Below are 227,875 nucleotides of genomic sequence, written 5' to 3'. Positions count from 1 at the left end.
ATGCTCCTGGTCGCCTGGCTGATCGGCTCCGCCCTCGCGGGGACGACGCTGCCGACGCTCGGCAAGGAGGTGCGCGGCTCCAAGGTGCTGCTCGGCGTGTCCCGCGCGCTGCCGGACCAGGCGGACATCTGGTTCGCCGACTTCTCGTCCGTCCTCGCGCAGAACGGCTTCCCGCAGGTCTTCAGCCCGTTCGCCAACGAGCCCATCACGGACGTCCGTCCGCCGGACCCGGCGCTCGCGGGCAGCCCCGTCGCCGACCGCGCGCAGCGCTCCATCGTCAAGGTGACGGGCACGGCGACGAGCTGCGGCAAGGTCCTCGAGGGCACCGGCTTCGTCTTCGACGACCGGCGCGTGATGACCAACGCCCATGTGGTGGGCGGCGTCGACGAACCGGTCGTGCAGATAGGCGGCGAGGGCCGTACGTACGACGCCACGGTCGTCCTGTACGACTGGAAGCGCGACATCGCCGTGCTCGATGTGCCCGACCTGGACGCGCCCGCGCTGCGGTTCGCGACGGAGGACGCGAGCAGCGGGGACAGCGCGATCGTCGCCGGCTTCCCGGAGAACGGCGCGTACGACGTCCGCGCGGCGCGGCTGCGGGGGCGCATCACGGCCAACGGCCCCGACATCTACCACCGCGGCACGGTGCGCCGCGACGTGTACTCGCTGTACGCGACGGTCCGTCAGGGCAACTCCGGGGGCCCGCTCCTCACCCCCCAGGGCGAGGTCTACGGCGTCATCTTCGCGAAGTCGCTGGACGACGCCCAGACGGGATACGCGCTGACCGTCGACGAGATCCGTGAGGACATCGCCAGGGGCCGCAGCGCCGCCCAGGAGGTGGACAGCGACAAGTGCGCGCTCTGAGCGGGAATCGAACCCGGGGCTGCCCGGACGTCAGGACCGGACGGACGGTCCGTCAGCCCCGCGGGTGACGGAGCCGGACCGACACCCAGCGCGCGCGGCGGCGGAGAATGCGCGGGATGCCGACCCTGAGATCCGTAGCTGCCATCTGTGGTGCACCGCCTCGCTGGTGGGAGCCCACACCGCTCGCCGAGCGGCGATTGCGGCTTGCGTCACTGTAGTCGTGCGTCCAGCCCATACCCCGACGTTTGCCCCTGCCCCAAGGTCCATAACCGCCTGAGGGGCCGCCAATTGGCCTATGCGCCAGGCAATTGGCGTTCGTAGGACAAGCGTTCAGCCGGAGGGGGGTGAACGGCACGGAACAGGGGCGCGAGCGGTACGGAACGCATCCGTCCGGTCACCGTCGGCTCCTCACGAGCACCGCCGTCACCGGTCCGGCTCGGGGTCCTTCAGCCAGTTGATCAGCTCGGTGGAGAAGGCCACCGGGTCCTCCTCGTGCGGGAAGTGCCCCAGCCCGTCGAACAGCCGCCAGCGGTACGGCGCTTCGACGTACTGCCCCGAGCCCGCCGCGCTGCGCGTGCGCACCACCGGGTCCAGGGAGCCGTGCAGATGCAGCGTCGGCACCCGCACCGGGCGCTTCATCCTGCGGTTGAACTGAATGCCGTCCGGGCGGGCCAGCGACCGCACCATCCACCGGTACGGCTCGATCGAGCAGTGCGCCGTGGACGGGATGCACATGGCCCGCCGGTAGTTCTCCAGGGCCTTCTCGTCGGGCGGCTGCGGCCCGGACCACTCCTGGATGAGCCGCGCCACCATGGCCCCGTCGTCCGCCGTGAGCCGGCGCTCCGGGATCCAGGGCCGCTGGAAGCCCCAGATGTGCGACTGGGCGGCCGTCTGCCGGGCGTCGGCGAGCATCGAGGAGCGCCAGCGCCGCGGGTGCGGCATCGAGGACACCGCGAGCCGCCGTACGAGCTTGGGGCGCATCGCGGCGGCCGTCCAGGCGAGGTAGCCGCCCAGGTCGTGGCCGACCAGTGCCGCGTCCGGCTCGCCCAGGGAGCGGATCACGCCGGTGATGTCCAGCGCGAGGTTGGCCGGGTCGTAGCCGCGCGGAGTGCGGTCGCTGCCGCCGACGCCCCGCAGGTCCATGGCGACGGCCCGGAACCCGGCGTCGGCGAGCGCCGTGAGCTGGTGCCGCCAGGTCCACCAGAACTGCGGGAAGCCGTGCAGCAGCAGCACCAGCGGGCCGTCGCCCAGCTCCGCGATGTGGAAGCGGGCGCCGTTGGCGGCGACGTCGCGGTGGACGAGGCCCGGGGCGTCCGGGAGGTCCAGGCGTACGACCGAGGCCGGCTGCGCCGAAGGAGTGGCGGGGTCCGTCATGAGGACGAGCGTGCCACAGCCTCGACGGCCTTGGGGCCACGGTGCTCGGGGAGGGCCGGACGCGGGTGCGGCTTGGCCTTCTGCAGCACGCCCGCCGTCTCCTTCATCGAGGCGGCGACCTTCTGCGGGCCGCGGCCCTTCTTGGCCTTCTTGGCGAAGACGACGCCGATGAGGGCGAGGAGGCCGGCGACGAGGCAGTTCGCCGCGAAGGACAGCAGGAAGCACACCGCCAGGTTCCAGCCGCTCCAGGTGCGGATGCCGTAGGCGAGCGCGAAGTTCAGCATGGGCAGGGAGAACAGCAGGAGCACGCCCGCCGCCATGAACGCGCCGCCGCTGGTCGCCCCCCGCTTCACGTCCTGCCTGAGCTGCGCCTTCGCCAGCGCGATCTCGTCGTGCACCAGCGCGGACATCTCCGCCGTCGCCGTGGCGAACAGCTGGCCGATGCTGCGTTCGGCGCCGACCGGGCTGCCGTCGGGTGCGCTCATCGCGGTCTCCCTCTTCTCCGTACGCCTCGCGTACGTCCGTCGTGCCTGCGCGGGACGGTCCTGTTCTTTTGTACCGTCTCGTCAGATCATGCCGGACCGTCGTCCCGATCGCCTGCCCCGCCCGGCACTTGTGCAAGCGCGTCTCGCGCGGCGGCCTTCTCCCGGGCGAGCCGGCGGTGCTCGGCGGCCTTCCTCTCCAGGATCTCGGCCATGCGGAGGTGGTACTCCGGGTCGTCCTGTTCGTAGACGTCCGGGACGCCGTCGAGGTCCTCGTCCCGCTCCTCCTCCTCGGCCAGCTTGCGGTACTTGGCGTTGCGGATCTTCAGCAGCACGGTCGCCAGCAAGGTGGCGATCAGCGAACCGGTGAGGACGGCGGCCTTCACACTGCCGGCCATCGTCGCGTCCTCCTCGAAGGCCAGTTCGCCGATCAGGAGCGACACGGTGAAACCGATGCCGGCGAGCGTGGCCACCGCGAACACGTCGGCCCAGGCGAGGTCGTCACTGAGCGAGGCGCGGGTGAACCGGGCGGTCAGCCAGGTGCCGCCGAAGATGCCGAGCGTCTTGCCGACGACCAGGCCGAGGACGACGCCGAGCGTCTCGGGCTGCGTGAACACCTTGCCGAGCGCGTCCCCGGAGACCGCGACACCGGCGCTGAACAGGGCGAACAGCGGGACCGCGAGACCCGCCGACAGGGGACGGACACGGTGCTCGATCTGCTCGCCGGGGGAGTGCTCCTCTCCCTCCTCGCGGTGGCAGCGCAGCATCAGGCCCATGGCGACACCGGCGATGGTGGCGTGGATGCCGCTGTTGTACATCAGCCCCCAGATCACCAGGGCCAGCGGCACGTACACGTACCAGCCGCGCACCCGCCTGCGCAGCAGCAGCCAGAAGACGGCCAGACCGGCGACGGCGCCGCCGAGCGCCGCGAAGTTCAGCTGCTCGGTGAAGAAGACCGCGATGATCAGGATCGCGAACAGGTCGTCGACGACCGCGAGGGTGAGCAGGAAGGCGCGCAGGGCGCTGGGCAGCGAGGTGCCGATGACGGCGAGGACGGCCAGCGCGAACGCGATGTCGGTGGCGGTGGGCACCGCCCAGCCGGCGAGGGAGCCGCCGCCCGCTCCGCTGGTGAGCGTGTAGACCAGCGCGGGCGCGATCATCCCGCACAGGGCGGCGACGACGGGCAGGGCCGCGGCCTTGGGGTCGCGCAGGTCGCCGGCGACCAGTTCCCGCTTGAGCTCGACGCCGGCGACGAAGAAGAAGATCGCGAGGAGGCCGTCGGCCGCCCAGTGCGCGACGGAGAGGTTCAGTCCGAGCGACTCGGGGCCGAAGTGCCAGTGGCTGACGGTCTCGTAGCTGTCGCCCAGCGCGGGTATGTTCGCCCAGACCAGCGCGGCGACGGCGGCGAGCAGCAGCAGGACGCCCCCGACGGTCTCGGTGCGCAGGGCCTCCGCGACGAAGTTCCGCTCGGGCAGCGACAGAAGGCCGAGGGCCTTGCGGGGAGTGGGGGTGCGGGGGGCACTCACGGGCGTTTCCTCCGGTCGTAGGGCAGCACGAATCGTGTGCCGACCAGACTTCCCGGCGCTCCATGGGACAGCGTGTTTCCGCCCTCGAGCCTAACCAACGGCCCTGCGGCCCGCACCAGCGGCTTCGACGTGGCCCGCCTCACAGGACGCCCGGGCCCAGGGACGAGAAACCGCCCGTGCCCCCACGAGCGGGGGCACGGGCGGTCGAGGCACCCGGCCGGGCGGGCGGAAGGCGGACCGGGGCCCGTCCGCTCCCGCCCGCGCGCGGCCGGGACGCCGGGGTCAGTCCTCGCTGGGCGCGGCCGGAAGCTTCGCCTGGATGAGGTCCATGACCGTGGAGTCGGTCAGCGTGGTGACGTCCCCGAGCTGGCGGTTCTCGGCGACGTCCCGCAGCAGACGCCGCATGATCTTGCCGGAGCGGGTCTTCGGCAGCTCGGCCACCGGCAGGATCCGCTGCGGCTTGGCGATCGGGCCGAGCGTGGCGCCCACGTGGTTGCGCAGCTCGCCGACGAGGTCCTCGGTCTCCGCGGCCGTGCCGCGCAGGATGACGAAGGCGACGATGGCCTGGCCGGTCGTCTCGTCCGTGGCGCCCACCACGGCCGCCTCGGCGACCGACGGGTGGGAGACCAGCGCGGACTCGACCTCCGTGGTGGAGATGTTGTGGCCGGACACCAGCATCACGTCGTCGACCCGGCCGAGCAGCCAGATGTCGCCGTCGTCGTCCTTCTTCGCGCCGTCACCGGCGAAGTACTTGCCCTCGAAGCGCGACCAGTAGGTGTCGATGAACCGCTGGTCGTCGCCCCAGATGGTCCGCAGCATCGACGGCCACGGCTCGGTCAGCACCAGGTAGCCGCCACCGCCGTCGGGCACCTCGTTCGCCTCGTCGTCCACGACCGTGGCGGAGATGCCGGGCAGCGGGGTCTGGGCGGAGCCCGGCTTGGCGGAGGTCACGCCCGGCAGCGGGGAGATCATGATGCCGCCGGTCTCGGTCTGCCACCAGGTGTCGACGACCGGGGTGCGGTCCGCGCCGATGTTCTTGCGGTACCAGATCCATGCCTCGGGGTTGATCGGCTCGCCGACGGAGCCGAGCACCCGCAGCGACGACAGGTCGAACTTGGCGGGGATGTCGTCGCCCCACTTCATGAACGTCCGGATCGCGGTGGGCGCCGTGTAGAGGATCGTCACGCCGTACTTCTGGACGATCTCCCAGAAGCGGCCCTGGTGGGGCGTGTCCGGCGTGCCCTCGTACATGACCTGCGTGGCGCCGTTGGCGAGCGGCCCGTAGACGATGTACGAGTGCCCGGTGACCCAGCCGACGTCGGCCGTGCACCAGTACACGTCGGTCTCCGGCTTGAGGTCGAACACCGCCCAGTGGGTGTACGACGTCTGGGTCAGGTAGCCGCCGGAGGTGTGCAGGATGCCCTTCGGCTTACCGGTGGTGCCCGAGGTGTAGAGGATGAACAGCGGGTGCTCGGCGCCGAACGCCTCCGGGGTGTGCTCGCTGCTCTGGCGGTCCACCGCGTCGTGCCACCACACGTCGCGGCCCTCGGTCCAGGCGACGTCCTGGCCGGTGCGGCGGACGACGAGGACGTGCTCCACGTTCTCCACGCGGCTGACGGCCTCGTCCACGGCCGGCTTCAGGGCGGAGGGCTTGCCGCGCCGGTAGCCGCCGTCGGCGGTGATGACGACCCGCGCGTCGGCGTCCTGGATGCGGGTGGCGAGCGCGTCCGCCGAGAAGCCGCCGAAGACGACCGAGTGCGCGGCGCCGATGCGGGCGCAGGCCAGCATCGCGACGGCGGTCTCCGGGATCATCGGCATGTAGACGGCGACCCGGTCGCCCTTGCGGACACCCAGCTCCAGCAGGGCGTTGGCGGCCTTGGAGACCTCGTCCTTGAGCTGGGCGTAGGTGATGGCGCGGCTGTCGCCCGGCTCGCCCTCGAAGTGGATCGCGACCCGGTCGCCGTGCCCGGCCTCGACGTGCCGGTCGACGCAGTTGTAGGCGACGTTGAGCTCGCCGTCCTGGAACCACTTGGCGAACGGCGGGTTCGACCAGTCGAGGGTCTCGGTGGGCTCCTTGGCCCAGGTCAGCCGGCGGGCCTGCTCGGCCCAGAAGCCGAGCCTGTCAGCCTTGGCCTGTTCATACGCCTCCGCGGTGACGTTGGCGTTCGCGGCCAGGTCGGCGGGGGGTGCGAAGCGTCGCTCCTCCTTCAGGAGGTTGGCCAGGCTTTCATTGCTCACGGCATCTGCCTTTCCCAGGGTGTCCGTTGTGTCCCAGGCCACAGCTCATCAGACCTGGGGGTACGCTGACAAGGGGCGACGGGAAATTGGTTTAGACCTGTCGGGGCTCCTGTCGTGCGGCCGCCGACACCCCTTCCCACGGCGCGGGGGGCAACCCGGTTCAAGTGGTGTAACGCCTCTCACATCCGGGCGTGCGTCACACCGCCAGGTCCACGTCACGTACCCGGTCGAACACCCTTGTCTCCTCCTGCTCTGCGAGGAGATACGCCTGGGCCTCGCCCACGTGGAAGTACACCCCGTGCAGTTCGAGACTGCCGTCCTTCAGGGCGCGGGCGACCGACTCGTGGGCGCGCAGATGCTCCAGCTGCTGGACCACGTTGGTCAGGCTGAGCCGCTCGGCGTCGTCGGCGGGGGCGCGTCCGGCCAGCCGGGGTGCGGGCGCGCCGGGGTCGCGCAGCCGCTCCAGGCTCGGCCCGCCGTGCCGCAGCCAGCGCCCGAGCGGTGTGACCGCGGGGGAGCCGGGGCGGGAGTCGAGCAGGGCCTGCATGGCGCCGCATCCCGAGTGGCCGCACACCGTGATCGACCGCACCGCGAGCACGTCGACGGCGTACTCGATGGCGGCGGCCACCGAGTCGTCGCCGCTCTCCGCTCCCGGCGGCGGCACCAGATTGCCGACGTTGCGCACCACGAACAGGTCGCCGGGGCCGCTGGAGGTGATCATCGAGGTGACCACGCGGGAGTCGGCGCAGGTCAGGAACAGTTGCGACGGCCGCTGCCCCTCCCGCGCCAGCCGGGCCAGCTCGCCCCGCACCAGGGGGGCCGTGCGGCGCTGGAACGTGCTGAGCCCGCGGACGAGTTGACGGCTGCTCGGAGTGCGGCTGCGGGCGGGGGCGCTCGACGCCCGGTCGGTTCCTGGGGCCGCCTGGCCGTTCTCGGGCGTCTCGTCCGGCCGGGCCCCGGTGTCCGGGGCGGGGGAGGGGCGGTCGCACTGATGGTTGCGCCAGGCCGTCCAGGGGCGGCAGCGGCAGTCGCCGGTAGAGGGGACCCCGCTGGGCGTGGGCCCGGAGAGGGCGCCGGGTTCCGCGATCCGTACTCCGGTACGCCGGCCGGTGATCTTCACGGTGCCGCCGTGCGCGGTGTGCGTGGTCTGCCAGTCCTGCAGCGTCTCGTACGCCGCGTGGTCCATGAAGGACCCGTCCAGCGCCACCACCGCGTCGGCCCCCTGGGGCACGAGATGCAGCGCCCTGCTGAGCCGCGGCACCGCGAGGAACGTCAACTGCCCGCGTACGTGCACATGGTGGACGCCGTTCTCCTCCGCGTGGATGATCCGGGTCCGCGTGAGCCGGTGCAGGGCCACGCCCACGGCCACGGCGATGCCCAGCCCCACGCCCTCCAGCACCCCGAGGGAGATCACCCCGAGGGCGGTGACGGCGTAGACGAGGACCTCGCGATGTCGGGTCACCGTGCGGATGTGGTGCAGGGACACCATCCGGACGCCGACCGCCATGACCAGGGCGGCGAGGGAGGCGAGCGGGATCAGCTCCAGCAGCGGGACGAGCAGCAGCGCGGCCGCCAGGATCAGGGCGCCGTGCAGCATCGTGGCGTTCCGGCTGACGGCTCCCGCCTGGACGTTCGCCGTGCTGCGGACGGCGACACCGGCCACCGGCAGACCGCCGAGCGTGCCGGAGACGACGTTCGCCGCGCCCTGGCCGAGCATCTCGCGGTCCAGGTCGGAGCGGACGGCATGACCGGCGCCGGGGCGGGCGGCGGCCAGCTTGTCCACGGCCGTCGCGCCGAGCAGCGACTGCGCGCTGCACACCAACGCCGTGGTCAGCACGGCCGCGACGAGACCGAGCACCGGTCCTTCGGGCAGCCCGGCCAGCGCGTGGCTGCGCCACGACGGCAGGTCGACCACGGGCAGCACCAGTCCGGCCGCCGCGGCGACCGCGGTGGCCCCGGCCACGGCGACGAGGGCGGCCGGGGCCTTCCGCGCCAGGTGTCCGGCGCGGCCGGGCAGCCGGGGCCAGAGCAACAGGACGGCCAGGGTCAGCACGCTCACCGCGAGGGTGGCGGGGTCCAGGCGAGCCAACTGCCCGGGCAGGGCGCGGAGGTTGTCGGGCACGGAGCTCTGCGGCTCGCCCCCGAGGACGATGTGGACCTGGGCGACGGCGATGGTGACGCCGATGCCGGCGAGCATGCCGTGCACGATCGCGGGGGTCACGGCGAGGGCGGCGCGCGCCACGCGCAGACAGCCGAGCGCGAGCTGGGCGAGACCGGCGAGGACGGTGACGGCGCAGGTGGTGCGCCAGCCGTACTGGTGGATGAGGTCGGCCGTGACGACCGTGAGCCCCGCCGCCGGGCCGCTCACCTGGAGCGCGGAGCCGCCGAGCCGTCCGGCGACGATCCCGCCCACGGCCGCCGCGACCAGTCCGGCCTGGAGGGGCGCGCCGGAGGCGAGCGCGATGCCGAGGGACAGGGGGAGGGCGATGAGGAACACCGCGACGGCGGCCGGGAGATCGGCGCCCTCGACGCGGAAGCGCCGGGGTCGGCCGGGCGGCGGGCTGTGCGGGGGATGGGCTCGCTCGGTGTGCGCCGGCTCGGCGGCGTCGGCGGGGACGCAGGCTGACATGGACTCCTGTCTCCTTCGGGTGTGCGCGGTCGCGAGGGTGTGCGCGGTCGCGTGACGGTCGGGCCCGCTCGGTCCCAGCGGTCGGTCGCTGCCGTAGGGCACGGCCCGGACGGCGGGGGGACGGACGGCGGGACGAACAACGGGGCCAACAAGGGGGCGAACGAGGGGTCGCGGCGACGCTCAGTAAACAGATCGTAATTGCGAGTAAAGGACCGGCATAGACTTTCCGGGCAAATGGCGGCAGTCATCACTCTGAAGGGTGAAGTGGCCATTTCATCGGCTTGTCGTATTAATTCACTTCTTTCTTCCGTGCGACGTTGACGGCGCGGTCGGCATGGACCGGCCCAGACCGCACAACGCCTCATCGAGCTCGGCCCGAGAGAAGGAAGAAGGTGGGCGAATGGCCGCCACCCACAGGATCGCCACGGGCACCGTGATCTCCGCGGTCTGCCTCTCCGCGCTCGCCGGCTGCGGAACCGGCGGGGACGGGCCTGAAAAGGAGAAGGCACAGCCTGCCCCCGCGCCCAAGAACGTCGTCAGGCTGATCGGCGACGGCTCCACCGCCTACACCGGGGCCCAGCCGCACCTGCCGAAGCCGAAGCGGCTGAAGCCCGGCGAGAAGCCTCCGCAGTTCGTGGTGTTCTCCTGGGACGGCGCGGGCGAGGACAGCCAGAAGCTTTTCTCCCACTTCCGCAAGGTCGCCAAGGAGAACGACGCGACCATGACGTACTTCCTCAGCGGCGTGTATCTCCTGCCGGAGGAGAAGCGCGACCTGTACCACCCGCCGCAGCACTCGCCGGGCCGCTCCGACATCGGCTTCAACGACCGGCAGGGCATCGCCGACACCGTGGAGCAGCTGCGGCTGGCCTGGCTGGAGGGCAACGAGATCGGGACCCACTTCAACGGCCACTTCTGCGGCGGCGACGGCGGGGTCGGCGAGTGGTCGGTGGAGGAGTGGAAGGAGGAGATCGCCCAGGCCAAGCAGTTCGTGAAGACCTGGAAGACCAACGCCGGGATGAAGAACGAGGCCCCGCTGCCCTTCGACTACGACAAGGAGCTCGTCGGGGCCCGCACACCCTGCCTGGAAGGGCAGAAGAACTTCATGAAGGCCGCCCGGGACCTGGGCTTCCGCTACGACACCAGCGGCGTCAACAACCAGGTGTGGCCCGAGAAGAAGTCCGGGCTGTGGGACCTGTCGCTGCAGCTCGTGCCCTTCCCCGGGCACTCCTTCGAGCAGCTCACCATGGATTACAACTTCATGGTCAACCAGTCCGGCACCACCACCCAGGGCGACCCCGGCAAGCACGAGATGTGGGGCGACCAGATGCGGGACGGTCTGCTCCAGGGCTTCCAACGCGCCTACAACGGCAACAGGGCGCCCCTGATCATCGGCAACCACTTCGAGTCCTGGAACGGCGGCACCTACATGCGCGCCGTCGAGGAGGTCGTCGAGGAGGTGTGCACCAAGTCCGACGTGCGGTGCGTCTCCTTCCGCCAGCTGGTGGACTGGCTGGACGCACAGGACCCGGCGACCCTGGAGAAGCTGCGCTCGCTGGACGTCGGCGAGGCCCCGGAGAAGGGCTGGAAGGCCTTCCTGGCCTCCGGCCCCGCCCCGGCCCCCAAGGGCGCGCCGGGTTCCCCCGCGCCGAAGGGGTGAGGTTCAGGCCGAGGCGGTGACGCTCTCGCCGAGCACGAAACCGGGGTCGACCTGCGCCGCCAGGTCCGCCCCGGTGCGCTCGTTGCCCCACGACTGGGCGTTCTTGAGGTGGAAGTGCACCATCTGGCGCGTGTACCGCTCCCAGTCGCGCCGCTCGTACGTGGCGTCGGCGGCCTCGCGCAGCGTGCGCAGGGCGAGCCGGTTGGACTCCTCCAGCGCGGCGAAGCGGGGCGGGCGGCCCTTCTCCATGGCGCGCACCCAGTCCGAGTGGCCCACCGTCACCAGCAGGTCCTCCCCCACCTCCGCGCGGAGGAAGTCCAGGTCGTCCGGTCCCTGCACCTTGTTGCCGACGACCCTCAGCGCCACGCCGAAGTCGCGGGCGTACTCCTTGTACTGGCGGTAGACGGAGACGCCCTTCCTGGTCGGCTCGGCGACCAGGAACGTCATGTCGAAGCGGGTGAACATACCGGACGCGAAGGAGTCCGAGCCGGCCGTCATGTCCACCACGACGTACTCGCCGGGCCCGTCCACCAGGTGGTTCAGGCAGAGCTCCACGGCCCCCGTCTTGGAGTGGTAGCAGGCCACCCCCAGGTCGGCGTCGGTGAAGGGGCCGGTGACCATCAGGCGGACCGCGCCGCCGTCCAGCTCCACCGGGCGCGCGCAGGCGTCGTAGACCGGGTTGTCCTCCTGGACCCGCAGCAGCCGGGAGCCCTCGCCGGGCGGGGTCGTCTTGATCATCGTGTCGGCGGACGCGATCCGCGGGTTGCTGCCGCGCAGGTGGTCCTTGATGAGCCGGAGGTGCTCGCCCATCGCGGGCAGGGCGGCGGCCTCGGACTCGTCCAGGCCCAGCGCGGCCCCGAGGTGCTGGTTGATGTCGGCGTCCACGGCGACGACCGGGGCGCCCTCGGCCGCGAGATGACGGATGAACAGGGAGGACAGGGTCGTCTTTCCGCTCCCGCCCTTCCCAACGAAAGCAATTTTCATGTTCACGAAGCGTAGTGGGTAAGTAGCTGTAGGTCACAGCGGGGCGTGAAGAAGACCACTCCATCGTGGGGCGGGCGTCCGGGGTGCGTAGGGTCGTACTCATGAGTACGACGGGCGCGACCGCCGATCCCCTCGCGGCCCTGGGCAACCTGCCCGGTGTGGCCGACTCCGTGGAGTCCGTACGCAAGGCCGTGGACCGGGTCTACGGGCACCGGGTCATGCGGCGGCGCAGCAACGAGATCACCTCCGAGGCGGCCCTGCGCGGCGCCCGCGGTTCGGCGGCGCTGTCCGGCGCGGACTGGGCTCTTGAGGAGGTGCGGCGGCGCAGCGACTTCAGCGGTGACGACGAGGCGCGCACCATGGGTGCGGCGCTGCGGCTGACGGCCGAGGCGGGTCAGCTGCTGTCGATCTGGCGGCAGTCGCCGCTGCGGGTGCTGGCGCGCCTGCACCTGGTCGCCGCGGCCGACAAGGCCGAGCACGTGGGCCGGCCCCGCCAGGCGGGCGAGCCGGTCGACGAGCCCCTGGTCGACCTGCCCCTGCCGGGCGCCGACGAGATGCACGGCCGCCTGGAGGGCCTGGCCGAGATCGTCATCGCGGGCGGTTCCGCGCCGGCGCTGGTGACGGCCGCCGTGGTGCACGGCGAGCTCCTCGCGCTGCGTCCCTTCACGTCCCACAACGGCCTGGTCGCGCGCACGGCCGAGCGGATCGTCCTGGTCGGCAGCGGCCTCGACCCCAAGTCGGTGTGCCCCGCCGAGGTCGGCCACGCCGAGCTGGGTCAGGACGCCTACCGGGAGGCGCTGCGGGGCTATGTGTCCGGCACGCCGGAGGGCATGGCCGCCTGGATCGCCCACTGCGGGAAGGCCGTGGCGCTGGGCGCGCGCGAGTCCACGGCGGTGTGCGAGGCGCTGCAGCGCGGAGCCGCCTGACCGGCCGGGAGGTCACGCGGACCGGGGCGGAGGGGCCCCGCGCGAGAATGCGGCGGTACGAATGCTCGTACCGCCGCTGGCATGTCCACCGCGTTACCAAGCGTCCTCGATATGTGCCCATCAGGCCGGGGACTTTGCCCGGCCTGGTGCGGCTGGCCCGTAATCGACGGGTCGACGTCGCGTGGGTGCGCGGTCACCATGCGCGGTCCGTGGGGCCTAAAGCGTTCTGAAGGTCGTCCTCTCGGACGTCCTTGGTCTCGCGGGCCGTCACCTCCTTTGTACTCCGGCATCACGGAGGAGGGAAGTCCTGCCCGCGTTCCTTTACTTTTTGGTTCAAACAAGCAGTAAACGGACTCCGAAATGGCGAACGCGTCCCGGACGGGGACGCGCGGCGAAGGAAAAGTACGTTCAGGCAACCGTTGAGCGGCGCCGGCTGGCGTACCAGACAAGGCCCGCGGTGGCCGCCGCCGCGCCTATCGCGGCCGCCGCGACAAGGGCGGGACGCGGCGGAACGGAGAACGCCGGGAAACGCTGCTTCAGCCGCACCGGACGGTGGAAATCGAGGATCGGCCACTCGCGCGCCAGCGCTTCCCGGCGCAGCGCGCGGTCCGGGTTCACGGCGTGCGGATGCCCGACGGACTCCAGCATCGGGATGTCGGTCACCGAGTCGCTGTACGCGTAGCAGCGGGCCAGGTCGTAGCCCTCGGACTCGGCCAGCTCCCGGACCGCCTCCGCCTTGGTCGGGCCGTACGCGTAGTACTCGACCTCGCCGGTGAAACAGCCGTCGTCGCCCACCACCATGCGGGTGGCCACGACCCGGTCCGCGCCCAGCAGCTCGCCGATCGGCTCGACCACCTCGGCGCCCGAGGTGGACACGATGACCACGTCACGGCCGGCGGTGTGGTGCTCCTCGATGAGGGTGGCGGCCTCGTCGTAGATGATCGGGTCGATCAGGTCGTGCAGGGTCTCGGCGACGATCTCCTTGACCTGCTGGACGTTCCACCCGCGGCACAGCGCGGACAGGTACTTCCGCATCCGTTCCATCTGGTCGTGGTCCGCGCCGCCGGCGAGGAACACGAACTGGGAGTACGCGGTCCGCAGGACGGCCCTGCGGTTGATCAGACCGCCTTGGTAGAAGGACTTGCTGAAGGTGAGTGTGCTCGACTTCGCAATGACCGTCTTGTCCAGGTCGAAGAAGGCGGCTGTGCGGGGCGACAAGTGGTTTTCCACGTCCTTGAGCATAGGCGCAGCCCATTCGGCGTAGCGTGTGGCGCGTGGGTTTGCCTGAGAGGGCCCTCGGGTACACCATGGAAGTCACGGATCGTTCGCGACCGTGTCTAACCCGGTCCGACTCCTCCCCCCCCCGAGTCGGCCGTGGGGACGACCCCCGCTCTCCCCCCCGGCGGGGGTCGTCGCACGTCCGGACGCATTTTCCGCCGCTTTCTCCCCTTCTTCCTCTTGTGCGGGTTCCCCTGAGGAATTGATGGTCATGTGCGTGACCGGTGACCGTGGGTAGCGGCCGGACTGCTCTGCGGTTGTCGCGCAGAAGCGGTCGGACTGCTCTGCTGTTGTCGCACAGAAGCTGTGGACGGGCTCCCGGTATGCAGGCCCGCCTCACCGGTACGGGTGACCGCGATATTCACAGGCATCGCCCCGTCCACAGTTTTCCCCCAAGATCCACACGATTTCCGGGACCGCTGCACTGTCATTCCCACGCGTCCCGCTCGCCGCGGTTTCACACCCGCTTCCGTCGTGCCGGGATGCCGCCCGGCCGGTTCTCTCCGGCCGGTCCGCGGGAGGCCGCAGCGCGGTCCTCCCTCACCTGGAATCGGCGTGGCCCGACGGCCGCGCGAGATAGGGAGCACTGGGGACGACATGACCGGAACCGTCACGCACGACCCGCCGCCCGGAGGGAACCGCCCGGGCGCACCGCTGATCGTCACCGAGGACACGGCACTCCTCGACGACCTGCTGCGCCTGTGCGCGGCCGCCGGCGCCACACCCGAGGTCCACCACGGACTGCCCGGACCGCGCGGCAGCTGGGAGGCGGCGCCCCTGGTCCTGGTCGGTGACGACGCCGCCCGGCGGGCCCGCGGCGCGCCCCGCAGACAGGGGGTGGTGCTGGTCGGCCGCGACCAGGACGACCCCGGCGTCTGGCGGCGGGCCGTCGAGATCGGCGCCGACCACGTGCTGATGCTGCCCGACGGCGAGCAGTGGCTCGTCGACCGCATCGCCGACGTCGCCGAAGGCGTCGGACGGCCCGCGCTGACCGTCGGCGTCATCGGCGGCCGTGGCGGGGCGGGCGCCTCCACCCTGGCGTGCGCGCTCGCCGTCACCTCAGCCCGCGAGGGACTGCGCACACTCCTCGTGGATGCCGACCCGCTGGGCGGCGGACTGGACGTGGCGCTCGGCGGCGAGACGGCCAAGGGGCTGCGCTGGCCCGCCTTCGCCTCGTCGCACGGCCGGGTCGGCGGCGGGGCCCTGGAGGAGTCGCTGCCCGAGCTGCACTCCCTGCGGGTGCTCAGCTGGGACCGCGGCGACTGCCTCTCGGTGCCGCCCCGGGCCGTGCGCGCGGTCCTCGCCGCCGCCCGGCGCGGCGGCGGAGCGGTCGTGGTCGACCTGCCACGACGCGTGGACGAGGGCGTCGCGGAGGTCCTCGCCCAGCTCGACCTGGCGCTCCTCGTGGTCCCCGCCGAGCTGCGCGCCGTCGCGGCGGCCGGCCGCGTCGCCTCCGCCGTGGGCATGGTCCTGCGCGACCTGCGCGTCGCCGTCCGCGGGCCGTACGCACCCGGCCTGGACGACCACGAGGTGGCCCGGCTCCTCGGCCTGCCCCTCGTCGGGGACGTGCCCGTCGAGCCCGCCCTCCAGCGCCCGTACGGCACGGGCCGGCCGCCCGGAGTGACCGGACGGGGCCCGCTGGCCCGCTTCTGCCGGGAGTTCTGGGAGCGCGCGCTGGTGGAGGCGAGGGCGGCATGAGCGGCACGGAGACGACCGGGGCGGGGATGCCGCCCGGGCTGCTGGACGGGGTGCGGCGGTGGCTGGCCGACAGCGGCGCCGAGCCGACGCCCGCACGGGTGGCGCAGGCCCTGCGCGAACAGGGCCGGGTGCTCGGCGACGCGGAAGTGCTCGGCGCGGCCGAGCAGTTGCGGTCCGAACTGGTCGGCAGCGGACCGCTGGAGCGGCTGCTCTCCGACCCGACCGTGACCGACGTGCTGGTGTCGGCGCCGGACCGGGTCTGGGTGGACCGCGGCGGCGGCCTGACGCTCACCTCGGTCTCCTTCCCCGACGAGCCGTCCGTACGGCGCCTGGCGCAGCGGCTCGCCGCGGTGGCCGGACGGCGCCTGGACGACGCGCGTCCCTGGGTGGACGCACGCCTCCCCGACGGCACCCGGCTGCACGCGGTGCTGCCGCCCGTCGCGGTGGGCGGCACCTGCCTGTCCCTGCGGGTCGTACGGCCGCGGGCCTTCACCCTCGACGAACTCGTGGCGGCCGGGACGGTGCCGCCGGGCGGTGACCGGGTGCTGCGGGCGCTGATGGACGCGCGGCTGTCGTTCCTGGTCAGCGGCGGCACGGGCACCGGCAAGACGACCCTGCTCAGCGCCCTGCTGGGGCTGGTCGGGCCGGACGAGCGGATCGTGCTGGCGGAGGACTCGGCCGAGCTGCGTCCCGACCACCCCCACGTCGTACGGCTGGAGACCCGGCCCGCCAACCAGGAGGGCGCGGGACTGGTGACCCTGGAGGACCTGGTGCGCCAGGCCCTGCGGATGAGGCCGGACCGGCTCGTCGTGGGCGAGGTGCGCGGGCCCGAGGTGGTGCATCTGCTCGCCGCCCTCAACACGGGACATGAGGGCGGCTCCGGCACCGTCCACGCCAACGCGGCGAGCGACGTCCCCGCCCGGCTGGAGGCGCTGGGCACGGCGGCGGGCCTCGACCGGTTCGCCCTCCACAGCCAGCTCGCGGCCGCCCTGTCGGTGGTGCTGCACCTGGTGCGGGACCGCAGCGGCAGACGGCGGATCGCCGAGGTGCACGTCCTGGAGCGGGACCCCTCGGGGCTGGTGCGGACGGCGCCGGCGCTGCGATGGGGACCGGAGACCTTCGTCGCCGAGCCCGCCTGGCCGCGCCTGCGGCACCTGCTGCGCGCCGCGCGGGACGAGGAGACCCGAACCGTGCGAGAGGCGGTCCGGGCATGAGCGGGGCGACCGGGACGACGGTGGGCGCGGCGGTGGCGTGCCTGGGGACGGCGGCGTGGGTGCTGGGCGGCGCCGGACACGGGGAGGTGAGGCGGGCGCGGGCGCTCGCAGGGGACGAGCGGGAGTCGGTGGGACGGCCGCATCTCGTCCTGCGGGCGGCGGACCGGCTTCGGGGGCGACTTCGCGTCGAGTGGGCGTCGTTGGCCGTCGGGTTGGTGCTGGCGGTGCTCGGGGCGTCGGTGCTGCCGGTCGTCGCGGGGGCGGCCGGGGTGCCAGTGCTGCGGAAGGTGCGGCGGGCGGCCGCGGCACGGAAGGAGCGGGACGGTCGTGCGGACGCGGTGGTCGCGCTGTGCGGGGCGCTCGCCGGGGAGTTGCGGGCGGGACGGCAGCCGGGCGAGGCGCTGTTGCCGGCCGCCCGGGACTCCGGAGGGTTCGGTGACATGCAGGCGGCCGTGCTGGCGGCGGCGCGGTTCGGCGGTGACGTGCCGGACGCGCTCGCGGTGGCGGCCCGGCAGCCCGGCGCCGAGGGACTGCGCGGACTCGCCGCGTGCTGGCGGGTGGCGGTGGACCAGGGCGCGGGACTCGCGGACGGCCTCGACCGGCTGGAGGCGGCCCTGCGCGCCGAGCGGGACCAGCGGGCCGACCTGCGCGCCCAGTTGTCCGGAGCCCGCACCACGGCGGTGATGCTCGCGGGGCTCCCGGTGGTGGGGCTGGCGCTGGGCGCGGCCCTGGGCGCCGATCCGCTGCACGTCCTGCTGCACACGCCGTCGGGGTCGGTCTGTCTGGCGGCCGGCGGGGTGCTGGAGGGGCTGGGCCTGTGGTGGGCGCTGCGGATCATGCGGGGTGCCGAGGAGGCGGCGGCATGAGCGGCGACGTCGTCCACAGGCTGGGGACGGTCGCGGGGATCGCCGCCGTGCTCGTCGGGGCGTGGGCCTGGTGGCTCCGGCTCCGGGGCGAGCGGCGGACCCGGCGGAGACTCGACGCGCTCGCGGGCCGGGAACGGCGAAGAACGGGTGCGCGCCTTCCGCTGCTCAGGGCCGCGCGCGGGCGGCTGCCGTACGTGGCGGTCGTGGGCGCCGGGTGGGTGACGGTCGGCGGACTCGGCGGTGTGGGGCTGGGACTGGTCCTGGCGGCGGGTCTGTGGCAGTGGCACCGGCGGCAGACGCGGGCAGCCAGTGAGGCGATCGCCCCCGACACGGCTCATGACACGGCTCTGGCGACACGCCAACTCCCGCTCGCCGCCGACTTGCTGTCCGCCTGCATCACGGCGGGTGCCGGACCGGTACCGGCGGCGCAGGCCGTCGGGGAGACCCTCGGCGGACCGGTCGGGGACGCCCTGGCGCGGGGCGCCGCGGAGGTGCGGCTCGGCGGGGAGCCGGGGGAGGCGTGGCGCCGGCTGGCCGCCGCGCCCGGTGCGGTTCCGCTGGCCCGGTTGCTGGAGCGGGCCGATGTGTCAGGCCTCCCGCTTGCCGCACCGGTGGGGCGGCTTGCCGCCGAGGCGCGGGCGGAGTGGTCGCGCTCGGCGACCGCGCGGGCCCGGCGGGCGGCGGTCCTGATCAGCGCGCCGGTGGGGCTGTGCTTCCTGCCCGCCTTCATCGCCGTCGGCGTCCTGCCCGTGGTGATCGGGCTCGCGGGCGGGGTGCTGGGAGGGGGTGGGTGAGAGGGAGCGGCGGACGACGGCAGCGGACGACGAACAACTGACGCGAAACGTATGGAGGCTGGGATGTATCAGGTGGTGCGGGCGCGGCTGCGTGCCCTGACGGCGAGGGTGCGCGGGGCGCGGAGGGACGCCGGGATGGTGACCTCGGAGTACGCCATGGGGATCGTGGCGGCGGTGGCGTTCGCCGTGGTGCTCTACCGGGTGGTCAACAGCGGTCCGGTCAGCACGGCCCTGCGGAACATCGTGCAGCAGGCCCTCGATGGCCGGATGTGACGGGGGGCGCGGCAGATGGCGCGGCAGACGATGCGAGAGGTGGTGCGACCGAGGGTTCGTGACGGCGGAGGCGGCGTTGGTGCTGCCCGTGCTGGTGCTGTTCGTGACGGCGCTGGTGTGGGGGCTGATGGTGGTGGCCGCGCAGATCCTGTGCGTGGACGCGGCACGAGCAGGGGCCCGGGCGGCGGCTCGGCAGGATTCGCCGGACGCGGTGGTCGAGGTGACCCGGGAGGCCGCGCCGGCCGGTGCGCGGGTCACCGTCAGCCGGGACGCCGAGCAGGTCCGGGTGACCGTCGTGGCCCGGGCGCCGATGCTGCGGGCGCTGCCCTTCGAGCTGAGGGAGGAAGCCGTGGCGGCGGTCGAGGAGACGGTGGTGGCCGTGGACGCGGGGAGGTGAAGGAGGCCTCGCGGAGTCCGGCCGACCGGGGCTCCGCCTCCGTCTGGTGCGTCGGCGCGGTCGCCGTGCTGTGCGTGGTGTTCGGGGTGGTGCTGGCCCTGGGGCATGCCGTGGTGGTCCGGCACCGGGCGGCGGGAGGCGCGGACCTCGCGGCGCTCGCCGCCGCCGACCACTGGGCGGGGGTGCGGCGGAGGCGTGTGCGCGGGCGGACCGGGTGGCCCGGGCCCAGGACGCGCGGCTGGTGCGGTGCGTGATGACCGGCGAGGTGTCGGACGTGTCGGTGGCGTCCGGCGGGGGGCCGTTCGCCGCGGAGGTCAGGGCCCGGGCGGGACCTGCGGGTCGGGTGCGGGTGCCGCCGGCCCCTCGGGCGACGGGCTGAGCCGGTCGCCGGCCCTCTCGGAAGCCCCCGCTTCCGAGGCCTTCTCCGCCGTCTCCTCGACCGCCTTCTCCTCACCCGCCCCCTCCAGCAGCACGTCCAGCAGCCGCACGGCCCCCCGCTTGTGCAAGGGGTCGTTGCCGTTGCCGCACTTGGGGGACTGGATGCAGGAGGGGCAGCCGGCCTCGCACTCGCAGGAGGCGATGGCCTGGCGGGTGGCGGTGAGCCAGGAGCGGGCGGTGTGGAAGGCGCGTTCGGCGAAGCCCGCGCCGCCCGGGTGGCCGTCGTAGACGAAGACCGTGGGCAGCAGGGTGTCGGGGTGCAGCGGGATCGAGACGCCGCCGATGTCCCAGCGGTCGCAGGTGGCGAACAGCGGCAGCATGCCGATCGACGCGTGCTCGGCCGCGTGGAGGGCGCCGCCGAGGATCTCCGGGTTGATGCGGGCCCGGTCCAGCTGGTCCTCGGTGACCGTCCACCACACGGCGCGGGTGCGCAGCGTACGAGGAGGGAGGTCGAGTTTGGTCTCGCCGAGCACTTCGCCGGTGATGACCCGCCGCCGGAGGTAGGAGACGACCTGGTTGGTGACCTCGACGGAGCCGAAGCAGAGGCGTCCGTCGCCCCAGGGGATCTCGGTGTCCGTCTCCAGGACGGAGACGGACGTCGTGTCCCGGGCCACCGTCGTGTAGGACGGGCTGGCCTGCTCGACCAGGGCGACGGAGTCCTCCAGGTCGAGGGAGCGGACGACGTAGGTGCGGCCCTGGTGCAGATGGACCGCGCCCTCGTGGACGCTGGTGTGCGCGGCGCCCGCGTCGACCGTGCCCAGCAGCCGGCCCGTCCCTGCCTCGACGACCTGGACGGGGCGTCCGCCCTCCCCGCGGATGTCGGTGAGGTCGGCGGCCCGCTCGCGGCGCGTCCAGTGCCAGGCCCGCGTCCGGCGGCGCAGCAGCTTCGCGGCCTCCAGTTGCGGCAGCAGCTCCTCGGTGGTGGGGCCGAAGAGGGCGAGGTCGTCCTCGGTGAGGGGCAGTTCCTCGGCGGCCGCGCACAGGTGCGGGGCGAGGACGTACGGGTTGTCGGGGTCGAGGACGGTCGACTCGACGGGGCGGTCGAAGAGCGCCTCCGGGTGGTGGACGAGGAAGGTGTCCAGCGGGTCGTCGCGGGCCACGAGCACCGCGAGCGCGCCCTGCCCGGAGCGTCCCGCGCGGCCGGCCTGCTGCCACAGGGAGGCGCGGGTGCCCGGGTAGCCGGCGATGACCACGGCGTCCAGGCCGGAGACGTCCATGCCGAGTTCGAGGGCGTTGGTGGCGGCGAGGCCGAGGAGTTCGCCGGAGTGCAGGGCGCGTTCCAGGGCGCGGCGCTCCTCGGGGAGGTAGCCGCCCCGGTAGGCGGCGACCCGCGGGGGCAGGGCGCGGTCGACCTCGGCGAGGCGCTCCTTGGCGATCACGGAGATCAGCTCGGCGCCGCGCCGGGAGCGGACGAAGGCGACCGAGCGGACGCCCTGCACGGTGAGGTCGGTGAGGAGGTCGGCGGCCTCGGCGGTGGCGGTGCGGCGGACCGGGGCGCCCTTCTCGCCGTGCAGCTCGGTCAGCGGCGGCTCCCAGAGGGCGAACACCAGTTCACCGCGGGGTGAGGCGTCGTCCGCGACCTCGACCACGGGCAGGCCGGTGAGGCGGCGGGCGGCGACGGCCGGCTCGGCGGCGGTCGCCGAGGCCAGCAGGAACACCGGCGACGCGCCGTAGCGGGCGCACAGCCGCCGCAGCCGGCGCAGCACCTGGGCGACGTGCGAGCCGAACACGCCCCGGTAGGTGTGGCACTCGTCGATCACGACGTACTTGAGCGCCTTGAGGAAGGAGGACCAGCGGGGGTGGGACGGCAGGATGCCCCGGTGCAGCATGTCGGGGTTGGTCAGGACGTAGTTGGCGTACTGGCGGATCCATTCGCGTTCTTCGAACGGAGTGTCGCCGTCGTGGACCGCCGCGCGCACCGAATGGCCCAGTGGCTGTGAAAGTTCCTTCACGGATCGGCACTGGTCCGCGGCGAGGGCCTTGGTGGGGGCGAGGTAGAGGGCGGTGGCGCCCCTGCCGTTCGGCGCCTCGGCCCCGTCCAGCAGCGTGGACAGCACGGGCACGAGGTACGACAGGGACTTGCCGGATGCCGTGCCGGTGGCGACCACCACCGAGTCGCCGTCCAGGGCGTGCTCGGCGGCCCGCGCCTGGTGGGCCCAGGGGTGTTCGATTCCTGCGGCCTGGACGGCGGCGATCACTTCCGCGCGGATCCGGTCCGGCCAGACGGCATGCCGACCCGCACGCGGGGGCAAGTGCTCCGTATGAGTAATGCGCGAAGCCCGGCTCGGTCCGGACGCGAGCCGGTCCAGGACGTCGCCCGGCGCGGCGGTCCCGGATCGCGTGTCCGTCGGGGGTCGATCGGATCGGTGATTCTTGGCCATCGGCACCGAGTGTGTCACCGGCGTGACGGACAATGGGGCCAAGGCGTCGTGCACGCCTGCCGGTAAGTGATTGAATGCCATGGCGGCTGGCGAACCGTCCCGGGGGCTGAGCCGAGATGTCCCAAGGGCGACCGCTCGATAGCTAGGTGCTGGAGGATCCGTGGACCTGTCCCTGTCGACCGAGACCGTGGGCGATCGCACGATCGTCAGGGTCGGTGGCGAAATCGACGTATATACCGCGCCCAAGCTGCGCGAGCAGCTGGTCGAGCTGGTGAACGACGGCAATTTCCACCTTGTCGTCGACATGGAAGGTGTGGACTTCCTCGACTCCACCGGTCTCGGCGTGCTGGTCGGCGGCCTGAAGCGGGTGCGAGCCCACGAGGGCTCGCTGCGCCTGGTCTGCAACCAGGAGCGCATTCTGAAGATCTTCCGCATCACCGGCCTCACCAAGGTGTTCCCGATCCACACCTCGGTCGAGGAAGCGGTGGCGGCGACCGACTGACCACCCGCTCCCGGGCCGCCGTGCCCGGGCAGCACGAGAGACACCTAAGGGGGGCCAGGCGTTCGGCGGCCCGGCCCCTTCAGCGCACGCCCGTAGTCGCGAGGGGGATGCATGGCCACCGTCGAACTCCGCTTCAGCGCGCTGCCCGAGCACGTCCGGACCGCCCGGCTCGTGGCGGCGGCGGTGGCGCGCAGGGCCGGGGTGGACGAGGCCGTCCTCGACGAGGTGCGGCTCGCCGTCGGCGAGGCCTGCTCCCGCGCCGTCGGGCTGCACCAGCACGGCGGTATCTCGGCGCCCGTGCGGGTGCTGCTGACCGAGGAGGAGAAGCAGTTCTCCATCGAGGTCGGCGACGAGGCCCCGCACGCTCCCGTCCGTGCCCGCTCGGCGGACGAGGTGCTCGGTGACCCCGACGCGGAGTCCGAGGAGGACGAGATGGGCCTCGCGGTCATCAGCGGCCTCGTCGACGACGTCGAGGTCAGTGCCGGGGAGAACGGCGGATCGATCCGCATGAGGTGGCCGACCACGCCGCCGGCCGCGCAGTTCACCTGACCGGTTCACCCGTACGCCGACCGTTTTCCGAAGGGCCCCCTGCGTGGGGGCCCTTCGGCATGTGCGGGGTCCGGGGACCGCGCTTACAGTGGTTCCCAGCGGAAGATCGCGTGAATTCGTTCACGATCCTCCGCGCCCGGGAAAATGCGATCACGAGAATGCCCCGAAGGCATTACTGATTTTCGGCCGACCGGTCGCCGGAGATCAATGGTGAAGAGCGACTGCACGCCATTTACATTTCTCGCGGTCTGTTTAGATCAGGTTCCGGTACCTACAATCCCGTCCACATCTTGAGCTCAGCCCAAGCGTCAAGGAGGACGAATGGCGGGGCTTTCCATCTCATACGAGTCGGGCCAACCCACATCCCTCGCAGCCGCCGTGCTGACCGACGAGAACCGCGTGCTCGTGGTGACCATCGGCATCGTGGCCCTGGCGGCGCTGGCCGTCGCGGCAATCCTGGTACGCCAGGTGCTCGCGGCCGGCGAGGGCACCGACAGCATGAAGGAGATCGCGGCCGCGGTCCAGGAGGGCGCCAACGCCTATCTGGCCCGCCAGCTGCGCACGCTCGGCGTATTCGCCGTGATCGTTTTCTTCCTGCTCATGCTGCTGCCCGCGGACGACTGGAATCAGCGTGCCGGGCGATCGGTGTTCTTCTTGATCGGAGCGGCGTTCTCGGCGGCCACCGGCTATATCGGCATGTGGCTCGCGGTACGCAGCAATGTCCGGGTCGCAGCCGCGGCCCGGGAAGCCACTCCCGCCGAGGGTGAGCCGGAAAAGGATCTCACCACCGTTTCGCACAAGGCGATGAAGATCGCTTTCCGTACGGGCGGTGTGGTCGGCATGTTCACGGTGGGGCTGGGTCTGCTCGGCGCCGCCTGTGTCGTGCTGGTGTACGCGGCCGACGCGCCGAAGGTGCTCGAGGGCTTCGGCCTCGGGGCCGCGCTGATCGCGATGTTCATGCGCGTCGGCGGCGGCATCTTCACCAAGGCCGCCGACGTCGGCGCCGACCTGGTCGGCAAGGTCGAGCAGGGCATTCCGGAGGACGATCCGCGCAATGCCGCGACCATCGCCGACAACGTGGGCGACAACGTCGGCGACTGCGCGGGCATGGCGGCCGACCTCTTCGAGTCGTACGCCGTGACGCTGGTGGCCGCGCTGATCCTCGGGTCGGCGGCCTTCGGCAACGCGGGACTGGCGTTCCCGCTGCTGGTCCCCGCGATCGGTGTGATCACCGCGATGATCGGCATCTTCGCGGTGGCGCCCCGGCGCGCCGACCGCAGCGGCATGAGCGCGATCAACCGAGGGTTCTTCATCTCCGCGGTGATCTCGCTCGTCCTGGTCGCGATCGCCACGTTCGTCTACCTGCCGTCGTCGTACGCCGACCTCGACGGAGTGACCGACACGGCGGTGCTGGCCAAGAGCGGCGACCCGCGGGTCCTCGCGCTGGTCGCGGTGGCCATCGGCATCGTGCTCGCCGCGCTCATCCAGCAGCTCACCGGCTACTTCACCGAGACCACCCGGCGCCCCGTGCGAGACATCGGGAAGACCTCGCTGACCGGACCGGCCACCGTGGTCCTCGCCGGCATCTCCGTGGGGCTGGAATCGGCCGTTTACACCGCCCTGTTGATCGGCCTCGGCGTGTACGGGGCGTTCCTGCTGGGCGGCACGTCGATCATGCTGGCGCTGTTCGCGGTGGCGCTGGCCGGCACCGGTCTGCTCACCACGGTCGGCGTGATCGTCGCGATGGACACCTTCGGCCCGGTCTCCGACAACGCGCAGGGCATCGCCGAGATGTCCGGCGACGTCGAGGGCGCGGGCGCGCAGGTGCTCACCAACCTGGACGCGGTCGGCAACACCACCAAGGCCATCACCAAGGGCATCGCCATCGCCACGGCCGTGCTCGCGGCGTCGGCGCTGTTCGGCTCGTACCGGGACGCCATCACCACCGGCGCGCGGGAGGTGGGCGAACGGCTCAGCGGCGAGGGCGCGCCGCTGACCCTGATGATGGACATCTCGCAGCCCAACAACCTCGTCGGCCTGATCGCGGGCGCGGCGGTCGTCTTCCTCTTCTCGGGGCTGGCGATCAACGCGGTGTCGCGGTCGGCGGGTTCGGTGGTCTACGAGGTGCGGCGGCAGTTCCGCGAGAAGCCCGGGATCATGGACTACAGCGAGAAGCCGGAGTACGGCAAGGTCGTCGACATCTGCACCAAGGACGCCCTGCGGGAGCTCGCCACGCCCGGTCTGCTCGCGGTGACGGCGCCCATCTTCATCGGGTTCACGCTCGGTGTGGGCGCGCTCGGCGCGTTCCTCGCGGGCGCGATCGGCGCGGGCACGCTGATGGCGGTGTTCCTCGCCAACTCCGGCGGCGCGTGGGACAACGCCAAGAAGCTCGTCGAGGACGGCCACCACGGCGGCAAGGGCAGCGAGGCCCACGCGGCCACCGTCATCGGCGACACGGTCGGCGACCCGTTCAAGGACACCGCCGGTCCCGCGATCAACCCCCTGCTGAAGGTGATGAACCTGGTGGCGCTGCTCATCGCGCCCGCGGTCATCAAGTTCTCCTACGGCGCCGACAAGAGCGTCGGGATGCGGGTGCTGATCGCAGTCCTCTCGGCGCTGGTCATCATCGTCGCGGTGTACGTGTCCAAGCGGCGCGGGATCGCCGTGGACGACGACGAGGGAGGCGCGGAACCGGAGTCCAACTCGCCCGATCCGGCGGTGGTTTCCCGGTAGGGCACGCCGGACACCGGATCAAGGTGGGGGCGGGCGGCGCGGATTGACGCGCCGCCCGCCCGCACCGTTTCGCGCCCGTGACCCTTGTCTCGTCTGGTGCAAATGGCTGCAAAAGGTGTCATGCCGGATGTCCGACAAGTGGGTGTAGGCCATCCGGCGTGTATGTTCCGGGGCCGAAGGCCATGGAAGGGACCAATCCGGTGAACAAGAAGCTCGCGGCCGCGCTGTCCGGCGGTGCGGTACTGGTACTGGCGCTGACGGGATGCGGCGGCGACGACAGCGACGAGAAGCTGAACGCCTGGGCGAAGGAGGTCTGCGACGCCGTCCAGCCGCAGGCCGCCAAGATCAAGGCGGCCAACACCGCCATCCAGAAGGAGACCTCGGACAACAGCACGCCGCAGGCGGTCCAGGCGGCCGACTCGAAGGCCTTCCAGGACATGTCCGACGCCTACAAGGCCATCGGCGCCGCCGTGAACAAGGCCGGCGCGCCCGACGTCGAGAACGGCGAGCAGAAGCAGCAGGACGCCGTGAAGGAGCTCAACAGCATCTCCGCGTCCTACGCCACCCTGAAGAAGCAGGTCGACGGCCTCAACACCAAGGACCAGGCGGACTTCGCCGACGGTCTGAAGGACATCGCGGCCGAGCTGGACAAGCTGAGCAAGAGCGGCAGCGACGCCCTCAGCGCGCTGGAGGAGGGCGAGGTCGGCGAGGCCATGTCCCGTCAGGCCAGCTGCCGGACGGCCACGGCGTCGGCGGGCGCGACCAAGAGCTGATCCGCTCGCGCGGCGCGGGTGCGAGCACGAGCTGACACGGGCTCCCACCGGGCGCGACCAAGAGCTGACCGTGCTCCCGCCCGCCCCGGCGCGACACCGGGAGCTGACGGCGGCTCAACGCACGCGGGTGCGCGCCGGGTGGGGGCGGCGGCCACAATGGGGGGCGTGAGTGACGCCAGCCTGCCGCCCCTGCCCTCGTCCGACCGCACCGACGCCGCCGCCCGGCTGCGGGAGACGCTGCTCGGCGCCTCCTTCACCGCCGACGGACTGCTCGACCTGCTCGGCGCCCCCGCCTACGCGGCGCTGGCCCGCAGCGAGACCGTGCCCGCGCTCCGCGCCACCCGCGGGGACACCCCGCTGGAGCTGCTGGTCCGGCTGTTCCTGCTCCAGCAACCGGTGGCGCGCGCGGGCCTGGAGGGTGTCCTGCCCGTCGACGTGTGCCTGGAGAGCGGCTGGCTCCGCCCGGCCGGCGGGGACACGCTCGCGGCGACCGTGGACGTCCGGCCGTACGGCGGGTCCGACGGCGAGGACTGGTTCGTGGTGTCGGACCTCGGGTGCGCGGTCGGCGGCGCCGGGGGCATCGGCAGCCGGGAGCCGGGCGTGGTCCTCGGCGTCGGCGGCGCGTCCACGACGCTGGCCGGCATCACCGTCCGTACGCCCGTGAGGTCGGCGCTCGACGTCGGCACCGGGTCCGGCATCCAGGCCCTGCACGCGGCCCGGCACGCCACGCGCGTGACCGCCACCGACGTCAACCCGCGCGCCCTGCACATCACGGCGCTCACCCTGGCGCTGTCCGGGGTCCCGGCCGCCGATCTGCGTGAGGGGTCGCTGTTCGCCCCGCTGCGGGACGACGAGACGTACGACCTGATCGTGTCCAACCCGCCGTTCGTGATCTCGCCCGGGGCGCGCCTGACCTACCGCGACGGCGGGATGGGCGGGGACGACCTGTGCCGCACGCTCGTCCAGCAGTCGGGGGAGCGGCTCACCGAGGGCGGGTACGCGCAGTTCCTCGCCAACTGGCAGCACGTGGAGGGGGAGGACTGGCAGGACAGGCTCCGCTCCTGGGTGCCGCGCGGCTGCGACGCGTGGATCGTGCAGCGCGAGGTGCAGGACGTGACGCAGTACGCCGAGCTGTGGCTGCGGGACGCGGGCGACCACCGCGGGGACGAGGCGGAGTACCGGGCGCGCTACGACGCGTGGCTGGACGAGTTCGAGGCGCGCAAGGTCAAGGCGGTCGGCTTCGGCTGGATCACCCTGCGCCGGTCGGACGCGGCCGTGCCGTCGGTCACGGTGGAGGAGTGGCCGCACCCGGTGGAGCAGCCGCTCGGCGACACGGTCCGGGCGCACTTCGAGCGGCTGGACTACCTGCGGTCGCACGACGACGCGGCGCTGCTCGAGGCGCGCTTCGAGCTGGCGCCCGAGGTGGTGCAGGAACAGGTCGGGCTGCCCGGCGCCGAGGACCCGGAGCACGTCGTGCTGCGGTCGAACCGCGGGATGCGCCGGGCGACCAAGGTCGACACCATCGGCGCGGGGTTCGCCGGCGTCTGCGACGGCACGATGACCGCCGGGCGGATCCTGGACGCCATCGCCCAGCTGCTCGGTGAGGACCCCGTGCTGCTGCGCGACCGCACCCCGGCGCAGATTCGGCTGCTGGTGGAGCAGGGGTTTTTGAACCCGGTGGACTGAGGCTCCGAGTTCGGGTGCGGGTGGTCGTGGGTTGCTCGCGCAGTTCCCCGCGCCCCTACAGGGCGCCGCGCCTCAAGGGGCGCGGGGAACTGCGCGACCAGCCCCCACCGCCCCGCGGACGACAACGAACCGCGCCACGGCACGTCACACACGCCCCTCCGGTCACACACGCCACGCTGCCCGGCTCCCGTACGCCCTGTGTCGTGCGCCGCATCTTTCACGCCCATGCCGGCCCCGGCGCCCGGCTGTCCGGAACTCGCGGAAATTTCCGGAAGCGGACCGCGCCTGCCTGCTTCCGGTCTTCCCGCCGCCCTCCCGAGCCGCTCCGTTCACCTCCGGTTCGTCCTCCCGCCGCCCGGGCCTGGCAGCGTCCCCGGCAGTCGGCGCGGGAACGGGCGAGAGGGGGCGCGGGCGACGATGGAGAGCGGGCCTGCGATCTTCACGGGGACGGTGTTCTGCCTGTTCGGTGCCGGTTTGCTGGCCTGGACGGTGTCCCGCGCGCGGCACCGTCGCCCGGTCGCCCTCGGTGTGAACCGCGTCGCATCGGCCACGGTCGCCGGGACCGTCGCGACCGCCTGCCTGGCCCTCGGCGCCTGGTGCCTCACCCGCCTCTGAGGCACGTCGAAACCCGGACGCCCCCGGTAACCGGGGGATTGCGCTCCGCATAAGAGCGGGCGGAGTCTGGACACTCCGGGCGGCAGGAACGGTGGTAGTCGGGTTACCGTTCGAGTGGCCGTTGCGGGCTTTTCCCGTTTGACACGGGGGCGGGATGTACCGTCACACTCCGCAGCGTCACCATGACCCGACCCCGGGGAGAAGCGCCTGGGGAGGCCCGAGCGTCGACGGAGAGAAGAGCGAAGTTGTCCCCGACCAGCGAGACCGCGAACGGCGGCCGCCGACTCGTCATCGTCGAGTCGCCTGCCAAGGCGAAGACGATCAAGGGCTATCTCGGCCCTGGCTACATCGTCGAGGCGAGCGTCGGGCACATTCGCGACCTTCCCAACGGCGCCGCGGAGGTTCCGGAGAAGTACACCGGCGAGGTGCGCCGCCTCGGTGTGGACGTCGAACACGACTTCCAGCCGATCTATGTGGTCAACGCGGACAAGAAGGCGCAGGTCAAGAAGCTCAAGGACCTGCTGAAGGAGTCCGACGAGCTCTTCCTCGCCACCGATGAGGACCGCGAGGGCGAGGCCATCGCGTGGCACCTCCAGGAAGTGCTGAAGCCGAAGATCCCGGTCAAGCGCATGGTGTTCCACGAGATCACCAAGGACGCGATCCGGGAGGCCGTGGCCAACCCGCGCGAGCTCAACCAGAAGCTGGTCGACGCCCAGGAGACCCGCCGCATCCTCGACCGTCTCTACGGCTACGAGGTCTCGCCGGTCCTGTGGAAGAAGGTCATGCCGCGGCTGTCCGCCGGCCGCGTGCAGTCCGTCGCCACCCGGCTCGTCGTCGAGCGGGAGCGCGAGCGCATGGCGTTCCGCTCCGCCGAGTACTGGGACCTGACCGGCACGTTCTCCACCGGCCGCGCCGGTGACCCGAGCGACCCGTCGACGCTGGTCGCGCGGCTGCAGACGGTCGACGGACGCCGGGTCGCGCAGGGCCGCGACTTCGACTCGCTGGGCCGGCTGAAGAGCGCGAACATCCTCCACCTCGACGAGGCGAACGCCCGCGCGCTCGCCGCCGCCCTGGAGGACACGCGGTTCGCGGTCCGCTCGGTCGAGTCCAAGCCGTACCGCCGCTCGCCGTACGCGCCGTTCCGTACGACGACGCTGCAGCAGGAGGCGAGCCGCAAGCTCGGCTTCGGCGCGAAGGCCACGATGCAGATCGCGCAGAAGCTGTACGAGAACGGCTACATCACTTACATGCGTACGGACTCGACGACCCTGAGCGAGACGGCGGTCGCCGCCGCCCGCGCCCAGGTCACGCAGCTGTACGGAGCCGACTACCTGCCGCCGCAGCCCCGCACCTACGCGGGCAAGGTGAAGAACGCGCAGGAGGCGCACGAGGCGATCCGTCCCTCGGGGGACCGTTTCCGCACGCCCGCCGAGACCGGTCTGACCGGCGACCAGTTCAAGCTCTACGAGCTGATCTGGAAGCGGACCGTCGCCTCGCAGATGAAGGACGCGACCGGCAACAGCGTGACGGTGAAGATCGGCGGCGCCGCCGCCGACGGCCGGGACGTCGAGTTCAGCGCGTCCGGCAAGACCATCACCTTCCACGGCTTCCTCAAGGCCTACGTCGAGGGCGCCGACGATCCGAACGCCGAGCTGGACGACCGCGAGCGCCGGCTGCCGCAGGTCGCCGAGGGCGACGCGCTGAGCGCCGAGGAGATCTCGGTCGACGGCCATGCCACCAAGCCCCCGGCCCGCTACACCGAGGCGTCGCTGGTCAAGGAGCTGGAGGAGCGGGAGATCGGCCGCCCGTCGACGTACGCGTCGATCATCGGCACGATCCTCGACCGCGGCTACGTGTTCAAGAAGGGCACGGCCCTGGTGCCGTCGTTCCTCTCCTTCGCCGTGGTCAACCTGCTGGAGAAGCACTTCGGCCGGCTCGTCGACTACGACTTCACCGCGAAGATGGAGGACGACCTCGACCGCATCGCGCGCGGCGAGGCCCGCGCCGTGCCGTGGCTGAAGCGCTTCTACTTCGGCGAGGGCACCGGCAACGGCGGCGCGGCCGAGGCGGGCAACGGCGACGGGGACCACCTCGGCGGTCTGAAGGAGCTGGTGACCGACCTGGGCGCGATCGACGCGCGCGAGGTGTCGTCGTTCCCGGTGGGCAACGGCATCGTGCTGCGGGTCGGGCGCTACGGCCCGTACATCGAGCGCGGCGAGAAGGACACCGAGGAGCACCAGCGCGCCGACATCCCGGAGGACCTGGCGCCCGACGAGCTGACCGTCGAGCTGGCCGAGGAACTGCTCGCCAAGCCGAGCGGCGACTTCGAGCTGGGCACCGACCCGGCGACCGGGCACACGATCGTCGCCAAGGACGGCCGTTACGGCCCGTACGTCACGGAGATCCTGCCCGAGGGCACCCCGAAGACCGGCAAGAACGCGGTCAAGCCGCGCACCGCCTCGCTCTTCAAGTCGATGTCCCTGGACACGGTGACGCTCGACGACGCGCTGAAGCTGATGTCGCTGCCGCGCGTGGTCGGCGTGGACACCGACGGCCAGGAGATCACCGCGCAGAACGGCCGCTACGGCCCGTACCTGAAGAAGGGCACGGACTCGCGGTCGCTGCAGTCGGAGGACCAGATCTTCACCATCACGCTGGAGGAGGCGCAGGCGATCTACGCCCAGCCCAAGCAGCGTGGCCGGGCCGCGGCCAAGCCGCCGCTGAAGGAGCTGGGCACCGACCCGGTCAGCGAGAAGCCGGTCGTGGTGAAGGACGGCCGCTTCGGCCCGTACGTCACCGACGGCGAGACCAACGCGACGCTGCGCTCGGGCGACAGCGTGGAGACGATCACGCCCGAGCGCGGGTTCGAGCTGCTGGCCGAGAAGCGCGCCAAGGGTCCCGCCAAGAAGACGGCGAAGAAGACCGCCAAGAGGACGACGGCCAAGAAGACGACGGCCAAGAAGGCGCCGGCGAAGAAGACGGCGGCCGCCAAGACGACCGCCGCGAAGAAGACCACGGCCGCCAAGAAGACGACGGCGAAGAAGACCGCCGCCAAGAAGACGGCCGCGGCGAACGGCGCGGAGGACTGATCACCGTCCCGCCGGGCACCGGAATCCCCGTCCGCTGACGCGGGTTCCACCGCCCGGCGTTCGGAATGCGAACGTCCCGGTACGGTTCCGTATCGGGGCGTGTGCATGTCAGGCGCGTCGGCCCCGGGGTGTCCCTCCGGGCCGATAGGCTGAACGCATGACGCGAGCCGAGCAGCCCACGGCCTCCCCACCGGCCCCCGACGACGCCCTTGTCGCGGACTCCCGCGAGCGTGCCGTCCGCGCCCTGCTGCGCCGACCGCAGGTGAAACGGCTGTGGAGCGCACAGCTCGTGGGCGGCGTCGGCGACGTCCTCGCCCTCCTCGTGCTGGTGCTCCTCGCCCTCCAGGCGTCGGTCGCCGAGCAGGCGTTCGGCGGCGGGTACCGGGGGGCGGCGTTCGCAGTGGCGACCGTTCTCGGCGTGCGGATCCTCGCGACGCTGCTGTTCGGCGCCGTGCTCCTCGGCCCGCTCACGTCGCTCACCTCGCAGGACGGACCGCTCGACCGCCGCTGGACCATGGTCGGCGCGGACGGGCTGCGCGCCGCCCTGCTGATCGTCGCGCCGCTGTGGATCGACTGGACGCCCGACAACGCCCTGGCGATCCTGCTCGTCACCGCGTTCGTGGCCGGCGTCGCCGAGCGTTTCTGGACGGTGTCCCGCGAGGGCGCCGCGCCCGCGCTGCTGCCCGGGCCTCCGCCCGAGGGCGCCAGCATCCGGCCGCTGCCCGACCACCTGGACGCCCTGCGCCGCCTGTCGCTGCGCACCGGCTTCGTGGCGATACCGCTCGCCGCCCTGACCCTGGTCGCCGCGGCCCTGGCCAACAACCTGCTGGGCACGGGCATCGAGTGGTTCGGCCGGCACCAGGCGGCCCTCGCCTCGTACGTCGCGGCCGGACTGTTCGCCGCGTCGCTGTCCGTCGTCACCTTCCTCGAACTGCCCGGCACCCGCACGCCCCGCCCGCGCTCGCCGCTGGAGGGCCTGCGCCGCCCGCGGCACGCCGCCGGACCCGACAAGGGCCGCACCGGCGTGCTGCCGCTGCTTGTGGTCGCGGGCGCGTCCGTGGCCGGCGCGGTCGCCGCCGCCGTCGCCGTGGCCGTGCTGCACGCCAAGGACCTGGGTGGCGGGCCCGTCCTGTTCGGCCTGATGGTGGGCGCGCTCACCGGTGGCGTGGTCGTCGGCATCCGCACGGCGCCCGCCCTGCTGCCGTCGCTGTCCCGGCGGCGCATGCTCGCCCTCACCCTCGCCTTCACCGGCCTCGCGCTGCTCGCCGCCGGGCTCGTCCCGGACGTCACCAGTGTGCTGCTGATCCTGGCGCTGGCAGGCGCCGGCGCGGGTATGGCCGCCAACATCGCGCACACCCTGCTCGACCAGGAGACCGAGGAGCAGCGCCGCTCCCGGGTCACCGAGCATCTGCACGCGGTGGTCCGCGTGTACGTGGGGCTCGGCGCGGTCGTCGCCCCCGTGATCGCGGCGGCGATCGGCCCGCACCGCCTGGAGAACGGCAAGTTCATCTTCGCCCACGGCGGCGCCGCCTTCACGCTGATGCTCGTCGGCGCGCTGCTGCTGCCGGTCGCCGCGCTGGTGCTGGCCAAGGTCGACGACCGCTCCGGCGTTCCGCTGCGGCAGGACCTGCGGGACGCGCTGCTCGGCGGCGACGACCCAGCCCTCGCGCCCGCGGGCACCGGCTTCTTCATCGCTCTGGAGGGCGGCGACGGCGCCGGCAAGTCCACGCAGGCCGAGGCCCTCGCCGACTGGATCCGCTCCAAGGGCCACGAGGTCGTCCTCACCCGCGAACCCGGGGCGACCCCCGTCGGCAAGCGGCTGCGCTCGATCCTGCTGGACGTCTCCAGCGCCGGCCTCTCGCACCGGGCCGAGGCCCTGCTCTACGCGGCGGACCGCGCGGAGCACGTGGACACCGTCGTACGCCCGGCGCTGGAGCGCGGCGCGGTCGTCATCAGCGACCGCTACATCGACTCCTCCGTCGCCTACCAGGGCGCCGGACGTGACCTGTCGCCGACCGAGATCGCCCGCATCAACCGCTGGGCCACCGCCGGACTCGTACCGAACCTGACGGTGCTGCTCGACGTGTCGCCGGAGACCGCCCGGGAGCGGTTCACCGAGGCGCCGGACCGGCTGGAGTCGGAGCCCGCCGAGTTCCACGCGCGCGTGCGTTCCGGCTTCCTCACCCTCGCCGCCGCCGACCCCGGCCGCTACCTGGTCGTCGACGCGGGCCAGGAGCCGGAGGCCGTCACCACGGTGATCCGGCACCGGCTCGACCGCGTCCTGCCGCTGTCCGAGGCCGAGATCGCCGCCCGCGAGGAGGCGCGCCGCAAGGCCGAGGAGGAGGCGCGCCGCAAGGCGGAGGAGGAGGCGGCCCGCAAGGCCGAGGAGGAGCGCCTGGAGCGCGAGCGCCAGGAGCAGCTCGCCAAGCTGCGCGCCGAGGAGGAGGAGCGCAAGCGGCGCGAGCTGGAGGAGGCGCAGCGGCGCGAGGCCGAGCGTCAGGCAGAGGAGGCCCGGCAGCGTGCCGAGGAGGCCCGCCGCCGCGCCGAGGAGGAGCGTCAGCGGCTGCTCGCCGAGGAGAAGGCGCGCGCCGAGGAGGAGGCGCGCCGCAAGGCCGAGGAGGAGCGCCGCCGCAAGCAGGCGGAGGAAGAGGCGCGGCTGCGTGCCGAGGCCGAGGCGCAGCGTCTGGAGAAGCAGCGCAAGGCCGAGGAGGCCCTGCTGCGCGCCGAGCAGGCCCGGCAGCTCGCCGAGCGCGCGGCGGCCGCGGCGGAGGCGGGGCCGCGGGCGACGGGGACGCCGTCCGCGCCTGCCGCGGGCCCGAAGGCCGCGGGCCGGGACGCCACGCGTCAGGACGCCGACGAGGCGATCACCGTGCCGACGCCGGTGGTCACGCCGACCAACGCGACCGGCGGCCCGGTGGACGAGACGGCCGTCCTGCCGCGCGTACGGGACGAGGACGCCGCGCGCGACGCGGACCGCCCCGCTCCGGCCGACGCCGAGGTGACGACCGAGCTGCCCCGCCCGCAGGTGTCGGGCGAGGCCGACGAGACGGCGGTCCTGCCTTCCGTCCCGCCGGGCGCGGCGGACGAGACGGCGGTCCTGCCTCCCGTCCCGCCGGGCGCGGCCGACGAGACGGCGGTCCTGCCGCCGGTGCGGGAGGGCGAGCCCGGTCCCGAGGGCCAGGACGACCGTACGCGTGAGCTGCCGCAGGTCGACGCCGAGAGCGCCCCGCGCCGCCGGGAGCGTCCCGACTGGGCGGAGGAGACCCCGCTGGACGACCTGCCGTCGCTGGCCGACGAACTGCTCGGCCCGCACGAGGACGACCACGGCGACGACGAGGGCCGCGGCGGCGGACGGTGGCGGCGCTGAGGCGTGGCTCTGTGGTGCCGGGCGTGCCTTCGGGCGCGCCCGGCACCGCTGTGTCCGGGACCGACGGGTCAGGGGTGTCGGTGCGGACCCGCACAATGGATCCGGCACAGCACGACGCGACGGAAGGGCGGGCTGACCCATGACCGTGTGGGACGACCTGGTCGGGCAGGAGCGGGTGAGCGAGCAGCTCGCCGCCGCCGCCCGGGACGCCGACGCGTTCGTCACCGCCGCGGCGAGCGACGAACCCCCGCCCGAGGCGTCGCGCATGACGCACGCGTGGCTGTTCACGGGCCCGCCCGGCGCCGGCCGCAACCAGGCGGCGCGCGCCTTCGCCGCCGCCCTGCAGTGCGTCAGCCCCGACCGTGCCCTCGGCGGCGCCCCCGGCTGCGGCTTCTGCGACGGCTGCCACACCGCGCTCGTCGGCACCCACGCCGACGTCTCCACGGTGGCCGCCGTCGGCGCGGAGATCCTGGTCAAGGACATGCGCGACACGGTCCGCAAGTCGTTCACGGCACCGGCGAACGGCCGCTGGCAGGTGATCCTCGTCGAGGACGCCGAGCGGCTCAACGAGAAGTCCGCCAACGCCGTCCTCAAGGCCGTCGAGGAGCCCGCCCCGCGCACGGTGTGGCTGCTGTGCGCCCCGTCCGTCGAGGACGTCCTGCCGACGATCCGCTCCCGCTGCCGCCACCTCGTCCTGAGCACGCCGTCGGTGGACGCCGTCGCCGACATGCTCGTCCGCCGCGAGGGCATCGAGCCGGACGTCGCCGCCTCGGTCGCCCGCGCCACCCAGGGCCACGTCGACCGGGCGCGCCGCCTGGCCACCGACCCGGACGCGCGCGCCCGCCGCGCCGCCGTGCTGAAGCTGCCGCTGCGCGTCGAGGACGTCGGCGGCGCGCTGAGGGCCGCCCAGGAGCTGGTCGACGCGGCCGCCGAGGACGCCAAGCAGCTCGCCGAGGAGGTGGACGGCAAGGAGACCGAGGACCTGAAGGCGGCGCTGGGCGCGGCCCAGGGCGGCCGGCTCCCGCGCGGCACGGCGGGCGTGGTCAAGGACCTGGAGGACATGCAGAAGCGGCGCAGGACGCGCACCCAGCGCGACAGCCTCAACGTCGCCCTCGCCGACCTCACCAGCTTCTACCGCGACGTCCTCGCCCTGCAGCTCGGCTCCCGTATCGCGCTCGCCAACACGGACGCCGAGGACGCGCTGGAGCGGCTGGCCCGCGGCAGTACGCCCGAGTCGACGCTGCGCCGCATCGAGGCGATCGCGGCGTGCGGGGAGGCGCTGGACCGGAACGTGGCGCCGCTGCTGGCGGTGGAGGCGATGACGATGGCGCTGAGGGCTGGCTGAGCGAAGCGGTCTCCAGGTTCTTGCCGGCCGTAACTCGTCCGGGGCACGGCGAGCACGGAGCGCGTCCGTGTGCTCGCTCACCGTTACGCTCCCGGTATGCACACACGGCGCACCCCACGCAGGACCCGTACCGCAGCAGCCCTGTTCACAGCGGCCGCGTTGTTGCTGGCGGGCTGTTCCTCCGGGACCTCGACGAGCACGGCCAGTTCGCCGGTGGCGGGAGCGGCCGCCGCCCTCGCCCCGCTGCCAGGCTCGACGCCCGCGGCCCTCGCCGAGTACTACGAACAGAAACCGGCGTGGCGCGACTGCGGGGTCCCCGGCTTCCAGTGCGCCACGGTCAAGGCCCCGCTCGACTACGCCGCACCGTCCGCCGGGGACGTCCGCCTCGCCGTCGCCCGCAAGAAGGCCACCGGACCCGGCAAGCGGCTGGGCTCCCTGCTGGTCAACCCGGGCGGCCCCGGCGGCTCGGCGGTCGACTACCTCCAGATGTACGCGGGCATCGGCTACCCCGAAGAGGTGCGCGCCCGCTACGACATGGTGGCCGTCGACCCGCGCGGCGTCGCCCGCAGCGAGCCCGTCGAGTGCCTGAACGGGCGCGCGATGGACGCGTACACGCGCACGGACACCACGCCGGACGACGAGAAGGAGACCGAGGCGCTCGTCTCGGCGTACCGGACGTTCGCCGAGGGGTGCGGCGCGAAGGCGCCGAAGCTGCTGCGCCATGTGTCGACCGTCGAGACGGCCCGGGACATGGACGTCGTGCGGGCGGCGCTCGGCGACGAGAAGCTGACGTACGTCGGGGCGTCGTACGGCACGCTGCTGGGCGCGACGTACGCGGGGCTGTTCCCGGAGCGGACGGGGCGGCTGGTGCTGGACGGGGCGATGGACCCGTCGCTGAGCGCGCGCCGACTCAATCTGGAGCAGACGGAGGGCTTCGCCACGGCGTTCACGGCGTTCGCGAAGGACTGCGCGCGGCGGAGCGACTGCCCGCTGGGCGGCAAGGGCACGTCGCCGGAGAAGGCCGGCGGGAACCTGAAGAAGTTCTTCGAGAAGCTCGACGCCCGCCCGCTGCCCGCCGGCGACGCCGACGGCCGCGAACTGACCGAGTCGCTGGCGACGATGGGCGTGATCGCGGCGATGTACGACGAGGCGTCCTGGCAGCGGCTGCGCGAGGCGCTGACGAGCGCGATGAAGGAGAACGACGGCGCGGGCCTGCTCGTCCTCTCCGACAGCTACTACGAGCGGGACGCGGGCGGCGCGTACAGCAACCTGATGTCCGCCAACGCGGCCGTGAACTGCCTCGACCTGCCGCCCGCCTTCGAGACGCCGGAGCAGGTACGGGAGGCGCTGCCCGACTTCGAGAAGGCGTCCCCGGTGTTCGGCGAGGGCCTCGCCTGGGCGTCGCTGAACTGCGCGTACTGGCCGGTGCGGGCCACGGGCGAGGCGCAGCGGATCGAGGCGAAGGGCGCGGCGCCGATCGTGGTAGTGGGCACCACCCGCGACCCGGCGACGCCGTACGGCTGGGCGAAGGCCCTGGCCGGTCAGCTCTCCTCGGCCCGCCTCCTCACCTACGACGGCGACGGCCACACGGCGTACGGCCGCGGCAGCGCCTGCGTCGACGCGGCGATCAACACGTACCTGCTGAAGGGCACCCCTCCGGCGGACGGAAAGCGCTGCTCGTAGCGGGTCCGGCCACCCCCGGAGGCGACGGCCCCGCCCCGCCTCCGGGGGCGGTACGAAGCACCCCCGGAAACTGTGTAGACTTACCGACGTCGCTGATCGCACCATGGTGCGCAGGACACGCCGCCTTAGCTCAGATGGCCAGAGCAACGCACTCGTAATGCGTAGGTCTCGGGTTCGAATCCCGAAGGCGGCTCTCTCTGAAAGGTCCAGCTCATTCCTCATGAGCTGGACCTTTTTCGTTCAGTACGCGTCCGCTGCCGGTCCGGCCGGGAGGCGTTCCGCGCGGAGGAGTGCCCGGGCCGTCCTCAGGATCTCGGCGTCCTCGCCCGCACCGCACGCGTCCAGCACGCGCAGCAGTCGCGTCCCCCATACGTCCGGGTCCGACGCATGCGCGTCGAGGACGCGGACGCCGTAGGGGCCGGCCGTGGTGTCGGGGGACGCCAGGCGGCGGCGGACCGCCTGCCTCAGCGCGTCGTGGAGGTCGTGGACGGTACCGCGGGCCGGGCCCGTCAGGGCGGCCGCCGCCCCGGTCGTCAGCGCGGTGGCCACCAGTTCCGCTCCGGTCAACGTGGGTCCCCCTCGGATGTGCGGGTTGTGCGCCTTCGCACGGCCACTGTGTCCGCGAGTGCTGCAATGCTGATGAACTGGCGATGAAGTGCGGGAGCGGAGGCTCGGGTTGGGCGGGAATTCTCAGCGGCTGCGCATCGAGGTGCTCGGCCCGCTGCGGGCCTGGCGGGACGGGGAGCCTCTGGCCCTGGGGCCCGTCAGACGGCAGACCGTGCTGGCCGCCCTGCTGCTCCGCGAGGGCGCCGTGGTCAGCCACGAGCACCTGCTCGACGGCGTCTGGGGAGCCGACCCGCCCGCGTCCGGCACCAAGGTGCTGGCCAGCCACGTCAATCCGCTGCGCAGGACGCTCGACCGGGCCGGGACCCGCCACACGGAGTCGGTGATCCGCAGCGGGAAGGGCTGGTACCGCTTCGTCCTCGACGACGTCCGCCTTGATCTGACCGACCTCGCCGAGGTGGGGGACCGGGCGCTGCGAACCAAGGCGAGCGGTGATCTGGCTGGAGGAGCCGGGCAGTTGACCGACGCCCTTGCGCTGTTCCAGGGCGAGCCGCTCGCCCACCTCTCCGGGCCGTTCGCCGCGGCCGAGCGGGAACGGCTCCTCGAGCGGCGGCGCACCCTGCGGCTCGCCCGGCTCTCCTGCCTGGTCGATCTCGGACGGTACGGCGACGCCCTGGACGACCTGGCCCGCCTGCCCGGGTCCGACCGGTACGACGAGTCGATGCTGGCCCTGCGCATGCGCGCCCTCTACGGCTGCGAACGCCAGGCGGAGGCCCTCCACGCCTACGAGGACATGCGCCGGCGTCTCGCCGACGAGCTGGGCGTCGACCCCGGGGAGGAACTGCGGCGTGTGTACGAGGCCGTGCTGCGTCAGGACGACGGCACGCTTCTCGGCTCCACAGCCGACCGTCAGGTCGTCGTCCCGCAACCGCTCGCACCTCGGCGCCCCGTCCATCAGCTGCCGGGCGACACCGGGCAACTGGTGGGGCGAGAGGAGGAGTTGGCCGTCCTGACCGGCCCGGCCCCCGACGACGCCGTCTCCGTCGTCGCCGTCGACGGTCCCGCCGGGGTCGGCAAGACCGCCCTCGTCGTGCGGGCGGCCCACCGCATCCGCGACCGCTACCCCGACGGGTGCCTCTTCGTGGACCTGCACGCTCACAGCCGCGAACGCGGCCGGCCCGCTCCGGAACGCGTGCTGCGGCGGCTGCTGCGCTCCCTCGGCGCGGACGGCAGCGAGGTGCCGGACGACCTCGACGACCTCATCACCGCCTGGCGGGCCGTCACCAGCTCGCTGCGTCTGCTGCTCGTCCTCGACGACGCCGCCGACACCCGGCAGATCCGGCCGCTGCTGCCCGCAGGACCCGGCAGCAGGGTGATCGTCACCGGCCGGCGGCGGCTCGCGGGCCTGGACGCCGACCGCCGGGTCACCCTGGAGACCCTCGGTCCCGGCGAGGCGGCCTCCCTGCTGCGGCACATCGTCGGCCGGGAGCGCACGGACCAGGAACCGGAGGCGACCCGGGAACTGGTCCGGCTGTGCGCCGGGCTGCCGCTGGCGCTGCGCATCGCGGGTACGCGCCTGCAGACCCGGCCCGCCTGGACGCTGGCCTACCTGGTGGAGCGGATGGCGGACGACGAGGGGCGCCTTGGCGAACTCAGCGCGGGCGACCGCAGCGTGGAGGCGGCGTTCCGGCTGTCGTACGACCAGCTGCCGCCGGAGCAGCGGCGGGGGTTCCGGACGCTGGGGCTGGCGCCGACCGTGGAGTTCGACGTGCGCACCCCCGCGGCGATGCTCGGCCGGTCCGCCCGGGACGCCGAGCGGATCCTGGAGAGCCTGGTCGACACGAGCCTGTTGCAGCAGCCGCGGCCGGGGCGTTACCGGCTGCACGACCTGGTGCGGGTCCACGCGCGCCGACTGGCCGAGGCCGCGCCCGGCGAGGCGGGACCGGCACGTGAGGCGGCGCTGCGTCTCTACCTGGACGCGGCCCGCGTGGCCAGCGACTGGGGCGCCGGCGGCTATCCCACCGGGCCCGGGCCGTCCGGGACGTCGTTCACCGGCTGGCGGGAGGCCGCGGTGTGGCTGGACGAGGCCGGCGGGGAGTTGGTCGACGTCATCGCGCACGCTGTGGCGTCCGGCGAGACCGACCACGCCTGCTGGATCGCGGAGGCCCTGACGGACCACTTCGTCGGCCGCGCCCGCCTCCACGAGTGCCAGGCGGCCCTCGAGACCGCGCTGCCGTACGCCGACACGGCGTCGGACCGGCGGATGGCGCCCGCGCTGCACAACTGCCTCGGCTACACGCTCACCCACCGGGCGCGCTTCCCCGAGGCCTGCCGTCATCTGCGGACCGCGCTCGTCCTCGGCCGTGAGCGCGGGGAGCCGCACGAGGAGGGGCGGGCCCTCGTCGGACTCGGGGCGATGACCGGGCTCGGGGCGATGACCGGGCTCGGGGCGACGGTCGGGCTCGGGGCGACGGTCGGGCCCGGGGCGACCGCCGGGCCGGGAGCCTTGGGGCCGGACGCCGGCCAGGTCGAGGGAGGGGTGTCCGTGCTCGTCGCGGGGCGGGAGCTCGCCGAGCGGTACGAGGACCACTGGCTCGTCGCCATGGCCTCCTTCGCCCTCGGGTTCGTCCGCCACCGCCAGGGCCGGGACGAGGAGGCGCTGGCCTGCTTCCGGGACGCCCACACCCGCGGCCGGGCCATCGGCCGGCCGCGGGCCCTGAGCAGGGCGCTGACCTCGAACCTCGATCTGCACCTCTACCTCGACCCGTCGGCGGCCAGGGTCCTGTTCCGCCGGGTGGCCGACCTGATCCAGCGGACCGGTGACGTCCTCCTCCACACCCTCACGCTGGCGCGGCTCGGCACGGCGGAGCACAACGCGGGGAACCTGGACGCGGCGGCCGAGGTGTTCCGGCGCGCCCTCGCGCAGCACGGGACACCGGGTCCGCTCGACGACCCCGACCACGACCGGCGCGAGATGGACCTGCGGTGCCGGCTGGGCCGTGCCTACCGGGCGGCGGGGCGTACCGCGGAGGCCCGGGAGCAGTTCCGCGTCGCGCTGTCCGTGCCGGGCGCCGACCGGTACCCGAAGGAGCACAAGCAGGCGGTCCAGGGGCTCGCCGCCACGGAGGAGCCGGTGCGGACCGGCTGACCGGTGCGGAAGAAGGGGCCGAAAAGAACGAGGCCCCGGTCGTTCACCTCTGGCGACCGGGTCCTCGTGAAGCGGATCGGCCGGCGGCGACACTCCCCCGAGTTGCGCGTTCTACGCGCGCACCCCCGAGCCGGATCCGATGTAGTGATCACATCAAACCTTGCCAACGGGCGGCTAACATAAGGCCAATGGATTCCCCCTCGGTCACCCGGAAGGCAGTGGTGCGGCGTGACACGGCGCGGCCTCCGCTTCGGACTGCTGGGGACGCCCGTTCTCTACGGCGGTGAGCCGATCGCCGGCGAGCCCCCTGGTCACACCCCCTGCACCCGCAACGGCGCCCCCGTCCTCCCCGTCACCAGCCCCAAACTCCGCACCCTCCTCGCCGTCCTCCTCCTCGACGCCGGCCGGGTCGTCTCCGTCGACGCCCTGAAGGACGCCCTGTGGGGCGGGGCGCCGCCCGTCTCCGCGCTGCCCTCCCTGCACAACCACGTCGCCCGCCTGCGCCGCCTCCTCGGCGAGCCCGGCCGGCTCGTCACCGCGCCCACCGGGTACGTCCTCCGCGTCGACGACGGCGAACTCGACGTCCAGGTCTTCGACGCCCACGTCTCCGCCGCCCGTGCCGCCCGCGCCGAGGGCGACTGGGAGCGCGTGCGCCGCGAGTGCCGGGCCGCCCTCGGACTGTGGCGGGGGAGTCCGCTCGGCGGGCTCGCCCCCGAGGTGGGCGGGTACGCCCTCGTGCGCCGCCTGGAGGAGGCGCGGCTGCTGCTCCACGAGTGGCGCTACGACGCCGAACTCGCCCTCGGCGACGACGGACTGGCCGACCTCGTGCCCGAGCTGTCCGCCCTCGCCGCCGAGCATCCGCTGCGGGAGGCCTATCACCGTCAGCTCATGCTGGCCCTGCACCGCACCGGCCGCCAGGCCGAGGCACTCGTCGTCCACCGTGATCTGCGCGCCCGCCTCGCCGACGAACTCGGCGTGGAGCCGGGGCAGCCCGTGCGCGAGGCCCATGTGGAGGTGCTGCGGGGGAGCGGGACGCGGGACGGCGCCTCCCGGTGGGTGCGGCCCGCTCAACTTCCGCCCGCCCCCGCGCACTTCGTCGGGCGTGCCGACGTACGGGAGGCCGTCGCCCGGGCGCTCTCCGGGACGGACGCGGCCGGGGCCGTCGTCGTCAGCGGGACGGCCGGCGTCGGCAAGAGCGCCCTCGCGCTGCAGGTCGCGCACGGCCTGGAGGAACGTTTCAGCGGAGGCCAGCTCTACCTCGACCTGCGTGCCACGGAGCCGGGTGCACAGCCTCTGACCAGTGAAGAGGCCCTGGCCTCACTCCTCCGCGACCTCGGCGTCTGCTCCGGCGACGTCCCCGAACACCCCGACGCCGCCGCCGCGTTGCTGCGGTCCCTGCTCGCCCCCACCCGCACCCTGCTCGTGCTGGACGACGCCGCGAGCGCCGCCCAGGTACGTCCGCTGCTGCCCGCCGGGCCCGGGTGCGGCGTCCTCGTCACCAGCCGGTCGGCCCTCACCGCCCTCGACGGCGCCGCCCGCTTCCCCCTCCGGCCGCTCAGCGACGAGGAGAGCGCCGCCCTGCTGCGTACCGCGTCCGGGAGGGACGGGATCACCGCCCGGCACCCGCTGGTCGCCCTTTCCGGCCGGCTCCCCCTCGCGCTGCGCGTCGTCGCGGCCCGCCTGGCCGCCCGCCGGGCCCTCACCCCGGACGCGCTCGCCGCCCAGCTCGCCGGCGCCGACAGCCGGCTGGACCTCCTCGACTACGACGACCTCGGCGTACGCCGCTCCCTGGACGCCGCCTTCGACGCGCTCACCGTCTCCGAGCGCCGCACCGACCAGGACGCCGCCCTCGTCCTGCGCCTCATCGGCGCCCTCGACCAGCCCGCGTACGACGCCCCGTCGCTGGCCCGGCTCACCGGCGTCGACGAGGCGCGGGCCGAGGCGGCGCTGGAGCGGCTGGCCGACGTGGCCCTGCTGGAGGAGACCGCGTACGGGCGCTTCGAGCCGTACGACCTCGTGCGGGACTACGCCCGGGAACGGGCGGCGGAGCCCTGCGCGCACTCCGCGTCGGGGTGTCACTTCGCGTCGGCGTAGCACTCGACCACCGCCGTGGTGAACGGGAACCGCACCGGCGTCCGACCGAACGCGATCCGCCCCGCCTGCTCGGCGGCCTCGCGGATCGCCGCCGTCACCGCCTCCGTCTCCTCCTCGGGGCAGTGCACGATCACCTCGTCGTGCTGGAAGAAGACGAGCTCCGCCGCCATGTCCGTGAGCGCCTGACGGAGCCCGGCGAGCAGCAGCAGCGCCCAGTCGGCCGCGCTGCCCTGCACCACGAAGTTGCGGGCGAAGCGGCCCCGGGCGCGGGCGTCGGTCGAGGCGTAGCCGGGGGTCCACGCGCGGGCCGCCTCCGAGTCCGGCTCGTCCGCCGCCACCGGGATGCCCGCCTCCTCCGCCGCGTCGTCCGTCGTCCGCGCGGCCGGCGGGCAGGTGCGGCCCAGCCAGGTGCGGACCAGCCGGCCCTCCTCGCCCGCGCGCGCCGCCTCGTCCACGTACGCCACGGCCTTGGGGAAGCGGCGGCGCAGCGCGGCGAGGTTCTTCAGGCCGTCGCCGGAGGTCTGCCCGTACACCGCGCCGAGCACGGCGATCTTGGCGCGGTCGCGGTCGCCGGAGAAGGCGCGCTCGGACACCGCCTGGTAGAGGTCGCTCTCCCGGCCGGCCACCTCCATCAGCCCCGGGTCGCGGGAGATGGCGGCCAGCACGCGCGGCTCCATCTGGTCGGCGTCGGCGACGACGAGCCGCCAGCCCGGGTCGGCGACCGCCGCGCGGCGGATCACCTTGGGGATCTGCAGGGCGCCTCCGCCGTGGGTGACCCAGCGGCCGGTCACGGTGCCGCCCGCGAGGAACTCGGGGCGGAAGCGGCCGTCGCCCACCCAGTCCTGCAGCCAGGACCAGCCGTGCGCGACCCAGATCCGGTACAGCTTCTTGTACTCGAGCAGCGGCTTCACCGCCGGGTGGTCCACCGACCGCAGCTCCCAGCGGCGGGTCGAGGTCACCTTGATCCCGGCCTGCGCGAACGCCTTGATCACGTCGGCGGGCAGGTCGGGCCGGACCCGGCGGCCGAAGGCGGCCGACACCTCCTCCGCCAGCTCGGCCAGCCGGCGCGGCTCGCCGCCGCCCGCGTACCGCTCGCCCAGCAGGTCGTCCAGCAGCGCGCGGTGCACGTCCGCGCGCCAGGGCAGCCCCGCGCGGTTCATCTCGGCGGCGATCAGCATGCCCGCCGACTCGGCCGCGGTCAGCAGCCGCATCCGGTCGGGGTGCGCGGTGGCGTCGGTGCGCCGCTGCTGCTCGGCGTAGACCGCGAGCAGATCCTCCAGCGGCAGCGGGGCCGCCTGCGGGTCGAACAGCGACGACTGCGCGCCCGGCTCCGCCTGCCGCTGCGGCGGGTCGGGCGGCACGGGCCCGCCGCGCAGCCGGGCCAGCGCGGCCGCGGCCGACCGCGGCTCTCCGTACCGTCCCTCGTGGCCGAGGAGCAGGGTCTCGGCGGCCTCGACGTCGTACGCCCGCTCCACTCGCACCCCCGTGGCGAGCAGGCGCGGGTAGACCTCGGCCGTGGACCGCCACACCCACCGGGCGACGCCCGGACGGCTCCGTACGGCCTCGGCGAGGTCCGCCTCGCGCCGCACCGGGCCGGAGGGCAGCCCGTCCGCGCCGAGGGGGGCGACGTCCACGCCGCCGTCCTCGGCCGGAGCGAGCGCCCACCTGCCGGACATGTACGCGAGTGTCGCAGGGGGGTGTGACAACGGCCTGGTGGGAGCGGGTCGGGCGGGGCCGGGATCAGCCCTCCTGCGCCGGCTCGTCCCCCGAGTTCGTCTCCACGTAGTGCGCGAGGATCTCGGTCACGTACCGCTCGGCGGCGTTCTTGGTGACGCCGAGGCCGCTGAGCACGCCGGTGCCGTTCTCGTGCTCCAGGAGGGCCAGCAGGATGTGCTCGGTGCCGATGTAGTTGTGGCCGAGGCGCAGCGCCTCGCGGAAGGTCAGCTCCAGCACCTTCTTCGCCGTCGGGTTGTACGGCACCAGCTCCGGGGCGTCCTCGGCGGCGGGCGGCAGCGCCGCGCGCGCGGCCTCGCGGACCGCGTCCACGGTGACGCCCTGCTCGGCGATCGCCTTGACGGCCAGGCCCTGCGGCTCGGCCAGCAGCCCGAGGACCAGGTGCTCGGGGCCCATCTCGGCGCTGCGGGCGGCCTGCGCCTCGTTGTGCCCGGCCATGAGCGTGTTGCGGGCGCGGGGCGTGTAGCGGTTGAAGCCCTGGCTGGGGTCGAGGTCGTTGCCGCCCTGGGGGACGAAGCGCTTCTGGGCCGCCTGCCGGGTGACGCCCATGCTCTTGCCGATGTCGGTCCAGGAGGCGCCGGAGCGTCGGGCCTGGTCGACGAAGTGGCCGATCAGATGGTCCGCGACGTCACCGAGGTGCTCGCCGGCGAGCACCGCGTCCTGGAGCTGTTCGAGCGGTTCGTCGTGGACCTTCTTGATGGCCGCGATGAGGTCGTCGAGACGGACGGTGGACTTGATGGCGGGATTCGTCGTCATGTGTCAACCGTAAGTTGACAGTGGCGGGGTGTCAACCCGCAGTTGACACCTTCGGGTGATGGGTCGCGGCGTGGCACGATCGGCCTTGTGAGTACGTCCGGCACCGTCGACCGCGCCTTCCGTTCCGCCCTCTACGACACGGGCGACGACACCCTCGACACGGGAGCGTCCCTGCTCGCCGCCGACCCCTCGGCGGACGCCGAACTCGCCCGGCGCGGCGAGGAATTCGTCGCGTCCGCGTGGAAGCGGGGGTGGCAGCCCGCCGATGTCGTGCGGGTGGTGCGACGGGAGTTGGACGAGACGCGTGTGCGGGTGGTCGGATCTCTGATTCGCGCTCAGGCGCGGAGGGAGGCGGGGGAGGGGCGGGTGCGGGGGGCTCGGTGGAAGGCGCAGGTCGGGCAGGTGCCTACGGTCGAGGCGGGTGCGCGCGGGGATCGGTTTTCGTATGCCACCGCCGTTCTGGAGTTGTATCGGCTGTTGTTGCGGTTGCCTGCGCTGGAGTCGCTCGACGAGGTGGCGGGGGAGGGGGTGGCTTCGTCTTCGCCCGGTGGGCGGGAGCGGGCGCGGACTGCTGAGTCGCGGATGCTCGGGCGGATCCGGGCGCTGCTGGCCAAGGCCGAGGCGACCGGGTTTCCGGAGGAGGCGGAGGCGCTGAGCGCCAAGGCGCAGGAGCTGATGGCTCGGCACAGCGTCGACGAGGCGTTGCTCGCAGCGAAGGCGGTTGCTGTCGAGGGGCCGGACGCCATTCGGATCGGCGTGGATGCGCCGTACGAGCAGGCCAAGGCGGTGTTGCTGGATGCGGTGGCCTCCGCGAACCACTGCCGGGCGGTGTGGAACGAGGCGTTCGGGTTTTCGACGGTGGTGGGGTTCGGCGGTGACCTTGAGGCTGTCGAGCTGCTTTACACCTCCTTGTTGGTGCAGGCGAGCGGTGCGATGAGTAAGGCGGAGGCTGCGCAGCAGGCGGGTGGGAGGAAGCGGACCAAGGCGTTTCGGCAGGCGTTCCTGGCGGCGTACGCCCATCGGGTGGGGGTGCGGTTGGGGGAGGTCGCCGCTGAGGCGGCTGTGGGGGAGGAGTTGTTGCCTGTGCTGGCGTCGCGGGAGGTTGCCGTGGGGGAGCGGGTGGAGCGGTTGTTTCCGGCGACGGCCACTACGCGGTTGCGTGGGGTGCGGGATGCGGCGGGGTGGGAAGAGGGGGTGCGGGCGGCGGAGCGGGCGCAGGTGCGGGGGCGGCGGCGGTTGACCTGACGCGGGGTCGCCGGGTGGGGTGCGGGTGCGGTGCCGCCTGCGCCCACCCTCTCCCGCTCTCGGCTTCGCTCGAGCGGGGGGTGCCCCCATCGCCCTGGGGGCACCCCCCAAGCCCTTGAGGCACTGGGGGAGGCACGACTGCCCGCAGACGGCGTGGGCGGTGCGGCGCGGCTGCCCGCAGGTGGCGGCGGGTCGCGTCCCTACGAGCCCAGCCCCTGCGTAGGCAGCCCCGGCGGCAGTGAGCCGCCCTCTGCCTTCGTGTACGTCTCCTCGCCCGCCGCGCCCTCCCAGGCCACCGTCAGGGACTTTCCGTCGACCGACGTCACCGTGCCCTTCGTGCGGTCGCCGTTGCCCGTCGGGCACTTCAAGGCGATCGTCGCTTCTGCGTCGCCCTTCGCCGTGCCGCTGCACACCGTGCCGCCCGTGGCGAAGAGGGCCGCCTCCTCGCCGTTGACCATCAGGACCACCGCCTTGCCGTCCGCGGTGGTGAGCCAGCTGCCCTGGAGGTCGCCGGCCGGGGCCTTGTCGGAGCCGCCCGTGCCGCCGCCGGTGTCCGCGGTCCGTGTGACCGACGGGGTGGGCGTGGCCGAGGCGCCGTCCGATCCGTCCCCGTCGCCGCCGCACGCCGTCAGGGTCAGCGCGCCGGCCAGACCCACCGCCGCGGCCGCCCACCGGGCCCGCCGGGAAGGCCCTCCGCGCGTGTGCGCCGGATCCGTGTGTGCCGGACCTATGTGTGCCACCGAAGCCTCCACAGTCACCGCTGGTCCCCTCCCTGGCGCCGGCCGGGCGGCCGGACCACCGGGTGTCAGCTAACAGGAACCGCCCCGCGCCCGGCCAGGGTTCCGTGACGGACCTCGCACCATCGCCGCCGGCCCGCCCGGAACAGATCACCGCCCACCCACCGGAAGGGCACACGAGGGAACACAGACGCCCTCGCACGCGTCTCTAAGGCAGCGAGGGCCCGGTAAAACGTCCGTCACAGCGGGCACCGTGCGGCCGGCGAGGCTGTAACCGCGCCGCCACCCCTCGTGCACGTGCATCCGCCCATGCATATGCACGTGAACGCAGCTATGATCCGGGTCAGTTGATCAGTGCATCAATGGTCACATCAGCCAGTGCACCAGCGGGGAGCGACCTGTGGACCACGACGTGTACGACGGTGACGGGCACGACGGTGCCGGCGCGTCCGGCGTGTACAACGGCATGGCGGCCACCCGGTTGGACGGTGTGGCGTGGCAGAAGAGCAGGCACAGCAACTCGCAGGGGTCCTGCGTGGAGTTCGCCCGCCTGCCGGGCGGGGAGGTCGCGGTGCGCAACTCCCGTTTCCCCGACGGTCCCGCGCTCGTCTACACCCGCGCGGAGATCGAGGCCATGCTGCTCGGGGTGAAGGACGGCGAGTTCGACCACCTCGTCGCCGGCTGAGGAGGCGGGTGCCCGCGGGCCGCGGCCCCTTCAGGCGTGACGCGCGTAGACACATCCCACGCGCGTGCGCCGCACGGAGATCAGGGCTGCGGGAGCCGGAACAGCGCCCATACGACCTTGCCGCCGAGCGCGCCGGCCAGCGGGTGCCAGCCCCAGCTGTCGCTGAAGGAGTCGACCAGGAAGAGTCCGCGGCCCGACTCGGCGGAGCAGTCGTCGGACAGATCCTCGGCGTCCCGGGCGACCGGGCCCTCGTCGCTGGGGTCGCGCACCGCGCACACCAGCCGCTCGGTCCACCGCATCAGGTGCAGCCGTACCGGGGGCTCCGGGGCGGCCAGGCGCGGGGTGTTCGCCGGCAGGGCGTGGCGCAGGGCGTTGGTGACGAGTTCGGAGACCACCAGACAGACGTCGTCGAAGCGTTCGCCGAGGTGCCACTGGTCGAGGGTGCTCCGGGTGAACTTCCGTGCCTCGCGCACCGCTTCGTAGCGGGCGTGCAGGGCGCAGGAGGCGGCGTCGGAGGCGGCCGCGAGGTTCAGCGGCGGAAGGCCCTGCCGTAACGGCTCGAGCATGGTCGATCCATTCGTCCCCATGCGAGGCACTCCCGGAATTCGCGGTCGTAGCGAGGCGGCGGTGGTGCGGGACCATGGTTTCGGATGCGCACACCAGATGCAAGGGCAGATGCACGTGCAGCTGACCGAAATCAGCCCCGCCGTTCTGGTTTGTTGGGCAATTTTTCCGTCATCCGGGCGTCTTCTCCTGGCTGTTCTCTTGTCCCCCTCCTTGCGGTGCGGTGCCCGTTCCGTGCCGCTTCCTGACCGGATCGAGCGGCCGAATTCCGTTTGTGTAATCGGGCGAGTACTGCTCGGAGTGTTTTAGTGGCAGACTGCGGGCCCTGAAGACGTCGGGGAGGCTGTCGAACGTGAGCGCGGGAGAGCCGGGATCGGTGGTGCGGCGCATGCTGCTCGGATCACAACTCAGGCGACTGCGTGAGGCGCGGGGGATCACGCGCGAGGCCGCGGGCTACTCGATCCGCGCCTCCGAGTCGAAGATCAGCCGGATGGAGCTGGGCCGGGTGAGCTTCAAGACCAGGGACGTGGAAGACCTGCTGACGCTGTACGGCATCACGGACGAGCAGGAGCGCGCCTCGCTGGTCTCCCTCGCCAAGGAGGCCAACGTGGCGGGCTGGTGGCACAGTTACTCGGACGTCCTGCCCAGCTGGTTCCCCACCTATGTCGGCCTGGAGGGCGCGGCCTCGCTGCTGCGTGCCTACGAGGTGCAGTTCGTGCACGGTCTGCTGCAGACCGAGGAGTACGCGCGCGCGGTGGTGCGGCGCGGCATGAAGAGCGCGAGCGACGCCGACGTGGAGCGCCGGGTGGCGCTGCGCCTGGAGCGGCAGAAGTACCTGCTCGCGGAGAACGCCCCCGAGTTCCACGTGGTGCTCGACGAGGCGGCGCTGCGCCGGCCGTACGGCGACCGCGCGGTGATGCGCGGGCAGCTCCGGCATCTGATCGACGTCTCCGAGCGGCCCAACGTCCGCCTCCAGGTGGTGCCGTTCAGCATGGGCGGCCATTCCGGGGAGTCCGGCGCCTTCACCATCCTCAGCTTCCCCGAGCCCGACCTCTCGGACGTGGTGTACCTGGAGCAGCTCACCAGCGCGCTGTACCTGGACAAACCCGAGGACGTGGCCCAGTACGAGAAGGCGCTCAAGGAGCTGCAGCACGACAGCCCGGGTCCCGCCGAGAGCCGCGACCTGCTCCGGGGACTGCTCCAGCTGTCCTGACGACGTCCCCGACTGTCTCAAGGTGCCCTTCAACTACCGTTGCGCACAAGTACGATGACGTGTGATCACACCCCGGTGTGCTGATCGTATTTCTGCTGACGCAGCAAGGGATCGAGGGATCACATGTCGTCGTACTTCACCGACCTGGCTCAGCAGTACATCGACGGACAGTGGCGCCCGGGATCCGGCTCCTGGGACATCATCGACTTCAACCCCTACGACGACGAGAAGCTCGCGTCGATCACCATCGCCACGGTCGACGAGGTCGACCAGGCGTACCGGGCGGCCGCCCGCGCGCAGAAGGAGTGGGCGGCCACCAACCCCTACGCCCGCCGCGCGGTGTTCGAGAGGGCGCTCCGGCTGGTCGAGGAGCGCGAGGAGGAGATCGCCGAGGCGATCGTCGCCGAACTGGGCGGCACCCGGCTGAAGGCGGCCTTCGAGCTGCACCTCGCCAAGGAGTTCCTGCGCGAGTCGGTGCACCTGGCGCTGGCCCCCGAGGGCCGGATCATCCCCTCGCCGGTGGACGGCAAGGAGAACCGCGTCTACCGGGAGCCGGTCGGTGTGGTCGGCGTGATCAGCCCGTTCAACTTCCCCTTCCTGCTGTCGCTGAAGTCCGTCGCTCCGGCGCTCGCGCTGGGCAACGGCGTGGTGCTCAAGCCGCACCAGAACACCCCGGTCGTCGGCGGCTCCCTGGTCGCGAGGATCTTCGAGGACGCGGGGCTGCCCGCCGGGCTGCTCAACGTCGTCATCACCGACATCGCGGAGATAGGCGACGCCTTCCTCGAGCACCCGGTGCCGAAGGTGATCTCCTTCACCGGCTCCGACGAGGTCGGCCGGCACGTCGCGACCGTCTGCGCCTCCCTCTTCAAGCGCGCGGTGCTGGAACTGGGCGGCAACAGCGCGCTGGTGGTGCTGGACGACGCCGACGTGGACTACGCCGTGGACGCGGCCGTGTTCAGCCGCTACGTCCACCAGGGCCAGGTCTGCATGGCCGCCAACCGCGTCCTGGTCGACCGGGCGGTGGCCGACGAGTTCACCGAGAAGTTCGTCGCCAAGGTGCGTTCGCTCAAGGCCGGCGACCCGCGCGACCCGGAGACCGTCATCGGCCCGGTGATCAACTCCCGGCAGGCGGACGCCCTCGCCGGCGTCGTCGAGCAGGCCCTCGCCGAGGGCGCCACCGCCCTGGTGCGCGGCGAGCGCCACGACAACCTGGTGGAGCCGTCCGTCCTCACCGGGCTGCCCGCCGACTCCGCCCTGCTGCGGCAGGAGGTCTTCGGCCCCGTCGTCTTCCTCGTCCCGTTCGACGGCGAGGAGGAGGCGGTGCGCATCGTGAACGACACCCCCTACGGACTCAGCGGCGCCGTGCACACCGCGGACGTCGAGCGGGGCGTGCGGTTCGCGCGGCGGATCGACACCGGGATGTTCCACGTCAACGACGGCACCGTGCACGACGAGCCGATCGTCCCGTTCGGCGGCGAGAAGCACTCGGGCGTGGGCCGGCTCAACGGCGACACCATGCTGGACGCCTTCACCACCACCAAGTGGATCTCCGTGCAGCACGGCCGCAGCGGCTTCCCGTTCTGAGCGGCCCCGCACGCACGCTTGGGCCGCTCCCGGCGCCGTCCGGGGGCGGCCTACGCTGGTCGGCATGTCAGTGATCCGTCTTCTCGTGCTCGGCGCGGTGCGCCAGCACGGGCGGGCCCACGGCTACCAGGTGCGCAACGACCTGGAGTACTGGGGCGCGCACGAGTGGTCCAACGCCAAGCCCGGCTCGATCTACCACGCGCTGAAGCAGATGGCCAAGCAGGGGCTGCTCGTCGCGCACGAGACCGCCCCCTCCACGGCCGGCGGCCCGCCGCGCACCGAGTACGAGGTCACCGAGCAGGGCACGGAGGAGTACTTCCGGCTGCTGCGCGAGGCGCTGACCTCCTACGACCAGAAGCCGGACGTGCTCTCGGCCGGGCTCGGCCTGATGGTCGACCTGGAGCGCGAGGAGGCGCTGGCCCTGCTGGAGCGGCGGCTGGCGTCGATCGAGGAGTGGCGCAAGGCGGTCACGGAGTACTACGTCCCGGAGGACGGGCCAGGGCAGCTGGGGCACATCGGCGAGATCATGGATTTCTGGATCCACTCGGCCGACACCGGGGCCTCCTGGACGCGTGGCCTCATCGCGCGCATCCGGGGCGGCGCCTACACCTTCGCCGGCGAGGGCGAGCCGTTCGTCGGCGTGCTCGCCGAGGGCGAGGAGAACCCGTTCGCGACAGGGCAGCCGCACGCGGGCGATTCCGAGTAATCAAGTTTGACGAGTGAGGGTCCCGGGTATTACGGTGCGCGGCGCTAGTCAAGTTTGACTAATGAAGGGGGCTTCAGTGTCCGACGCGGCGATCACCGTCGAGGAAGCACGCAAGACGTACCGGGGAGCCAGGGGGCCGGGCACGGCCGCACTGGACGGACTCGACCTCACGGTCGCCCGCGGTACGGTCCACGCGGTGCTCGGGCCGAACGGCGCGGGCAAGACCACCCTGGTCCGGGTCCTGTCCACCCTGCTCCGCCCCGACTCCGGCCGGGTCGTGGTCGCGGGGCACGACGTGGTGCGCGAGGCGTACCGGGTGCGTCTGCGGATCGGCCTGCTCGGCCAGCACGCGGCGCTCGACGAGGAACTCGGCGGCCGGCAGAACCTCGAACTGTTCGGCCGCCTCCACCACCTGGGCGCCCGCCGGGCCCGCGCCCGGGCGGACGAACTGCTGGAGCGCTTCGAGCTCTCCGGCACCGGCGCGAAGGCGGTGGGCACGTACAGCGGCGGCATGCGGCGCCGGCTCGACCTCGCCGCCTCCCTGATCACCGAACCGGAGGTGCTCTTCCTGGACGAGCCGACCACCGGACTCGACCCGCGCGGCCGCGCCGAGGTGTGGGACGCGGTGCGCTCCCTGGTCGGCGGCGGGACCACGGTCCTGCTCACCACGCAGTACCTGGAGGAGGCCGACCGGCTCGCCGACCGGGTGTCGGTGGTGGACTCCGGCAGGGTCGTCGCGGACGGCACGGTGGACGAGCTCAAGACGGCCACCGGCGGCGACCGCGTCGACGTGGTGCTGCGCGACGCCGGACAGCTGGAGACGGCGGCCGGCCTGCTGCCCGTACCGCGGGAGTCGGTCGTCGTGGACGCCGACCGGCGGCTGCTGAGCGCGCCGGTCACCGACCGCATGGCGGCCCTCACGGCCGTGGTGCGCGCCCTGGGCGAGGCCGGCGTCGAGGCCGAGGACGTCGCCCTGCGCAGGCCCACGCTCGACGAGGTGTTCCTGCACCTCACCGGGCACGACGAGCGAGTGAAGGAGACAGCGTGAGCAGCACGGCGTACGCACTGACCGACTCCTGGACCATGACCCGCAGGGAGCTGGCCCGCTGGGGACGGCGGCCGGCCGCGGTGGTGGTGAACCTGGTCTTCCCGGTGATGCTGCTGCTGATGTTCGGCTACCTGATCGGCGGCGGCCGGGGGGTGGACGGCGACTACCTCGACTACCTGCTGCCGGGGATGCTCGCGCTCAGCATGGCCTTCGGCCTGGAGGGCACGATGATCGCCGTCACCCAGGACATGAACAAGGGGGTCGTCGACCGCTTCCGGTCCATGCCGATGGCCGACGGCGCGGTACTGGTGGGCCGCGCCGCCGCCGACATGCTCCAGTCGGTCCTCGGCCTCACGGTGCTGCTCGCCGTGGCCGCCGCGCTCGGCTGGCGCACGCACGCGGGGCCGGCCGCGTTCCTGGGCGCGGTGGGGCTGCTCCTGCTGCTCCGGTTCGCGATGCTGTGGGCCGGCATCCAGCTGGCGCTGGTGGCGGGCAGGCCGGAGATGGTGCAGGCGGTGCAGATCCTGGTCTGGCCGTTCGGCTTCCTGTCCACCGTGTTCGCCGTCCCCGGCTCGATGCCCGGCTGGCTGGCGACGGTCGTGCGGTGGAACCCGATCTCCCACACGGCCGAGGCCGTACGGCACCTGTTCGGCGTGCCGGGCGCCGAGTCCGGGCACGCGGCGGCCGCGGTCCTGTGGCCCCTCGCGCTGCTCGCGGTGTTCTTCCCGCTGGCGGTACGGCGGTTCGCCCGGCTGAGCAGGTAGGGCGCGCGCGGTCCGGCTCCCGTACGGCGGAGGAGCCGGACCGCGCGGCTCAGTGGTGGAACCCGGTCGCCGCGTTCCGGTCCCGCGTGAGGGGGCGCGACTGGCTCCGCAGGTCCGGCAGCAGCCGGGTCAGGTCCTCGGCGAACAGGTCGGCGAGGTCCTCGGAGAAGCCGTTGCGGCACACCACCCGCAGTACGGCGAGGTCCTGACGGTTCGCCGGGAAGGTGTACGCGGGCACCAGCCAGCCGTTTTCCCGCAGCCGCCGCGACACGTCGAACACGTCGAACGACGTCACGTCCGGCGCGGTGGTGAACGCGAACACCGGCAGCTCGTCGCCCCGGGTGAGCAGCCGGAAGTCGCCCAGCGCCCCGATCCGTGCGGACAGTCCCGTGGCCACGTCCCGCGCGGCCTGCTGCACCGCGCGGTAGCCGTCCCGGCCCAGCCGCAGGAAGGAGTAGTACTGCGCCACCACCTGGGCGCCCGGCCGGGAGAAGTTCAGCGCGAAGGTGGGCATGTCGCCGCCCAGGTAGTTCACCCGGAACACCAGCTCCTCGGGCAGCGCCGCCGCGTCCCGCCACAGCACCCAGCCCACGCCCGGGTAGACCAGCCCGTACTTGTGCCCCGAGGTGTTGACGGACGCCACCCGCTCCAGGCGGAAGTCCCACACCAGGTCCTCGTCGAGGAACGGCGCGATCATCGCCCCGGACGCCCCGTCGACGTGCACGGGGACGTCCAGGCCCGTGCGTTCCTGGAGGCCGTCCAGGGCCGCGCACAGCTCGGCGACCGGCTCGTAGGACCCGTCGAAGGTGGAGCCCAGGATGCCGACGACCCCGATGGTGTTCTCGTCGCACAGCTCCGCCGCGGCCGCCGGGTCGATGTGGAACCGGTCGCCCTCCATGGGCACCTGACGGGGCTCCACCTCGAAGAACGTGCAGAACTTGTCCCAGCACACCTGGACGTTGACGCCCATCACCAGGTTGGGACGGGCCTCACGCGACGGGTACCGGTCCGCGTTGCGCAGGGCCCAGCGCCGCTTCAGGGCGAGGCCCGCCAGCATGCACGCCTCGCTGGACCCGGTGGTCGAACAGCCCACGGCGCTCGCCGGGTCGGGCGCGTTCCACAGGTCGGCGAGCATCGCCACGCAGCGCCGCTCCAGCTCGGCGGTGCGCGGGTACTCGTCCTTGTCGATCATGTTCTTGTCGCGGCACTCCATCATCAGCACCCCGGCCTCCGGCTCCATCCAGGTGGTGACGAAGGTGGCCAGGTTCAGCCGCGCGTTGCCGTCCAGCATCAGCTCGTCGTGCACCAGCTGGTACGCCGTCGACGGGGCCATCGGCCCGTCGGGGAGCCGGTGCTTGGGCGGCGCCTCGGTCATCCCCCGACCGGGTTCGCGGGCCCCAGGAAGGGGTTGACGGACAGCGGGCGTTCACCGGCCGGCCGGCCGGGGTGCAGCGGCATGGGTCCTCCGTAGGGGTCGGGCGGCCCGGGCGGGTCCGCCGGGGGAGCGGGGGTCACCTGACGGCCGTCCCGTCCGGCCGCAGCTGCATGTGCGGGCGGCCGGTGACGAGCAGCCAGGCGGGGAGGGAGGCGACACAGAGCAGGGCGAGCATGCCGGGGGAGGCGACCAGGACGGCCGCGACGAACAGGCTCACCCAGCCCTGCCGGGTGACGGCGAGCAGCAGACCCAGGACGCCCGCGGACACCCCGACGGCGGGATGCACCCCGGGCACCAGCGCGTGCGCGCACAGACCGAGCGCGGTCCCCACGAACACCGCCGGGAAGATCCGCCCGCCGCGGAAGCCGCAGGACGCGGCGACCAGCAGCGCGGCCAGCTTCACCACCGTCATCACGGCGAACTCACCCGCCGTCCAGCCGTCGGGGTCGGCGGCCAGCTCGGCGATCTCGTCGAGTCCCTTGAACAGGGTGAGGTGCCCGCCGAGAGCCGCGAGCGCGCCCAGCACCACCCCGCCGGCCGGGAGCATCAGCATCGGGTGCCGCAGCCGCCGGAACGCGCCGTGCACGTACGGGAAGGCGTACACGGCGCACATGCCGAGCAGCGCGCCCGCCGAGGCCACCACGAGCGACGCGAGGAGGTCGCCCCAGCCGGGCCGCCCGAACGGCGGCAGACGCAGGTCGAAGCTCGGCGCCGACACCAGCGTGGTGGTCAGCGCGCCCGCCCCCGCGGCGGCCAGCGGCGCGAACAGGCTGTCCCACAGCTGTCCCTTCACCCGCTGCCCGGCCAGCGCCTCGGAGATCACCAGCGCGGCGGCGACCGGCGTGCCGAACAGCGCGCCGATGGTCCCCGCCTCCGCCAGGGCCACCCAGCCCCTCTGCGCCGTCGCCGGGAAGACGCGGGCGCCGAACCACACCGCCAGCGAGACGTTGACGGCGATGATCGGGTTCTCCGGTCCCAGGCTGGGCCCGCCGGCCAGGACCAGCGCGGTCACCAGCAGCAGCCCGGGCAGCACCGAGAGCGGCAGCACCGGCGCCTCCAGACCGGTGGTCGCCGGGTCGGGGCCCGCGTGCCCGGGGACCTTCCACACCACGAGGCCGACCGCGACACCGGTGGCGGTCAGCATCGCGAACATCCACGCCACGGAGTACCGGCCGACGCCGAGCGCGTCCGGCAGGTCCTGCCAGAGCGCGTGCTGCAGCTCCTCGGCGGCCGCGCTCACCCCCAGCAGGACCAGGCTCGTCACCACGCCGACCAGCAGCGCGGGCACGATGGTCGGCAGGAGGGCGCGTGCCGAGGCCGCCGGGGCGGTGCCGGGCGCCGGCTGCGTGCTGTCCTGGGCCACGCGCACACGATAAAGGGGGCGAAAGGGATAAACCGGTAACCCGCTTGCACCTCACGTGGCGTGAGGACCCAGCCTGGAGCGCGCAAGGGAAAGGAGCGGACATGAGCTGGTCCGTAGGACAGGTGGCCGGTTTCGCCGGGGTCACGGTGCGCACACTGCACCACTACGACGCCATCGGCCTGCTCGTGCCGAGCGAGCGCAGCCACGCGGGGCACCGGCGGTACAGCGACGCCGACCTCGACCGGCTGCAGCAGATCCTGTTCTACCGCGAGCTCGGCTTCCCGCTCGACGAGGTCGCCGCCCTGCTCGACGACCCGGACGCGGACCCGCGCGCGCATCTGCGCCGCCAGCACGAACTGCTGACCGCCCGGATCGAGAGGCTGCAGAAGATGGCGGAGGCCGTGGAACAGGCCATGGAGGCGCGCACGATGGGAATCAACCTGACCCCCGAGGAGAAGTTCGAGGTCTTCGGCGACTTCGACCCCGACCAGTACCAGGAGGAGGTCCAGGAGCGCTGGGGCGACACCGACGCGTACCGCCAGTCGCGGGAGCGGACGGCTTCCTACACCAAGGAGGACTGGCAGCGGATCCAGAACGAGATCGACGACCTCACCCGGCGCTTCGTCGCCCTGATGGAGGCGGGCGAGCCGGCGGACTCCGAGGCGGCGATGGACGTCGCCGAGGACCACCGCCGGGGCATCTCCCGCAACCACTACGACTGCGGCTACGAGATGCACACCTGTCTGGGCGAGATGTACGTCAACGACGAGCGGTTCACGCGCACCATCGACCAGGCGAGGCCCGGTCTCGCCGCGTACATGCGGGACGCGATCCTCGCCAACGCCGTACGGCACACCGCCTGACCGGTCGTGGCCCGGCCGCACCGGGCCACGACCAGCGGCGATTGCCCCGCGGCGCCGGCTCGCGGCTTTCCCCGGGGCGGGGCACAGTGCATCCTGGGTACCCCCGCGGAACCTGGGCCTCGACGGCTGCGTTCATAATTTGGGCAGCCAGCCCCGCCCTTGACCCCCAGCTGCAGGAGCCACATCCCCGTGACCACGCTTGCGCTCGGCCCCGAGTGGCTGAGCCCGGACTACCTCATCGAGACCTTCAGCCTCCCCGGCATCCTGCTGATCGTCTTCGCGGAATCCGGACTCTTCGCGTTCCTGCCCGGCGACTCCCTGCTGTTCACGGCGGGTCTCTTCGTGGCCGAGGGCACCTACATCAGTCAGCCGCTGTGGCTGGTCTGCACGCTGATCGTGCTCGCCGCCGTCATCGGCGACCAGGTCGGCTACATGATCGGCAAGTTCTTCGGACCCCGGCTGTTCAGCCGTCCGAACTCCAAGCTCTTCAAGCAGGAGAACCTGGAGAAGGCCCACGAGTTCATGGAGAAGTACGGGCCCAAGGCGATCGTCCTGGCCCGCTTCGTGCCCATCGTGCGGACGTTCGCGCCCATCGTGGCCGGCGCCGGCCGGATGAAGTACCGCACGTTCCTCACGTACAACGTCATCGGCGGTGTCGCCTGGGGCACGGGCGTCACGCTCGCCGGTTACTGGCTGGGCCAGATCGGGTTCATCAAGAACAACGTCGAGGCGATCCTCGTCCTGATCGTCGTCGTCTCCGTGGTGCCGATCATCATCGAGTACCTGCGGGAGCGCGGGAAGAAGAAGCGCGCCGCCGCCGAGGCCCCGGCCGCCGCCCAGCACCCGCAGCCGCCGGTCATGGACGACGCCACCACCCAGCTGCGCCGCATCGCCCCGGCCGCCGCGCCCCAGCAGCCCGGACCGCGCCAGTACGGCGGCCAGGGCGGCTACCCGCAGCAGCAGCCCCAGCAGCCCTACGGCGGCCGGCCGAACGGCTACCCGCAGCAGCAGCCGCCTCAGCAGCCGTACGGCAACGACCAGCAGCAGTACAACCAGCAGTACGACCGACAGCAGCCCTACAACGGCGGCTACTGAGCACGGAGAACCCTGCCGGGCGGCGGGCGGAGCGCGGGTCAGAAACCTCGCGTCCGCTTCGCCGCCCGTCGCTTCTCCTCGGAGCCGATCCGCAGGAACAGCCGGGAGATCTCCGAACCGAGGTTCACCCCGATCGCGATGGCCATCGCCAGCGCCACCGCCTTGGTGAGCGACGTCAGACCCGAGTCGACCTCGTTCTGCGCGATGCCCAGCAGACCGAAGTACGTGGCCGAACCGGGCAGCAGCGGGCCGATCGCGGCCGTGGTGTACGGCAGCGCGGACGCGAACTGGTAGCGGGCCAGCAGCTGTCCGAACAGGCCGACCAGACCGGCCGCCACCGCCGTGGACGCCACCGGCGAGATGTCGCCCGTGTAGTGCATCGCCCCGTACACCACCCAGGCGACGCCGCCGTTCAGCGTCACCATCAGCACGGTGGACCGTTCCTGCTGGAGCAGCACGGCGAAGGCCAGCGACAGTCCGAGGGACGCGGCGATCTGGAGCACGGGCTGCGGGTCCGACCCGCCTAGCGCCGCGTCCGGCACCAGGTTGGCGCCCAGCTGCACGCCGAAGTACAGCACCGTCAGCACGCCGATCACGATGGCGACGAAGAAGTACAGCACCTCCAGCAGACGCGCCGACGCCGTGATGTAGAAGCCGGTCAGACCGTCCTGCACGCCTGCCACCAGCGCCCGTCCGGGCAGCAGCGCGAACAGCCCGCCGGTGATCACCGCGGACGCCCTCACGTCCGCGTGCGCCAGCGTCAGCGCCACCCCGATCGCGGCGGGCGGCGTCGCGGCCACCGTGAACTGGTAGAACTCCGGCAGCCCGCGCCCGGCGCACAGCCAGGCCAGCCGGTCGCCGAGCATGGCGCCGAGCGCCGCCGCGACGAACACCAGCAGACCACCGCCGACCAGCACCGAGGCGGAGCCCGCGAGCAGCCCGCTCGCGGCCGTCAGCGCCCAGCCCGGGTAGGGGTGCCGGTTACGGCGGATCTCCGCCAGCCGCCGGTACGCCTCCTCCAGCGTCACCTGGGTCTCGTCGTCGCTGAGGTCGTCCACCAGCTGGTAGACGGCCGCCAGCCGGGTGTAGTCGGGGCTGCGGCGGCGCACCGTGCGGGAGGCCGTCACCGGGTCGTCGACCAGGGACGGCTGGTAGGAGACCGAGAGCAGGGTGAAGGTGACGGTGGGCTCGCAGCGGTCCAGGCCGTAGGAGCGGCACACGGCGAACATCGCCGCCTCCACGTCCTCGGCGCCCTCGCCGCCGGCCAGCAGCAGCTCCCCGATACGCAGGCTCAGGTCGAGCACGCGCGGCACCGCAGGGCCGGACTCGTCGTGCCGCTGCACCGGCTCCGGGGCGGGCCGCTCGGTCACCGGCATGCGCAGCATCGTGCGCATCCGGTCCTGCCAGGGCACGTCCTTGGTCAGCCGGACCAGCGGGACACCGGTCGGCGGGGTGAACGCGGTCTGCCGGGCGCTGTAGGTCTTCGGTGTGCTGAACGCCGAGCCCTCCGGCTCGTGCTGCGGGGCCGGGGCGACGTCCAGACCGTCCGGAAGGGCGAATTCCGAGGTGGTCTCGGACTCCGGTACCGGCTTGGGCGCGGCCAGCCCGTCGGGCAGGGCGAACTCGGACGTGGTCGACGACTCGCTGTCGGCCGGCGCCGCGAGACCGGAAGGGGGTACGAAGGCGCTCCTCGCCTCGTCCGACTGCGGCTTGCGGTCCTCCGCGTCCGTCACGTGCCTTTCTCTCCCTGCTGACGACACCGTCCTTCAGTGTGCCCTCTGTCGCGTCGGTATGCGCACACAGCGCGACGACGGGCCGCACGCGCTGGCGTGCGGCCCGTCGTCACGACGCGTGGCGCGGGGGCTCAGTGGCCGCCCTGCTCCTTGAAGCGCTTGTAGGACTGCTCGATCTCGGCCTCGGCCTCGACCCGGCCCACCCAGTTGGCTCCCTCGACCGACTTGCCCGGCTCCAGGTCCTTGTAGACCTCGAAGAAGTGCTGGATCTCCAGACGGTCGAACTCCGACACGTGGTGGATGTCCCGCAGGTGCTCCACACGCGGGTCCGTCGACGGGACGCACAGCAGCTTGTCGTCGCCGCCGGCCTCGTCGGTCATGCGGAACATGCCGACGGCGCGGCAGCGGATGAGGCAGCCCGGGAACGTCGGCTCGTCCAGGATGACCAGCGCGTCCAGCGGGTCGCCGTCCTCGCCGAGGGTGTTCTCGACGAAGCCGTAGTCGGTCGGGTAGGCGGTCGAGGTGAAGAGCCGACGGTCCAGGCGGATCCGACCCGTCTCGTGGTCCACCTCGTACTTGTTCCGCGAACCCTTCGGGATCTCGATCGTGACGTCGAACTCCACCGGACGCTCCTCCATGATCAGCACATCGTTCTGGTGGTTAAGTGTCCCTCACGCAGGTGTGTGATCGCGAAAGGGGCTGGTGGTCGTGCCAGAGCTGAGGCCTTGGCGGGCCGCGGGACCGCACGTCGTGCGGATCGCGGACGCCGTACGACCGCGTCTGGCGAGGGTCGCCGCGGCCACCGGGCCGTGGTTCACCAGGGGGCGCCGGCCGGGATCGCCGCAGGCCCCACGGGTCGCGCGGCCCGGAACCGGGTGGTACACCGCGACCGCCGCCACCGCCGGTCTGGCGCTGGCCGCGGGAGTGGCGACCGCCGCCGGCCCCTGGGACTCCACGGGTCAGCGTACGGCCGAGCGGCACCGGGCCGTGGCCCTGGAAGCCTCGCGTGGCACAGATCACGACGGCTCCCGGGCACGCGCCGGCACCCCGCCGCGCGGACCGCGGGAGGCGCCGCCCGCCCCGTCCGTGCTCACCGGACTGGGCGGCACCGCCACCGCCGCGCGGTCCGCGCCCGCCGGGAAGGCGCTCGCCTCCGTCCTCGACCCGCTGCTGAAGGACCCGGCGCTCGGCCGCCGCTCGGCCGCCGTGGTCGACGCCGCGACCGGGCGGCGCCTGTACGGCGCGGACTCCTCGAACGCGCTCACCCCCGCCTCCACCACGAAGATCGCGACCGCGGTCGCCGCGCTGTCCGCGCTGGGGCCCGACCACCGGCTCACCACCCGTACGGTCTACGAGCCCGACACCAAGGAGGTCGTGCTGGTCGGCGGCGGCGACCCCACGCTCACCGCCCGCAAGAAGGCCAAGGGCTCCGCGAGCCTGCGCGACCTGGCCGCGCGCACCGCGGCCGCCCTCGCCAAGCGGGGCGTGCGGAAGGTGACGCTGTCGTACGACACGACCCTCTACAAGGGCGGTACGACCCACCCGATCGGGGTCAACGCGAACCTCGCCGCCGTCACGCCCCTCATGGCCGACGAGGGCCGCACCGACGACTCCTCCAGCGGACCCGTCACGCGCGTCCCCGACCCCGCGGCGGACGCCGCCCGGAAGTTCGGCGACCTGCTGAAGGAGCACGGGATCACGGCGACGCCGCCCGGCCCGTCGAAGTCGTCCACGCGCGCGAGCACGTTGGCGACGGTCTCCTCGCCGCCGCTCTCCTCGCTCGTCGAGCGCATGCTGACCAACAGCGACAACGACCTCGCCGAGGCGCTCGCCCGGCACACCGCGGTGGCCACCGGCAAGCCCGCGGACTTCGCGGGAGCGGGTGCGGCGGTCACGGCGCGCCTGAAGCAGCTGAAACTGCCCGTGAAGGGCGTCGTGATCAAGGACGGCAGCGGGCTGGACCGGGGCGGCCGGCTCACGGCCGACCTGCTGACCGCCCTGCTGGTCAAGGCGGGCGACCCCGCCCACCCGGAACTCCGCTCCGCCCTGACGGGCCTCCCCGTCGCCGGCTTCACCGGCACCCTGTCCAGCCGCTACGCGGACGGAGCGGCGGGCGTGGTCCGCGCCAAGACCGGCACCCTGACGGGCGTCAACACCCTCGCCGGCACGGTCGTCGACCGCGACGGCCGCCTGCTGGCCTTCGCGTTCCTCGCGAACGACACGGTGGGCACGGAGGCGGCCCAGAGGGCCCTGGACAAGGCCGCGACAGCTTTGGCGACGTGCGGGTGCCGGACGCCGTAGGGCGCCTTCCGGGACGCGGGTGGGGCGGCGCCTTCTCGGGCGCGGGCGGCGCCTTCCGAGGGACGGAGACGAGGACGCCTCTGCGGAGCCGTGGGCCGCATGACTTGGGGCCGCGGGCAAGGAGGTACGCCCCGTCGGGCGGGAGCGGCGCCTTCCGGGGGGCCGTGGGCGAGGACGCCTGTCAGGGGCGCGGGGAACTGCGCGAACGGGGGTCCGGGGGCGGAGCCCCGAGGACGGGAGGGCAGGACGCCGCACGTCCAGGCGCCCCAAGCACCAGCGCGCCCCGGAGGCGAGGGCGGCTCCCCGCCCACTTCGGGGGCTTCGGCCCCGGACCCCGCGCGGTTCCCCGCGCCCCTACGGGGCGTTGCCCAGCCGCGGGCTGTATCGATCTGCCCGTTTCCCCACCCCTCACGTACCGTTGACACATGACGAGCATCGGTGGTGCTGCCTCATCCGGCATGGTCGACTGGAACCTCGCGGTCGCGACCGCGACCAGGCTCATGCGGCCGGGCCCAGACGTCAGCCGGGACGAGGCCCGCGCCGTCGTCGCGGAGCTCCGCCGCCACGCGCGCGCCGCGGAGGAGCACGTCCGCGGCTTCACGAACCTCGGCACGCCCGAGACCCATGACACGCCCCTCCTCGTGGTGGACCGCCCCGGCTGGGTGAAGGCCAACGTCGCCGGCTTCCGCGAACTGCTCAAGCCCCTGCTCGACAAGATGCAGGAGCGGCGCGGCACGAGCCCCGGCAACGTGGTGATGGGCGCCGTCGGCGGCAAGGTCACCGGCGTGGAACTGGGCATGCTGCTGTCGTTCCTGGCGTCCCGCGTCCTCGGCCAGTACGAGACGTTCGCCCCCGCGACCCGGGACCTCCCGGCCGGCGCGAACGGCGGCGGACGGCTGCTCCTCGTCGCCCCCAACATCGTCCACGTCGAGCGCGAACTCGACGTGGAGCCCCACGACTTCCGGCTGTGGGTGACGCTCCACGAGGAGACGCACCGCACCCAGTTCACGGCCGTGCCCTGGCTGCGGGACCACCTCGAGGGCGAGATCCAGGCGTTCCTCGCCGAGACCGACGTCGACCCGATGACCGTGCTGGAACGGGTCCGCGAGGCCGCGCAGTCGCTGGTCGGCGGGCGTCCCGAGGGCGAGGAGGGCGAGGAGGGCGACGAGGGCCGCTCCCTCGTGGAGATCGTGCAGACCCCCGCCCAGCGGGAGATCCTCGGCCGGCTCACCGCCGTGATGTCGCTGCTGGAGGGCCACGCCGACTACGTGATGGACGGCGTCGGCCCCGAGGTCGTGCCGAGCGTCGCCGAGATCCGCGAGAAGTTCCAGCAGCGCCGCGCCAAGGGCGCCTCCCGCCTGGACATGGCGCTGCGCAAGCTGCTCGGCCTGGACGCCAAGCTCCGCCAGTACCGCGACGGCGAGCGCTTCGTCCGCGCGGTCGTCGACGAGGTCGGCATGGAGGGCTTCAACCGGGTGTGGACGTCGCCGAACACCCTCCCCACCAAGGCGGAGATCGGCAAACCGGCGGACTGGATCACACGGGTGCACCGCAAACCGGAGGCATAGGTACCGCGCCCCCGTCGCGCGGGGCGTCCCGGCGGCGGCAGACGGACGCCCCGCCAATCACCCGTCCGAGGGACCGTGGGCCCCCGGCAGGCGTGCAATGCTCGGGGAACGGCCCGGTTCTGTCACCATCTACACACTCTGCGTGACCGACCCCCGGGCTCACCCCCCCCGGACATCATCAGAAGGGAACCGGACATGGGTCCCCATCCTGCGGTCGCGGCGATACGCCTGGCGGTCCGCCGCGTCCTGAACGACCTCCTCGCCGAACACGGCCGGACGCCCGGCCGCCTCACGCCCGACGAGCGGTCCTCCTCCCCGCTCGTGCTCGCGGCCTGCTCCGGCGGCGCCGACTCCATGGCGCTCGCCTCCGCCCTCGCCTTCGAAGCCCCCCGCGCCGGACTGCGCGCCGGCGGCGTCACCGTCGACCACGGCCTCCAGGCGGGCTCCGACCTCCGCGCCGCCGAGGTCGCCTCCCGGCTGCGCGAACTCGGCCTGGAACCCGTCGAGTCGGTCGCCGTCACCGTCGGCCGCGCCGGAGGCCCCGAGGCCGCCGCCCGGGACGCCCGCTACGCCGCCCTCGACGCCGCCGCCGAGCGCCACCGCGCCGCCGCCGTCCTGCTCGGCCACACCCGCGACGACCAGGCCGAGACGGTGCTGCTCGGCCTCGCCCGCGGCTCCGGCATCCGTTCCCTCTCCGGCATGGCCGCGGTCTCGGGGGCCGACGGCCGTTACCGGCGCCCCTTCCTCCAGCTCGACCGCCAGACCGCCCGCAAGGCCTGCCTGGTCCAGTCCCTGCCCGTCTGGGACGACCCGCACAACACCGACCCCGCCTACACCCGCTCCCGGCTGCGCCACGAGGGCCTGCCCGCTCTGGAGAAGGCCCTCGGCAAGGGCGTCGTCGAGGCCCTCGCCCGTACGGCCCAGCTCTCCCGTGACGACGCCGACGCCCTCGACGCCTGGGCCGGGAGGGCCGCGGCCGGCGTCCGCGACGCAGACGGCCGCCTGGAGTGCGACGCGCTGCACGACCTGCCGCCCGCCGTGCGCCGCCGCGTGCTGCGCCGGGCCGCCATCGAGGCCGGCGCACCGGCCGGTTCCCTGTTCGCCCGCCACATCGAGGAGGTCGACCGGCTGGTCACCGGCTGGCGCGGTCAGGGGGCCATCAATCTCCCCGGCCGGGTCGTCGCCCGCCGGCAGGGTGGCAGACTGGTGATTCGGCAGGGCTGAATCCGGACCCCACCGACCGAAAAGTCGCGGGGCGGACCGGACCGGCCGGTGGGACGACCGAAAGTGATGCGGGTGGACGCGAACGACATGGGTGCCGACCTCGAGAAGGTGCTCATCACCAAGGAAGACATCGACGCCAAGCTGACGGAGCTGGCGGCGAAGATCGACGCGGAGTACGCGGGCAAGGACCTGCTGATCGTCGGCGTGCTCAAGGGCGCGGTGATGGTGATGGCCGACCTCGCCCGGGCGCTGTCCACCCCCGTCACGATGGACTGGATGGCCGTGTCCTCGTACGGGGCGGGCACGCAGTCCTCGGGTGTGGTGCGGATCCTCAAGGACCTCGACACCGACATCAAGGGCCGCCACGTCCTGATCGTCGAGGACATCATCGACTCCGGCCTGACGCTGTCCTGGCTGATCTCCAACCTCGGCTCGCGCGAGCCCGCCTCCCTCAAGGTGTGCACGCTGCTGCGCAAGCCCGAGGCCGCCAAGGTCGCCATCGACGTCGAATGGGTCGGCTTCGACATCCCCAACGAGTTCGTCGTGGGCTACGGCCTGGACTACGCCGAGAAGTACCGCAACCTGCCGTTCGTCGGGACGCTCGCGCCCCACGTCTACGGCGGGTGAACGTACGGCGGCCCCGGCCGCCGTACGTGATCGGGAACCCCGGCGGGCTCCTCGGCGTTGGAGCATGCGTGGACGCCATTGCCGGCCGTCCCTCGCAGCGTCGGGGGCCCGTGCTGGGGTACCGTCCGAAGAACAGCCTTTATCAAACTCACTATGGCAGGAGGGACGGGGCGGCACCGCTCCGTATGGATGGACGTGAAGCGATACTTCCGTGGGCCGGTCATGTGGATCGTGCTGGCCGTCCTTGCCGTGGTCGTGTTGATGCAGGTCGTCGGCTCGTCCGGCGGCTACAAGACGGTGGACACGGGCCAGGTCGTCCAGGCGATCAACGAGAACAAGGTCGAGTCGGCCAAGCTGACCACCGGCGACGAGCAGACCGTGAAGGTGCAGCTCAAGGACGGCCAGAAGGTCGAGGGCAGCTCGAAGATCCAGGCGAGCTACATCGGCGACCAGGGCGTCACCATCGCCAGCACGCTGCAGGACAAGTTCCAGAACAAGCAGATCCCTGACGGCTACACGGTCTCGCCGTCGAAGCAGAACCCCTTCGTGAGCATTCTGCTGTCCCTGCTTCCCTTCGTCCTCATCGTGGTCGTCTTCCTGTTCCTGATGAACCAGATGCAGGGCGGCGGCTCCCGTGTCATGAACTTCGGGAAGTCCAAGGCGAAGCTCATCACCAAGGACACCCCGAAGACGACGTTCGCCGACGTCGCGGGCTCCGACGAGGCCGTCGAGGAGCTCCACGAGATCAAGGAGTTCCTGCAGGAGCCGGCGAAGTTCCAGGCCGTGGGCGCCAAGATCCCCAAGGGCGTGCTGCTCTACGGCCCGCCCGGCACCGGCAAGACCCTGCTCGCGCGTGCCGTCGCGGGCGAGGCGGGCGTCCCGTTCTACTCGATCTCGGGTTCCGACTTCGTCGAGATGTTCGTCGGTGTCGGCGCCTCCCGTGTCCGTGACCTGTTCGAGCAGGCCAAGGCGAACGCCCCGGCGATCGTCTTCGTCGACGAGATCGACGCGGTCGGCCGCCACCGCGGCGCCGGCCTCGGCGGCGGTCACGACGAGCGCGAGCAGACGCTGAACCAGCTGCTGGTCGAGATGGACGGCTTCGACGTCAAGGGCGGCGTGATCCTCATCGCCGCGACGAACCGCCCGGACATCCTCGACCCGGCGCTGCTGCGTCCCGGCCGCTTCGACCGCCAGATCGCGGTGGACCGCCCGGACATGCAGGGCCGCCTCGAGATCCTCAAGGTGCACCAGAAGGGCAAGCCGGTCGCCCCGGACGTCGACCTCGGCGCCGTGGCCCGCCGCACGCCCGGCATGACGGGCGCCGACCTGGCCAACGTGCTGAACGAGGCCGCGCTGCTCACCGCGCGCAGTGACCAGAAGCTGATCGACAACAAGATGCTCGACGAGGCGATCGACCGTGTCGTCGCGGGCCCGCAGAAGCGGACCCGGATCATGTCCGACAAGGAGAAGAAGATCACCGCGTACCACGAGGGCGGACACGCCCTGGTCGCGGCGGCCTCACCGAACTCCGACCCGGTCCACAAGATCACCATCCTGTCGAGAGGCCGCGCCCTCGGCTACACCATGGTCCTGCCGGACGAGGACAGGTACTCCACCACGCGCAACGAGATGCTGGACCAGCTGGCGTACATGCTGGGCGGCCGCGCGGCGGAGGAGCTCGTCTTCCACGACCCGACCACCGGTGCCGCCAACGACATCGAGAAGGCCACGGGACTGGCCCGCGCGATGGTCACGCAGTACGGCATGACCGAGCGGCTCGGCGCCATCAAGTTCGGCGGCGACAACACCGAGCCCTTCCTCGGCCGTGAGATGGCTCACCAGCGCGACTACTCGGAAGAGGTCGCCGCGCTGGTCGACGAGGAGGTCAAGAAGCTCATCGAGAACGCGCACAACGAGGCGTGGGAGATCCTCGTCGAGAACCGCGACGTCCTCGACAACCTGGTCCTGGCCCTCCTGGAGAAGGAGACGCTGGGCAAGGAGGAGATCGCCGAGATCTTCGCACCGATCGTGAAGCGCCCGCCCAGGCCCGCCTGGACCGGCTCCTCGCGCCGTACGCCGTCCACCCGCCCGCCGGTGCTCTCCCCCAAGGAGCTCGCGCTGACGAACGGGGCGAACGGCGCCACGCCGGCCATCTCCACCACGAAGACCGCCACGACGGACCACCCCGCCCCGCAGCCGGAGCGGACCCCGGAGGAGCGCCCCGAGAGCTGACATGAGGCTCCCGGAGCCCCACCGGGCCCGGAATGGATGCCGCGTCCCCCTGGTTCTAGCCTGGGGGACGCGGCATTTCGCGTAACCCGCAGTTCGAGACGCGTGTGCGGCACGCGTGCAGGCACAGGAACGAGGCACCCATGACCGACCCCGTGACGCTGGACGGCATAGCCCCCATCGGTGAGTTCGATGAGAAGCGGGCCCAGAACGCCGTGCGCGAGCTGCTGATCGCGGTGGGCGAGGACCCGGACCGTGAGGGCCTGCAGGAGACTCCGGCGCGCGTGGCCCGTGCCTACCGGGAGATCTTCGCGGGGCTGTGGCAGAAGCCCGAGGACGTGCTGACGACGACGTTCGACCTCGGCCACGACGAGATGGTGCTGGTCAAGGACATCGAGGTGTACTCGACATGTGAGCACCACCTGGTGCCGTTCCGGGGCGTGGCGCACGTCGGGTACATCCCGTCGACCAGCGGGAAGATCACCGGCCTGTCCAAGCTGGCCCGCCTGGTGGACGTCTACGCCCGGCGCCCGCAGGTGCAGGAACGACTCACCACGCAGATCGCCGACTCCCTGATGGACATCCTGGAGCCGCGCGGGGTCATCGTGGTCGTGGAGTGCGAGCACATGTGCATGTCGATGCGGGGCATCCGCAAGCCCGGCGCCAAGACGATCACCTCGGCCGTGCGAGGACAGCTGCGGGACGCGGCGACCCGCAACGAGGCGATGAGCCTGATCATGGCGCGCTGAGTCCGGAGCACGGACGAAGAATCCACAGCGCGGACGAAGAATCCAGAGCACGGACGAAGAATCCAGAGCACGGACGAAGAAGGGGCACGGTCCGGACGGACCGTGCCCCTTCGCGTACTCCGTGCGGCCTCTAGCTCGCCGGGGCCGTGCCCGGGTGGTCGTCGTCGTCCTCGTCCTCCGGGAGCTTGCAGACGTGCTCCAGGAACTTGGCGGCCGCTATCACGGCGATGCCCGCGACCACGGAGAAGCCGGCGTAGATGGCCTGGTCGCGGCGGGCGGGGATGTCGAGGGAGCCGAGCAGCACGACGAACGTCCCGCCGTAGAGGCCGGCGACGAGGGCCGCCACCAGCGCGCTGGCCTGTCCGAAGACCACCGCGCGGGCCGCCTGGAGCGGGTCGACGCCCTTGGCGTCCGGCCGGCGGTCGCGCTGGGCCTTCAGACGGTTGCGCAGGGAGAGCGCGGTGGCCGCGAGGACCGTGGCGATCAGGGCGAGGACGATGGGCGCGGCCACGGGCACGCTCGGGAGGGTCCCCAGCGAGTTCCACAGGCGGGCGCCGGCCCAGGACAGGACTCCGGCGACGACGAAGACGCCGGCCAGCACCCTGATGCGCAGCTCTTTCACGGTGTCCCTTCGCGTTCCCCCGGCCGGTGGCCCCGGGCTGTGGCCGTCCTCGACCTTAACGGCTATTCGGGCAGCCGGAGTTCCAGGTCGGCGCGCGGCGTGACGCCGTCCCGGCTGACCGCGTCCAGCAGCTCCGCCACCGGACCGCGTCCGGGGAGCTCGGCGGCGGGGTCGACGTCCAGCCAGGGGGCGAGGACGAAGGCGCGCTCGTGGGCGCGCGGGTGCGGCAGGGTGAGCTGCGGGTCGTCGGAGCAGAGGTCGGCGTAGGCGACGATGTCGACGTCCAGGGTGCGCGGGCCCCACCGCTCGTCCCGTACGCGGTCGAAGGCCTCCTCGACGGCGTGGGCGCGCTCCAGCAGGGAGGACGGCGGCAGGGTGGTCTTCAGCACGAGGACCGCGTTGAAGTAGGACGGCTGGCTGCCGGGCTCGACGCCCCACGGCTCCGTCTCGTACACGGGGGAGACCGCCTTGACCCGGATGCCCGGGGTGTCCTCCAGGGCGTCCACGGCCCCCTGGAGGGTCTCCAGGCGGTTGCCCAGGTTGGCGCCGAGGGACACCACGGCCCGCTTCGGGTTCTGGAGGGTGGTGTCGGCGGCGTCCACCTGCTCGACCACGGAGGCGGGGACGGGCTGGACGGTCGGGTCGGTGTGGCCCGTGGTGGACGGCCTGGTCATGCGCGGCTCCGGGTGATGGTGACGGTCACGTCGTCGAAGGGCACGGTGATCGGCGCGTCCGGCTTGTGGACGCGCACCTCGACCTCCTGTACGACGTCGTGCTTCAGGCAGACCTGGGCGATGCGCTCGGCGAGGGTCTCGATGAGGTTGACGGGCTCGCCCTCGACGACGGCCACCACCTCCTCCGCCACGATGCCGTAGTGCACGGTCTTCGTCAGGTCGTCGTCGGCGGCGGCCGGGCGGGTGTCCAGGCCCAGGACGAGGTCCACGAGAAAGGTCTGGCCCTCCTCGCGCTCCTTCGGGAACACACCGTGGTGCCCGCGGGCCTTGAGGCCGCTCAGCGCGACACGATCCACGCGAATCACTCCTGCTGTCGTCGGTCCGGCCGGTCGGTGCCCCGTGCGGACGGCACACCGGCCCGCCCTCGAATCTACCCGCGGCGGGTGCGGGCCCCGGCGCTCCGGGCGGGTGGCGGCCGGGCGGGGTCCCGCGGCCTCCCTGTCCGTCTGCCCAGCGGGGACGCGGTGTTCACGGGCCGGAGGGGGGCGGCCGTGACGGGCGGGGTGAGTTCCGCCACGTGCGGATCAGGGCGGGGTCGGGGTGTCGTCGTCCTCGTCGTCGTCCTCCTCGGCGAGGACCGGGGAGGCGTGGTGGGACCAGAGCTTCCAGCCGGACGGGGTGCGCCGGTACACGTTGGTGGCGACGACGAGCTGCCCGACCAGCGGCCCCAGCTCCTCGCCCTCCTCGGGGGCGGGCCCGCCGCTGAGGATGTTCTCCGTGCAGGTCACCACGGCGGTGTCCCCGGTGACGGAGACGTGCACGTCGGTGAGGAAGAACTGGATGTAGTCGGTGTTCGCCATGATCAGCGCGTACGAGCGGAGCACCTCGCCGCGCCCGGTCAGCACCGGCCAGCCGGGGTGCACGCAGGAGACGACGCCCGCGTCGGCGGGGTCGTGGTACTCCTCGTCGACGCCCAGGTCGGCAGGTGTGAGCCAGGCCGACGCGACCTCCTCGAAGTCGCCCCGCTCCAGTGCCTCGTAGAAGGCGGTGTTGGCGGCCTCGACCTGCTCGACGTCGGTGTGGGGTGCGGTCACCGGGCTCCTTCCGCACCGTGCTCGGGGGATGTGGGGTCGTCGTGGCGGGCGCCCTGTATCGCGCGGACCACCCGTACGGCGTCGGCGCTGGCCCGGACCTCGTGCACGCGCACCGCCCAGGCGCCCGCCTCGGCGGACAGGGCGGAGACGGCGGCGGTGGCCGCGTCGCGCTCGCGGGCGGGCGGGGGCGGGGCGTCGGGGCCCGCCAGCACCCGGCCGAGGAACCGCTTGCGGGACGCGGCGACGAGCAGGGGGTGGCCGAGGCCCAGCAGGCGGTCGAGGCGGGCGAGCAGCGCGAGGTCGTGCCCGGCGTCCTTGGAGAAGCCGAGGCCGGGGTCGACGATCACGCGGTCGGCGGCGATGCCGCCCTCCAGGACGGCCTCCACGCGCGCGTGGAGCTCGTCGGCGACCTCGGTGACCACGTCGTCGTACACACCCCGGACGTTGCCGCCCTCCAGGTAGCCGCGCCAGTGCATGACGACGAACGGGGCGCCCGCGTCGGCGACGACACGGATCATGGCGGGGTCGGCGAGGCCGCCGCTGACGTCGTTGACCAGGGCGGCCCCGGCCGCGAGCGACTGCTCGGCGACGGAGGCGCGCATGGTGTCGACGGAGACGGTGACGCCCTCCGCCGCGAGGCCACGGACCACCGGGATGACGCGCCGGAGCTCCTCGGCCTCGTCGACGCGGGTGGCGCCGGGGCGGGTGGACTCACCGCCCACGTCCACCAGGTCGGCGCCCTGCGCGACCAGGTCCAGGCCGTGCTTGACGGCCGTGGTGGTGTCGAACCAGCGTCCGCCGTCGGAGAAGGAGTCGGGGGTGACGTTCACGACTCCCATGACCGCGCACCGGTCCCAGTGGGGGAGGCCCGCGACCTGACGGCGTCCGCTTCGAGTGCTCATACGTTCAGCGTAGGCCCAGGGAGGGTGCGTGGTGCCGCACGGGCCCGGCGCGCGGGAAACGCCGCGGGCGGACATTGGCGGAGCCCTTTCGGGGCGCATTGCCGTGAGGGGACGCGCGGAAGATCGGGGGGAGCCGGAAAAGGGCGGAAACGGGGTCGCGGCGGGGCGGGGAGAAGCCGCTCGGAAGGGGCGGGACGGAAGGGCGCCGGCGGGGGTATTCGGAGGTCGGAACGGGCCCCGGGCGCGGCGGCGGCGCGGGGCGTACGGGGCGCGGGGGGCGGGCCGTACGGCGGGGGCCGACGAGGGTGCCAACCGGAATGCGCGGAGGGCGAGTTGTGCGCCGACAGGACCCCATAAAGGATCTTGACGAAAATTCAATGAACCGCTTTTCACGCGCGGCCCCGATCGCTGACGGCCTGTGAAACGTCGCAAGTGGCTTTCTTTTTGCGGGGCGGGGCACCACCATTCGCCTACGCGCGGTAAGTTTCTGGCCATGCCACGTGGACGTCACCGTCATTCCCCGCCGCTGCACAGGATGCTGCCCCCGTCGGCGATCGCAGGCGTCTCGGTCGTCTGCGCCCTGGGGCCCTGGGTGTTCACGCAACCGGTGGTGCTCCGCCTCCTGGCCGCGGCCGCCGCGGTCACGGCGATCGTGGGCGCCGTCGTGATGCGTCACTGGGACGCCCAGGCGGGCAAACGCGTCGCCGACCTCACGCGCGCGCGGGCGAGCGACGAGTGGCGTTTCGAGGAACGGGTCGCCGAACTCGAGTCGGACCTCGAGGAGTCGCGTGAGCTGCGCTTGAAGCTGGAGCAGCGGCTGCGCGCCAAGCGCGCGGAACTGGCGGGCCTGCGCAACGAGCACGCCGCGCTGCTGCGCCGGTACGCGGCGGCCGAGGCGGAGCGCGCGAACGTCCTCGAGGAGCGCCGGGTGCTGGAGATCGAGGCGGCCGTCCCGGCCCGCGCCCTGCCCGCGGGCTCGCCCGCGGCGCCGGAGCCCGAGCCCGAGCCGGAGCCCGTGGTCTCCGAGGCTGCGGCGGACGTGGAGCAGGCGGAGGACGCCGAATCCGGGGAGAAGCAGGACGAGAAGACCACCGGCGTCTTCTCTCCCGGGGGTTCGAAGCTGTACCTGAAGGCGGACGCGGCGCTGGCGCGGTTCGCGGCGGAGACCGGGACGGAGTCGGAGACCGAGCCGCAGGCCGAGTCGGACTCCGACGCCCCGGAGGAGCAGGCCGAGCAGCCCTCCGTGCCGGCCGCGCGCAAGGAGAGCGCCCCCGGAGCCGCGAAGGCAGGGGACGCTCCCGAGCCCATCGCCGTGAAGACCCCCAAGGGCGGCGGCACCCCCGAGGACGACGGGCCCGGGCCGACGAAGCGGCCCAAGCCCGACCCCGCGCAGGAGGACGAGGCCGGGGGGCAGCCCCGGGCGGCCGGCGACCATGAGCGCGCGGCCGCCCCCACCGCACCGGCCGCCTCCGCCGCCCCGGCGGTGCGGCAGCCCGCCGGGCACTTCACGGTGCCGACCGCGGTGGCGGTCGTCCCGCCGACGCAGCCCGCGCGGCGGCCGGTGCAGGACGACGGGTTCGACTTCTTCGGCACCAAGAACGCCCGGCGCGAGGCCCTGGACGCCGTGCAGAACGAGGACCTCGCCGACGTCGTCGGCCAGGAGGCGCTCGCGCTGCACAAGGCGGAGGCCGAGGCGCGGTACAAGCCGGCCGCCGAGGAGCCGCGCGCCGGCCAGGTCATCGACCTGACGGCCCACGACGAGACCGAGCACATCGACGTCCAGGGACTGCGCAGCGCGGTCTCCTGACCCACGTGGACACGACGAAGGGGCCCCGCCCGGGCGGGGCCCCTTTGCTGTGCGCGGACGCCGGTCAGGCCATCCAGCGGTCCGGCAGCGCGTCCCTGCGTCCCGTACGGGACCGTTCCGCCTGGGCGTGCAGCAGGGCGGCGGCCTCCCCGGCGGGGCGCAGCCGGGCGGTCACGGTGGCGTTGGCGCCGGTGTCCACATGGACGTCGGCGACCCCGTGCGCCCGCTGCCAGGGCCCCTGGGCGAGCCGTACGCTCTGGACCTTCGCGTGCGGCACCAGCGAGAGGCCGCGCCGCAGCAGACCGCGCCGGGAGGCGAACACCGCGTCCGTGACGGCGAGCCCGTGACCCCGCCACCACACCGGCACGCACCACCGCGCGCCGCGCGGCGGACGGGAGAACGCCTCCGGCGGGGGCACGGTCACCCCGGGCAGCACGCGCGCGACGACCGACTCGGCCATCGCGCGCGGGGCCACCGGCAGCAGCAGGGAGTTGGACGACCCGGCCACGTCCAGTTCGACGCGCACCCAGCCGCGCCGACGCCACAGCAGCGGCTCGACCAGCCGTACGGTCTGCACCCGGCCGGGCGGCACCGTCTCGTGCGCCCGGTCCAGCAGCCCGTGGTCGATGCGGAGGCCGTCGGGCGACTCGCCCAGCGTCCAGTCGTACTCGGCGACGAAGCGGCCCACGCTGCTCGCGCCCGCCGCGCCCAGCATGGGGATGCCGGCCGCGAGCACCGTCCACAGGCTGTGGGTGGCCGTCCACAGCAGCGGCAGGGCGACGGCGGCGACCAGCAGCCAGACCCAGGTCGCCGCGGTCAGCAGCAGTGAGACGGCCAGCACGCCCGGCGGCACCCGCAGCATCTGCCGGGAGGGCGCCTCGCCCACCTCGTGGGCGGTCTCCGGGGCGAAGCCCGCCGCCCGTGCCAGCAGTTCGGCGCGCAGCGCCCGCGCCTCGCCGGCCCCGAGGAAGGCCAGCTCGTCCTTCTTGTCGGCGCCTATGACGTCGAGTCTCAGCTTCGCCACGCCCGCGACCCGGGCCAGCAGCGGCTGCGTGACGTCGATGGCCTGGATGCGCTCGAGACGGATGTGCGCGGTGCGCCGGAACAGCAGCCCGGTGCGCACCCGCAGCTCGCTGTCGGTCACCGCGAAGTGGGTGAACCACCAGCTGAGGAAACCGTAGAGGGCGGCGGCGGGGATGAGCACGCCGAGCCCGGCGAGCAGCGTGGTCGTGGTCAGCCGGGTGAGCTGGCGCTGCGCGCCGTCCGGGTCGTGCACCGCCCAGCCCATCAGCACGGCCACCGGCGCCCACGCCCGCCGCAGCGGCGTGACGGGGTGCAGCCGCCGCTCGATCACGGGCGGCCGGCCGGTCACGTCCTCCTGGACGCCGGGGGCGCTCACAGCCCCGCCGACCGGGCCTCGCCCAGCTCGGTGAGCCGGTCGCGCAGCCGCTCCGCCTCGGCCGGGTCGAGGCCGGGGATGGTCGCGTCGGTGGCCGCGGCCGCGGTGTGCAGCTGCACGCTGGCCAGCCCGAAGTGCCGCTCGACGGGCCCGGAGGTGACCTCCACGAGCTGCATCCGCCCGTACGGCACGACCGTCTCCTCGTGCCACAGCACGCCCCGGCTGATCAGCAGGTCGTCGGCGCGCTCGGCGTACCGCCAGGAGCGCCAGTTGCGCTCCAGCATCACCCAGCCCCACAGCAGCAGGGCCAGCGGCAGCACCGCGAAGGCGCCCCAGGCGGGACCGACCAGCAGGCCAGGGACCAGCGCGGTGGCCAGGGTCAGCAGCCCCAGCCACACCACCAGCAGCAGCCGCCGCATCGTCAGCAGCCCGGGCGGCAGCGCACGCCACACCGGCTCCGCGCCGTCGTCCGGCGCCGGCACCACCGCCGGCGCCGGCGAGGGCGTCCCCTGCGCGTCGTCCGCTGTCCCCGTGTCGTGCGGGCTCCCCGTCTCCATGGGGCCAGCGTACGTAGGACAGACTGTGTGCATGACTCCTACGACGGAGACCATGGTCGGAATCGGCGGCGCGGCGGAGAGCACCGACATGGTGCTCAACATCGGCCCGCAGCACCCGTCCACGCACGGCGTGCTACGGCTGAAGCTCGTACTGGACGGCGAGCGGATCGTCCACGCGGAGCCCGTGATCGGCTACATGCACCGGGGCGCGGAGAAGCTGTTCGAGGCCCGTGACTACCGGCAGATCGTCATGCTGGCCAACCGGCACGACTGGCTGTCGGCGTTCTCCAACGAGCTGGGCGTGGTCCTCGCCGTGGAGCGGATGCTCGGCATGGAGGTCCCCGAGCGCGCGGTGTGGCTGCGCACGCTGCTCGCCGAGCTGAACCGGGTGCTCAACCACCTGATGTTCCTCGGTTCCTATCCGCTGGAGCTGGGCGGCATCACCCCGATCTTCTACGCCTTCACCGAGCGCGAGAAGCTCCAGCACGTCATGGAGGAGGTCTCCGGCGGGCGCATGCACTACATGTTCAACCGCGTCGGCGGCCTCAAGGAGGACCTCCCGGCCGGCTGGACGGGACGCGCGCGTGCCGCCGTCGCCGAGGTGCGCTCGCGGATGGACCGCTTCGACGACCTGGTGCTCGGCAACGAGATCTTCCGCGGCCGCACCCGGGGCGTGGGCGCGCTGTCGGCGGAGGCGGTGCACGCGTACGGGGTGAGCGGGCCGATCGGGCGCGCCTCCGGCGTCGACTTCGACCTGCGCCGCGACGAGCCATACCTGGCCTACGGCCAGCTGGGCGACGTCCTTAAGGTGGTCACCCGCGAGGAGGGCGACTGCCTCGCCCGCTTCGAGTGCCTGCTGGAGCAGACGCACAACTCCCTGGACCTCGCCGACGCCTGCCTCGACCGGCTGGCGGAGCTGCCGCCGGGCCCGGTCAACCAGCGGCTCCCGAAGGTGCTGAAGGCGCCCGAGGGGCACACGTACGCGTGGACCGAGAACCCGCTCGGCATCAACGGCTACTACCTGGTCAGCAAGGGCGAGAAGACGCCGTACCGGCTGAAGCTGCGGTCGGCGTCGTACAACAACATCCAGGTGCTCACCGAGCTGCTGCCGGGCACGCTGGTGGCGGACATGGTGGCGATCCTGGGGTCGATGTTCTTCGTCGTCGGCGACATCGACAAGTAGCGCTCAGCCGGTGAGGACGTCCCCGACGTCCACCGGCTGCACCAGCCAGCCGAAGTCGCCGAGGCCGCCCGGCGCGGTCAGCTCCGCGGCCTCCCCGGCGGCGGCGAGGGCGCGGACGTAGCCGGCGGGGTCGCTGCTCGCCCGCGTCAGGGGCGGACGCCCGCCCGTGACGCCCAGGGCGCGCAGGGCCTCCCGCTGGGTCAGCAGACGCGCGCCCGGCAGCGCGGGGGCGGCGGCGCACGCGTCCAGCGCGACGTGCGCCGTGAGGTCGCGGGAACCGTCCGGCACCGGCGCCGTCTCCCTGCCCTCCCGGAACGCGGTCAGCGTCCCGAACGGCGGGCGCGCTCCGGCGGTGTGCGCGTAGTCCACGGCGACGGCGGCGCCGCGCGCGACCGTGCCGACGGCGGACGCCCAGGCGTGGTCCCGGGGGAGTCCGATCTCCGCGCGCAGGCCCTCCTCGGGCGGCAGCGGCCACCACCGGCCCAGCCACTCCGCGTCGGCCCCGGCGACCGGCTCCCCGAGCCGCTCGGCGCCGTCCGCGCGCACCAGCACGTACCGGGGGGTGCCGGAGGCGTCCGTCCCGGCGACGTCCACCGGCACGTTGTCCAGCCACTCGTTGGCGAACAGCAGCCCCGTGATCCCCTCGGGCGGCTCGTCCCGCCACTCGATCCGGTCGTCCAGCTCCGGGGGGCGCGTGGCGAGCTCGACGGCGTACGGATGCACGCGGGACGACACGTCCGCGGGAAGCGCCCCCAGTACGCCGGTGACCAGTTCGCCCCGTCCGGCCGCCATGTCCACGAAGTCCAGCACGGGCGGCCGGCCCAGCGCCTCGTCGACCCGGCACAGCAGCCGCGCCACCGCACGGGCGTACAGCGGGGAGGCGTGCACGGACGTCCGGAAGTGGGCGGCCGGGCCCGCGCCGGGGCGGCGGTAGAGGCCGTCCGGGCCGTAGAGCGCCTCCTGGGCGGCCTCCCGCCAGCCGCGGAAACCGTCCTCCGCCGTCCCCGTCGTATCCGCCGTCACCGCTGTCCCGCGTCCGTCGTCGCCGTCCTCACCGGGCCAGGCTACGTGCGCCAACCGGACGGGCCTCCACCTTGCGGAGTACACGTCGCGGACGGGGATCGACCTACCGGTTGACCCCTGCACGCATTTTGCTTCCCTACGCTGGGTTACGTGCAGCGCCTCTATGACTTCCTCCGCAGGCACCCGACGTGGGTCGACGGCTTCTGGGCCGTGATCCTCTTCGGGATCTCGGTGCTCGGCGGAGCGACCGTGGAGGAGGGGCGCGGCACCGACCTGCCGGCCCTCACCGTGCCGGTGATGCTCCTGCTGTCCGTGGTGGTGGCGCTGCGCCGCAGGATGCCGGAGCGGATGCTGCTCCTCGCCCTGGTCGTGGGGTTCGGCCAGCTGATCCTCGACGTGCCCACGGGGCCCGCCGACTTCGCGCTGCTGGTGATCGTCTACACGGTCGCGGCCGTCGGCGCCCGCTGGGCCTCCCGCGTCGCGCTGACCGCCGGTCTGTGCGCCGCCCCGCTCGCGCAGCTCCGCTGGCCCAACCCGCAGGCGGGCACCGCCGAGAACGTCGCCCTGTCGGTCATCCTGGCCGTGCCGTTCGCCCTCGCCTGGGTGCTCGGCGACTCCATACGCACCCGCCGCGCCTACTTCGCGCAGCTGGAGGAGCGGGCCGCCCGGCTGGAGAAGGAGCGCGAGGCGCAGGCCAAGGTCGCGGTCGCCGCGGAACGCGCCCGTATAGCCCGCGAGCTGCACGACGTGGTCGCGCACAACGTGTCGGTCATGGTGGTGCAGGCCGACGGCGCCGCCTACGTCCTCGACGCGGCGCCCGACCAGGCCAGAAAGGCCCTGGAGACCATCTCCACCACCGGCCGCCAGGCCCTCGCCGAGATGCGCCGCCTGCTGGGCGTGCTGCGCACCGGCGAGCACCAGGAGGCGGGGGAGTACGTGCCGCAGCCGGGGCTCCAGCAGATCGAGGACCTCGTCGAGCAGTGCCGGGAGTCCGGACTGCCCGTGGACTTCAAGGTCGAGGGCACCTCGCGCGAACTGCCCCGGGGCGTCGAGCTGACCGCCTACCGCATCGTGCAGGAGGCGCTGACCAACACCCGCAAGCACGGCGGTCCCAACGCGGGCGCCAGCGTGCGCCTGGTCTACTTCGACGACGGGCTCGGCCTGCTGGTGGAGGACGACGGCAAGGGCGCTCCGCACGAGCTGTACGAGGAGGGCGGGTTCGACGGCCAGGGGCACGGACTGATCGGCATGCGCGAGCGGGTCGGCATGGTCGGCGGAACCCTGGACGCCGGGCCGCGGCCGGGCGGAGGATTCCGCATCAGCGCCCTGCTGCCGCTCAAACCGGCGCACTGACCACACGCCCTGTGCTGACACCTGTCACGCCCCCCGCTGCACCCGACGACCGAGACGACCGAACGGAAGAGGCCCCGATGACGATCCGCGTGATGCTCGTCGACGACCAGGTGCTGCTGCGTACCGGGTTCCGGATGGTGCTCGCCGCCCAGCCGGACATGGAGGTCGTCGCGGAGGCGGGCAACGGCGTCGAGGCCCTGGAGGTGCTGCGGACCACCGCCGTCGACGTGGTGCTCATGGACGTCCGCATGCCGAAGCTGGACGGCGTGGAGGCCACCCGCCGGATCTGTGCGGACACCGACCCGCCGAAGGTGCTCATCCTGACCACCTTCGACCTCGACGAGTACGCCTTCTCCGGGCTGAAGGCGGGCGCGTCCGGCTTCATGCTCAAGGACGTGCCGCCCGGTGAGCTGCTCACCGCGATCCGCGCCGTGCACAGCGGCGACGCCGTGGTGGCCCCCTCCACCACCCGCCGGCTCCTCGACCGGTTCGCGCCGATGCTGCCCAGCAGCGGCAAGCAGCCCGAGCACAAGGAGCTGGAGCGGCTCACCGAGCGCGAGCGCGAGGTCATGGTGCTGGTCGCGCAGGGCCTGTCCAACGGGGAGATCGCGGCCCGGCTGGTGCTGTCCGAGGCGACCGTGAAGACGCACGTCGGCCGCATCCTCACCAAGCTCGGTCTGCGCGACCGGGTGCAGGTGGTCGTCCTCGCCTACGAGACGGGTCTGGTGCGGGCCGGCGGACACGGCTGAACGGCGCCCCGGCCCCCGGTAGGGTGCCGCGCATGCTCCTGTGGATCAACGGCCCCTTCGGTGGCGGCAAGACACAGACCGCACACGAGATACGCCGCCGCCTGCCGGGCAGCGTCGTCTGTGACCCCGAGCAGCCCGGCTTCGGCCTCCACCGCATGCTGCCGCCCGAACTGCGCGGCGACTTCCAGGACTTGAAGGCCTGGCGGCAGGGCGTCGTGGAGATCCTCGACCTCACCCTGACCCGCCGCGAGGGCGTGGTGATCGCGCCGATGACCGTCACCGACCCCGGCTACTTCGCCGAGACGGTGGGGCGGCTGCGCGAACTGGGCCACGACGTACGGCACTTCACGCTGCTCGCCGAGCGGGAGACGGTGTTGCGGCGGCTGCGGGAGCGGGGGCTCGGGCATCTGGGTCGCGGCGGTCCGCGGCGGGAGAGCTGGGCGGTCGAGCGGCTCGACGCCTGCCTGGAGCGGCTCGCGGAGCCGGAGTTCGCCGAGCATCTGTGGACCGACCACTCCACCGTGCCGAAGACGGCCGACCGGATCGCCGTCCTCGCCGGCCTCACCCTGCGGCCCAACCACGAGGGCCGGCTGCGCACCCGGCTCCGCCAGGCGGCCGTCGGCGTACGGCACATCCGCCTCGGCTGACGCCTCCGTCCGGCAGGACACGCCTGAGGAGCGTCACCGCAGGATGCCCTCCAGGAAGTCGCTGCCGAGGCGGGCCACGACCGTCACGTCCAGCTGGTGCAGGACGTACCGGCCGCGGCGGCGGGTGGTGAGCAGGCCGGCCTTCTTCAGCACCGCCAGGTGCCGGGATATCTCCGGCGCTGTCATCCCGTGCACCTGCGCCAGCTCGCTGGTGGTGTACGCGCTGCGGGCGAGGTGGCGGCACATGCGCATCCGCACCGGGTGGGACAGCGCGGTCATCCGCAGCGCGAGCTGCTCGACCGTCGGCGGGGCGGCCAGCTCGGGGGAGCCCACCGGGTAGTGCAGCACGGGCTGCCAGCCGTGCCGGTGCAGCACCATCAGGTGCGGCCAGCCGAGGCTGGTGGGGATCAGCAGCAGCCCGCCGTCGCCGGTCGCGGTGCGGCCGTCACCCAGCTTGTCGACGGTGATCCGTCCCGCCGCCTCGTCCAGCGTCACGGCGGACGACACCGACGTCAGCGCCTCGCCCAGCCCCTTGTGCCGCAGCAGGTCCGTCTTGAGGCGGGCGTCCGCGGCGAGCTGGTGCCGCAGCCGGGACCATGCCTCCGCGAAGAACGCCTCGTCGCAGTCCTGGAGGAACTGCCGCAGCCACGCCCGGGTGCGCGGCGGGTCGGCCAGCAGCCGCTCGGTGAACAGCAGTTGGCGCGGGCCCCGCGCGGCGGCCAGCTCCAGCGAGCGGCGGCGCAGCCCCTCGTCGGAGAGCGGGCCGCGCCCCGGCACCTCGTAGGGGAGCGCGCAGGTGAACTCCAGGGCGCCGTCGACGAACTGCTCGTCCGACAGCTTGTCCAGCAGGTCCAGCTCCTCGGCGAGCGTGCCGCCGGGCAGCGCCGTACGGCCCGGAAGCCCGGCGCAGGCGAGGAACAGGTCGGAGAACGTCGTCCGCCACAGGAAGTCCGCCTCGCACATACGGTCCGCGAGATGCGGGTCGAGGCGTGCGGTCACCGCCGTCACCCAGGCCTGGAGGCCGGGGTGGTGGGCCGGCTCGGACAGCGCGTGCAGCGCCATGCCCAGCTCGGCCAGCGGAGAGATCACGACGGCGATCCGCTCCGGCCGCAGCCCGGTGATGTCGATGTGCACGCCCATGCCCATATGGTGCACCCGGCCACCGACACCGGGTCCCCGATTGACGGCCGCCGTCAATCGGGGACCCCGGGTGAGCGTCACCCGCCGGTCAGACGGCGGGCGAAGTCCGCGGCCGCCTCGCGGACGTCGTCGGCCGTCCACTCCAGGGCGGCGGCGCGGACGTAGACCTCGGTGAAGGTCAGCCCGGGCCCCTTCGGGTCCCAGTGGTTCGCGAACAGCATCCGGCCGGTCTCCTCGCCCGCCTTGATCGCGGTCTCCGCCACGAACTCCGTCTCGTACGGCAGCCACACCTGGAAGTCGTAGGTGTGCGGCACCTCGGGGTGCACCCGGAAGAAGGGCAGCCCCCCTGCTTCCAGGCCCTCGCGCAGGGCGGCGGCCACCACGCGCGCGTGGCGCACGTACTCCGGCAGCCGGGGCAGCTCCCGGTCGAGCCCGATCAACGCGGACAGCGCGGTCGGGAACTGCTGGAACACCGCGCCCCCGTAGCGGTGGCGCCAGGTCTTCGCCTCCTCGACCAGCGAGGCGGGTCCGGCGAGGGCGGCGCCGCCGAAGGCGTCGAGGGACTTGTAGAAGGACACGTAGACGCTGTCCGCGAGGCTCGCGATCTCCTCCAGCGGCTTCCCGAAATGCTCGGTGCACTCCCACAGCCGCGCCCCGTCGAAGTGGACCACCGCGTCGCGTTCCCGTGCGGCCTCCACCACCTCGGTCAGCTCGTCCCAGGTGGGCAGCACGAACCCGGCGTCACGAAGGGGCAGTTCCAGCATCAGCGCCCCGAAGGGCTCCGGGAAGTCCCGGACCTCCTCGGCGGTGGGCAGCCGCGGCTCGTTCGCGAAATGCACCGGGCGCAGACCGCTGACCTGGCTGAACGCGTGCCGCTCGTACACCTCGGGGTGGCCGAGCGGGTGCAGCGCGACCGCCGGGTCGCCGGTGCGGCCCGCCCAGCAGCGCAGGGCCACCTGCTGCGCCATCGTGCCGGTCGGGAAGAAGGCCGCGGCCTCGGTGCCGAGCAGCTCCGCGACCCGCCGCTCCAGGGCCTCCACGACCCCGTTGCCGTAGATGTCCGAGGTCTCGTCCAGGTCGTGGACGTCGCCGGCCGCCTCCAGCAGTGCGAGCCGCTCCCGGAGCGGGGCGAGGAAGCCGAGGCGCGCCAGCACGCGCGGGGCGTTGCGCCAGGCCGCGATGCGTCGTTCACGCTGGGTGGGCGCGGCGGCCTCCTCCGTCGTCGGTTCCGTGCCGTCGTGCTCCGCCGTGTCAGTCATGCCCGCGATCATGCCCCGGCCGCTCGGCGGGGTCACCCCCATTGCTCACGGGGGCGGGGGGCGGAGGCGGTCCCAGGTGCGCACAGAAACCCACAGCCTGTGGACAACCGGTGGCCGCCGGAACCGATCGCGTTAACATGACGAGAAATCGTCCGGTACCCCGAGCGGACTGGAACGGGAAGGCCGTCGTCGCGTGAACACAACCCCACAGCCCGATCCCCGGGACCGCCCAGCGCGGCTCACCGTCGGCGTCGTAGGCGCCGGACGCGTGGGTCCCGCCCTCGCCGCGTCCCTCCAACTGGCAGGGCACCGCCCGGTGGCCGTCTCCGCCGTCTCCGACGCCTCCCGCAGGCGCGCCGAGGAGATGCTGCCGGACGTGCCGGTGGTGCCGCCCGCCGAGGTGCTGGAGCGGTCCGAACTGGTGCTGCTGACCGTCCCCGACGACGCCCTGCCCGAGCTGGTCACCGGACTCGCCGAGACCGGCGCCGTGCGCCCCGGCCAGCTCCTCGTGCACACCTCCGGGCGGTACGGCGCGAAGGTCCTCGACCCCGCCCTGCGCGCGGGCGCGCTGCCCCTCGCGCTGCACCCGGCGATGACGTTCACCGGCACCCCCGTGGACGTGCAGCGGCTCGCCGGCTGCTCCTTCGGCGTCACCGCTCCCGAGGAGCTGCGACTGGCCGCCGAGGCGCTGGTCATCGAGATGGGCGGCGAGCCCGAGTGGATCGCCGAGGAGAACCGCCCGCTCTACCACGCGGCCCTCGCCCTGGGCGCCAACCACCTGGTCACCCTGGTGGCCCAGTCCCTGGAGCTGCTGCGCACCGCGGGCGTCGGCGCCCCCGACCGGATGCTCGGCCCGCTGCTCGGCGCCGCCCTCGACAACGCCCTGCGCTCCGGCGACGCGGCCCTCACAGGACCCGTCGCCCGCGGCGACGCCGGCACGGTCGCGGCGCACGTCGCCGAGCTGCGCGAGCACGCCCCCGGGACCGTCGCCGGGTACCTGGCCATGGCCCGCGCCACCGCCGACCGCGCCCTCGCCCACGGGCTGCTGAAGCCGGAGCTCGCCGAGCCCCTCCTCGGGGTGCTCGCGGGACCGGCCGACGGCGCCCCCGGAAGCTCCCCGGGGGAGGCCCCATGAGCGGTACCGCCCGCACCCCGCACGCCCACCCCACCCGTACGCCCCCGCGCGCGTCCCGGAACGGAGCCGCCCGATGACCGCCACCCTGCTGCGCACCGCCGCCGACCTGCACGCCCGCGCGCGTACCGGCCGCCGTGCCGTCGTGATGACCATGGGCGCGCTGCACGAGGGCCACGCCACGCTGATCCGCACCGCCCGGAAGATCGCCGGACCGGAGGGCGAGGTCGTCGTCACCGTCTTCGTCAACCCGCTGCAGTTCGGCGCGGGCGAGGACCTGGACCGCTACCCGCGCACCCTGGACGCCGACGTGGAGCTGGCCGGGAAGTCCGGCGCCGACGTCGTGTTCGCCCCGTCCGTCGACGAGGTCTACCCCGGCGGCGAACCCCAGGTGAGGATCAGCGCCGGACCCATGGGCGAGCGGCTGGAGGGCGCCGCCCGCCCCGGCCACTTCGACGGCATGCTCACCGTCGTGGCGAAGCTGCTGCACCTCACCCGCCCCGACGTCGCCCTCTACGGGCAGAAGGACGCCCAGCAGCTCGCCCTGATCCGGCGCATGGTGCGCGACCTGAACTTCGGGGTGGAGATCGTCGGCGTGCCCACTGTCCGCGAGGAGGACGGGCTCGCCCTGTCCAGCCGCAACCGCTACCTGTCGCCCGCCGAGCGGCGCACCGCGCTCGCCCTGTCGCAGGCGCTGTTCGCGGGAAGCGACCGGCACGCCGCGCAGGAGGCGCTGCGCGCCCGCGCCCGTGAGGTGCCCGCCTCGCGGGCCCGTGCCGAGGCGCTCAGCGCGATCGGCGAGTCCCGCGCCGCCGCCGACGCGCACGCGGTCGCGACCACCGCCGGCGGACCCGCCGCGGTCCGTGCCGCCGCCCGCCAGGTGCTGGACGAGGCCGCCCGCCTCGACCCGCCGCTCCAGCTGGACTACCTGGCGCTGGTCGACCCGTCCGACTTCACCGAGATCGGCGACGACTTCACCGGCGAGGCCGTCCTCGCGGTCGCCGCGCGCGTGGGCGCGACCCGGCTGATCGACAACATCCCCCTGACCTTCGGAACGTTCGGAGACGCCTCGTGACCACGACAGGCATACGGCTCCACGCCCCCGCCCCCGGGTGGTCCATCGACGCCGACGTGGTGGTCGTCGGCTCCGGCGTCGCCGGGCTCACCGCCGCCCTCCGCTGCGAGGCCGCGGGGCTGACCACCGTGGTGGTCACCAAGGCGCGCCTCGACGACGGCTCGACCCGCTGGGCGCAGGGCGGCATCGCCGCGGCCCTCGGCGAGGGCGACACCCCCGAGCAGCACCTCGACGACACCCTGGTCGCCGGCGCGGGCCTGTGCGACGAGGAGGCGGTGCGCATCCTGGTCACCGAGGGCCCCGACGCCGTACGGCGGCTCATCGCGACGGGGGCGCAGTTCGACGCGTCCACCGACGGCAACCTGGAACTCACCCGTGAGGGCGGCCACCACCGGCGCCGTATCGCCCACGCGGGCGGCGACGCCACCGGCGCGGAGATCTCCCGCGCCCTGGTCGAGGCGGTCCGCGCGCGGGGGCTGCGCACGATCGAGAACGCGCTCGTGCTCGACCTGCTCACCGACGCCGAGGGCCGCACCGCCGGCGTCACCCTGCACGTGATGGGCGAGGGCCAGCACGACGGGGTGGGCGCGGTGCACGCGCCGGCCGTGGTGCTCGCCACCGGCGGCATGGGCCAGGTGTTCTCCGCGACCACCAACCCGGCCGTCTCCACCGGCGACGGCGTCGCCCTCGCGCTGCGCGCGGGCGCCGAGGTGAGCGACCTGGAGTTCGTGCAGTTCCACCCCACGGTGCTGTTCCTCGGCCCGGACGCGGAGGGCCAGCAGCCGCTGGTCTCCGAGGCGGTCCGCGGCGAGGGCGCCCACCTGGTGGACGGCGACGGCGTGCGCTTCATGCTGGGGCAGCACGAGCTGGCCGAGCTGGCGCCCCGGGACATCGTCGCCAAGGGCATCGTGCGCCGCATGCTCGACAACGACGCCGAGCACATGTACCTCGACGCCCGCCACTTCGGCGCCGAGATGTGGGAGCAGCGGTTCCCGACGATCCTGGCCGCCTGCCGCGCCCACGGCATCGACCCGGTCACACAGCCCGTGCCGGTCGCCCCGGCCGCCCACTACGCCTCCGGCGGCGTCCGCACCGACTCTCACGGCCGCACCACGGTGCCCGGCCTGTACGCGTGCGGGGAGGTCGCCTGCACCGGCGTGCACGGCGCCAACCGGCTCGCGTCCAACTCGCTCCTCGAAGGCCTCGTCTACGCCGAGCGCATCGCCGCCGACATCGCCTCCACCGGCCTCCACGCGCGCGTGCCGCAGCCGCTGCCCACGGCGGAGCGCCCCGCACACCCGCTCCTCCCGCCCGAGGCGCGCTTCGCCATCCAGCGGATCATGACCCGCGGCGCGGGCGTCCTGCGCTCCGAGGCGTCCCTCGCCGAGGCCGCCGACCGCCTGCACCGACTGCACGCCGACGCGCGTGACGCCCTCGACGAGAACGGCAAGACCGCCGAGCCGGGCGTCGACACCTGGGAGGCCACCAACCTCCTGTGTGTCGCCCGCGTGCTCGTGGAAGCGGCACGCCGGCGCGAGGAGACCCGCGGCTGCCACTGGCGCGAGGACCGTCCCGAGCGCGACGACACGGCATGGCGCCGCCACATCGTCGTACGGCTGAATCCCGACCGATCGCTGGCGGTGCGCACCACCGACACCACAGACTTCCCCCCGACCCTCCCCCAGGCCCAGGAGCAGTGACAGCAGTGACCACCCCCGACCTTCCCCTCGTCTCCTCCGGCGGCTGTGGCGACGGCTGTGCCTGCGGCGCCGGCGAGGAGGACGCCTATCTGGAGTGCGGGCTCGACCCCGCGCTCGCCGAGCTCCTTTCCGACGCGGGGCTCGACCCCGTCGAGGTCGAGGACATCGCCAACGTGGCCCTCCAGGAGGACCTGGCGCACGGCGAGGACGTGACCACGGTCGCGACCATCCCCGAGGACGCCGTCGCCACCGCCGACTTCACCGCCCGCGAGGCGGGCACGGTGGCAGGACTCCGCGTCGCCGAGGCGGTCATGTCGATCGTCTGCACCGAGGAGTTCGAGGTCGAGCGGCACGTGGAGGACGGCGACCGCGTGGAGGCCGGCCAGGTGCTCCTGTCGGTCACCACCCGCACCCGCGACATCCTCACCGCCGAGCGCAGCGCGCTGAACCTGCTGTGCCGGCTCTCCGGCATCGCGACCGCCACGCGCGCGTGGGCGGACGCTCTGGAGGGCACCAAGGCGAAGGTGCGCGACACCCGCAAGACCACGCCGGGGCTGCGCAGCCTGGAGAAGTTCGCCGTGCGCTGCGGCGGCGGCGTCAACCACCGCATGTCCCTGTCGGACGCGGCGCTGGTCAAGGACAACCACGTGGTGGCCGCGGGCGGCGTCGCGCAGGCCTTCAAGGCCGTCCGCGAGCGCTTCCCCGACGTGCCCATCGAGGTCGAGGTCGACACCCTGCACCAGCTCCGCGAGGTGCTGGACGCGGGCGCCGACCTGATCCTGCTGGACAACTTCACGCCCGTCGAGTGCGAGGAGGCCGTGGCCCTCGTCGACGGCCGCGCGGCGCTGGAGGCCTCTGGCCGCCTCACCCTCGCCAACGCGAAGGCGTACGCCGACACGGGCGTCGACTACCTCGCCGTGGGCGCCCTCACCCACTCCTCGCCGATCCTCGACATCGGCCTCGACCTGCGCGCCGCAGAGTAGGACCGGCCATGCTGCTGACCATCGACGTGGGCAACACGCACACCGTTCTCGGCCTGTTCGACGGCGAGGAGATCGTCGAGCACTGGCGCATCTCCACGGACGCGCGGCGCACGGCGGACGAGCTGGCCGTGCTCCTCCAGGGCCTGATGGGCATGCACCCGCTGCTGGGCGAGGAGCTGGGCGACGGCATCGACGGCATCGCCATCTGCGCGACCGTCCCGTCCGTGCTGCACGAACTGCGCGAGGTCACCCGCCGCTACTACGGCGACGTGCCCGCGGTCCTCGTGGAGCCGGGCGTGAAGACGGGCGTGCCGATCCAGTTCGACAACCCCAAGGAGGTCGGCGCCGACCGCATCATCAACGCGGTCGCCGCCAACGAGCTGTACGGCGGGCCGGCGATCGTCGTCGACTTCGGCACGGCGACCACGTTCGACGCGGTCTCCGCGCGCGGGGAGTACGTCGGCGGGGTCATCGCGCCCGGCATCGAGATCTCGGTGGAGGCGCTGGGCGTCAAGGCGGCCCAGCTCCGCAAGATCGAGGTGGCCCGCCCGCGGACGGTGATCGGCAAGAACACGGTCGCGGCGATGCAGTCGGGCATCGTCTACGGGTTCGCCGGGCAGGTCGACGGCGTGGTCAACCGCATGGCGCGGGAACTGGCCGACGACCCGGACGACGTCACGGTCATCGCCACGGGCGGGCTGGCGCCGATGGTTCTGGGGGAGGCGACGGTGATCGACGAACACGAGCCGTGGCTGACGCTGATCGGGCTCCGCCTGGTGTACGAACGAAACGTGTCGCGCATGTAGCGGGCGCCGATCCGGCGCCCGCGCCCGCCCAAGCTGTGGGCCGGCCGCCCGCCCCAGCCGCGAGCAGTCGTGCCTCCCCAGTGGGTGGCTGGTCGCGCAGTTCCCCGCGCCCCTGAAGGGCGCTGCAGCCGAGGCCGCCGACACGGCCCCCCGCTGCCGCAGGCAGGTACGCCGCCGCTGCGGGCAGTCGTGTCTCCCCACTGCCTCAAGGGCCTGGGAGGTGCCCTCAGGGCGGCACGGGCGGGCGCGGCGGCACCTTTGCGACGCCGGGTGCGGGTCGTGGGTGGCTGGTCGCGCAGTTCCCCGCGCCCCTCGGGGGTGTTTCCGCCCCGTCCGCCGGAAGGGCCCCGCCCACCCGAGTGGTGGACGCGCCACGCTGGTGATCTTTGGGCGGATTTGTCTGATTAGCGCGTATCGTCGCCCGCATGCCCACGCCCTACGGATCCCGCGGCGGCCTGGCGTTCGGTGCGGAGGAGCTGCGCGTGCTCCGCCGTGCCCTCGCCCTCGCCCTGCACCCCAGCCCGGCCACGGCCGACGACGTCCAGGACTGCCTGCGCCTCGCCGCGTCCCTCGACGAGGCGACGCGAGAGAGCGCCCGGCTGCGCGCCTTTCTGGTGGCCGACCTCGGCCGCTACCGCGCCGCCCTCCCCGGAACCGCCGCCGGCTATCTCGCGCTCCTGGAGGAGGCGCTGGGCGCCGGATACCGGCCCCAGCCGGACGATCTGGCAGCCCTGCGCGCCCTGCGCGGCAACCCCACCGCCGCCGCCCTGCTGCAGCACTGCGAGCGCGTCCGCCTGACCGCCCTGCCCGGGGGTCTGTCCTCCGTGGGCCAGGGTGAGGAGCAGGAGCGCAAGGAGCCGGAGAAGAAACCCGAGGAGCGGCCCTCGACGCCCCACCCGGCGCCGAACCCGAGCCCCGAGCCGGCCCCGGGCACCCCCCGCCCGACCCGGCGGCCCGTGCCCACGCCCGGCGAGGTCTTCCCCCGGCGCAAACCCGCCACGCCGCCGCCGGACCAGCACCTGGCCGCCGGCTGACCCGCCCCCCTGGCTACCCTGGACGCATGGACTACGTCTCCGCGCTCCTGCCCCCGGTCGTCATGGCCGTCTTCTTCATCGGCGTGATCCGCGTCATCGTGAAGACGCAGGGCGGCGCCAACAAGACCAAGGAGGACGCCGCCGTCGACGCGGCCCTCGCCCGGGCGGACGGCGCGCCCGCCGGCAAGAACGACGCCTGACCGGGACCACCCCGGCCCCTCAGGGGCGTACGACGCACCGTCGTACGCCCCTTTTGTCATGGTTCACCGGGTATCACGCACGTCCGGCACGCCATTGCAGGGATCTCCCACTATTGTTCTGAGTTGTGCCTCGCCCATTGGGAGAACTCGAAGACGCGGTCATGACGCGGGTCTGGAAGTGGAACCGCCCGGTGACCGTTCGGGAAGTCCTGGAAGATCTTCGGAAGGAACGGTCCATCGCGTACACCACGGTGATGACCGTTTTGGACAATCTCCATCAGAAGGGCTGGGTGCGTCGCGAGTCCGAAGGACGTGCCTATCGATATGAGGCCGTCTCCACTCGCGCCGCGTACGCCGCCGCCCTCATGAACGAGGCGTGGTCGCAGAGCGACAACGCCGCCGCGGCTCTCGTCGCCTTCTTCGGCATGATGAGCGAGGAACAGCGGCAGGCTCTCCAGGACGCCATGCGGATCGTCCAGCTCCCGCAAAGCCCCGAACCCGGCGCCGGCAACACCGGCACTCCCGGTGAGAAGCCCGGTGAGAACCCCGACGAGAACCCCGCCTCTCGCGACGAGCCCGGCGGGCGATAGCGTCCGTCCATGTCAGCAGACAGCCCCGAAGTCACCGCAAATGCCCTCACCGTGCGGCGGGCCCGCACCAGCGATGTGCCGGCCGTGCGCCGCCTCCTCGACGTCTACGTCCGCGAGGGCATCCTGCTCGACAAAGCCACGGTGACGCTTTACGAGGACATCCAGGAGTTCTGGGTCGCGGAACGCGACGACAACGCGGAGGTCGTCGGCTGCGGCGCCCTGCACGTGATGTGGGAAGACCTCGCGGAAGTGCGCACTCTCGCCGTGAAGCCGGGCCTGAAGGGCGCGGGCGTGGGCCACCGACTGCTGGAGAAGTTGCTGCAGACGGCCCGCTGGCTCGGTGTTCGGCGTGTTTTCTGTCTGACCTTCGAAGTGGACTTCTTCGGCAAGCACGGCTTCGTGGAGATCGGTGAGACGCCCGTCGACCGCGATGTGTACGCGGAGTTGCTGCGCTCCTATGACGAGGGTGTCGCGGAGTTCCTGGGTCTCGAACGCGTGAAACCGAACACCTTGGGCAACAGCCGGATGCTTCTGCATCTGTGATCTGTGATCTGTGTCAGGGCCCCTATGCCGGGTGCCCTATGTCCGAAACGCGCATGTTTCCGGGGTGTGCGCGGGCCCCTGTCCTCTGCCGGGGGTTTGTGTTTTTACGGCAAAAGCGGTTTGCTTTCCGAGGTACTGCAGTACCGCATATAACAAGGGGCGGCGATACGGCGGACGCCGGCTCACCCCGGCCCTCAAGTTATCGATGAAAGGAAATCCGGTGGCACAGAAGGTTCAGGTCCTTCTTGTCGACGACCTCGACGGCGGCGAGGCGGACGAGACCGTGACGTTCGCGTTGGACGGCAAGACCTACGAGATCGATCTCACCACCGCCAACGCGGAGAAGCTCCGCAGCCTTCTCGAGCCTTACGTGAAGGGCGGTCGTCGTACCGGGGGCCGTGCTTCGGGCGGGCGCGGAAAGGCGCGTTCCTCCTCGGGCGGCAGCCAGGACACCGCGGCCATCCGCGCCTGGGCCAAGGAGAACGGTTACGAGGTGAACGACCGCGGCCGCGTCCCCGCGTCCATCCGTGAGGCCTACGAGAAGGCCAACGGCTGACCCACGCCGTGCACGGCGGCGCCCGCACCGGAGCGCCGCAGGCGTACGCGGTGGATCTGCGTCGCCACGGTGTTGACCAGACGCACGAGGTCCGGGGGGCCGTCACCGACCCCTCGCGAACTCCTCGTGCCCATCGCCGACAGCGTCGGCAGCGAGGCCTCCGCCTCGCGACCCGGTACGGGGGGCCGCAGCCATACGGCGGCCCCCTGCGGACTGTCCGGGCGTCCCGCGCCGGGACGCCCCGCGGCCGGGTGTTCCCGCGGTACGTCCCGTCCGGCCCCGGCGGTCCACGTCCCGGTGGACCAGGGGTCGGGGGCGTCCATGAGGCGGCCCTCGCCGAGCGCCCGCAGGTCGAGGCCGAGACCGCCCCACTCCAGCCACTCCAGCAGGCCCGGCAGCTCGTCGGCGCCCCCCGCGGCGATCAGCAGCCGCATCCTGTCCTCCTGGACGGCGACCGGGAAGCCCTCCGCGGCCCCGCCCAGCCGCTCCAGCGCGGCGCGGCCCGCCTCCGCGGGCACGTCCAGGACGTCGAAGCGCACGCCCACCGCCAGCCGCGGCGGAACACCGGGCACCGTGGGCCAGCCCAGGACGTTCTCGTACCAGAGGCGCGTCCGGTCGCCGTGACGCCCCTCGCGCCCCTCGAAGGCCGGTGGGACCGGCCGGCGGGGCGACGGGAGGGCGGCGGAGCGGATACCGGCCATGCCCGGGGCAACGCACGACGACCCCTCGGGTTACGCTGGGTGTCTGTACGAATGCGCACGGTGTCGAACAAGGGGGCGCTCGGGGGTGAAGCGGGGCGCAAGGTTGTTCGCCCGTAGCGGAGGGAACCCGTGCACTCGGCATGGACGGTCAGTCGCAGCGGGTAAGACATCCCTAGTGGGAGGGGGCGACACGCAGGGCGGGACGGCTCCCGTTCGCCACGGGCGTACTGGCGAAGGGGGTAACTGCCTGGCCTGCGGGAACATCGTCTCGCACCATCGGGTTGGAGCAGATGTCGGCGTGAGCGGGGTCAGGAGGCCATCGACGGTGTCGGCAGTTGGAATGAGCGGTCCCCGCTTGCGGGACTAAGCTGCGGAAGGACAGGGAGGGGAAGTTCCCCCCACTGCCTGACCGCTCTGAGGAGCGATTAACGATGTTCGAGAGGTTCACCGACCGCGCGCGGCGGGTTGTCGTCCTGGCTCAGGAAGAAGCCCGGATGCTCAACCACAACTACATCGGCACCGAGCACATCCTCCTGGGCCTGATCCACGAGGGTGAGGGTGTCGCCGCCAAGGCCCTTGAGAGCCTCGGGATTTCGCTCGAGGCGGTCCGCCAGCAGGTGGAGGAGATCATCGGGCAGGGCCAGCAGGCCCCGTCGGGTCACATCCCCTTCACCCCCCGTGCCAAGAAGGTCCTGGAGCTGTCGCTCCGCGAGGCCCTTCAGCTGGGCCACAACTACATCGGCACGGAGCACATCCTGCTCGGCCTGATCCGTGAGGGCGAGGGCGTCGCGGCCCAGGTCCTGGTCAAGCTGGGCGCTGATCTGAACCGCGTGCGGCAGCAGGTGATCCAGCTGCTCTCCGGTTACCAGGGCAAGGAGACCGCCACCGCCGGCGGTCCTGCGGAGGGCACGCCTTCCACGTCCCTGGTCCTCGACCAGTTCGGCCGGAACCTCACCCAGGCCGCTCGTGAGTCCAAGCTCGACCCGGTCATCGGGCGCGAGAAGGAGATCGAGCGGGTCATGCAGGTGCTGTCCCGCCGTACCAAGAACAACCCGGTGCTGATCGGTGAGCCCGGCGTCGGCAAGACCGCCGTCGTCGAGGGCCTCGCCCAGGCGATCGTCAAGGGCGAGGTGCCCGAGACCCTCAAGGACAAGCACCTCTACACCCTGGACCTCGGCGCCCTGGTGGCCGGCTCCCGCTACCGCGGTGACTTCGAGGAGCGCCTGAAGAAGGTGCTCAAGGAGATCCGCACCCGCGGCGACATCATCCTGTTCATCGACGAGCTGCACACGCTGGTCGGTGCGGGCGCCGCCGAGGGCGCGATCGACGCGGCGAGCATCCTCAAGCCGATGCTGGCCCGCGGCGAGCTCCAGACCATCGGTGCGACCACGCTGGACGAGTACCGCAAGCACCTGGAGAAGGACGCGGCCCTCGAGCGCCGCTTCCAGCCCATCCAGGTCGCCGAGCCGTCCCTGCCGCACACGATCGAGATCCTCAAGGGTCTGCGCGACCGTTACGAGGCGCACCACCGCGTCTCCATCACGGACGAGGCGCTGGTCCAGGCCGCCACCCTGGCCGACCGGTACATCTCGGACCGCTTCCTGCCGGACAAGGCGATCGACCTGATCGACGAGGCCGGCTCGAGGATGCGCATCCGCCGGATGACCGCGCCGCCGGACCTGCGCGAGTTCGACGAGAAGATCGCCGGCGTCCGCCGCGACAAGGAGTCCGCGATCGACTCGCAGGACTTCGAGAAGGCAGCCTCGCTGCGCGACAAGGAGAAGCAGCTCCTCGCCGCCAAGGCGAAGCGGGAGAAGGAATGGAAGGCCGGCGACATGGACGTCGTCGCCGAGGTCGACGGCGAGCTGATCGCCGAGGTCCTCGCGACCGCCACCGGCATCCCGGTCTTCAAGCTGACCGAGGAGGAGTCCAGCCGCCTGCTCCGCATGGAGGAGGAGCTGCACAAGCGGGTCATCGGCCAGGACGACGCCGTCAAGGCGCTGTCCAAGGCGATCCGCCGTACGCGCGCCGGTCTGAAGGACCCGAAGCGTCCGGGTGGCTCGTTCATCTTCGCCGGTCCGTCCGGTGTCGGTAAGACCGAGCTGTCCAAGGCGCTCGCCGAGTTCCTCTTCGGTGACGAGGACGCGCTGATCTCCCTCGACATGTCGGAGTTCAGCGAGAAGCACACGGTGTCGCGTCTCTTCGGTTCGCCCCCCGGCTACGTGGGCTACGAGGAGGGCGGCCAGCTGACGGAGAAGGTGCGCCGCAAGCCGTTCTCGGTCGTCCTCTTCGACGAGGTCGAGAAGGCCCACCCGGACATCTTCAACTCGCTGCTGCAGATCCTGGAGGACGGTCGTCTGACCGACTCCCAGGGCCGGGTCGTGGACTTCAAGAACACGGTCATCATCATGACGACCAACCTCGGCACCCGGGACATCTCCAAGGGCTTCAACCTGGGCTTCGCCGCCGCGGGCGACACGAAGACCAACTACGAGCGCATGAAGAACAAGGTCTCGGACGAGCTCAAGCAGCACTTCCGGCCCGAGTTCCTCAACCGCGTCGACGACGTGGTGGTCTTCCCGCAGCTGACCCAGGGCGACATCCTGCGGATCGTCGACCTGATGATCGACAAGGTGGACGAGCGCCTGAAGGACCGGGACATGGGCATCGAGCTCTCCCAGTCCGCCAAGGAGCTGCTGTCCAAGAAGGGCTACGACCCCGTCCTGGGCGCCCGGCCGCTGCGCCGGACCATCCAGCGGGAGATCGAGGACTCGCTGTCGGAGAAGATCCTCTTCGGCGAGCTGCGTCCCGGTCACATCGTGGTCGTGGACACGGAGGGCGAGGGCGAGAACCAGACCTTCACCTTCCGCGGCGAGGAGAAGTCGGCCCTGCCCGACGTCCCGCCGATCGAGCAGGCGGCCGGCGGCGCCGGTCCGAACCTGAGCAAGGACGCGTAAGCGCCCAGCCTCACGGCCTGTGAAAGGGGCCGGCACCCGCGAGGGTGCCGGCCCCTTTCGTATGTCCTGGGGCGGTCAGGAGAGCTGGCCGTCGTAGTCCGGGAGCTTGAAGGTGCGCTCGGCGTGGCCGCCGGAGAGGTCGGTGGCGCTGTTGCCGATGTTGGCGATGATCGTGTAGCCCTTGCGCTCGATGTCGATCCGCTGCGCGGTCTTGTACTCGGCGACGTTCCGGAAGAGGTCGATGAAGCCCCGGACGTACAGCCCTGAGGACTCGTAGCCGGCCCGGTCGAGGTTCCACTCCGTGGGCGCGTAGATGATGCCGGGGCGGGCCGTGACGAAGAACAGGTCGACGCCCCGCTCCTCGGCGTAGCGGGCGACCTCCAGGACCGGTTCGTTGGCGGGCTGCGGGAAGCTGAACCCGAAGTCGGTCTCCAGGGCGGTGTTGTCGATGTCGAGGACGATCGCCTGCTTCTCGCCCGGACGGGCGGCGGCGATGCGCTGCTTCACATAGGGCAGGGCCTGGTCCATGACGGCCCGGCAGTCGCGCTGCCAGGTGTCGTAGTCGACGTCCGCCGCGAGGGCGGGGGCGGTGGCCGGGAGAGCGGCGGTGGCCGTCGTGGGGGCTGCGGAGGCGGGTGTGGCCTCTGCGGGGGCGGCGAGGGCCACCAGGGCGGTCGCGGAGACGGCGGTCACCGATACGCGGCGCAACCAGGGGCGTCGGCTTCTCATGTCGTGGGGGTCCTCTCACGTCCGTGACGCTGCCAACATGTCGTGTGCATGCTCGTGTGCGAGGGTGACGCGAGGTGAACCGTAGGGTTACCGGGCGGTAGGCGGCCAGAGGCCTGCGCCACATTTCTCCGCCCGCTTTTTCACTCCCCCGGTGACGTGCCGCACAGGAGCTACGTCACGTACGGCCCGGAATAGTAGAGGGCCATCGAAACTACATCGAACATTCCGGTGGATAGCGCGCCCGATCGGCTTGAAATGGGGCTTTCGCCCCCTGTGAGCCGCGTCTCAGAGGCCGTACATCTCAGTCGGTATCTACGAATTTCCGTCGTAGGTCACACCTTTGCGCCATTTCGGGCGAAAGGGTTACCACTGAATAGCCACCACGCCACGGGTCCCCGTGAGCCGGTGGCTCTCCTCTGTCCCCTCCCCCCATGAGGTTTCGATGTTCGAGCGCGTCACGTCCCGTTTCCCCCGTACGTCCGCCACCCGTACCCGTGCGGCCGTCCTGGCCGCCGGCCTGGGCACCTCGGTCGTCCTGGGAGTCGGGGTCGCGGCCGCCGTCGACAACACGGCCGCGTCCACCACGGCCGGCGCCGTGCAGGCGCAGGCGGCCGCCCAGTCCAAGGCCGCCGAGGCGCAGGCGAAGGCCGTCCAGGCGCAGGCCGAGAAGGCGGCGAAGGCCGCCGAGGCGAAGAAGGCCGCTGCCGCCAAGGCCGCGCAGGCCAAGAAGGCGGCGAAGGCCGCGGCCAAGAAGAAGGCCGCCTCCTGGATCGACCCGGTGAAGTCCTACAAGCTGTCGGCGAGCTTCGCGGCGAACGGCGGCATGTGGGCGCACAAGCACTCCGGCCAGGACTACGCGGTCCCGACCGGCACCCCGGTGATGGCCGCCCACGGCGGCACGGTCGTCAAGGCCGGCGGCAACGGCGCGGGCGACGGTCCCGCGTACGGCAACGCCATCGTGATCAAGCACGGCAACAAGACGTACTCGCAGTACGCCCACCTGTCGTCCGTGAACGTGAAGGTCGGCCAGGTCGTGAAGACCGGCCAGAAGATCGCCCTGTCCGGCAACACCGGCAACTCCAGCGGTCCGCACCTGCACTTCGAGATCCGCACCACCCCGAACTACGGCTCCGCCGTGGACCCGGCGAAGTTCCTCCGCAGCCACGGCGCGACGGTCTGACCCGCGGGGAGCGGACGGAAGCGACCGCCTGGGCCCTAGTCGCCCGCCGTGTGCCGGTGGGCCTGGGTGATCAGATCGACGGCGACCTCGAGAACGGCTTCACGCCGCTTCCCGGGGTCGCTTTCGACTTCCTGGAGGACGTGCATCCCGGCGTGCAGCGTGAACAGGGCGCTGATGCAGCGCACCTGGTCGACCAGGTCGGCGTCGGGGTCGATGAGGATGTCCCGCAGACCGAGCATCTTCGTCTTGAACATGTCGCCGATGCGCAGCTCGCGGATGGTCGCCTGGTTCTCCTGCATGAAGCGGAAGAGCGGGGCGGCCTCCATCAGCGCCGCGCTGTAGCGGCGGATGATCTCCTGCTTGGTCTCCAGCGAGTGCGGCTGCCGGCGCCCCCACTCGATCAGGTCCTCGATGGGCCGGGAGAGATCCTCGAAGATCGACACGAGGATCTCTTCCTTGGTCTTGAAGTGGTAGTAGAGCGCCGCCTTGGTGACGTCCAGCCGCTCGGCGATCTCGCGCAGCGAGGTCTTCTCGTAGCCCTGCTCGGCGAAGAGTCCGAGCGCCACTTCCTGGATGCGCTGGCGGGTGTTCCCGCGGCGCCGCTGCCTGGTGCCGTCCATGGTGCCGCCCATCTTTCCCCTCGGACCCTCTTGACGAAAACTTACTTGACGCCCGGCTAGTTACGCGACTAGCTTCCCCGTCGTAGTCAACTAGCCGGGCGGCAAGTAAGTAAAGACGGGTCACCCGAGGGTGGCCGGGGGAGTGGGATCCATGACGGACACAGTGGCGGCGGGGGCCGCACCGACGGACGGCGCGAAACAGCCGCGGAGCGTGCGGGTGGTGCTGCTCGCGCTCATGATCGCGATGATGCTCGCGATGCTCGACAACATGATCATCGGCACCGCGATGCCGACGATCGTGGGTGAGCTGGGCGGCCTGGAGCACCTCTCCTGGGTGGTCACGGCGTACACGCTGGCCACCGCGGCCTCCACCCCGGTGTGGGGCAAGATCGGCGACATGTACGGGCGCAAGGGCTCGTTCGTCACCTCCATCGTGATCTTCCTGATCGGCTCCGCGCTGAGCGGCATGGCGCAGGACATGGGCCAGCTCATCGCGTTCCGCGCGGTGCAGGGCCTGGGCGCGGGCGGCCTGATGGTCGGCGTCATGGCGATCATCGGCGACCTGATCCCGCCCCGGGAGCGCGGCAAGTACCAGGGCATGATGGCAGCCGTGATGGCCCTCGCGATGATCGGCGGGCCGCTCGTCGGCGGCACCATCACCGACAACTGGGGCTGGCGCTGGGCCTTCTACATCAACCTGCCGCTCGGCGTGATCGCCCTCGCCGCGATCGGGGTGGTGCTGCACCTGCCGAGGAAGCGGTCGCAGGCGGGCATCGACTACCTCGGCGTGACGCTGCTGACCGTCGGCATCACCGCGATCGTCCTGGTCACCACCTGGGGCGGCACCGAGTACGCGTGGACGTCCACGCGGATCATGGAGCTGATCGCCCTCGGCGTCGCGTCCCTGGTGGGCTTCGTGTTCTGGCAGACCCGGGCCGCCGAGCCCGTGGTGCCGCTGCACATCTTCCGCAGCCGCAACTTCACGCTGATGTCCGTCATCGGCTTCATCGTGGGCTTCGTGATGTTCGGCGCGACGCTCTTCCTGCCGCTGTACCAGCAGTCCGTGCAGGGCGCCTCGGCGACCAACTCCGGTCTGCTGCTCCTGCCGATGCTCGGCGCGATGCTGGTCACCTCGATGGTCGCGGGCCGGGTGACGACGAACACCGGCCGCTACAAGGTGTTCCCGGTGGTGGGCAGCGCCCTGCTGATCGTGGGCCTGTACCTGCTGTCCACGATGGACACCGGGACCTCCCGCCTCACCTCCGGCGTCTTCATGGCCGTCGTCGGCCTCGGCATGGGCTGTCTGATGCAGATCACCATGCTGGTCGCGCAGAACAGCGTGGAGCTGAAGGACATGGGCGTGGCGTCCTCCACGACCACCCTGTTCCGCACCCTCGGCTCGTCCTTCGGCGTCGCGGTGATGGGCGCGCTGTTCAACCACCGCGTCCAGGACGTCATGGCGGAGCGGGCGGGCGCGCTCGGCTCCAAGGTGACCGAGCAGTCCGCCCAGCTCGACGCGGCGAGCCTGGCGAAGCTGCCGGAAGCCGCCCGCGAGGCCTACCAGCACGCGGTCTCCTCGGGCACGCACGGGGCGTTCCTGCTGGGCGCGGCGGTGGCGGTCCTCTCACTGGCGGCGTCGGTCTTCGTCAGGGAGGTCCCGCTGAAGGGAGCGGGGCCGCAACGGGAGGAGGCTCCCGTGGCGGCGCCGGAGACGGTCTGAGACGCGGGGGCTTCCGGGGCGCCCATCGCCGCGGGCCCCGCAGGCCCCGCAGGGGGCTTACGCCGGCGTCCGCGTCGCTCTGAGACACCGGGGGCTTCTGGGGCGTCCGCGCGCCCCGGCCCCGCAGCGCGAGGGCGCCCCCGTGCCATGCCGGTGCCCGCGTCGGTCCGAGGCGCCTCGAGTTCCGGGGCGCCCTCACGCCCATCACAGGGGCTTCCGGGGTGCCCCCGGAAACCCCCTTCTCACTGCCCCAGCACCGGATAGCTCCCCGTGTTCGTCGGGGCGTGTTCCGGGAGCCAGAGGACGGCTGCCGCGCCCTCGGGCGGGGTGTCGGACGGGGCGCCTGCCGGGCGGACGTTGCGGAAGGTCAGGCGGGCGCCCAGGACGCGGGCCTGACCGGCCGCGATGGTCAGGCCCAGGCCGTGGCCCCGGCCCGCGCGGTCCGCGCTGCCGGTGCGGAAGCGGCTCGGCCCCTCGGCGAGCAGGTCCTCCGGGAAGCCGGGCCCGTGGTCGCGGACCCGGACGACCCGGCCCTCCACGGTGACCTCGATGGGCGGAGCCCCGTGCCGCGCCGCGTTGGCGAGCAGGTTGAACAGCACCCGCTCGAGCCGCCGCGGGTCGGTGGTGACCTCCGACTCGTGCGTCACGCGGACGACCACGTCCGGGTCCTTCGCCGCGACCCGGCGGGCGACGAACTCGCCGAGCAGGATGTCCTGCAGCTCGGCCCGTTCGGAGGCGCTGTCGAGGCGGGCGACCTCCAGGACGTCCTCGACGAGGGTGCGCATCGCGCGCGCACGGTCCTGCACCAGCTCCGTGGGGCGGCCCGGGGGCAGCAGCTCCGCCGCGGTGAGCAGACCGGTCACCGGGGTGCGCAGCTCGTGGGCGATGTCGGCGGTGACCCGGCGCTCGGCCTCCAGCCGCTGCCGCAGCGCGTCCGCCATGGCGTCCACCGCGCTGGCCAGGTCGTCGGTCTCGTCCCGCACCACCCCGCCGATGGCGTCCCGCACCCGTACGTCCGTCTCGCCCCCCGCGACCCGGTTGGCCGCCGTGGCCGCCTTGCGCAGCCGCCGCGACAGGTGCCCGCCGATGAGCACGCCGAGCGCGCACCCGCCGAACACGGTCGCGAGGGAGCCGATCCACAGGGCCTGGTCGAGATCCTTGAGGATGTCCGAGCTGCGGTCGGTGAAGCCGGAGTGCAGCGACATCACGTGCCCGTTCTTCAGCGGCACCGCCGCCCAGATGTCCGGCGCGCCGCCCCGGTCGGCGACGTACGTGGCGCGGCGGCCCTGCTCGACCTTGGCGCGCAGCTCCGCCGGCAGCTGCGGGTCGTCGATCTTGGTGTTGGGGAAGTTCAGCCGCCCGGACAGCTCGTAGTTCCGCTGGGCGATCATGATGCGTTCGTCGGCCAGGTCGCGGGCGTTGTCCAGCATCGACACCCGGGCCGCGTTGTGCACGACCAGGCTGAGCGCGACCGCCACCAGCGCGCCGACCAGCGCGATGGCCGCGCTGAGCTTCCATCGCAGGCCCGCGCCGATGTTGGCCTGCCGTACGAACGCCGTCGCCAGGCGCCGGAAGGGTCCCCGCATCCGTCCGCTCAGGCCTTCAGTTTGTAGCCGAAGCCGCGGACCGTCTCGATCCGGTCCTGGCCGATCTTCGCGCGCAGCCGCTGCACATGGACGTCGACCACCCGGGTGTCCCCGCCCCAGCCGTACTCCCAGACGCGCTCCAGCAGCTTGTCACGGGTGAGGACGGTGCCCGGCGCGGCGGAGAACTCCAGCAGCAGCCGCATCTCGGTCGGGGTGAGCGCGACCGGCCGGCCGGCCTTGCGCACCTCCATGCCCTCGGTGTCGATCTCCAGCTCACCGAAGGCCAGCACGGGCCCGGCGTCCTCGTCGTCCTGCCCGGCGCCCGCGCCGCCCGCCCGCTCGAAGCGGCGCAGCACCGCGCGGATCCGGGCGACCAGGACCGCGCCGTCGAACGGCTTGGTCACGTAGTCGTCGGCGCCCGCCTCCAGGCCCAGCACCACGTCGATGGCGTCGGCCCGCGCCGACAGCATGATCACCGGCACGGTCGACTCGTCCCGTATCCGCCGGCACAGGCTGACGCCGTCCAGGCCGGGCACCATGACGTCGAGGAGCGCGATGTCCGGCCGGTCGGCGCGGAACGCCTCCAGACCCGACAGCCCGTCGGGCATCGCGGTGACCGCGAAGCCGTCCCGCTCCAGCGTGAGCTGGGTGGCCTCACGGATGACGTCGTCGTCCTCGACGAACAGGACATGGGTCTGGTCTGCCATCCCGCTGCTCTCAGTTCTCGTGTGATCCCGGGCGGGGCGTGCCCCGTGGGTCCTGGCTGCCCACCCCACGGGACGCACCGGCCGCGCGACGGGTTCACCCCTTCATCGTGCGAGGGCCCGCCGGCGGTTCCCGCTGTGAGCCATGTCTCAGCTGTCCGGCGCCGGTGTCGGCACCGCGCCGGCGACCGGCCCGTACTCGTTGTGCGTGCGGTACTTCTCGTCGAACCGGCCGGAGATCCAGCGGTACGTGATCACGACCTCGCCGGACGGGCTCGACACCGGGTCGCCGCGGTCGTAGACCTGCTTGGTCACCACCAGGTCCCCCCGGTCGATCTCGGCGTAGACCGGCGGCTCCTCCGCGCTGAACACGTTGACGTAGCCGTCGCCCTGGTGCCGGTACACGTACGCGCCGATGCCGACGGCGTCACCGCAGGTCAGCACGTTGACGACGACGTCGTCGCGGGCCTCCCCGGTGAGGTTGCCGTAGCTGACGTCCACCGGGTACTCGTCGGCGACGCAGGGCTTCAGCTCCCGCTTCACCTCGTCCGACACGGCCGGGTCCTTCATGATCAGCCGCACCGCGTCCACCCGGTCGGGCGTCGGCGAGGACGCGGTCGCGGGGGCGGCCGGGCTGGCCCCGCCGTCGACACGGGCCGGGCCCTCGTCCCGGGCGCCGGTGCCGCTCGCGCCGCATCCGGTGCCGAACAGCGCGACGGCGGCGAGCACGGCCGTCGCCGTACTCGCCGTCCGGGCGGTGGACCGGGCCCGAAGGGGCCCCGGGCCGGTCAGGCCGCGCAACGCTCCCGCTCCTCACGCTCCAGCGCGCGTGCGTCCGACTCGCGGGACTCCAGCTCCTCGCGGAGCCGGGCCAGCGCCCGGTGCAGCGTGCTCTTGACCGTTCCGGCCGACATGCCGAGCGCGGCGGCCGTCTCGTCCGTGGACATCTGCTCCCAGTGTCGCAGCACCACGACACTGCGCTGCTTCGGGGCGAGGACCTTCAGCACGTCCATCAGCAGGGCGCGGTCCGCGTACTGCTCGGTGGCGTCCTCCACGCGCGACTCGGGGAGCTGCTCGGTGGGCACCTCCTCCAGCTTCCGCGCCCGCCACCACTCCGTCCGCGTGTTGATCATGACGCGGCGCAGATAGGCGTCGGCCAGCCGCTTGTCCTCGATGGTCTCCCAGCGGCCGTAGGTGCGCACCAGCGCGGTCTGCAGCAGGTCCTGCGCCTCGATGGGGTCCGGGACCAGGCGCCGGGCGCTGCGCAGCAGCGCGTCCTGCCGGGTGCGGACGTACTCCTCGAACTCGAGCACCTCGCCCTTCGCCATGGTGTACCGCCTTCCGGTCCCCGTTCCGGCCCGCCCCCGCGGGCCGGCCGTACCGCTCGTGTTCCGTCTGTCGTGCTCCGGTCGAGCACGCAATCGAAACTACGGAGGCGTTGTCACGGCACTGTGCGGAGCACCCTGCGGTCCGCCCTCGGGTGTCCGTCGGTTGTGTAACGGAGGGACGAACGGGACGAAGGGGTGAGGCGTTCGGTACGGGTATGGGGCGGTACGCCCGTCATGCGCGGTGGGACGGGTGTGAACCGTGTGACGGGCGAGGGACCGGAATCAGGTCAGCGGCAGCCGGTACAGGCCACCCGGCATCGGCTCCACCAGGCCGTCCGACACGAGCCCGTCCAGCGCGCGGGCGCGCTGCACCGGCTCGTGCCACACCCGGTCCAGCGCCGCCTGCGGCACCGGCCCGTGCGCCTCCCGCAGCACGGCGAGGAGCCGGCCGCGGACCTGACGGTCGGTGCCCGCGTACGTCTGCCCGCGGCGCGGCGGACCCTCGTGCGCGGGCTTGCCCGCCAGCCGCCAGGCACACTGCGCGGCGATCGGGCAGCGGTGGCACGCCTCGTTCTTCGCCGTGCACACGAGCGCGCCCAGCTCCATGGAGGCGGCGGCCCACCGGGCGGCCGTGGCCGCGTCCTCCGGCAGCAGCGCGCGGGCGAGCCGGCGCTCCGCGGCGGTGGTGGCGTTCGGCGGGTACTGCGTGCCGCTGACCGCGCGGGCGAACACCCGGCGGACGTTGGTGTCCAGCACCGCGTGCCGCTGCCCGTAGGCGAACGACGCCACGGCCGCGGCGGTGTACTCGCCGATGCCGGGCAGCGCGAGCAGCTGGGCGTGGTCGGACGGTACGTCGCCGCCGTGCCGTTCCGTTATGGCCACGGCGGCTCCGTGCAGCCGCAGGGCGCGGCGCGGGTAGCCGAGCCGGCCCCAGGCGCGGACGGCCTCGCCGGGCGCCTCGGCGGCGAGGTCGGCGGGGCGCGGCCACCGGGCCATCCACTGCTCGTAGACGGGCAGCACCCGGTTGACGGGGGTCTGCTGCAGCATGAACTCACTGACCATCACCCCCCACGCGCCGGCCTCCGGGCGCCGCCACGGAAGGTCCCGGGCGTGCTCGTCGAACCAGTCGATGACGGGGGAGTGCAGCGGCTCACCGGGAGCACGCTCGGACACGGAATCGGCGGCGGTGCCGTACGGGGGCTTCGTGGGAGCAGTCATGACTCGTCGATCCTGCCACGCCGCACCCCGCGGACGGCCGAGCGCCACGGGGAAGGGGCGTTCGTTCCCCGAGCGGGCAGGGAGAGTGCGGCCGCACGGGGGAGGCCGGGGCCGCGTGCCGGGCCGTCCCGGCCGGGGTGGGGGAGGGGGGAGGGGGTGTGTGGCCTGGCGGTCGGCAGGGGCGGGGTGTGTGCCGCCGCGTGGGGGACGGGAGGGCGGCGGGCTTGGGTGCCGGGCCCTCCCGGAAGGTGACGCCGGACCTGACGATCGGCAGGGGCGGGCGGCCTGCGGCCGCTTGTAGCGTCGGTCGCATGGACCGTGCCCGTACGGCCGCGCCCGCCGGGCGCGTGGACCGTGCCCGTACCGCCGCGCTCGCCGGGCGCTGCCTGCTCTGGGCGGCGCTCGTCCTCCCGGGCGTGTGCGCCGGCGCGCTCGGGCTGAGCGAGCCGCGCCCCGTGTGGCAGCAGGCGGCCGGGGCCGGTGTGCTCGCCGCCGCCACCGCCCTCGCCCGCCGCGGTCCCCTCATGGCGTTCGTCCTGACGGCCGCCCTGTGCCTGGCCGACGCGCCCGCGCTGTTCAGCCTCTCCTACGGCCCCGCGCTCGCCGTGTTCGCCCTGCTGCTCGGGCTGCGGGCGGAACGCACCGGCCCCGCCGCCCTGACCTTCGCCGCCGTGGCCGCCGCCGGCACCGTGCGGATCGCGCTGGGCGGGGGCGACCCGGTCCCGCCGTGGCTGGTGATGACCGGCACCCTCCTCTTCGGGTGCGTCCTGCCCTGGCTGGGCGGGCGCTACTGGCGGCAGAGCCGTGAGCTGACCGCCGCGGGCTGGCTGCGGGCGGCCCGCCTGGAGGAGGAGCAGCGGTTCGCCGAGGAGCGGGCGCGGCTGCGCGAGCGGGCGCGGATCGCCCAGGACATGCACGACTCCCTCGGCCACGAGCTGAGCCTGCTCGCGCTGCGGGCAGGGGTCCTCCAGGTCGCGCCGGACCTGCCCGGACATCACCGGGCCGCCGCGGCCGACCTGCGGGCGGCGGCCGCGGACGCGACGGACCGGCTGCACCGCATCATCGGCGTGCTGCGTGAGGGCGACGACGAGCCGCTCCCGCTCGCCCCGGCCGGGGAGACCGTCGAACAGCTCGTCGCCCGCGCCGCCGGCTCCGGGCTGCCGGTGCGCTGCGATACCGACGGACGGCCGGTCGAGCCGGGCGGGGTGGCGGAACGGCTGCTGTACCGCGTGGCCCGGGAGGCGCTGACCAACGCGGCCCGGCACGCACCGGGCGCCCCTGTCGTCGTGGAGCTGACCGGCGGTCCTGGAGCGACCGTCACCGTCACCAACGGACGCGCTACGGAGCCGGGTTCGTCGCCCTCCGGCGGCGGTACGGGCCTGCGCGGGCTGCGCGCGGCCGTCACGGCGGTCGGCGGGACCTTCGAGGCGGGACCGCACGGGGGCGGCTACCGGGTGCGGGCCCACCTCCCCGCGCGGCTGGACGGGCCCTCAGCGCCGTCCCGTGCGCCCTCCGCGCCCCTCACCCGCGCCCGCCGCCGGGTGGCGACCGCGCTGGGGGCCGCCGCGGGCGCGGGCGTCGCCCTGGTCGCGGCGGCGGCGGGCTGGTACGCGTACACCGAGACGCACGCGGTCCTCGAACCCGCCGCCTACGCCGCCCTCCGCCCCGGCACGCCGCTCACCGCCCTCGACCTGCCCGACCGGCAGATCCAGGACCCGCCGACGGACCGCGCCCCCGCCCCGCCCGAGGGCGCCGACTGCCGCTACTACCGCGCGAGCGGCGAACTGTTCGTCTCCGTCGACCACTACCGCCTCTGCTTCGACCACGCGGGCCGTCTGGTCGCCAAGGACGTCGTCCCGCGCGCGGGCGGCCGAACGGGCGCCACCCACGAGGAGTCCACGCCATGATCCGGGTCCTGCTGGCCGACGACGAGGCGATGGTGCGGGCCGGGGTGCGCGCCATCCTGGACAGCGGCGGCGAGGCGGAGGTCGTCGCCGAGGCGGGCGACGGACGCGAGGCCGTCGAACTGGCCCGCGCGCACCGCCCCGACGTGGCCCTGCTCGACGTCCGCATGCCCCGCCTGGACGGGCTCGCGGCGGCCGAGGAGATCGTCCGCACCGTTCCCGGCACGGCCGTCGCCGTCCTCACCACCTTCTCCGAACGCGACTACGTGGCGCGGGCGTTGGCCGGCGGCGCGACCGGCTTCCTGCTGAAGTCCGGCGACCCGTACGAACTCCTCGCGGGCGTACGGGCGGTGGCGGGCGGCGCGGCCTTCCTGTCGCCCAAGGTCGCCCGGTACGTGATCGAAGGGCTCGGCGGGACCGACGGCGGCGGGCGGCTCGCCCGGGAGGCGGAGGCGCGGGCCCGCGTGGAGGCCCTCAGCCCGCGCGAGCGTGAGGTGCTGGGCCTGGTCGGGGCCGGGCTGTCCAACCCGGAGATCGCCGCCCGGCTGCACCTCGTCGAAGGCACGGTGAAGGCGTACGTGAGCGCGGTCCTGGAACGGCTCGGCGTGCGCAATCGCGTACAGGCGGCGATCGTCGCGTACGAGGCGGGGCTGGTGGACAGATGACTGCGGTCAGGGGCGGCGGTGGGAGGCGTGGGGGAGGGCGACGGACCGCGGGCCCGGGCCGGTGATCCACCGCGACACGGGCGCCGTCGAGCCGCGCACGGCTTCCGTGAGCCGCGTCGCGGGTCCCGTGGCCAGGGCGACGACGGTCAGTGCGACGGCGGCGCCCAGCAACAGGCCGGCGGCCACGTCGTGCGGGTAGTGCACGCCCACGAACACCCGTGAGAACGCGGCGAGTACGGCGAGCGGGGCGGTCAGCCAGACCAGGGTCCTGCGCACCAGGACCAGTGCCGCGGCGGAGGCGCCCGCGATGGTGGCGTGGTTGCTCGGGAAGGACCAGTCGCCGTACGGCGGGCACTCCGCCAGCGAGGGGGCGGCGCCGGTCACCGCACGGCACGGACGCTCCTCCGTCACCACGGACTTGAGCACCTCACTGCAGATGAACGCCACAGCCGTGGCCAGGGGTGCAAGGACCGCGATCGCGAACGCGCGGCTGTCGGACCGACGTGCGCGCCACCAGCCGAGGGCGAACAGCGCGACGAACACGAGGAGTCCGGCCTCCGTCCCGATCTCCGCCGTGTGCCGCAGCCACGCCGGGGCGTCGTGCGCGTGGTCGGTGATGTCGCGGTACAGCCCGCTGTCCACAAAGTCCATGGTCACCGACCGTAAGGGAACGATCGGAACGGTCACACCCAGCGATCGTCGGGTGCGGTACCTGACGAAAGACAGGGGTGTGCGGCCGGTTACCGGGATGATGATCCGTAAAAGTTGCGCGCGGAGCGGCGGGTGGGACAAGCGAACGCTCGGATCTCTCGTACAGTTTGCGCCGTGGGATCTCTGCGCAATCCGGTCGGGCCGCTTCCCTCCTCCATCTACTGGCGTCGGAGGGCCGTACTGCTGTCCGTGCTCGCCCTGTTGGCGTTGTTGATCACCTGGGTCGTGGTCTCCGCCGGCGGGAACGGCAAAGGCTCGAACAACGGGGCCAACGGCAAGAATCCGGTGCACACGATCACGCCGGGGCCGTCCGGTTCGGGTCCCGCGATCAGTCAGGCGCCGGGTGGGCGCGACGAGACGGGGGACGGCGGGTCGGAGGGGTCCGGGGGCGGTTCCGGTGACTCCGGGGGCTCGTCCGGTTCCGGTTCTGACGGCGCGAGCGGTGACGGTGACCCGGCGGACTCCGCGGGGTCCGGGGGCGCGGAGGGTTCGGGCGGCGGTGCGGGCGGTAGCGCCGGTGGCGGTTCCGAGGGCGGTACGTCCGCGGGGGTCGGCGCGGGGGACGCGCTGCCGGCCGGGTCCGGGTCGGGGCTGCCCAACTGCTCGGCGAGCGCGGTCCGTTTCAGTCTGCGGAGCGAGCGGAACACGTACGGGCCTGGGGAGACGCCTACGTTCTTGCTCACCGCGCGGAACACTTCCGGGAGTGACTGCAAGATCGATCTCGGTCCTGAGCGGACGGTTCTGACGGTGTCGCAGGCCACGGACGACGACACGTTCTGGGCGTCGGACGACTGCCCCAAGGGGGCGCGGAGTTTGGCGTTCCGTGTGCCGGCCGGGGACAGCATCACGTACACCGTGAAGTGGGACCGGAAGCCGAGCGCGGCGGAGTGTGCGACGCCCAAGGCGGGGGCGGCCAAGCCGGGGACGTATCTGGTCGAGGCGAAGGCGCCTGGGTTTGAGAAGGTGCGGACGTCGTTCGTGCTGAAGGCTGACTAGGGGGCCTTCAGGTCGCGGTCGCCTGCGGGGCGGTGGGGGCTGGTCGCGCAGTTCCCCGCGCCCCTGTTGGGGTGGCTGAGGTTCGTCTTCGGCTGCGGGCCGGTGGGGGTTTGTCGCGCAGTTCCCCGCGCCCCTAACGGGGCTTCACCTGCGGGCCGGTGGGGGTTTGTCGCGCAGTTCCCCGCGCCCCTAACGGGGCTTCACCTGCGGGCCGGTGGGGGCTGGTCGCGCAGTTCCCCGCGCCTCTGTCGGGCGTTGGACTACACGTAGCGTTCCAGGATGCTGCTTTCCGCCAGGCGGGAGAGGCCCTCTCGGACGCTGCGGGCTCGGGCCTCGCCGACTCCGTCCACCGTCTGGAGGTCGTCCACGCTCGCGGCGAGCAGCTTCTGCAGGCCGCCGAAGTGTTCCACCAGGCGGTCGATGATCGCCCCGGGAAGGCGCGGGACCTTCGCCAGGAGGCGGAAGCCGCGCGGCGACACCGCCGAGTCCAGGGTCTCCGGGGAGCCCGTGTAGCCGAGCGCCCGCGCCACCGTCGGCAGCTCCAGCAGCTCCGCGTGCGTGAGGACGTTCAGCTCGTGCAGCGCCTCGTCGACCGTGCGGGAGCGCTTCGCGGTCGGCTCGGGGACGTAGTCCCGTACGACCAGTTCGCGCTCCGGCTCCACGCCCGCGATCAACTCGTCCAGCTGGAGGGCGAGAAGACGGCCGTCGGTGCCCAGTTCGACCACGTATTCGGCGATTTCGGTGGCGATGCGGCGCACCATCTCCAGGCGCTGCGCGACCGCGGAGACGTCCCGGACCGTCACCAGGTCCTCGATCTCCAGCGCGGACAGCGTGCCCGCGACCTCGTCGAGGCGGAGCTTGTACCGCTCCAGGGTGGCGAGGGCCTGGTTGGCGCGGGACAGGATCGCCGCCGAGTCCTCCAGGACGCGGCGCTGACCGTCGACGTACAGGGCGATCAGGCGCATCGACTGGGAGACGGAGACCACAGGGAAGCCGACCTGCTTGCTCACGCGGTCGGCCGTGCGGTGCCGGGTGCCGGTCTCCTCGGTGGGGATCGTCGGGTCCGGGACCAGCTGCACGCCGGCCCGCAGGATCTTCGACAGGTCCGAGGACAGCACGATGCCGCCGTCCAGCTTGCACAGCTCCCGCAGCCGGGTCGCGGTGAACTCCACGTCCAGTACGAAGCCGCCGCTGCACAGCGCCTCGACGGTCTTGTCCGAGCCGAGCACGATGAGTCCGCCCGTGTTGCCGCGGAGCACGCGCTCCAGGCCGTCACGCAGGGCGGTACCGGGTGCCACGGCGCTCAGCGAGGCGCGCATCAGGCCATCGGAACCGGCACTCCCACCGGACTTTCCGGGAGCTGCTGCCCGGTCGTTGGCTGCCACTGCACTCCTCCGGTCGCAGGTTCTGGGCGCCCCCGCGCTTCGTACGGACGGGCGAGACCTGGGCAAAGTCTACCGGCGGTCCTCCGGCTCCCGTGGGGCCTCTCGCCGACGGGAGCGGGGAAGGACCCGCAGCGCGTCCCCTATGTCCGCCACTTCCAGTACCTTCATGCCCGCCGGAACCTTGCCCGGGTCGCCCGGCACCAGGGCGTGCGTGAAGCCCAGGCGGTGCGCCTCGGCGAGCCTGCGCTGCACGCCCGTGACGCGTCTCACCTCGCCCGCGAGGCCGACTTCGCCGATCGCGACGAGGTTCTTCGGCAGCGGGGTGTCGCTCGCGGCGGACGCCAGGGCGAGCGCGACGGCCAGGTCCGCGGCCGGCTCGGAGAGCTTCACGCCGCCGACCGTCGCGGAGTAGATGTCCCTTTTGCCCAAGGCGCTGATCCGGCCGCGCTGTTCCAGCACGGCCAGCATCATCGAGACGCGGGAGGTCTCCAGGCCGGAGGTGGTGCGGCGGGGGGAGGGGATCTGCGAGTCGACGGTGAGCGCCTGCACCTCGGCGACCAGCGGGCGGCGGCCCTCCAGGGTGACGGTGAGACAGGTGCCCGGGACCGGTTCGTCACGACGGGTCAGGAAAAGTCCGCTCGGGTCGGCGAGGCCCGTGATGCCCTCGTCGTGCAGTTCGAAGCAGCCGACCTCGTCGGTCGTGCCGTAGCGGTTCTTGACGCCGCGGACCAGGCGCAGGCGGGCGTGGCGGTCGCCCTCGAAGTGCAGCACCACGTCGACCAGGTGCTCCAGGAGGCGGGGGCCCGCGATGGCGCCGTCCTTGGTGACGTGTCCCACGAGGAGCGTGGACATCCCGCGCTCCTTGGAGGCGCGGATCAGCGCGCCCGCCACCTCGCGCACCTGGGCCATGCCGCCGGGCGCGCCGTCGATCTCGGGGGACGCGACCGTCTGCACCGAGTCCAGGATCAGCAGCGACGGCTTCACCGCGTCCAAGTGGCCGAGAACGGCGGACAGATCCGTCTCGGCGGCGAGGTAGAGGTGGTCGTCGATGGCGTGGATACGGTCGGCCCGCAGCCGGACCTGACTCGCCGACTCCTCACCCGTGACGTACAGGGTGCGGTGCTCGTCGCTCGCGGACTTGGCGGCGACGTCCAGCAGCAGCGTGGACTTGCCCACACCCGGCTCGCCCGCGACCAGCACCACGGCGCCGGGCACGAGCCCGCCGCCGAGCACCCGGTCCAGCTCGGGCACGCCCGTGGAGCGGGCGGTGGCCTGCTTCCCGTCGACCTGCCCGATGGGCAGCGCGGACGTGGTGACCCGCCCCGGCGCGGTCGTCCGCACGGCGGGCGCCGCACCGTACTCCTCGACCGTCCCCCAGGCCTGGCACTCGGGACACCGCCCGAGCCACTTGGCCGTCTGCCATCCGCACTCGGTGCAGCGGTAGGACGGACGGTCCTTGGAGGTCTTGGTACGGGCAGCCATGCCCAAAAGGTAACGGCCCCCTCTGACACCGGGGCCCCGCCCCCGCCCGGAGCGGGCCGGCGTGGCCTTCGACCCGCCGGGTGCGCCGCCGCGCCGCGACGGCCGGCCCCCGGCCCGACAGGCTGTCCTGACACCCTGACGGCGAGGGTCGTCCGCCCTCGTGCGGGCCGCGGTGCGAGGCCGCCCGGGGGCGGGGCACGGCTGGGCGCATCGCCCCTGCCGTGGGCGCCGGATGGCGCCCGCCGGGCTCGGCCGGGCCACGCCCGGCGGACGCCGGGCGAACCGTCCCGCATCCGCGGCGCCCGAGGGCCCCGTGCGCCGTGCGGGCACGGCGCCCGGGTGTCCGGGCCGGGAAGGGCGTCCCAGCGGCCCGCAGCGGCCGCAAGCCCCCTTCCGCCGTGCGGGCGCGGCCCGTCCGGGTGCCGAGGAGGCCGGGGCGGGAGGTCCCGGCGGGGCTCGGAAGGCGCACGCGTCCCAGACGCGGCCCGCCCCGTGTCGTGGCCGCTCACCGGGCGGGGAAAGGTTCCTGTCCCCGGATTGAGGGATCGTTTCACCCGTACGGATTAAAAGTGCGCACGGCGCCGGAAGGCGTCGCCCCACGGCCCCTACGGTCGCCGAATGACGAGCAGCGGCCCGGACACCTCGACCCGTACGTCCACCCGTACGACCGGAACCCACCGGACGCACCGGGAAGCGCGCGACCGAGCGGCCGCGCGCACGCTGGCCCGGCGGCCGGCCGACCGCTACGAGCCGCATCTGGACGGCCTGTTCACCTACTGCCTGTCCGTCCTGTGCGACCACGACGCGGCGACCGCCGCCCTGGCCGACGCGCTCCACCTCGCGGAGCGCCGCGACCGGCACGTCCCGGACGAACTCGGCAGCCTCCGGGCGTGGCTGTACGCCCTCGCCCGCTGGGCGTGTCTGCGCAAGCTGGCCGAGGCCCGGCAGAAACGTCAGGCCTCGCACGCCGGCGGCCGCTCCGCCAGGCAGCGCGCCTCCCAGGAACACCAGGACGCCCCCGCCGTACCCCCCGAGGAGCAGGAGCGGCGCCGTCGTGAACTCGCCGCGCTGGCCTGGCCGGAGGCCGCCGGGACCAGCCCGGAGCAGCGCGAGGCGCTCGAGCTCGCCGTACGGCACCGTCTCGCCGCCCACGAGGTCGCCGCCGTGCTCGGCATGGCCCCGGCCGCGGCGCGCGAGCTGCTCGCCACCGCCGCCTGCGAGGTGGAGCGCACCCGCGCGGCCCTCGCCGTCGTGGAGACCGGCGCCTGTCCGGGCGTGGCGCACCTCACCGGCGACCCGGGGATGGTGCTCGGCACCACGCTGCGCCGCGAACTCGTCCGCCATGTCGACGACTGCCCGCGCTGCCGCCGTACCGCCGAGCGGGCCGTCCCGGGACGGTGGCCCGGCACCAGCGTCACCCCGGACACCCTGCCCCTCGTGCCCGCGCCCACCGCCGCCCTGAACACCGCCCTCACGCACCACCCCCGTCCGCGCGGCGGCGCACCCCGTTTCGACCGGCGCGGCTTCCCCATGGACCCCAAGGACCGTGTCGCCCGCCGCGACCGCCTCCGCGCGCGTGCCGTCACGACGACCGTCGTCGCCACGGTCGTCGCCGCGCCCGTGCTGGCGCTGTGGGCCGCCTACCGGGGCACCCCGGTGGGCGAGGGACTGGGCGGCGGCCCGTCCTCCGCCCGCGAGGACGGCACCGTGGACTTCGACGGCGAGGGCGGCGCCGGCTACGAGAACGCGGGCAACGCCGAGCCCCGCCCCGGCGCCCGCTTCGGAGCCGACGGCGAACCGGACGTGTCCGTGGAGGTCGTCGAGGTCGCCGGCGCCGGGCACAAGGGCGCCGCCGCGCTGGGCGTGACGGCCGCCCGGAGCGGCGACACCACGCTGATCACCCTGACCGCGCGGGGCGACCGACCGGTCCGCTGGTCCGCGTCCACCGGCGCCTCCTGGCTCTACCTGAACCGCTCGTCGGGCACCCTCGCCCCGGGCGAGTCGGTCACGCTCCGGGTCTTCGTCGACCAGCTGCGCGAGCCGGCCGGCCACTGGCGGGCCACGGTGGCGATCGCCCCGGCGGGCTCGGTGGTGTCCATCGAGGGGTACGGCCCCGCCCCGGCCGGCCCGGTCACCGGCTCCCCGTCGGCCCCGGGCACCCCGAGCGGCCCGCCCCCGTCGCCCTCGCACCCGGACCCCACGCCGACGACCCCGACGCCCTCGGATCCCACGCCCACCGACCCGCCGTCCTCCTCGGACCCTGACCCGGAGCCCTCGACGGACGACCCCACCCCGACCGATCCGACCCCCACCGGCCCGTCGCCCTCGGACCCCGGCCCCCCGGAGCCCGGCGACTCCACGCCCGCCGGCACGAACACTCCGGACCCGGGCACGTCGTAGGACGAGGAAAGGCGCCCGCCCCCTGTCGCGGGGGACGGGCGCCTTCGTACGCCGTGAGCGGCCCGTCAGGACGGGTCCGCCGGGTGCGGCGCCAGCAGCGGCAGCTGCGCGGCCAGCCGCTCCTCGCACAACTCGACCAGCCGGTCGTACCCCGCCTTGCCCATCAGCTCGATCAGCTCCGCGCGGTAGGAGACGTACACCGGCTCGCCCGCGCCGTGCGCCGACGTCGCCGACGTGCACCACCAGTGCAGGTCGTGGCCGCCCGGGCCCCAGCCGCGCCGGTCGTACTCGCCGATCGACACCTGCAGCACGCGCGTGTCGTCGGGCCGGTCGATCCAGTCGTACGTACGCCGGACCGGGAGCTGCCAGCAGACGTCCGGCTTGGTCTCCAGCGGCTCGCGGCCCTCCTTGAGGGCGAGGATGTGCAGCGAGCAGCCCATGCCGCCCTTGAAACCGGGACGGTTCTGGAAGATGCACGAGCCCTGGAACGGGCGCGTCTGCCGCTCGCCGTCCTCGTCCTCGGAGATCCACCCGTTGCGGGTGCCCTCCGCGTGGTGCTGCCAGATGTCCGGTGTGAGACGCGCCACATGCTCGGCGACGCGCTTCTCGTCCTCCTCGTCGGAGAAGTGGGCACCCAGGGTGCAGCACCCGTCGTCCGCGCGGCCCGCCTGGATGCCCTGGCAGCCGCTGCCGAAGATGCAGTTCCACCGCGAGGTGAGCCATGTCAGATCACAGCGGAAGACCTGCTCGTCGTCCGCCGGATCAGGAAATTCCACCCAGGCCCGGGCGAAGTCGAGGCCCTGCTCGTCGTCGGCGGGCGCGGGGTGAGGCGCCTGCGGCGGGGCCGGCACCCGCGAAGGATCCACGGCCGTCCCGGCCCGCTTGTCCTTCCTGGCCGCTTTGTCCGTCTTCTCGTCCTTCGCCTTTTTCGTCTTTGGCACGCGTCCAGGGTAAGTCGCCCCGGGCCGTACCCGGCACCGGTCCGGCTGTCGAGAAGCGGACAACACGGAGCGCCGCCGGCAGTAGCGTTTCGTACATGAGACTCGGTGTCCTCGACGTGGGCTCGAACACGGTGCATCTGCTGGTGGTCGACGCCCACCCCGGCGCGCGGCCGCTGCCCGCCCACTCCCACAAGACCGAACTGCGCCTCGCCCAGCTCCTCGACGACGAGGGGTCGATCGGCCCCGACGGCATCGACCGGCTCGTGGCGGTCGTGCACGAGGCGCTGCAGGCAGCCGAGGACAAGGGCGTGGAGGAGTTGCTGCCGTTCGCGACCTCCGCGGTCCGCGACGCCCGCAACGCCGACGACGTCCTCGCCCGCGTCCGCGAGGAGACCGGCGTCGAACTCCAGGTGCTCAGCGGGGAGGAGGAGGCCAAGCTCACCTTCCTCGCCGCCCGCCGCTGGTTCGGCTGGTCCTCAGGGAAGCTGCTCGTCATCGACATCGGCGGCGGCTCCCTGGAGATCGCCTACGGCCTGGACGAGGAGCCCGACGCGGCCGTGTCGCTGCCGCTCGGCGCGGGCCGCCTCACCGCCGGCTGGCTGCCGGGCGACCCGCCCGAGGCCGAGGAGGTCCGCGCGCTGCGCCGCCACGTGCGCACGGAGATAGCCCGCACGGTCGGCGAGTTCAGCCGCTTCGGGGCGCCGGACCACGTGGTGGCCACCTCCAAGACGTTCAAGCAGCTCGCCCGGCTCGCGGGCGCCCCGGGCTCCGCCGAGGGGCTGTACGTCCAGCGGGAGCTGAAGCGGGAGTCGCTGGAGGCGTGGGTGCCGCGGCTGGCAGGGATGACCGCCGCCGAGCGCGCCGAGCTGCCGGGCGTCTCCGAGGCCCGCGCGGGCCAGCTCCTCGCCGGCGCGATGGTCGCCGAGGGCGCCATGGACCTGTTCGGCGTGGAGCGGCTGGAGATCTGCCCCTGGGCGCTGCGGGAGGGCGTCATACTCCGCCGCCTCGACCACATGGGCCCGGCCTGACCGCCGACGGGGGCCGCCCGGAACGCCCCGCGCCCCGCTATGGCAAACGCCACAACGGCCAGGCGGCACCCCGCACCGCCCCCACCCCACCCCGTAACCTGAGGCTCGTGGCAGAAGCAAGGGACGTAGTCCGCATCCCGGATGCGAAGGTCGCCCTGTCGACGGCCTCCGTGTACCCGGAGTCGACGGCGACGGCCTTCGAGATCGCCGCGCGCCTCGGGTACGACGGCGTCGAGGTGATGGTCTGGACGGATCCGGTCAGCCAGGACATCGAGGCCCTGCGCCGGCTCAGCGACTACCACCGCATCCCCGTCCTCGCCGTCCACGCGCCCTGTCTGCTGATCACGCAGCGCGTGTGGTCCACCGACCCCTGGACCAAGCTCCAGCGGGCCAGGTCGGCCGCCGAGAAGCTCGGCGCGTCGACGGTCGTCGTCCACCCGCCGTTCCGCTGGCAGCGGCAGTACGCCCGCGACTTCGTCGACGGCATCTGGCGGATGGCGAACGAGACCGACGTGCGGTTCGCCGTGGAGAACATGTACCCCTGGCGCTACCGCGACCGCGAGATGCTGGCGTACGCCCCCGACTGGGACGTGACCAAGGAGGACTACCGCCACTTCACGATCGACCTCAGCCACGCCTCCACGTCCCGCACGGACACCCTGCAGATGGTGGAGCGCATGGGCGACCGGCTGGGACATGTGCACCTGGCCGACGGCCGGGGCTCCGCCAAGGACGAGCACCTGGTGCCCGGCCGCGGCGACCAGCCGTGCGCCGAGGTCCTGGAAGGGCTGGCGCGCAGCGGCTTCGACGGTCATGTCGTGATCGAGGTCAACACCCGGCGCGCCATGTCCAGCGCCGAACGTGAGGCCGACCTGGCGGAGGCGCTCGCCTTCACCCGCCTCCACCTCGCCTCGGCGTCCTCCCCCTCCTCCCTGTCCACCCCCTCCTCCCTCCGGGTGCCGCGGCGATGAACGGCGTCACCGCGAGCGACGGCCCGGCCGCCTCCCCGAACGGCGCCGGCGCCCCCCGGCGCCGCGGACGCCCCCCGGCCGGCGAGTCGGCCGGCACCCGCGACCGCATCCTCGACGCGGCCCGCGAGCAGTTCTCCGCGCGGGGCTACGAGAAGACGTCCGTACGCGGCATCGCCAAGGCCGCCGGGGTCGACTCCGCCCTCGTGCACCACTACTTCGGCACCAAGGAGCGGGTCTTCGAGGCCGCCGTCGAGGTCGCCTTCCAACCGGTGCTCGACCAGCGGGACTCAGTGGTCGAGGGGCCGCTCGACGAGGTGGGCGAGCGGATGACCCGCATGATCATCGGCCTGTGGGAGAACCCGGTCACGCGCGCCCCGCTGCTCGCGATCGTCCGCTCCGCCGTCAACAACGACGCCGCGGCCGCCGTCTTCCGCCGCCTCGTCGCCACTCAGCTGCTGCGCCGGGTCGCCGGACAGCTGGACCGGCCCGACGCGGAACTGCGGGCCGAGCTGGCCGCCGCGCAGCTCGTCGGCATCGCGATGATCCGGTACGTGATCCGGGTCGAGCCGCTGGCATCGGCGGACCCCGAGGACATCGTCCGGCGGGTGGCGCCCGTCGTGCAGGGCCACCTGACCGGGCCCTGAGCGCGGGACGCCTGAGACACGCGTATCGCATTCCGGACACCTTGTCCCGCCCTCTGGATGACCGGCGTACGCTCGATGCAGTCAGAACTCTCTGGCGGAGACTCCCCGAAGGTCTGAAGGAGCGAGCGACGATGCCCGAGCTGAGGTCCCGCACAGTCACCCACGGCCGCAACATGGCGGGCGCCCGCGCCCTTATGCGCGCCTCCGGTGTACCCGGTGCGGACATCGGCCGGAAGCCGATCGTCGCCGTCGCCAACAGCTTCACCGAGTTCGTCCCCGGCCACACGCACCTGGCGCCGGTCGGCCGGATCGTCAGCGAGGCGGTCGTCGCGGCCGGCGGCATCCCGCGCGAGTTCAACACCATCGCCGTCGACGACGGCATCGCCATGGGCCACGGCGGCATGCTCTACTCGCTGCCCTCCCGCGACCTGATCGCGGACAGCGTGGAGTACATGGTCGAGGCGCACTGCGCGGACGCCCTGATCTGCATCTCCAACTGCGACAAGATCACCCCGGGCATGCTCAACGCCGCGCTGCGGCTGAACATCCCGACCGTCTTCGTCTCCGGCGGCCCCATGGAGTCCGGCCGGGCCACCCTGGTCGACGGCACGGTCCGCACGCTGGACCTGATCGACGCGATGGTCGAGGCCGCCAACGACAAGGTGTCCGACGCGGACGTGCTCCGCATCGAGGAGAACGCCTGCCCGACCTGCGGCTCCTGCTCCGGCATGTTCACCGCCAACTCGATGAACTGCCTCACCGAGGCCATCGGCCTCTCCCTCCCCGGCAACGGCTCGGTCCTCGCCACCCACACCGCCCGCAAGGACCTCTACGTCCGCGCGGCCGAGACGGTCATGGACCTCACCCGCCGCTACTACGAGCAGGACGACGAGACGGTCCTGCCCCGCAACATCGCCACCTTCCAGGCGTTCGAGAACGCGATGGCGCTGGACATCGCCATGGGCGGCTCCACCAACACGATCCTGCACCTGCTGGCCGCCGCCCAGGAGGCGGAGGTGCCGTTCGGCCTCACCGAGATCGACGCCCTCTCCCGCCGCGTGCCGTGCCTGGCGAAGGTCGCCCCGAACGTCGCCAAGGACCGCACGTACTACATGGAGGACGTGCACCGCGCGGGCGGCATCCCCGCCCTGCTCGGCGAGCTCCACCGCGCGGGCCTGCTCAACGAGGACGTCCACGCCGTCCACAGCCCGTCCCTCTCCGACTGGCTGAAGACCTGGGACATCCGCGCCGGCTCCCCCTCCCCGGAGGCGGTCGAGCTGTGGCACGCGGCCCCCGGCTGCAAGCGCTCCGCCGAGGCCTTCTCCCAGTCCGAGCGCTGGGACTCCCTCGACGAGGACGCCGAGGGCGGCTGCATCCGCTCCGCCGAGCACGCCTACTCCAAGGACGGCGGCCTCGCGGTGCTGCGCGGCAACCTCGCCGTCGACGGCTGCGTGGTCAAGACGGCCGGCGTCGACGAGTCCATCTGGACCTTCGAGGGCCCGGCGGTCGTCTGCGAGTCGCAGGAGGAGGCCGTGCGGAAGATCCTCACCCAGCAGGTGAAGGAGGGCGACGTCGTCGTCATCCGCTACGAGGGCCCCAAGGGCGGCCCCGGCATGCAGGAGATGCTGTACCCGACGTCGTACCTGAAGAGCCGCGGCCTGGGGAAGGCCTGCGCCCTCATCACCGACGGCCGCTTCTCCGGCGGCACCTCCGGCCTGTCCATCGGCCACGCCTCCCCGGAGGCGGCCTCCGGCGGCACGATCGCCCTGGTCGAGGACGGCGACCGCATCCGCATCGACATCCCCAACCGCTCCATCGAGCTGCTGGTCTCCGACGAGGAGCTGTCCCGCCGCGAGGAGGCCCTCGCGGGCCGCTACGCCCCGAAGAACCGCGACCGCAAGGTCTCCGCGGCCCTGCGCGCCTACGCGGCGATGGCGACGAGCGCGGACAAGGGCGCGGTGCGGGACGTGACCAAGCTGGGCTGAGGCTCCTGGCTCGCCGGTACGACCCCGCTTCCTGTCACCAGGAGGCGGGGTCGCCCGCGTCGACGGCGAAGACGGTGCCGTCGGGGGCCCCCGCGACGACGCGGCCGTCCACCACGACGGGCGCGGCCAGTTCCCCGGAGATCCGGTCGGACGCGGGCCCGAGCCGCAGCCGGGTCTGCCCCAGGAGCTTGCCCGTACGGGCGTCGACGCCGAGCAGCCGTCCGTCGGGAGCGGAGACGTAGACGTGCCGTCCGTCGGCGGCGGGCACCGAACCCCAGCTGATCCCCGTCTCCAGCCGCCACTGCTGTTCGCCGACGGCCATGTCGACGGCGACGAGCGAGCCGCCCGCTCCCATGAGGTACACGGTTTCGCCCCGCACGCCGGCAACCGCTTGCGCGACCGGCACGGGCAGCTCGACGCGCTGCGTCTCGCCGGTGTCGGGCGTGTACCGGACCACGGCCGCGGTGTCCCCGTTGATGCCTCCGTCGGCGAGGAGGAACAGGTCACCGCCGGCAGTCCCCGCGAGCTTCAGAGTCCCCTCGAACCCGTCGTCCCACCGCACGTCCCCCGTCGCCGGGTCGACCGCCGTGACGCGGGTCGTGCTCCCGTCGTCGGAGGTGGTCACCGTGTAGGCCGCGGGATCCTGCTCTCCGTTCAAGGACGTGAAGTAGGGCACGGTCTGGCCGGGGATCCGGCGGGACCACCGGGTCTCGCCCGAGGCGCTGTCCACGCCCGTGACCGTCCCGTCGGAGGCGGTCAGCAGCAGGGTGTCGCCCGCCGCCTGGATTCCCCCGTAGGCGGGCGTGTCCTCCTTGTGCCACACCTGCTCGCCCGATGCCGGGTCGAGCGCCTCCAGCTCGCCGATCCGGTCGAGGGAGGGCTGCAGCAGACCGGCGGACAGGACGGGAGGTTCGCCGCGCGTCGTCGCCGGGGCGACGTCGTGCCGCCACATGGTACGGCCGTCGGCCGGGTCGAGGGCGAACACCAGACCGGGCACCGCGCACAGCAGTTTCCCGGCCCCGTACGTGCACTGGGGAACTCCGCTGTCCTCCGAGACGGGCACCGTCGCCCAGAGGGCCGAGCCGGCCGGCGTGCTCTGCGCGGCGGCGGTCCGGCGCGGCGGGGGAGTGTCGTCGAACGCCTGGAGCGTGGCGAACCCGCCGAGCGCGGCCACACACAGCACCCCGGCCACCAGGGCCGCCCGTCGGCCCGGGCGCAGGAAGGAGCGCTTCGGGGACACGTCGTCCGCCGGGGGCTCAGCGGTGGCTTCCTCCGGCGCGCCGGACTTCGCCCCGTCGGACGGCTCCCCCGAGTCGGAAGCCTTGCGCGCCTTGGGCAACTCCTGGGCGTCGGATGTGCGTTGCGCAGGCACGAACACCTGCGTGTCGTACGCCGCCGACACCGACCTCAGGTCCCGCATGAGTTCGTCCGGCGTGGGCCGGTCGTCGGGGTCCTTGGCCAGACAGCGCCTCACCAGGGGCGCGAGGGACTCCGGCACGCCCGTCAGGTCGGGCTCGTCGTGCACGACCTGGTAGGCGACGACGTAGGGGCTGTCGGAGTCGAAGGGGCCGCGCCCGGTCGTCGCGTGCACCATGAGCGACCCGAGCGCGAACATGTCGGCGGCGGGACCCACCTCGCGGGGGCTCCGGAACTGCTCGGGCGCCATGAAGGGCGGCGTTCCGATCAACTTGCCGGTCTCGGTGCGCAGTTCGCTGTCCCTGGGCCGGGAGATGCCGAAGTCGATGACCTTGGGGCCGTCGTCGGCGAGCAGTACGTTGCTCGGCTTGAGATCCCGGTGCACGACGCCGACGCGGTGGATGTCCCGCAGCGCCTCGGCCAGCCCCGCCATCAGGCGACGTGACTGGTCCGCGTCCATGGGCCCGCTCCGGTTCACCTGTTCCGAGAGCGTCGGACCGGGGATGTAGAGGGTGGCCATCCAGGGGCGTTCGCCGTCCGGGTCGGCGTCGACGACGGGTGCGGTGAAGGCGCCGCTCACCCGTCGGGCGGCTGCCACCTCCTGCCGGAAGCGCCCCCTGAACTCGGGGTCCATGGCGTAGCGGGCGTGGACGACCTTCACCGCGACCCGCATGCCGGAGGTGCTGCGCGCCAGGTGCACGACGCCCATGCCCCCGGAACCCAGGCAGGACTCGAGACGGTAGTGACCGGCGTACTCAGGAAGTTCCGCTTCCGCACCCGGTCCGGTGTTCCGCTGCGGCGTCATGGAACCACCCCCCCGTGCTGCTCGATCGCGCGCGCGACGGTCGGAGCCTAGTCGATGGTGTGTGCGGGACAGATGCGGCGTGGCCGTCTCCTTGTGCGAATTGTGCATTGATGTTTCATGAGTGATAACAGGAGAATCAACGTGGCCCCATGAAGGTCGTGGGGTGCAACGGGGGAGGTTCTCCATGTCTGTTGACCAGAGCAGAGCCGTCACGGACGCCGGGAAAGCGGCGGAGGTGACGGTCACGGCGGCCGCGCTCGCGGCGTCGTATCCGGTGGCGCCCGGCTACCGGCTGAACGTCCGCAGCGGTCCCGGCACCGGCTACACGGTCGTCCGCGTCCTGCCCGAGGGCGCCCAGGTCCGGATCAGCTGCCAGACGCCGGGCACCCGGGTGACGGGCCCTTACGGCACCTCGAACATCTGGGACAGGATCGGCAGCGGCGAGTACGTCTCCGACGCCTACGTCCGCACCGGCAGCGACGGGTATGTCGCCCCCCGCTGCTAGACGCCTTACGCGCGGGACGCCGCCGGCCCCCCTCGACGGGGCGGGGGCGTCCCGCGGTCGCCTGGGGGAGGAGTCACAATCGAACCGTGAGCGCAGAAGAGAACCGCACGAACGGCGTCCCGGTCACCCCCGCCGGGCCCCAGCCCGAACCCCTCCGCTTCTTCGGGACGACCTGGGTCGACCGCTCCCGTGGGTACGGCGTCCGGCGGCTCGGTGTCGCCGTCGGGTCGCTGGCCGCCGCGGCCGCCGCGTGTTTCGTGCTGCGGTTCGCCTACCAGGGGCTCCAGATCGCCGCCGTCGGCGGCTTCGTCTCGCTGCTCGTCGTCGTGATGTTCGCCGTCTGCAGCGCCCTCGCCTTCGGCCACACCTGGTCCTCCTTCTCCACCCGCCCCGACCCCGACCGCCAGTCGTCCCTGCGCGGACTCCTGTCCATCGGCTTCGTCGGCTCGCTCCTCGCCTACTTCTTCCGCTCCCTCACCGAGGCCCCCGGCGAGAAGCTGCACCGCGCCGAGTACGAGCAGGCCCGCCAGGAGTACGACCGCCGCATCACCCGCCGCTCCGGCAACCCCGCCCGCAAGCGCCGCCGCCACGACGCCTGAGCCGTTCAGCCGAGGGAGAACCGACACCCCCCACCCCGTCCCACGGCGACCATGGCCGTATGACGACATCCGGGGCCGACCAGGTCACCCACACCGCCCGCGCCCACTCCTTCAACGCGGTCGCCGCGCAGTACGCCGACCACCGCCCCACCTATCCGCCCGCCCTGTTCGACGCGATCGAGGACCTCACCGGCCGCCCGCTCGCGGGCACCCGGGTGGCGGACATCGGCGCCGGCACCGGCCTGGCCACCGCCCGCCTCCTCGAGCGCGGCGCGCACGTCGTCGCCGTCGAGCCCGGCGAGGACATGGCCGCGGAGTTCCGCCGCCGCCTCCCCGGCACTCCGGTCGTCCGCGGCGACGGCAACGCCCTCCCTCTCGCCGCCGGCAGCGCCGACCTGATCACCTACGCCCAGTCCTGGCACTGGACCGACCCCGCCCGCTCCGTCCCGGAGGCCCTGCGCGTGCTGCGCCCCGGCGGCTCACTCGCCCTGTGGTGGAACACCAGCGCCCTCGACGTCCCGTGGATCGCCGAGGCGTCCGCCCGGGCCGGCGAGCACTTCGGGCGGGACTTCTCCCGCGGGAAGGACGACCTCGACGCCCCCGTCGCCGACCCCTCCGGCCGCCTCGGCCTGAGCCGTCACCTGGTCCGCTGGAGCCGCCGCATCCCGGTCGACGCCCACCTGGCCAACATCGGCAGCCACTCCCTCTTCCTCGTCCAGGACCCCGGCCGCACCACCGCCTTCCTCGCCGAGGAGCGCCGCCACGTCCTCGAGGTCTTCCCGGACGGGATCGTCGAGGAGACGTACGACGTCGTCCTCCTCCTCGCTTCCAAGCCGCCGGCGGCTTGACGCGTCCGCGCCGCCGGGAGGAGTATTCATCACATGATGAATTACTCCTCCCGGCCCCCGGAGGAGCCGGCCGTCCACGCCCAGGACCTCACCGTCGTCCGGGGCTCCCGCACCGTGCTGCGCGGCCTCGGCTTCACGGTCCCCCGCGGCCGCATCACCGGCCTCCTCGGCCCCTCCGGCTGCGGCAAGTCCACGCTGATGCGCGCCGTCGTCGGCACCCAGGCCAAGGTCACCGGCACCCTCGACGTCCTCGGCCGCCCCGCCGGCCACCCGTCCCTGCGCACCCGCATCGGCTACGTCACCCAGGCCCCGTCCGTCTACGACGACCTGACCGTCCGCCAGAACCTCGACCACTTCGCCGCGATCCTCGACCCCGGCCGGGCCGCCGCCGACCGCCGCCACGAGAACGTCACCCGGGCCATCGCCGACGTCGACCTCACCGGCCACGCCGACTCCCTCGCCGGCGCCCTCTCCGGAGGCCAGCGCAGCCGCGTCTCCCTCGCCGTCGCCCTCCTCGGCACACCCGAGCTGCTGGTCCTCGACGAACCCACCGTCGGCCTGGACCCCGTACTCCGCCGCGACCTCTGGCAGCTCTTCCACAACCTCACCGAGGAGCGCGGCGCCACCCTCCTCGTCTCGTCCCACGTCATGGACGAGGCCGAGCGCTGCCACCAGCTGCTTCTCATGCGCGCGGGCGAGGTCCTCGCCGAGGGCACCCCCGAGGAGCTGCGCACCCGCACCGGCGCCGACACCGTCGAGACCGCGTTCCTCCGCCTGGTCGACGAGGCCGCCGCGTCCGCCCGTACCGAGGAGTCCACCCGATGACCGCCACCGGCGCCCTCAGCCTGCCCCGCACCACCGCCACCGCGGCCCGGGTCCTGCGCCAGCTCCGCCACGACCCGCGCACCATCGCGCTGATGATCCTCGTCCCGTGCGTGATGCTCTTCCTGCTCCGCTACGTCTTCGACGGCAGCGCCCGCTCCTTCGACACCATCGGCGCCTCGCTGCTGGGTATCTTCCCGCTGATCACGATGTTCCTGGTCACGTCGATCGCCACCCTGCGCGAACGCACCTCCGGCACCCTGGAACGCCTGCTCGCCATGCCCCTCGGCAAGGGCGACCTGATCGCCGGGTACGCCCTCGCCTTCGGCGCCGTCGCGGTCGTCCAGTCGGCCCTCGCCACCGGACTCGCGGTGTGGTTCCTGGACCTCGACGTCATCGGCAGCCCCTGGCTGCTGCTCCTGGTCGCCCTGCTCGACGCGCTCCTCGGCACCGCCCTCGGCCTGTTCGTGTCGGCGTTCGCGGCGTCCGAGTTCCAGGCGGTGCAGTTCATGCCGGCGGTGATCTTCCCCCAGCTGCTGCTGTGCGGCCTCTTCACCCCGCGCGACGCCATGCACCCGGTCCTGGAGACGATCTCCGACGTCCTCCCCATGTCCTACGCGGTCGACGGCATGAACGAGGTCCTCCACCACGCCGACCTGACGACGGCCTTCGTCCGCGACGTCACGATCGTGGCAGCGGTGGCCCTGCTGGTCCTGACCCTGGGCGCGGCCACCTTGAAACGAAGGACGCCCTGACAGCCCGTCCGGCGTTTGAGGACGAGGCCCGAAGGGCCGATAGGGGGCTGGGGCGCAGCCCCAGGGACGGGAAGGGAAGGGGCGGCGGGGGCGAACCACCCGTCCCGCACCCCCACAGGCCCGTCCGCCCACCGGACACCCCCGCCCCCACCACCCTCCGGATGGGACAATCGCCCCAGGACGACCCACCCCCGGAGGGCACCCCCAGCCATGACCCAGAAAGTCGCAGTCCTCGGCACCGGAAAGATCGGCGAAGCCCTGCTCAGCGGAATGATCCGCGCCGGCTGGTCCCCCGCCGACCTCCTGGTCACCGCCCGCCGCCGGGAACGCGCCGACGAGCTCCGCGCGCGTCACGGCGTCACCCCGGTCACCAACCAGGAAGCCGCCAAGACCGCCGACACCCTCATCCTCACGGTCAAGCCGCAGGACATGGGCACCCTCCTCGACGAGCTCGCCCCGCACGTCCCCGCCGACCGCCTGGTCATCAGCGGCGCGGCGGGCATCCCCACCGCGTACTTCGAGGAGCGCCTCGCCGAGGGCACCCCGGTCGTCCGCGTCATGACCAACACCCCCGCCCTTGTCGACGAGGCCATGTCGGTCATCTCCGCCGGCCGCCACGCCACCGCGGACCACCTCGCCCACGCCGAGGAGATCTTCGGCGCCGTCGGCAAGACCCTCCGCGTGCCCGAGTCCCAGCAGGACGCCTGCACGGCGCTCTCCGGCTCCGGCCCGGCGTACTTCTTCTACCTGGTCGAGGCCATGACGGACGCAGGCATCCTGCTCGGCCTGCCCCGCGACAAGGCGCACGACCTGATCGTGCAGTCCGCGATCGGCGCCGCGACGATGCTCCGCGACAGCGGCGAACATCCCGTGAAGCTGCGGGAGAACGTCACGTCCCCCGCCGGCACCACCATCAACGCCATCCGCGAGCTGGAGAACCACGGCGTCCGCGCGGCCCTCATCGCCGCCCTGGAAGCCGCCCGCGACCGCAGCCGCGAACTGGCCTCCGGCAACAACGGCTGACCGGCTGACCCCGGCAGGCCGCGGCTACGTCACCGCGCCGCGGCCGCCCGCCGCACCTACCGGGCCGCGCCCGACGGAGCCGCCGCCACGTCCTCCGAGGCCGGCAGCAGGCCGATCGCCCGGTAGGCGGCGTCCACCGTCGGCCGCGCCATCCCCCGCGCCCGCGCGGCGCCCTCCCGCAGCACGCCCTCCAGATAACCCGGGTCGGCGCACAGCTCCTGGTGCCGCTCCCGCAGCGGCCGCAGCACCTCGATCACCGCGTCCGCCGTGTCTCTCTTCAGCGCCCCGTACCCGTCGTACGACCCCGCCAGCCGCTCGGGATCCCCGCCGGTGCAGGCCGCGAGGATCTCCAGCAGGTTCGCGAGCCCCGGCCGCGACGCCCGGTCGTAGACGACCCCGGTGCCGCTGTCGGTCACCGCCCGCATGACCTTCTTCCGCACCGCCTCCGGCTCGTCCAGCAGATAGACGATCCCCGGCCCGGTGTCGTCGCTCTTGCCCATCTTCGAACCGGGCTCCTGCAGGTTCATCACGCGCGCCGCCACCGCCGGACTGGTCGCCCGCGGCACGACGAACGTGTGCCCGTACCGCTGGTTGAACCGCACCGCGATGTCCCGCGCCAGCTCCACGTGCTGCGTCTGGTCGTTCCCGACCGGCACCTCGTCCGTCCCGTACGCCAGGATGTCCGCCGCCATCAGCACCGGATACGTCAGCAGCGACAGCCGCACGCTCCCGCCCCGCCGCTGCTCGCGCACCGCCTTCTCCTTGTACTGGATCATCCGGCGCATCTCGCCGTCGGTGGCCACGCATTCCAGCAGGTACGACAGCCGGGCGTGCTCGTCCACATGGCTCTGCACGAACACCGTGCACCGCTCCGGATCCAGCCCCGACGCCAGCAGCAGCGTGGCCGCCTGCCTGCTCAGCCGGCGCACCCGTGCCGGATCGTGGTCGACGGTCAGGGCGTGCAGGTCGACGATGCAGAACAGTGCGTCCGCCCGGTACTGGTCGACCGTGGCCCACCGCCGCATGGCTCCGAGGTAGTTCCCCAGCGTCAGATGTCCGGTCGGCTTGATACCGCTGAAGACCCGAGTCATCTCTTCTCCCCACTCCTGTCGAGCGTCGAGGCCGCCGTCCGGGACGGCCGCCCCTCGAGCTCCGGAGGGAGAAAGCAAAACGGCCGCCGAGGCGGCGGCCGTTGGGTGCATACGCAGGACGACCGCCGTCAGGCGGCCCACCAGAACTGGCTGTGCGTACGCGTCGTCATGCCCCTGAGACTACGCCCCGGGGGTGGGGCACCGCAGCGAGTTGACACGCACCTGGGGGATCCGTAGTGTTCTCCGAGTTGTCCGACGTGAGCACCGACTCCGGTCGGCCCCGGACAGCCATCCTGTGAGTACCACTCCTGATCGACGTCGGCGGCTTGTCCGCGGGCGCGTCATTGGCGTGCGTATTCATGGAATGAGGAATCCGCACCCGAAAGGGAGCAGGACCCCGATTAGGTCGGGAGCCGGGAATCCGCTAAAGTCTCACTCGTCGGAACGGCCCGCAACGGCCGGAAGGACAAACCCAGCTGACCGGGGGTCAGGTCGAGAAAAAGATCTGATAGAGTCGGAAACGCAAGACCGAAGGGAAGCGCCCGGAGGAAAGCCCGAGAGGGTGAGTACAAAGGAAGCGTCCGTTCCTTGAGAACTCAACAGCGTGCCAAAAGTCAACGCCAGATATGTTGATACCCCGTCTCTCTGAGACGAGGTTCCTTTGAAGAAATACACAGCGAGGACGCTGTGAACGTCGGGATTATTCCTCCCGATGTTCCGCTCTCGTGATGTGTGCACCCGATCACGGGTAAACATTCACGGAGAGTTTGATCCTGGCTCAGGACGAACGCTGGCGGCGTGCTTAACACATGCAAGTCGAACGATGAACCACTTCGGTGGGGATTAGTGGCGAACGGGTGAGTAACACGTGGGCAATCTGCCCTGCACTCTGGGACAAGCCCTGGAAACGGGGTCTAATACCGGATACTGATCGCCTTGGGCATCCTTGGTGATCGAAAGCTCCGGCGGTGCAGGATGAGCCCGCGGCCTATCAGCTTGTTGGTGAGGTAATGGCTCACCAAGGCGACGACGGGTAGCCGGCCTGAGAGGGCGACCGGCCACACTGGGACTGAGACACGGCCCAGACTCCTACGGGAGGCAGCAGTGGGGAATATTGCACAATGGGCGAAAGCCTGATGCAGCGACGCCGCGTGAGGGATGACGGCCTTCGGGTTGTAAACCTCTTTCAGCAGGGAAGAAGCGAAAGTGACGGTACCTGCAGAAGAAGCGCCGGCTAACTACGTGCCAGCAGCCGCGGTAATACGTAGGGCGCGAGCGTTGTCCGGAATTATTGGGCGTAAAGAGCTCGTAGGCGGCTTGTCGCGTCGGTTGTGAAAGCCCGGGGCTTAACCCCGGGTCTGCAGTCGATACGGGCAGGCTAGAGTTCGGTAGGGGAGATCGGAATTCCTGGTGTAGCGGTGAAATGCGCAGATATCAGGAGGAACACCGGTGGCGAAGGCGGATCTCTGGGCCGATACTGACGCTGAGGAGCGAAAGCGTGGGGAGCGAACAGGATTAGATACCCTGGTAGTCCACGCCGTAAACGGTGGGCACTAGGTGTGGGCGACATTCCACGTCGTCCGTGCCGCAGCTAACGCATTAAGTGCCCCGCCTGGGGAGTACGGCCGCAAGGCTAAAACTCAAAGGAATTGACGGGGGCCCGCACAAGCGGCGGAGCATGTGGCTTAATTCGACGCAACGCGAAGAACCTTACCAAGGCTTGACATACACCGGAAAACCCTGGAGACAGGGTCCCCCTTGTGGTCGGTGTACAGGTGGTGCATGGCTGTCGTCAGCTCGTGTCGTGAGATGTTGGGTTAAGTCCCGCAACGAGCGCAACCCTTGTCCCGTGTTGCCAGCAGGCCCTTGTGGTGCTGGGGACTCACGGGAGACCGCCGGGGTCAACTCGGAGGAAGGTGGGGACGACGTCAAGTCATCATGCCCCTTATGTCTTGGGCTGCACACGTGCTACAATGGCCGGTACAATGAGCTGCGATACCGCGAGGTGGAGCGAATCTCAAAAAGCCGGTCTCAGTTCGGATTGGGGTCTGCAACTCGACCCCATGAAGTCGGAGTCGCTAGTAATCGCAGATCAGCATTGCTGCGGTGAATACGTTCCCGGGCCTTGTACACACCGCCCGTCACGTCACGAAAGTCGGTAACACCCGAAGCCGGTGGCCCAACCCCCTTGTGGGGAGGGAGCTGTCGAAGGTGGGACTGGCGATTGGGACGAAGTCGTAACAAGGTAGCCGTACCGGAAGGTGCGGCTGGATCACCTCCTTTCTAAGGAGCACTTCTCACCAACTTCGGTTGGTCAGAGGCCAGTTCATCAGCGAACGTCTGATGCTGGTTGCTCATGGGTGGAACGTTGACTACTCGGCACACTTGATCGTCTTCTCCTTCTAGTACTGCTCTTCGGAGCGTGGAACGTTGAGGGAAGCGGGGAGTGTGTCGGGCACGCTGTTGGGTGTCTGAGGGTACGGCCGTATGGCTGCCTTCAGTGCCGGCCCCAGTGCACTCGAGCCGTATGGCTTGGGGTGATGGGTGGTTGGTCGTTGTTTGAGAACTGCACAGTGGACGCGAGCATCTGTGGCCAAGTTTTTAAGGGCGCACGGTGGATGCCTTGGCACCAGGAACCGATGAAGGACGTGGGAGGCCACGATAGGCCCCGGGGAGTCGTCAACCAGGCTTTGATCCGGGGGTGTCCGAATGGGGAAACCCGGCAGTCGTCATGGGCTGTCACCCGCTGCTGAACACATAGGCAGTGTGGAGGGAACGCGGGGAAGTGAAACATCTCAGTACCCGCAGGAAGAGAAAACAACCGTGATTCCGGGAGTAGTGGCGAGCGAAACCGGATGAGGCCAAACCTACGACGTGTGAGACCCGGCAGGGGTTGCGTCGTGGGGGTTGTGGGATCTCTCTTGATCAGTCTGCCGGCTGGTCGACGAGTCAGAAACCGTTGATGTAGGCGAAGGACATGCGAAAGGTCCGGCGTAGAGGGTAAGACCCCCGTAGTCGAAACGTCAGCGGCTCGTTTGAGAGACACCCAAGTAGCACGGGGCCCGAGAAATCCCGTGTGAATCTGGCGGGACCACCCGCTAAGCCTAAATATTCCCTGGTGACCGATAGCGGATAGTACCGTGAGGGAATGGTGAAAAGTACCGCGGGAGCGGAGTGAAATAGTACCTGAAACCGTGTGCCTACAAGCCGTGGGAGCGTCGCGCAAGGACTTGTCCTTGCGTCGTGACTGCGTGCCTTTTGAAGAATGAGCCTGCGAGTTTGCGGTGTGTTGCGAGGTTAACCCGGGTGGGGAAGCCGTAGCGAAAGCGAGTCCGAACAGGGCGTTTCAGTAGCACGCTCAAGACCCGAAGCGGAGTGATCTAGCCATGGGCAGGTTGAAGCGGAGGTAAGACTTCGTGGAGGACCGAACCCACCAGGGTTGAAAACCTGGGGGATGACCTGTGGTTAGGGGTGAAAGGCCAATCAAACTCCGTGATAGCTGGTTCTCCCCGAAATGCATTTAGGTGCAGCGTCGTGTGTTTCTTGCCGGAGGTAGAGCACTGGATAGGCGATGGGCCCTACCGGGTTACTGACCTTAGCCAAACTCCGAATGCCGGTAAGTGAGAGCGCGGCAGTGAGACTGTGGGGGATAAGCTCCATGGTCGAGAGGGAAACAGCCCAGAGCATCGACTAAGGCCCCTAAGCGTACGCTAAGTGGGAAAGGATGTGGAGTCGCACAGACAACCAGGAGGTTGGCTTAGAAGCAGCCACCCTTGAAAGAGTGCGTAATAGCTCACTGGTCTAGTGATTCCGCGCCGACAATGTAGCGGGGCTCAAGCGTACCGCCGAAGTCGTGTCATTCACACAATAGGGCCAACGCCTGTGTGGATGGGTAGGGGAGCGTCGTGTGCCGGGTGAAGCAGCACCGGAAGGTAGTTGTGGACGGTTCACGAGTGAGAATGCAGGCATGAGTAGCGATACAAACGTGAGAAACGTTTGCGCCGATTGACTAAGGGTTCCTGGGTCAAGCTGATCTGCCCAGGGTAAGTCGGGACCTAAGGCGAGGCCGACAGGCGTAGTCGATGGATAACCGGTTGATATTCCGGTACCCGCTGTGAAGCGTCAAACATCGAATCCAGTGATGCTAAGCCCGTGAAGCCGCCGGCTGAGTCTTCGGACGAGGTCGGAGTGGTGGAGCCGGTGACCCGAGCTGGTAGTAGGTGAGTGATGGGGTGACGCAGGAAGGTAGTCCATCCCGGGCGGTGGTTGTCCCGGGGTAAGGGTGTAGCCCGAGTGGTAGGTAAATCCGCCACTCGTATAAGGGTGAGACCTGATGCCGAGCCGATTGTGGTGAAGTGGATGATCCTATGCTGTCGAGAAAAGCCTCTAGCGAGTTTCATGGCGGCCCGTACCCTAAACCGACTCAGGTGGTCAGGTAGAGAATACCGAGGCGTTCGGGTGAACTATGGTTAAGGAACTCGGCAAAATGCCCCCGTAACTTCGGGAGAAGGGGGGCCATTCCTGGTGAGAGCACGTGCTGCTCGAGCTGGGGGTGGCCGCAGAGACCAGCGAGAAGCGACTGTTTACTAAAAACACAGGTCCGTGCGAAGCCGTAAGGCGATGTATACGGACTGACGCCTGCCCGGTGCTGGAACGTTAAGGGGACCGGTTAGCTCACCTTCGGGTGGGCGAAGCTGAGAACTTAAGCGCCAGTAAACGGCGGTGGTAACTATAACCATCCTAAGGTAGCGAAATTCCTTGTCGGGTAAGTTCCGACCTGCACGAATGGCGTAACGACTTCTCGACTGTCTCAACCATAGGCCCGGTGAAATTGCACTACGAGTAAAGATGCTCGTTTCGCGCAGCAGGACGGAAAGACCCCGGGACCTTTACTACAGTTTGATATTGGTGTTCGGTTCGGCTTGTGTAGGATAGCTGGGAGACTGTGAAGCTCGGACGCCAGTTCGGGTGGAGTCGTCGTTGAAATACCAGTCTGGTCGTGCTGGATGTCTAACCTGGGTCCGTGATCCGGATCAGGGACAGTGTCTGATGGGTAGTTTAACTGGGGCGGTTGCCTCCTAAAGAGTAACGGAGGCGCCCAAAGGTTCCCTCAGCCTGGTTGGCAATCAGGTGTTGAGTGTAAGTGCACAAGGGAGCTTGACTGTGAGACCGACGGGTCGAGCAGGGACGAAAGTCGGGACTAGTGATCCGGCGGTGGCTTGTGGAAGCGCCGTCGCTCAACGGATAAAAGGTACCCCGGGGATAACAGGCTGATCTTCCCCAAGAGTCCATATCGACGGGATGGTTTGGCACCTCGATGTCGGCTCGTCGCATCCTGGGGCTGGAGTCGGTCCCAAGGGTTGGGCTGTTCGCCCATTAAAGCGGTACGCGAGCTGGGTTTAGAACGTCGTGAGACAGTTCGGTCCCTATCCGCTGTGCGCGTAGGAGTCTTGAGAAGGGCTGTCCCTAGTACGAGAGGACCGGGACGGACGAACCTCTGGTGTGCCAGTTGTTCTGCCAAGGGCATGGCTGGTTGGCTACGTTCGGGAGGGATAACCGCTGAAAGCATCTAAGCGGGAAGCCTGCTTCGAGATGAGGGCTCCCACCTCCATGAGAGGGTAAGGCTCCCAGTAGACGACTGGGTTGATAGGCCGGATATGGAAGCACGGTAACGTGTGGAGTTGACCGGTACTAATAGGCCGAGGGCTTGTCCTCAGTTGCTCGCGTCCACTGTGTTGGTTCTGAAACCATGAACAACCCCATGCCAGGTCATGGTGTGGTGCCGGTTGTCAGTTTCATAGTGTTTCGGTGGTCATAGCGTAGGGGAAACGCCCGGTTACATTCCGAACCCGGAAGCTAAGCCTTACAGCGCCGATGGTACTGCAGGGGGGACCCTGTGGGAGAGTAGGACGCCGCCGAACAATTCTTCAATGAGAGCCCCCGTGCCATTCGGCACGGGGGCTTTCTGCGTTTAGGGTCAGGTCCATGCGCTATGACCTCGTAATTTTCGACAACGACGGCGTCCTCGTCGACAGCGAGCCCATCTCCAACCGACACCTCGCCGCGTATCTCACCGAGCTCGGGCACCCCACCACCTACGAGGACTCCATCCGCGACTACATGGGGTCCGCCATGCACCGGGTGCACGACCTCATCGAGGAGCGGACCGGGCAGCGGCTGCCGGCCGACTTCGACGACGTCTTCCACGCCCGTGTCTTCGCCGCGTTCGAGCGGGAGTTGAAGCCCGTGCCCGGAGTCGCCGACGCACTGGAGAAGCTGACGGCCGACGGTGTGCCGTACTGCGTGGCGTCGTCCGGCAGTCATGAGCGGATCCGTGTCGGGCATCGGGCGGCCGGGCTGGATCGGTTCTTCGACGACGCGCGCATCTTCAGCTCGCAGGACGTCGGCCGCGGGAAGCCCGCACCCGACCTCTTCCAGTACGCGGCCGAGCGCATGGGCACGGCCCCCGAGCGCTGCGTGGTCGTCGAGGACAGCCCGCTCGGAGTCCAGGCGGCCGTCGCGGCCGGGATGGACGTCTACGGGTTCACCGCGATGACGCCGGCGGAGAAGCTCACCGGCGCCACCCGGCTCTTCGCCGACATGCGGGACTTGCTCCCCCTGCTCACGGACGGCGGCCCCGCCGAAAACTGAGCACGATTCATCTTTGACCGGATCTACCCACCGGTACCCCCGAGCCCTACGCTCCCGCCATGACTGATGTGCTGCGGCGCGGCAGGGCCTCGCTGGCGTTCAGCTTCCTGGTGCAGGGTGTCGCCTTCGCTCTGCTCGTGACGCGCATCCCGGGCATCCAGAACCGGTACGGGGTCTCCGATGGGATGCTGCCCGTCTTCCTCGCCGCCGTGCCGATCCTGGCCGGCATCGGCAGCGTCTCCACGGAGCGGCTGGTGCGGCGGGTGGCGCCGAGCCGGGTGCTGCGGTGGTCCCAGCCCGTCGTGCTGCTGGCGCTGCTGGCCGTCGGGGCCGGAGGCCACATGGCCCTCCTCGCCCTCGCGCTGGCGGTGTTCGGGCTGGCCGTGGGCGCGCTGGACGCTTCGATGAACATGCTCGGGGTGAGTCTGCAGCGGGCGTACGGGCGGAGCATCATGCTGAGCTTCCACGCGGCGTACAGCCTGGGCGGGATCGTCGGGGCGTCGCTCGCGTGGGTCGGGGCGCACTACGGACTGGCCCTGTGGGTGTCGTATCTGCCGGTGGTGCTGGTGCTGCTGCCGGCCGCGCTCGTGGGCAGCCGCTGGTATGTCGACGGGGAGGCCCAGGCGCCCGTGGAGAAGGGCGCCGGCGCGGGCGGTGGGCTGAGGTGGCTGCTGCCGCTGTGCCTGGTGATGACGGTGGCGTACATCGGGGACTCGACGGTCTCCAACTGGTCCGCGAAGTACCTCCAGGACGTGCTGGGCAGCTCCGAGCAGATGGCGACCGTGCCGTACAACGTCTACATGGTCACCACGCTGCTGGGGCGGACCGTCGGGGACGTCGGGGTGCGGCGGTTCGGGGCCGTGGCGGTGGTGCGGGCGGGGGCGCTGGTGGCGGCGGGCGGGTTCGCCGTGGTGGCGTCGGCACCCGGGGCGTGGGTGGGGATGCTCGGGTTCACGCTGCTGGGGCTCGGGCTGTGCGTGCTGGTGCCGCAGACGTTCGCGGCGGCGGGGCGCAGGGCGGACGAGACGGGGCGGCCGGGGGCGTCGGACGCGGCCGTGGCACGGCTCAACGTCTTCAACTACGTCGGCTTTCTGATCGGTTCGCCGCTGGTGGGGGCGCTGGGGGATGCGTGGAGCTATCGCGGGGCGATGCTGGTGCCGATGGTGTTGGTGCTGGTGACGCTTGTGCACGCCCGTTCGTTCGCGCCGGGGGCCGACCGATACGGTTGCGGGCATGAGCGGCCGCGCACAGCTGATGTGGGACGAAGCAGTAACGGGCTATGACTTCGGCCGGGACCACCCGATGGACCCGGTCCGGCTGGCGCTGACCCGCAGCCTGGTGACCGCCCTCGGCCTGGACCGTGACGTGAACGTGGTCGCGGCGAAGGCGGCGGGGGAGTCGACGCTGCGGCTCGTGCACCGGGAGGACTACATCGACGCGGTGCGGGCCGCGTCGGCCGATCCGGGGTCGGCGGACCAGTCGTACGGGCTGGGGACGGTCGACGATCCGGCGTTCGCGGGGATGCACGAGGTGTCGGCGCTGATCGCGGGGCAGTCGGTGGGCGCGGCCGAGGCGGTGTGGCGGGGTGAGGCGCTGCACGCGGTGAACTTCGCGGGCGGGCTGCACCACGCGATGCCGGGCGCCGCGTCCGGGTTCTGCGTGTACAACGACGCCGCGCTGGCGATCGCGCGGCTGCTGGAGCTGGGCGCGGAGCGGGTGGCGTACATCGACGTCGACGTGCACCACGGGGACGGGGTGCAGGCGGCGTTCTGGGAGGACCCGCGCGTGCTGACGATCTCGCTGCACGAGCACCCCCGGACTCTGTTCCCGCAGACCGGGTGGCCCGAGGAGACGGGCGCGCCGAACGCCGAGGGCAGCGCGGTGAACGTGGCGCTGCCGGCGGGCACCGGGGACGCGGGGTGGCTGCGGGCGTTCCACGCGGTGGTGCCGGAGCTGATCGCGGACTTCCGGCCGCAGGTGCTGGTGACGCAGCACGGCGCCGACACGCACTTCGAGGACCCGCTGGCGCATCTCGCGGTGTCGCTGGACGCGCAGCGGGCGGTGCAGGTGGCCTGTCACGACCTGGCGCACGAGCACGCCGAGGGCAGGTGGGTGGCCCTGGGCGGCGGCGGTTACGCGGTGATCGAGGTGGTGCCGAGGTCCTGGTCGCACCTGGTGGCGATCGCTGCCGGGCGGCCCGTGGAGCCGACGGAGCTGGTGCCGGACGAGTGGCGGCGGCAGGTGTACGCGCGGACGCGGCAGCCGGCGCCGCACCGGATGACGGACGGCCGGTGGCCGGTGCCGTGGGCGGCGTGGGACGAGGGGTACGACCCGGCGGACCGGCTGGACCAGGCGATCCTGGCGACCCGCCGGGCGGTGTTCCCGCTGAGGGGCCTGCTGCCCTGACGGCCGGCGGACGTCACCGCGGTACACCGCCGGGCCGGACAGGTGGCCATGACCGGGTGATGGCCGGCACCCGGTGGTGTCGTCGTCGAGCTCAAGGTCCTCGCGATCGGCGGGGTGGGCGGGGTCGGCGTGGACGAGGCCGTCGCGACGGGCTGCGCGACGGTTGTTACGCCGACCGTGGGGTGTGGGTCCCGTTCCGGCCCGCGGACGCGGGCGGGTGGCGCACCATCGCGAGTGTGGTGACCGCCGACCGTCTTCGCGCGCATCTTCTTTCGGCCGGGCTCGCCGGGGTGGTGGGCACCACCCGGGAGGAGAGCCTGCGCAGTTACCGGCTGTTCGCGGCCCGGGACCCGCGGGTGCTGATCGGGCTCGACCCGGTCGGGGCGTGGGGCGAGCGGGAGGTGCTCGCGCTGATGGCGGACCGGTGCGGGGTGGCGGCGGATCCGGGGCGGACGTCCGGGCCCGAGGCCATCGATCCGGAGCGTACGCTGGCCGCCCTGGACGCCTGTGCGGAACGGCTGGCGGAGGCCGCGAGGAGCCGCGTTCCGGTGCTGCTGGGCACCGGGCACCCGCATCGGCTGCTCGGTTTCTACGCCGTTCTCGCAGACGCCTTGTCGGCGGCGGGATGTGAGATCCTCACCCCCGCGCAGGGTCGCTGTGTCGACATAACGACCCGGTTCGGTCTACGCACGGCCATGCTCGACTACGTCCGGGGGGTCGGGCTGGTCCGGGGCGCGACCGCGCAGCGCCCCGGTGGTGAGCCGGGCGCGCACACGCACTCCCCCCTCCCGGTTCGGGCCGCTCTGGCGGCCGCCGCCGACGCCGGCGGGCCGCTGCCCGGGCTGGTGATCGGGGACCACGGCTGGATCTGCGGGGCAGGTCAGCTGGGGTTCGAGAGCGTCGGTCCGGCCGATGTGAACGATCCGGCGCCGTTCGTCGGGCAGGCCGAGGGCGCGGTCTCGGTGGTCGTTCCGGTTGACGACGGTGCGCGGTCCGATTACTACCTGCCGCTGACCCGCTACGTACTCAATCGAGCGTGTCTGTCACAGTAGGCCGCCGATGGGTGCACCTCTTCCCCACTCGCATCACCCGCCCCTACATTGGGGAGTGAGCACGCAACGACGAAGAGTCACCGGAAGGGGAAGCCGGTGGCCGTCGAGTGCGGAAGGTTCAGGTGTGTCATGGCTGCAGCTGGCGAGAGGCCTCTGAACGAGGTTCAGTTCCTTACCGTGGCGGAGGTCGCCTCGGTGATGCGAGTGTCGAAGATGACCGTGTACCGCCTGGTGCACAGCGGTCATCTGCCCGCGATCCGGGTGGGGCGGTCCTTCCGCGTCCCGGAGCAAGCGGTACACGAGTACCTCCGCGAGAGCTACGTGGGGGTGGAAACGGCCTGACGGCGATCCGGGAAGGTCCGTATCGGGCACTCGTGGGCCTTCCCGGTCACCTCGATTACGACCTCAGCGCTCGGGCGGGTAGGCTGACCCCTCGAAGGTCGTGTGGGCCCATGGCGCCCAAACACCGAGTGATGAGAAGTGAGCGAGGGTAGTCGTGGGCTCTGTTATCAAGAAGCGGCGCAAGCGGATGGCCAAGAAGAAGCACCGCAAGCTGCTCAAGCGCACGCGCGTCCAGCGTCGCAACAAGAAGTAAGCGACAGCGCGAGAGCGTGTCCCAGTGGCCCCCCACCGCGATTCGGTGGGGGGCCACTGCCCGTTGGTACGCCGTCGCCATGGTGCGTCCGGTGTACGTCCCGGGGTGGTTGTCACTTCACGTGTCCGCTCGGCATCACAGGGCGACGGCGACCCGATAGGTTGGCCGTCGGCAGCAGGGTGAGAGGAAGGCGCTGATCTTGGGCAAGGTCGTGCTCGTGACCGGGGTGGCCCGGCAGCTCGGGGGCCGCTTCGTGCGGCGGATCCAGCGGGACCCCGAGGTGGACCGGGTGGTCGCCGTGGACGCGGTGCGGCCCGAGCACCATCTGGGCGGCGCGGACTTCGTCCAGGCGGACATCCGGCAGCCCACCATCGCGCGGGTGCTGGCCGAGTCGGGCGCGGACACGGTCGTCCATCTCGACGTGACGGGCACGCCGCTGGGCGGCGGCGGCCGGGCGTCGCTGAAGGAGACCAACGTCATCGGCACCATGCAGCTGCTGGGCGCCTGCCAGAAGTCGCCGAACATCCGGCGGCTCGTGGTGAAGTCCAGCACCAACGTCTACGGTTCCGCGCCGCGCGACCCGGCGGTGTTCACCGAGTCGACGCCGCCCAAGTCGCTGCCCAGCGGCGGCTTCGCGAAGGACACGGTGGAGGTCGAGGGGTATGTGCGGGGCTTCGCGCGGCGCCGCCCGGACGTCGCCGTGTGCGTGCTGCGGTTCGCCAACATCCTGGGCCCGGCCGCGGACACCCCGCTCGCGTCGTACTTCGCGCTGCCGGTGCTGCCGACGGTGTTCGGCTACGACCCTCGGCTGCAGTTCGTGCACGAGGACGACGTGGTCGAGGTGCTGCGGATCGGCGCGCACGAGCCGCGGCGCGGGACCCTCAACAGCGGGACGTTCAACATCGCCGGGGACGGGGTGCTGCTGCTGTCGCAGTGCTCGCGGCGGCTGGGCCGGCCGACGGTGCCGCTGCTGCTCCCCGCGGTCACCTGGGCGGGCTCGCTGATGCGTACGCTGGGGATGTCGGACTTCTCGCCCGAGCAGATCAGGCTGCTGACGCACGGGCGGGTGGTGGCGACGGACCAGATGCGGGAGACGCTGGGTTTCACCCCCAAGTACTCGACTGCCGAAACGTTTGCGGACTTCGTGCGCAGCCGCGGTCCGGGGCTGCTGCCGCCGGAGACCGTCGCGAGGGCCGTCGACCGGATCGCCGCGCTGCCCGTGCCGGGCAGCGGCCATGTGCCGGCGCACGGCGCCGACTGAGGAGCGCAGCAACGATGGCGGACGCCAAGGTCATTCCGTTCGACGACGACCACCGCTCCCGCGGGAGTGCCGCGTCGCGCCGCCGTGGTGCGGCCGGCCGGCGCCAGGGCGGGACGCGGCCGCCCGCCGCGGTGGGGGAGGTCCAGCCCCTGCCGGGGACGGCCGCGGCGCGGGAGGATGATCCCGTGACCGGTGAGGACGAACAGCCGCGTGAGCGGGCCGCGGACCGCGAGGGCGGCGACGGCGGCCTGGAGCAGCGGATCGCGAGCGGCCTGGCGTTCCTGCGCCGCCGGCTCACCGGGGACTACGAGGTCGACGACTTCGGCTACGACGAGGAACTCACCGACCAGGTCCTGATGTCGCTGCTGCGCCCGATGTACGAGAAGTACTTCCGGGTCGAGGTGAAGGGCATCGAGAACATCCCGTCCGAGGGCGGTGCGCTGATCGTCGCCAACCACTCGGGGACGGTCCCGGTGGACGGGCTGATGATGCAGGTCGCCGTGCACGACCACCATCCGGCCGGGCGTCATCTGCGGCTGCTGGCGGCGGACCTGGTGTTCGTGCTGCCGGTGGTGAATGAGCTGGCGCGGAAGCTGGGGCACACGCTGGCCTGCGCGGAGGACGCGGAACGGCTGCTGGCGCAGGGTGAGTTGGTCGGGGTGATGCCGGAGGGCTTCAAGGGGATCGGGAAGCCGTTCTCCGAGCGGTACAAGCTGCAGCGGTTCGGGCGGGGCGGGTTCGTGTCGACGGCGCTGCGGCACGGGGCGCCGATCGTGCCGTGCTCGGTGGTCGGGGCGGAGGAGATCTATCCGATGATCGGCAACGCGAAGACGCTGGCGCGGCTGCTGGGTTTCCCGTACTTCCCGCTGACGCCGACGTTCCCGTGGCTGGGGCCGTTGGGGGCGATTCCGCTGCCGACGAAGTGGACGATCCAGTTCGGAGAGCCGATCCCCACGGACGGGTATCCGCCGGAGGCCGCGGAGGACCCGATGCTGATGTTCAACCTGACCGACCAGGTGCGGGAGCAGATCCAGCACACGCTGTACAAGCTGCTGGTGCAGCGTCGGTCGGTGTTCTTCTGACGTTCCCCTGTGCGGGGGCGTGGCGTTGAGCCGACGGACGGAGTCCGGTGCAGCCGTCCGAGGCCTGCGCTGCAGTGCGAGGGCGGCAGTCAGGAGGGGCCAAGCTGCTGGTGCAGCGGCGGTCGGTGTTCTTCTGACGTTCCCCTGTGCGGGGGCGGGGCGTTGAGCCGACGGACGGAGTCCGGTGCAGCCGTCCGAGGCCTGCGCTGCAGTGCGAGGGCGGCAGTCAGGAGGGGCCAAGCTGCTGGTGCAGCGTCGGTCGGTGTTCTTCCAAACGGCTGGTGACGTGGACCGGGGGGCGCCCCTCGCCTTCGTGCGGGAGGGGCGCCCCCGGTCTTACTCCCGGTCCTCCGCGTCGATGCCCAGACCCGGCAGCAGCCCGGGTAGGAGAGGTGGGAGCGTGACGTCGGGGGAGGGAGGCCGGGTGGCCGAGCCCGTCGGCGGCGGCGTGCTGCTCTGACCGCTCTCCTGGGGTGGGTCGAGGAGACCGCCCGTGTTCCCGCCGAGCAGGCCGTCCTTATCGCGCCCGGCGTCGGCGGAGCCGGTCGGGTCCGCGCTGCCCGCCTCGCCCGTGCCGGAACCGTCCCGTCCGGCGCCGGGGGACGTCGAGGGCCGGGCCGCGGACGGGGCGTCCGAGGCCGGGGCGGAGCCGCCGAGCCGCTTGCCGTCGTCCCCCTCGTCGCCGGGCGACGGGGGCAGCAGGGACTGCAGCGGGGCGACGTCCTCGTCTATGGCGTCGAACACCGACGTGACCTGCTCACTGACGTCACCGAGCTGCACGGGGAGCCGCTCGCGCAGGCTGCCCCAGGTGTCGCGGTGGGCACGGGAGAAGGAGGAGAGCGCCTGCATGGGGCCGAGGGAGTCCGGGTTGCGCTCGTACGCCTCGCGGAGCAGCCGGTGGCCCTCCGAGGCGTCGTACCGCATGCCGGACAGGGCGCGGCGGATCTCGTTCAGGGACTCGTGGTCGAGGGAGCCGGAGCGGTCGCGCTCCATCAGCCGGCGGGCCTCGTTGAGCCGGGTGGAGGCGTGGTCGAGGTAGACCCGTCCGCGCTCGTCGTCGCCGTCGGCGAGGGTGAGCTTGACGTCCTCGATGCCGCGCTTGAGCCCGTAGAGGGAGTCGCCGGGGAGGGCGTCGGAGCTGGCGGCGGCGACTCCGCCGAGGGCGCCGGCGGCGACGCCGACGGTGAGTCCGCCCGCGGTGAGCCCTTTGGCCAGCCGCGACCGGGGCCGCAGCCTGCCCAGCGGGGTCGCCCGGTGGGCGCCCTTGGCGCGGCGCGAGCGCTGTTCGGGAACGGCCCGGTCCGTCGCCTCGCCTGCGGCGGTGCCCTCCTGGAGCATGGCCTCGAACGCGGCCACCAGCTGGGCTCGCTGGACGACCTTCACCTCGGGGTCGAGTTCCGGCCGGGGCAGCGCGCCCAGACCGGAGGCCAGCGTGAGCAGCTGGGCCTGTTCGGTCCGGGCGGCGGCCGCGGCCGGTGCCGGTCCTTCGGTTCGCTCGGCCGCCGTGCCCCGGTCGGACTGCTCCTCCAGGGCCTGGGCGAAGGCGTTCGCCCGCCGGTGCGCCGATACGTTCGCGATCACTGGCGGCACCTCCTCTCGTCATGACGGTCGACTCCCCAGCGGGTCTGAGGGTTCCCGTGCCCGGACGACGCCACACGATCGGGTGAGCGGAGCCGGTCAGAGGGTGACCACAGGGAGCCTGTATCCCGCACAACGACGGGCGCGGCACTTGGGTTACGGACACCGGTAGCCCGATTGAGGAATCCAACCGGGTTTCACTCAGGGTGAGTTGAGTGTCGCTCGCTGTGCCCCGTCCGGTGGACGGGGCGGTTCAGCGGGCGTCGTCCGGGAGAAGCCGGGCGAGGGTGCGGACGGCCCGGTACTGGAGGGTCTTGATGGCGCCCTCGTTCTTGCCCATGACGCGGGCCGTCTCGGCGACGGACAGCCCTTGGAGGAATCGGAGCGTGACGCACTCCTGCTGTTGGGGGTTGAGTCGTCGTACGGCTTCGAGGAGGGCGGCGTTGGACAGGGACTCGAGAACGGAATCCTCGGGGGAGCGCTCGACCTCGTTGGCGTCGAGCATCTCCCCGGTGGTGACCTCGAGGCGGAAGCGGCTGGACTTGAAGTGGTCGGCGACCAGGTTGCGGGCGATGGTCACCAGCCAGGCGCCGAAGTCGCGGCCCTGCCAGGTGAAGGTGCCGATGCGGCGCAGCGCCCGCAGAAAGGTCTCGCTGGTGAGGTCCTCGGCGGTCGCCTTGCCGCCGACGCGGTAGTAGATGTAGCGGTAGACGGTGTCGCTGTACTGGTCGTAGAGCCGTCCGAAAGCCTCCGCCTCGCCGGCCTGGGCGCGCTCCACGAGGTCCATCATCCGGGCGCTGTCGCTGTCGGCGGCGGGACGGCGGACAGCGGAAGCGCCGGACGGACGTCCTCGTCTGCCGACCGCGGCCGTGCCCTCGGCGAGGGCGTAGCACGGGCCGGCGGGGACGGCGGCGAATGCGGGGACGGCGTGCGCGGGGGGGACGATTCCGCGCAACATGTCTCGGGCTGTCGCGACTGTCGCGCGCAGCGTAGCCAGGCCCGAGGCGTCAACCCCGACGTGTGGGTACACGGGACTCCCAGAGGCAGAGCTTCCATCACGTGCAGTGCGGGGCCGTTCACCCGTCGTGGCGAAGGGGCGGTCCCGGAATGCGTCTGAGGAGAATAACGCTTCGTGCAGGCTCTGCTACACCGAGTTGCTCAAATCATCGATTACGTCGCTTCCGTAACCGATTGACGCTTCTTCAGGGTTGAGAAGCTGATCGGTTGATGACCGGAAGTTTTCGAATTCCGGATAAGTCCGGGGCGAGTTGTGGCCGTGTGCAGCCAAGAGGACTGCTCGGGCCCGCCGCGGGGTACGGCAGTCGGTTTGGGGCGTGTCGCGGCCCGCGCGGTCACTGCGGGCACCCGCGCGGGCCGGTGCGAGGTGTCGTCGGGGCGTCAGCGGCGCTTGCGGTGCAGGGCGATGGCGGCCGCCGTGCCGCCGGCCACCGCGCCCACGCCGGCCGCGGCCGGGATGCCGACCTTGGCCGCCTTGCGGCCCGTGCGGTAGTCGCGCAGCCGCCAGTCCATCCGGCGGGCGTGCTTGCGGAGCTTGGAGTCCGGGTTGATCGCGTAGGGGTGGCCCACCAGCGACAGCATCGGGATGTCGTTGTGCGAGTCGCTGTAGGCGGCGCACCTGCTGAGGTCGAGCCCCTCGGCCAGGGCGAGGGCGCGGACCGCCTCCGCCTTCGCGGGGCCGTGCAGGGGTTCGCCCACGAGTTTGCCCGTGTACACGCCGTCGACCGACTCGGCGACGGTGCCCAGGGCGCCGGTCAGGCCGAGGCGGCGGGCGATCACCGTGGCGATCTCCACCGGGGCGGCGGTGACCAGCCACACCCGCTGGCCCGCGTCGAGGTGCGCCTGGGCCAGCGCGCGGGTGCCGGGCCAGATCCGCTCCGCCATGTACTCGTCGTAGATCTCCTCGCCGATGGACTGCAGCTCGGAGACGCGGTGGCCCTGGACGATGGAGAGCGCCGAGTCGCGCGCCTCCTGCATGTGCTCGGGGTCCTCGACGCCGGCCAGCCGGAACCACGCCTGCTGCCAGGCGAACCGGGCCAGCTCGCGGGTGTCGAAGAACTTCCGCTTGTACAGGCCCCGCCCGAAGTGGAACAGGGCGGCGCCCTGCATGACGGTGTTGTCCAGGTCGAAGAACGCGGCGGCCCGCTCGTCACCGGGTACCGGGAACTCGGGTTCGCGTTCGGAAACTTCCTGGGTGGTTTTGCGGGCGGCCTCCGCCGAGGCCTCGCCAGCCAACACGCTCCGCGCCGTGGCGGAGCGCCTACGGGGAGTGAGCCATCCGAGAGCGGCCATGGCGTGAGCATAGCCAGTGCGCCCGCCTGTTCCGGAGCCGAGAGGTCGCCACGTCGTGAACTCTGTGTGTCCCGGGCGGTGTCCCGGCCTTGTCCCGCGCGGGACAATGACCCGTATGAGCCCTCTCTTCCGCCGCGCCGGACCCCCGGGGGACCGGCTCGTCACGCTGATCCGCAAGCCCGGCTGCCATCTGTGCGACGACGCGCAGGTGGTGGTGGAGAAGGTGTGCTCCGAACGCGGGGTCCCGTGGGAGTCGAAGGACATCACGGAGGACCGGGAGCTGTACGAGAAGTACTGGGAGCAGATCCCCGTGGTGCTCGTCGACGGACGGCAGCACACCTTCTGGCGCGTGAACGAGGACCGTCTCCGCAAGGCCCTGGGCGACTGACCGGCCAGTTCAATCTGGCGGAAAGTCGCTTAGGATCGATGGTGGCTTGGTCTCGGGGGCGGGATTCACAGAGGAGAGTGTGCGGTTTTGCCCCCGGAAGCTAAGGAACGGCGGTGCGGGCGCGCCGGTTCCCCGCGTAGGTGCGGGGGGCGCGTGACCCCGGTCACGTTGGCCGGGCAAATCGGACACAATCTTTGTGCACGCGTTCACAAAGACATAGCCTGCATTCGACGGGGCGGTCCGGGGACGTATGACCGCCTGAAGCCCCGCTCTACCCGCAGGAGCACCGTGGCAACTGGCCGAACTCACCGACCGGCGACCCGTAGCCGAGGGATTCCCGAGGCCACCGTCGCCCGGCTTCCGCTGTACCTCCGCGCCCTGACCGCGCTCTCCGAGCGCTCGGTGCCCACGGTCTCCTCGGAGGAGTTGGCGGCCGCCGCGGGTGTCAACTCCGCGAAGCTGCGCAAGGACTTCTCCTACCTGGGTTCCTACGGCACCCGGGGCGTCGGCTACGACGTCGAGTATCTCGTGTACCAGATCAGCCGCGAACTCGGCCTCACCCAGGACTGGCCGGTCGTGATCGTCGGTATCGGTAACCTCGGTGCCGCCCTCGCCAACTACGGAGGGTTCGCCTCCCGTGGTTTCCGGGTCGCCGCGCTGATCGACGCCGACCCCGCGATGGCCGGGAAGCCCGTCGCCGGCATCCCCGTGCAGCACACGGACGAGCTCGAGGCGATCATCCGGGACAACGGCGTGTCCATCGGCGTCATCGCCACCCCGGCCGGCGCCGCCCAGCAGGTGTGCGACCGGCTCGTCGCCGCCGGCGTCACCTCCATCCTGAACTTCGCGCCGACCGTGCTGACCGTCCCCGACGGCGTCGACGTACGCAAGGTGGACCTCTCCATCGAACTGCAGATCCTCGCCTTCCACGAGCAGCGCAAGGCCGGCGAGGAGGCCGCCGCCGAGGTCACCACCTCCCAGGCCGCCGGCACCACCAACACCGCCGTCGCCGCCAAGCGCGAGGACTCCGCCACCGACCAGGGGCCCGACGGGGACGTACCCGCCGTGATGCCGGCATGAGTCTCCTCGTCGTCGGACTGAGCCACCGCAGCGCCCCGGTCAGCGTGCTGGAGCGGGCGTCGCTGAGCACGGAGGCGCAGACCAAGCTGCTGCAGGACACGGTCGCCGCCGAGCCCGCTTCCGAGGGCGCGGTCCTCGCCACCTGCAACCGCATCGAGCTGTACGCCGACGTGGACAAGTTCCACGCCGGTGTCGCCGAGCTGTCCACGCTGCTCGCCCAGCACAGCGGGGTCGGCCTCGAGGAGCTCACTCCTTATCTCTATGTGCACTACGAGGACCGGGCCGTCCACCACCTGTTCTCGGTGGCCTGCGGACTGGACTCCATGGTCGTCGGCGAGGGGCAGATCCTCGGCCAGATCAAGGACTCGCTGGCCCGCGCCCAGGCCACGCACACCGCCGGACGGCTGCTGAACGACCTGTTCCAGCAGGCGCTGCGGGTCGGCAAGCGCGCCCACTCCGAGACCGGCATCGACCGCGCCGGGCAGTCCCTGGTCACCTTCGGCCTGGAGCAGCTCGCGCTCGGCACGCCCGTCGCGACCTGGGCGCGCGGCAAGAAGGCCCTCGTCATAGGCGCCGGGTCGATGTCCTCGCTGTCCGCGGCGACGCTCGCGCGTGCCGGGATCGCCGAGGTCGTGGTCGCGAACCGCACGCCCGACCGCGCCGAGCGGCTGGTGCGGATCCTCACCGAGGGCGACGCCACGGACGTGACGGCCCGCGCGGTCCCGATGACATCGGTGCCGTTCGAGCTGACACGTGCCGATGTGGTCGTTTCCTGCACCGGTGCGACCGGCCTGGTCCTGACCGGCGACATGATCGCCGCGGGCGTCGAGGGACGCGTCGACCCGGCGCCGGTCGTCGACCTCGACGCCGTCGCCGAGGAGGACGCCCGCGAGAGCGCCCCGGCCGCGCCGGCTCCCGCCGAGGACGGCTGCCCGGTGGACCTGTCCACGGTGCGGCCCGGCTTCTCCGTGATGGGGGAGGCGGCCGTCGCCGGGATGGACGCGGCCACGCTGGAGCAGCACGGCGCGTGGGCGGCGGGCTCCGCCGTCGACCGCCGGGACGCCGCGCGCGGCACCGGTCCGGAGGCGGACGCCGAGGTCATCGGCGCGCTCGCCGCGGCCGCGTCCGCGATCGGCCGCATCCCCGAGCGCCGGCGGCCCGAGCCGGTGGACGTGCCGCAGCGCCCCGAGCCCGTGCTCTTCCTGCTGGACCTCGCCATGCCGCGGGACGTCGACGCGGCGGCGCACCGCCTGCCCGGCGTGCGGCTCGTCGACATCGAATCGCTCGCGGAGGCGTCCGCGGACGCCCCGATGGCTGCCGATGTGGACCAGGTGCGGCGTATCGTCTCCGACGAGGTCGCCGCGTTCGGGGCGGCACAGCGGGCGGCGCACATCACGCCGACCGTCGTCGCCCTGCGGACCATGGCGGCCGACGTGGTGGCCGGTGAGATGGCCCGCCTGGAGGGGCGGCTCCCCGGCCTGGACGACAAGCACCGCGCGGAGATCACCCAGACCGTGCGACGGGTGGTCGACAAGCTGCTGCACGCCCCGACGGTCCGGGTCAAGCAGCTCGCGGCCGAGCCCGGCGGGGCCGGGTACGCGGACGCGCTGCGCACCCTGTTCGACCTCGACCCCGAGACGGTGGCCTCCGTCTCCCGCGCCGAGGAAAGCACCGAGAAGAACGCAGAGAACCGAGGGCCGGGATGACTGAGAAGGCACTGAGGCTGGGGACCAGGCGGAGCAAGCTCGCCATGGCCCAGTCCGGGCAGGTGGCGGATGCCGTGAGCCAGGTGACCGGACGGCCCGTCGAGCTCGTCGAGATCACCACGTACGGCGACGTCTCGCGTGAGCACCTCGCGCAGATCGGCGGCACGGGCGTCTTCGTCGCCGCGCTGCGGGAGGCGCTGGCGCGCGGCGAGGTGGACTTCGCGGTGCACTCCCTCAAGGACCTGCCGACCGCCCAGCCCGACGAGCTGGTCGTGGCGGCGATCCCCGAGCGCGAGGACCCGCGGGACGTGATCATCGCGCGGGACGCGCTGAAGCTCACCGACCTGCCGCGCGGGGCGCGCATAGGCACCGGTTCGCCGCGCCGCATGGCGCAGCTGAACGCGTACGCCCGCGCGCACGGCATGGACATCGAGACGGTCCCGATCCGGGGCAACGTCGACACGCGCATCGGGTACGTCACCAAGGGCGACCTGGACGCGGTCGTGCTGGCGGCCGCCGGGCTCAACCGGGTCGGCCGCAGCGACGAGGTGACCGACTTCCTGTCGGTCGACACGGTTCTGCCCGCCCCCGGCCAGGGGGCACTGGCGATCGAGACCACCGCGGACAACGCGGAGCTCATCGCCGCGCTCGCCCAGCTCGACGACCCGTTCACCCGGGTCGCCGTGACGGCCGAGCGGTCACTGCTCGCCGCCCTGGAGGCCGGCTGCAGCGCCCCTGTCGGGGCGTTGGCCGACCTTCTGGCCGACGGGCAGACTGTCAAGGAAATGCGCCTGCGCGGAGTTGTCGGCACGACCGACGGTTCCACGCTGGTGCAGCTGTCCACCACCGGTCCCGTGCCCGAGACGCACGAGGCGGCGACGGCGCTCGGTCGCGAACTCGCCACCGAGATGCTTGCGCAGGGCGCGGCCGGTCTGATGGGGGAGCGAGCACTTTGAGCCCCACCACTCTTCCCGCCCCTCCGGAACAAGGGCACGTCACCTTCCTCGGTGCCGGACCCGGGGATCCGGGACTGCTGACCCTGCGCGCCGTGGAGGCCCTGGCGAACGCGGACGTCCTCGTCGCCGAGCACGACGTGCTCGATGTCGTACGGACGCACGCCAGGCAGGGCGTCGCCGAGGTGCACACGGACGCGGACACGTCTGCGTCGTCCACGCCGGGCACGGGCACGCCCCAGCTGACGGTCGTTGACGGCGCGTCAACAACCGCCGGTGTCCCCGCGAATAGGGATGCCGCACATCTTGTCATGGAGGCCGCGCGGGGCGGCAAGCGGGTCGTCCGTGCGGTGTCCGGCGACCCCGGGCTCGACGCGTACGCCGCCGAGGAGATGCTGGCGTGCGCCTCGGCCGGGGTGCCGTTCGAGGTCGTCCCCGGTGTCGCCACCGCGGTCGGCGTGCCCGCGTACGCCGGTGTGCCGCTGCGGGACGCCGAGGGCACCGACGTGCGGTTCGTCGACGCGCGTACGGCGTCCGACCGGTGCTGGACGGAGGTCGGCGCCTCCGACGGCACGGTGGTCGTCTCCACCACGCTGGACTCGGTGGCCGCCGCCGCGGGCGAACTGGTGTCCGCCGGACGTAAGCCCGACACCCCGCTGACGGTGACCGTCGCGGGCACCACGACCCGGCAGCGCACCTGGACGGCGACGCTCGGCACGATCGCGCAGACGCTGAAGCAGGCGAAGGTGCTGCCCTCCCCTGAGGGCGGCCGCCCGGTGATAGCCGTGGTCGGTGAGCGTTCCGCCGCCGCCCAGCGGGACCGGCTGGCGTGGTTCGAGTCCAAGCCGCTGTTCGGCTGGAAGGTGCTCGTGCCGCGCACCAAGGAGCAGGCGGCGTCGCTCTCCGACCAGCTGCGGTCCTACGGGGCCGTGCCGCACGAGGTGCCGACCATCGCGGTCGAGCCGCCGCGCACGCCCCAGCAGATGGAACGTGCCGTCAAGGGCCTGGTCACCGGCCGCTACGAGTGGATCGCGTTCACGTCGGTCAACGCGGTCAAGGCGGTCCGCGAGAAGTTCGAGGAGTACGGGCTCGACGCCCGCGCCTTCGCCGGGATCAAGGTCGCGGCGGTGGGCGAGCAGACGGCCAACGCGCTGATCGACTTCGGCGTGCGGCCGGACCTGGTGCCGAGCGGCGAGCAGTCGGCGCGCGGGCTGGTGGAGGACTGGCCGCCGTACGACCCGGTCTTCGACCCGATCGACCGCGTCTTCCTGCCGCGCGCCGACATCGCCACCGAGACGCTGGTCGCGGGGCTGATCGAACTGGGCTGGGAGGTCGACGACGTCACCGCCTACCGGACGGTGCGCGCGTCGCCGCCGCCGGCGGAGACCCGTGAGGCGATCAAGGGCGGCGGTTTCGACGCGGTGCTGTTCACCTCGTCGTCGACGGTCCGGAACCTGGGCGGCATCGCCGGCAAGCCGCACAACGTGACGGTGATCGCGTGTATCGGTCCGGCCACGGCGAAGACGGCCGAGGAGCACGGGCTGCGGGTCGACGTGATGGCCCCCGAGCCGTCGGTCCACAAGCTGGCGGAGGCCCTCGCGGACTTCGGCGCGCGGCGCCGGCTGGCGGCGCTGGAGGCGGGTGACCCGGTCACCCGGCCCAGCGAGCGGCGGCCGGGGGCGCGGAGACGTCGGTCGACGACGTGAGGTGAGCGGGAGTTTGTGACGGCGGGGCGTGTCTGCGGACACGCCCCGCCGTCGTTTGCCGTCGCTCAGGCCGTGGGCCAGTCCAGCACCGTGAGCTCCGGCCACTGCCTGCGCCAGCGCTCGGTCTTCGCCTCGTACACGGCGCGGGGCGCGAGGACGGGGTTGGGCCGTACGACGAGCCCGAACACGTCGGACAGCCCGTGCGGCGCGTACACCCGCCACCGGCCGTCGGGGCTGAGGCGGACGCCGAGACAGCAGGTGGTGGCGGCGAAGCTGTCGATGGCCGCTTCGGTGGAGGTGTAGGGGGCGCAGGGGACGCCGAACTTCCGCTCGTACCAGAGGTGGACGCGGGCCTCGTTGCGGATCTCCACCTCGGCGGGGAGCCCCGCGAAGACGTCCGCCGCGGCGCGGATCACCTTGTCCTCGGCCTCCCAGGACAGGTCGCCGTCGTCGAAGTAGAAGACGTCGTAGTCCTTGATGCCCTCGGCGGGCGGGCGGCCGGTGACGACGTTCCACACGGTCTGGAAGAGGCAGCCGGCGGTGACGTAGTGGTCGGGGAGGCCGAGGGTCGCCGTGCGGTGGAGACCTCCAGCAATGTCTCGTTGCGGGAGAGGGCGGCTTGCAGGGCGGTGAGTTGCTCGTCCAGGGGGAGACGGGTGGTCATCGGGGGCGCGAGGCGTAGGGGAGGAAGGTTGCCCAGGCGGTGGGCGCCACGGTCAGGCGGGGGCCGTCCGGGGTCTTGGAGTCGCGAACGAGGACGTGGCTCTCGTTCGGGATGGCCACCTCGACGCAGTCGGGGCCCTCGTCCGTGCTGTAGCTGCTCTTCGTCCACACGAGAGGGGTGTCCGCCTTCAGAGTCATGTCTCTCCCAGCACTTTCTCGATGAGGGCCAGTGAATCTCGCGGGCTGAGCGCCTGCGCCCGGATGGCTCCGTAACGCATCTCGAGAAGCTGCACTTCCTTCGGGTCGGCGATCACACGGCTGATGTGCTGCACCTCCAGATGTCCCACCGTCGCACCGTCCTTCAGCCTGAGCAGCCGGAACGACCCAGCGAGGCCAGGGTTCTCCTCGTGGCTCAGCGGGAGCACCTGGAGGTCGACGTGCGGGAACCCGCCGACGGCCAACAGGCGTTCGAGTTGCCCGCGCATGACCATCCTGCCCCCGAGGGGACGGCGAAGTGTGGACTCGCACTGGACGAAGCTGAAAAGTGGTCGGCCCGCTGTCTCGCTGACGATCTCCTGGCGCGCGACGCGGGCGGACAGCCGCTGGTCCAGTTCGTCCGCCGTGAACGGAGGCCGACGGGCGCTGAAGACCGCGTGGGCGTACTCCGGTGTCTGCAACAGGCCGTGGATCACGGAGTTGTTGTAGGCGGCCAACTCGACGGCCTCCGTCTCCAGCTTCTTCAGGTCGCGCACGGTCTTGGGGTACCGGATCTCCGCGACGTCCTTCTTCATCGCGGAGATCTTGCCGCCCGCGCCGAGCGCCTCGTCCGCCGCGTCCAGGTACTCCGGCCGAGGAATTCGCCGCCCCCGCTCCACCGAGGAGACCAGCTCCTCCCCGTACCCGATCGCCGCCCCGAACTCCGCCTGGGTGAGGCCGGCCGCCTCCCGCCACAGCTTGAGCTGCCGTACGACCGTGCGCATGACGGCCCCGGCCTCCTCGTCGCCCAGCCACGCTTCCCACCCGCTCATGCCCACCGTCCTCCCGCCGCGCGCCCTTCCCCGGATCAACTCCGGCCGTCCGCGCCCGGTCACCCCGTGCAGCCCGGACGGAAACCGGACACCTCACGGACAGCCCCTGGTCGCACGGGCCGCCCTTCTTCACAGATTACGCATGGAAGAACACTGTGAGTGATGTGAGTCAAGAAGTCACCGCACCAAGCGCCCCGCTCCACCAGTTCACAGTGCCGCTCTCCGCGACCCGACGAGGCGCCCGTCTCGCGCGTCTGCTCGCCGCCGAGCAACTGCGCTCCTGGGGGCTGCCACTCGACCCGGCTCGGCTGATCGTCGCCGAACTCGCTACGAATGCGGTCGTGCACGGCCGAGTTCCGGGCCGCAGTTTCCGACTCGGCCTCAGCGTCACAGCGTCCGTCACCCTCCGCATCGAGGTCACCGATACCCGGGGTGAGTGCGTGCCCACGCGGGCACGGACACTCGCCGAGGCTGAACCTGCCGAGTCCGGTTACGGCCTGCTGCTGGTCGAGGAGCTGGCCGACCGCTGGGGCGTGTTCGGAGGCCTGGCGCCGTGCAAGACCGTGTGGGCGGAGCTGGACCTCGGCCAGTGACAGTCTGCCTGTCAGTTGCCTGAGCTCGAAGGGGCTCGCTTCAGCACGGTCCAGCTCCATTGGCGTCCGCGGACCACGCTGATCGTCTGAGCGGTGATGCGCCATCCGGGCATCCATCCGCCACGGCCGTGGTTGCGCGCCATGGACTAGGGACCCAGTAACCCAGACGGCCATGAGCGGGCAAGGTGATCACCGGAGCGTCGACGTCGTCCAGCGACGGAACCCACGAAAGCCCGGGGACGGGCACCTCCAGGATCGTGCCGACCGGCCGGGGCGGGCGCCTGGTGATGACGGGCGGGTTCAACTCGTGCAGCTGCTCGGTCGGGGCCTCGGGGCGGTAGCGGGGCTTGCCGGACTCGGAGCATTGCCTCCGTGCGTCAGCACGGCGATGGGGGTAGACCTTTCTACTCCGTACGTCCATCTGTATGGCGCTACCGCAGAGACGGCATTGTGCGCTCGCCGAGTAGGAAGACCGTGGCACGGAGTTCCCTTCAGTGAGTGAAGGACGTGGCATCGTCTGCCCAGTCAGGCCGCCGTGCTTCGACGATGATCGTGCCCAGTGCTTGGCCGGTGGGCGCGGGAAGACACCGTGCCTCGACGTCGATGAAGCCATGCCTGTGCGCGAGGCCGGCCCACGTCTCGGGGGGATGGCACCAGCGGTCCACGGTCATCTCCCTGCCCTCAGGACCCCTCCCGTACATGGGTTGGCGGCCGGTGAGGTGCCTGGGCGTTTCACCGTGTGAGAAGACGAACACCCCACCCGGTGACAGCCGCTCGGCCACCAGCGGGAACAGCTCGTCCGGGTCGGTGAACCACACCGCGCCCCAGATCGAGTAGATGGTGTCGTACGTCTGGTCGTCCCCACGGAGGAAGGAGCAGGCTTCTCCTTCCTCGATCGTCAGGGTGGGGACGTCCTTCCACCACCGGCGGGCCCGCTCGACCTGGACGGGGGAGAGGTCCAGTGCCGTGACGCGTACCCCACGGCGCGCCAGCCAGGACGCCTCCCTGCACTCGGCCGCCCCCAGCTCGAGCGCGGTGCGCGGTCGGCCGAGCAGTTCGGCTCCGGGGCCGTGCCCTTCGTATTGCGTCCACTCGAAGGCCGCCGCGTCGGGTGCCGGTGACGGTTCGTCCCGGTCGGGTTTGTAGCGGTCCCAGAAGAAGGCGGGATCCTGTGGCGAGCGGAGCATAAGAGTGTCCTCGAGTGCACGGGCCGGAGCCGGGTAGGGCGGGATTCGGTGGGGTGAGGGGCGGGGCTTCGGGACGTAAAAGACCTAAGTACCAGGGGTAAAAACCAACCAACCCCACCAAACCTTGCGTTGATCACTCGGCTGGGTGAAACGCGTCGAACTGGGTGGCGCCGCGGTGGTGTGGGCGGGCACTCTCGGCGTAGAGGGCCGGATCAACTCGGCGCTCTCACAACTCCGTACAGACGTCGGCCCCCGCCGGGACTAGCACTCCCGGGCGAGGGCCTGACCACAGAGGAAGAAGCCCCTTCCCCATGGCTGAGCAGAAGCTTAGTGCTGCCCCGCGCCCGATTCAGGGTGTTCGACGATCCACCACCCACTCCGGTGTCACACACGTACGTACGTACCAGTCCGGGCAGTACGTCGTCGTCGGCAACCACCTGGCCCAGCACCGCGAGTTGTCGCTGACCGCGATCGGGCTGGCGACCCACATCTTCTCGGTGCCCGAGAGCACCCCGGTCGACATCCGCAGCCTTGCCGAGCGCTTTCCGGAAGGACGGGACCGGATCGCCTTCGCCTTGCGGGAGTTGGAGGCGCACGGGTATCTGCGGCGCGTCCGCGAGCGCACGGAGGACGGCCAACTCGTGACGCGGACGTACGCCCACCATGCGCCGGTGGACGTGGCGTGCGCCGGTGTTGCAGGGATCGAGCGGCGTCCGACGGGAGGCCGCGCGCGTACGCGTGAGGCCGTGGCTGGTGTCAGCCGCGAGGAGACGGCCCAGGAGGATGATCTAGCGCCCTGTGAGGTGCCGTCCGATTCGGCTGCCGCCGTGGAGCCGGACGTGGTCGCGCCTCCTGTTGAGCCGCCGGAGGCACCCGCGCCTCGTGGGCCCCTTCATGAGAAGGCGGTGAGGCTGCTTGCCGGTCTGCGGCGGGCCGATGAGCGGCTCACCCTGTCGCTGCGGGACGTGCACAGGCTGGCCCCGGCCGTCGTCGCCTGGTTCGAACGGGGCGCCGCCCCCGCGGCCGTGCTCCGCACCTTGACCGCCGACCTGCCCGTCACCATGAAGCACCCTGCGGGCGTGCTCGCCTACCGCCTGCGAGAGCTGCTGCCGCCGCCCCTTCCCGCGGTCCCGGAACCTCCACCGGTCACGGCCGGTGTCCACCGACCGCATCCCTTCCAGGAGTGTGACGGCTGCGAGCGGGTCTTCCGCGCACCGGAGCCGGGCCGCTGCCGCGACTGCCGGTACGGGCAGGCGACAGCGGAAGGGACCGTCAGAGCGGCCTGAAGCCGGCCCGTTCAGCCGCCCTGGCCCGCGCTGCCGATCGGGCCGACCTTCACCGGGGTGCCCGAGCCGTCCGTGACGGGGAGGGACGTGCCCGGCCAGTCGAGGGTGACGGACTTCGTCTCGTTCGGCGGGGTGACGACGAGGCCCGTGACGTCGACGCCGGAGCCACCGGAGTCGTTGACCGGGTAGGTGACCGCGAACGACACCGACTTGCCGTCCTTGAGGACGACGGAAGGGGCCTCCTCCCCGGTGCGCTCCGCGGAGAGCGCGCCCGCGTCCGTCTTCAGGTCGACGCCCGCGTAACCGGTCAGCGCGCAGTCGCGGCCTCCGCCGTTGACGAAGGTCACCGCGACGGTGCCCACGGTGTCGCCGTCGATGGTGACGTTCTCGGCGGTGACCTCCAGCTCGTCGGTGCGGCAGTCGTCCACCTTGCCGTTCTCGTTGCTGCCGGTCCCGGCGACCGTGCCCTCCTCCTGGCCCTTGTCCGTGCCGTTGCCTCCTGTGGAGGAACCGGCGGGGGACGAGGCGGCCGGCTGGGGGTCCGCGGCGATGTCGTCGTTCTGGCAGGAGGTGAGCGAGAGGCCCGCGACGACGGCGAGGGCGGCGACGGTGAGCTTGGTGGCGCGCATGGTGGTTTCCTCCGGAAGCGGTGGCGGCGGTGCTCTAGGTGACGGACCGTCAGTGCGTCCGTCCCGCTCACCAAGACAGCTCCGCCCGCCCCGCCGTTTCGTCCGGCTGCGCTCTCGTACGTGTCTGTTACGCACGTGACCCGGTGGTGACGCGCCCCAGGTCAGAGGCGGGGTCGCCGATGAAGGACGGGGGTGGCAGGGGGCGGGCGTCGGCGGCGGTGTCCGTCGTGCGCGGAACCGTAGTCCCGCGCACCGACAACCGGAGGTCAGGACTGCGTGACCGGGCGCATCGCGAGGCCCTCCGTGGGCTGCCAGCCGGTGACGCGCTGGCCGTCGTCCGCCTGGAACGACCCCTCGGTCGGCATCTCCAACTCGATCGGCTCCTCCGCCTCCGCCTCGCCGCCCGGGCTGCCGAGGGTGAGCGTCATGAAGGTCACCTCGTAGGTGTCCCGGTTCCCGCCCGTCGCGAGGACGCCCGCGTACGCCTTGTCGCCGGGGGCGAGCGTGAACGGCTCGTCGGCCTCCGTGCCTTCCATCACCGGAGCCGGGCCCTGCGCGTCGCCCAGCATGATCTCCGGCGCGTTCCGGACCTCGCACTCCTTGTCGCTGCTGTTGGTCGCGACCACCATGACGTGCCGGACCGGCTTACCTCGCTCCCCGTAGTTCGACGTGGCGAAGGTGAGGTCCTCCATCGTGCAGAGGTCCGTGCCCGCCGCGTCGTCCCCGTCGGTCGCGTCGTCCCCGCCGGTCGCGTCGTCCGGCGCCGGGGACGACTGCTGGCTCACCGAGGGGGTCGGGGGCGCGGTCTCTTCCGGCCCGTTCGCGTTGTCCTCCTCGCACGCCGTCGTCGCCAGCAGCGCGGCGGCGACCGCCGCGCCGACGGCGTACGACGTCCAGGGACGGCGGGTTCTGCGGGTCGTGGTCTGCATCGGTGTCTCCCCGTGGTCGGACCAGTACGTCTGGTGCGTACAAGCACGGGATTCCGCGGCCCGCGGTTGCCCCGCAGTCCCTTTCAGGGCGTGTTGTTACCGATCATGCACATATCCGCCGCCGACTCACCGGCGCTGTGACCCGGGCGCGACCGTCAGGGGCCCGGTGCGGTTCACGTACGGCCGCGAGACCACCGTCACGCACACCGACACCGCCGCCAGCGCCGTGATCGTCACCGTCGGTGAGAACACCTGCGCCGTCCCGCCCGCGACCGCCGCCCCGATGCCCTGCCAGGTCATCCGGCCCGCCGACTCCACGCCCTGCACCTGGCCGCGCACCTGCTCGGGCGTGAGGGCCAGGAGCCGTTCCTGGAGGGGGAGCGTGGCCGCGAAGCCCGCGCTCGCCACGAACACCGCGACCGCCGCCAGCGCCGTCGGCGGGTGCAGGGCGAACAGCAGGTACGGCGCCGCGAGCAGCAGCCGGAGCGGGTACGCGCAGCGGCGGCGCCACTCGGCGGAGAGCAGGCGGCCGACCGTCAGGTCGCCGAGGAGCATCCCTCCGGACGCGGCGGCCAGCAGGAGGCCGGCGTCCTCCTGGGCGTACGGGATGAACAGGGCCTCGCAGCCGACGATCAGGCCGTTGGGCACCCACAGGTTGAGGAGCAGGGCGCGCGGGCCGGTGCGGGAGAGGAGCGCCGCGTTGGCCGTCCACGTCTCGCGCAGGCCGGGGTGGCGGGGCGGGCGGATGGAGCGTTCCCGTACGGTCGCCGCCGTCACGGCGAGAGCGGCCGCCGTCAGTCCGGCCGCCGCGAGGAACAGGCCCTGCGGGGTGAGGTGGCGCAGCAGCACCGCGCCCAGCGCGAACCCGAGGACGGAGGTGCCGCCCGCGGTGATGTTCATCAGCGAGCGCGCCGGGACGTACGCGGAGGCGGGCACCACCTCGGCGAGCAGGCCCATGCGCGTCCCCGTGTTGAGCGACTGGAAGAAGCCGAGGAGGAGGAGCAGCACGAAGCGGGCGGCGAGCGGCATGCCCGGGAGCGCCTGTGCGCAGGCGCCCGCGAGGGCGACGCACTGGAGCGCGACCAGGATGCGGCGCGGGCGGCTGCCGTCCGCGACCGACATCAGCGTGGTCGCGCCGAGCACGGTCGCGAACGTCGCGCCGTACATGCTCACGGCGGTGAGGAACGGGGAGCCGGTCGACCGGTCGACGAGCGTGCCGAGCGCGAAGCCGGAGAGGGTGCTCGCGCCGACGGTGAGCGTGAAACCGGCGTACAGGCCGGCGAACTCGCGGTTGCGGAGCAGGGATCGGTAACCAGGTTCAGGCGTAGGGGTGTTGGCAGGCATGAAAAAAGCCTTCGGGCTGCCCTGCCGGGGCGCGCCAAAGGCTGACCGACGGATCATAGCGGGTCCGGGCCGGCTCCCGGACCCGGTTCTCAGATCAGGCCGACCGACACCAGACCGCCCGTCGCGGCGACCGTGGCGGCGAGACCTCGCAGGCCCGGGGTGACGGCCTTGCGGCCGCCCCGCGTGGACAGACGCAGTACGGCGTTCGCGGTGAACGCGGGGAGCAGCACGCCGAACATCGCGACCGTGGCGAGCGCGTCGAGGGTCGGTTCGACGGACGTCGTGAGGGCGCCGACCGCCATCGCCGCCGCGGCGGTCCCGTACAGCGCCGCCGGTACGAAGGTGAGGTCCTCCCGCGGGTGCGGGGCGGGACCGCGTCCCTTGGTGTGGGCCCGGTGACGTCGCTCGGTGCCGACCCGCGCCGACACCATGACGACCACCTCGACCGCCAGGACGACCACGGCGATGTGCTCGATCGACACAGCGTTCCCCTGTCCTGCCGTTGCTCCTGGGTCAATACGCTCCCGTTCGTACTTTCGACCGTACGTACCCGTCGGCGGCCGGTGAAGCAACGTGAGCCGATCCGGAGGCTTTTCATCTGAGCGCCGAGGTTCAGGCCAGAGTGCGCAGCGCCTTGCCCAGCAGGGCCACACCCTCGGTGAGAGTGCCGGGCGGGTCGGCCGCGTACCCGATGACCAGGCCGGGGCGGCCGGGGAGCTGCCGGTGCCAGGAGAGCGGGTGGCACTTGACGCCCAAGGCCAGCGCGGCAGCCGCCAGTTCGGTGTCGGGGACGTCCGGCGCGTACGTGACCGTCAGATGCAGTCCCGCCGCCGCGCCGTGCACGACCGCGCCCGGAAGGTGGGCGCGGACGGCGGCGATCACCGCGTCCCGCCGGCGGACGTGCCGGGGGCGCAGCAGCCGCAGATGCCGCTCCAGGCGGCCCGTCTCCATCAGGCGGGCCAGGACGAGCTGCGGCAGCACCGCGCTGCCCAGGTCGGTGAAGCGTTTCGCGTCGGTCAGCGCCTCCAGGTGGTGCCGGGGCGGGAGCAGCCAGCCGATGCGCAGGGCGGGGGCCAGCAGTTTGGAGACGCTGCCCATGTAGCAGAGGCGGTCGGTGAGCTGGGAGCGCAGCGCGGGGACCGGCGGGCGGTCGTAGCGGTGCTCGGCGTCGTAGTCGTCCTCCAGGATCAGACCGCCGTCCGCCGCCCACCGCAGCAGCTCGCGGCGGCGCTCCCCGCTGGTCACCACGCCGGTCGGGAACTGGTGGGCCGGTGTGAGGAGGACGGCGGGGGCGCCCGTGGCGCGCAGCGCGGTGACGTCCGGGCCGTGCGCGTCCACCGGGACGGGCGGGGTGGACAGACCGCCGTGCGCCAGGTGCTGGCGGGTGCCGAGCGAACCGGGCTCCTCCACCGCGACCGCCGTGATCCCGTCCGCGCGCAGCACCGGGTGCAGCAGGGTGAGCGCCTGGGCGATGCCCGCGACGATCAGGACGCCGTCCGGGTCGACCGCTATGCCCCGGCCGCGCGCCAGCCAGTCGGCGACCGCGCGGCGCAGACGCGGCGCGCCTCTCGGGTCGCCGTATCCGAGGTCCGCGCTGGACAGTTCGGCGAGCACGGCCCGTTCGGCGCGCAGCCAGGCCGCGCGGGGGAAGGCGGACAGGTCCGGGCGGCCCGGGGTGAGGTCGATCCGGGCGTCGGCGTCGCGCAGCGCGTCGAAAGCGCGGGGGTCGGGAGCACCCATGAACGGACTTGCGCGCAAAGGGCGTTGAGCGCGAGGCGGCAGGGACGGCGGGGGCGCCGCGACCACGATCGTGCCTCCGCGCCGGCGTCCCTCGACGTGACCGTCCTCCGCGAGCCTGCGGTACGCCTCGGTCACCACACCCCGCGAGACGCGCAGTTCGGCGGCGAGCAGACGGGTGGCCGGGAGTCTGCTGCCCACGGTCAGGCGGCGGTCGGTGATCGCCTGCCGCAACTGCCGCGCGAGCCAGTCGGCCTTGCCGTCCGCGGGGACGTCGTCAGCGCGTAGGTGCAGGAAGTCCGAGCCGTGCGCCGTGGCGCCGTCCCTGTCGGTCACCGGATTCATGATGCCATGCACGGCTACCGCACGCGGGCGTGGTCGTCGAGCCTGAACTCCGGGTCCGCGTCGGTGAGCAGAGCGGTCACGGGCGTGACCGGCCACAGGGCGGCCAGCTCCTTCTCCAGGGTCTCCAGCGTCCGCGCGACCGTGTCCTCCCCGCCCTCGTGCATCGCCTCCGCCACCACGAGGATCCGGCGTGTGCCCTCCCGCACCGCCGAGTGGCCGCTCTGCCGGTTCGTCCAGCGGCGGGCGTGCGCGCGCCCGGCCGAGTCGGCGTATGTCACCTCGCCGGGGGCCGGGTGCTCGGTGCGGCCGTCGAACGTCGTGTACTCCTCGTCGCCGCGCGCGGGCCGCACCTCCAGCAGCGGGCCGGTGATCCGGTCCGCGTCGAGCACCGCGACCGGCACGGCGTACGCCACCGAGACCGCGTTGCACAGGTCGACGACCGGGTGGATGCGGGGCAGGGCGCCCTCCTTGCGCAGGCGGCGCAGCAGGGACTCGGAGGCGCAGCGGTACCGCGTCGGACGCAATCCCATGCGGGCGAACGTCCGCCGCCATGCCAGCACTTCGGGGAACCCGCTCTCGGGGCCGCCGGCCAGCCGGGCGAGGGCGCGGACGGTGTACTCCGCGACACGCGCCGCCACGCGCGCCTCGACGTCCGCCGTGCCGTCCACGCCCGTGGCGTGCAGCGCGCCCGTCGCCAGGCCCGGATGGGCGGACCGGACCGCCTCAGCGTGTCGGAAGATCATCAGGCCACCGCCATCCGCGCGCTCAGCCCCACGAAGCTCGCCGTGAAGACGGCCCGCAGGCCCGTGGTGATCCGGGGGTGGGCCAGCAGCCGGTCCCGTACGGCCGCCGCGCACACCCCGTACGCGGCGAAGACCACGAACGTCAGCGCCATGAAGACCCCGCCGAGCTGGAGCATCAGGCCGAGGGAGCCGGAGGAGCCGGCCGGGACGAACTGGGGGAGGAAGGCGACGAAGAACAGCATCGGCTTCGGGTTCAGGACGTTGATCAGCACGGCGGTCGTGATCACGTGGAGCGCGGGGCGCGGCTCCGGCTCCGGGCGGACGGTGAACGCCTCCTTGTCGCGGAGCATCGCCCACGCCATGTACAGCAGGTAGGCCACGCCCGCGTACTTCACGACCGCGTAGGCGAGCGGGCTGGAGGCGAGCAGGGCGGCGAGGCCCGTGACGGACGCCAGCAGATGGGGCACGACGGCGACCGTGCAGCCGAACGCGGCCACCAGGCCCGCGCGCCGGCCGTGGGAGAGACCGGCGGCGAGCGTGTAGACCACGCCGGTGCCGGGGGTGACCACCACGGCCAGGGCGGCCAGCAGGAACGCGAGACTCAAGAGAACCTCCGGGGATCGTCGGGTTCTCCAGCCTGGTGGCGTCATGGACCGGTGGACAGGGCCAAAGAGGGACCGTCCGACCGGTCCACAACCAGTTCCCCTAGTGAAGCCTGCGGACCGGCGTCCCCGACAGGTACGCCGCGATGTCCTCGACCGCCTCCGTGTAGTACGTGCGGTAGTTGAGCTCGGAGACGTAGCCGAGGTGCGGGGTGGCCAGGAGGCGGGGCGCCGTGCGCAGGGGGTGGTCGGCGGGGAGCGGCTCGGTGTCGAAGACGTCCACCGCCGCGCCCGCGATCGTGCCCTCGTGCAGCGCGGTGAGCAGGGCGTCCTGGTCGACGAGGCCGGCGCGGGAGGTGTTGACCAGGTAGGCGGCCGGCTGCATCAGGGCCAGTTCGGGCGCGCCCAGCAGGCCCTGGGTGGTGTCGCCGAGGACCAGGTGCAGGGAGACGAAGTCGCTGGTGCGCAGCAACTCCTCCTTGGACGACGCCAGTTCCACGCCCACCTCGTCCGTGCGTTCCTTCGTGAGGTGGGGGCTCCACGCCGTGACCTCCATGCCGAAGGCGAGGCCCACCCTCGCCACCCGGCCGCCGATCTTGCCGAGGCCGATCAGGCCGAGACGGCGGCCGTGCAGGTCGGCGCCGACCGTCGACTGCCAAGGGCCGTTCGCACGGAAGGAGTTGTACTCGGTGACCAGGCCCCGGGCGAGCCCGAGCAGCAGCGCCCAGGTCAGTTCAACCGGCGGGGTGGGGAAGCTGCGGGTGCCGCAGACGGTGACGCCGTTGCGTTCGGCGGCCGCGTGGTCGATGACCGAGTTGCGCATGCCGGACGCGACGATCAGCTTCAGCCGGGGGAGCCGGTCCAGCAGCGAGGCGGGGAACGGGACACGCTCGCGGAGGGTCACCACGATGTCGAAGTCGGCCAGTACGGCGGCCAGTTCGTCCTCGTCGGCGATGTGCTCGCGGAACGCGGTCACGTCCACCCGGTCCCGTACGGGACCCCAGTCGGCGAGCGTGGTGGAGACGCCCTGGAAGTCGTCCAGCACGGCACAGCGCAGTCGCATGTCGGCGGTCCCCCCGGCGGGTCGGGATGAAAGGTCAGGCGGCAAGGGCCTCGGCCGTCGCGCGGGCGAAGGCCTCCGGGTTGTCCAGCATGACGCAGTGCCCGCAGTCCGGGACCGCGACCACGCGGACGCCCGCCGCCTCCAGCTCCTCCGAGCCCGGGAAGGGACCGTCCGGCTCCGGGTACAGGAAGGTGCGCGGAACCGGCAGGTCCAGCAGCAGCTTCCGCATCGTCGGCGTTGTGGCGCGGACCAGGTGCACGGCGCTGCGGTACAGGGCCTCCCGGCCCGTCAGGCGCATCGTCGCCCACCATGCCTCGCCCGCCCGGTCGCGCACCTCCTGCCAGCCGCCCGCGAGGAACTCCTCCTCGCTGTACGACGCGATGTCCCGGCTGCCGTAGGCGCCCCGCTCCGGCGTCAGCGGGTCCAGGTTGGCGTCGACGAGGACCAGCCGCGCCACCAGCTCCGGGTGGCGGGCGGCCAGGACGACGGCGACCGCGCCGCCCATGCTGTGCGCGACCACGTCGGCGGCGGTGACCCCCGCGGTGCGCAGTGCGGCGGCGAGCGTGTCCGCGTGGTCCTCCAGCGTGTAGGAGAACGAGGTGGGCCGGTCGCTGTGGCCGTGGCCGAGCAGATCGATCAGCAGGGAGCGGTGCCCGGCAAGCAGCGGGTGGACGGCGCTCTCCGCGAAGTACAGCGGCGAGGTGGCGCCGAGCCCGTGCACGTAGACGCGGACCGGGTCCTTGCCCGGCAGTTCGGCCCAGCGGATCTGGTCGCCCTCGGTCGTCACGGTGGCGCTGTGCACGGTCGTCGCCCTCTCTGTCGCGCTGTCGCGGAAGACGAGCACCGTATCCGACGAGGGGATGGCCGGCTCAGGGGGTGTGGCCGAAGCGCAGCAGGTCCGCGGGGTCGTGGGTCTGCTTGAGGTGCAGCAGGTCGGCGTGGATCTCCGGGGTCCAGGCGCGGGCCCGGTCGGCGGTGTCGCCGGGGGCGCCGTGGATGTTCACGAGGGTGCGGCCGGTGCCGTACGGGGTCATCGCGGTGCGGAGGGCGGCCGTGGCGTGCTCGACGGCCTCCGCGTCGGACGGGGACGCGACGATCGCGACCGACTCCAGGAGGTGTTCGGCGTCCCGCGCGCACACCATGTCCGGGACGGCCGCGGGACGGGACAGGGCGCCGCCCATGTGCCGGAGCTCCACCAGCAGCAGTGGGCATTGGGGCACGTCGGGGCCGACCTGGTCGAGGAACGTCCGGATCGCCACCGGCGTCAGCTCGTGCAGCAGCAGGCTCGACTCCCGTACGGGGAACGGGTCCTGCGGCTCCGTGTGGACGCGGTCCACCTCCGTGCACGGCATGACCTCCACCGTGTCGACGGCCACCGGGGCGGCCTCCCGCACCGGCGCCAGCAGCTCCTCGCCCTCGGCCGGGTCACCGGGCCAGGCGATGGCGACCCGCGCCCAGAAGCGGCCCCGCAACGGCTCCGGGACCTGCGGGACCGGCGGCAGCCGCAGCAGCGCGAACGACGAGCACATCTCCTCCGGCACCGTGCGGATCCACCCGGTCCAGGCCGTCAGCACGGCCGCCGCGTGCTCGCCGGGGAACCAGACGGCGCCGCCCAGCAGGGTCCGCAGCGGCAGCAGTTCCGTCTCCATGGACGTCACCACGCCGACGGCGTGCTTGCCGCCGCGCAGCGCCCGGAACAGCTCGGGCTCGTGCCCGGCGTCCGTCTCGTGGAGCGTGCCGTCGGGGGTGGCGACGTGGAAGGAGCGGACCAGGTCGGAGCCGTACCCGTACGCGCGGCCCAGGACGGGGAGGCCGCCGCCCACCGTGTAGCCGACGGCGCCCACGTCGGTGGAGGTGCCGCACAGGGCCGCGAGACCGTGCGGGGCGGCCTCCGCCAGCACGTCACCCCAGCGTGCGCCGGCCTCGACGGTCGCGGTACGCCGGGCGGGGTCGACCTGGACGCCGGTCATGCGCCTGGTGCTGATCAACAGGCCACTGTCGACGGGGTAGTTGGCGCCGTGGCCGGTCGCCTGCACGGCGACGGGGGTCCCGGTGGCGGACGCCCAGCGCAGGGCGGCCACCACGTCGTCGGCGCCGGCCGCACCGACCACCACGTCGGGGGTGTGCGGGGCGGCCAGGTTGAAGCCGGTGACCTCCTCCGCGTAACCGTCGTCGCCGGGGCGCAGCACCGGGCCGCGGATGTCCGACAGGGCGAACAGGTCGGGAGTCTGGTGCAGGGTGGCCATGGCGATCTCCGCGGGGGCCGGTACCGAGGTTGTACGGATGGGACGGCGGCGGGCCGGGTCCACCGGCGGCCCCGGCGCCTGCCGTCCGGGCCCTTCCTCCAGGATGGTCCCGGTGCGGGGGAGCCGCACGGCGGGGCGGCCGGGGGTCCGTGTCGTACGGGTCGTGCGCCGGTCGTACGCCCGCTTTGCGCCGACTCCGCGTCGGCAAAGGCACGGGCGGGGCGGGCGTAGCGTAGGTGGTATGACGACGTACGGATCCTTCCCCGGCACGCGCCCGCGGCGTCTGCGCACCTCCCCGGTGATGCGGCGCATGGTCGCCGAGACCCGCCTGCACCCCGCCGACCTCATCCTCCCGGCCTTCGTGCGCGAGGGCGTCTCCGAGCCGGTGCCGATCTCGTCGATGCCGGGTGTCGTGCAGCACACCCGCGACAGCCTGAAGAAGGCCGCCGCCGAGGCCGTCGCCGCCGGGATCTCCGGGATCATGCTGTTCGGCGTGCCGGAGGAGTCCAAGAAGGACGGCGTGGGCACCGCCGGCACCGATCCGGACGGCATCCTCCAGGTCGCCCTGCGGGACGTCCGCGCGGAGGTCGGCGACGACCTGCTCGTCATGTCCGACCTGTGCCTCGACGAGTTCACCGACCACGGCCACTGCGGCGTCCTCGACGACCAGGGCCGCGTCGACAACGACGCCACCCTCGAGCGGTACGCCGAGATGGCGCAGGTCCAGGCCGACGCGGGCGCCCATGTGGTCGGTCCGAGCGGCATGATGGACGGGCAGATCGGCGTCATCCGCGACGCCCTCGACCAGATCGGCCGGGACGACGTCGCTATCCTCGCGTACACCGCGAAGTACGCCTCCGCCTTCTACGGCCCCTTCCGGGAGGCCGTCGGCTCCTCGCTCCAGGGCGACCGCCGCACCTACCAGCAGGACCCGGCCAACCTCCGCGAGTCGATGCGCGAGCTGGAGCTCGACCTGGAGGAGGGCGCCGACATGGTCATGGTCAAGCCGGCCGGCCCCTACCTGGACGTCCTCGCCAAGGTCGCGGACGCGGTGGACGTGCCCGTCGTGGCGTACCAGATCTCCGGCGAGTACGCGATGATCGAGGCCGCCGCCGAGAAGGGCTGGATCGACCGCGACAAGGCGATCCTCGAGTCCCTCACCGGCATCCGCCGCGCGGGGGCGCGCAACATCCTCACCTACTGGGCCACCGAGGTCGCCCTCACCCTGCGCTGACCCGCGCTTCCTCCGGGCCCAGAGCCGTCTCGCACGCCCGCGGGCGGGTGCACCCGCTGTCGCAGGTGAACCCGCCCGTCGTGGACGTGCCCGCGGCTCAGTACGTGAGCGCCTCGTCCATCGAGTACTGCCAGTACGTCACCGTCAGGCTGCTGTCGTAGTACACGCCGTCGGCCGGCAGGGACGGGATCGCGGCGGGGCCGCCGTCGCTGTTCGGGGTGCGGCCCTGGAAGCCGACGGTGAGCTTCTTGCCGGTGGCGCCGCCCGTGCCGCTGCCGTCGGCGGCCGACAGCAGGACACCCGCGTACGCCGACTCACCCGGGGCCAGCGTGACCACGGCCTGCGGCTTGGACGCCTCGACCGGCTGCGGCACCCACTGCATCTCGTCGAACCGCAGCACCGGGTAGTAGGTCAGGTCGCAGTTCTTCGAACCGGTGTTCTTCACCGTGATCACCATGTGGTTCACGGGGCGGGAGACCGGCGCGGCGCTGACGGAGGTGTTCGAGCCGTTGCAGGGGTTGAACGCCGCCGGGCCGTCGTCGGAGCCGCCCGAACCGGAGCCCTTGCCGGCCGAGGAGCCCTGGCCGCTCGAGGAGCCCTTGCCGCTGTCGCCGGAGCCGGCCGCGTCCCCGCCGGACCCGTTCGCGGTGGAGCCGTTCCCCTTGTCGCCCGAGGCGGCCCCCTCCTTGGGCGCCTGCGAGGAGCTGCCGGAGGGCGCCGACGCGACCGGCTGCGAGGCGGACCCGCCCTCGTCGCGGGTGCCGGTGCCGTCCTGGCAGGCGGTCAGCGCGAGGGAGGCGACGGCGACACCGGCGGCGGCGAGGAGCTGGAGGCGAGAGGTGCGCATGGCGAATTCCTTGTCATCGGACGGGACTTGGCGCAGCCGCTCGACCGGTCGGCGGGAGCGGCGTGCTTGGATGACCAGAGCGTGCGGCGTGATCCGTCCCGGCCGCCACCGTCGACGGGACTTCCGGGACGCTGGAACGCTCACACCGCGCTGACCTGGGGGAACGGCCGTCCCCTGGAACGGTGGAACGGGACACGGGGGAGTGGAGGAACGGTGTCGGAACAGACGGCGGCGGCGGATTTCGCCGCGCTGCTGCGCGAGTTGAAGGACCGGTCGGGGCTCAGCTACGGGGTGCTCGCCAAGCGGCTGCACATGAGTACGTCGACCCTGCACCGGTACTGCAACGGGGACGCGGTGCCGGCCGACTACGCCCCGGTGGAGCGGCTGGCCCGGCTGTGCAAGGCGCGCTCCGAGGAACTCGTCGAGCTGCACCGGCGGTGGGTGCTGGCGGACGCGGTGCGGGGACAGCGGAAGCCGGCCGCTGTCGCCGGGACGCCTTCGGTGGAGGAGGGTGCGGATACCGGGCCCGGGGAGACGGCCGCCGCTGACGCGCCCCCGGCGGAGGAACCCTCCGCAGCCCCGGTTGGCCCAACGATTACCAGCCCTGTGCAGGAGGCCCCCGAGGCCGGGACCACGGACCCCGCCCCCTCCCGCCGCCGTACCCGTACCGTCGTCCTCGCGGGCATCGCGGTCGCCGCCGTGGCCGCCGGGGTCACCTTCGCCGTCGGGCTGCCGGGCGGAGGCGGCTCGGACGGTGACGCCGGCGCCGGACGGCACCGCCCGGTCGGCGCGGCCGGGGTGACCGCGGAGGAGAGCACCACCACGCCCGCCTCGCCGACGTCCTCCTCCAGCGCCTCCCCGTCCACCTCCGCCAAGGAGAAGAGCCCCACCAGGACGCCCGCCGGCTCCGCGCCCGCCGACGCCCCGGAGGGCGAGAAGCGGAAGAGCGGTGTGCCGGTCACGGTGCGGGCGGAACCGTACGCGTGGGAGAGCCCCTGCTCGCAGCGGTACCTCGTCGACAAGCCCGCGAGCGAGATGAAGCCGCCGCCGCTGGAGGAGGGCGCTCCGGCCTGGGTGGCGGCGCACGGCGCGGTGTCCTCGGGGCAGCAGTACCTGCGGCTCACCGTGCAGGGCACCGGCCCCGAGACGGTCGTCGTCGACGGCCTGACCGTGCGGGTCGCGGGCAAGCGGGCGCCGCTCGCCTGGAACGACTACGCCATGGCCTACCCCGGCGTGGGCTGCGGAGGCGGCGTCCAGACGCGGGCGTTCGCCGTCTCCCTGGACTCGGCGCGCCCGTCCCTCGCCCCCGAACCGGGCAACGACGACTTCCCGTTCAAGGTCAGCGAGTCCGACCCGGAGGTGTACTACATCACCGCCTCCGTCAGCTCGTACGACGTCGACTGGTACCTGGAGCTGAAGTGGTCCAGCGGCGACCGCAGCGGCACGCTCACCGTCGACGACCAGGGCCGGCCCTTCCGCACCAGCGGCAACAAGGGGCGTCCTGCGTACGAGTTCCCGATCGGCGGCGACGGGTGGGTGCCGGAGGGGACGACGAAGCTGGAGTAGGGCGGTTTTCGGGGCGGGCGTCCGGATCGCGGAAAGGCGCGTGTAGAAGGCACAGGCTTTTCTAGGCTGCGGGGACGCCCCGTCACCCAGTCAGCCCCCGGAGCCCCGCATGACCGTCACCGAGCCGCCCGCCGCCCCTGCCCCGGCCAACGCCTCCGCTCCCGCCCCGCCCCTCGCCGCGCGGGCCTCGGCGGTCGGCGGCTCGCCCGTCCGGGACATCCTGGCCGTCACCGCCCGCCCCGAGGTGATCAACTTCGCGGGCGGTCTCCCGGCGCCGGAACTGTTCGACGCGGACGGGATCGCGGAGGCGTACCGCGCGGTGTTCGCCGAGATGCCCGCGCGGGCGCTGCAGTACTCCACGACCGAGGGTGAACCGGCGCTGCGGGCCGCGCTCGCCGAACGCGCCTGCGCGCGGGGGCTGGTGACCTCGCCCGACGACCTGCTCGTCACCACCGGTTCCCAGCAGGCGCTGTCCCTCCTCGCCGCGGCGCTGATCGAGCCCGGCGACACCGTGCTGGTCGAAGACCCCTGTTATCTCGCGGCGCTTCAGTCCTTCGGGCTCGCCGGGGCGCGGATCGTCGCGGTGCCCGGCGACGAACACGGCCTGGACCCGGCGGCATTGGAGGAGCTGGTGGTCCGCGAGCGGCCCAAGCTGCTCTACACCGTGCCCACGTTCCAGAACCCCACCGGCCGCACCCTCCCCGCCGCCCGCCGGGCCGCCGTCGCCGAGGTCGCCGCGCGGCGCGGACTGTGGATCGTCGAGGACGACCCGTACGGCGAACTGCGGTACGAGGGCGAACGGGTGCCGTGGATCGCCGCCCACCCGGGCGCCGAGGACCGCACGGTGCTGCTGGGCAGCCTCTCCAAGATCATGGCGCCCGGGCTGCGGCTGGGCTGGCTGCGCGCGCCGGAGGGGATCCGCCGCGCCTGCGCCGTCGCCAAGCAGGCCGCCGACCTGCACACCCCGACCGTCAACCAGCTCGCCGCCGCCCGCTATCTCGCCGACCGCGACCTGGACGCCCACGTCCGCCGCGTGGCCGGCGTCTACGGCGAGCGCCGGGACGCCATGCTGGCCGGCCTCCCCGACGCGCTCCCCGCCGGCTCGGTCTGGACGCGTCCCGAGGGCGGCATGTTCCTCTGGGTGCGCCTGCCGTCCTCGTACGACACCACGGCCCTGCTGCCCGAGGTGGTCCGGCACGACGTGGCGTACGTCCCCGGCGCCCCCTTCCACGCGGGCGAACCCGACCGCTCCACCCTCCGCCTGTGCTTCGTCACGCAGACGCCGGAGGAGATCGCGGAGGGGTTGCGGAGGCTGGGGGCGGCGCTGCGGGACTGACTTCTCAAGCCCGGTGAGCCGGTCAGCGCACCGTGGCCTCGAAGCACTCCCGCCTCCTCTCGCCATGCGCAGGGTGGAAGCAGGCCCGGACGACCGTGCCGGGGGCCGTCTCCGCCATCGGCGTGTAGACGTACGCCCGCGCGTCCAGGGCGTCCGTCACCTCGGCGGAACGGGGCGGGCCGGGGGCGACCAGCTCGATGCGGTCGCCGATCTCGGTGGCCCACATCCGCGCCCAGCTCGTCCCGCACCGGGAGCTGTGCCGCAGCTCCAGGCGGGCGCCGGCCGCCGTGCGGTAGGTGGTGAGGGTGTCCGGGCGGACCCCGCACAGCATGTTGAAAGGGTCCTTGCCCGCGCAGGACGCGCCCCGGCAGCGGGGCGGCGGGACGACGGTCGCCCCCGGGGAGGCGGTCGCCCGGACCGACTCCTCCCGCCTCCCGTCGTCCGTCAGCAGCACGATCGCGGCGACGACCGAGGCCAGCACCGCCAGCACGGCCGCGACCGCCACCGCGACGCGCAACGTCCGATTCCGGTTCATCCCTTCGGGTGGCGGCGGAGCGGACGCCTCCCGCTCGGGTTCCGCGCGGGACGGCGCGTCCGCCGGGGCGTGGGCGGCGCGCCCGCTGCCCGCCGCCTCCGCGATCTCCCACAGCGCGAGACAGCGCGCGTCCGGTTCGCCCGCCAGTTGGCACAGCGCCCGCACGGCGTCCCGGGGCGGCAGGGTGTCGCCCTTGAGATAACGCCCCCAGGAGGACTTGCTGAACGGGGTGCGCTCCTCCAGACCCGTCAGGCTCAGCCCCGTGCGCTGCCGCACCTCCCGCAGGGCGGCGGCCAGTTCGGCCCGTTCCGGTGGGGGCGTCATCCGCGCAGGGCTCCCCAGGTGTGCGGGCCGACGATGCCGTCCTCCACCAGACCGGCCTCCCGCTGGAACCGCAGGACGGCCCGCTCGGTCCTCGGCCCGTAGATGCCGTCGATGTCCCCCGGCGGGAACCCGGCCCGCCGCAGCAGACACTGCGCCTCCGCGACCTGCGCCCCCGCCTGCCCGGTCGCCAGGATCGCGTCCTGCGTCCGGCTCAGCCCCGCGAACCACTGCCCGCCGACCCGCTCGACCCGGCAGCTGTACGACGGGACCGTGGGCGGCGCCGCGGCGCCGGCCGGTGCGGCCGACGACACCGCCGGGGGCCGCGCCCGGCCCTCGTCGTCCCCGGCGAACCGCGCCACGAGCAGTGCGGCCGACGCGGCGACCAGGACGAGCGCGACGACGCCGGTGACGATCACGGCCCGCGCGGGCCTGTGGCGGGCCGGCGCTTCCGGGGTCACCGGGGGCGGGGTGCTGTCGGCGTCGTCCGTGTCCGCGGGCTGTCCCGCGCAGGCCGCCGACGCGACCTCCCACAGGGCCAGCAGACGCGTCGGGTCCTCCCCGGCGACCGCCGCGACCGCCTCGACGGCCTCCTTCGGCGGCAGCGACCTGCCGCCCAGGTACCGCTCCCAGGACGACGTGCTGTACCCCGTCTTCGCGGCCAGCTGCCGCATGCTCAGCCCGCTGTGGTCCTTCAGGCGGCGCAGGCTCACCACCAGATGCCGTGCCCTCGGATCGAGCTCCGAGGGCAGTGCTTTCCAACGCGACATCATTTCCCCCGATCGCGTGTGCGGGTTCTCCCCGTTCGCATTCTGCAACAACGGCGGCCGCGCGCACGGGACTTCGGGTGCGGCCCCGCACCGATCCGGCCATGGCGTCCCGCCGTCCCGCCGGACCGTCCCACGGATGTGGGAAACCGCAGGTCAGAGGCTGGGATGTCCCGCGGTGACGTCACTTCGCCGGCAACCGTGGCGGCCGTCGGCGGGCGTCCGCCAGTCTCGGTGACGAGCCGGCCCACCGGGTCGGCGCCCATCGCGTTTCGAAGGGGGAACGACATGACCATCACCCGCAAGCTCGCCGTCCTGGCCACGGGGGTCGCGATGACCGGAGGCCTGCTGGCCGGCACCGCCGGGAGCGCCGGCGCCGCCCCGGCCGCGCCGTCGGCCGCGAGCGACTGTCCGTCGGGCTGGTTCTGCGTCTGGTCCGGTCAGAACTACACCGGCCGCATGCAGAAGGTCGCCGGCACGAACAAGGACCTGACCCAGTTCGTGGTCTTCCAGAACTTCAAGTCCTGGTACAACCACGGCAAGTCCTGCGACTTCAAGTGGTACTCGGCGAAGAACCACGGCGGCTCCAGCGGGATCGTCCCGCGCGGCTACAAGGAGACCGGGAGCGTCTCCCGCTACATCAAGTCCAACACCTGGGTGAACTGCCGCTGACCCACGGCGCCCACGGGGGCCCTGACACGACCGCGGCCCGTCCTCTCCCCCCGAGGGAGCGGACGGGCCGTGTGCCGTAGGGGCCGGAGCGCGTCAGAGGCGCTCGGGCGTCCTGATGCCCAGCAGGGACATGCCCTTGGTCAGCGTGCGGGCCGTGAGGTCGCACAGGAACAGCCGGTTCTCCACCTGCTCGGGCGACTCCGCCTTCAGCACCGGGCACTTGTCGTAGAACGTCGTGTACAGCGACGCCAGCTGGTACAGGTACGCCGTCAGCTTGTGCGGCGCGTACTCCGCCGCCGCCTCGAACACCGTGTCCCCGAACGCGTCCAGGTGCAGCCCCAGCGCCCGCTCCGCCTCGTGCAGCTCCAGCTCCGGGTGCGCGGCAGGGCGTACGTCGCCGGCCTTCCGCAGGATCGACCGGATACGGGCGTAGGCGTACTGCAGGTACACCGAGGTGTCGCCGTTCAGCGAGACCATCTGGTCCAGGTCGAACTTGTAGTCGCGGGTCGGCGACGTCGACAGGTCCGCGTACTTCACGGCGCCGATGCCGACCTGCGCGGCCCGCTCCTGGATCTCCTCCTCGGTGAGGTCCTTCGCCTTCTCCCGGACGACCTCGGCGGCCCGCTGCACGGCCTCGTCCAGCAGGTCCTTCAGCCGGACGGTCTCGCCCTCACGGGTCTTGAACGGCTTGCCGTCCGCGCCCAGCACCGTGCCGAAGCCGATGTGGTGCGCGGTGACGTCGTCGTTCAGCCAGCCGGCCCGGCGGGCGGTCTCGAAGACCATCTTGAAGTGCAGCGACTGCCGCACGTCCACCACGTACAGCAGGGTGTCGGCGTGCAGGTCGAAGACCCGGTTGCGGATCGCGGTGAGGTCGGAGGCCGCGTAGCCGAAGCCGCCGTCGGCCTTCTGCACGATCAGCGGGACCGGCTTGTCGTCCTTGCCGCGGATGTCGTCGAAGAACACCACCAGCGCGCCCTCGGAGCGCTCGGCGACGCCCATCTCCTCCAGCAGCCGCGCCGTCTCGGGCATGCCCTCGTTGTACGCGGACTCGCCGACGATCTCGTCGTCGCGGATCTCCATGTCGAGCTTGTCGAAGACCGAGTTGAAGTAGACCTTCGACTCGTCCACGAACTGCTGCCACAGCTCGAGGGTCTCCTTGTCGCCGGACTGCAGGGCGACGACCCGCTTGCGCGCCCGCTCCTTGAACGCCTCGTCGGCGTCGAAGACGGCCCGGGAGGCCTTGTAGATCCGGTTGAGGTTCGACATGGCCTGATCGCCGTCGACCTCGGAGGGCGGGGCCAGCTCGCCCGGGTGCTCCATCAGGTACTGGATGAGCATGCCGAACTGGGTGCCCCAGTCGCCGATGTGGTGCCGGCCGATCGTCTTCTCACCGGTGAAGTCGAGCATGCCGCGCAGGGCGTCGCCGATCACCGCGGACCGCAGATGGCCGACGTGCATCTCCTTGGCCACGTTCGGCTGGGCGTAGTCGATCACCGTGATGCCCGGGTTCTCGGCGAGGGGCACGCCGAGGCGGCCCGTCCCGTCCGCGTACCGCGCGGCCAGGTTCTCCAGGACCGCCCGGTCGGCGATCGTGATGTTGAGGAAGCCGGGGCCGGACACCTCGACGTCCTTGATCACGTCACCGGTGGTGATGTGGGAGACGACCTCCGTGGCCAGGTCCCGCGGGTTGGCCTTGGCCTTCTTCGCCAGCGCGAGGATCCCGTTGGCCTGGAAGTCCGCCCGGTCGCTGCGTCGCAGCAGCGGGTCCGCGGACGTCTCCGGCCGGGTGGCGGAGAGGGCGGACGTGAGCTGCTTGCTGACGAGATCGGTGAGCGATGTGACCGAGGCCATGGAGTGGGTGCCGTTCTCCTCGTGGGTTCAGATAGACACGGCCAGTATCCCATGGGGGGTAAAGCGGTTTTTCCGTGCGCGGGGGCGCGGAGGCGTCGCCGAAGGCCCCCCCGGGCCGTGCCCGGGTCGCGTCCGGGCCGTCCCCGGGCCGGTGAAAAGGCGTTTTCGCGGTGGCCGGGGGAGCTGGGAGAATGGCACGGTCAGCCGTGCGACCGTACCGGCTGCCCGAGCAGAAAGAAGGACGTGCCGATCGTGGCTCAGAGCACCGAGACCACCGACTGGGTCTCCCGTTTCGCGGATGAGGTCATCGAGGAGTCGGAGCGTCGGGCCCCGGGCGCGAAAACATCAGGCGCTGACGCGCCGGTGGTCGTCGTCGCGTCCGGGCTGTCCCCCTCCGGCCCCATCCACCTGGGCAACCTGCGCGAGGTCATGACCCCGCACCTGGTCGCCGACGAGATCCGCCGCCGCGGGTACCAGGTGCGCCACCTGATCTCCTGGGACGACTACGACCGCTACCGCAAGGTGCCGGCCGGCGTCCCCGGCGTGGACGAGTCCTGGGCCGAGCACATCGGCAAGCCGCTGACCTCCGTCCCCGCCCCGAAGGGCTCCCCGCACCCGAACTGGGCCGAGCACTTCAAGGCCGCGATGATCGAGTCGCTGGCCGAGCTGGGCGTGGAGTTCGACGGGATCAGCCAGACGCAGCAGTACACCTCCGGCGCCTACCGCGAGCAGATCCTGCACGCCATGAAGCACCGCGGCGACATCGACGCGATCCTCGCGCAGTACCGCACCAAGAAGGCCCCGGCGAAGAAGCAGCAGCAGAAGCCGGTCGACGAGGCGGAGCTGGAGGCCGCCGAGGGCTCCGGCGCCGCCGCCGAGGACGACGGCAGCTCCGGCTCCGCCGGGTACTTCCCGTACAAGCCGTACTGCGGCAACTGCGAGAAGGACCTCACCACGGTCACGTCGTACGACGACGACTCCACCGAGCTGACCTACTCCTGCACCGCCTGCGGCTTCTCGGAGACGGTCCGGCTCAACGAGTTCAACCGCGGCAAGCTGGTGTGGAAGGTCGACTGGCCGATGCGCTGGGCCTACGAGGGCGTGATCTTCGAGCCCAGCGGCGTGGACCACTCCTCGCCCGGCTCGTCGTTCCAGGTCGGCGGGCAGATCGTCGGGATCTTCGGCGGCAGGCAGCCGATCGGCCCGATGTACGCCTTCGTCGGCATCAGCGGCATGGCGAAGATGTCGTCGTCCAAGGGCGGCGTGCCCACCCCGGCGGACGCCCTGAAGATCATGGAGCCGCAGCTCCTGCGCTGGCTGTACGCCCGCCGCAAGCCCAACCAGTCCTTCAAGGTCGCCTTCGACCAGGAGATCCAGCGCCTCTACGACGAGTGGGACCGCCTCGAGGCCAAGGTCGCCGACGGCACCGCGCTGCCCGCCGACGCCGCCGCGCACTCCCGCGCGGTGCGCACGGCGAGCGGCGAGCTGCCGCGCACGCCCCGCCCGCTGCCCTACCGCACGCTGGCCTCCGTCGCCGACATCACCGCCGGCCACGAGGACCAGGCGCTGCGCATCCTCAGCGACCTCGACCCGTCGAACCCGCTGACCTCCCTCGACGAGGCCCGCCCGCGCTACGACAAGGCCGAGGCGTGGATCAACACCCACGTCCCCGCCGACCAGCGCACCATCGTCCGCGACGAGCCCGACACGGAGCTGCTGAAGTCGCTGGACGAGCAGGCGCGGGAGTCTCTGCGGCTCCTCCTCGACGGCCTCGCCGACAACTGGTCCCTGGACGGCCTGACCCACCTCGTCTACGGCGTCCCGAAGGTCCAGGCCGGCTTCTCCGCCGACGCCACGCCCAAGGAGCTCCCCCCGGAGATCAAGACCGCCCAGCGGTCCTTCTTCGCCCTCCTCTACCGGCTCCTGGTCAGCCGCGACACGGGTCCGCGCCTGCCGACGCTGCTGCTGGCGGTGGGGCAGGAGCGGGTGCGGCACCTGCTCGGCGCGTAAGGCGCACACGCACGACGGAGGGGCGCCCGGTCACCGTCACCGGGCGCCCCTCCGTCGTCGACGGCGGCTGCGTCAGCGGACAGGGCGAAGCCGGCGAACGACATGGGCGATCCCGAAGGCACGGATGGGATCCAGCTGCCCAGGAGCCGGCTGGACAAGGCCGTCGCCGCCACGGCCGGATGGCCACAGCCATGCGACGGTACGGACGTGAGCACGAAGCGGTGCCCTTCTGGCCGGCGCGGGACGAGCGTCACAACGCGAGGGGCCCGGATCATCAGGGCCCCTCCTCGTGTCCGTACGCGTGCGCCGGTCAGGCGATGTGGTCCTCCTCCAGTTCCGCTGCGTGGCGGGCCTGGAAGCGTTCGGTGAGGTCCTTCAGGGCGCTCGGGCTCAGCGTCACCCCGTAGGTCGCCTCGATGTTGTCGCCGAGGACGCGCGGGGTCGGGTAGCTGCCGTCTATCGACTGCCGGAAGACCTGGTAGAAGTCGTCCTCGCCCGGCTCCGCGACGGGAGCCGCGCCGCCCTCGCCCAGTTCGCGGGTGCGGCCGCCCGGGATGACCGGGATGGGGAACGTGCCGGTCTCCTCCGGGGCGGGCTCCTGGAGGGGCGGCTCCTCCTGGTACTGGTCCTCGTACTGCTCCGCCTGGCGCTGCTCGGCCATCCAGCGGGCGTACTCGTCCGGGTCGAACTCGGGGTCGTAGCCGCCGTGGTACTCCACGGACTGCGGGTCGCGGGCGTGCAGCCAGGGGTTGGACGGTTCCTCGTCCCTGCGGTCCGGTTCCAGCTCCAGGCGCTGCTCGCCGGACGGCACCTGGGCCATGCCTGCGGGACGACTGCCCGCGGCTGCGGTCATGTCCGGCGCCGGCGGTATCAGCGCCGGTTCTATGCCCGCCGCCGCCAGACCCGCCGGGGCCGTGTCCGCGAGGGGGACGCCGTACTTGGCGAGGCGGAGCGGCATCAGGGACTCCACCGGGGCCTTGCGGCGCCAGGCGCGGCCGAAGCGGGAGCGCAGGCGGGCCTGGTAGACCAGCCGCTCCTGCTCCAGCTTGATCACCTGCTCGTAGGAACGCAGCTCCCACAGCTTCATCCGCCGCCACAACAGGAACGTCGGCACCGGCGACAGCAGCCAGCGGGTGAGCCGGACGCCCTCCATGTGCTTGTCGGCGGTGATGTCGGCGATCCGGCCGATCGCGTGCCGGGCGGCCTCCACGGACACCACGAACAGCACGGGGATCACACCGTGCATGCCCACACCGAGCGGATCCGGCCAGGCCGCCGCGCCGTTGAAGGCGATCGTGGCCGCCGTCAGCAGCCACGCCGTCTGCCGCAGCAGCGGGAACGGGATGCGGATCCACGTCAGCAGCAGGTCCAGCGCCAGCAGGACGCAGATGCCCGCGTCGATGCCGATCGGAAAGACGTAACTGAAGTCGCCGAAGCCCTTCTTCAGGGCCAGCTCACGGACCGCCGCGTACGAACCGGCGAAGCCGATCCCGGCGATGACGACGGCACCGGAGACGACCACGCCGATGAGAACCCGGTGCGTCCGTGTCAGCTGAATGGGCGCGGCCACCCGTACTCCCCTCCCAGTGCGTGTTGTTGCGCGCAACAGAGTGGCACATGTGTGCGGAGGACGGGTGGCCGGTTCTGGTTCAGCTTCTGTCGTCAGCCGGTTCAGTTCTCGGCGGAGGCCGACGCCGAGGGCGCCTTCGAGGCCGGCGCGGACGGCTTGCCCGACGCCGCGGCCGACGGCGAACCGCTCGCCGCACCCGGGCCGTTGGCCTTCGTCACGGACAGCACCGCCTCCCGGGCGGCCTTCTTCGCGTCCGCCATCAGCGCGTCGGCGTCCGGCGTCTTGTCGCCCGCCAGGCCCGCACCGTTGTAGTCGAGGGTGACGACCACGTTCTCCACCCGCGCCACGACCGTCTGCTGCTTGAAGGTGCCCTCGTCCTTCTTCAGGTCGTACCGCACCGCGGTCGCCTCGTCGCCCGTGCCGGCCACCGGCTGCGCGCTCACGCTCCGCGCGCCCGGCGTCGCCCGGACGTCGCGCACCTGCTTGTCGTAGTACTCCTGCGCCAGCTTCTCGCCCGGGCCGCGCGTGGTGTCCGACTCGAAGCGCAGCAGCGACACGTTCAGCCAGCGGAACTGCGAGCCCTTCACGCCGTTGTTGTCCAGGCTGCTCCAGGAGCAGCTCGCCCGCGAGGCCACGTCGTCGGAGCTGCCCTCCTTGCCGGACTTCGCCTTCGGCGCCAGGTCCTTGAGGGTCTTCTTGCTCAGCACGCCGCACGCCTCGGGCAGCGTCCGGTACGCCGCCGCCCGCACGGTCGGGGACGGGCTGGCCGACGCGGAGGCGCTCGCCGCCTTGTCACCGCCGTCGTCGGACCCGGAGTCCGAGGAGCAGCCGGTCGCGACCAGCATCACGGGGACGGCTGCCGCGCAGACAAGGACGCGGGTCAGGCGCTTGGCTCGCTCGGGCTGCTCTCGCTGTGCTCGTCGCTGCATGGTTCCTTCACTCATGACGCTCGTGTTCCCTGCGGTCGGAACGGTGTCCGAGGGGTCACGGTACGCGCCTCGTCACCCGGACGGCCGTACTTCGCGGGCTTCGCGGAGAGCGTGGAGGGGCGGTGAACGAGGGTCAGCCGCCCAGCGAGTCGGACAGCTCGGCGGCCAGTTTCCGGGCCCTGTCCTGCATTTCCTTGCTGTCCGGCACAGCTCCGACGGTCACCGGCTGCTCCGCGTACTCGATGGTCACGATGACGTTGGACGTGCGGAACGCCACAGTCACGGTGCGCTCCTGGACGGTCGATCCGGAGCGGTCGAGCGCGTCGTCGAGGAACGCCTCGTCGCCCAGGTCCTCCAGGACGCGCGGCTGGAGGTCGGACGGGGCGACGGACGGCGACGCGGTGGACGAGGGCGAGGCGGGCGAGCCCGACGCCGACGCGGAACCGCCCGGGTCCGCCGGGCCGGTGGACGCGCCGGAGCCCGTCGGGGACGGGGAGCCGGAGCCCGTCACCGTCGGCACGGGAAGCTGCGCCGCCGTCCGCTTCCGGGCGAACAGCTCCTCGGCCTGGGCGTCGTCGCTGACCGCGTTGTCGTAGGAGACGACCCGTTCGAAGTCCACCAGCAGCCGGTCGGTCGCCGCGAGGGACTCCACCTTCCAGCGGCAGCCCACCTTGCGGTCGGTGTCGTACGTGAGCGTCGCCTCGCCCGCGTACGCCTTCTCCCGCTGCTGCTCGTCCGTCAACCCCGTGAGCCCGGGCAGGAGTTCCTCCAGCGTGCGGTCGCCGACGGCGCCGCAGGGCTCGGGAAGGGTGGCGTACCGGCCGGGCTGGGCCGCCTGGGTCGCCGTGCCGGCGCTGCCCGGGTTGGAGTCGTCCGCCTGCCCGCCGCCGTCCGGGCTGCCCGTGCAGCCGGCCAGTACGGCCGCGAGGAGCGCGGCGACGCCGGGTCCGTACGCCTTCCGCTGCACGGTCCAGGTCCTCTCGACGGTGGGTGCGGGCCGCGGCCCGCCGGATCCTTCCAGTGTCCCCGCTGGTTAATCGCTTGCCGCAGGGGGGAGCCGTTCGCAGACAATGTGTATCGCACGCACTGCCGCGGACGCCGGTCCGTCATCCCTTTTCATCGACCTTGGCGCCGGTTTTGCGTTTCGCTACTTCTGTTGTGTTTCCGGGGGAATGAGGACGTCATGTCGTACGTGGAGATACCGGGCGCGAAGGTGCCGATCCGGATGTGGACGGACCCGACGACGGTCGAGGAGGGCGCGCTCCAGCAGCTCCGGAACGTCGCCACCCTGCCGTGGATCAAGGGCCTGGCCGTGATGCCGGACGTCCACTACGGCAAGGGCGCGACGGTCGGCTCGGTCATCGCGATGCGGGGCGCGGTGTGCCCGGCGGCGGTGGGCGTGGACATCGGCTGCGGCATGTCGGCGGTGAAGACGTCCCTGACGGCGAACGACCTGCCGGGTGATCTGTCCCGGCTGCGCTCGAAGATCGAGCAGGCGATCCCGGTGGGCCGGGGCATGCACGACGACCCGGTGGACCCCGGGAAGTTCCATGGACTGGCCACCGCCGGGTGGGACGATTTCTGGAAGCGGTTCGACCGGGTGGCGGAGGCGGTGCATTTTCGCAAGGGCCGGGCGGCTACCCAGATGGGAACCCTTGGCCAGGGGAATCATTTCGTTGAGGTGTGTACCGATACGTCTGGTTCCGTCTGGCTCATGCTCCACTCCGGTTCCCGCAACATCGGCAAGGAGCTCGCCGAGCACCACATCGGCGTCGCGCAGAAGCTCCCGCACAACCAGAACCTGGTCGACCGGGACCTCGCGGTCTTCGTCGCGGACACCCCGCAGATGGCGGCGTACCGCAACGACCTGTTCTGGGCGCAGGAGTACGCCAAGTACAACCGGTCGATCATGATGGCGCTCCTGAAGGACGTGGTCCGCAAGGAGTTCAAGAAGGCGCAGCCCACCTTCGAGCAGGAGATCAGCGCGCACCACAACTACGTGGCGGAGGAGCGCTACGACGGTATGGACCTGCTCGTCACCCGCAAGGGCGCGATCCGCGCGGGCTCCGGCGAGTACGGGATCATCCCGGGCTCGATGGGCACCGGCTCGTACATCGTGAAGGGTCTCGGGAACGCGGCGTCCTTCAACTCCGCGTCGCACGGCGCGGGCCGGCGCATGAGCCGCAACGCGGCGAAGCGGCGGTTCACGGCGAAGGACCTGGAGGAGCAGACCCAGGGCGTGGAGTGCCGTAAGGACTCCGGCGTGGTGGACGAGATCCCGAGCGCCTACAAGCCGATCGAGCAGGTCATCGACCAGCAGCGCGACCTCGTGGAGGTCGTAGCGAAGCTGAAGCAGGTCGTCTGCGTCAAGGGCTGACGACAGTGGTCCCCGGCGATCCTGCCAGGGACCACTGTTATCTGTTCAATGATCGCTGGGCATCGGTACTTGCCCGGACCGGAGTCGCCACATACGGAGATTGCAGCTCTGTCGCGTCCTGCCGAGAACCTCGGCCGCGGCAGTAGGGCTGTTGAGCTGTAGCAGGATGCGGTCCTCCGTTGCCGTCCATCGGCGTGCCGTATAGGCGTTTCGCATGCCTGCGGGCCGCTCCCAGGTGGCGAATGAGTCGGCGGCGATCTGCTTCCGAGCCAGGGCCAGGCAGCCCGGGTAGTAGAGGTCGGCGGCCAGTCGCTGGCCCGCCTCCATCGTGACGATGACGTTGTAGATGCCGTCTCGGGCGTTCCGGTTGACCGTGCGCTGGACCCCGGTCACCTCTTGGGCGTACTCGCAGAAGTAGCGGGCGATGGCCGTGCTGGCCGTCGTGAGGGAGACGAAAGGAAACCCTCTGCTGGTATGACCCACGGACCCGTCGGCGTCGACGAGGCCCCTGAGGTAGTCCCGGCCGGAGAAACTGCCGCTTGGCGGGGCGATGGTGTCCGATTTTCGACCATAAGGGATGCCAGCGGCGTGCAGGATCGTCCTGGCCTCTAGGGAGCACAACGTCCATGTCGCCGACGTGTGCGTAATGGCGAAGTTGGTGGGCCTCGTGCGTTTGCTGACGCTGCTGCTGTAGGGCGTCAGGCGCTGGAACTCGCGTAGCAGGTCGATGTCCCGGGCGCTGATCTCGACGGTCAGCCTGCCCTTCTGTCCGACTTCTTGTGCCAGGTGTCCGTCGGCCTGCAGAAAGCCGAACATGTAGGCGTACTCGGGGACAGCGAGGTCCATGAACGGGTGAGGGATAGGCTCGTATGCAGCCATGAGGAAGCGCGCCTTCCTTGCTGGTCAGGCCCTCGCTGCGGACCGGCATCCGGGCGAGGGCCGTCGAGTTGATCGTCTGGCGCGAGCCTAGGTCGGCCGTTCGGCGGCCGTATGGGTGATCGACGAGGTTCACCCATGTGGGTCAACTCGGCGGGAGTCGGCGTTCCGGCCCCCGTCACCGCTTGACGCGATGGCGCAGGTACACCGTGTTCGGGGTGAGCGTGCGGGTCTCCACCAGGTCCAGGTGGACGCGGCGTTCGTCGTGGGGGAAGTAGCGGGTGCCTCCGCCGAGGAGGACCGGGTGGACCACCGTGCGGTACTCGTCGATCAGGTCCGCCGCGGCCGCCTCGGCGGCGAGGGTCGCGCCGCCGATCGCGATCTCGCCCTCGCCGGGTTCCTTCCGCAGCCGTGCGATCTCCTCGGCGACGCTGCCCGAGGCCAGGCGGGCGTTGCCCTTCACTTCCGTGAGCGTGCGGGAGAAGACCACCTTGGGGAGCGGGTTCCACACCTGGATCCACTCGCGTTCCGCGTCACCGAGTGACGGGTCGTCCGCGGCGGTCTCCCAGTAGAGCATCGTCTCGTAGAGCCGCCGGCCGAGCAGATGGACGCCGAGCTTCCGGGTCTCCTCGATCCAGAAGCGGAAGACGTCCTCCTCGGGCGCCGACCAGTCGAGGCCGCCGTCCGGCCCGGTGATGTAGCCGTCGAGCGAGATGCCCATCGCGTAGGTCACGTCGCGCATGGCCCGTCCTCCTCGGTGTCGGGGTCCCTCCGTACCCGTACAGGATGGCCCTACGGGGCGTGCTTCACCGCGTAGATCATCACGAACGCCACGATGTGGATGCCGAAGAGGAAGTACCCGAGGTAGAGCCAGACGTAGCGTTCGCGCTTCTTCTCCAGTTCGAGGCGACGCCGCTCGCCGTCCGTGGTCCCGCCGCTCTCCGGGGCCGCGCCCCCGGCCGTCCCGCCCTCCGTCGTCATCGTGCCTCCCGGTGGACCTTCGTGTTGGACGCCTGGGCGCGCGGGCGGACGACCAGGAGGTCGATGTTGACGTGCGGCGGCCGGGTCACGGCCCAGGCGATGGTGTCGGCCACGTCGTCCGCGGTGAGGGGCTCGGCGACGCCCGCGTAGACCTTGGCGGCCTTCTCCGCGTCGCCGCCGAACCGGGTGAGGGCGAACTCCTCCGTCTTCACCATCCCGGGCGCGATCTCGATCACCCGCACCGGGCGGCCGACGATCTCCAGGCGCAGGGTCTCGGCGAGGACGTGCGCGCCGTGCTTGGCGGCGACGTATCCCGCGCCGCCCTCGTAGGTGGCGTGTCCGGCGGTGGAGGAGACCACCACGACCGTGCCGTCGCCGCTCGCGTCGAGCTTGGGCAGCAGGGCCTGGGTGAGGTTGAGGGTGCCGATGACGTTGGTCTCGTACATCGTGCGCCAGTCCTGCGGGTCGCCGGTGGCGACGGGGTCCGCGCCGAGGGCGCCGCCCGCGTTGTTGACCAGGACGCCGACGGTGCGGAACGCGGTGGCGAACTCGTCGACGGCGGCGCGGTCGGTGACGTCGAGGGGGTACGCCGTCGCCGAGTGCCCGGCCGCGGTCAGTTCCTCGGCGAGCGCCTCGATGCGGTCCTTGCGGCGGGCGGTGAGGACGACCCGGTAGCCGGCCTCGGCGAGCCTGCGCGCGGTGGCGGCGCCGATCCCGCTGCTCGCGCCCGTGACGACGGCGATACGGGACGCGGCGGACGGTACGGCGGTGGCCATGGGCTGCTCCTCGGGCGGGCGGTGGCGGGGGTGGACGGTCGGCGCGTGCGGTACGGGCGCGCCCGGCCAGCATAGGCGGGGCGGATTCGGGCGCGGGCGGGCGCTCGTCAGGTGCCCGGTCAGCCGTTGCGCGGGGCCCACATGATGAGCGCCATGCCGGCCAGGCACACCAGCGCGCCGGCGATGTCCCAGCGGTCCGGGCGGTAGCCGTCGGCGACGACGCCCCACAGGATCGACCCGGCGACGAAGATGCCGCCGTACGCGGCGAGCACCCGGCCGAAGTGGGCGTCGGGCTGGAAGGTGGCGACGAAGCCGTACGCGCCGAGGGCGAGGACGCCGCCGGCCGCCCACATCCAGCCGCGGTGTTCGCGGACGCCCTGCCAGACCAGCCACGCGCCGCCGATCTCCAGGATCGCGGCGAGGACGAACAGGGCGGCGGAGCGGAGGATCAGCATGGCGGCAGCTTCGCACGGGCCGTCCGCGTGACCGCCGGAGGCCGCCCGCTCACCGCCGGAGGCCGCCCGCTCACCGCCGGAGGCCGCCCGCTCACCGCCGGAGACCGCCCGCTCACCGCCGGAGGCCGTCCGCGTCACCTGTTGGAGGGCGCCTGCGCCGCCGCGGTCCGCGGGATACATGCCCCGTGACGGACGCAGCGGACGGACGGGCCGGGGACAGGGCGACGACGGCGACGACGGAGGGGCCGCCGGGGGAGCGGCGGGCGCGGCTGATGGCGGAGCTGGCGGTGGTGGCCCGCCGCTACATGGCGTCGTACGCGCTGTTCAACCAGGCGCTCGCCGACCGCCTCGGCCTGCACCCGACCGACCTGCAGTGTCTGAACCTGCTCACCCTGGAGCCCGGCCCGGTGACGACCGGGCGGATCGCGGAGCTGACGGGGCTGACGACCGGGTCGGCGACGCGGCTGGTGGACCGGCTGGAGCGGGCCGGGTACGTGGTCCGCGAGCGGGACGCGGGGGACCGGCGGGTGGTGCTGGTGGCGCCGGTGCCGGAGCGGGTCGCCGAGGTGGCGCGGGTGTGGGAGCGGGTCGGGAGCGGCTGGTTCGCGCTCTTCGACGACCTGGACGACCGTGAGCTGGCGCTGTTCATCGAGCACATGCGGCGCACCACGGAGTACGGCGCCGAGCAGGCGGCCCGGCTGCGGGCGGGGGAGCCGGTGCCGGTGGGGACGGGGGATCGGGAGGCCGTGTCCGGGCAGGCGGAATAGGACGGGGCGGGGTGTCGTTCCAGGGGTATAGTTGAACCGTCAACAACCTGGAAGGTGAGCGGCCATGCAGTTCGGGATCTTCAGCGTCGGGGACGTCACCCCCGACCCGACCACGGGGCGCACGCCGACCGAGCGCGAGCGGATCAAGGCCATGGTCGCCATCGCGCTGAAGGCCGAGGAAGTGGGCCTGGACGTGTTCGCGACCGGCGAGCACCACAACCCGCCGTTCGTGCCGTCCTCGCCGACGACCATGCTCGGCTACATCGCGGCCCGCACCGAGCGGCTGCAGCTGTCCACCTCCACCACGCTGATCACCACCAACGACCCGGTGAAGATCGCCGAGGACTACGCGATGCTCCAGCATCTGGCGGACGGCCGGGTGGACCTGATGATGGGCCGCGGCAACACCGGCCCGGTCTACCCCTGGTTCGGCCAGGACATCCGGCAGGGCATCAACCTGGCGATCGAGAACTACGCGCTGCTGCACCGGCTGTGGCGCGAGGACGTCGTCGACTGGGAGGGACGCTTCCGCAGCCCGCTGCAGGGCTTCACCTCCACACCCCGCCCGCTGGACGGCGTGCCGCCGTTCGTCTGGCACGGGTCGATCCGCTCGCCGGAGATCGCCGAGCAGGCCGCGTACTACGGCGACGGCTTCTTCCACAACAACATCTTCTGGCCGGCCGACCACACCAAGCGGATGGTCGAGCTGTACCGGAGCCGGTACGCCCACTACGGGCACGGCACCCCGGAGCAGGCGATCGTCGGGCTCGGCGGGCAGGTGTTCATGCGGAAGAACTCGCAGGACGCGGTGCGGGAGTTCCGGCCGTACTTCGACGTCGCGCCGGTGTACGGGCACGGGCCCTCGCTGGAGGAGTTCACCGCGCAGACCCCGCTGACCGTGGGCTCCCCGCAGCAGGTGATCGAGAAGACGCTGTCCTTCCGCGACTACGCGGGCGACTACCAGCGCCAGCTGTTCCTGATGGACCACGCGGGCCTGCCGCTGAAGACGGTGCTGGAGCAGCTCGACCTGCTCGGCGAGGAGGTCGTGCCGGTGCTGCGCAAGGAATTCGCGAAGAACCGTCCGGCCGACGTGCCGGAGGCGCCCACCCACGCCTCGCTGCTGGGCGCCGCGCGGAAGAACGCCGCCGCACAGGAAGGGGCGCGCGCATGAGGATCGTCGTCGTCTCGGCCGGGCTGAGCGTGCCGTCGTCCACCCGGCTGCTGGGCGACCGGCTCGCCTCGGCCGCCGTCGCCGCGGCCGGCGCGGACCCGGCCGACGTCCGGGTGATCGAGCTGCGGGACCTCGCCGTGGAGATCGCGCACACCTTCACCAACGGCTTCCCCGGGCCCGCCCTGTCGGACGCGTTCGACGCGGTGGGCGGGGCGGACGCCCTGATCGTGGTCACCCCGGTGTTCTCGGCGTCGTACAGCGGGCTGTTCAAGTCCTTCTTCGACGCGCTGAGCTCCACCGACACGGAGGCCCTGACCGGCACGCCGGTGCTGATCGCGGCGACGGGCGGCAGCGCGCGGCACTCCCTGGTCCTGGACCACGCCCTGCGTCCCCTCTTCTCCTACCTCCGCGCGGTCGTCGTCCCGACGGGCGTCTACGCGGCGTCGGAGGACTGGGGCGCGGAGGGGCTGGACGCCCGGATCGGGCGGGCGGCGGGGGAGCTGGTCGCGCTGGCGGCGGGCACGTCGGCCCGGTCGCTGCCCCGGCAGGCGGCTCCGGACGGGGCGGTGCGGGCGGTGAACGGCAGCGGCGCCGCGCCTGGGCGGGGGGCGTCGGGAAGCGCCCCGCTCCCCAGGAAGGACTCGTTCGAGAACGTGACCCCCTTCGAGGAACGGCTCGCCGCGCTGCGCCCTGGCGGGTGAGACGGCGGTAAGAAGCGGAGGTCCGGGCGGCCGGCGGGGCCGCCCGGCTCCGGCGGCTTGGCACACTGGGCGGGTGCCGCACACCGTTCTGCTCGCCGAAGACGACCGCGCCATCCGCAACGCGCTGGAGCGCGCGCTGACCCTGGAGGGCTACCGCGTCACGGCCGTCGCCGACGGCGTCGAGGCTCTCGCGCAGGCCCACCGCATGCGGCCCGACGTGCTGGTGCTCGACGTGATGATGCCGGGCATCGACGGACTCCAGGTGTGCCGGGTGCTGCGCGCCGAGGGCGACCGCACCCCGGTGCTGATACTGACCGCGCTGGTGGAGACCGCCGACCGGATCGCCGGGCTCGACGCGGGCGCCGACGACTACGTCGTGAAGCCGTTCGACGTCGAGGAGGTCTTCGCCCGGCTCCGCGCCCTGCTGCGCCGCGCGGCTCCCGCGCCCGCGGAGTCAGGGCCGGCCGCCGCCCCGGAGCCCGGGACGCCGCCCGAGCCGTCGGGACTTTCCGGGCGCCTTCTGGAGGCGGCCGGGCTGCGCATGGACCCGCAGGCCCGCCAGGCCTGGCGCGGCGACCGCGAACTGGAGCTGACCCGCACCGAGTTCGAGCTGCTGGAACTGCTGATCCGCAACGCGGGCGTGGTCCTCGAGCACTCCACCATCTACGACCGCATCTGGGGCTACGACTTCGGCCCCGGCTCCAAGAACCTCGCCGTCTACGTCGGCTATCTGCGCCGCAAGCTCGACGAGCCCGGCGCCCCGCAGCTCATCCACACGGTGCGCGGGGTGGGTTACGTCCTGCGGGAGGGCTGAGTGGCCGCCGGCGGCGGTGCGCACGGGCCGTCGGTCCCGCGTCACCGGATGCGGCTGCTGTCGCTGGGCACGACCTTCGCGGTGGCGTTCGCGGCGGTGACCGCGACCGTGACGCTGCTGGTCGGCTTCCTGTCGTACAACGCGGCCGCGCGGCTGGTGCGGGTGGACCAGCAGTCGGTGTTCGACGAGGTGGTGCAGGACCTGCGGGACGAGGTCCGGCGCAACCGCATGTCGCCGCACGACTTCTCCTCCGCCGCGCCCGGCCACGACCTGGTGCGGCCGGCCCGCACGGACGTGCAGGTGCTGGGCCCCGACGGCGGGATCGTCGACCCCGGCAACCCCGGACTCCCGGTGGAGGACGACGACCGCCGGATCGCGGGCGCCGCCACGGCGGGGCGGGTGGTCGTGCACGCCGGGGTCGACGTCGGCGACGACGTGTACCGGGTCGCGACCGTCTCCCTGGGCGGCAGCCGGGGCGCGGTGCAGGTCGCGCAGGAGTTCAGCGACACGGAGGACCTGCTGCGGGCGCTCCAGCGGCGGACGTTCCTGCTGATGGCGGCCGTGGTGGTCGCCGCCGGGCTGTTCGGCTGGTGGCTGGCCCGGCGCATCACCCGCCGGCTCGTGGTGCTCACCAACACCGCCGAGGCCGTCGCCCGCACGCGCCGCCTCGGCATCCAGGTGCCGGTCGCCGGCTACGACGAGGTGGGGCGCCTCGGCCGAGCCTTCGACCGGATGCTGGGCCGGCTCGCCCAGTCCGAGGAGGACCAGCGGCGGCTGGTCCAGGACGCGGGACACGAACTGCGCACCCCGCTCACCTCCCTGCGCACCAACATCTCGCTGCTGCGCCGCATCGACGAACTCCCGCCCGACAGCCGCGAGGAGCTGGTCGCCGATCTCGCGCAGGAGGCGCGGGAGCTGACCGACCTGGTCAACGAACTGGTCGACCTGGCGGCCGGGCAGTCCGACACGGAGCCGCCGCAGAGGATCGACCTCGCGGACGTCGCCGAGGAGGTGGCGGGCGTCGCCCGACGGCGCACGGGACGCGAGATCGTGGTCCGCGCCAGCGGCCACACCACGACCCACGGCCGTCCCGGGATGCTCACCCGGGCGCTGTCCAACCTGGTGGAGAACGCGGTCAAGTTCGACCGCGAGGGCCGCGCGCCCGTGGAGATCCACGTGGCCGGCCCGGCCCGCCCGGGCACGGTCCGGGTCGAGGTCCGCGACCGCGGCCCGGGCATCGCCGACGACGACCTGACCCGCGTCTTCGACCGCTTCTACCGAGCCGCCGACGCCCGCTCCCTCCCGGGCTCGGGCCTGGGCCTCTCCATCGTCCGCGAGGTGGCCCTCGCCCACGGCGGAGCGCCCTACGCCTTCCACCGCGAGGGCGGCGGCACGGTCACGGGGTTCACGGTGGCGGGGGCGACGGGGGAACGGGAGACGTAGCCGCTCCGCGGCCACTCCCCGACCGGCCTGATCAGGCACGCGCCTCCGCACGGGCCGCCCGTGGACGCTCGGGCCGGGACGGGGCCCCGCTCCCGCCCGTGCACCGGACCGGTCGCGGCTTCGCCCTGGGGCGCCCTTGAGGCGGCCCAAGCACGTGCGGCCGGGTAGCCGGTGGCCGGGGTCTCGTGCGGGCGTCTCCCGGTCAGGTGGGGGAGGACTGGCCCGTCCGGCAGGACAGGCACCACGGTCCACGGGACGGCGTCGGCGTGGTTCCTGCGTGTCTCAGCGGGCCGTGCCTCGGAGGCGTACACCCCCTGCGCGCTGCGCAGGATGCATGCGGGGGCCGTGTCGGGCCGGTTTCCGGTGTGAGGGGAGGGCGTCGTGCTGAGTGAGGACGAGAGGGCCGCGTTGGCCGCGGTGGACGCGGGGGCGGCCGCGCGGACGTTGATGGAGTTGATCTCCGTGCCGAGCGTCACGGGGAGCGCCGCCGAGGCGGAGCTGCAGCATCAGCTCGCCGGGCGGCTGGAGTGGCTGGGGCTCGACGTCGACCTGTGGTCGATGGACCTGCCCGCCCTCCGCGCCGACCCGGACTTCCCCGGCACCGAGGCCCCGCGTGAGGAGGCGTGGGGGCTGGTCGGGACGACGCCCGACGGGGGCGACGGGCCGACGCTGATCCTCCAGGGCCATGTGGACGTCGTACCGCCGGGGGACCTGGCCGCGTGGGACGGGGACCCGTTCGTGCCGCGGGCGGAGGGCGACCTCGTGCACGGGCGCGGGGCGTGCGACATGAAGGCCGGTCTGGCGGCGCACCTCGCCGCGCTCGCCGCGATACGGGCGGCCGGGATCCGGCTGCGCGGCCGGGTCGCCGTTCACTGCGTCGTCGGCGAGGAGGACGGCGGCATCGGCGCGTTCGGCACGCTGCGGCGCGGTCACACCGGTGACGCCTGCGTCATCGCCGAGCCCACCGCCGGCACGCTGATCACCGCCAACGCGGGCGCGCTGACGTTCCGCATCGCCGTACCGGGCAAGGCCGCGCACGGCAGCTCCCGGGAGCAGGGCTTCAGCGCGGTCGACGCCTACCTCCCGCTGCACCGGGCGCTGGCCGCGCTGGAGGAGGAGCGGAACCGGGACCCGGACCCGCTGCTCGCCGAGTACCCGATCCCGTACGGCCTGTCGGTGGGCACGGTGCGGGCCGGGGACTGGGCCAGCAGCGTGCCGGACCTGCTGGTCGCGGAGGGCAGGTACGGCGTACGGCTCGGCGAGGACCCGGCGGACGCGCGCGCCGCGCTGGAGCGGTGCGTGGCCGAGGCGTGCGCCGCCGATCCCTGGCTGCGCGAGCATCCGGCGACGGTGACCTGGCCGGGCGGGCAGTTCGCGAGCGGCATGCTGCCCGAGGGGCACCCCCTCGCGGACACGGTCGCCGCCGCGCACGCCGACGTGACGGGCGGGCCGGCGCCCCGGCGGCGCGGGGCGACGTACGGCAGCGACCTGCGGCACTACACCGGCGCCGGGATACCCACCCTGCAGTACGGCCCCGGCGACATCGCGGTGGCGCACAGCGCGCGCGAGCACGTGAGCGTGCGGGAGGTGGTGGAGGCGGCGCGGACGCTGGTGCTGACGGTGCTGCGCACGGTGGGCACGAAGTGAGCGGGCGGGCCGGCCCGTGTCTCACTCGTCCGGCTTCCGCTCCGGCGCCTCGCAGACGAAGCCGTCCGGATCGGTGAACGGACCGATCGGGCTGACGAGGGCGATGCGGTGGGAGCCGCCGCCCTCGACGGGCACGCCCGCGACCTTCGCCAGCGCCTTCCGCTTGTACAGCGACAGTTTGATGCTGCCGGGGTCGCCCGCGAACTCGACGTACTTGCCGCCGAAGCTCTTGCCGACGGTCAGCCCGCGCTCGACGTAGAACTGCTTGGTCGCCTTCACGTCCTCGACGCCGAGCAGCAGCACGATCTCGTCGATCGTCCGGGTGACCGGGCCGGTGTTCTTCTTCGTCGAGGTCACCAGCTGCCAGACCGTGCCGTCGGGCGCCTGGACGACGCCGCCGTAGCCCCACAGGGACTTCTCGGCGGGCTTCAGCTGGGTGGCGCCCGCGTCGAGGGCGGCCCGGTGCAGCGCGTCGACGTCACCGGGCTGGGACGTCACCAGAGACAGGGTGAAGCCGCGGAAGCCGCTCGTGGGCTCGTCGGAGGGGCGCAGGCGCACCCGCTCCCGGTCCAGGCCGAAGGCGTCGGAGTAGAAGCGCGCGGCGGCCGTGGGGTCGGCCACCTCCAGCGTGACGGAGTCGATGGAGTTCATGCAGTCGACGGTAGGACCGCCCCGGCCGCCGGCGCTTCTCGGAAACTGACCGGTTGTCGCGCCGTCCGGTCAGCTGCCGGTGAGCTCGCCGCTCAGCGTCCTGTGGATCCGTGCGCTGGGCTCGTTCAGCCCCACGATCTCGACGGTCTTGCCGCGCTGGGCGTACTTCGTCTCGACGGCGTCGAGCGCGGCCACCGAGGAGGCGTCCCAGATGTGGGCGGCGGACAGGTCGATCACGACGCGGTCGGGGTCGGTGGCGTACGAGAACTGGCCGACCAGCTCGTTGGAGGAGGCGAAGAACAGCTCGCCGGTGACCCGGTAGACCACCGTGCGGCCGTCGGGATCGGTGACCGCGGTGACCTCGGCGAGCCGGGCGACGCGCCGCGCGAACACCACCATCGCGGCGACCGAGCCGACGACGACGCCGATGGCGAGGTTGTGGGTGGCGACCACGCAGACGACGGTGACCAGCATGACGACGGTCTCCCCGACGGGCATCCGCCGCAGTGTCCTCGGCGCGATCGAGTGCCAGTCGAACGTCGCCACCGACACCATCACCATGACCGCGACCAGCGCCGCCATCGGGATGTCGGAGACGACCGGCCCGAACACGATGCACAGCACCATCAGGAACGCGCCCGCCAGGAACGTCGACAGCCGGGTCCGCGCCCCGGACACCCGCACGTTGATCATCGTCTGGCCGATCATCGCGCAGCCGCCCATGCCGCCGAAGAAGCCGGTGACGATGTTGGCGACGCCCTGTCCGACGGACTCACGCGTCTTGGAGGAGCGGGTGTCGGTGATGTCGTCGACCAGCTTGGCCGTCATCAGTGACTCCATCAGGCCGACCAGCGCCATGGCGAAGGCGTACGGCGCGACGGTGGTGAGCGTGTCCAGGGTGAACGGCACGTCCGGCAGCCCGGGCACGGGCAGTGACGACGGCAGGTCGCCCTTGTCGCCGACCGTCGGCACGGCGATCCCGGCCGCGACGGTGATCACGGTGAGGATCACGATGGACACCAGCGGCGCCGGCACCACGGTGGTCAGCCTCGGGAAGAACACCATCATCGCGAGACCCGCCGCGATCAGCGGATACACCGGCCACGGCACGTCCGTCATCTCCGGCACCTGCGCCATGAAGATCAGGATGGCGAGCGAGTTCACGAAGCCGACCATCACGCTGCGCGGCACGAACCGCATCAGCTTCGCCACCCCGAGCGCGCCCAGCACGATCTGGAACACCCCGGCCAGGATCACGGCGGCCACCAGGTACCCGAAGCCGTGGTCGCGGTTGAGCGGCGCGATGACGAGGGCGACGGCGCCGGTCGCCGCCGAGATCATGGCGGGCCGGCCGCCGACGAGCGCGATCGTCACGGCCATGGTGAACGAGGCGAACAGACCGACCGCCGGGTCGACGCCGGCGATGATCGAGAAGGAGATCGCCTCGGGAATCAGCGCCAGCGCCACGACCAGACCGCCGAGCACCTCGGTGCGCAGCACCTTCGGGTCGGAGAGCCAGGACGGACGCCGGGAGCCGCGCAGCCAGGCGGACGGGGACAGGGCGGAGGACATGGACAAGGGAAGAGGAACCTGTCGTTGCTCGGGCGCGCCGGGGACGGGGGCACGCGGGGATGAGACGGGCACGCGGGACGGCCTCGTACGGAGGGGGGAATCCGGGTCCGGATCAGTGGGCGTGGGCCCCGGGGACCACGCGGGCGCGGCGCGGAGGGACTCCGGACGCCGACGGGGGGCGAAGGGTCACGGCGGGAAGGCAGCGGCGCGGGGCATCACGGACATGCGCTCGCTCTCTCCTGCGGACTGCGGTCTTCGCCGGGGGCTTCGTCGGCCCCGACACGGCTGACCCGTCCACTTTACCGGGTGCCCGGAGGCCCCCGACTGCCGTGCGTACGCCCGACTGCCGTGCGTGCGGGGCCCGGTGACCCCGCTCACCCGGTGTCCGCGTTCACCTGAGGCGGGGAGGGCCCGGGTGCCAGGATGAGGCGCGATGACGGCAGGGTGGGGCGCGCGCACGGTACGGGCCGCGGTGTTCGCGGCCGTCTGCGTGCTGCTCGCCGCGCTGGGCCATGTGCTGATGTCCGGCAGCCATGTCCCCGGCTGGACGCTGGGCGCGGGCGCCGTCGCGACGGGCGTGGCCGGGTGGTGCCTGGCAGGGCGGGAACGCGGGCTGCCGACGGTGGTCGGGGTGGCGGTGGTCGCGCAGACGGGGTTGCACCAGGTGTTCTCGACGGGGGCGCCTGTGGGTGAGGCGCACGGGATGCATGCGGCGCACACGGGGAGGGAGCATCCGCCGGTCGCGGGCTCCGAGGACCTTGCCCTGGTGGCGTCTTCCGGCAGTGGCGGCTCGTCGTCCGGGATGCTCGCCGCCCACCTGCTGGCCGCGCTGCTCACCGGCCTGTGGCTGGGACACGGCGAGCGGGCCGCGTTCCGCATCCTGCGGGCGGTGGCGGGCCGGCTGATCGCGCCGCTGCGGCTGCCGTTCCGGCTCCCGCCGGCCCTCGGACGCCCCCGGGTCCGGCCGCGCCGGCCGCGTTCGGAGCGCAGGCCGGCGCTGCGGCTGCTCGTCCACGCGCTCACCTCGCGGGGTCCGCCCAGGGGGACCGCTGTCGCCTGACGACAGCTGATCCACCCGGGGCGTCGTTCGTACGCCCCGGGTCACCGGCCGTACGTCCACACGCCGCATCGCGCCGTCACGGGCGCCCGTGGGGCCGTAGGGCCGTTTCCCCTGCTCACCGGACCGGTGCGGCGCGTGCTGCCCCGGTCCGGATCACGGACTCCGAGAAGGACATCAGGTGATCACCTCTGCCCTGCCCCGTGCCCATGCCCCCACCGCGGACGAGGCGTCGGCCGACGCCTCGCCCCCCGACGCCTCGGCGACGGCCTGGGCGCTGGCCGCCCGGAGCGGTGACGCGGACGCGGGCGACCGGTTCGTCCGCGCCCTGCACCGGGACGTGCTCCGCTACGTCACCCACCTGTGCGGCGATCCCCAGGCTGTGGACGACCTCGCGCAGGACACCTTCCTGCGCGCCCTCGCCGGACTGCACCGCTTCGAGGGCCGCGCGCCGGCGCGGGTGTGGCTGCTGGCGATAGCCCGCCGGGCCGTCGTCGACAGCCACCGCTACGCCGCCGCGCGGCCCCGGCTCTCGGACGCGCCGGACTGGCAGGCGGCCGTGGAGCGGGCCCAGCCGCGTGGCCTGCCCGGCTTCGACGACGGGGTCGCCCTGTCCGCCCTGCTGGCCACGCTGCCGGACGAGCGGCGGGAGGCGTTCGTCCTCACCCAGCTCGCCGGGCTGCCGTACGCGGACGTGGCCGCGCGGACCGGCTGCCCGGTCGGCACGGTCCGCTCCCGCGTCGCCCGCGCCCGCGCCGACCTGCGGAGACTGCTGGCCGACGCGGAAGGGACGACGGGCGTGCATTGACGGGTGGGCTGGGGTGGGGTCAGTGGTGGGCGTGAACCACCGCGTGGCCCTTGCCCCGGCCGATCATCCACTTGTTGACCGGGGTGGTGACCAGGAAGGCGACGGCGAAGCCGCCGAGCAGCGCGTACCAGAAGAGGCCCTCGGACAGCTCGGCGTCCATCGCTCCCGGGGTCAGCGCGATGATGGCGTTGTCGACCAGCTCCATCACCGCGATGGAGACGGTGTCGGCGGCCAGCGCGATCTTCACGGCGGACTTCAGGGACACCCCGGCGCGGACGACGGCGAAGAGGGTGAAGGAGTAGCCGAAGACGAAGGCCAGGCCGATGGCCAGGACCATCGTCGGGACGTTGCCCCACAGCAGGGCCGTGCCGATGACCATGCCGAGGATCTCGCCGATGGCACAGCCGAGCAGGCAGTGCAGTGTCGCCCGGACCGCCATCGACCAGGTCGTGCCGGGCCGTGCCTCGTGCCCGGCACCGGTCTGGTGGTGCATGGCGTGGTCCATAAACCTCATCCCCCTTCGAAGCGTCACGGGGACGGTGTGTGTCCCCGCGCACACCGTGAACTGTATACCCCGAGGGGGTATTCCCGTCAGGGGTTTTTCTTCGCTCGTCCTTTGGTCACCGGGCCAACAGGTCCCGGATCGCCGCCGTCACCTCCTCGGGCGCCTCTTCGGCCATGAAGTGCCCGGCCTTGGTCAGCCGGTGGTCCAGGTCCGGCGCCCAGGCCCGCCACACGGCCGCGGCGTCGTAGCCCAGCCGGGCGCCCCAGTCCTGCTGGAGAACCGTCACCGGCATGGTGAGCCGGGTACCCGCATCGAGGTCGGCCCGGTCGTGCTCGATGTCGACGGTCGCCGAGGCCCGGTAGTCGGCGACGATCGACGGGACGGCGGCGCGGCCGGCGCGCAGGTAGGCGTCCCGCACGTCGGACGGCAGCGCGTCGGGCCCGACGGACCAGGCGTCGAGGAACGACCCGAAGAAGGCGTCCGCGCTGCCCGCGATCATCGCCTCCGGCAGTCCGGGCGGCTGCGCCATCAGATACAGGTGGAAGGCGACCGCGGCGGAGACGCCGCGCAGGACGTCCCACATGTCGAGCGTCGGCACGACGTCGAGGATGCCGAGGTGGGTGACGGTCTCCGGATGGTCGAGCCCGGCCCGGAAGGCGACGAGGGCGCCCCGGTCGTGACCGACGAGGGCGAAGCGGTCGTGACCGAGGGCGGAGGTCAGGGCCACGACGTCGGCGGCCATGGTGCGCTTGGCGTACACGCCGGGGGAGCCGGCGTCCGGCTTGTCGCTGGCGCCGTAGCCGCGCAGGTCGGGGCAGATCACGGTGTGGTCGGCGGCCAGCCGCTCGGCGACGTGCCGCCACATGAGGTGGGTCTGCGGGAAGCCGTGCAACAGCACGACGGGACTGCCGTGCCCGCCGACGGCCGCGGTCAGCTCGATGCCGTCGACGCCGGGAAGGCGGAGGTGTTCGAAGCCGGGGATGGTGGGGGTCATGGGGTGCGTCCGTTTCTCCAGGGGGTTGCGGGGACGGGAGCAGCGTGGGGGAGGGCGATGAGCAGCGGATCAGCAACAGCCCGTCCGGCGTTCGAGGACGAGGCCCGAAGGGCCGATAGGGGGTCTGGTGCACAGCTCCAGGGACGGGAAGGGGCACCTGATTCAGCCCGTCCGGCGCTTGAGGACGAGGCCCGACGAGCCGAAGGGGGGTCTGGGGCGCAGCCACAGGGACGGGAAGGGGCGGCGGGGGCGACTCGAACCAGCCCGCACCCCCTCACCCGCGAGGATGGACCGATGCGCATCGAGGTCCTCGGCTCGATCCGAGCCACCCAGGCCGACGGCACCCCCGCCCCCCTGGGCGGCCCCCGCCACCGTGAGCTCCTCGGGCGTCTCGTCGCCGCCGAAGGGCGAATGGTCACCACCGACACCCTCGTCGACGATCTGTGGCCCGAGCACCCACCACCCCGCGCCATCGGCACCGTACGCACCTTCGTCGCCGCCCTCCGCCGAGCCCTCGAACCCGACCGCCCACCCCGCACCCCGCCCCGCGTCCTGCTCACCGAGGGCCCCGGTTACGCCCTGCGCCTGCCCCGCGAGGACGTCGACGCGCACCGCTTCCAGGACGCCCTGGCCCGCGCCCGGCGCACCCCCGGCGAGGTGACCGGACTCGGCGAGGCGCTCGCCTCCTGGCGCGGTCCCGCCTACGCCGACGTGACCGGCTCCGCCTGGGCGGAACGGGAGCGGGCGCGGCTGGAAGAGCTGCGGGCGGAGGCGGTCGAGCTGCACGCCCGCCTGCTCCTCGACCGCGGGGAGGGCGCCGGCCTCGTCGCCGGCCTGCGCGACCACGTCGCCGTGCACCCGTGGCGCGAGCCCGCCTGGACGCTCCTCGCCCGCGCCCTGCACCTCGCGGGCCGCCGCGCCGACGCGCTGGACACCCTCCGCCGAGCCCGCGCGACGCTCGCCGAGCGGCTCGGGCTCGACCCGGGCCGCGACCTCCTGCGCCTGGAGACGGACATCCTCAACGGGACCGCGCCGTCCACCGCCCCCGCCGCCACCTGGGCGGGACCCGGCGTCCCGCTCGGCCCGCGCACCACCGTCGACCTGGCCCGCACCCTCGCCCTGGCGGGCGGCGACGCCCTCGTCCGCTCCCGCAGCGACCGCCTCGCCGCGATCACGGCGGCGGAACGCACCGGCGACCTCGCCCTCACCGCCCGGATCATCGGCGCCTACGACGTGCCCGCCCTGTGGACCCGTGCCGACGACCCCGAGCAGGCACGGACGGTCGTCGACGCCGCCGTACGCACCCTCGCCGCGCTCGGCCCCGACGCCCCCGCCGACCTGGCCGTCCGCCTCCTGGCCACCGTCGCGGTGGAGAGCCGCAGCGCCGATCAGACCCCGCCGGAGCGGGACCGCGCCCGGGACGCGGCCCGGCGGGCCGAGGCGCTGGCGCGCGAGCTGGGCGACCCCGCCCTGCTGGCGTTCGCCCTCGACGGAGTGTTCCTGCACTCCTTCACCCGCCCCGGAGGCGCGCCCGCCCGGGACCGCGTCGGGGCCGAGATCCTCGCCCTGGCCACCGCCCACGACCTGCCCGCCTACGCGGTACTGGGCCGGCTCGTCCGCCTCCAGTCCGCGTCCGCCCTCGGTGACCTGGACGCCGCCACGGCGCACGCGGAAGCCGCCGAACGGCTCGCCGCCGCCAGCGAGGCGCCCCTCGTTCCTGTGCTCACGTCGTGGTTCCGGGCACGCGCCGAGGCCGCCCGCAGCACCGAGCCCGGCGGACCGTCCCCCGCCGCGGTCGCCGCGCGCTACCGCACCGCCGACGAGGCCCTGCGTACGGCCGGGATGCCGGGCCTGCACCGGGGCCTGTTCCCGCTCGCCCTGCTGGGCCTGCGTCTGCTGCACGGCCGTCCCGCACCCGCCGACCCCCGCCTCGACTGGGGCCCGTACCGCCCCTGGACCGAGCCCCTGCTCCTGCTCGACCAGGGCCTCGTGGCCCAGGCCCGCACCGCCCTCGCCGCGGTCCCCGCGCCGCCGCCCGACCACCTGCAGGAGGCCCTGTGGTGCCTGACCGCCCGCGCCGCCGTCCGCCTGCGCGACCGCGACACCGCCGCGCGGGCCGCGGCCGCCCTCCGTGACGCGCGCGCCGAACACGCGGGCGCCGCCTGCGGCATGCTGACGCTGGGCCCGGTGGCGGCCTACCTGGACGAGGCGGAGGCGTGCGCGGGCATGCGGTGACGCGTGCTCACGTCACGACGACCGCGCCCTCCGGGTCGCCTCCAGCACCGACGTCAGGAAGCGCCGTACCGTCTCCCGTTCACCCGGTTCGAAGGCGTCGGAGACCGCCACCACGTCGTCGATCACCGCCCCGAAGAACGACCGGCCGAGGCGTACGGCCTTCTCCTCCACCTCCAGCAGCACGCGTCGGCGGTCGGCGGTGTCCCTGCTGCGCCGGACCAGCCCCATCCGCTCCAGGCGGTCCACGAGCGCCGTGGTCCCGGCCGAGTTGAGGCGCAGCTGCTCGCCGAGCCGGCCGGGTGTCGCGCGGGTGTCCGCGCGCGCGTCGTCCAGCAGGTGGATCAGCGCGCGCACGTCGGTGGGGTGCAGACCGTGGCGCGCGGCGAACTCGGCCCCGAGGAGGTCGAACTCCACGGTCACCGCACGCAGCAGGTGCACCAGTTCCATGGCGGGGGTCCGATCATCCATGCATACTCCTATCATCTCGCTGAACGAGATTATCGCTGAGCGAGAGAGCAAGGGGTGTCTCCGTGTCCGCATCGCCTTCGGCCTTCGACCGTGCCTACGACGAACTCCGCGCCCGCTGGCCCGACCCCGCCGGCACACGCGACGTGGACACCCCGTACGGGCCCACCCGGGTGTACGTGCACGGCCCGGCGGACGGCAGCCCACTGGTGCTGTTGCCGGGCGGCTCCGCGACCGGCCTGGTCTGGTACGCCAACGCCCCGGCGCTCGGCCGGCGGTACCGGGTGCACGCGGTGGACCTGCTGGGCGACGCCGGCCGCACCGAACGCCGGGGCGTCCCGCTGAAGGGCGCCGACGACCTGACGGCCTGGCTGGACGCGCTGCTCGACGGACTCGGACTGACCCGCACCCACCTGTGCGGCCACTCCTACGGCGCCTGGCTGGCCGCCCGCTACGCGCTGCACGCGCCCCGACGCGTCGACCGGCTCGCCCTCGTGGACCCCACCCAGGTGTTCGCCGGGTTCCGCCCCGGCTACCTGCTGCGCGCGTTGCCCTCGATGATCCGCCCGAGCGAGGCCCGCGCCCGGGCGTTCCTGGCCTGGGAGACCGGCGGCCGCCCCCTGGACGAGACCTGGCAGCGCGTCCACGCCCTCGCCGACACCGTGCCCGGCCGCAAGCTGATCGCCGGCGGCCGTCCGCGGGCCGCCGGCCTGCGCATGCCGGTCCTGGTCCTGCTCGCCGAGCACAGCCGCACGCACGACGCCGCGAAGGTCGCCGAGAAGGCGCGCGCGGTGCTGCCGCGGGCCGAGGTGACAATGCTGCCCGGAGCCACCCACCACTCGCTCCCGCTCGCCGGGCCGGAGAAGCTGAACGAGCACCTGATCCACTTCCTCGGCTGACCGTCACCCCGCGTCCGTAGGCTGCCCCGCATGGGGACCACCGTCGAGGACACGACCGAACACTCCTGGGCCTCCACCCGCGCCTGGGTGGAGAAGACCCTGTCCGCGGGCGAGCGCATCGAGGGGGTGGAGCGGCTGCGCGGCGGCTGGACGTCGGAGATGCGCCGCCTGGACGTCACCGGTCCGGACGGCCGCTGCTCCCTCGTCCTGCGCTCCTTCGTCAAGCCGTTCTTCGTCCGGCACGCGGAGGGCCTGCTGACCCGTGAGGCGGACGTCCTGACCCTGCTCGCCGCCACCGACGTGCCCGCGGCCACGCTCGTCGCGGTGGACGCGACCGCCCGGCACTGCGACCACCCGTCCCTGCTGATGACCTGCCTGCCGGGCGCCGTCCGCGTGGACGACCGGGGCCCCGACGCCCGCGCCGACGCACTCGCCCGCCACCTCGTCCGCGTCCACCGCCTGGACGTGCCGGCGCGGCGACGCCCGCGCACCTACCAGGCCTGGGCCTCCGCGGACCGCGTGACACCGCCCGCGACCGCCCGGCGCCCCGGGCTGTGGCGACGGGCGGCCGACGTCATCCGCCGCGAGCCCCCGCCCTACGCGGGCCGCTTCCTCCACCGGGACTTCCACCCGGGCAACGTCCTGTTCACCGGCCCCGACGACGCCCCTGAGGTCAGCGGCGTCGTCGACTGGGTGGAGACCTCCTGGGGACCGGCCGACCTGGACGTGGCCCACTGCGCGACCGCCCTCGCCCTGCTGCACGGCGCCCCGGCGGGCATGGCCTTCGCCGACCGCTACACCGCCGCCGGCGGCGCCCTCGCCCCGGACGCCCCGGCCCACCTCTACTGGCGCCTTCTGGACACCCTCGGCTACGGCGACGCGGAGAAGGTCGCGGTCCCCTGGCGCGCCCTCGGCCGCACCGACCTGACCCCGGAGGTCCTCGTCGGCCGCCTGGAGGACTACCTCGACGCCCTGTTCACCCGGTACGGCTGAGCACGAAGAAGGGGCGGGTTCCGAGCACGAAGAAGGGGCGGGTTCCGAGAACCCGCCCCCGTCACGTCAGCACCCGCTCACGGCCACACCAGGCAATACGCCTGATGCCCCGCGTCGTGCAGCCGGTGCGAGAAGTCCTGCCACTCGTGCAGCGATTGAACGCGGCGGTGCGCTGACCTGGCAGTTCTGGGGAAAGTGTGCGGTGACCTGCGAAAACTGCCTTCGGTACTTCTCACGGGTCAACGCCGTTTCCCAGGCTCGTGTGCCCTGGATGTGCCCTCGGGCTGGACCGGCTGGCCCGTGTGCTCGCCGCGGATCGAGGTCCCCGACGACCTTGTGGGGCTGGATGGCTGCGTCGACGGGATCCTGTTGCACCGGCTGCTGCGCCGACAGGACGTGCTGCCCGGCACGAACGCCGATCGGACCGCCTCCCGGCCGCCGGACAGGGAGAGGTCAGAGGGCGGCCAGGGCGTTGAGTGCGGCGTCGAGTCGGGCAGTGGCTTCGTCGGCGACGGGCTTGAGGGTGTCCAGACCGGTGAGGGTGACCATGGTGCCCGGGTCGAGAGCCTGGACGAGCATCTGGTCACCGTCGCGGCGTACGACGACGTTGCAGGGAAGCAGTAGGCCGATGGAGCGGTCGGCCTCCAGGGCCCGGTGCGCGAGCGGCGGGTTGCAGGCGCCCAGGATCAGGTAGTCCTCCATGTCGTGGCCGAGCTTCGCCTTGAGGGTGGCCGCCACGTCGATCTCAGTGAGGATGCCGAATCCCTGGTCGGCCAGGGCCTTGCGTACGGCAGTGACGGCGGTGTCGAAGTCGGTGGCGGGCAGGCGAACGGTGCGGTCGTAGGACACGGACACTCCCGGATAGTGCGGAACGATTGATTCCTCTATACCCCGCCGGGTACCGGCAGGGCGCGAGGCGACGCCTTGAGCGGGGCGGTTTCCATGTATGGAATACCCCCCCAGGTATAGCTGTTATGGTGAGCGTCAGATACCCCCGGGGGTAAATCGTCCGAGAGGAGTCGTGAGCCGTGTTCTTCGTTGACACCCTGGAGTTCGAGGGTCTGGGCAACCGGAGCTACCTGGCCGGCGGGCCCCATGCCGCGGTGGTCGTCGACCCGCCGCGCGACATCGACCAGGTCATCGCCGCGGCGGCCCGCCGCGGGGTGCGTATCGCCTTCGTGGCCGAGACCCACGTACACAACGACTACGTCACCGGCGGCCTGGAGCTGGCCCGCGTCACCGGCGCCCAGTACCTGGTTCCGGCCGGGGCACAGGTGTCCTTCGACCGCACCCCTGTCACCGACGGCGACACCGTGACGGTGGACGAGGGCTTGGTGCTGAGGGCGATCGCCACTCCCGGGCACACCCCGCACCACACCTCCTACGCCCTCGCGGAGGACGGACGCGGTGTGGCGGCGTTCACCGGCGGGTCGCTGCTCATCGGCACCGTCGGTCGCCCCGACCTGGTCGAGCCGCGACTGACCGAGCGACTGGCCCGAGCCCAGTACGCCTCCGCCCACCGCCTGGCCGACGAGCTGGACGACGAGGTGCCGGTGCTGCCCACCCACGGGTTCGGCAGCTTCTGTTCCTCATCCCAGGCCGAGGGGGACGCGACCACGATCGGCAAGGAGCGCGAGACCAACGACGCGCTGACCCTGGACGTGGACACCTTCGTCGCCCGGATGCTCGACGGCCTGGACGATGTGCCCGCCTACTACGCGCACATGGGCCCGGCCAACGCCGCGGGCCCCGCACCGGTCGACCTCACCCCGCCCGCGCGTGCGGACGCGGAGGAGATCGCCTCCAGGCTGGCCGCGGGTGAGTGGGTGGTTGATCTGCGCAGCCGTATGGCCTTCGCTGAGGGGCACGTGGCCGGGTCGTTCAACTTCGAGGGCGAGGGCAAGCTCGCCACCTACCTGGCCTGGCTGATCCCGTGGGGCAAGCCCGTCACCCTGCTGGCCGACACCCCGGAGCAGATCGCCGATGCGCAGCGGGAGCTTGCGCGGGTGGGTGTCGACCGTCCGGCCGCCGCCGCCACCGGCGACCCGGCCGGCTGGGTCCGTGAGGGTGAGCAGCTCGCTTCCTTCCCGCGTGCCCGTTTCGCCGATCTCGCCGATGTCCGTGAGCGCGGCGACGAGGTGGTCGTGCTGGATGTGCGCCGGGACTCGGAACGTACGGGCGGCTACATCGAGGGCTCGGTCCACATCCCGATCCACGAGCTGCACGGCCGTATCGGCGAGGTGCCGGAGGGGACGGTGTGGGTGCACTGCGCCGGCGGGATGCGCGCGGCGATCGCCGCCTCCCTGCTGGATGCCGCCGGGCGCGAGGTGGTCGCCGTCGACGACGGCTTCGACGCCGCGACGGATGTCGGTCTGTCCCTGGCCTCCGGCTGATTCCGACCGTTCCCCCGCAAGGAAGGAAGCGTGTGATGTTCCTCTTTCGCCGAAAAGGGCCCCGCGTCACGGTCGACGAGGCACGCTGCCGCACCAGCGGCGATCAGCCCGCGGCCGTCCTGCTGGATGTGCGTGAGAAGCCCGAATGGACCACGGGCCACGCTCCGGGCGCCGTGCACGTACCGCTGACGAAACTGGTCGCAGGCGCCACCCTGCCCGCCCAGGCGCAGGGGCGACCGCTGGTGGTGATCTGCCGCAGCGGGCACCGCTCCCAGCAGGCGGCCAAGCTCCTCGCCGAACGCGGAGCGCAGGTGGTGGACGTTGAAGGCGGCATGAACGCGTGGGCCGCTGCCGGGCACCCGGTCGTCGACGAACGCGGGAACAGCGGCCGGATAGCGTGACCGTACTTGTTCTCGCCCTCATTGCCGGGGCCGTCATCGGTCTCGCCCTCGGAGCCCTGGGCGGCGGTGGCAGCGTCCTTGCCGTACCGGCACTGATCTACCTGCTCGGCTTCACACCGGCCGCCGCCACCACCGCCAGCCTGATCATCGTCACCGCCACCTCCGTCACGGCCCTGTACGCCCACACCCGCGACGGGAACGTGGCATGGAAGACAGGGGCGCTGTTCGCCGCGGCGGGCATCGTCCCCGCCTTCCTCGCGGGGGCCGTCGCCGGGAGCCTGCCCGAAGCGGTACTGACGTCGGCGTTCGCGGTCATCGCCGCGCTGGCGGCCCTGCGCATGCTGCGTCCGTCCGCGTCCGAGCCGCCGGACCGGATCCGTCCCGGCAAGGCGGCCGGCGCCGGTGCCGGACTCGGTGCTGTGACGGGCTTCCTGGGAGTCGGCGGGGGATTCCTCGCCGTGCCCGCCCTGGTGAGCGTCCTGGGACTGACCATGCGGCGGGCGGTGGGCACCAGCTTGCTCGTCATCACGGTCAACTCACTCGCCGCGCTCGCCGCTCGCACCGGCACCGGTGGCGGGCTCCACTGGGAGATCATCGGCCCCTTCACCGGAGCTGCGATCCTCGGAGCCTGGGACGGCAAACGGCTGGCGACGAAGATCTCCGGCACCACCCTTCAGAAAATCTTCGCCGGCGTACTGCTGGCGGTGGCGGCCTTCATGCTCGTCGACGTGATCGTCTGAACACGCAGGCCGTCAACAGCCAACAGCCCAGAAGCAGGGACCGGGAGAGCTTCTCCGGTCGACGCGCATCTCAGGACCGCCTGCTGCCCGGCTCCCGTCAGATCAAGTTCCACCACGACTTCCGCACCCGTAAGGACATCTGCCATGACCACACCCACGGCCCTCGCCACCGACGAGGCGCACACCCGCCTGCACGAACTGACCGTCATCGACGTGCGTACCCCCGGCGAATACGCCGGCGGTCACCTCCCCGGCGCGCTCAACATCCCCCTCGACCAGATCCAGCGCGCGCTGCCCGACATCCGGCACGCCGCCGACCGCGGTGACGTCCTGGTCGTCTGCGCCTCGGGCGCCCGCTCCGAGAACGCCGGCAGGATCCTCGCGGAGAACGGCGTCACGGCCGCCACCCTGTCGGGAGGCACCGGCGCCTGGGCGGCCGACGGCCACGAGCTGCACCGCCCGCAGGGCGCCTCACGTGCCACCTGGGGCATGGAACGGCAGGTGAGGCTCACGGCAGGAGCGATCGTGCTGCTCGGCCTGCTGCTCGGGCTCGTCATCCACCCGGCCTTCCAGTTGCTCTCCGCCGGCATCGCAGGTGGTCTCGTCTTCTCCGCCCTGACCAACACCTGCGGCATGGCCGCCATGCTCGCCAAGTTGCCCCACAACCGCCCCCGCGCCGCCGACCTCGACAACACGCTTGCCGCACTGCGCAACCGTTGAGCCACGCGAAGGGAGGGGAGGGATCCTGAACCGGACCCCTCCCTTTTCGCCTGCCAGGCATGCGGCCAAGGCGCGCTACCCGTGCGCAGACGTCTCCTCTTCCGGTGACGGCTGCGGATTCCTCCTTCTCGACGTGCGAAGCAGCACCAGCAGTGCCGCCACAGCGGCCGTGATCAGCACGATCAGCCGGTCGGACACCGCTGCGCCGAGGTCGGACAACCGCTCTTCCAGGGCGAACTCGGTATCGGTGCTCAACACCGACGGCAGCGCGGACGTGCCGTCGAAGGCGAGGAAAGCCGCACCGAGCGCAATGAACAGCACGCCGCCGACGACCGAGGTGCTGTGCAGGGCCACCGGACCCACCCGGAAGACCCGCCCTCGCAGCCAGCGCTTGCGGCCCAGATCGAAGCGGTCCCACAACAACGCCAGCATGAACATCGGAACCGCCATCCCCAAGGCGTAGACGGCGAGCAGTACCCCGCCGTGCAGGGGGTCGCCGTCCACGGCCGCCACGGTCAGGATGCCTCCCAGGATCGGCCCCGCACAGAACCCCGCCAGCCCGTACACCGCGCCCAGCGCGAAGACCGACAGCACCGAGCCCGAACGGCGTCCGCCCGCGGCCTGCGCCATCCGGCGGGAGCCGAAGCCCAACCCGGCGATCTGGGCCACGCCCAGGGCGATGACCGTCCATCCGCCCGCTGTCACCAGGGTGTCCCGATGTCCATAGAAGAGCCGGCTGGCGAACGAGCCGGCCACGCCGAGCGGCACGAGTGTCGTGCACAGACCGAGGTAGAACAGGCCGGTGCGCGCCACCAGCCGGGTGCGACTGGTGAAGGAGTAGGCGAAGAAGGCAGGCAGCAACAGTGCGCTGCACGGGCTGAGCAGAGCGAGCAGACCGCCGAGGAACGCCACCGCCAGTCCGGCCTCGCTCATCGCCCGGCCGCCTTCGCCGCGGCCTCGACGGCTTCCTTGAAGGTGGCCGTGGGCTGAGCCCCCAGGATCGGCCGGCCGTTGACCAGAAACGCCGGAGTGCTGGTCACACCGAGGTTGTAGCCCTCCTCCTGGTCCTTCTGCACGGCGCTGCGGGCCTTGCCGGATGCCATGTCCGCCTGGAACCGCTCGATGTCGGTGATTCCGGCCTCACGGGCCATGTCGATGAGGTTCTCGGCGCTGAACTCACCGGCGTTGCGTTCACGCGGCTTGCTGTAGGCGACGTCGTGGAACTCCCAGAACTTCTTCTGCTGCCCGGCCGCCCAGCCGGCGAGCGCGGCCTGTTCCGACTCCTCGCCGAAGACGGGAAAGTTGCGCCATTCGATGCGCAGGACGCCCTTGTCGACGTACGAGCGCAGCAGTTCGGGTTCGGTCTTGCGGGCGAACCGGCCACAGAACGGGCACTGGAAGTCGGAGTACTCGATCATCACCACCGGGGCGTCCGCCCGTCCGACGGCCATGGCATCGGAGGGATCGCGGCGAGCAAGAGCGAGCAGGCTCTCGTCGGCGGGCGCCGGGGCGGCGGACTCGCTGACGACGGCGGATTCGCCCGCTGCCTCGTTGCGGCCCCCGGAGCCGTCCAGCGTGAGGGCGAAGGCCCCGGCCACCGCGGCGGTGGCGAGGACCGCGGCGGCCGCGATGGCGCGCCTGCGGGTGCGGCGGGACGAAGACGGTGTGGATGCAGTCATGGAACACCTCAGATGTGAGGGAGAAGGGGCAGAACCGGGCCGCAGATCAGGCAGAAGCCGTGACCGGGCACGCGGTCTGGGAGGACAGGCGGCGCAGCGCGGCTTCCGCCAGCAGTCCCGCCGACACGACAGCCAGCAGTGGCTGCAGGGGAGCCCAGTAGCTCAAGGCTCCGGAAGCTCCGAGGAGCAGGAGGACGAGCTTGTTGCAGACCGGGCAGCCGACGGCGAAGAAGGACAGCGCGCCGCCGACCACTCCCAGACGGCCGCCGTTGTGGGTCTTGGGCCCCGAGGGGGCAGCGGGTTGGCGCACATAGGTGGTCAGGACGATGCCTGCCAGTACGGCCGTGACGGCGAGAGCCGGGTAGTTCCACCACTGCACGGGGACCGACCGGCCGAACAGCGGATTGGGCACCACGTCGGTGGGTGCGCCGACCAGGATCGCTGTGGCCAGGGCACCGAGGCCCGCCACAGTCCACTGCCGGGTCCGCCAACCACGCAGTGCTGCACCCGCCCGACTCCATGAGCGCGGGGAAGAAGGCATGCTGAAAAGCTCCGTTTCCAAGGATTCAGGGACACGACCAACAGGCCGGTCTAAATCCGCAGAACGGAGTGAAGTGTCGTTGGCGGCGGCGGAGCCGGGCCGCCCGACAGCATCCCGGAGAGCTGTGAATGGGATGGCGTGGAGGCAGTATGAAGGGCTGCGGGGCCGGGGCACGAAGCCGTCGGCGTCACACTTTCTGCTCGCTGCGCGCTGTGATCGACCAGCACCTTCTTGCCGCATGGCGCCGCCGTCCCGCCGGACCCCTCAGAGGCGGTAGGTGCATGCACATGCTGCGCGGCGGACGGGGGCGGGCCGGGCCCGCCACGTTCCGCGTGTCCAAAGACGCACAACAGCGCCACCACGGCTACAAGCACAGCCAGCACACCGCGGAAGCCGACGTGTGTCGGCCTCTGTGCCACTGCTCGCTTCATCATCGATCCTGCGTCCGCTCGGAGACTCAGCCACCATAGGACACCCGCCGGCTCCGTACCCTCGGCAGGCCGGGTGGGCGGAGACTCAGGCGGGCGAGCCGGATGCCGGGGTACCCAAGCTCAGGCCAGAGAGAGGAACAGCTTCTCCAGTCGGGTACGCATCTGCTCCCGGTCGCCGGAAGTGGCCATGTCCGCGTCGGTCAGGCAGTGCTGCAGACCGGTGGCGATGATCGCGAAACCGGCCTTGTCCAGAGCCCGGGACGCCGCGGCGAGCTGGGTGACGACGTCCTCGCAGTCCCGTCCCTCCTCGATCATCTTGATCACACCGGCGATCTGGCCCTGTGCCCGGCGTAGCCGGTTGACCACCGTCTTCAGTTCCTCAGCCGCCATCGCCAGTTCCACAACCCACACTCCTTCGAGATACCCCCTTGGGTATCTTACAGAAGGGACAACCCCGACCGGGCAGGGAAAAATCCCCGCGGCACCCACTGCCCGTCACTGCTGATCAGGCCAACGCCCGCCTGTACGGCTGCACCATCATCGAGGAGCGGCCTCGGAGAATACGCCGCCGGCCACCTGCCCGGCGCCCGCAACATTCCCCTCGGCCACCTGCGCACCGCCGTGTCTGCCCTCAAGACGGTCTGGCAGGGGTGGGGGTCTTCTGGCAAGGGGCGATGTGGGAAGGGGCCGCGCGGCTCCCGGCGGTGGCTCGCCGGGAGCCGCTCCGCTTCCCGTGTGGTGGTCTCAAACGGCGAGGTCGTACGGGGCCTGGGCATTGAGCCAGGCGTCCACCTCGGCCCAGCGGTAGCGCAGGTGGCGACCGACCTTGTGCACGTTCGGGCCGGTGCCCCGGTACTTCCACTGGTAGAGCGTCTTGACCGGCACCCCGAGGTACTCGGCGACTTCCGCCGGGGTGGCGAGGGGGCCGCGTCGGTTGGCGTCGGCAGTGGTGTGGTCAGGGCGAGGGGAAAGGCTCGGCATAGGGCTCCCTTTTCAGTTTCGTACAACTGCTTGGACAACACAGCGATACCCTCGGCGGAGAAGTCCAGAGTTGGTTCTGGAAGGCTCCAGAAGTTCCCGTTGGTGAGCGCGGGAGGCAATACCGTAAGGGCGAATTGGCGGTTGACCAAAAAGTCGGCGCCAGGGTGATGTGCTGTTCGTAAGGCCAGGTGGTGGCCCATCGTCGAGAGGTGCGGTCAGCTACACTGCGCTCGCTTTCCGGTGGACGGAATCGGCGGCGCTGCCTCCCCGGTGCCGCGTGTCGTGCATTAGCCGGCGCGATTGTTGATCCGGCCGGGTGCGACTTCTGTAGGGTTTACGGCCCAACTCTTGCTAAAGGCTTCGGCTGCAAGTCACAGCTACCTGTTATGGCAACTCGACCTCTCGAAATAGGCCCCGCCGGCTTGCATACCGCCCGCGCTATCGAGCGCATGCGGCTGGCGCTCGGCCTCACCCAGCATCAACTGGCTGCCCGCTGCACCGCGATGGGCCGCCCGATGACCAACACCGCGCTCAGCCGTACCGAGCGCGCCCATCGGCGCTGCGACATCGACGATCTCGTGGTGATCGCCGCAGCCCTCGGTGTCCCGCCGACGGTTCTGCTGTCTACTGGGGCCCGCCTCGCCCATCCTCGTCACTCCGCCACAGACGCCTGCGGCGGTGCCCAGGGGGTTCTCCTTGGCTGACGTGTACGACCGCTGGCACAAGTCCCATCCCAAGCCGGACGAGACCCGGTGCAGCGAGCACAAGAGCCGCACTCGGCGGATGGTTCCGACCTCTGACCACGGGACCGGGAAGCGCTGGCAGGTCCGGTACCGGGACCTGGACGGCCACCAGCGCAAGGAGAACTTCCACACGAGGGCCGAGGCCGACAAACGGGCGGCCGAGGTCGACGTCGAGATCCGGAGCGGCAGCTACGTTGTTCCCGCCGAGACGAAGCAGACGCTCGGCGCCTACGCCCAGAGGTGGCTCGACGCGAACTCGGTCGGCCCGACCACGGCCCTCCGCTACGAGGCCACCGTCCGCAACCACATCGTGGCCCACCTCGGCAGGCGCGAGCTGCGGTCCTTGAACAAGCCCTCGGTCGTTCAGGGCTGGATCCGCACACTGCAGGACGGCGGCTTCGAGGTGTCGACGATCGAGGGCATCTTCGACGTCCTCTCCAGCATCCTCGGCATGGCCGTGGAGGACGGACTGCTGCCGAAGAACCCGTGCAAGTCGAAGTCGGTGAAGCTGCCGACCGCGACCAAGAAGAAGACCGTCCCCTGGTCCGTGGAGCGGGTACGCGCCGTCATCGCGGGGCTACCCCAACGCTTCCAGGCCGGCGGCAAGCTCGCCTTCGGTTGCGGCCTGCGACAGGGCGAGGTCTTCGGCTTCGCCGTCGAGGACGTCGACTTCAGGGGCGGCTGGATCCACGTCAACCGCCAGGTGCGGCTCGTCGGCACGAAGCCGGTTTTCGCTCTGCCCAAGGGCAACCGGATCCGGTCAGTGCCGCTGTCGGCGCAGCTGGCCACTGCCCTCAAGGGCCACATGAGGCGATTCCCGCCCACGGCGGTCACGCTGCCCTGGGCGAAGCCCGACGGCGAGCCCAAGACCTTCCGGCTGCTTTTCGTCGACGAGAAGGGCCGGGCGTACAACCGCAGCGTCTTCAACATGGGCGCCTGGAAGCGAGCCCTGGTCGCCGCCGGCGTGATCCCTCCCCGCGAGCGCGGGGCGAGGTACCTCCAGGCGGCTCCTGAGGACGGCATGCACGCCCTCCGTCACGCGTATGCCTCCGTGCTCTTGGACGCGGGGGAGAGCATCAAGGCGCTCTCCGAGTACCTCGGCCACTCGGACCCGGGCTTCACGCTGCGGACGTACACGCACCTGCTGCCGTCCAGCGAGAGCCGGACCCGCAAGGCGATAGACGACGCCTTCACCGGCGCGGAGCCGTTGGAAACCGGAGAGCCCCAGGGCACATCACCACCCCCAGCAAAACCAATGTGCCCTCAATGTGCCCTGGCCGCCTGACGCCCCCTCCTCGGCGCGCAAAAGGGCGAGGCCCGAAGACCCCGCCCGACTCCTACGAAACCCCAGCTCAGGGCCACACCAGGCAGTACGCCTGATGCCCCGCGTCGTGCAGCCGGTGCGAGAAGTCCTGCCACTCGTGCAGCAGTTGGTAGACGTTGAACGCGTCGCGCGGGCCACCGCGGTCCGGGACCGTCGACCAGATGAAGGCGGCCGCGCCGACCGCTTCCTCGCCTATGTCGCGCAGCGGATCCACCACCGTCATGGGGAGCTTCACGACCGCGTAGTCCGGGTGCAGGACGACCAGTTCGAGCGGCGGGACCTTGTGCAGGGGGACGCCCTCGATGCCCGTGAGGACCATCGCGGCCATGGTCTCCGGCTTGATCTTGGTGAACATGCCGCCCATGCCCAGCTCGTCCCCGCCGAGCTCCTCGGGGCGCATGGAGATCGGGACGCGGGCCGCGGTGGCGCCGTCCGGCGCACCGAAGTACTTGTACGTCACCCCCACCCGACCACCATTCCTGCTCCCCGCCCCGCTCAGTGGGCCGATCCGCTCCGGCTCGTCGTGTGCACGACGCGTCTGATCCGCTTCCTCCGCTTCGCGTCGGTGCCTTCCCCGCCGGGCACGTCGAGGACCCAGGTCGTCGGTCCCCTCGCCCAGTCCGCCACCGCGATGCATATCTCCACCCGACTGCTTTTCTAGGACGCGTGGCCCCCGCCGCGCAACCCGATCATCGTGACAGTGACCTCCCCCACGGCCGCCCGCCGAAACGTGCGGTGAACCATCCGTCCGCGAGTTTGTCGCGGGGCCCGGCCGCACCGGCCGTGCGAGCTGTGTGCACCAGGGGTCAGTTTCGCAGATCACGGCCGGTCCGGGGCCCTGATCGGCAGGTCGTCGGGGCGCGGACGCCGTGGCGGGCCCCTGGCCTACCCTGAAACGAGTCACAGCAGCCGCAGCCCGGCGAGAAACCCGGGACGTCGGAAAAGGTCGGAGAAGTCGCAGGTCATGAGCGAACTGCCATATTCGTACGAAGCCCCAGCCTCGCAGGCGCTGTTCGATCGTGCCGCGGCCGTCACTCCCGGTGGTGTGAACTCACCGGTGCGTGCCTTCCGCGCCGTCGGCGGAACGCCCCGGTTCATGGTCTCCGGCTCCGGGCCCTATCTGACCGACTCCGACGGGCGCGAGTACGTCGACCTGGTGTGCTCCTGGGGGCCGATGATCCTCGGGCACGCGCACCCCGAGGTGATCGCCGCCGTGCAGGAGGCCGTCGCGCGCGGCACCTCCTTCGGCACGCCCGGTGAGGGCGAGGTCGCGCTCGCCGAGGAGATGGTCGCCCGGATCGAGCCGCTGGAGCAGGTGCGGCTGGTGTCCAGCGGCACCGAGGCCACCATGTCGGCGATCCGGCTGGCGCGCGGCTTCACTCAGCGCAGCAAGGTGATCAAGTTCGCCGGCTGCTACCACGGCCACGTGGACGCGCTGCTCGCCTCCGCCGGCTCCGGCGTGGCGACGTTCGCGCTGCCGGACACCCCGGGCGTCACCGGCGCCCAGGCCGGCGACACCATCGTGCTGCCGTACAACGACCTGGACGCCGTGCACGCCGCGTTCGCCGCGCACCCGGGCGAGATCGCCTGCGTGATCACCGAGGCGTCCCCGGGCAACATGGGCGTCGTCCCGCCGCTGCCCGGCTTCAACCAGGGGCTCAAGGACGCGTGCGCCGCGAACGGCGCGCTGTACATCTCCGACGAGGTCATGACCGGCTTCCGTACGAGCCGCGCCGGCTGGTACGGCGTCGACGGCGTGCGGCCCGACCTGATGACCTTCGGCAAGGTCATGGGCGGCGGCTTCCCGGCCGCGGCCTTCGGCGGGCGCGCCGACGTCATGGCGCACCTCGCCCCGGCCGGCCCCGTCTACCAGGCGGGCACCCTCTCCGGTAACCCGGTCGCCACCGCCGCGGGCCTCGCCCAGCTGCGGCTGCTCGACGACGCCGCGTACGAGAAGGTGGACGCGGTCTCGGCGCAGATCCGCTCCCTCGTCACCGAGGCGCTCACCAAGGAAGGCGTCGCACACACGCTGCAGAACGCCTCCAACATGTTCTCCGTCTTCTTCACGGAGAACCCGGTCCGCGACTACGAGGACGCCAAGAAGCAGGAGTCGTTCCGCTTCACCGCGTTCTTCCACTCGCTGCTGGCGAACGGCGTCTACCTGCCGCCGTCGTCCTTCGAGTCCTGGTTCGTGTCCACGGCCCACGACGAGCGGGCCGTCCAGCGCATCGCCGACGCCCTCCCGGCGGCGGCCCGAGCAGCGGCGGAGGCCACCGCGTGAGCTCCGAGAAGAACCCCGACGACGTCACCGTCGTCCACCTGATGCGGCACGGCGAGGTCGAGAACCCGGACGGCGTCCTCTACGGCCGCCTCCCCGGCTACCACCTCTCCGAGCTGGGCCGCCGGATGGCCGACCGGGTCGCCGAGCACCTGGCGTCCCGCGACATCGTGCACGTCGGCGCCTCCCCGCTGGAGCGGGCGCAGGAGACGGCCGAGCCCATCGCCAAGGCGCACGGCCTGGACATCGCCACCGACCGGCGGCTGATCGAGGCGGAGAACGTCTTCCAGGGAAAGACCTTCGGCATCGGCGACGGCGCGCTGCGCCGCCCCGCCAACTGGAAGCACGTCGTCAACCCGTTCAAGCCGTCCTGGGGCGAGCCGTACGTCGACCAGGTGGTGCGGATGATGGGCGCGCTGGAGACGGCGAAGGAGGCGGCGCGCGGCCACGAGGCGGTGCTGGTCAGCCACCAGCTGCCGATCTGGATCGTGCGGTCCTACGTGGAGAAGCGCCGGCTGTGGCACGACCCGCGCCGCCGCCAGTGCACCCTGGCCTCGCTGACCACGTTCACCTACCGCGGCGACAAGATCGTCTCCGTGGGCTACGGCGAGCCCGCCCTCGACCTGGTGCCCGAGCATCTGCGGGCGGGCGCCAAGCCCGCGAAGGGCGCCGGAAAGGCCTACGGCGCGTGACGCCCGTGTGAGGGCGGTGCGCCGCTCTCACGGGGGGTTCGTTGCGGAACCTCCGCATCCGACGGGAACCTCCCTCTTCGTCAACTCCTCTGAATGGGTGACCACTCAGGGACATGACGAAGGGGGACGCCATGCGCGCTCTCTCCCGCAGGGGAATGCTCGGGCTCGGCGCGGGGGCCGCGGCCGCCGTCTCCTTGGCCGGCTGCGGCGGCCACACAGGCTCCGACGGATCGACCCCCGCCGGCGGTTCCCGCCCGGGGGCCGGGGGCCGGCCCGCGTCGCCGAAGCCGAAGCCGACCGCGACGGTCCGTCCCATCGGCGACGGCTCCACCGCCTTCACGGGCAAGCAGCCTCATCAGCCCGAGCGGCCCGTGCCGCTGGAGCCGGGTCAGACGCCCCCGCAGTTCGTCGTGTTCTCCTGGGACGGCGCCGGCGAGGTCGGCAACGGGCTCTTCCCGCGCTTCCTGGACCTCGCCAAGCAGCACGGCGCGTCCATGACGTTCTTCCTCTCCGGGGTCTATCTGCTCCCCGAGTCGAAGAAGCGCCTCTACGACCCGCCGAACAACCCGCGCGGCGCCTCCGACATCGGCTACCTCACCGACGCGCACATCAAGGACACCCTGCGGAACCTGCGCCGTGCCTGGCTCGAGGGCCACGAGATCGGCACCCACTTCAACGGGCACTTCTGCGCCGGCTCCGGAAGCGTCGGCACCTGGACGCCGAAGCAGTGGCGCGACGAGATCGAGCAGGCGAAGTCGTTCGTGAAGGAGTGGCGCACCAACTCCGGGTGGACCGACGTCGAGTCCCTGCCGTTCGACTACGACAAGGAACTCGTCGGCGGCCGCACCCCCTGTCTGCTCGGCCAGGACCAGCTGCTGCCCACCGCCCGCGAGCTGGGCTGGCGCTACGACGCCTCCTCGCCCGGCGGACGCCAGGTCTGGCCCTCCAAGAAGCAGGGCATATGGGACCTTCCGCTCCAGCAGATACCTTTCCCCGGACGGTCGTTCGAGGTCCTCTCGATGGACTACAACATGCTCGCCAACCAGTCGCTCAACTCCACCAACGCCCCGGCCCACAACTACCCGGGCTGGCGGCAGCAGTCGGCACAGGCGTACATATCCGGCTTCCAGCGGGCATACGAGACCAACCGGGCACCCTTCTTCGTCGGCAACCACTTCGAGCAGTGGAACGGCGGCATCTACATGGACGCCGTCGAGGAGGCCCTGAGGCACATCGCGCGCGCGAAGGAGAAGGGCGGAGACGTGAGGATCGTCTCCTTCCGGCAGTTCTGCGACTGGCTCGACGTGCAGAAGCCCGAGATGCTCGACCGGCTGCGCACCCTGGACGTCGGCCAGGAACCCTCCGGCGGCTGGCAGGCGTTCACCCGCGACCTCGCCGGCACGCCGTCCACGGGAGCCGCCGATCCCGCCTGAGATGCGGGTTTCCGCCCGGGGCGGGGTGCGCAGGGGGGTGCGCAAGATCCCCAGAACGGGCATGCGAAACTTTTCACATGAGTGCCGCCAGCCGCGCCCCCCAGCGCTCGAACCGAGCCGCGCAGAGCTCGTACCGCGCCGCCCGTGCCGTGCGCGCCCGCCGTCGTGCCGCCCTGGCCGCCGGCGCCGCCGCGGCCGCCCTGCTCCTCACCGCCTGCGGCGACGGGGGCACCTCCGGCGGGGGCGGCGACACCGGCTTCGTCACCGGCACCGACGGCATCTCCACCGTCCCCGCGGACCAGCGCGTCGCCGCGCCCGACCTGTCCGGGCAGACCCTGGAGGGCGAGCAGCTCGACGTCGGCGACTACAAGGGCAAGGTCGTCGTCCTCAACGTGTGGGGCTCCTGGTGCAACCCGTGCCGCGCGGAGGCCAAGTACTTCGCCGAGGTGTCCAAGGAGTACGAGGGCAAGGACGTCCAGTTCGTCGGCATCAACACCCGCGACGGCAGCACCACCGCCGCGCTCGCCTTCGAGAAGGACTTCGGCATCACCTACCCGAGCCTGTACGACCCCACCGGCAAGCTGATGCTCCGCTTCGAGAAGGGCACGCTCAACCCGCAGGCCATCCCCTCCACGCTGGTGCTGGACCGGGAGGGCCGGGTCGCCGCCCGCTCGCTGACCGCCCTCGACGAGGAACGGCTGCGGAAGATGCTCGAACCGGTCGTCGCGGAGAAGTGACGTGACGGCCCTGCACACGCTCGCCGCGGAGACGGGCTACAACGGCACGGTGCTCAACGGCGCCCTGCTGGTGGCCCTGCCCATCGCCGTGCTCGGCGGCCTCGTCTCCTTCTTCTCCCCCTGCGTCCTGCCGCTCGTCCCCGGCTACCTCTCCTACGTCACCGGCGTCTCCGGCACCGACCTCGCCGAGGCCCGGCGCGGCCGTATGGTCGCCGGCGCCTCCCTGTTCGTGCTCGGCTTCACCGTCGTGTTCGTCTCGGGCGGCGCCTTCTTCGGCTACTTCGGGCAGACGCTCCAGGAGCAGTCGGGCGTGCTGTCCAAGGTGCTCGGCGTCTTCATGATCCTCATGGGCGTCTTCTTCATGGGCCTGATGCCCTGGCTCACCCAGCGGGAGTTCCGCTTCCACAAGCGGCCGGCGACCGGACTGATCGGCGCGCCCGTGCTCGGCGCCCTCTTCGGCATCGGCTGGACCCCCTGCATCGGGCCCACCCTCGCCTCCGTCCTCACCCTGTCCGCGCAGCAGGAGAGCGCCGGACGGGGCGCGCTGCTCACCGTCGCGTACTGTCTCGGACTGGGCGTGCCCTTCGTGCTCGCCGCCGTGGCCTTCCGCAAGGCGCTCGGCGCCTTCGGCTGGGTCAAGCGGCACTACGTCTGGGTGCTGCGCATCGGCGGCACGATGATGATCGCGACCGGTGTGCTGCTGCTGACCGGCGCGTGGGACACCCTCGTGGCGGAGATGCAGACCTGGTCCAACGGCTTCACGGTGGGGATCTGACCCGATGAGCGACACCACGACGGACAACTCCACGCAGACCGGTGACGACCAGGACCTCGGCGCCGCCGGCTCCCAGCTGTCCACCGCGCCCGTGGAGGACGCCCCCTCGCCCAACCTGCCCGCCCTCGGCGTGATCGGCTGGGCCCGCTGGTTCTGGCGGCAGCTCACCTCCATGCGGGTCGCGCTGCTGCTCCTGCTGCTGCTGTCGCTCGCCGCGATCCCCGGCTCGCTCATCCCGCAGACCGGCATCGACGAGACGAGGGTCGCCGACTTCCGTGAACGGCACGACGTCCTCGCGCCCGTCTACGACAAGCTCGGGCTCTTCAACGTCTACAGCTCGGTGTGGTTCTCCGCGATCTACATCCTGCTGTTCGTCTCCCTCATCGGCTGCATCGTGCCCCGCACCTGGCAGTTCGTCGGCCAGCTGCGCGGCCGCCCGCCGGGCGCGCCCCGCCGGCTGACCCGGCTGCCCGCGCACACCACCTGGCGCACCTCGGCCGCCCCCGAGGAGGTCCGCGAGGCCGCCCTCGCGCTGCTGAGGAAGCGCCGCTTCCGGGCGCACACCGTCGGGGACGCCGTCGCCGCCGAGAAGGGCTATCTGCGCGAGCTCGGCAACCTGGCCTTCCACCTCGCGCTGATCGTCATGCTGATCGCGTTCGCCTGGGGCCAGCTCTTCAAGTCCGAGGGCAACAAGATCGTCGTCGAGGGCGACGGCTTCTCCAACACGCTCACCCAGTACGACGACTTCAAGTCCGGCAACCTCTTCACCAACGACGACCTGGAGCCGTTCAGCTTCGACGTCAAGGAGTTCACCGGCACCTACGAGCGCACCGGCCCCAACCGGGGCACCCCGCGCACGTACGAGACCGAGGTGACGTACACCGAGGGCGCCGACGGCGAGGAGAAGAACGCCGTCATCAAGGTGAACAAGCCGCTGGAGATCGGCGACGCCAAGGTCTACCTCGTCAGCCACGGCTACGCGCCCGTGGTGACCGTCCGCGACGGCAAGGGCGAGATCGTCTACCAGGACGCCGTGCCGCTGCTGCCGCTCGACAACAACGTCACCTCCAACGGCGTCGTCAAGGTCCTCGACGGCTACCGCAACCCGCAGGGCAAGAAGGAGCAGCTGGGCTTCCAGGCGTTCTTCGTGCCGACCTTCGGCGGGTCCGCGAGCGGCACGATGCTCTCCCAGTTCCCGGCGCTGGACTACCCGGTGCTCGCGCTCAACGCCTACCACGGCGACCTGAAGGCCGACTCCGGCATTCCGCAGAGCGTGTACCAGATGGACAAGACGAAGATGAAGGAGTTCAAGGACGCCGACGGGGAGCTGCTGAAGAAGCTGCTCACCCCCGGCGAGACCATGACGCTCCCCGGCGGGGCCGGCTCGATCACCTTCGAGAAGGACATCAAGGAGTGGGCCGGCTTCCAGGTCGTCCAGGAGCCGGGCGGCGGCTGGGCGCTCGGCGGCGCCCTCGCCGCGATCGGCGGACTGGCCGCCTCCCTGTTCGTGCAGCGGCGCCGCGTGTGGGTGCGCGCGGTGCGCGGCGACGACGGCGTGACCGTCGTCGAGATGGCGGGCCTCGGCCGCAGCGAGTCCGCGAAGGTGCCCGAGGAGCTCGGCGACCTCGCCGCGGTCCTGTACGAGCGGGCGCCCGGCGTGGCGGACCCCCAACCGGAGACCGCTCCCCCCGAAGACACCGGAACGCCCGACGCGTCCGGAACCACCACGTCCACCGACACCGACTCTCAAGCCGTGCCTGCCGAAGGGGCTGAGCAGCAGTGACTCTCGCCGCCGCGACCAACGAGAACCTCGCGGAGATCAGCAATGTGCTGATCTACTCCGCGATGGCGGTCTACACCCTCGCTTTCTTCGCGTACATCGCCGAGTGGCTCTTCGGCAGCCGCAGCAAGGTCGCCCGCACGGCGGCCGCGCTCACCCCGAAGGCCTCCGCCGCGGGCACCGGGCCGGCCGTGACCGTGAAGCAGGGCGGCGGCACCGCCGTCCTGGAGCGGCCCAAGGTCACCGTCCGCGCCGCGTCCGGCTCGCGTGACGTGCCCGACGGGCCCGGGGCGCACGGCGGCGACGAGCAGGGCGACCTCTACGGGCGTATCGCCATCTCCCTCACCGTGCTCGCGTTCGCGCTGGCCTTCGGCGGGGTGCTCACCCGCGCGCTGTCCGTGGAGCGCGCGCCGTGGGGCAACATGTACGAGTTCAACATCACCTTCTCCACGACCGCGGTGGGCGTGTACCTCCTGCTGCTGGCGCTGAAGAAGAACGTGCGCTGGCTCGGCCTGTTCCTCACCACGTCGGTCCTCCTCGACCTCGGTCTCGCCGTCACCGTCCTGTACACCGCCAGCGACCAGCTGGTTCCCGCCCTGCACTCGTACTGGCTGTACATCCACGTCTCCACGGCGATCCTGTGCGGCGCGGTGTTCTACGTCGGCGCGTTCACGACGGTCATGTACCTCTTCAAGGACTCGTACGAGAACAAGCTGGCGAACGGCGGCAAGCCGGGCAGCTTCGCCACGTCCTTCCTGGAACGGCTGCCCGCGGCGGCCTCGCTGGACAAGTTCGCCTACCGCGTCAACGCGGCGGTCTTCCCGCTGTGGACGTTCACGATCATCGCGGGCGCCATCTGGGCCGGCGACGCGTGGGGCCGCTACTGGGGCTGGGACCCCAAGGAGACCTGGTCCTTCATCACCTGGGTCGCCTACGCCGGCTACCTGCACGCCCGCGCCACCGCCGGCTGGAAGGGCCGCAAGGCCGCCTACCTGGCCCTGATCGCCTTCGGCTGCTGGCTGTTCAACTACTACGGCGTCAACATCTTCGTCAACGGCAAGCACTCCTACGCCGACGTGGGCCTGGGCGTGCTGCAGTCGGCCGGTTTCTGACCGGCCCCACCCTCTTACGCACGGCTCGGAGGCCGCCCCGGACACCAGTCCCGGGGCGGCCTCCGCCGCGTTCACTTCCCGATGTCCTCGCCCCACAGCTCCGGGTTCCGGGCGACGAACTCCCGCATCATCGCCACGCATTCCGGGTCGTCGAGCACCACGACCTCCACGCCGTGCTCCGCCAGCCAGTCGTGCCCGCCGTGGAAGGTGACGGCCTCCCCGACCACCACCCGCGAGATCCCGAACTGCCGCACCAGCCCCGAGCAGTACCAGCAGGGCGACAGCGTGGTCACCATCGTCGTCCCCCGGTACGACCGCTGCCGTCCCGCGGCCCGGAACGCCGCCGTCTCCGCGTGCATCGACGGATCCCCGTCCTGCACCCGCCGATTCCGCCCCCGCCCGAGCAGCGCCCCGTCGGGCCCGTACAGAGCGGCCCCGATGGGGATGCCCCCTTCAGCCGGCCCGGCCCGCGCTTCCTCCAGCGCGGTGGCGAGCCAGGTGCGGGCGGTCGCCTCGTCCAGCGGCTCCACCGGAGGATCAGCCGCCGAGCAGCGCGAGGACGCTGTTCACGGCCTCGACGACGGGCTGGCCGACCGCTCCCACGGTGGCGGCGATGCCCGCCACCGCCAGCAGGGCGCGATGGCGCTGCTGCGGCTCGACGGCGGGCGAGGCGATGTCCGGCAGGGCTTCGTCGATGGACTGGGCCCGGGCCGGCGGCACCTGCGCGCGCAGCTCCGTGACCAGCTCGACGAGCTGCCGGAGGGCCGCCTCCAGCTCGGGAGACGTCTGTGCCGGGGCGGCCTGGTTCTTGACGATGCCGGTGTTCCCCAGCCCGCCGTGCATCGAGACGCTGTCGCCGAAGTAGTAGTTGTCGCCGCTCATGAGTGCCCCACTCCCACGTTGCCGGATCCGCCGTACATGTTGACGTTGTCGCCGAAGTGATAGTTCTTGGGATTGACGAACAGCTGCTCCACCTTGACCTGGAACTCCGCCTCGGGGTTCTCGATGGCCTGCACGATGGGCGCGACGAGTTGGTCGAGCTGCCGCGGGTCTGAACTGGTCACCATCGCGATCGACGGACCCGAGGTCTCCACCGCCAGCACGTACTGGGGCGGAGCCCCCACCACGGAGAACATCTCCACCAGGCTGAACACCAAGGCCCCGACGGCGCCCAGCCAGGTGAACGTGAGGATGCCGCCGGCCAGGGACTGGTTGCCGATCGCCGACAGCGCCCCGAGGATCGTCAGTCCGAACGCCACCGTGAGGGTCAGCGCCGCCCGCTTGAGGAACAGCATCGTGGCGTCCTTGCGGCGGGGCGTCAGGGTGAAGGTGTAGACGCGGGTGATGTTCTGCAGCGGGTACGCGGCCGTGCCGACCCACAGCAGCCGTTTGCCGACCCTCAGGTCGAGGGAGCGCATGCTCCGTGGCGGTACCGCGGGCGGCGGCGGGACATCGTAGTGTCCCGGGGGCTCGATCCGCTGGGCCGGAGGCCGGGTCTGTCGGTCCGGAGGCGGGAACGCCGGAGGGGGCTGGGGGACCGGACCGGGCGGTGGAGTGCCGGGTACCGGTGGCGGGGCGTTCTCCATGCTCACCGAGGTCTCCGTCATCTGAAAGCGTGTCAGGGGGTGACCTATTAACCACGCTCGGTGGCGCCGGCGCAAGTCGATTGTCTCTTCGCTCCACCGGAAGCTGACGGCATTTCACCATACGTGTACACAGGGTCACTTGGGGCTTTCGGGCGCATACATGTAGCGTCCCGTCGGTGGTCGAAGGGGGGCCACGGATGCACGGGGGCGCCAGTGGAACGGGGACTGAGCTGAGCGGGGAAGACGTGACCGGCCTCACGGGGAGCGGGGCCGAGCCGCTGCAGGACGACGACCCGCGCCGGATCGGGCCGATCCCGCTGCTGGGGCGTCTCGGGGTCGGCGGCATGGGCCGGGTGTACCTCGGCGTGCACGAGGGCCGGTACGCGGCGGTCAAGCAGGTGCTGCCCTCGGTCGCCGGGGAGGACCAGGACTTCCTGCGCCGCTTCGGGCACGAGCTGGACAACCTCGCCCGGCTCCCCGACGAGGCCACCGCCCCGCTGCTCGCGGGTGACCGCGACGCCCGCCCACCGTGGTTCGCCACCGCCTACGTGCCCGGCACACCCTGCGCGAGGCCGTCGACCTGCACGGCCCGCTGCCGCGCGAGGCGCTGTGGCTGTTGCTGCGGGAGGCCGCCACCGGGCTGGCCGCCGTGCACGCGCTGGACATGGTGCACCGCGACCTCAAGCCGTCCAACGTCATGCTGACCCTGGACGGCCTCACCCTCATCGACTTCGGCGTGGCCCGCGCCGCCGACCAGAGCCAGCTCACCCGCACCGGCATGGTGGTCGGCACGCCCGCCTACATGTCGCCCGAACAGGCCTCCGGCAAGCGGGCGTCCAGCGGCGTCGTCGACGTCTTCGCCCTGGGCTCCGTGCTCGCGTACGCCGCCTCCGGCCGGCCGCCTTTCGGCGACGAGTCCGGGCACGCCGTGCTGTACCGCATCGTGCACGAGGAGCCCGACCTCACCCCGCTGCGGGAGCTGGACCCCGAGCTGGCCGACGTGGTCGCGTCCTGCCTCGACAAGGACCACGAGGGCCGCCCGACCGCCGCCGAACTGGTCGAGAAGGCCTCGGAACACGGGCCGTCCGGCACACCCCCCTGGCCCGAGGTCGTCGCGGAGCAGCTCGCCGTACGGGCCGCCTTCGCCGCCCGCACCCCGGACCCGCAGGACCTCCCTCCGACGGTCGGCGCGACGGAGGCGGCGGGGGAGGACGACAAGGAAGTCGTCGGTGAGAAGGAGAAGAAGGAGCAGCCGCCCGCGCGGAAGGAACGCCGGCGGCGGATGCTGCCCGTCGTCGTGCCGGTCGTGGTCGTCGTCACCGGCGGCGCGCTCGCCTTCCAGCTCCTCCCGTACGTCACCGACTCCGGCAACGCCGCGGGCGGCCCCACGCCCTCCGCGTCCGTGACCGTCTCCGCCGACGTCACGCCCTCGGCGACCGCCGCGACCACGAAGCCGTCGCCCTCCGGCAGCCCGTCCGCCTCCAAGAAGCCGAAGGGCGACGACGCGAAGGGGCGGGAGCAGGAGTCCGGCGCCGGGGACGCCGGTTCGGGTACGGGCGTGGGCGCCGGTTCCGGCGACGGGGGCGGCGCGGGCGACGGCGGCGGCGACATCGGTCCCGGTGCGGGGGTCGGCGACGCCGACACAGAGGGGAACGGGGGCAGCGGCTCTGGGGGCGGGGTTCGGGTGGCGCCGTGACCCTGCGCAACGCGTCGACCGGACGGTGTCTCACCGGTTCCGGGAATACCTACGGCAGGGTCTTCGGGGCCGACTGCGGCTCCGCCGCGGCCCGGTGGAGCCTGCAGAGCGCCTCGGGCGGCGCGTACCGCATCGTCCACGCCGCGTCCGGCGCCTGCCTCTCCGCCTACGGCTCGATGCACATGGCGGCGTGCGGCGGGGACGACGCCCAGGAGTGGCGTCTCGGCTCGGGCGGCACCGTGGTCCTGGTGAAGACCGGCAGGTGTCTGGAGCACGCCCAGCCGAGCGGCATGATCATGGCGCGGGTGTGCGGGGGCGCGGCATCCCAGAGCTGGACGCGGACGTAGGCCCCGCCCTCAGTCGTTCCGGGGATCCTCGTCCCCGTCCCGGTCCCGCTTCTTCTCCTCGTCGAGCGACTTCAGGAAGTCCGGGTTGTCGTCCGGCGCGACCCACTGGCCGCGTCCGCCGCCACCCCAGACGGAGCCGCCCGCTCCGGCCGGCTGCCGCTTCTTGCCGGCGATGATCCAGGAGATCGAGCCGACCAGCGGGAAGAGCAGGACGAGGATCGCCCACAACGGCTTGGGCATGTGCCGGATGTCCTCGTCCTTCGTGCTGATGCAGTCGATGAACGCGTAGACGCTCAGGGCCAGTGGCACGAGGAACATGAGCACCCGAAGCATGGGCCTCTCCAGCGAAAGAGGTGGGCGGTACCGGTCCAGCGTAGCCGCTCGGGGATACTGGACCCCATGGCTTACGACGATCTTCGCTCCCTGCTCAGGGCGCTGGAGCGCGAGGGCGACCTCAAGCGCATCAAGGCCGAGGTCGACCCGCATCTGGAGGTCGGTGAGATCGTCGACCGGGTGAACAAGGCCGGCGGTCCCGCCCTGCTCTTCGAGAACGTGCGCGGCTCCTCGATGCCCCTCGCCATGAACGTCTACGGCACCGACCGCCGGCTCCTGAAAGCGCTCGGGCTCAAGTCGTACGCGGAGATCGGTGAGAAGATCGCCGGGCTTCTGAAGCCCGAGCTCCCGCACGGATTCGTCGGGGTGCGCGAGGCGTTCGGGAAGCTCGGCGCGATGACGCACGTGCCGCCGAAGAAGGTGAAGTCGTCCGACGCGCCCGTGCACGAGGTCGTGCTCACCGGCGACGACGTGGACCTGGAGCAGCTGCCCGCGCTGTTCACCTGGCCCAAGGACGGCGGCTCCTTCTTCAACCTGGGGCTCACCCACACCAAGGACCCGGAGAGCGGCATCCGCAACCTCGGTCTGTACCGCCTCCAGCGCCACGACAAGCGCACCATCGGCATGCACTGGCAGATCCACAAGGACAGCCGCAACCACTACCAGGTGGCCGCGCGGCGCGGTGAGCGGCTGCCGGTCGCCATCGCCTTCGGCTGCCCGCCGGCCGTGACGTACGCCTCCACCGCGCCGCTGCCCGGCGACATCGACGAGTACCTGTTCGCCGGGTTCCTCCAGGGCAAGCGGATCGAGATGGTCGACTGCAAGACGGTCCCGCTCCAGGTGCCCGCGCAGGCGGAGGTCGTCGTCGAGGGCTGGCTGGAGCCCGGCGAGATGCTGCCCGAGGGGCCCTTCGGCGACCACACCGGCTTCTACACCCCGCAGGAGCCGTTCCCCGCCCTGACGATCGACTGCGTGACGATGCGGAAGCGCCCGCTGCTCCAGTCGATCGTGGTCGGCCGCCCGCCGACGGAGGACGGCCCGCTGGGCCGGGCCACGGAACGGTTCTTCCTGCCCCTGCTCAAGATCATCGTCCCGGACATCGTGGACTACCACCTGCCCGAGGCCGGCGGCTTCCACAACTGCGCGATCGTCTCGATCGACAAGAAGTACCCGAAGCACGCGCAGAAGGTCATGCACGCCATCTGGGGCGCGCACATGATGTCGCTGACCAAGCTGATCGTGGTCGTCGACTCCGACTGCGACGTGCACGACCTGCACGAGGTCGCCTGGCGTGCCCTCGGCAACACCGACTACTCGCGTGACCTCACCGTCGTCGAGGGCCCGGTCGACCATCTCGACCACGCGTCGTACCAGCAGTTCTGGGGCGGCAAGGCGGGCATCGACGCGACGAAGAAGTGGCCCGAGGAGGGGTACACGCGCGACGGCGGCTGGCCCGACATGGTGGAGTCCGACCCGGAGACCGCCGCGAAGGTGGACCGCCGCTGGAAGGAGTACGGACTGTGACCTCGGCCTCCGCCGCCCTCCCGCAGCAGCCGGGACGCACCAAGGCGTTCCTGCGCCTGGTGATGATCGAGCACTCGGTGTTCGCGCTGCCCTTCGCCTACATCGCCGCGCTCACCGCGATGTACGAGTGGGACGCCAACATCCACTGGGGACGGCTGTTCCTCGTCACCCTCGCCATGGTCGGCCTGCGCACCTTCGCGATGGCCGCCAACCGCATCATCGACCGCGAGATCGACGCCCGTAACCCGCGCACGGCGCACCGTGAGCTGGTCACCGGCGCGATGTCGGTCAAGCATGCCTGGACCGGCGCGCTGATCGCCCTCGCCGTGTTCCTCGGCGCGGCCGCGCTGCTCAACCCGCTGTGCCTGGCGCTCGCGCCCGTCGCCGTGATTCCGATGGTGGTGTATCCGTACGGCAAGCGGTTCACCAACTTCCCGCAGGCCATCCTGGGTCTCGCGCAGGCGATGGGCCCGGTCGGCGGCTGGCTGGCGGTCACCGGGTCGTGGTCCTGGGACGCGGTCGTCCTCGGCCTCGCGGTCGGCATCTGGATCGGCGGCTTCGACCTGATCTACGCCTGCCAGGACGTCGAGACCGACCGGGAGATCGGCGTGAAGTCCGTCCCGGCCCGCTTCGGCATCCCCGCGGCGATCTGGGGCGCCCGCGCCTGCCACACCGTCACGACGGCCCTGTTCGTCTGGTACGCGGTCCTCACCGACGCCGGCGCCTTCTTCTGGCTGGGCCTGCTGATCGTGGCCGCCGCGTTCGTCTACGAACACACCATCGTCCGCCCACACGACCTGACCCGCCTCAACCGCGCGTTCTTCAGCGTCAACGGCTTCATCGGCATCGCACTGTTCCTCTGCGCGCTGCTGGACCTGCTGGTGCGCGGGCTGACCGTCTGAGCGAGCGCGGCCAGACGATCGGTTCGCGGGGCCGCGCCGGGCGGCGGCGGAGGAGGAAGGCCGCCGTCACCCCCGCGGCGAGGCCGATCAGGTGGCCCTGCCAGCTGACGCCGGACTGGGTGGGGGCGAGACCCGCGAGGATCGAGCCGCCCCAGACCGCGGCGATCAGGACGCCCACCAGCACGCCCAGCGGGCGGCGCTCCACGAAGCCGCTGACCAGCAGATAGCCGAAGAGGCCGAAGATCAGGCCGGAGGCGCCCGCCGTGTTGCTGTCCGCCGGGGATATGAGCCAGACGCCCAGGCCGTCCGCGACGACGATCAGCGCGCACACGGCGAGGAACCGGCGTATCCCGCCGAGCGCCGCGAGGAAACCCAGCACCAGCAGCGGCACGCTGTTCGCCGCCACATGGGAGAAGCCGAAGTGCACGAAGGCGGACGGAACCACGTCCACCAGCTCGGACGGGGTGCGCGGCACGATGCCGTAGCCGTCGAGGGCGTGGCCGCTCGCCACGTCGGCCACCTCGAGCACCCACAGCAGCGCCACCCAGGCGGCCATCAGCACGGCGGCCGCCCGCACCCGCTCGCCGCGTGACCACGCCGGA

General features: G+C 72.3%; 201 protein-coding genes, 1 tRNA gene, 3 rRNA genes and 4 pseudogenes (2 of these 209 cut by a window edge). 121 read left to right on the top strand and 88 right to left on the bottom strand.

All coding sequences use genetic code 11. The annotated features are described in order from the left end of the window. On the top strand, positions 1-864 hold the 3' portion of the coding sequence (locus ACQY0Z_RS05565; protein ID WP_189897519.1) for a MarP family serine protease. The gene continues 336 nt to the left of window position 1, outside the view; only the last 864 of its 1,200 coding nucleotides appear in the window; its start codon lies beyond the left edge, outside the window; the stop codon is at positions 862-864. A gap of 52 nt (positions 865-916) precedes the next feature. Here the strand turns inward: ACQY0Z_RS05565 and ACQY0Z_RS05560 are convergent, their stop codons facing one another. The 6 genes from ACQY0Z_RS05560 to ACQY0Z_RS05535 all read right to left on the bottom strand — a co-directional run bounded on the left by ACQY0Z_RS05560 (position 917) and on the right by ACQY0Z_RS05535 (position 9,113). After that, on the bottom strand, positions 917-1,099 hold the full coding sequence (locus ACQY0Z_RS05560) for a hypothetical protein (RefSeq protein WP_078492825.1): 183 nt from the start codon (positions 1,097-1,099) through the stop codon (positions 917-919). Between the two features lie 188 nt (positions 1,100-1,287). Continuing rightward, positions 1,288-2,238, bottom strand: coding sequence for an alpha/beta fold hydrolase (locus tag ACQY0Z_RS05555; protein WP_189897517.1), 951 nt, complete (start codon positions 2,236-2,238; stop codon positions 1,288-1,290). Continuing rightward, positions 2,235-2,723: a phage holin family protein gene (locus ACQY0Z_RS05550; protein ID WP_347225873.1), complete on the bottom strand. Its 489-nt coding sequence runs from the start codon at positions 2,721-2,723 to the stop codon at positions 2,235-2,237. Before ACQY0Z_RS05550 ends, ACQY0Z_RS05555 begins: the two co-directional genes overlap by 4 nt. Positions 2,724-2,809: 86 nt before the next feature. Beyond that, positions 2,810-4,246: a Na+/H+ antiporter NhaA gene (gene nhaA / locus ACQY0Z_RS05545; RefSeq protein ID WP_439811911.1), complete on the bottom strand. Its 1,437-nt coding sequence runs from the start codon at positions 4,244-4,246 to the stop codon at positions 2,810-2,812. Positions 4,247-4,528: 282 nt separating this feature from the next. Further along, positions 4,529-6,484, bottom strand: coding sequence for an acetate--CoA ligase (gene acs, locus ACQY0Z_RS05540; RefSeq protein WP_347225874.1), 1,956 nt, complete (start codon positions 6,482-6,484; stop codon positions 4,529-4,531). A gap of 196 nt (positions 6,485-6,680) precedes the next feature. Beyond that, positions 6,681-9,113 (bottom strand): bifunctional SulP family inorganic anion transporter/carbonic anhydrase, encoded by a 2,433-nt coding sequence (locus ACQY0Z_RS05535; protein WP_439811910.1) that lies wholly within the window; start codon positions 9,111-9,113, stop codon positions 6,681-6,683. Positions 9,114-9,513: 400 nt separating this feature from the next. On the opposite strand from ACQY0Z_RS05535, the gene ACQY0Z_RS05530 reads away from it, so the two are divergent. After that, on the top strand, positions 9,514-10,770 hold the full coding sequence (locus ACQY0Z_RS05530; protein WP_189897509.1) for a hypothetical protein: 1,257 nt from the start codon (positions 9,514-9,516) through the stop codon (positions 10,768-10,770). Positions 10,771-10,773: 3 nt separating this feature from the next. Here ACQY0Z_RS05530 and ACQY0Z_RS05525 read toward each other — a convergent pair whose 3' ends face one another. After that, positions 10,774-11,754 (bottom strand): nucleotide-binding protein, encoded by a 981-nt coding sequence (locus tag ACQY0Z_RS05525; protein WP_347225877.1) that lies wholly within the window; start codon positions 11,752-11,754, stop codon positions 10,774-10,776. 101 nt (positions 11,755-11,855) lie between these two features. Between ACQY0Z_RS05525 and ACQY0Z_RS05520 the strand changes: the two genes are divergently transcribed. Further along, on the top strand, positions 11,856-12,680 hold the full coding sequence (locus tag ACQY0Z_RS05520; protein WP_189897505.1) for an oxidoreductase: 825 nt from the start codon (positions 11,856-11,858) through the stop codon (positions 12,678-12,680). A 408-nt stretch (positions 12,681-13,088) separates the two neighbouring features. Here ACQY0Z_RS05520 and ACQY0Z_RS05515 read toward each other — a convergent pair whose 3' ends face one another. Continuing rightward, positions 13,089-13,922: an HAD family hydrolase gene (locus tag ACQY0Z_RS05515; RefSeq protein WP_189897504.1), complete on the bottom strand. Its 834-nt coding sequence runs from the start codon at positions 13,920-13,922 to the stop codon at positions 13,089-13,091. 633 nt (positions 13,923-14,555) lie between these two features. Between ACQY0Z_RS05515 and ssd the strand changes: the two genes are divergently transcribed. From ssd to ACQY0Z_RS05480, 7 genes and pseudogenes are all read left to right on the top strand, one after another. Continuing rightward, positions 14,556-15,656, top strand: a complete 1,101-nt coding sequence (gene ssd / locus ACQY0Z_RS05510; protein ID WP_189897503.1) for a septum site-determining protein Ssd — start codon at positions 14,556-14,558, stop codon at positions 15,654-15,656. Then, a complete protein-coding gene (locus ACQY0Z_RS05505; protein WP_189897501.1) occupies positions 15,653-16,870 on the top strand; it encodes a TadA family conjugal transfer-associated ATPase in 1,218 nt (405 codons plus the stop codon). Before ssd ends, ACQY0Z_RS05505 begins: the two co-directional genes overlap by 4 nt. Then, complete coding sequence (locus tag ACQY0Z_RS05500) at positions 16,867-17,736, top strand: type II secretion system F family protein (protein WP_439811909.1); 870 nt, start codon at positions 16,867-16,869, stop codon at positions 17,734-17,736. The genes ACQY0Z_RS05505 and ACQY0Z_RS05500 overlap by 4 nt, the downstream gene beginning before the upstream one ends. Continuing rightward, positions 17,733-18,530 (top strand): type II secretion system F family protein, encoded by a 798-nt coding sequence (locus tag ACQY0Z_RS05495; RefSeq protein ID WP_439811908.1) that lies wholly within the window; start codon positions 17,733-17,735, stop codon positions 18,528-18,530. Before ACQY0Z_RS05500 ends, ACQY0Z_RS05495 begins: the two co-directional genes overlap by 4 nt. Positions 18,531-18,593: 63 nt before the next feature. After that, positions 18,594-18,803: a DUF4244 domain-containing protein gene (locus ACQY0Z_RS05490; RefSeq protein WP_033274961.1), complete on the top strand. Its 210-nt coding sequence runs from the start codon at positions 18,594-18,596 to the stop codon at positions 18,801-18,803. Then, positions 18,790-19,200 (top strand): TadE family type IV pilus minor pilin, encoded by a 411-nt coding sequence (locus ACQY0Z_RS05485; RefSeq protein ID WP_439811907.1) that lies wholly within the window; start codon positions 18,790-18,792, stop codon positions 19,198-19,200. The genes ACQY0Z_RS05490 and ACQY0Z_RS05485 overlap by 14 nt, the downstream gene beginning before the upstream one ends. Then, positions 19,197-19,579 (top strand): annotated as a pseudogene (locus ACQY0Z_RS05480) (Rv3654c family TadE-like protein). Before ACQY0Z_RS05485 ends, ACQY0Z_RS05480 begins: the two are co-directional and overlap by 4 nt. Here ACQY0Z_RS05480 and ACQY0Z_RS05475 read toward each other — a convergent pair. Continuing rightward, entirely contained in the window at positions 19,515-22,100 is a 2,586-nt protein-coding gene (locus tag ACQY0Z_RS05475) for a DEAD/DEAH box helicase (protein WP_439811906.1), read from the bottom strand. The pseudogene ACQY0Z_RS05480 and the gene ACQY0Z_RS05475 sit on opposite strands and share 65 nt — an antisense overlap. 79 nt (positions 22,101-22,179) lie before the next feature. Between ACQY0Z_RS05475 and bldG the strand changes: the two genes are divergently transcribed. The 11 genes from bldG (at position 22,180) to ACQY0Z_RS05420 (ending at position 38,554) form a co-directional block, all read left to right on the top strand. Further along, positions 22,180-22,521: an anti-sigma factor antagonist BldG gene (gene bldG, locus ACQY0Z_RS05470; RefSeq protein ID WP_019527076.1), complete on the top strand. Its 342-nt coding sequence runs from the start codon at positions 22,180-22,182 to the stop codon at positions 22,519-22,521. Positions 22,522-22,632: 111 nt separating this feature from the next. After that, positions 22,633-23,070 carry an ATP-binding protein gene (locus ACQY0Z_RS05465; RefSeq protein ID WP_189897492.1) on the top strand — a complete coding sequence of 146 codons (438 nt, stop codon included), beginning with the start codon at positions 22,633-22,635 and terminating at the stop codon, positions 23,068-23,070. A gap of 321 nt (positions 23,071-23,391) precedes the next feature. Beyond that, a complete protein-coding gene (locus tag ACQY0Z_RS05460; RefSeq protein WP_189897491.1) occupies positions 23,392-25,803 on the top strand; it encodes a sodium-translocating pyrophosphatase in 2,412 nt (803 codons plus the stop codon). 182 nt (positions 25,804-25,985) lie between these two features. Beyond that, positions 25,986-26,576, top strand: a complete 591-nt coding sequence (locus ACQY0Z_RS05455) for a small secreted protein (RefSeq protein ID WP_189897489.1) — start codon at positions 25,986-25,988, stop codon at positions 26,574-26,576. Positions 26,577-26,732: 156 nt separating this feature from the next. Next, positions 26,733-28,262, top strand: coding sequence for a DUF7059 domain-containing protein (locus ACQY0Z_RS05450; RefSeq protein WP_189897487.1), 1,530 nt, complete (start codon positions 26,733-26,735; stop codon positions 28,260-28,262). A 417-nt stretch (positions 28,263-28,679) separates the two neighbouring features. After that, positions 28,680-28,877: a hypothetical protein gene (locus ACQY0Z_RS05445; RefSeq protein WP_381727759.1), complete on the top strand. Its 198-nt coding sequence runs from the start codon at positions 28,680-28,682 to the stop codon at positions 28,875-28,877. Between the two features lie 245 nt (positions 28,878-29,122). Beyond that, positions 29,123-31,966: a type I DNA topoisomerase gene (gene topA, locus ACQY0Z_RS05440; protein WP_439811905.1), complete on the top strand. Its 2,844-nt coding sequence runs from the start codon at positions 29,123-29,125 to the stop codon at positions 31,964-31,966. Positions 31,967-32,123: 157 nt separating this feature from the next. Further along, positions 32,124-35,333, top strand: coding sequence for a dTMP kinase (tmk, locus tag ACQY0Z_RS05435; RefSeq protein ID WP_439811904.1), 3,210 nt, complete (start codon positions 32,124-32,126; stop codon positions 35,331-35,333). Between the two features lie 139 nt (positions 35,334-35,472). After that, positions 35,473-36,678 (top strand): DNA polymerase III subunit delta', encoded by a 1,206-nt coding sequence (locus ACQY0Z_RS05430; protein ID WP_439811903.1) that lies wholly within the window; start codon positions 35,473-35,475, stop codon positions 36,676-36,678. A 96-nt stretch (positions 36,679-36,774) separates the two neighbouring features. After that, positions 36,775-38,361 (top strand): alpha/beta hydrolase, encoded by a 1,587-nt coding sequence (locus tag ACQY0Z_RS05425; protein ID WP_381727763.1) that lies wholly within the window; start codon positions 36,775-36,777, stop codon positions 38,359-38,361. Positions 38,362-38,480: 119 nt separating this feature from the next. Continuing rightward, positions 38,481-38,554, top strand: a tRNA-Thr gene (locus ACQY0Z_RS05420). Between the two features lie 47 nt (positions 38,555-38,601). Here ACQY0Z_RS05420 and ACQY0Z_RS05415 read toward each other — a convergent pair. Beyond that, positions 38,602-38,928: a hypothetical protein gene (locus ACQY0Z_RS05415; protein WP_189897476.1), complete on the bottom strand. Its 327-nt coding sequence runs from the start codon at positions 38,926-38,928 to the stop codon at positions 38,602-38,604. 109 nt (positions 38,929-39,037) lie between these two features. Here ACQY0Z_RS05415 and ACQY0Z_RS05410 point away from each other — a divergent pair, with 109 nt between their 5' ends. Beyond that, on the top strand, positions 39,038-42,073 hold the full coding sequence (locus ACQY0Z_RS05410; protein ID WP_439811902.1) for an AfsR/SARP family transcriptional regulator: 3,036 nt from the start codon (positions 39,038-39,040) through the stop codon (positions 42,071-42,073). Between the two features lie 228 nt (positions 42,074-42,301). Beyond that, positions 42,302-44,167, top strand: coding sequence for an AfsR/SARP family transcriptional regulator (locus tag ACQY0Z_RS05405; RefSeq protein WP_189897473.1), 1,866 nt, complete (start codon positions 42,302-42,304; stop codon positions 44,165-44,167). On the opposite strand, the gene ACQY0Z_RS05400 is transcribed toward ACQY0Z_RS05405, so the two are convergent. After that, positions 44,149-45,843 carry a bifunctional 3'-5' exonuclease/DNA polymerase gene (locus ACQY0Z_RS05400; RefSeq protein WP_439811901.1) on the bottom strand — a complete coding sequence of 565 codons (1,695 nt, stop codon included), beginning with the start codon at positions 45,841-45,843 and terminating at the stop codon, positions 44,149-44,151. The genes ACQY0Z_RS05405 and ACQY0Z_RS05400 overlap by 19 nt on opposite strands. A gap of 64 nt (positions 45,844-45,907) precedes the next feature. Continuing rightward, complete coding sequence (locus tag ACQY0Z_RS05395; protein ID WP_189897469.1) at positions 45,908-46,657, bottom strand: Clp protease N-terminal domain-containing protein; 750 nt, start codon at positions 46,655-46,657, stop codon at positions 45,908-45,910. An 87-nt stretch (positions 46,658-46,744) separates the two neighbouring features. Between ACQY0Z_RS05395 and ACQY0Z_RS05390 the strand changes: the two genes are divergently transcribed. Next, positions 46,745-47,902: a DUF2786 domain-containing protein gene (locus tag ACQY0Z_RS05390; RefSeq protein WP_439811900.1), complete on the top strand. Its 1,158-nt coding sequence runs from the start codon at positions 46,745-46,747 to the stop codon at positions 47,900-47,902. 200 nt (positions 47,903-48,102) lie between these two features. Here ACQY0Z_RS05390 and ACQY0Z_RS05385 read toward each other — a convergent pair whose 3' ends face one another. Beyond that, entirely contained in the window at positions 48,103-48,558 is a 456-nt protein-coding gene (locus ACQY0Z_RS05385; protein ID WP_439811899.1) for a hypothetical protein, read from the bottom strand. Between the two features lie 481 nt (positions 48,559-49,039). Between ACQY0Z_RS05385 and ACQY0Z_RS05380 the strand changes: the two genes are divergently transcribed. After that, positions 49,040-49,324 (top strand): DUF397 domain-containing protein, encoded by a 285-nt coding sequence (locus ACQY0Z_RS05380; protein WP_006132594.1) that lies wholly within the window; start codon positions 49,040-49,042, stop codon positions 49,322-49,324. An 80-nt stretch (positions 49,325-49,404) separates the two neighbouring features. On the opposite strand, the gene ACQY0Z_RS05375 is transcribed toward ACQY0Z_RS05380, so the two are convergent. Continuing rightward, the gene (locus ACQY0Z_RS05375; RefSeq protein ID WP_254587445.1) at positions 49,405-49,890 is read right to left on the bottom strand and encodes an ATP-binding protein; all 486 of its coding nucleotides are present in this window, start codon (positions 49,888-49,890) and stop codon (positions 49,405-49,407) included. A gap of 386 nt (positions 49,891-50,276) precedes the next feature. On the opposite strand from ACQY0Z_RS05375, the gene ACQY0Z_RS05370 reads away from it, so the two are divergent. The 5 genes from ACQY0Z_RS05370 (at position 50,277) to ACQY0Z_RS05350 (ending at position 55,203) form a co-directional block, all read left to right on the top strand. Continuing rightward, a complete protein-coding gene (locus ACQY0Z_RS05370) occupies positions 50,277-51,101 on the top strand; it encodes a helix-turn-helix domain-containing protein (RefSeq protein WP_189897749.1) in 825 nt (274 codons plus the stop codon). Between the two features lie 123 nt (positions 51,102-51,224). Next, positions 51,225-52,685, top strand: coding sequence for an aldehyde dehydrogenase family protein (locus tag ACQY0Z_RS05365; RefSeq protein WP_439811898.1), 1,461 nt, complete (start codon positions 51,225-51,227; stop codon positions 52,683-52,685). A gap of 64 nt (positions 52,686-52,749) precedes the next feature. Beyond that, a complete protein-coding gene (locus ACQY0Z_RS05360) occupies positions 52,750-53,391 on the top strand; it encodes a PadR family transcriptional regulator (protein WP_347226194.1) in 642 nt (213 codons plus the stop codon). 76 nt (positions 53,392-53,467) lie between these two features. Further along, on the top strand, positions 53,468-54,439 hold the full coding sequence (locus ACQY0Z_RS05355) for an ATP-binding cassette domain-containing protein (RefSeq protein WP_189897457.1): 972 nt from the start codon (positions 53,468-53,470) through the stop codon (positions 54,437-54,439). Positions 54,440-54,474: 35 nt separating this feature from the next. Next, complete coding sequence (locus ACQY0Z_RS05350) at positions 54,475-55,203, top strand: ABC transporter permease (RefSeq protein ID WP_189897748.1); 729 nt, start codon at positions 54,475-54,477, stop codon at positions 55,201-55,203. A 49-nt stretch (positions 55,204-55,252) separates the two neighbouring features. Here ACQY0Z_RS05350 and ACQY0Z_RS05345 read toward each other — a convergent pair. Both ACQY0Z_RS05345 and ACQY0Z_RS05340 read right to left on the bottom strand, forming a co-directional pair. Beyond that, positions 55,253-56,661: pseudogene (locus ACQY0Z_RS05345) on the bottom strand (glutamate decarboxylase). A 53-nt stretch (positions 56,662-56,714) separates the two neighbouring features. After that, positions 56,715-58,001, bottom strand: a complete 1,287-nt coding sequence (locus ACQY0Z_RS05340) for an ion channel protein (RefSeq protein ID WP_381727776.1) — start codon at positions 57,999-58,001, stop codon at positions 56,715-56,717. Between the two features lie 101 nt (positions 58,002-58,102). Between ACQY0Z_RS05340 and ACQY0Z_RS05335 the strand changes: the two genes are divergently transcribed. Next, complete coding sequence (locus tag ACQY0Z_RS05335) at positions 58,103-58,864, top strand: MerR family transcriptional regulator (protein ID WP_189897453.1); 762 nt, start codon at positions 58,103-58,105, stop codon at positions 58,862-58,864. A 189-nt stretch (positions 58,865-59,053) separates the two neighbouring features. Next, positions 59,054-59,959, top strand: a complete 906-nt coding sequence (locus tag ACQY0Z_RS05330) for a DedA family protein (protein WP_189897451.1) — start codon at positions 59,054-59,056, stop codon at positions 59,957-59,959. Positions 59,960-59,997: 38 nt separating this feature from the next. Here the strand turns inward: ACQY0Z_RS05330 and ACQY0Z_RS05325 are convergent, their stop codons facing one another. Both ACQY0Z_RS05325 and ACQY0Z_RS05320 read right to left on the bottom strand, forming a co-directional pair. Further along, positions 59,998-61,692 carry a threonine/serine ThrE exporter family protein gene (locus ACQY0Z_RS05325; protein ID WP_189897449.1) on the bottom strand — a complete coding sequence of 565 codons (1,695 nt, stop codon included), beginning with the start codon at positions 61,690-61,692 and terminating at the stop codon, positions 59,998-60,000. 131 nt (positions 61,693-61,823) lie between these two features. Continuing rightward, complete coding sequence (locus ACQY0Z_RS05320) at positions 61,824-62,315, bottom strand: inorganic diphosphatase (RefSeq protein WP_026244076.1); 492 nt, start codon at positions 62,313-62,315, stop codon at positions 61,824-61,826. A 79-nt stretch (positions 62,316-62,394) separates the two neighbouring features. On the opposite strand from ACQY0Z_RS05320, the gene dacB reads away from it, so the two are divergent. From dacB to folE, 6 genes are all read left to right on the top strand, one after another. Beyond that, positions 62,395-63,993 carry a D-alanyl-D-alanine carboxypeptidase/D-alanyl-D-alanine endopeptidase gene (gene dacB / locus ACQY0Z_RS05315; RefSeq protein WP_254587442.1) on the top strand — a complete coding sequence of 533 codons (1,599 nt, stop codon included), beginning with the start codon at positions 62,395-62,397 and terminating at the stop codon, positions 63,991-63,993. A gap of 425 nt (positions 63,994-64,418) precedes the next feature. Next, positions 64,419-65,561: a zinc-dependent metalloprotease gene (locus ACQY0Z_RS05310; protein ID WP_189897446.1), complete on the top strand. Its 1,143-nt coding sequence runs from the start codon at positions 64,419-64,421 to the stop codon at positions 65,559-65,561. A 195-nt stretch (positions 65,562-65,756) separates the two neighbouring features. Further along, a complete protein-coding gene (gene tilS / locus ACQY0Z_RS05305; RefSeq protein ID WP_254587440.1) occupies positions 65,757-66,785 on the top strand; it encodes a tRNA lysidine(34) synthetase TilS in 1,029 nt (342 codons plus the stop codon). A gap of 66 nt (positions 66,786-66,851) precedes the next feature. Further along, positions 66,852-67,412 (top strand): hypoxanthine phosphoribosyltransferase, encoded by a 561-nt coding sequence (gene hpt, locus ACQY0Z_RS05300; RefSeq protein WP_189897747.1) that lies wholly within the window; start codon positions 66,852-66,854, stop codon positions 67,410-67,412. 189 nt (positions 67,413-67,601) lie between these two features. Further along, positions 67,602-69,644, top strand: coding sequence for an ATP-dependent zinc metalloprotease FtsH (gene ftsH, locus ACQY0Z_RS05295; protein WP_189897444.1), 2,043 nt, complete (start codon positions 67,602-67,604; stop codon positions 69,642-69,644). A 140-nt stretch (positions 69,645-69,784) separates the two neighbouring features. Further along, positions 69,785-70,390, top strand: coding sequence for a GTP cyclohydrolase I FolE (gene folE / locus ACQY0Z_RS05290; RefSeq protein WP_254587439.1), 606 nt, complete (start codon positions 69,785-69,787; stop codon positions 70,388-70,390). A gap of 130 nt (positions 70,391-70,520) precedes the next feature. On the opposite strand, the gene ACQY0Z_RS05285 is transcribed toward folE, so the two are convergent. From ACQY0Z_RS05285 to folP, 5 genes are all read right to left on the bottom strand, one after another. Beyond that, positions 70,521-71,012, bottom strand: a complete 492-nt coding sequence (locus ACQY0Z_RS05285; protein WP_254587438.1) for a DUF3180 domain-containing protein — start codon at positions 71,010-71,012, stop codon at positions 70,521-70,523. Positions 71,013-71,074: 62 nt separating this feature from the next. After that, a complete protein-coding gene (gene folK, locus ACQY0Z_RS05280) occupies positions 71,075-71,686 on the bottom strand; it encodes a 2-amino-4-hydroxy-6-hydroxymethyldihydropteridine diphosphokinase (protein WP_254587437.1) in 612 nt (203 codons plus the stop codon). Next, positions 71,683-72,042, bottom strand: coding sequence for a dihydroneopterin aldolase (folB, locus tag ACQY0Z_RS05275; RefSeq protein WP_240801063.1), 360 nt, complete (start codon positions 72,040-72,042; stop codon positions 71,683-71,685). Before folB ends, folK begins: the two co-directional genes overlap by 4 nt. Before the next feature lie 228 nt (positions 72,043-72,270). Beyond that, positions 72,271-72,780: a nuclear transport factor 2 family protein gene (locus ACQY0Z_RS05270; protein ID WP_189897438.1), complete on the bottom strand. Its 510-nt coding sequence runs from the start codon at positions 72,778-72,780 to the stop codon at positions 72,271-72,273. Beyond that, complete coding sequence (folP, locus tag ACQY0Z_RS05265; RefSeq protein WP_189897436.1) at positions 72,777-73,682, bottom strand: dihydropteroate synthase; 906 nt, start codon at positions 73,680-73,682, stop codon at positions 72,777-72,779. Before folP ends, ACQY0Z_RS05270 begins: the two co-directional genes overlap by 4 nt. A gap of 493 nt (positions 73,683-74,175) precedes the next feature. On the opposite strand from folP, the gene ACQY0Z_RS05260 reads away from it, so the two are divergent. Beyond that, positions 74,176-75,489, top strand: a complete 1,314-nt coding sequence (locus ACQY0Z_RS05260; RefSeq protein WP_439811897.1) for a hypothetical protein — start codon at positions 74,176-74,178, stop codon at positions 75,487-75,489. Positions 75,490-75,553: 64 nt separating this feature from the next. Here the strand turns inward: ACQY0Z_RS05260 and ACQY0Z_RS05255 are convergent, their stop codons facing one another. Together ACQY0Z_RS05255 and ACQY0Z_RS05250 are read right to left on the bottom strand one after the other, a co-directional pair. Then, positions 75,554-76,888: a PH domain-containing protein gene (locus tag ACQY0Z_RS05255; protein WP_439811896.1), complete on the bottom strand. Its 1,335-nt coding sequence runs from the start codon at positions 76,886-76,888 to the stop codon at positions 75,554-75,556. After that, complete coding sequence (locus ACQY0Z_RS05250) at positions 76,885-77,445, bottom strand: PH domain-containing protein (protein WP_254587740.1); 561 nt, start codon at positions 77,443-77,445, stop codon at positions 76,885-76,887. The genes ACQY0Z_RS05255 and ACQY0Z_RS05250 overlap by 4 nt, the downstream gene beginning before the upstream one ends. 31 nt (positions 77,446-77,476) lie before the next feature. On the opposite strand from ACQY0Z_RS05250, the gene ACQY0Z_RS05245 reads away from it, so the two are divergent. After that, positions 77,477-78,628 (top strand): NADH-quinone oxidoreductase subunit D, encoded by a 1,152-nt coding sequence (locus tag ACQY0Z_RS05245; protein ID WP_381730728.1) that lies wholly within the window; start codon positions 77,477-77,479, stop codon positions 78,626-78,628. Positions 78,629-78,631: 3 nt separating this feature from the next. Here the strand turns inward: ACQY0Z_RS05245 and ACQY0Z_RS05240 are convergent, their stop codons facing one another. Then, positions 78,632-79,651 carry an SAM-dependent methyltransferase gene (locus ACQY0Z_RS05240; protein ID WP_439813347.1) on the bottom strand — a complete coding sequence of 340 codons (1,020 nt, stop codon included), beginning with the start codon at positions 79,649-79,651 and terminating at the stop codon, positions 78,632-78,634. 150 nt (positions 79,652-79,801) lie between these two features. Between ACQY0Z_RS05240 and ACQY0Z_RS05235 the strand changes: the two genes are divergently transcribed. The 3 genes from ACQY0Z_RS05235 to ACQY0Z_RS05225 all read left to right on the top strand — a co-directional run bounded on the left by ACQY0Z_RS05235 (position 79,802) and on the right by ACQY0Z_RS05225 (position 82,400). Continuing rightward, on the top strand, positions 79,802-81,004 hold the full coding sequence (locus ACQY0Z_RS05235; RefSeq protein ID WP_189897428.1) for a sensor histidine kinase: 1,203 nt from the start codon (positions 79,802-79,804) through the stop codon (positions 81,002-81,004). A gap of 77 nt (positions 81,005-81,081) precedes the next feature. Next, on the top strand, positions 81,082-81,753 hold the full coding sequence (locus ACQY0Z_RS05230) for a response regulator transcription factor (protein ID WP_189897426.1): 672 nt from the start codon (positions 81,082-81,084) through the stop codon (positions 81,751-81,753). A gap of 32 nt (positions 81,754-81,785) precedes the next feature. After that, the gene (locus tag ACQY0Z_RS05225) at positions 81,786-82,400 is read left to right on the top strand and encodes an AAA family ATPase (RefSeq protein ID WP_189897425.1); all 615 of its coding nucleotides are present in this window, start codon (positions 81,786-81,788) and stop codon (positions 82,398-82,400) included. Between the two features lie 33 nt (positions 82,401-82,433). Here ACQY0Z_RS05225 and ACQY0Z_RS05220 read toward each other — a convergent pair whose 3' ends face one another. Together ACQY0Z_RS05220 and ACQY0Z_RS05215 are read right to left on the bottom strand one after the other, a co-directional pair. Further along, positions 82,434-83,540, bottom strand: coding sequence for a DUF5937 family protein (locus ACQY0Z_RS05220; RefSeq protein ID WP_254587742.1), 1,107 nt, complete (start codon positions 83,538-83,540; stop codon positions 82,434-82,436). Between the two features lie 77 nt (positions 83,541-83,617). After that, positions 83,618-84,799, bottom strand: a complete 1,182-nt coding sequence (locus tag ACQY0Z_RS05215; RefSeq protein WP_254587743.1) for a threonine aldolase family protein — start codon at positions 84,797-84,799, stop codon at positions 83,618-83,620. 193 nt (positions 84,800-84,992) lie between these two features. Between ACQY0Z_RS05215 and ACQY0Z_RS05210 the strand changes: the two genes are divergently transcribed. The 10 genes from ACQY0Z_RS05210 to ACQY0Z_RS05165 all read left to right on the top strand — a co-directional run bounded on the left by ACQY0Z_RS05210 (position 84,993) and on the right by ACQY0Z_RS05165 (position 93,418). After that, positions 84,993-85,934: a DUF2520 domain-containing protein gene (locus tag ACQY0Z_RS05210; RefSeq protein WP_189897421.1), complete on the top strand. Its 942-nt coding sequence runs from the start codon at positions 84,993-84,995 to the stop codon at positions 85,932-85,934. Between the two features lie 73 nt (positions 85,935-86,007). Beyond that, on the top strand, positions 86,008-87,006 hold the full coding sequence (gene panC, locus ACQY0Z_RS05205) for a pantoate--beta-alanine ligase (RefSeq protein ID WP_189897419.1): 999 nt from the start codon (positions 86,008-86,010) through the stop codon (positions 87,004-87,006). Continuing rightward, positions 87,003-88,706 (top strand): L-aspartate oxidase, encoded by a 1,704-nt coding sequence (locus ACQY0Z_RS05200; protein WP_381730727.1) that lies wholly within the window; start codon positions 87,003-87,005, stop codon positions 88,704-88,706. The genes panC and ACQY0Z_RS05200 overlap by 4 nt, the downstream gene beginning before the upstream one ends. A gap of 5 nt (positions 88,707-88,711) precedes the next feature. Then, positions 88,712-89,689 (top strand): carboxylating nicotinate-nucleotide diphosphorylase, encoded by a 978-nt coding sequence (gene nadC / locus ACQY0Z_RS05195; RefSeq protein ID WP_189897416.1) that lies wholly within the window; start codon positions 88,712-88,714, stop codon positions 89,687-89,689. Between the two features lie 8 nt (positions 89,690-89,697). After that, the gene (locus ACQY0Z_RS05190) at positions 89,698-90,495 is read left to right on the top strand and encodes a type III pantothenate kinase (protein WP_019526711.1); all 798 of its coding nucleotides are present in this window, start codon (positions 89,698-89,700) and stop codon (positions 90,493-90,495) included. Positions 90,496-90,920: 425 nt separating this feature from the next. Further along, a complete protein-coding gene (locus tag ACQY0Z_RS05185) occupies positions 90,921-91,529 on the top strand; it encodes a hypothetical protein (RefSeq protein WP_439811895.1) in 609 nt (202 codons plus the stop codon). Between the two features lie 26 nt (positions 91,530-91,555). Continuing rightward, the gene (locus ACQY0Z_RS05180) at positions 91,556-91,729 is read left to right on the top strand and encodes a hypothetical protein (protein WP_189897413.1); all 174 of its coding nucleotides are present in this window, start codon (positions 91,556-91,558) and stop codon (positions 91,727-91,729) included. Between the two features lie 125 nt (positions 91,730-91,854). Then, positions 91,855-92,319 carry a BlaI/MecI/CopY family transcriptional regulator gene (locus tag ACQY0Z_RS05175; protein ID WP_439811894.1) on the top strand — a complete coding sequence of 155 codons (465 nt, stop codon included), beginning with the start codon at positions 91,855-91,857 and terminating at the stop codon, positions 92,317-92,319. Between the two features lie 9 nt (positions 92,320-92,328). Beyond that, entirely contained in the window at positions 92,329-92,862 is a 534-nt protein-coding gene (locus ACQY0Z_RS05170; RefSeq protein ID WP_026244105.1) for an amino-acid N-acetyltransferase, read from the top strand. A gap of 220 nt (positions 92,863-93,082) precedes the next feature. Continuing rightward, entirely contained in the window at positions 93,083-93,418 is a 336-nt protein-coding gene (locus ACQY0Z_RS05165; RefSeq protein ID WP_019526706.1) for a histone-like nucleoid-structuring protein Lsr2, read from the top strand. Here ACQY0Z_RS05165 and ACQY0Z_RS05160 read toward each other — a convergent pair. Next, positions 93,397-94,119, bottom strand: coding sequence for an SCO3374 family protein (locus ACQY0Z_RS05160; protein ID WP_189897409.1), 723 nt, complete (start codon positions 94,117-94,119; stop codon positions 93,397-93,399). The two genes, ACQY0Z_RS05165 and ACQY0Z_RS05160, sit on opposite strands and share 22 nt — an antisense overlap. Before the next feature lie 431 nt (positions 94,120-94,550). On the opposite strand from ACQY0Z_RS05160, the gene ACQY0Z_RS05155 reads away from it, so the two are divergent. After that, complete coding sequence (locus ACQY0Z_RS05155) at positions 94,551-97,076, top strand: ATP-dependent Clp protease ATP-binding subunit (RefSeq protein ID WP_019526704.1); 2,526 nt, start codon at positions 94,551-94,553, stop codon at positions 97,074-97,076. Positions 97,077-97,151: 75 nt separating this feature from the next. Here the strand turns inward: ACQY0Z_RS05155 and ACQY0Z_RS05150 are convergent, their stop codons facing one another. Then, on the bottom strand, positions 97,152-97,805 hold the full coding sequence (locus tag ACQY0Z_RS05150; protein ID WP_210635680.1) for an HAD family acid phosphatase: 654 nt from the start codon (positions 97,803-97,805) through the stop codon (positions 97,152-97,154). 442 nt (positions 97,806-98,247) lie between these two features. Between ACQY0Z_RS05150 and ACQY0Z_RS05145 the strand changes: the two genes are divergently transcribed. Beyond that, positions 98,248-98,985 (top strand): M23 family metallopeptidase, encoded by a 738-nt coding sequence (locus ACQY0Z_RS05145; protein WP_189897405.1) that lies wholly within the window; start codon positions 98,248-98,250, stop codon positions 98,983-98,985. A gap of 35 nt (positions 98,986-99,020) precedes the next feature. On the opposite strand, the gene ACQY0Z_RS05140 is transcribed toward ACQY0Z_RS05145, so the two are convergent. Continuing rightward, positions 99,021-99,605: a TetR/AcrR family transcriptional regulator gene (locus ACQY0Z_RS05140; protein ID WP_254588004.1), complete on the bottom strand. Its 585-nt coding sequence runs from the start codon at positions 99,603-99,605 to the stop codon at positions 99,021-99,023. 151 nt (positions 99,606-99,756) lie between these two features. On the opposite strand from ACQY0Z_RS05140, the gene ACQY0Z_RS05135 reads away from it, so the two are divergent. After that, positions 99,757-101,325 carry an MDR family MFS transporter gene (locus ACQY0Z_RS05135; RefSeq protein ID WP_189897402.1) on the top strand — a complete coding sequence of 523 codons (1,569 nt, stop codon included), beginning with the start codon at positions 99,757-99,759 and terminating at the stop codon, positions 101,323-101,325. A 242-nt stretch (positions 101,326-101,567) separates the two neighbouring features. Here the strand turns inward: ACQY0Z_RS05135 and cseC are convergent, their stop codons facing one another. From cseC to ACQY0Z_RS05110, 5 genes are all read right to left on the bottom strand, one after another. Further along, positions 101,568-102,911: a two-component system sensor histidine kinase CseC gene (gene cseC, locus ACQY0Z_RS05130; protein WP_381730723.1), complete on the bottom strand. Its 1,344-nt coding sequence runs from the start codon at positions 102,909-102,911 to the stop codon at positions 101,568-101,570. Positions 102,912-102,919: 8 nt separating this feature from the next. Beyond that, positions 102,920-103,618, bottom strand: a complete 699-nt coding sequence (gene cseB, locus ACQY0Z_RS05125) for a two-component system response regulator CseB (RefSeq protein WP_189897399.1) — start codon at positions 103,616-103,618, stop codon at positions 102,920-102,922. A gap of 147 nt (positions 103,619-103,765) precedes the next feature. Beyond that, on the bottom strand, positions 103,766-104,416 hold the full coding sequence (locus ACQY0Z_RS05120) for a hypothetical protein (protein WP_189897397.1): 651 nt from the start codon (positions 104,414-104,416) through the stop codon (positions 103,766-103,768). Further along, positions 104,404-104,943, bottom strand: coding sequence for a SigE family RNA polymerase sigma factor (locus ACQY0Z_RS05115; RefSeq protein WP_189897396.1), 540 nt, complete (start codon positions 104,941-104,943; stop codon positions 104,404-104,406). Before ACQY0Z_RS05115 ends, ACQY0Z_RS05120 begins: the two co-directional genes overlap by 13 nt. A gap of 282 nt (positions 104,944-105,225) precedes the next feature. Continuing rightward, entirely contained in the window at positions 105,226-106,161 is a 936-nt protein-coding gene (locus ACQY0Z_RS05110) for an A/G-specific adenine glycosylase (RefSeq protein ID WP_019526650.1), read from the bottom strand. Positions 106,162-106,472: 311 nt separating this feature from the next. On the opposite strand from ACQY0Z_RS05110, the gene ACQY0Z_RS05105 reads away from it, so the two are divergent. Both ACQY0Z_RS05105 and ACQY0Z_RS05100 read left to right on the top strand, forming a co-directional pair. Further along, positions 106,473-108,068, top strand: coding sequence for a sensor histidine kinase (locus tag ACQY0Z_RS05105; RefSeq protein ID WP_189897394.1), 1,596 nt, complete (start codon positions 106,473-106,475; stop codon positions 108,066-108,068). Further along, positions 108,065-108,730 carry a response regulator transcription factor gene (locus ACQY0Z_RS05100; RefSeq protein WP_254588709.1) on the top strand — a complete coding sequence of 222 codons (666 nt, stop codon included), beginning with the start codon at positions 108,065-108,067 and terminating at the stop codon, positions 108,728-108,730. Before ACQY0Z_RS05105 ends, ACQY0Z_RS05100 begins: the two co-directional genes overlap by 4 nt. A 6-nt stretch (positions 108,731-108,736) precedes the next feature. Here ACQY0Z_RS05100 and ACQY0Z_RS05095 read toward each other — a convergent pair whose 3' ends face one another. After that, a complete protein-coding gene (locus ACQY0Z_RS05095) occupies positions 108,737-109,381 on the bottom strand; it encodes a phosphatase PAP2 family protein (RefSeq protein ID WP_254588710.1) in 645 nt (214 codons plus the stop codon). 174 nt (positions 109,382-109,555) lie between these two features. Here ACQY0Z_RS05095 and ACQY0Z_RS05090 point away from each other — a divergent pair, with 174 nt between their 5' ends. Beyond that, entirely contained in the window at positions 109,556-110,437 is an 882-nt protein-coding gene (locus ACQY0Z_RS05090; RefSeq protein ID WP_439811893.1) for a hypothetical protein, read from the top strand. Positions 110,438-110,697: 260 nt separating this feature from the next. Here ACQY0Z_RS05090 and disA read toward each other — a convergent pair whose 3' ends face one another. Both disA and radA read right to left on the bottom strand, forming a co-directional pair. Further along, positions 110,698-111,822, bottom strand: a complete 1,125-nt coding sequence (disA, locus tag ACQY0Z_RS05085) for a DNA integrity scanning diadenylate cyclase DisA (RefSeq protein WP_026244092.1) — start codon at positions 111,820-111,822, stop codon at positions 110,698-110,700. A gap of 69 nt (positions 111,823-111,891) precedes the next feature. Continuing rightward, entirely contained in the window at positions 111,892-113,304 is a 1,413-nt protein-coding gene (gene radA / locus ACQY0Z_RS05080; RefSeq protein WP_137207437.1) for a DNA repair protein RadA, read from the bottom strand. A gap of 618 nt (positions 113,305-113,922) precedes the next feature. Between radA and ACQY0Z_RS05075 the strand changes: the two genes are divergently transcribed. Next, complete coding sequence (locus ACQY0Z_RS05075; RefSeq protein ID WP_439811892.1) at positions 113,923-115,704, top strand: BACON domain-containing protein; 1,782 nt, start codon at positions 113,923-113,925, stop codon at positions 115,702-115,704. A gap of 65 nt (positions 115,705-115,769) precedes the next feature. Here the strand turns inward: ACQY0Z_RS05075 and ACQY0Z_RS05070 are convergent, their stop codons facing one another. Then, on the bottom strand, positions 115,770-116,645 hold the full coding sequence (locus tag ACQY0Z_RS05070) for a hypothetical protein (protein WP_439811891.1): 876 nt from the start codon (positions 116,643-116,645) through the stop codon (positions 115,770-115,772). Between the two features lie 95 nt (positions 116,646-116,740). Between ACQY0Z_RS05070 and ACQY0Z_RS05065 the strand changes: the two genes are divergently transcribed. The 4 genes from ACQY0Z_RS05065 to ilvD all read left to right on the top strand — a co-directional run bounded on the left by ACQY0Z_RS05065 (position 116,741) and on the right by ilvD (position 121,273). After that, positions 116,741-117,673, top strand: coding sequence for a Ppx/GppA phosphatase family protein (locus ACQY0Z_RS05065; RefSeq protein WP_189897384.1), 933 nt, complete (start codon positions 116,741-116,743; stop codon positions 117,671-117,673). Between the two features lie 107 nt (positions 117,674-117,780). Next, positions 117,781-118,644: a sugar phosphate isomerase/epimerase family protein gene (locus ACQY0Z_RS05060; RefSeq protein WP_189897382.1), complete on the top strand. Its 864-nt coding sequence runs from the start codon at positions 117,781-117,783 to the stop codon at positions 118,642-118,644. Further along, positions 118,641-119,288: a TetR/AcrR family transcriptional regulator gene (locus ACQY0Z_RS05055; protein ID WP_189897381.1), complete on the top strand. Its 648-nt coding sequence runs from the start codon at positions 118,641-118,643 to the stop codon at positions 119,286-119,288. The genes ACQY0Z_RS05060 and ACQY0Z_RS05055 overlap by 4 nt, the downstream gene beginning before the upstream one ends. Positions 119,289-119,419: 131 nt before the next feature. Further along, complete coding sequence (ilvD, locus tag ACQY0Z_RS05050; protein WP_254588419.1) at positions 119,420-121,273, top strand: dihydroxy-acid dehydratase; 1,854 nt, start codon at positions 119,420-119,422, stop codon at positions 121,271-121,273. A gap of 34 nt (positions 121,274-121,307) precedes the next feature. Here the strand turns inward: ilvD and ACQY0Z_RS05045 are convergent, their stop codons facing one another. Then, complete coding sequence (locus tag ACQY0Z_RS05045; protein ID WP_439811890.1) at positions 121,308-123,494, bottom strand: protein kinase domain-containing protein; 2,187 nt, start codon at positions 123,492-123,494, stop codon at positions 121,308-121,310. A 184-nt stretch (positions 123,495-123,678) separates the two neighbouring features. Here ACQY0Z_RS05045 and ACQY0Z_RS05040 point away from each other — a divergent pair, with 184 nt between their 5' ends. The 6 genes from ACQY0Z_RS05040 to proC all read left to right on the top strand — a co-directional run bounded on the left by ACQY0Z_RS05040 (position 123,679) and on the right by proC (position 128,046). Then, the gene (locus ACQY0Z_RS05040) at positions 123,679-123,999 is read left to right on the top strand and encodes an SH3 domain-containing protein (RefSeq protein ID WP_254588421.1); all 321 of its coding nucleotides are present in this window, start codon (positions 123,679-123,681) and stop codon (positions 123,997-123,999) included. 86 nt (positions 124,000-124,085) lie between these two features. Further along, positions 124,086-124,598, top strand: coding sequence for an EamA/RhaT family transporter (locus ACQY0Z_RS05035; RefSeq protein WP_189897377.1), 513 nt, complete (start codon positions 124,086-124,088; stop codon positions 124,596-124,598). 59 nt (positions 124,599-124,657) lie between these two features. Continuing rightward, positions 124,658-125,446, top strand: coding sequence for a class I SAM-dependent methyltransferase (locus tag ACQY0Z_RS05030; RefSeq protein WP_439811889.1), 789 nt, complete (start codon positions 124,658-124,660; stop codon positions 125,444-125,446). Between the two features lie 33 nt (positions 125,447-125,479). Next, positions 125,480-126,271 carry an ABC transporter ATP-binding protein gene (locus ACQY0Z_RS05025; RefSeq protein WP_439811888.1) on the top strand — a complete coding sequence of 264 codons (792 nt, stop codon included), beginning with the start codon at positions 125,480-125,482 and terminating at the stop codon, positions 126,269-126,271. Continuing rightward, positions 126,268-127,023 carry an ABC transporter permease gene (locus ACQY0Z_RS05020; RefSeq protein WP_189897374.1) on the top strand — a complete coding sequence of 252 codons (756 nt, stop codon included), beginning with the start codon at positions 126,268-126,270 and terminating at the stop codon, positions 127,021-127,023. Before ACQY0Z_RS05025 ends, ACQY0Z_RS05020 begins: the two co-directional genes overlap by 4 nt. Before the next feature lie 210 nt (positions 127,024-127,233). Further along, positions 127,234-128,046, top strand: coding sequence for a pyrroline-5-carboxylate reductase (gene proC, locus ACQY0Z_RS05015; RefSeq protein ID WP_019526672.1), 813 nt, complete (start codon positions 127,234-127,236; stop codon positions 128,044-128,046). A 56-nt stretch (positions 128,047-128,102) separates the two neighbouring features. On the opposite strand, the gene trpS is transcribed toward proC, so the two are convergent. Next, positions 128,103-129,137, bottom strand: a complete 1,035-nt coding sequence (gene trpS / locus ACQY0Z_RS05010) for a tryptophan--tRNA ligase (RefSeq protein WP_439811887.1) — start codon at positions 129,135-129,137, stop codon at positions 128,103-128,105. 755 nt (positions 129,138-129,892) lie between these two features. On the opposite strand from trpS, the gene ACQY0Z_RS05005 reads away from it, so the two are divergent. From ACQY0Z_RS05005 to ACQY0Z_RS04955, 11 genes are all read left to right on the top strand, one after another. Beyond that, a 16S ribosomal RNA gene (locus tag ACQY0Z_RS05005) occupies positions 129,893-131,420 on the top strand. A gap of 308 nt (positions 131,421-131,728) precedes the next feature. After that, positions 131,729-134,852 (top strand): 23S ribosomal RNA (locus ACQY0Z_RS05000). An 89-nt stretch (positions 134,853-134,941) separates the two neighbouring features. Then, a 5S ribosomal RNA gene (gene rrf, locus ACQY0Z_RS04995) occupies positions 134,942-135,058 on the top strand. Together the 16S, 23S and 5S rRNA genes form the textbook arrangement of a ribosomal RNA operon. A gap of 64 nt (positions 135,059-135,122) precedes the next feature. Further along, positions 135,123-135,788 carry an HAD family hydrolase gene (locus ACQY0Z_RS04990; protein WP_189907015.1) on the top strand — a complete coding sequence of 222 codons (666 nt, stop codon included), beginning with the start codon at positions 135,123-135,125 and terminating at the stop codon, positions 135,786-135,788. Between the two features lie 59 nt (positions 135,789-135,847). Beyond that, positions 135,848-137,071 carry an MFS transporter gene (locus ACQY0Z_RS04985; protein WP_439811886.1) on the top strand — a complete coding sequence of 408 codons (1,224 nt, stop codon included), beginning with the start codon at positions 135,848-135,850 and terminating at the stop codon, positions 137,069-137,071. Then, complete coding sequence (locus tag ACQY0Z_RS04980) at positions 137,022-138,194, top strand: acetoin utilization protein AcuC (RefSeq protein ID WP_254586909.1); 1,173 nt, start codon at positions 137,022-137,024, stop codon at positions 138,192-138,194. Before ACQY0Z_RS04985 ends, ACQY0Z_RS04980 begins: the two co-directional genes overlap by 50 nt. 236 nt (positions 138,195-138,430) lie before the next feature. Beyond that, positions 138,431-139,246 (top strand): phosphatase, encoded by an 816-nt coding sequence (locus tag ACQY0Z_RS04975; protein WP_439811885.1) that lies wholly within the window; start codon positions 138,431-138,433, stop codon positions 139,244-139,246. 129 nt (positions 139,247-139,375) lie between these two features. Next, entirely contained in the window at positions 139,376-139,588 is a 213-nt protein-coding gene (locus ACQY0Z_RS04970) for a helix-turn-helix domain-containing protein (RefSeq protein ID WP_004984898.1), read from the top strand. 154 nt (positions 139,589-139,742) lie between these two features. Next, a complete protein-coding gene (locus tag ACQY0Z_RS04965) occupies positions 139,743-139,841 on the top strand; it encodes a 30S ribosomal protein bS22 (protein ID WP_003948845.1) in 99 nt (32 codons plus the stop codon). A 199-nt stretch (positions 139,842-140,040) separates the two neighbouring features. Continuing rightward, positions 140,041-141,102, top strand: a complete 1,062-nt coding sequence (locus tag ACQY0Z_RS04960) for an NAD-dependent epimerase/dehydratase family protein (RefSeq protein ID WP_189907007.1) — start codon at positions 140,041-140,043, stop codon at positions 141,100-141,102. A 14-nt stretch (positions 141,103-141,116) separates the two neighbouring features. Beyond that, the gene (locus ACQY0Z_RS04955; RefSeq protein WP_254586911.1) at positions 141,117-142,184 is read left to right on the top strand and encodes a lysophospholipid acyltransferase family protein; all 1,068 of its coding nucleotides are present in this window, start codon (positions 141,117-141,119) and stop codon (positions 142,182-142,184) included. A 336-nt stretch (positions 142,185-142,520) separates the two neighbouring features. Here the strand turns inward: ACQY0Z_RS04955 and ACQY0Z_RS04950 are convergent, their stop codons facing one another. From ACQY0Z_RS04950 to ACQY0Z_RS04940, 3 genes are all read right to left on the bottom strand, one after another. Further along, positions 142,521-143,765: a DUF5667 domain-containing protein gene (locus ACQY0Z_RS04950; RefSeq protein ID WP_439811884.1), complete on the bottom strand. Its 1,245-nt coding sequence runs from the start codon at positions 143,763-143,765 to the stop codon at positions 142,521-142,523. A gap of 250 nt (positions 143,766-144,015) precedes the next feature. Next, complete coding sequence (locus tag ACQY0Z_RS04945; RefSeq protein ID WP_439811883.1) at positions 144,016-144,792, bottom strand: ECF subfamily RNA polymerase sigma factor, BldN family; 777 nt, start codon at positions 144,790-144,792, stop codon at positions 144,016-144,018. A gap of 368 nt (positions 144,793-145,160) precedes the next feature. Beyond that, positions 145,161-146,072 (bottom strand): HAD-IB family hydrolase, encoded by a 912-nt coding sequence (locus tag ACQY0Z_RS04940; protein WP_137210640.1) that lies wholly within the window; start codon positions 146,070-146,072, stop codon positions 145,161-145,163. Positions 146,073-146,187: 115 nt separating this feature from the next. Between ACQY0Z_RS04940 and ACQY0Z_RS04935 the strand changes: the two genes are divergently transcribed. From ACQY0Z_RS04935 to ACQY0Z_RS04915, 5 genes are all read left to right on the top strand, one after another. Then, entirely contained in the window at positions 146,188-146,460 is a 273-nt protein-coding gene (locus ACQY0Z_RS04935; RefSeq protein ID WP_246888057.1) for a glutaredoxin family protein, read from the top strand. Between the two features lie 288 nt (positions 146,461-146,748). Continuing rightward, the gene (locus tag ACQY0Z_RS04930; RefSeq protein ID WP_189906999.1) at positions 146,749-147,540 is read left to right on the top strand and encodes a redox-sensing transcriptional repressor Rex; all 792 of its coding nucleotides are present in this window, start codon (positions 146,749-146,751) and stop codon (positions 147,538-147,540) included. Continuing rightward, positions 147,537-149,246: a glutamyl-tRNA reductase gene (locus ACQY0Z_RS04925; RefSeq protein ID WP_254586913.1), complete on the top strand. Its 1,710-nt coding sequence runs from the start codon at positions 147,537-147,539 to the stop codon at positions 149,244-149,246. The genes ACQY0Z_RS04930 and ACQY0Z_RS04925 overlap by 4 nt, the downstream gene beginning before the upstream one ends. Then, positions 149,243-150,202 carry a hydroxymethylbilane synthase gene (gene hemC, locus ACQY0Z_RS04920; RefSeq protein ID WP_189906995.1) on the top strand — a complete coding sequence of 320 codons (960 nt, stop codon included), beginning with the start codon at positions 149,243-149,245 and terminating at the stop codon, positions 150,200-150,202. The genes ACQY0Z_RS04925 and hemC overlap by 4 nt, the downstream gene beginning before the upstream one ends. Continuing rightward, positions 150,199-151,905 carry a uroporphyrinogen-III synthase gene (locus ACQY0Z_RS04915; protein WP_439811882.1) on the top strand — a complete coding sequence of 569 codons (1,707 nt, stop codon included), beginning with the start codon at positions 150,199-150,201 and terminating at the stop codon, positions 151,903-151,905. The genes hemC and ACQY0Z_RS04915 overlap by 4 nt, the downstream gene beginning before the upstream one ends. A gap of 65 nt (positions 151,906-151,970) precedes the next feature. Here the strand turns inward: ACQY0Z_RS04915 and ACQY0Z_RS04910 are convergent. The 3 genes and pseudogenes from ACQY0Z_RS04910 to ACQY0Z_RS04900 form a co-directional block, all read right to left on the bottom strand. Beyond that, positions 151,971-152,569 (bottom strand): annotated as a pseudogene (locus ACQY0Z_RS04910) (nucleotidyltransferase family protein). Further along, positions 152,566-152,766 carry a DUF397 domain-containing protein gene (locus tag ACQY0Z_RS04905; protein ID WP_439811881.1) on the bottom strand — a complete coding sequence of 67 codons (201 nt, stop codon included), beginning with the start codon at positions 152,764-152,766 and terminating at the stop codon, positions 152,566-152,568. Before ACQY0Z_RS04905 ends, ACQY0Z_RS04910 begins: the two are co-directional and overlap by 4 nt. Further along, a complete protein-coding gene (locus ACQY0Z_RS04900) occupies positions 152,763-153,596 on the bottom strand; it encodes a helix-turn-helix domain-containing protein (RefSeq protein ID WP_439811880.1) in 834 nt (277 codons plus the stop codon). Before ACQY0Z_RS04900 ends, ACQY0Z_RS04905 begins: the two co-directional genes overlap by 4 nt. Before the next feature lie 155 nt (positions 153,597-153,751). Between ACQY0Z_RS04900 and ACQY0Z_RS04895 the strand changes: the two genes are divergently transcribed. Continuing rightward, positions 153,752-154,189, top strand: coding sequence for an ATP-binding protein (locus tag ACQY0Z_RS04895; RefSeq protein ID WP_189906158.1), 438 nt, complete (start codon positions 153,752-153,754; stop codon positions 154,187-154,189). A gap of 491 nt (positions 154,190-154,680) precedes the next feature. On the opposite strand, the gene ACQY0Z_RS04890 is transcribed toward ACQY0Z_RS04895, so the two are convergent. Next, positions 154,681-155,376: a class I SAM-dependent methyltransferase gene (locus ACQY0Z_RS04890; RefSeq protein ID WP_254586919.1), complete on the bottom strand. Its 696-nt coding sequence runs from the start codon at positions 155,374-155,376 to the stop codon at positions 154,681-154,683. 311 nt (positions 155,377-155,687) lie between these two features. Here ACQY0Z_RS04890 and ACQY0Z_RS04885 point away from each other — a divergent pair, with 311 nt between their 5' ends. Then, positions 155,688-156,662: a helix-turn-helix domain-containing protein gene (locus tag ACQY0Z_RS04885; protein ID WP_254586920.1), complete on the top strand. Its 975-nt coding sequence runs from the start codon at positions 155,688-155,690 to the stop codon at positions 156,660-156,662. An 11-nt stretch (positions 156,663-156,673) separates the two neighbouring features. Here ACQY0Z_RS04885 and ACQY0Z_RS04880 read toward each other — a convergent pair whose 3' ends face one another. From ACQY0Z_RS04880 to ACQY0Z_RS04835, 10 genes are all read right to left on the bottom strand, one after another. Next, positions 156,674-157,291: a DUF4232 domain-containing protein gene (locus ACQY0Z_RS04880; protein WP_439811879.1), complete on the bottom strand. Its 618-nt coding sequence runs from the start codon at positions 157,289-157,291 to the stop codon at positions 156,674-156,676. A gap of 266 nt (positions 157,292-157,557) precedes the next feature. Further along, a complete protein-coding gene (locus ACQY0Z_RS04875; protein WP_381724380.1) occupies positions 157,558-158,220 on the bottom strand; it encodes a DUF4232 domain-containing protein in 663 nt (220 codons plus the stop codon). A gap of 126 nt (positions 158,221-158,346) precedes the next feature. Next, positions 158,347-159,564, bottom strand: a complete 1,218-nt coding sequence (locus ACQY0Z_RS04870) for a hypothetical protein (protein ID WP_439811878.1) — start codon at positions 159,562-159,564, stop codon at positions 158,347-158,349. 89 nt (positions 159,565-159,653) lie between these two features. Continuing rightward, the gene (locus ACQY0Z_RS04865; RefSeq protein ID WP_439811877.1) at positions 159,654-160,046 is read right to left on the bottom strand and encodes a hypothetical protein; all 393 of its coding nucleotides are present in this window, start codon (positions 160,044-160,046) and stop codon (positions 159,654-159,656) included. A 130-nt stretch (positions 160,047-160,176) separates the two neighbouring features. Beyond that, a complete protein-coding gene (locus ACQY0Z_RS04860) occupies positions 160,177-161,646 on the bottom strand; it encodes a PLP-dependent aminotransferase family protein (RefSeq protein WP_439811876.1) in 1,470 nt (489 codons plus the stop codon). Positions 161,647-161,660: 14 nt separating this feature from the next. Then, positions 161,661-162,389, bottom strand: a complete 729-nt coding sequence (locus ACQY0Z_RS04855) for a B3/B4 domain-containing protein (protein ID WP_254586925.1) — start codon at positions 162,387-162,389, stop codon at positions 161,661-161,663. Further along, positions 162,389-162,994: a LysE family translocator gene (locus ACQY0Z_RS04850; protein WP_189906140.1), complete on the bottom strand. Its 606-nt coding sequence runs from the start codon at positions 162,992-162,994 to the stop codon at positions 162,389-162,391. Before ACQY0Z_RS04850 ends, ACQY0Z_RS04855 begins: the two co-directional genes overlap by 1 nt. A 100-nt stretch (positions 162,995-163,094) precedes the next feature. Beyond that, positions 163,095-164,054, bottom strand: a complete 960-nt coding sequence (locus ACQY0Z_RS04845; RefSeq protein WP_439811875.1) for a D-2-hydroxyacid dehydrogenase family protein — start codon at positions 164,052-164,054, stop codon at positions 163,095-163,097. A 34-nt stretch (positions 164,055-164,088) separates the two neighbouring features. After that, on the bottom strand, positions 164,089-164,856 hold the full coding sequence (locus ACQY0Z_RS04840; RefSeq protein ID WP_347225343.1) for an alpha/beta fold hydrolase: 768 nt from the start codon (positions 164,854-164,856) through the stop codon (positions 164,089-164,091). A 67-nt stretch (positions 164,857-164,923) separates the two neighbouring features. Then, positions 164,924-166,300, bottom strand: coding sequence for an FAD-binding oxidoreductase (locus ACQY0Z_RS04835; RefSeq protein WP_439811874.1), 1,377 nt, complete (start codon positions 166,298-166,300; stop codon positions 164,924-164,926). Between the two features lie 241 nt (positions 166,301-166,541). On the opposite strand from ACQY0Z_RS04835, the gene hemB reads away from it, so the two are divergent. Continuing rightward, a complete protein-coding gene (gene hemB, locus ACQY0Z_RS04830) occupies positions 166,542-167,534 on the top strand; it encodes a porphobilinogen synthase (protein WP_254586929.1) in 993 nt (330 codons plus the stop codon). Between the two features lie 97 nt (positions 167,535-167,631). Here the strand turns inward: hemB and ACQY0Z_RS04825 are convergent, their stop codons facing one another. After that, complete coding sequence (locus tag ACQY0Z_RS04825; protein WP_254586930.1) at positions 167,632-168,381, bottom strand: DUF4232 domain-containing protein; 750 nt, start codon at positions 168,379-168,381, stop codon at positions 167,632-167,634. Between the two features lie 213 nt (positions 168,382-168,594). Here ACQY0Z_RS04825 and ACQY0Z_RS04820 point away from each other — a divergent pair, with 213 nt between their 5' ends. Together ACQY0Z_RS04820 and ACQY0Z_RS04815 are read left to right on the top strand one after the other, a co-directional pair. Next, complete coding sequence (locus ACQY0Z_RS04820; RefSeq protein ID WP_439811873.1) at positions 168,595-169,947, top strand: helix-turn-helix domain-containing protein; 1,353 nt, start codon at positions 168,595-168,597, stop codon at positions 169,945-169,947. 109 nt (positions 169,948-170,056) lie between these two features. Then, on the top strand, positions 170,057-171,283 hold the full coding sequence (locus ACQY0Z_RS04815) for a PLP-dependent aminotransferase family protein (protein WP_439811872.1): 1,227 nt from the start codon (positions 170,057-170,059) through the stop codon (positions 171,281-171,283). A gap of 22 nt (positions 171,284-171,305) precedes the next feature. Here the strand turns inward: ACQY0Z_RS04815 and ACQY0Z_RS04810 are convergent, their stop codons facing one another. Further along, the gene (locus tag ACQY0Z_RS04810; RefSeq protein WP_347225339.1) at positions 171,306-172,142 is read right to left on the bottom strand and encodes a helix-turn-helix domain-containing protein; all 837 of its coding nucleotides are present in this window, start codon (positions 172,140-172,142) and stop codon (positions 171,306-171,308) included. Then, on the bottom strand, positions 172,139-172,909 hold the full coding sequence (locus ACQY0Z_RS04805; RefSeq protein ID WP_189906122.1) for a peptidoglycan-binding protein: 771 nt from the start codon (positions 172,907-172,909) through the stop codon (positions 172,139-172,141). Before ACQY0Z_RS04805 ends, ACQY0Z_RS04810 begins: the two co-directional genes overlap by 4 nt. Positions 172,910-173,194: 285 nt before the next feature. On the opposite strand from ACQY0Z_RS04805, the gene ACQY0Z_RS04800 reads away from it, so the two are divergent. Then, on the top strand, positions 173,195-173,578 hold the full coding sequence (locus tag ACQY0Z_RS04800; RefSeq protein ID WP_254587186.1) for a peptidase inhibitor family I36 protein: 384 nt from the start codon (positions 173,195-173,197) through the stop codon (positions 173,576-173,578). Between the two features lie 93 nt (positions 173,579-173,671). On the opposite strand, the gene argS is transcribed toward ACQY0Z_RS04800, so the two are convergent. Further along, on the bottom strand, positions 173,672-175,429 hold the full coding sequence (gene argS / locus ACQY0Z_RS04795; protein WP_189906118.1) for an arginine--tRNA ligase: 1,758 nt from the start codon (positions 175,427-175,429) through the stop codon (positions 173,672-173,674). 243 nt (positions 175,430-175,672) lie between these two features. On the opposite strand from argS, the gene lysS reads away from it, so the two are divergent. Beyond that, the gene (gene lysS / locus ACQY0Z_RS04790; protein ID WP_439811871.1) at positions 175,673-177,439 is read left to right on the top strand and encodes a lysine--tRNA ligase; all 1,767 of its coding nucleotides are present in this window, start codon (positions 175,673-175,675) and stop codon (positions 177,437-177,439) included. A 310-nt stretch (positions 177,440-177,749) separates the two neighbouring features. Here lysS and ACQY0Z_RS04785 read toward each other — a convergent pair whose 3' ends face one another. The 3 genes from ACQY0Z_RS04785 to ACQY0Z_RS04775 form a co-directional block, all read right to left on the bottom strand. Beyond that, positions 177,750-179,009, bottom strand: coding sequence for a DUF2637 domain-containing protein (locus ACQY0Z_RS04785; protein ID WP_189906114.1), 1,260 nt, complete (start codon positions 179,007-179,009; stop codon positions 177,750-177,752). 101 nt (positions 179,010-179,110) lie between these two features. Next, positions 179,111-179,938 (bottom strand): DUF3558 family protein, encoded by an 828-nt coding sequence (locus ACQY0Z_RS04780; RefSeq protein WP_254587185.1) that lies wholly within the window; start codon positions 179,936-179,938, stop codon positions 179,111-179,113. 133 nt (positions 179,939-180,071) lie between these two features. Continuing rightward, the gene (locus ACQY0Z_RS04775; RefSeq protein WP_381724398.1) at positions 180,072-180,905 is read right to left on the bottom strand and encodes a DUF3558 domain-containing protein; all 834 of its coding nucleotides are present in this window, start codon (positions 180,903-180,905) and stop codon (positions 180,072-180,074) included. Positions 180,906-181,121: 216 nt separating this feature from the next. On the opposite strand from ACQY0Z_RS04775, the gene ACQY0Z_RS04770 reads away from it, so the two are divergent. Continuing rightward, positions 181,122-182,315 (top strand): RtcB family protein, encoded by a 1,194-nt coding sequence (locus ACQY0Z_RS04770; protein WP_254587183.1) that lies wholly within the window; start codon positions 181,122-181,124, stop codon positions 182,313-182,315. Between the two features lie 45 nt (positions 182,316-182,360). On the opposite strand, the gene ACQY0Z_RS04765 is transcribed toward ACQY0Z_RS04770, so the two are convergent. The 5 genes from ACQY0Z_RS04765 to ACQY0Z_RS04745 all read right to left on the bottom strand — a co-directional run bounded on the left by ACQY0Z_RS04765 (position 182,361) and on the right by ACQY0Z_RS04745 (position 185,403). After that, positions 182,361-183,194 carry an LAGLIDADG family homing endonuclease gene (locus ACQY0Z_RS04765; RefSeq protein ID WP_439811870.1) on the bottom strand — a complete coding sequence of 278 codons (834 nt, stop codon included), beginning with the start codon at positions 183,192-183,194 and terminating at the stop codon, positions 182,361-182,363. A gap of 175 nt (positions 183,195-183,369) precedes the next feature. Beyond that, complete coding sequence (locus ACQY0Z_RS04760; protein ID WP_254587181.1) at positions 183,370-183,933, bottom strand: dihydrofolate reductase family protein; 564 nt, start codon at positions 183,931-183,933, stop codon at positions 183,370-183,372. Between the two features lie 50 nt (positions 183,934-183,983). After that, positions 183,984-184,172: a hypothetical protein gene (locus ACQY0Z_RS04755; RefSeq protein WP_189906104.1), complete on the bottom strand. Its 189-nt coding sequence runs from the start codon at positions 184,170-184,172 to the stop codon at positions 183,984-183,986. Further along, positions 184,169-184,948 (bottom strand): SDR family NAD(P)-dependent oxidoreductase, encoded by a 780-nt coding sequence (locus tag ACQY0Z_RS04750; RefSeq protein ID WP_347225331.1) that lies wholly within the window; start codon positions 184,946-184,948, stop codon positions 184,169-184,171. The genes ACQY0Z_RS04755 and ACQY0Z_RS04750 overlap by 4 nt, the downstream gene beginning before the upstream one ends. A gap of 119 nt (positions 184,949-185,067) precedes the next feature. Next, positions 185,068-185,403 carry a YnfA family protein gene (locus ACQY0Z_RS04745; RefSeq protein ID WP_026244069.1) on the bottom strand — a complete coding sequence of 112 codons (336 nt, stop codon included), beginning with the start codon at positions 185,401-185,403 and terminating at the stop codon, positions 185,068-185,070. Between the two features lie 272 nt (positions 185,404-185,675). On the opposite strand from ACQY0Z_RS04745, the gene ACQY0Z_RS04740 reads away from it, so the two are divergent. The 6 genes from ACQY0Z_RS04740 (at position 185,676) to ACQY0Z_RS04715 (ending at position 191,946) form a co-directional block, all read left to right on the top strand. Further along, positions 185,676-186,170 (top strand): MarR family transcriptional regulator, encoded by a 495-nt coding sequence (locus ACQY0Z_RS04740; RefSeq protein WP_189906164.1) that lies wholly within the window; start codon positions 185,676-185,678, stop codon positions 186,168-186,170. 64 nt (positions 186,171-186,234) lie between these two features. Then, positions 186,235-187,341 (top strand): LLM class flavin-dependent oxidoreductase, encoded by a 1,107-nt coding sequence (locus ACQY0Z_RS04735; protein ID WP_189906100.1) that lies wholly within the window; start codon positions 186,235-186,237, stop codon positions 187,339-187,341. Further along, positions 187,338-188,042, top strand: a complete 705-nt coding sequence (locus ACQY0Z_RS04730; protein ID WP_189906098.1) for a CE1759 family FMN reductase — start codon at positions 187,338-187,340, stop codon at positions 188,040-188,042. Before ACQY0Z_RS04735 ends, ACQY0Z_RS04730 begins: the two co-directional genes overlap by 4 nt. A 73-nt stretch (positions 188,043-188,115) precedes the next feature. Beyond that, positions 188,116-188,856, top strand: a complete 741-nt coding sequence (locus ACQY0Z_RS04725) for a response regulator transcription factor (protein ID WP_189906096.1) — start codon at positions 188,116-188,118, stop codon at positions 188,854-188,856. Positions 188,857-188,904: 48 nt separating this feature from the next. Next, complete coding sequence (locus ACQY0Z_RS04720) at positions 188,905-190,299, top strand: ATP-binding protein (protein WP_189906162.1); 1,395 nt, start codon at positions 188,905-188,907, stop codon at positions 190,297-190,299. Between the two features lie 381 nt (positions 190,300-190,680). Beyond that, on the top strand, positions 190,681-191,946 hold the full coding sequence (locus ACQY0Z_RS04715) for an ArgE/DapE family deacylase (protein WP_254587178.1): 1,266 nt from the start codon (positions 190,681-190,683) through the stop codon (positions 191,944-191,946). 21 nt (positions 191,947-191,967) lie between these two features. On the opposite strand, the gene ACQY0Z_RS04710 is transcribed toward ACQY0Z_RS04715, so the two are convergent. Together ACQY0Z_RS04710 and ACQY0Z_RS04705 are read right to left on the bottom strand one after the other, a co-directional pair. Then, positions 191,968-192,597 carry a VOC family protein gene (locus ACQY0Z_RS04710; RefSeq protein WP_254587177.1) on the bottom strand — a complete coding sequence of 210 codons (630 nt, stop codon included), beginning with the start codon at positions 192,595-192,597 and terminating at the stop codon, positions 191,968-191,970. 69 nt (positions 192,598-192,666) lie between these two features. Next, complete coding sequence (locus ACQY0Z_RS04705; RefSeq protein ID WP_439811869.1) at positions 192,667-194,169, bottom strand: SulP family inorganic anion transporter; 1,503 nt, start codon at positions 194,167-194,169, stop codon at positions 192,667-192,669. 433 nt (positions 194,170-194,602) lie between these two features. Here ACQY0Z_RS04705 and ACQY0Z_RS04700 point away from each other — a divergent pair, with 433 nt between their 5' ends. Continuing rightward, on the top strand, positions 194,603-195,229 hold the full coding sequence (locus tag ACQY0Z_RS04700) for a hypothetical protein (RefSeq protein ID WP_254587175.1): 627 nt from the start codon (positions 194,603-194,605) through the stop codon (positions 195,227-195,229). A 178-nt stretch (positions 195,230-195,407) separates the two neighbouring features. After that, the gene (locus ACQY0Z_RS04695; protein WP_189906087.1) at positions 195,408-196,034 is read left to right on the top strand and encodes a sigma-70 family RNA polymerase sigma factor; all 627 of its coding nucleotides are present in this window, start codon (positions 195,408-195,410) and stop codon (positions 196,032-196,034) included. 19 nt (positions 196,035-196,053) lie between these two features. On the opposite strand, the gene ACQY0Z_RS04690 is transcribed toward ACQY0Z_RS04695, so the two are convergent. Continuing rightward, positions 196,054-196,539: a DUF4396 domain-containing protein gene (locus tag ACQY0Z_RS04690; protein WP_254587174.1), complete on the bottom strand. Its 486-nt coding sequence runs from the start codon at positions 196,537-196,539 to the stop codon at positions 196,054-196,056. 115 nt (positions 196,540-196,654) lie between these two features. Next, a complete protein-coding gene (locus ACQY0Z_RS04685; protein WP_439811868.1) occupies positions 196,655-197,533 on the bottom strand; it encodes an alpha/beta fold hydrolase in 879 nt (292 codons plus the stop codon). A 294-nt stretch (positions 197,534-197,827) separates the two neighbouring features. On the opposite strand from ACQY0Z_RS04685, the gene ACQY0Z_RS04680 reads away from it, so the two are divergent. Beyond that, positions 197,828-199,768 carry an AfsR/SARP family transcriptional regulator gene (locus ACQY0Z_RS04680; RefSeq protein WP_347225324.1) on the top strand — a complete coding sequence of 647 codons (1,941 nt, stop codon included), beginning with the start codon at positions 197,828-197,830 and terminating at the stop codon, positions 199,766-199,768. 12 nt (positions 199,769-199,780) lie between these two features. On the opposite strand, the gene ACQY0Z_RS04675 is transcribed toward ACQY0Z_RS04680, so the two are convergent. After that, a complete protein-coding gene (locus ACQY0Z_RS04675; protein ID WP_439811867.1) occupies positions 199,781-200,236 on the bottom strand; it encodes a MarR family winged helix-turn-helix transcriptional regulator in 456 nt (151 codons plus the stop codon). 62 nt (positions 200,237-200,298) lie between these two features. On the opposite strand from ACQY0Z_RS04675, the gene ACQY0Z_RS04670 reads away from it, so the two are divergent. Both ACQY0Z_RS04670 and ACQY0Z_RS04665 read left to right on the top strand, forming a co-directional pair. Further along, the gene (locus ACQY0Z_RS04670; RefSeq protein ID WP_189906076.1) at positions 200,299-201,132 is read left to right on the top strand and encodes an alpha/beta fold hydrolase; all 834 of its coding nucleotides are present in this window, start codon (positions 200,299-200,301) and stop codon (positions 201,130-201,132) included. A 30-nt stretch (positions 201,133-201,162) separates the two neighbouring features. Next, positions 201,163-202,125 (top strand): phosphotransferase family protein, encoded by a 963-nt coding sequence (locus ACQY0Z_RS04665; protein ID WP_254585667.1) that lies wholly within the window; start codon positions 201,163-201,165, stop codon positions 202,123-202,125. 453 nt (positions 202,126-202,578) lie between these two features. Here the strand turns inward: ACQY0Z_RS04665 and ACQY0Z_RS04660 are convergent, their stop codons facing one another. Further along, positions 202,579-202,974, bottom strand: a complete 396-nt coding sequence (locus tag ACQY0Z_RS04660) for a DUF302 domain-containing protein (protein WP_254585674.1) — start codon at positions 202,972-202,974, stop codon at positions 202,579-202,581. A 179-nt stretch (positions 202,975-203,153) separates the two neighbouring features. Here ACQY0Z_RS04660 and ACQY0Z_RS04655 point away from each other — a divergent pair, with 179 nt between their 5' ends. From ACQY0Z_RS04655 to ACQY0Z_RS04640, 4 genes are all read left to right on the top strand, one after another. Then, the gene (locus ACQY0Z_RS04655) at positions 203,154-204,518 is read left to right on the top strand and encodes an MBL fold metallo-hydrolase (RefSeq protein WP_254585666.1); all 1,365 of its coding nucleotides are present in this window, start codon (positions 203,154-203,156) and stop codon (positions 204,516-204,518) included. Between the two features lie 35 nt (positions 204,519-204,553). Continuing rightward, positions 204,554-204,919, top strand: coding sequence for a rhodanese-like domain-containing protein (locus tag ACQY0Z_RS04650; RefSeq protein ID WP_254585665.1), 366 nt, complete (start codon positions 204,554-204,556; stop codon positions 204,917-204,919). Then, the gene (locus ACQY0Z_RS04645) at positions 204,916-205,659 is read left to right on the top strand and encodes a sulfite exporter TauE/SafE family protein (RefSeq protein ID WP_062639979.1); all 744 of its coding nucleotides are present in this window, start codon (positions 204,916-204,918) and stop codon (positions 205,657-205,659) included. The genes ACQY0Z_RS04650 and ACQY0Z_RS04645 overlap by 4 nt, the downstream gene beginning before the upstream one ends. A 144-nt stretch (positions 205,660-205,803) precedes the next feature. Next, the gene (locus tag ACQY0Z_RS04640) at positions 205,804-206,379 is read left to right on the top strand and encodes a rhodanese-like domain-containing protein (protein ID WP_254585664.1); all 576 of its coding nucleotides are present in this window, start codon (positions 205,804-205,806) and stop codon (positions 206,377-206,379) included. 75 nt (positions 206,380-206,454) lie between these two features. Here ACQY0Z_RS04640 and ACQY0Z_RS04635 read toward each other — a convergent pair whose 3' ends face one another. The 5 genes from ACQY0Z_RS04635 to ACQY0Z_RS04615 form a co-directional block, all read right to left on the bottom strand. Then, positions 206,455-207,312 carry a cytochrome c biogenesis CcdA family protein gene (locus ACQY0Z_RS04635; protein ID WP_254585663.1) on the bottom strand — a complete coding sequence of 286 codons (858 nt, stop codon included), beginning with the start codon at positions 207,310-207,312 and terminating at the stop codon, positions 206,455-206,457. Further along, positions 207,309-208,058, bottom strand: a complete 750-nt coding sequence (locus tag ACQY0Z_RS04630; RefSeq protein ID WP_254585662.1) for a DsbA family protein — start codon at positions 208,056-208,058, stop codon at positions 207,309-207,311. Before ACQY0Z_RS04630 ends, ACQY0Z_RS04635 begins: the two co-directional genes overlap by 4 nt. A gap of 46 nt (positions 208,059-208,104) precedes the next feature. Continuing rightward, positions 208,105-208,599, bottom strand: a complete 495-nt coding sequence (locus ACQY0Z_RS04625) for a hypothetical protein (protein WP_086681023.1) — start codon at positions 208,597-208,599, stop codon at positions 208,105-208,107. A gap of 551 nt (positions 208,600-209,150) precedes the next feature. Next, complete coding sequence (locus ACQY0Z_RS04620; RefSeq protein WP_254585661.1) at positions 209,151-209,432, bottom strand: metal-sensitive transcriptional regulator; 282 nt, start codon at positions 209,430-209,432, stop codon at positions 209,151-209,153. A 342-nt stretch (positions 209,433-209,774) separates the two neighbouring features. Then, positions 209,775-210,011: a helix-turn-helix transcriptional regulator gene (locus ACQY0Z_RS04615; RefSeq protein ID WP_254585660.1), complete on the bottom strand. Its 237-nt coding sequence runs from the start codon at positions 210,009-210,011 to the stop codon at positions 209,775-209,777. A gap of 386 nt (positions 210,012-210,397) precedes the next feature. On the opposite strand from ACQY0Z_RS04615, the gene ACQY0Z_RS04610 reads away from it, so the two are divergent. After that, a complete protein-coding gene (locus tag ACQY0Z_RS04610; RefSeq protein ID WP_254585659.1) occupies positions 210,398-210,715 on the top strand; it encodes a helix-turn-helix domain-containing protein in 318 nt (105 codons plus the stop codon). A 1-nt stretch (position 210,716) separates the two neighbouring features. Then, on the top strand, positions 210,717-212,039 hold the full coding sequence (locus ACQY0Z_RS04605; RefSeq protein ID WP_254585673.1) for a tyrosine-type recombinase/integrase: 1,323 nt from the start codon (positions 210,717-210,719) through the stop codon (positions 212,037-212,039). A 67-nt stretch (positions 212,040-212,106) separates the two neighbouring features. Here ACQY0Z_RS04605 and ACQY0Z_RS04600 read toward each other — a convergent pair whose 3' ends face one another. After that, complete coding sequence (locus tag ACQY0Z_RS04600; RefSeq protein WP_033272597.1) at positions 212,107-212,544, bottom strand: hypothetical protein; 438 nt, start codon at positions 212,542-212,544, stop codon at positions 212,107-212,109. Between the two features lie 498 nt (positions 212,545-213,042). Between ACQY0Z_RS04600 and hemL the strand changes: the two genes are divergently transcribed. The 7 genes from hemL (at position 213,043) to ccsB (ending at position 220,885) form a co-directional block, all read left to right on the top strand. Next, the gene (gene hemL / locus ACQY0Z_RS04595; protein ID WP_254585658.1) at positions 213,043-214,359 is read left to right on the top strand and encodes a glutamate-1-semialdehyde 2,1-aminomutase; all 1,317 of its coding nucleotides are present in this window, start codon (positions 213,043-213,045) and stop codon (positions 214,357-214,359) included. A gap of 41 nt (positions 214,360-214,400) precedes the next feature. Then, positions 214,401-215,048, top strand: a complete 648-nt coding sequence (locus tag ACQY0Z_RS04590) for a histidine phosphatase family protein (RefSeq protein WP_189903327.1) — start codon at positions 214,401-214,403, stop codon at positions 215,046-215,048. A gap of 155 nt (positions 215,049-215,203) precedes the next feature. Beyond that, on the top strand, positions 215,204-216,481 hold the full coding sequence (locus ACQY0Z_RS04585; RefSeq protein ID WP_254585672.1) for a hypothetical protein: 1,278 nt from the start codon (positions 215,204-215,206) through the stop codon (positions 216,479-216,481). Between the two features lie 77 nt (positions 216,482-216,558). Further along, complete coding sequence (locus ACQY0Z_RS04580) at positions 216,559-217,218, top strand: TlpA family protein disulfide reductase (protein WP_189903158.1); 660 nt, start codon at positions 216,559-216,561, stop codon at positions 217,216-217,218. Between the two features lies 1 nt (position 217,219). After that, positions 217,220-217,993 carry a cytochrome c biogenesis CcdA family protein gene (locus ACQY0Z_RS04575; protein ID WP_019526493.1) on the top strand — a complete coding sequence of 258 codons (774 nt, stop codon included), beginning with the start codon at positions 217,220-217,222 and terminating at the stop codon, positions 217,991-217,993. A 4-nt stretch (positions 217,994-217,997) separates the two neighbouring features. Then, positions 217,998-219,776, top strand: a complete 1,779-nt coding sequence (resB, locus tag ACQY0Z_RS04570; RefSeq protein WP_254585657.1) for a cytochrome c biogenesis protein ResB — start codon at positions 217,998-218,000, stop codon at positions 219,774-219,776. After that, positions 219,773-220,885: a c-type cytochrome biogenesis protein CcsB gene (gene ccsB, locus ACQY0Z_RS04565; protein WP_254585656.1), complete on the top strand. Its 1,113-nt coding sequence runs from the start codon at positions 219,773-219,775 to the stop codon at positions 220,883-220,885. Before resB ends, ccsB begins: the two co-directional genes overlap by 4 nt. A 71-nt stretch (positions 220,886-220,956) precedes the next feature. Here ccsB and ACQY0Z_RS04560 read toward each other — a convergent pair whose 3' ends face one another. The 3 genes from ACQY0Z_RS04560 to ACQY0Z_RS04550 are packed head-to-tail and all read right to left on the bottom strand — an operon-like array spanning position 220,957 to position 222,303. Beyond that, a complete protein-coding gene (locus ACQY0Z_RS04560) occupies positions 220,957-221,415 on the bottom strand; it encodes a nucleoside deaminase (protein WP_189903164.1) in 459 nt (152 codons plus the stop codon). Between the two features lie 7 nt (positions 221,416-221,422). Beyond that, entirely contained in the window at positions 221,423-221,767 is a 345-nt protein-coding gene (locus ACQY0Z_RS04555) for a hypothetical protein (protein ID WP_189903166.1), read from the bottom strand. Beyond that, positions 221,764-222,303, bottom strand: a complete 540-nt coding sequence (locus ACQY0Z_RS04550; protein WP_189903167.1) for a DUF6232 family protein — start codon at positions 222,301-222,303, stop codon at positions 221,764-221,766. The genes ACQY0Z_RS04555 and ACQY0Z_RS04550 overlap by 4 nt, the downstream gene beginning before the upstream one ends. Positions 222,304-222,716: 413 nt before the next feature. Between ACQY0Z_RS04550 and ACQY0Z_RS04545 the strand changes: the two are divergent. Further along, positions 222,717-224,514, top strand: a pseudogene (locus tag ACQY0Z_RS04545) (serine/threonine-protein kinase). A 9-nt stretch (positions 224,515-224,523) separates the two neighbouring features. Here the strand turns inward: ACQY0Z_RS04545 and ACQY0Z_RS04540 are convergent. Then, entirely contained in the window at positions 224,524-224,847 is a 324-nt protein-coding gene (locus ACQY0Z_RS04540) for a PLD nuclease N-terminal domain-containing protein (RefSeq protein ID WP_189903171.1), read from the bottom strand. 66 nt (positions 224,848-224,913) lie between these two features. Here ACQY0Z_RS04540 and ACQY0Z_RS04535 point away from each other — a divergent pair, with 66 nt between their 5' ends. Together ACQY0Z_RS04535 and mqnP are read left to right on the top strand one after the other, a co-directional pair. Further along, positions 224,914-226,371, top strand: coding sequence for a menaquinone biosynthesis decarboxylase (locus ACQY0Z_RS04535; RefSeq protein WP_439811866.1), 1,458 nt, complete (start codon positions 224,914-224,916; stop codon positions 226,369-226,371). Further along, entirely contained in the window at positions 226,368-227,273 is a 906-nt protein-coding gene (mqnP, locus tag ACQY0Z_RS04530) for a menaquinone biosynthesis prenyltransferase MqnP (protein ID WP_189903175.1), read from the top strand. The genes ACQY0Z_RS04535 and mqnP overlap by 4 nt, the downstream gene beginning before the upstream one ends. Here the strand turns inward: mqnP and ACQY0Z_RS04525 are convergent. After that, on the bottom strand, positions 227,209-227,875 hold the 3' portion of the coding sequence (locus ACQY0Z_RS04525) for a rhomboid family intramembrane serine protease (protein ID WP_254585654.1). The gene runs 14 nt beyond the window's last position; the window shows 667 of its 681 coding nt (coding positions 15-681); its start codon lies beyond the right edge, outside the window; it ends in the stop codon at positions 227,209-227,211. The genes mqnP and ACQY0Z_RS04525 overlap by 65 nt on opposite strands.

Source organism: Streptomyces sp. P9-2 (assembly GCF_051903975.1).
GTDB classification, from domain to species: Bacteria; Actinomycetota; Actinomycetes; order Streptomycetales; family Streptomycetaceae; genus Streptomyces; species Streptomyces cellulosae.
This window is presented reverse-complemented; position numbering and strand designations above follow the sequence as displayed.

Coding starts and splice junctions, on each gene's coding strand:
- ACQY0Z_RS05560 (WP_078492825.1), bottom strand. CDS start 1,099: ATGGGCTGGACGCACGACTACAGTGACGCAAGCCGCAATCGCCGCTCG.
- ACQY0Z_RS05555 (WP_189897517.1), bottom strand. CDS start 2,238: ATGACGGACCCCGCCACTCCTTCGGCGCAGCCGGCCTCGGTCGTACGC.
- ACQY0Z_RS05550 (WP_347225873.1), bottom strand. CDS start 2,723: ATGAGCGCACCCGACGGCAGCCCGGTCGGCGCCGAACGCAGCATCGGC.
- ACQY0Z_RS05535 (WP_439811910.1), bottom strand. CDS start 9,113: ATGTCAGCCTGCGTCCCCGCCGACGCCGCCGAGCCGGCGCACACCGAG.
- ACQY0Z_RS05530 (WP_189897509.1), top strand. CDS start 9,514: ATGGCCGCCACCCACAGGATCGCCACGGGCACCGTGATCTCCGCGGTC.
- ACQY0Z_RS05525 (WP_347225877.1), bottom strand. CDS start 11,754: ATGAAAATTGCTTTCGTTGGGAAGGGCGGGAGCGGAAAGACGACCCTG.
- ACQY0Z_RS05520 (WP_189897505.1), top strand. CDS start 11,856: ATGAGTACGACGGGCGCGACCGCCGATCCCCTCGCGGCCCTGGGCAAC.
- ACQY0Z_RS05515 (WP_189897504.1), bottom strand. CDS start 13,922: ATGCTCAAGGACGTGGAAAACCACTTGTCGCCCCGCACAGCCGCCTTC.
- ssd (WP_189897503.1), top strand. CDS start 14,556: ATGACCGGAACCGTCACGCACGACCCGCCGCCCGGAGGGAACCGCCCG.
- ACQY0Z_RS05505 (WP_189897501.1), top strand. CDS start 15,653: ATGAGCGGCACGGAGACGACCGGGGCGGGGATGCCGCCCGGGCTGCTG.
- ACQY0Z_RS05500 (WP_439811909.1), top strand. CDS start 16,867: ATGAGCGGGGCGACCGGGACGACGGTGGGCGCGGCGGTGGCGTGCCTG.
- ACQY0Z_RS05495 (WP_439811908.1), top strand. CDS start 17,733: ATGAGCGGCGACGTCGTCCACAGGCTGGGGACGGTCGCGGGGATCGCC.
- ACQY0Z_RS05490 (WP_033274961.1), top strand. CDS start 18,594: ATGTATCAGGTGGTGCGGGCGCGGCTGCGTGCCCTGACGGCGAGGGTG.
- ACQY0Z_RS05485 (WP_439811907.1), top strand. CDS start 18,790: ATGGCCGGATGTGACGGGGGGCGCGGCAGATGGCGCGGCAGACGATGC.
- ACQY0Z_RS05475 (WP_439811906.1), bottom strand. CDS start 22,100: ATGGCATTCAATCACTTACCGGCAGGCGTGCACGACGCCTTGGCCCCA.
- ACQY0Z_RS05465 (WP_189897492.1), top strand. CDS start 22,633: ATGGCCACCGTCGAACTCCGCTTCAGCGCGCTGCCCGAGCACGTCCGG.
- ACQY0Z_RS05460 (WP_189897491.1), top strand. CDS start 23,392: ATGGCGGGGCTTTCCATCTCATACGAGTCGGGCCAACCCACATCCCTC.
- ACQY0Z_RS05455 (WP_189897489.1), top strand. CDS start 25,986: ATGGAAGGGACCAATCCGGTGAACAAGAAGCTCGCGGCCGCGCTGTCC.
- ACQY0Z_RS05450 (WP_189897487.1), top strand. CDS start 26,733: ATGGGGGGCGTGAGTGACGCCAGCCTGCCGCCCCTGCCCTCGTCCGAC.
- ACQY0Z_RS05445 (WP_381727759.1), top strand. CDS start 28,680: ATGGAGAGCGGGCCTGCGATCTTCACGGGGACGGTGTTCTGCCTGTTC.
- tmk (WP_439811904.1), top strand. CDS start 32,124: ATGACGCGAGCCGAGCAGCCCACGGCCTCCCCACCGGCCCCCGACGAC.
- ACQY0Z_RS05430 (WP_439811903.1), top strand. CDS start 35,473: ATGACCGTGTGGGACGACCTGGTCGGGCAGGAGCGGGTGAGCGAGCAG.
- ACQY0Z_RS05425 (WP_381727763.1), top strand. CDS start 36,775: ATGCACACACGGCGCACCCCACGCAGGACCCGTACCGCAGCAGCCCTG.
- ACQY0Z_RS05400 (WP_439811901.1), bottom strand. CDS start 45,843: ATGTCCGGCAGGTGGGCGCTCGCTCCGGCCGAGGACGGCGGCGTGGAC.
- ACQY0Z_RS05395 (WP_189897469.1), bottom strand. CDS start 46,657: ATGACGACGAATCCCGCCATCAAGTCCACCGTCCGTCTCGACGACCTC.
- ACQY0Z_RS05375 (WP_254587445.1), bottom strand. CDS start 49,890: ATGCTCGAGCCGTTACGGCAGGGCCTTCCGCCGCTGAACCTCGCGGCC.
- ACQY0Z_RS05370 (WP_189897749.1), top strand. CDS start 50,277: ATGCTGCTCGGATCACAACTCAGGCGACTGCGTGAGGCGCGGGGGATC.
- ACQY0Z_RS05365 (WP_439811898.1), top strand. CDS start 51,225: ATGTCGTCGTACTTCACCGACCTGGCTCAGCAGTACATCGACGGACAG.
- ACQY0Z_RS05360 (WP_347226194.1), top strand. CDS start 52,750: ATGTCAGTGATCCGTCTTCTCGTGCTCGGCGCGGTGCGCCAGCACGGG.
- ACQY0Z_RS05350 (WP_189897748.1), top strand. CDS start 54,475: ATGACCCGCAGGGAGCTGGCCCGCTGGGGACGGCGGCCGGCCGCGGTG.
- ACQY0Z_RS05335 (WP_189897453.1), top strand. CDS start 58,103: ATGAGCTGGTCCGTAGGACAGGTGGCCGGTTTCGCCGGGGTCACGGTG.
- ACQY0Z_RS05310 (WP_189897446.1), top strand. CDS start 64,419: ATGACGAGCATCGGTGGTGCTGCCTCATCCGGCATGGTCGACTGGAAC.
- tilS (WP_254587440.1), top strand. CDS start 65,757: ATGGGTCCCCATCCTGCGGTCGCGGCGATACGCCTGGCGGTCCGCCGC.
- hpt (WP_189897747.1), top strand. CDS start 66,852: ATGCGGGTGGACGCGAACGACATGGGTGCCGACCTCGAGAAGGTGCTC.
- ftsH (WP_189897444.1), top strand. CDS start 67,602: ATGGACGTGAAGCGATACTTCCGTGGGCCGGTCATGTGGATCGTGCTG.
- folE (WP_254587439.1), top strand. CDS start 69,785: ATGACCGACCCCGTGACGCTGGACGGCATAGCCCCCATCGGTGAGTTC.
- folK (WP_254587437.1), bottom strand. CDS start 71,686: ATGACCAGGCCGTCCACCACGGGCCACACCGACCCGACCGTCCAGCCC.
- folP (WP_189897436.1), bottom strand. CDS start 73,682: ATGAGCACTCGAAGCGGACGCCGTCAGGTCGCGGGCCTCCCCCACTGG.
- ACQY0Z_RS05260 (WP_439811897.1), top strand. CDS start 74,176: ATGCCACGTGGACGTCACCGTCATTCCCCGCCGCTGCACAGGATGCTG.
- ACQY0Z_RS05250 (WP_254587740.1), bottom strand. CDS start 77,445: ATGGAGACGGGGAGCCCGCACGACACGGGGACAGCGGACGACGCGCAG.
- ACQY0Z_RS05245 (WP_381730728.1), top strand. CDS start 77,477: ATGACTCCTACGACGGAGACCATGGTCGGAATCGGCGGCGCGGCGGAG.
- ACQY0Z_RS05230 (WP_189897426.1), top strand. CDS start 81,082: ATGACGATCCGCGTGATGCTCGTCGACGACCAGGTGCTGCTGCGTACC.
- ACQY0Z_RS05225 (WP_189897425.1), top strand. CDS start 81,786: ATGCTCCTGTGGATCAACGGCCCCTTCGGTGGCGGCAAGACACAGACC.
- ACQY0Z_RS05220 (WP_254587742.1), bottom strand. CDS start 83,540: ATGGGCGTGCACATCGACATCACCGGGCTGCGGCCGGAGCGGATCGCC.
- ACQY0Z_RS05215 (WP_254587743.1), bottom strand. CDS start 84,799: ATGACTGACACGGCGGAGCACGACGGCACGGAACCGACGACGGAGGAG.
- panC (WP_189897419.1), top strand. CDS start 86,008: ATGACCGCCACCCTGCTGCGCACCGCCGCCGACCTGCACGCCCGCGCG.
- ACQY0Z_RS05190 (WP_019526711.1), top strand. CDS start 89,698: ATGCTGCTGACCATCGACGTGGGCAACACGCACACCGTTCTCGGCCTG.
- ACQY0Z_RS05185 (WP_439811895.1), top strand. CDS start 90,921: ATGCCCACGCCCTACGGATCCCGCGGCGGCCTGGCGTTCGGTGCGGAG.
- ACQY0Z_RS05180 (WP_189897413.1), top strand. CDS start 91,556: ATGGACTACGTCTCCGCGCTCCTGCCCCCGGTCGTCATGGCCGTCTTC.
- ACQY0Z_RS05170 (WP_026244105.1), top strand. CDS start 92,329: ATGTCAGCAGACAGCCCCGAAGTCACCGCAAATGCCCTCACCGTGCGG.
- ACQY0Z_RS05160 (WP_189897409.1), bottom strand. CDS start 94,119: ATGGCCGGTATCCGCTCCGCCGCCCTCCCGTCGCCCCGCCGGCCGGTC.
- ACQY0Z_RS05155 (WP_019526704.1), top strand. CDS start 94,551: ATGTTCGAGAGGTTCACCGACCGCGCGCGGCGGGTTGTCGTCCTGGCT.
- ACQY0Z_RS05150 (WP_210635680.1), bottom strand. CDS start 97,805: ATGAGAAGCCGACGCCCCTGGTTGCGCCGCGTATCGGTGACCGCCGTC.
- ACQY0Z_RS05145 (WP_189897405.1), top strand. CDS start 98,248: ATGTTCGAGCGCGTCACGTCCCGTTTCCCCCGTACGTCCGCCACCCGT.
- ACQY0Z_RS05140 (WP_254588004.1), bottom strand. CDS start 99,605: ATGGACGGCACCAGGCAGCGGCGCCGCGGGAACACCCGCCAGCGCATC.
- ACQY0Z_RS05135 (WP_189897402.1), top strand. CDS start 99,757: ATGACGGACACAGTGGCGGCGGGGGCCGCACCGACGGACGGCGCGAAA.
- cseC (WP_381730723.1), bottom strand. CDS start 102,911: ATGCGGGGACCCTTCCGGCGCCTGGCGACGGCGTTCGTACGGCAGGCC.
- cseB (WP_189897399.1), bottom strand. CDS start 103,618: ATGGCAGACCAGACCCATGTCCTGTTCGTCGAGGACGACGACGTCATC.
- ACQY0Z_RS05115 (WP_189897396.1), bottom strand. CDS start 104,943: ATGGCGAAGGGCGAGGTGCTCGAGTTCGAGGAGTACGTCCGCACCCGG.
- ACQY0Z_RS05110 (WP_019526650.1), bottom strand. CDS start 106,161: ATGACTGCTCCCACGAAGCCCCCGTACGGCACCGCCGCCGATTCCGTG.
- ACQY0Z_RS05105 (WP_189897394.1), top strand. CDS start 106,473: ATGGACCGTGCCCGTACGGCCGCGCCCGCCGGGCGCGTGGACCGTGCC.
- ACQY0Z_RS05100 (WP_254588709.1), top strand. CDS start 108,065: ATGATCCGGGTCCTGCTGGCCGACGACGAGGCGATGGTGCGGGCCGGG.
- ACQY0Z_RS05095 (WP_254588710.1), bottom strand. CDS start 109,381: ATGGACTTTGTGGACAGCGGGCTGTACCGCGACATCACCGACCACGCG.
- radA (WP_137207437.1), bottom strand. CDS start 113,304: ATGGCTGCCCGTACCAAGACCTCCAAGGACCGTCCGTCCTACCGCTGC.
- ACQY0Z_RS05075 (WP_439811892.1), top strand. CDS start 113,923: ATGACGAGCAGCGGCCCGGACACCTCGACCCGTACGTCCACCCGTACG.
- ACQY0Z_RS05065 (WP_189897384.1), top strand. CDS start 116,741: ATGAGACTCGGTGTCCTCGACGTGGGCTCGAACACGGTGCATCTGCTG.
- ACQY0Z_RS05055 (WP_189897381.1), top strand. CDS start 118,641: ATGAACGGCGTCACCGCGAGCGACGGCCCGGCCGCCTCCCCGAACGGC.
- ilvD (WP_254588419.1), top strand. CDS start 119,420: ATGCCCGAGCTGAGGTCCCGCACAGTCACCCACGGCCGCAACATGGCG.
- ACQY0Z_RS05045 (WP_439811890.1), bottom strand. CDS start 123,494: ATGACGCCGCAGCGGAACACCGGACCGGGTGCGGAAGCGGAACTTCCT.
- ACQY0Z_RS05040 (WP_254588421.1), top strand. CDS start 123,679: ATGTCTGTTGACCAGAGCAGAGCCGTCACGGACGCCGGGAAAGCGGCG.
- ACQY0Z_RS05030 (WP_439811889.1), top strand. CDS start 124,658: ATGACGACATCCGGGGCCGACCAGGTCACCCACACCGCCCGCGCCCAC.
- ACQY0Z_RS05025 (WP_439811888.1), top strand. CDS start 125,480: ATGATGAATTACTCCTCCCGGCCCCCGGAGGAGCCGGCCGTCCACGCC.
- ACQY0Z_RS05020 (WP_189897374.1), top strand. CDS start 126,268: ATGACCGCCACCGGCGCCCTCAGCCTGCCCCGCACCACCGCCACCGCG.
- proC (WP_019526672.1), top strand. CDS start 127,234: ATGACCCAGAAAGTCGCAGTCCTCGGCACCGGAAAGATCGGCGAAGCC.
- trpS (WP_439811887.1), bottom strand. CDS start 129,137: ATGACTCGGGTCTTCAGCGGTATCAAGCCGACCGGACATCTGACGCTG.
- ACQY0Z_RS04990 (WP_189907015.1), top strand. CDS start 135,123: ATGCGCTATGACCTCGTAATTTTCGACAACGACGGCGTCCTCGTCGAC.
- ACQY0Z_RS04985 (WP_439811886.1), top strand. CDS start 135,848: ATGACTGATGTGCTGCGGCGCGGCAGGGCCTCGCTGGCGTTCAGCTTC.
- ACQY0Z_RS04980 (WP_254586909.1), top strand. CDS start 137,022: ATGAGCGGCCGCGCACAGCTGATGTGGGACGAAGCAGTAACGGGCTAT.
- ACQY0Z_RS04970 (WP_004984898.1), top strand. CDS start 139,376: ATGGCTGCAGCTGGCGAGAGGCCTCTGAACGAGGTTCAGTTCCTTACC.
- ACQY0Z_RS04955 (WP_254586911.1), top strand. CDS start 141,117: ATGGCGGACGCCAAGGTCATTCCGTTCGACGACGACCACCGCTCCCGC.
- ACQY0Z_RS04940 (WP_137210640.1), bottom strand. CDS start 146,072: ATGGCCGCTCTCGGATGGCTCACTCCCCGTAGGCGCTCCGCCACGGCG.
- ACQY0Z_RS04935 (WP_246888057.1), top strand. CDS start 146,188: ATGAGCCCTCTCTTCCGCCGCGCCGGACCCCCGGGGGACCGGCTCGTC.
- ACQY0Z_RS04925 (WP_254586913.1), top strand. CDS start 147,537: ATGAGTCTCCTCGTCGTCGGACTGAGCCACCGCAGCGCCCCGGTCAGC.
- hemC (WP_189906995.1), top strand. CDS start 149,243: ATGACTGAGAAGGCACTGAGGCTGGGGACCAGGCGGAGCAAGCTCGCC.
- ACQY0Z_RS04905 (WP_439811881.1), bottom strand. CDS start 152,766: ATGACTCTGAAGGCGGACACCCCTCTCGTGTGGACGAAGAGCAGCTAC.
- ACQY0Z_RS04900 (WP_439811880.1), bottom strand. CDS start 153,596: ATGAGCGGGTGGGAAGCGTGGCTGGGCGACGAGGAGGCCGGGGCCGTC.
- ACQY0Z_RS04890 (WP_254586919.1), bottom strand. CDS start 155,376: ATGCTCCGCTCGCCACAGGATCCCGCCTTCTTCTGGGACCGCTACAAA.
- ACQY0Z_RS04885 (WP_254586920.1), top strand. CDS start 155,688: ATGGCTGAGCAGAAGCTTAGTGCTGCCCCGCGCCCGATTCAGGGTGTT.
- ACQY0Z_RS04880 (WP_439811879.1), bottom strand. CDS start 157,291: ATGCGCGCCACCAAGCTCACCGTCGCCGCCCTCGCCGTCGTCGCGGGC.
- ACQY0Z_RS04875 (WP_381724380.1), bottom strand. CDS start 158,220: ATGCAGACCACGACCCGCAGAACCCGCCGTCCCTGGACGTCGTACGCC.
- ACQY0Z_RS04870 (WP_439811878.1), bottom strand. CDS start 159,564: ATGCCTGCCAACACCCCTACGCCTGAACCTGGTTACCGATCCCTGCTC.
- ACQY0Z_RS04860 (WP_439811876.1), bottom strand. CDS start 161,646: ATGAATCCGGTGACCGACAGGGACGGCGCCACGGCGCACGGCTCGGAC.
- ACQY0Z_RS04855 (WP_254586925.1), bottom strand. CDS start 162,389: ATGATCTTCCGACACGCTGAGGCGGTCCGGTCCGCCCATCCGGGCCTG.
- ACQY0Z_RS04845 (WP_439811875.1), bottom strand. CDS start 164,054: ATGCGACTGCGCTGTGCCGTGCTGGACGACTTCCAGGGCGTCTCCACC.
- ACQY0Z_RS04835 (WP_439811874.1), bottom strand. CDS start 166,300: ATGGCCACCCTGCACCAGACTCCCGACCTGTTCGCCCTGTCGGACATC.
- hemB (WP_254586929.1), top strand. CDS start 166,542: ATGACGACGTACGGATCCTTCCCCGGCACGCGCCCGCGGCGTCTGCGC.
- ACQY0Z_RS04825 (WP_254586930.1), bottom strand. CDS start 168,381: ATGCGCACCTCTCGCCTCCAGCTCCTCGCCGCCGCCGGTGTCGCCGTC.
- ACQY0Z_RS04815 (WP_439811872.1), top strand. CDS start 170,057: ATGACCGTCACCGAGCCGCCCGCCGCCCCTGCCCCGGCCAACGCCTCC.
- ACQY0Z_RS04810 (WP_347225339.1), bottom strand. CDS start 172,142: ATGACGCCCCCACCGGAACGGGCCGAACTGGCCGCCGCCCTGCGGGAG.
- ACQY0Z_RS04805 (WP_189906122.1), bottom strand. CDS start 172,909: ATGTCGCGTTGGAAAGCACTGCCCTCGGAGCTCGATCCGAGGGCACGG.
- ACQY0Z_RS04800 (WP_254587186.1), top strand. CDS start 173,195: ATGACCATCACCCGCAAGCTCGCCGTCCTGGCCACGGGGGTCGCGATG.
- argS (WP_189906118.1), bottom strand. CDS start 175,429: ATGGCCTCGGTCACATCGCTCACCGATCTCGTCAGCAAGCAGCTCACG.
- ACQY0Z_RS04780 (WP_254587185.1), bottom strand. CDS start 179,938: ATGCAGCGACGAGCACAGCGAGAGCAGCCCGAGCGAGCCAAGCGCCTG.
- ACQY0Z_RS04770 (WP_254587183.1), top strand. CDS start 181,122: ATGTCGTACGTGGAGATACCGGGCGCGAAGGTGCCGATCCGGATGTGG.
- ACQY0Z_RS04765 (WP_439811870.1), bottom strand. CDS start 183,194: ATGGCTGCATACGAGCCTATCCCTCACCCGTTCATGGACCTCGCTGTC.
- ACQY0Z_RS04760 (WP_254587181.1), bottom strand. CDS start 183,933: ATGCGCGACGTGACCTACGCGATGGGCATCTCGCTCGACGGCTACATC.
- ACQY0Z_RS04755 (WP_189906104.1), bottom strand. CDS start 184,172: ATGACGACGGAGGGCGGGACGGCCGGGGGCGCGGCCCCGGAGAGCGGC.
- ACQY0Z_RS04750 (WP_347225331.1), bottom strand. CDS start 184,948: ATGGCCACCGCCGTACCGTCCGCCGCGTCCCGTATCGCCGTCGTCACG.
- ACQY0Z_RS04745 (WP_026244069.1), bottom strand. CDS start 185,403: ATGCTGATCCTCCGCTCCGCCGCCCTGTTCGTCCTCGCCGCGATCCTG.
- ACQY0Z_RS04740 (WP_189906164.1), top strand. CDS start 185,676: ATGGCGGAGCTGGCGGTGGTGGCCCGCCGCTACATGGCGTCGTACGCG.
- ACQY0Z_RS04735 (WP_189906100.1), top strand. CDS start 186,235: ATGCAGTTCGGGATCTTCAGCGTCGGGGACGTCACCCCCGACCCGACC.
- ACQY0Z_RS04730 (WP_189906098.1), top strand. CDS start 187,338: ATGAGGATCGTCGTCGTCTCGGCCGGGCTGAGCGTGCCGTCGTCCACC.
- ACQY0Z_RS04720 (WP_189906162.1), top strand. CDS start 188,905: ATGCGGCTGCTGTCGCTGGGCACGACCTTCGCGGTGGCGTTCGCGGCG.
- ACQY0Z_RS04710 (WP_254587177.1), bottom strand. CDS start 192,597: ATGAACTCCATCGACTCCGTCACGCTGGAGGTGGCCGACCCCACGGCC.
- ACQY0Z_RS04705 (WP_439811869.1), bottom strand. CDS start 194,169: ATGTCCTCCGCCCTGTCCCCGTCCGCCTGGCTGCGCGGCTCCCGGCGT.
- ACQY0Z_RS04700 (WP_254587175.1), top strand. CDS start 194,603: ATGACGGCAGGGTGGGGCGCGCGCACGGTACGGGCCGCGGTGTTCGCG.
- ACQY0Z_RS04690 (WP_254587174.1), bottom strand. CDS start 196,539: ATGGACCACGCCATGCACCACCAGACCGGTGCCGGGCACGAGGCACGG.
- ACQY0Z_RS04685 (WP_439811868.1), bottom strand. CDS start 197,533: ATGACCCCCACCATCCCCGGCTTCGAACACCTCCGCCTTCCCGGCGTC.
- ACQY0Z_RS04680 (WP_347225324.1), top strand. CDS start 197,828: ATGCGCATCGAGGTCCTCGGCTCGATCCGAGCCACCCAGGCCGACGGC.
- ACQY0Z_RS04675 (WP_439811867.1), bottom strand. CDS start 200,236: ATGGATGATCGGACCCCCGCCATGGAACTGGTGCACCTGCTGCGTGCG.
- ACQY0Z_RS04665 (WP_254585667.1), top strand. CDS start 201,163: ATGGGGACCACCGTCGAGGACACGACCGAACACTCCTGGGCCTCCACC.
- ACQY0Z_RS04650 (WP_254585665.1), top strand. CDS start 204,554: ATGTTCCTCTTTCGCCGAAAAGGGCCCCGCGTCACGGTCGACGAGGCA.
- ACQY0Z_RS04640 (WP_254585664.1), top strand. CDS start 205,804: ATGACCACACCCACGGCCCTCGCCACCGACGAGGCGCACACCCGCCTG.
- ACQY0Z_RS04635 (WP_254585663.1), bottom strand. CDS start 207,312: ATGAGCGAGGCCGGACTGGCGGTGGCGTTCCTCGGCGGTCTGCTCGCT.
- ACQY0Z_RS04630 (WP_254585662.1), bottom strand. CDS start 208,058: ATGACTGCATCCACACCGTCTTCGTCCCGCCGCACCCGCAGGCGCGCC.
- ACQY0Z_RS04625 (WP_086681023.1), bottom strand. CDS start 208,599: ATGCCTTCTTCCCCGCGCTCATGGAGTCGGGCGGGTGCAGCACTGCGT.
- ACQY0Z_RS04615 (WP_254585660.1), bottom strand. CDS start 210,011: ATGCCGAGCCTTTCCCCTCGCCCTGACCACACCACTGCCGACGCCAAC.
- ACQY0Z_RS04610 (WP_254585659.1), top strand. CDS start 210,398: ATGGCAACTCGACCTCTCGAAATAGGCCCCGCCGGCTTGCATACCGCC.
- hemL (WP_254585658.1), top strand. CDS start 213,043: ATGAGCGAACTGCCATATTCGTACGAAGCCCCAGCCTCGCAGGCGCTG.
- ACQY0Z_RS04590 (WP_189903327.1), top strand. CDS start 214,401: ATGCGGCACGGCGAGGTCGAGAACCCGGACGGCGTCCTCTACGGCCGC.
- ACQY0Z_RS04585 (WP_254585672.1), top strand. CDS start 215,204: ATGCTCGGGCTCGGCGCGGGGGCCGCGGCCGCCGTCTCCTTGGCCGGC.
- ACQY0Z_RS04580 (WP_189903158.1), top strand. CDS start 216,559: ATGAGTGCCGCCAGCCGCGCCCCCCAGCGCTCGAACCGAGCCGCGCAG.
- resB (WP_254585657.1), top strand. CDS start 217,998: ATGAGCGACACCACGACGGACAACTCCACGCAGACCGGTGACGACCAG.
- ACQY0Z_RS04555 (WP_189903166.1), bottom strand. CDS start 221,767: ATGAGCGGCGACAACTACTACTTCGGCGACAGCGTCTCGATGCACGGC.
- ACQY0Z_RS04550 (WP_189903167.1), bottom strand. CDS start 222,303: ATGCGCTCCCTCGACCTGAGGGTCGGCAAACGGCTGCTGTGGGTCGGC.
- ACQY0Z_RS04540 (WP_189903171.1), bottom strand. CDS start 224,847: ATGCTTCGGGTGCTCATGTTCCTCGTGCCACTGGCCCTGAGCGTCTAC.
- ACQY0Z_RS04535 (WP_439811866.1), top strand. CDS start 224,914: ATGGCTTACGACGATCTTCGCTCCCTGCTCAGGGCGCTGGAGCGCGAG.